Below are 225,867 nucleotides of genomic sequence, written 5' to 3'. Positions count from 1 at the left end.
GCTGCGGGGCATTATCTGGCATGAGTTCTCTTCCTAACGGGGTGCCCGGCAAGCAGTGATCGATAAGCACAACGGACACGCTCAGGGCAAGGGGCGCTTTCGAAAATGCGCGACAATGTTCGCATGACGATCGCGGCCCGCGGCCACCAGCACCCCGTGCGCCACTTCCCGGCGATTATAGAGGAGGGGATCTCCGGAGAGGTCGCTCATCCTACCATCCGCTTCCTGCACGATCAAATCGGCCGCCGCAAGGTCCCAGTCATGGCTGTTGCCCCCCGCAAAAGCCGCATCGAGCGCGCCGTGGGCGACCCGGCAGAGGCGGAGCGCCAGCGAACCGATTCGCGGATGCAGCGTGATCTCGCCCAGTGACGGCTTGAGGCGCTCGACCAGCGGCTTCGGCCCGGCAACGCGGGAGAAATCGAGCTTTGACCCTTCGGTCGCCCGCACGGGCACCTCGTTCAAGGTCGTGCCTTGTCCACGCACGGCAAAGAAGAACTCGCCGGTCGTCGGTGCGAAGACCGCGCCGAGAACGGGCGATGCATTCTCGACCAGCGCCACGCTGACGCACCAGTCGTCATGGCCATTGAGATAGTTGCGCGTGCCGTCGATGGGATCGACGACCCAGACCCGCCGCCGCTCAAGCCGCGCCTCGTCGTCGGCGCTCTCCTCCGAGAGCCAGCCATAGTCCGGTGTCGCACCGCGCAGGCGCGCTTCGAGGAGATCGTTGACGGCGATGTCGGCTTCCGAGACCGGTGAGGAGGCGCCCTTGATCCACTTCTTCAGCTCGGTGCGGAACATCGCATGAGCGAGGCTGCCGGCTTCCCGCACCGTATCCTTCAGCAGCGCCGCATCGCGTGTCAGGATGGTCTCGTCGATCGATATCGCGTCAGCGTCCGCCAAGCGTCAAACCCTCGATGCGCACCGTGGGCGCATTGATGCCGTAGCGGAACTTGAGATCGTTGGCCGGCTGCATCGACTTGAAGATCTCGAACAGATGGCCCGCGATCGTGACCTCGCTGACGGGATAGGTGGTCTTGCCGTTCTCGATCCAGAAGCCGGAGGCGCCGCGGCTGTAATCGCCGGTGACGCCGTTGACGCCTGAGCCGATCAGGTCGGTGACGTAGAAGCCCTGGGCTATATCGGAGATCAGCTCAGCCGGAGTCGGCGTTCCAGCTTCGAGATGCAGATTATACGGGCCCGGCGAAGGCGAGGAGGAGACGCCGCGATGGGCGTGGCCGGTGGTCTGGAGCCCGAGCTCGCGCGCGGTCGCGCAGTCGAGCAGCCACGTCGTCAGCACGCCCTCGTCGACCAGCGCGTGGCTCTTCACCGCGACGCCTTCGGCGTCGAAGGTCTGAGAGCGCAAGCCGCGCTTGCGCAGGGGATCGTCGATGATGCGGATGTTCCTGGCAAAGAGCTGCTGGCCGAGCTTGTCCTTCAAAAAACTGGTCTTGCGCGCGATCGAGGCGCCGTTGATGGCGCCGACGAGATGGCCGACCAGCGAGCCCGCGACGCGCGGATCGAACACGACGGGCACCTTGCAGGTCTCGACCTTGCGCGGATTGAAGCGCGCCACGGTGCGCTCGCCGGCGGAGCGGCCGACGGTTTCCGGCGACAACAGATCGGCGGCATGCGGTGCCGAGGTGAAATCGTAGTCGCGCTCCATGCTCGTGCCTTCGCCGGTAATCGCGGTCGCCGAGATGCCCTGGCTGGAGCGCAGGTAAGAGCCGTGGAAACCGGTGCTCGTCACCAGCACCATGCCGCCGATGCCGGCGGAGGCCGACGCGCCGCCGGATTTCGTCACGCCTTTCACGGCGAGCGCTGCGGCTTCGGCTTCCAGCGCGCGGCGCTCGAGCTCGGCGGTCGCAGGCACGTCGGGATCGAGCAGATCGAGATCGGGGAAGTCGCGCGCGAGCAGCGCGGGATCGGCGAGGCCGACATATTTGTCGAGCGGAGCGACCTTCGCCATCGCAACCGCGCGTTCCGCGAGCTTGGTCACGGCGTCGCCGCTGACGTCGTTGGTCGAGACCACCGCCTGGCGCTGGCCGACCAGCACGCGCAGGCCGACATCGTCGCCCTCGGAGCGCTCGGATTCCTCGACGCGGCCGTCACGGACCTCGACGCCTTGCGAGATGCCGCGAACGGCAACGGCATCGGCCGCGTCCGCGCCGGCACGCCTGGCTGCCTCAACCAGCCGCTGCGCGAGATCTGACAGCGCGGACTGATCGAACAGGTCGCGGTTGGCTTTGGACGAATCCTGGGGCGAAGGCGTCGAGCTTGGTGAAGCGTTCACGAACGAAATCCTGTCGGGATTGGCGGTTTCGAAGCCTGTAGCGGCCAAACCCACCAGATGTGCCCAATTGGAGCGGACTTCAAGCATTTTCGGGCCATGAAAGACTCAGATTCTCGCCTTTCGCGCAACGTCCCGTCAATCATGTGCGCCAAGGTCTTGTCAATCATGAGCGACGGTGACGCCTCCTTAACCAGCCTTTTTAAGCGGTTTCGGAAAGGGCCGCGCTAAGGTCCTCGCATCGACCGGGAACATAATCCCGGCGGGGAGAACTAAAAGCCGTGAGGCGTCAAACATCAACATGCGGGGTCGCACCCGCGGGGTCGAGCCACTCGCTGCGGCTCGACCCCCTTTCCCTTCCGGTCCGCTTCGACGCGCATGATCCGCGCGCCGACGGATGCACCAGGCAGATCGAGCTTCATCGCGAGCGTGTCGTGCTGCGCCGTGCCGTCCGCGGCATGCAGATGGCGATCAACGTCCGCGTCAGCGATTTCACCGGCATCGCGCTGCGCGGCAATGACGAGGCGCAGGCGCTCGTCCTCGTCCATCGCGACCCTTCGCTCTCCGTTCCGCTGCTGGTCGGCGCCGAAGCCAATGAGCTTGCCGAGGCCTGGGCGATCTGGAGCGAGATCTTCGCGCTTCCGCAGCTCGACGAAGGTGCGCGCAAGCCCGCAGCCCGCCGCCGCCGCGCCAACGCGATCCGCGCCCGCCGTCCGAAATTCTTGATGCGCCGGCGTACCGGCATAGTGCGCGAGCTGCCGGTGCATCGCGACGAACGCGAGATCATCGCGCGGAATTGACAGTGCCGTAGGGTGGGTTAGCCGAAGGCGTAACCCACCAAGATCTATCCGCATGGAAAGTAAAGTGGTGGGTTACGCTTCGCTAACCCACCCTTACGCATTTGCGTCAGGCCGCCCGCACCACCGCATCCGCGAGCAATCCCGCAAACAGCAGCAATCCCGCATCGCGGTTCGACTTGAACAGGCGCAGGCACAGCGCGGGGTCGCCGATGTTCAGCCGCCTGATCTGCCAGGCCAGATGCGCGGCAAAGGCGGCGAGGGCGAGCCAGGCCGGCCAGCGCACGTCGGCGGAGGCAAGGGCGACGCCGATCAGCATCACCGCGAGCCCGTAGAACATCATCAACGCCTGATGCGTGTGCGCTCCGAACAGGCGCGCGGTGGACTTGACGCCGATCAGCGCATCGTCCTCGGCATCCTGATGCGCATAGATCGTATCGTAGCCGATCACCCAGGCGATCGAACCGGCGTAGAGCACGAGCGCGGTCAGATCGAGGCGCGCGAAGGTGACGGCAAAGCCCATCAGCGCGCCCCAGGAGAAAGCGAGCCCGAGGAAGACCTGCGGCCACCAGGTGACGCGCTTCATGAAGGGATAGACGGCAACGATCACCAGCGAGGCGATGCCGGTCATGACCGCAAAGCGGTTGAACTGGAGCAGCACGGCGAGGCCAACCAGTGCCTGCGCGACCAGGAAGGCCAGTGCCTGCTTCACGGTCAATTGCCCAGCGGGCAGCGGCCGCGAGCGCGTGCGCTCGACCTTCGCGTCGAGGTCGCGGTCGGTGATGTCGTTCCAGGCGCAGCCCGCGCCGCGCATGACGAAGGCACCGATGAAGAACAGCAGGATCGTGAGCGGCAGATGACGGATGTCGCGCGCTATGCCGGCGGCGAGTGCCGCCGACCACCAGCACGGCATCAGCAGCAGCCAGGAGCCGATCGGACGATCGAAGCGGGACAGCCGCAAATAAGGCCGCGCCCATTGCGGCGCGAGCGTATCGACCCAGTTGCCGGTGGAATCGGCAACGCGGGCTGATGTGCTAGTGCCCCGTTTTCGAAGTTCGTATTCCATCGCGGTGCATTCCGGTACGAACTTCGAAAACAATAAGGGCACTAGCAAGAAATCATAGCTCACGTGCCGCTCATCGATTTGAAGTTCCTATGACGAACTCGCAGCAAGCGCTGTAGGAACTTCGAATCGGCGGCACGTGCCTCATCGGGTCAGGACGTTGCCGTTGAGCGTGTCGAAGGTGTTGCCGCCCTTCTTGGCGACATTGGCTTCGGGCGCCGACGCGGAGCCGAGCACCTCGCTCAGGGACGGGCCGGCCGGCCCGCGCTGCTTCATCTGCTGCGCCACCTGGCAGACCCTGCCCTGCATGGCCTCGGTGTTCTTGTGCCCGGCCTTCAACTGCTCGCCGATCTGCGGCGGAATTCCGCATTTGGCGGCATTGGCCTCGACATATTTCACCATCTTCACCTCGGCCTGGGCGAAATTGCCGATCAACTTGCAGGCCTCATCCGGCGGCGCCTTGCGGTCGCTTGCGGCCTTGATCATCTTGCCGCGCTTCTCGGCCTCGTCCCGCAGCGCCATGAAGTTTTTCATGCACTGCTCGGCACCGGCGCTGGGCGCGCTCGGCGGCGCGGCGCCAACGCCCGCGCCGACCGGCGGGGCACCATTGGTGGGGAACGAGGCCTGCGGCGGGGGCGCGCCGATTCTGGCGACCGGCGCGGAGCCATTGACCGGCGGAAAGGCAGGATCGTTCGCGGGGGCCGCAGCCTGGCCGGGCAGCGGCGCGGGAAACGCGCTCTGCGCCTGGACACTGGCTGCGCCCATCGTCACCATGGCGGCAGTGATCGGAACCATCAAACGACGGATCATCAAGGCAGTATCTCCGGCAGGATCCACAGGGGGTCGGCGCCTTCCCAATTGAAGCGCAACCGGCGTTTTCGCGCTTTTACGATTCCTGCCGGCTCTTAACAACCCGTCGAATAGGGCAAGAGCGCGGCGCGGAGACGCACGCTGGAGGCAATATTTACCCCCAAATCCCTGCTTTCGGTTAAGAACGGCGGCAAACCGGACCCTGAACGCATGCCTTCCCACGACTTCCGCGCCCCCCGCCTGTTCGTCGAGGCCGACCTCATCCAGGACGCCAGGGTCGCGCTCGACCGTGACCAGAGCAACTATCTCGGCAACGTGCTGCGGCTTGGCGCCGGCGATGCCATCCTGGCGTTCAACGGCCGCGACGGCGAATGGCAGGCCGCGATCGAGGGCCGCAAGCGCCCCGACGCCCTCGTGATCCTCAAGCAAACGCGCTCGCAGGACGGACTGCCGGACCTTGCCTACGTCTTCGCGCCGCTCAAGCATGCGCGGCTGGATTACGTCGTCCAGAAGGCGGTGGAGATGGGCGCTTCCACCCTCCAGCCGGTGCTGACCCGCTTCACCCAGGCCTCGCGCGTCAATGGCGAGCGGATGCGCGCCAACGTCATCGAGGCGGCCGAGCAATGCGGCATCCTCTGCATTGCGACCGTGGCCGATCCGGTTCCGCTGGAGCGTTTCCTCAGCCAGCGAGCCGCGCAGCGGCTCCTGGTGTTTTGCGACGAGGCGGCGGAGACGCAAAACCCGCTCAAAGCCCTGCAAGCCGCGCGCGATGCGGCGCAGGGCATCGACGTGCTGATCGGCCCCGAGGGCGGCTTTGCCGAGAAGGAGCGCGCCCTGCTTCTGCGCCAGCCCCATATCCTGCGCCTGGCCCTGGGGCCGCGGATCCTGCGGGCCGACACGGCGGCGGTAGCGGCCCTTGCGCTGGTGCAGTCCGTGCTCGGCGATTGGGGCGGCCAGCCGGGCTAGCCGACCGTTAAGACATTGAGCCATTGGAGGTCGAAACCGCGGACGGGCCATGCTAAGGGGCTGCGCCAACGCGCATCGCCACCTTTGCCCGCCCCGGTTTCGCCGGGACAAACGGACCCCATCATGACCGCGACTGCCACCTCAAATGCTGCCGGCTCCGCCGCCTGGGCGGATACGCTGCTGTTGTCGTTCGCGCAGGCCGGTTACGTCCATGCCGACCCCGCGATCCTCCAGCCGGCGGAGCCGTTCCTGGACCTTTCCGGCGAGGACATCCGCAAGAGCCTGTACCTGACCACCGATGCGACCGGCGAGGAACTCTGCCTGCGCCCGGACCTGACGATTCCGGTGGCCCGCGACTACCTGGCCTCGGGGCGCGCCGGCGAGCCCGCGGGCTTCAGCTATCTCGGCCCGGTGTTTCGTTACCGGAGCGGCCGTCCGAGCGAGTTCCTGCAAGCCGGCATCGAATCCTTCGGCCGCCAGGACCGCGCCGCGGCCGACGCCGAGATGCTGGCGCTGGCGCTGGAAGCGACCGCGGCCTTCGGTGTGCGTGACGTCGAGATCCGCACCGGCGACGTGGCGCTGTTCAATGCAGTGATCGACGCGCTCGACCTGTTCCCCGTCTGGCGGCGCCGACTGATCAAGGATTTCAACCGCAAGATCAGCCTCGAGCAGGATCTGGAACGACTGTCGATCGCAACCGCCGCCACCCGCAACGAGTATGAAGGCGTACTGGCGGCACTTGCAGGCTCCGACCGCAAGGCGGCGCTCGCGCTCGTCACCGACCTGATGTCGATCGCCGGCACCACCAATGTCGGGGGCCGCACCACGGCCGAAATCGCCGACCGCTTCCTCGAGCAATCCACCCTGAAGAGCGGCGCCCTGCCGCGCGAGGCGCTGACCGTGCTCAAGCGCTTCCTGTCGATCGCAGGCAATCCGGATCAGGCGGTCGCCGAGTTGCGCGCGCTCGCCGCGGATACCAGGCTGGATATTGCGGCGGCGATCGACCTGTTCGAGAACCGCGTCGGCTTCATGGCCGCGCGCGGCATCGACGTGAAGGAGACACGCTTCTCGACCTCGTTCGGGCGCGGTCTCGACTACTACACCGGCTTCGAGTTCGAAGTGCATCACAGGGGCAACGGCGTCGAGCCGCTGGTCGCGGGCGGCCGCTACGACGGCCTGATGACGCAGCTCGGATCGCAGACGCCAATCCCCGCGGTCGGCTTCTCGGTCTGGGTCGATGCGCTCGCCAAGATCGGCCGCAAGGGAGCTTAAGTCATGAGCGCGCCGTTCGTTCTGGCCGTTCCGTCCAAAGGCCGCCTCCAGGAAAACGCCGAAGCCTTTTTCGCGCGCGCGGGGCTGACGCTGTCGAAGGCCGGCGGCGCGCGCGATTATCGCGGCACCATCGCAGGGCTCGACAATGTCGAGATCGCCTATCTGTCGGCGAGCGAGATCGCCTCGCAGCTCGCCCGCGGCATGGCGCATCTCGGCGTCACCGGCGAGGATCTGGTGCGCGAGAACATTGCGGATGCCGACAAGCGCGTGGCGCTGATCGAGCGGCTCGGCTTCGGCTACGCCGACGTCGTGGTCGCCGTGCCGCAGGCCTGGATCGACGTCCGCACCATGGCCGATCTCGACGACGTCACCACCGGCTTCCGCGAGCAGCACCACCGGCGGATGCGGGTCGCGACCAAATTCATCAATCTCACGCGGGCCTTCTTTTCGAGCCACGGCATCGTCGACTACCGGATCGTCGAGAGCACTGGCGCGACCGAAGGCGCGCCTGCGGCCGGCACCGCCGAGCTGATCGTCGACATCACCACGACCGGCACGACGCTTGCCGCCAATGGCCTCAAGATTCTCGACGACGGTGTCATCCTGCGCAGCCAGGCCAATCTGGTCGCCTCCAGGGACGCCGACTGGTCGCCCGAGGCGCGGGAGACAGCCCGCATCATCCTCGATCATATCGCGGCCCGGGCGCGGGCGAACCAATACCGCGAGGTCCGCACCCGCTTCCGGCAGTGCGACGCGGCGTTGCTGGGCGAAGCCCACCAGAAATTCGGTGTGGAGGCACCGTTCGGCGGGCCAACCTCGTCAGGCATGTTGACGCTGCACTGCCCGCCCGCAAAGCTCTATGCGCTGGCGAGCTTCCTGCGCGATCATGGCGCCGAGACAGTCTCGGTGGTCTCGCTCGACTACGTCTTCGACCGCGAGAACCCGCTGTTCGCCAAGCTCGAGGTGTTCCTGCGCACGTGAGCTGCAAGGATTCCTCAGGCCTGTTCAGCGTAGCGACAGGTAACGGCCGCTACCATATGCTGTTCGATGGACCGCCTTTGATACCTGGAACCTGATCGATGACGCTCGGCTCTGATGTTTCCGGCCTGACGACCACCACGGCGAGCGCCGCGGCGAAGGGGCTGTCGATCGTCGTGCCGGTTTACAACGAGGCGGCGGGGCTTGCTTCGCTGCACCAGCGGCTCTGCGATCTCGCCAAAACCTTGCGGCAGCGCTATCGCCTCGGCTGCGAGGTGGTCTATGTCGACGACGGCAGCGCGGACTCGACGCTTGCGATCGCTCGTGCGCTGCCGGCCGATGCGATCGACGTGCAGGTGGTGTCGCTGTCGCGCAATTTCGGCAAGGAGGCGGCGCTGATGGCCGGCCTCGACCATGCAAGGCGCGGCGCCGTGATGTTCATGGACGGCGACGGCCAGCATCCGCCGGCGCTGGTGGAACAACTCGTCGGGCACTGGATCGATGACGGCTATGACGTCGTCTATACCGCCAAGGCGCATCGCGACAACGAACCGTTCCTGCGGCGGCTCGCCGTGCACGGCTTCTATGCACTGATCAATTGGGGCGCGCGGCAGAAGATCCCCGAAGACGCCGGCGACTTCCGCCTGCTCTCGCCGAGGGCAGTCGCAGCGCTGCGGCAACTGCCCGAGCGCAATCGCTTCTTCAAGGGGCTGGCGAGCTGGATCGGCTTCCGCCAGATCCGCGTCGACTACGAGCCCGCGGCGCGCGCCCATGGCGTGACCACCTTCAATGCAGCCCGGCTGCTCGGCCTCTCGATCGAGGGCCTGACCTCGTTCTCGGTGGCGCCCTTGCGCTTTGCCAGCCTGCTCGGCGTGGTGCTCGCGGGCGGCGCCTTCCTGTTCGGCCTCTCCATCCTCTGGGAAGTCTGGACCACCGGCAAGCAGGTGCCCGGCTATCCCTCTCTCGTGGTCGGCCTGATGACGATCGGCGGCGTGCAGCTCATCATGATCGGCATCGTCGGCGAATATATCGGCAAGATCCTCTCCGAGCTGAAGGCGCGGCCGATCTACTTCGTCGCCGAGCACAGCGAGAAGCGTTTCGAGACCGACAAGGCTGACGACGCCTCGAGCAGGGCAGCGGCGGAATGAACGAAGCGGCGAAGCCGCGGCGTATCTGGCTCTGCGCCGACGATTACGGGATCGGCGCGGGCGTCAACCTTGGGATCCGCGACCTCATCGAACGCGGCCGTCTCAATGCGACATCGGTGATGATGCTGGGACCTACGATCGGCCGCGGCGAGGTCGACGCGCTGGAGGCGTCCCGGACAAAGAGCCCGCGCTGCGCGATCGGCTTGCATGTCACGCTGTCGGCGCCGTTCCGCCCGCTGACCATGCATTTCCGCCCGCTCGAAGGCGACATGTTCTTAGCCTTTCCCAAACTGTTGCGCGCGGGACTGCTGCGGCGGCTCGACCGCGAGATCATCCATTCAGAGGTGAAGGCGCAGCTTGCGGCGTTCGCGCAGGCGTTCGGACGCGCGCCTGATTTCGTCGACGGCCATCAGCACGTGCAGCTCTATCCGCAGGTGCGCGACGCTTTCATCGCTGCCGTCGGCGAGGCCGCGCCAAAAGCCTGGGTGCGCCAGGGCGGCCGCGAGTTGCCGCTGATGCAGCGGCTCGCCTCGCCGAAAGCGCTGGTGCTGGATGTCCTGAGCGCGCAATTCCGCCGCCGCGCGCGGCAGGCCGGTCTCGCCTTCAATCCTGTCTTCGCCGGCGCCTATGACTTCACGCGGGACGAGGCCGATTTCGGCAAGCTGATGGGCGAGTTTGTCGCAGGCTTGCCTGACGGCGGCCTCGTGATGTGCCATCCCGGTTTCGTCGATGACGCCCTGCGCAGCCTGGATCCGATGACCGAGGTCCGCGAGCGCGAGCACAATTACCTCGCAAGCGAGGCGTTCCCTCAATTGCTGGCGGCGAACAACGTGACATTGGCATGAAACCGCCGGGCGCAAGGCACCGGGCAGCTTGTCGCATACGGAAATTTAATCCGCCGCCTACTGTTGGCGCCACAATGGAACCCTACATCTTCGGCGCGCTTGGTTCGCGCAAGGGAGATCGATCATGACGCCGCAAGAACGCCAGCTCGTCGACGAGCTTTTCGACCGGCTTTCCAAGCTTGAGAACGCACCGCGCGATCCGAACGCGATCGCCGCGATCAATGACGGCCTGAACAAGGCGCCGAATGCCATGTACGCGCTGGTGCAGACCGTGCTGTTGCAGGACGAGGCGCTCAAGCGCGCCAATGCCCGCATCCAGGAGCTGGAGGCGGCGAACGCGCCGCAGCAGCAAAGTCAATCAGGCGGTTTTCTGGACTCCATGCGCGAGTCCCTGTTCGGCGGTGGCCAATCGCGCGGCTCGGTCCCGAACGTGCCGCAGCGCGAGCAGCGGCCGGTCTGGAACTCCGGCCAGGCGATGCAGCAGGCGCAACCGCCCGGCTACAGCCAGCCTCCTTACGGGCAGCAGGGCTACGGCGCCCCGCCCTTCGGCGGTGGCGGCGGCTCGTTCCTCGGTACGGCGGCTGCGGCCGCGGCCGGCGTCGTCGGCGGCTCGCTATTGCTCTCCGGCATCCGCAACATGATGGGCGGGATGGGCGGATCGCATCAGGCGTTTGGCGACACCACGATCATCGAGGAGCGTGGTGGAGGCAGCGGCGGCAGTCCTTGGGGCGGCAGCGACCAGTCCGGTGGCTCGCTCGCGCGCGATGCCGGCCTCAACGATATCGGCTCCAGTCGCGACCGCGACGAGTCCCGCCAGGGCCTCCTCGACCAGGCGTCGAACGATCGGAACGACGATCAGCAGGACTATGACGACGCCAACGACATCGACATGCCCGACGACAGCGATTTCGGCGGCGATGACGACGGCGGCAGCGATTACGCTTAAGCAGCATCACCTTCAAATGCAAAACGGCCGCCCTTGCGGCGGCCGCGAGCTTGGCTCAGTCACACACTTCCGCTTGTAGACCGCCCCCACAGTAGTTGGCTCCGCACTTCATGGGAGCAACCCGACAGCCGGCCCTTACCGGCCGACAGCCCGCGTTGTTACAAATCATTTGACCAGATGCAGGACGGCTTCGCCGGTGCCGCTTCGATCTGCTTCCGCACCGCGTCTCGCTTCTGTGTATCATCGCGGGTCGCAACGGGCTTTTTGTCCTGAACCTTCTCGCACTCGTTGTCGTCGTTCACGCGGTAGCCGGCGCGGCAGGATATCTTTACGCATTGATCTCCATCAGCCTTGAAGCCGCGCTCGCAGACCAGCGGACAGACGCGTCCTTGCTTCGCTTTCAGCGCGTCTAACGCATCGACGCTCGCGAGCTCACATCGAACTTGGTCCCGGCATATTTGTTGAACATCGAGAGGGACCGCTGCGACGATGCGTTCCAGTCGCCATCGGCAGGGGTCGCCAGCACAGCGATTACGCGCAACGCCCGATCTTCTTGCTCTCCGTGTTCTTACGGCGAAGGTCGGGGATCTATCCGCAAAGCCGGTGAAAGTTGAAGGCGCCGAGACTCTCCTTTCATCAGGAATTCGAGCTGCGCGCGCATTCTTCGCCTCTCCCCGCAGGCGGGGAGAGGCGAAGAAAACCATCACATCACCACCACCCTGGTGCCGACATTGACGCGGCCGTAGAGGTCGATGACGTCCTCGTTGCGCATCCGGATGCAACCGGAGGAGACGTTAGTGCCGATGGTCCAGGGCTCGTTTGAGCCATGGATGCGATAGAGCGAAGAGCCCAGATACATGGCGCGCGCGCCAAGCGGATTTTCAGGGCCGCCTTCCATGTGCCGCGGCAGATCGGGACGGCGTGCGATCATTTCGGCCGGCGGCGTCCAATCCGGCCATTCGCGCTTGGCCGTGATCGCCTTCACACCCGACCAGGTGAAGCCGGGACGGCCGACGCCGATGCCGTAGCGCAGCGCCTTGCCGTTGCCCTCAACGAGATACAGGAACTTGTTGGGCGTATCGACGACGATGGTGCCGGCGCCTTCCTTGCCCTCGTAAGCGACGAGCTGTTTTTCATACTTCGGATCGAACGGACGCAAGCGCGGATCGGCTGCCTCCTGCTCCGGCACCGCGCCCGGCATCCGCGGCTCGCCCATCGGCGGCAAACGGCGCTGGTCGTAATAGGCCGGCTGCTGTTGATACGTCGGCTGTTGCTGCGGATAATAGCGCTGGCCGCGCTCCTCGCCGCCGAACAGAAATTCGATGAAGCCGCCGCCCATGTTGGCATTGGAGGCGACGCGCATCGGCTGCGGCTGAACCTGCGGCGCATAAAGCACGGCGGGCGGATCGGATGGCGCGGTATGGTCGAAGGCGGCGGCGCGGTCGATCCCGGCGACAAGGGTGCAAGCGCTGCCGAGCAGCGCGACAGACATATTCTTGAACATCGACGTACTCTGTACTGTTTCGTCTGGTGCGTTCATCGCGGCGGGCGCAGCACTGACGTGCCCTGGCGATGAAGCTCACTTAAGATCAAAAGCCGTTTGGTTTGGTAAACGGAAACGGCGTCTTGATTCACCACGTCGCGAACATCAGCGCCTTTTGTCCGCTAGCGTTTATTTTCGGTGAACAGCTGATACGCATGGTTAATCGGCGGTGGACATGCGCATCGCGAGCGATCGCAAAGCAGCTGCTGCCGTGAACGTCGTGTTAAATCCCTTCTGTCTACAAAGGCCGCATGAGTGAGGTGGGGGGAGTTCCAATATGGCTGTTCACCGCAAGCGTTTTCGCGTCGAGGAAGCTATCGTCGGCGAGATGCCAATTCCCGAGATGATCGACGAGGCTACTCCGATGCACAGCGAGATCATGGCCGAGCTGCGCGCGATCCGCGCGCAAATGGCGCGCAACAGCCACGCCGGGCAGGCATCGATGGCGCCGGGCGATGCCGTCGTGGCGCAGGAAGTCGCTGAGACCCGCGCGATGCTGGAAACCTATCGCGCTCAGATCGAGCAGTGCGAGAAGCTGAAGGTCGAGCTCGACCTCATTCACGACGCCATCAACCGCACCAAGCGCGAAATCGCGACGCTGCACGGCAAGAGCTTTGACGGTGGCGAAATGGCCAAGGTCAATGGCGAGCTCGGCGCCGTCGTCGGCGGCACCGAGCAGGCGACCCAGCAAATCCTCGAAGCAGCCGAGTCGATCGACCAGGCCGCCAGCGCGCTCTCCAAGGTGGATTCGGTGGACCAGCAGAAGCAGCTCGCCGACGACATCCAGGAGCGCGTCATCTCGATCTTCGAGGCCTGCAACTTCCAGGACCTGACCGGCCAGCGCATCAGCAAGGTGATGGGCACGATGAAGTTCATCGAGCAGCACATCAATGCGATGATGGAGATCTGGGGCGGCGTCGATGCCATCAAGGCCCACGCGGCGCCGATCGTCGACACTCGCGACGAGGACGCCAAGCTCCTCAACGGGCCCAAGCTCGCCGGCGACGTCGGCCACGCCTCGCAGGACGACATCGACGCCCTGTTCGACTGAGCAGACCGGAGTTACGGAAAAGCAAAACGCCGGGCCGAGCCGGCGTTTTGTTTGGAACCACCCCCGCCGTCATCGCCCGGCTCGACCGGGCGATCCAGTATTCCAGAGAGGGCGAGGCTGGAGTCGAGAAGCCGCGGCGTACTGGATGCCCCGCCTTCGCGGGGCATGACGAAGGGAGAGACTACGCCCGTGGCGCGCAGCGGACGTAGACCATGTTGCCGTAGCGGGTGGCGGCATCCTTGTCGATGAAGCGGGTGACCATGACGCGGCCGTCGAAGGAGACGATCTCACGGTCCTGCTCGCCGGGGGTCGCGCCGGGCGGTCCGATATAGTTCTTGCCGCTCGGTGAGCCCTTCAGCCGCAGTTCCTGCGGCGTCGCCTGGTCGGCCAGGTGCATGATCACGCCGCCGCTCGAGCCGGCGCCGATCACATAGGGATTCTTGCACTGCGCGCGGGCCGCGGCCTCGGTACGGGCGCGGTCGGCCGGGTTCTGGAACGAGGCAAGGCCCCAGCGGCCGACGATCTCGTCGGCGCGGATCGAGGCCGGCATTTCCGGCCCGGTGCCGGGCTCGGCCTCGGGCGGCGGCGATGACGACGAGAACGACGGCAGGCTCATGCCGCCGCCACATGCGCCCAGCAGCAGCGCCAAGGCCGCGGCGGCGCCCAGCTTGGCAACCGTCCCAGCGTGAGCTGAACTGATCATGGCATTCCCCCGAGCAAAGCGCCCCCCAAACACGAGCCTGGCCACACCGTCCTGCAGCCAAGCGCAAAACCACCGTCGGGGCAATGACGTCGTAGAATACGCCAGCGTCCCCAATTCGTTTCGATCGTCAACATCCTATATCCGTCTCACCAATGGCTTAACCACCTTTGCTTGACAGGATCGCGGCCAAGCCATATTTCCGGGCGCACTATTAGCACTCGGGAAGCCCGATTGCTAAAGCGCGCCGTTCGATCCTGGCATTCGATCCTGACAGAGGTCGGACGGGGGCGCAGGCCCCTCACCTACTTCCGCTGCTTCCGAAGCGAGCTTCCAAAGGGAAACGTCATGGCTAAGTCCAAATTTCGTCCGCTGCATGACCGTGTCGTGGTCAAACGTATCGATGCCGAGGAAAAGACCAAGGGCGGCATCATCATTCCCGACACCGCCAAGGAGAAGCCGTCCCAGGGCGAAATCGTCGCCGTCGGCCCGGGCGGCCGCGACGAGGCGGGCAAGCTGATTCCGATCGACCTCAAGGTCGGCGACCGCGTGCTGTTCGGCAAGTGGTCGGGCACCGAGGTCAAGATCGACAATGAGGATCTCCTGATCATGAAGGAGTCGGACATCATGGGTGTCCTGGCCTAAGGCCGACCGCCTGAACAGCCGCTGAATATCGTGCCCGGACCTTCGATCCGGGCATCGTTCATGATTTCGCCACGGATTGCCGCGCCTTGCCCGGCAACGAGCGGCGAGCACATCACCAAACATCAAGGATTGCAGAAAATGGCTGCCAAAGACGTCAAGTTTTCCGGAGACGCGCGCGAACGCATGCTGCGCGGCGTCGACATTCTCGCCAACGCCGTCAAGGTGACGCTCGGCCCGAAGGGCCGCAACGTCGTCATCGAGAAGAGCTTCGGCGCGCCCCGCATCACCAAGGACGGCGTCACCGTCGCCAAGGAGATCGAGCTCGAGGACAAGTTCGAGAACATGGGCGCCCAGATGGTCCGTGAGGTCGCCTCCAAGACCAACGACCTCGCCGGCGACGGCACCACCACCGCGACCGTGCTGGCCCAGGCCATCGTGCGCGAAGGCGCCAAGGCCGTTGCCGCCGGCATGAACCCGATGGACCTCAAGCGCGGCATCGACACCGCGGTTACGGCTGTCATCAAGGACATCGAGAAGCGCGCCAAGCCGGTCGCCGCCTCCTCCGAGGTCGCCCAGGTCGGCACCATCTCGGCGAACGGCGATGCCGCCATCGGCAAGATGATCGCGCAGGCGATGCAGAAAGTCGGCAACGAGGGCGTCATCACCGTCGAAGAGAACAAGTCGCTCGACACCGAGGTCGACATCGTCGAGGGCATGAAGTTCGACCGCGGCTATCTGTCGCCCTACTTCGTCACCAACGCCGAGAAGATGACCGCCGAGCTGGAGGACGCCTACATCCTCCTGCACGAGAAGAAGCTCTCCGGGCTGCAGGCCATGCTGCCGGTGCTGGAAGCCGTGGTGCAGTCCGGCAAGCCGCTCGTCATCGTCGCCGAGGACGTCGAGGGCGAGGCGCTCGCCACGCTCGTGGTGAACCGTCTGCGCGGCGGCCTGAAGGTCGCCGCCGTCAAGGCCCCGGGCTTCGGTGATCGCCGCAAGGCCATGCTCGAGGACCTCGCGATCCTCACCGGCGGTCAGCTGATCTCCGAAGAGCTCGGCATCAAGCTCGAGAACGTCACGGTGAAGATGCTCGGTCGCGCCAAGAAGGTGGTGATCGACAAGGAGAACACCACGATCGTCAACGGTGCCGGCAAGAAGCCGGACATCGAGGCCCGCGTCGGCCAGATCAAGGCCCAGATCGAGGAGACCACCTCGGACTACGACCGTGAGAAGCTCCAGGAGCGTCTGGCCAAGCTCGCCGGCGGCGTCGCGGTGATCCGCGTCGGCGGCGCCACCGAGATCGAGGTCAAGGAGAAGAAGGATCGCGTCGAGGACGCACTCAACGCCACCCGCGCAGCCGTGCAGGAAGGCATCGTGCCCGGCGGCGGCGTCGCGCTGCTGCGCGCCAAGAAGGCGGTGGGGCGTCTGTCCAACGACAATGCCGACGTGCAGGCCGGCATCAACATCGTGCTGAAGGCGCTGGAAGCCCCAGTCCGCCAGATCTCCGAGAACGCGGGCCTCGAAGGCTCGGTCGTCGTCGGCAAGATCCTGGAGAACAAGTCCGAGACATTCGGCTTCGACGCCCAGACCGAGCAGTATGTCGACCTGGTCGAGAAGGGCATCATCGACCCCGCCAAGGTGGTACGCACCGCGCTCCAGGACGCCTCCTCCGTGGCCGGCCTGCTGGTGACCACCGAAGCCATGGTCGCCGAGCTGCCGAAGAAGGAAGCAGCTCCGGCGATGCCGGCGGGCGGCGGTATGGGCGGCTTCTGAGCCCGTCGCGACCAGCCCAAGAATCACACGAAGGCCGCCTCCGGGCGGCCTTCTTTTTTGCGGACCATGGCGTTGCCGACCAAGCCTTGCGCATTCCGATTCAACCGCCGGTCAAAACCCACTACGGTGGCGCGCCGATTCTAGAGCGCGATGAGCTGGGGATGAATCGTCATCGCGCTTCAGGCTATTGTTCGAGCATGATCTTTCCGGAAATCCGCTTCACGCTGTTCCGGATCATGCTCCATCTCTGAGGATTTCGTCGATGCGCGCGCTTTCGTTCTGCTCGATAGGCTTTTTGGCGGTTTTGGTTGCGGTTGCGCCTGACGTCGCGTCCGCCCAGATGAAGCTGTCGCCGAAGGCCACGGCGCCCGGCGGAACCGAGACGCGCTATTTCACCTCGATCGACGGGCTGATGGACGGCAATGCGGACGTCATCCTGAAGGAGACCCGCCAGGGCAAGACGGTCACCTCGGCCGTGCTCGACGTCTGCTATCCCGCCGCGAAGAATTCTGACCGCAAGGACCGCTTCGTCGTCAATCTCACGGTCGCCGGCCAGCTGATGACGGGCACGACGCAGAGCCTCGGCGGCAAGGCGCCGGTCACCGTCAAGCTGACGCGCAAGCAGACCAGCGACACCTTCGAGTTCCGCGGCCAGATCTCGATCGGCGGCAACGTGACCGTGGTCGCCTCCCCCGACAATTCCGATCTCAGCGAGAAGGAGTTTCTGGACAACCAGACCTCGGACGACGGCATCACGCCGCAGCCGAAGGACTTCACGGAAGTCTCGCCGGAGGCGATCGCGGTCAAGGTGAAGTTAGAGGCGGCGACCGATTTCCTGAAGAGCCTGAAGGGTCAGGATGTCGAGGTGACGCTGGCCAGCCTGTCGGTCGGCTGCGACGCGCTGCGCGCCGGGGAGCAGACCATCAACATGTCGGTCGACCCGGAGCGGGCGAGCGCGCTGCTCGCCAAATTCAAGGCGATGCCGGGCGTCACCGCGGCGGGCTGGACCGCCGGTATGATGGAGATGGACCGCACAATCCGCCTCTCCGCCGCCGACTGGCGCGACGGCGACAAGATTGGCCGGGACCGGCTCGCCGGCACCGTCGCGAACGTACTGGCGCGGACGCTGGCGGCAAAACCCGTCTCGCAAAGCTTCAACCCCGTCACCGGCAAGCTCAAGGTCCTGTTGAAGCGGCCGAACCAGGATTTCCCGGCACTCGAGCTCACCGACACGATCGAAATCGCTGGCCTCGTCTCGGCCGACAGGCCCGGCAACAGCGACCGTCTCCTGCTTTGGGTCGGCAGCCCCGCGATCACCACGGCCGACGAGAGCACCGGCGCCAAGCTCAATCTGTCGGATGAAACGAGCACCGATGAAGAGGGCGATCAGACCGACGACAACGGCGCGATCGAGGCGCTGGCGAAGGAGTTGAAGGGCCAGCGCTGGGACGCCGACAAGTCGGTGTGGAAATAGTCAGGCGCCGCCGCAGCCGTTTTGCTTGATCGTTAAGATTCGATTCAGTTTAAGCGGCCATCATCGGGTAACCGAACGTGGGTCGCATCATGCAAGACCACGAGCCGAGTACCCTTGAAAACATCTGGTTGGGGAATGTGGCTGGCGGCCAGTTGCCGAGGCAGCCGGCCAGGCTGCGGGATCTCTTGAGCCACGATCGCGAAGAGGTGCTGGTGCTACGGGACCCGCATGGCGTTCGAGTGCGCAACTTTCTGCTGTCCACGATTGCGCTGACGGCAAGCTTTGGACTGGGATGGGCGGGAGGCGTGAATTGGCCTGAACTCGCAAGCATGATCAGCCTCCGTCCAGTGATCCAGAAACAAACGGCTTCATCGCAGCCTTCTGAAACGAGATCCGGTGGCAAGGTCGAGGGCGCTCGAAAGACCGCATCTCACTCGGATCTGCAAACAGCGGCCCCCGCCTTTGTAGGAAGCGTTCCCAAGCCGTCCGCTACATCGCCCGCCCGCCTGCCGACTGGCTTAGCCTCTCAGGCGAACACGAGCCTCCCCTCGCCGGCAGCCGTCATGCGGCAACCTCTGGCGCCAGCACCGGAGACGCGACCGACAACCATTCCCGGATGGACGGTTGTTGACGTTCGGGACGGAACTGCCGTTCTCGACGGCCCCGACGGAATTCGGATGGCCGCACGCGGCGACACTGTTCCCGGACTCGGGCGCATAGACTCCATCGTGCGGTGGGGCAGCCGCTGGATCGTGGCCACCGCCAACGGGTTGATCGCGACGCCGTAACCGCCCAAGGAGGGCGCCGCCGCACCGGCTGCCGCGAAGCTTAATTCCCGTTCGTCCGGAAGCGCAGCGGTTTGGGACCGATCAGCGTGAGGGAGTCGCCCTGGCGCTTCCAGGTCTCGACGCTGCTCAGCGCCGCGACGAGGTCGTCATCGGCCTGCGCCTTGGCGGGCGGGCAGGAACGGTCCTGGATCTGGCCGGGAACGAAGATGACGGTGTTGCCGGCAACCGAGAACTGGCCCTTGCCGCCCTTGCACCAGAGCTCCAGCACCACCTCGCCATTGTCGCCGATCTCGATGTTGGGAATGCGCTTCGAGCCGGGCTGCGGCAAGGCTTCGAGCGTCATCTCGGTCCCGAAGGGAAAGCCGTCCTCGGCATGGGCCGCGCCTGCCATCAGCACCACCGCGGCAGCCGCGCACACCATCCGCTTGACCGAAACCATGAGACCTCTCGACCGTCTAGAGCATGATCCGGAAAAGTGCGAAGCGGTTTTCCGAAAAGATCATAACAACAACCTAAAGCGCGACGACGATTCATCCCAATCTCATCGCGCTTTAGAACCGCCGCACCTTCTATAAGACGGAGACGGCGTTGAGAAGGTTCGCCGTTCAAGCAAATCCCCGCGGGACTCTTCCCGCGGGGATTTCGTGACGCTGCGATGCGCGAGGCTACTTCAGCACCAGCGCCGTGAACGGCCATACATAGGCCTGGAGCGTCACCAGCACGCCGACCAAGCAGGCCAGCACGATCGAATGCCAGAACACGAAGCGCAGGATCGTGCCCTCGTGCCCGTACCACCGCGTCGCCGTGGAGGCGACCACGATCGACTGCGCGTCGATCATCTTGCCCATCACGCCGCCGGAGGAGTTCGCCGCCGCCATCAGGATCGGTGACAGGCCGATCTGCTCGGAGGTGATCCTCTGAAGGTTGCCGAACAGGATGTTCGACGCGGTGTCCGATCCCGTCAGCGCCACGCCCAACCAGCCGAGCAGCGTGCCGAAGAAGGGATAGAGCACGCCGGTTGCCGCGAAGGCGAGACCGAGCGTTGCGTCGACGCCGGAGAGGCGGGTCAGCGTGCCGATCGCCAGCATCGCCGAGATCGTGATCAGCGAGATGGCGCACAGCCGGATGGTGCGGCCATATTCGGCGAGCAGCCGGCCGGGACCGACCCCCATCAGGAAGCCGGAGATGATCGCCGCGATCAACATGCCCGTGCCCGTGAAGGACAGATAGGTGAACGCAAACACCGCGCCTTCCGGCGTCGGCTTCGCCGCCACCGGCGGCATCTTGTTGATCATCTGGTGCAGCTCGGGAACGGCGTAGTTCCAGGTGAATATCCCATTCGCCCAGGTCTTGAACCACCCGCTGCCCCAGATCAGCATGACGATACAGACGATGATCCACGGCAGGAGCGCGCTCCACAGCTCGGACTGCGTCAGCGGCGTCTTGTCGAGCGGCGTCGCCTTTTCCATTTGCGAGGCGGATTCGTCGCGGCCCCGCAGCGCCGGCGACAACCAGAGCTGCTTCGGCTGCCACACCTTTAGGAACAGGATCAGCGCGCCCATCGAGATCAGCGACGCCCCGATGTCGACGATCCAGGGATTGATGAAGTTGGAGATCACGAATTGCGGGATCGCGAAGCTCAAGCCGGTGACCAGGATCGCCGGCCAGACGTCCTTCATGCCTCTCCAGCCAGCGAAGGCCCACACCACCCAGAACGGCACGATGAGCGAGAAGAACGGCAATTGCCGTCCGACCATCGCGCCGAGGATATAGGGATCGAGCCCGGTGACGGAGGCAAGCCCCTGGATCGGCGTGCCAAGCGCGCCATAGGCGACCGGCGCGGTGTTGGCGATCAGCGACAGGCCGGAGGCGGCGAGCGGCGAGAAGCCGAGCCCGATCAGCACGGCGCCGGTGATCGCGACGGGTGTGCCGAAGCCCGAGGCCCCTTCGAAGAAGGCGCCAAACGAGAACGCGACCAGCAGCAGTTGCAGGCGCCGGTCCTCGGTGACGCCGCCGACCGCGCGCTTCAAGAGTTCGAAGCGGCCGGTCGTGACCGTCACCTGGTAGAGGAAGATGACGTTGAGGACGATCCATCCGATCGGGAAGAAGCCGGTGACGATGCCGAGCACGGAGGCGCGGAGCGACATGTTCACCGGCATGGTGAAGACGACGATCGTGATCAGGTTGGTGATGATCACCGCGATCACGGCCGCGATATGCGCCTTCACGCGCCCGCTCGCGATCATGATCAACAGCGAGACCACCGGGACGGCGGCCGCGATGGTCGACAATGCCGCATTGTTCAGCGGATTATAGATTTGATTCCACATGCTCGTCCTCCCCCACGCGTTGGTGCGGCAGGGCGGCCAGCGTGGACAGCCGAACCTGCTTGACGTGGGGCGCGATAAGCTTTGGTCCTGAAACGGTCATGTCGCGAATTGCGGAGGTTCCCATCCGCTCACAAGCTCGCGAAGTCCCGGCGGCCCCCACCCCGCGGCCGTTGTGCCCATGCTAGGGTTGCCGGCCCGGACAACGCAAATCGCCGGATTTGCAACTTTAGTCTAAGCGCGCTTATTTGCGGCATTGCATCAGGCGTTTGCGCCTACCCGCAGGAGACCCCTATCTGTGAAGAACATCCGCGCGACGCTCGCGATCGTTTGGCGAATCGCCAGCCCCTATTTCCGATCGGAGGACAAATGGGCCGGCTGCGGCCTGCTTGCCGTCGTCATCGCGATGGAGCTGGCGCTGGTCGCGATCAATGTCCTCGTCAATCAGTGGCAGAACCGGTTCTACAGTGCCCTCCAGGCATATGATCTGGATCAGTTCGTTCGCGAGATCTGGATCTTCCTTGGCCTCGCTTTCACTTTCGTCGCACTGGCCGTCTACAAGCTCTATTTGAACCAGTGGCTGCAGATCCGCTGGCGACAATGGCTGACGCGGCACTATCTCGGCGAATGGCTCGACAGCGCCACGCATTACCGCATGCAGCTCACGGGCGATGCCGCCGACAATCCGGACCAGCGCATCACTGAGGACGTCAAGAACTTCGTCGAGCAAACGCTGACGATCGGACTGGGTCTGCTCTCATCGATCGTGACGCTGGCGTCGTTCATCGTCATCCTGTGGGGTCTGTCTGACAAGGCGCCCCTGCACATTTCCGGCACCGATATCGTCATCCCCGGCTTTCTGGTGTGGAGTGCGCTGGTTTACGCGATCCTGGGTACGGCATTGACGCACTGGATCGGCGTACCGCTCGTCAATCTCAATTTCGAGCAGCAGCGCTTTGAAGCCGATTTCCGCTTCAACCTGGTCCGGGTGCGGGAAAATTCCGAACAGATCGCACTCCTGAGGGGTGAAGGCGCCGAGCGAGGGCGGCTGTTGCACCGCTTCGGTTTCGTCATCGCCAACTGGTACGCGATCATGAGTCGGACCAAGCGTCTCACCGCATTCACGGCGAGCTATCAGCAGGCGGCGGTGGTCTTTCCCTATGTGATGGTGGCGCCCGCTTTCTTCGCCAAGAGGATTCAGCTTGGCGACATGATGCAGACCGGCTCGGCATTCGGCAGCGTGCAGGAGGCGCTATCCTTCTTCGTCACCGCCTACCGGACGCTCGCCGAATGGCGCGCAGTGGTCGCCCGTCTCGACGGTTTCGAGATGTCGGTCAGCTCGGCCGCCAATCTCCCCACGCACGAGCCGACCATCGGCTTCACGCCGTCCGCAGGCAGCGAGGCCATCGCTCTCGAGCAGCTGCTGGTGAAACTGCCCAACGGCAAGCCGCTGGTCGCAGCCAACGCCTTTGCGATCCAGCACCCCGAGCGCGTGTTGGTGACCGGCCCGTCGGGCTCGGGCAAGTCGACGCTGTTCCGCGCCATCGCCGGGATCTGGCCGTTCGGCACCGGCAAGATCGCCATCCCCGGGAAATCCAGCCTGATGATGCTGCCACAGCGGCCGTATTTCCCGATTGGCCCGCTCGGCGACGCCGTGATCTACCCGGCCGAGCATGGCACGATCGCGCCCGACAAGATCCGGGAGGCGCTGAGAACGGTCGGCATGCCGAGACTTGCCGAGCAGCTCGACGAGGAAGCGCACTGGAACAGGACGCTGTCGCTCGGCGAGCAGCAGCGCCTGGGCGTTGCGCGGGCGCTGCTGCATGCGCCCGATTACCTGTTTCTCGACGAGGCGACCGCCTCGCTCGACGAGCCGTCGGAGGCCCTGCTCTACCGCCTCATGGAAGAGAAGCTGCCGTCGACCACCATCGTGTCGATCGGCCACCGCTCGACGCTGGAGGCCTTTCACACCCGCAACGTCAGGCTGGTCCCGGACGGCGATATCCACGTGCTCGGCGGCATCAGTGCACCGGCCCGGGCGGAGCCGAGCGAAGTACGCTGAGTTCATTAAAGCGTGGTGAGATTAAGTACGATCAGCCGCATGGGGACACCTCTCCCCAGCGGGGAGAGGTGAATCCTCGGCATCGCACCGATTCAACCAAAACTGATCCCGCTTCAGCGATGGTGGTCCGCTCCCTCTCCCGCTTGCGGGAGAGGGCTGGGGTGAGGGTGCTGCCGCAATCGATACCCCTGACGTGGAGAGAGTCCCACCCGGATCGTATCTTCGATGCGATCCGACCCCGCAAGCGGGAGACGTGAAGCGAACCTGCGGCCCTGTCGTCCAGCCAAAGACCAATTAGACTAACGGCCGGGCCGCACCCCCAAAAGCAAAAGGGCGGCAGGTTGTCCTGCCGCCCTTCAGTCGTCCAGGGAAAGACGCTTACTTCAGGTTGGTCATCGCCGTCAGGTCGAACGACAGCTTGGCGATACCGGCCGCGCCGCACCAGTTGGAGCCGACACCCGACGGGTTGATCGGGGTTACGAAGGTACCGGTGGAGGCGGTGATGTTGCCGCGGGCCGACCAGTCGCTGGTGAACGCGTTGCAGTCACCCTTCGAGAGGTTGGTGTCGGAGTAGCGCAGGTCCAGCGTGAAGACCTTGTAGGTGAAGCCGATGCCGACGTTCCAGGTGTTGTAGTCGGCATATTTGATGCCGTTCGGGAACGCGGCCACACCGTAGAAGCTGTCGGAGGTACCGAGCCACTGACGGCCAAACTCACCCGACACGTACATGCCGACGCCGCTCGAGCCGAAGATGGTGCTGGGCGCGGTGTACTTGCCGGTGACCGAGGTGTAGTTGCCCCAGGCGCCCGAGTTCAGGTAGCTCGGGGTGTAGTATTCGGTGATGCCGAAGGCCCAGTTGTCGTTCACCGTGTAGGTCGCCTTGCCGTAGACTTCGAAGAAGCTCAGGTCCTTCTTGATCACGTTGGCATTGATCAGGGCCTGCGAGGCGCACTCGGCGCCCTGGAAGTTGCCCGCGAAGTCGATTCCGGGCGCGCCGAAGAAGCAGCTGCCACCCGGATACAGGTAGCCCCAGACACCGATGTCGAAGGCGAAGGCGCCGAAGGTCGGGCGGATACCGCCGTAGACGTCGATTTCGGCCGCGGCGCGGTTCGGGAACGAGATGCTCTCACCGGACACGCCCACATAGAGCTGGAGGTCCTTGGTGACGTTGTAGCGCGGCTCGAAATAGGCCGTAACCGACGGCTTGTGGTTCGACTGCGTGATGCCGCGGAAGATGTAGTCGCTCATGATGCCGCCGCCGAAGGCGATATCCCAGGGCTCAAAGGCGGGCGGCGGAGGCGCTTTCAGAGCCTTCACCGGCATGTCCGCCGCCAGAGCCGAACCCGTCACCATTGCCAGCGCGGTTGCCAACAAAGCCGCTTTTTTCATTTCAATCCCCATCACCGATCTTAAGGCCAGTCCGATCCCGGCGCCCCCCGGGGCATGCGATCCCTGACTGCAACACTCTTAGCCGCCGCAATCTGGAGCGAGGCGCTCATTCAGTGAAGCAAAAAACACATGCATCTGCCGACTTTTTAGGCGTTATGGCAATTCCACGAAAGGTTGTCAGGATGTGTTGCTTCTCGACAACATTATTTGCATTGCAAAGGGCTTGCGGCCCCCGCGTTGTTACGGGCCTGCAGCACAGGCTGTGCGCGCCGACCCGAATCAACGCACAGCCCAAGGGGCGCTAAATGAAGCCAATGACGGGGGCGCTTTGATGCAATCTGTCGATCGGCATAGGGGCGCGGAGGTTATCTCCGCGTCCCCGGCGACACCACCCGGCATGCGGGTCCGCACCGGGCGGTTCGATGGGTTGAGGTCAGCTGGCAAGTTTGGGGACTCCCAGCCGTTTGAAGAGATCGTTCGGCAGCGCCATGTTGAGCGCCATCGCCGAGTTGTGCCACCAGCGCCGACTGTTGGCGGCAACCCGTCTGGCGGCTTCGGGAGGCACCCCGCGAGCGAGCAACTCGCGATAGATGACCTCACCGCGCTTCCAGTGCTTGAGTTGCACCGCCCGGAGGCGGTGACGGACCCAGCCGTCGATGTCCGCAAACGCCCGTGGTGTGTCCGCAAGTTGGAAGTAGGCCTTCCAGCCCTTCAGATACACCCCGAGCGGTTTGCCGAGTTGCGCAAGGCTTCGTCCGGCGCTGCGCCGGGTCAGCTCTCGCACGCGCTCCTTCATACGCTTGATGGCCTGTGGTGCGACGCGCCGCCGGATCGTCCGCCCCGCGGCCACCCAGAACGAGAAGCCGAGGAACTTCGATGCCGTGGCACGTCTCACCTTGCTCTTGGCCTCGTTGACGCGGAGCTTCAGCTTTCCGAACTGCTTGCGCAGCGAGGCCATCACCCGCTCGCCCGCGCGCTGCGTCCGAACATAGACGTTCCCGGTTCCTGTTCGTCGGCCCGCAGCTTCGCTCCACGCTTCCTTCACGCCAGCCTCACGGTCCGACGCTCTGCGCTTCACTTCGCTCGCTGTGACCAGCTCACGGGAGGACTTCCACCTCCAACTCAATGCCCATGCCGGGCGCACACGCAAAAAGGCCGCAGCGTCGCCGCCGCGGCCTTCCGGATTGCTGGTCGTCGTTTGGAGGGCGAAGCGGGAGCTAGCCCTGCCCTTCGGCCGAAGCCGACGAGCCGTTGCCGGAGGACGACGGGGTCGCCCAGCTCGCCTCCGGTGCGGGCTCTGGAGCGGGAGCTTCCACGGCCGCCGGCGGCTTGGGGGCCGGCGCCGCCTTCTTCGCGCTCTTCTTGGGAGCCGCTTTCTTCGCGGATTTCTTTGCGGTCGCCTTTGCAGCCTTCTTGGCTGCCTTCTTTGGTGCGGCCTTCCTTGCCGATTTCTTCGCTGCCTTCTTGGCGGATTTCTTCGCCGATCTCTTCTTGCCGGCCTTCTTCGCGATCTTCTTCGCCGCTACGGCTTTCTTGGCCTTTTTGGCCTTCTTGCTTTTCTTCTTCTTCGCTTTCGCCATCGTGATCCTCCTGTTGCCGCCGAACAATGGTCGATCGGGCCTTCAGTCGTCCACCTCCGGGCACGGTGCAGTCGGCTAGTTAAATACGACTAGTTCAATGCCGGCCGCGAGCCGCCCGTCGCCCAATCGAGAAGCTCAATCGTGTGCACGACCGGCACTGATGTGCCGCTGGCAATCTGCACCATGCAGCCGATATTGCCTGCGGCAATCATGTCCGGCTTGACGCTCGCGATGTTGGCGACCTTGCGATCGCGCAACCTGCCCGCAAGGTCGGGCTGGAGAATGTTGTATGTCCCCGCCGAACCGCAACACAAATGGCTCTCGGGGATATCTTTCACCACGAATCCGTTCTTGGAAAGCAATTCTTTCGGAAGCGCAGTGATTTTCTGCCCGTGCTGCAGTGAACAAGCCGAGTGATAGGCGACGACGATGTCGTCGTGTCGCGTCGTCGGCTGAAGCGCAAGGCCTGCGACATACTCCGTGATGTCCTTGGCGAGCGCGGAGACGTTGGCCGCATCGCTGGCGAAGTCACGGTCCTCGCGCAGGAGATAGCCGTAGTCCTTGATGACCGTGCCGCAGCCGGACGTCGTCACCAGGATGGCATCGAGACCATCCTTTGCCGCCTCGCGACGCCAGGCCGCGACGTTTGCCCGCGCCCGCGCGAGCGCGTCGTCGTCACGGCCGAGGTGATGCGTCAGCGCGCCGCAGCATTGCTCGTCCCGGACCAGCACGACCTCGATGCCGTGGCGGGTCAAAAGGTTGATGGCGGCCTGGTTGATCCGCGGCGCCAGCACCTGCTGGGCGCAACCCTGCAGCAGCGCGACCCGCCCCCGCCTCCTGCCGAGCGGCGCAAAGACACTGCCCGCGGCGGGCCCCGGCGCCGGCAGCCGGCCTGGCGCGAGCGCCAGCATCGCCTTGATCCGCGGGGTGAGGCCAGGAATGGCCGACGGCCGCGGCGTCGGCAGCAAAGCCGCGAACGGCCGGGCAAACCGCGCCAGCGACATGCTGATGCGAAAGCGCTGCGGGTCGGGCAGGACGAACGCCAGCACGGTGCGCAACAGCCGTTCGGCAAGCGGCCGCTCGTAACGCTCTTCGATCCTGACCCGGGCCTGGTCGACGAGGTGCATGTAGTTCACCCCGGATGGACACGTGGTCATGCAGGCAAGGCACGACAGGCAGCGGTCGACATGCTTGACGACCTCGGCGGTCGGCGCCTGGTCCTTCTCCAGCATCTCCTTGATCAGGTAGATGCGGCCGCGCGGGCTATCGAGCTCGTCGCCGAGCAGCACATAGGTCGGACAGGTCGCGGTGCAGAAGCCACAATGCACGCAGGCGCGCAGGATCTTGTCGGCTTCCGCGATATCGGGATCGGCGAGCTGAGTGAGCGAAAATTCGGTCTTCATGCCTCGCCCCGCTTCAGCCGCCCGCGATTGAGGATGGTCTTCGGATCGAAGCTGACGCGAACCCGCTCGCTGAGGGCGGCGACACCAGGAGCTTGCGGATGGAACACGTCGACATTGCGCCGCACCTCTTCAGTCGCCCGGACCAGCATGGCGTGCCCGCCGGCGGCTTCCGCGCGCTGGCGCACGATGGCGGCTTGCGCATCGTCCTTCGGCGGTACGGCCGCCCAGATCAGCCCGCCACCCCAGTCGTAGACCACGTCGCCGCCGGTCTCGCGCGCGAGCTGCCGGCCGAGCGCACCGCCCGAGGCCGGCGGACAGACGATCCGCCATACCGGCCGGGCGCCAAGCGGGCCATCGGCCGCGAACGGCAGCACGTCCCGGATCGCGGCCCACAACGCCGCCGAGGCGGCATCCTCCACGATATCAGCGGTTCCGAATGGCGCGAGCGCCTCGCGCAGCGAGACGGCGCGGTGGGCGGCAGACGCGGTGATGCCCTCCAGCCGCAGCACGGTGAGTGTCTCGCCTTGGGTGGCGATGTCGCCGAGCCCTTCGGCTCTCTCCCGGAAAGCGCATTTCGGCAGATGCGCCGCGCCCGACACGTCGAAGGGCGAACCGAGCGCCGTGGTCATGGCCTTGTTGGCGGCCGCGTCCTCCAGCCCCCGCAGCAGCAGCGTCCGTTCGCTCTCCGGCTTCGGCATGACCTTCAGCGTCACCTCCGTCATGACCGACAGCGTGCCCCAGGAACCGGCGAGCAGCTTGCAAAGGTCGTAGCCGGTGACGTTTTTCACCACCTTGCCGCCGGTCTTGAAACTGTCGCCGAAGCCGGAGACGGCATGCGCGCCAAGCAGATGGTCGCGCACCGCCCCGGCCTTGATGCGGCGCGGCCCAGCGAGGCTAGCTGCGATCATGCCGCCGATGGTGCCGAGCCCGGGCGTCCCGAGCAGGGTCGCGGTGTTCATCGGCTCGAAGGCGAATTGCTGGTTCTTGGCATCGATCAGCGATAGCACGTCGGCCAGCGGCGCGCCGGCCTGCAGCGTGATGATCAGCTCGTTCGGCTCATAGGAAGTGATCGCATTGAGCGCTGAGACGTCGAGCACGGCGTTGGTCGCCATCACATGGCCGATGCCGCGCTTTGAGCCATGGCCGATGATCTCGAGCGGCTGCTCGCTCGCAATCGCCGCGCGCACCACCTCTTCGACGTCTTTGGCGTCTCTGACCTTGAGCGTATCCACGCTTCTAGCGGGTAACGAAATTCGGCTCCAAAATCAAATGCGGCGTGACGTCCCCGCGACCAGCGTCACCGCGCTCACACGCGGCTGTGAAAAGGGACGCTTGCGGACGAAGTGATCAGGCGTGGATAGCTCCGCGAGCCGTCACCTGCTTTCCTCGTGGGAGAGCCAACCCGGCCTTCGCAACGTGTCGCAGGCCTCACATCGGTTCGGTCAGATGTTTCAGCATGATGTTGCAGGCTCCCTCGGCCTCCGCGAACGTCCTGAACGGCGACCCGCCGATCTTGATCGCGCCGCGGCTCCGATAAAGCGGCCGCCATGACGCCACATAGCCAGGCTGCCCGCGAAAGCCGGGGCCGCTCGGACTCCCGTGGGTGATCACAAATGAAAAGCCGTCGCTGCTTGCGCTCCATATTTGCATGGTCTCGACGGTACGGTGAAACTGAAGAGACATCAGGATATGCCCGCGCACTCACTTTCAGCAGAGCCACGGAATCTCCGGTTCGGCCTGCAGAGGAACGGCCCCGACCGTGTGGGGTGTCGCAGGGACGGACGGGCCAGGACCGCCGTTCCGGATGTGCCGAAAATCAGCCGGCACATATCCGCTCGCAGCTGGGGCTGTTCGTTTCTCGCCCCCGACCTCGTTTGATGTGACAACGGGTAAACCGCGATCAAATCTAGAGCCGCGGACAAATCCCACCCTCCCCCTGATACCTTACTCCCACCAAGGCACGCAGCTGCGGACGACATTTCCGGCGAGGACTCCTTCGCGTGTGGCACCCGGGTGACACGATGTACGGGGAAAAATGTTAGGTTGCAAACTGATTGCGCTGCAATTGATTCGGGTCGATCAAAATGAAAAAAATCCTCATCGGCGGATTTCAGGGGATCAAGCCCCAACCTCGTCTTCGCGGGCGTCCGGGATAAAGCCAAGATTGGTCTTCCGGCCGGCATTTTTGCAGGGGCTGCCCGTATCGGTCAGGACGTCGACATCGGCCCCGTTCGTGCGGTGGCCTGCTTGAATGCAGGTTGAGCGAGATTGAATCGCGACGACGATCCTTCAACCGCCTCGTTCGCGAGGCTCCTCTCCCGCAAGCGGTCTGCGAGAGCGGATCGACCGCCGATGCGGTCGCTCAGAATCGTGGGATATCCGGAAACGCCAGCTTGCCCGCGTGCACATGCATGCGGCCGAGCTCGGCGCAGCGGTGCAACGTCGGGAACACCTTTCCGGGGTTGAGCAGGCCTTGCGCGTCGAAGGCGCATTTCAGGCGCTGCTGCTGGTCGAGGTCGATCTCGCTGAACATGTCGCCCATCAGATCGCGCTTCTCGATGCCGACGCCGTGCTCGCCGGTGAGCACGCCGCCGAACTCGACGCAGGCGCGCAGGATGTCGGCGCCGAACGCCTCGGCACGCTCGATCTCGCCCGGCTTGTTGGCATCGTACAGGATCAGCGGGTGCAGATTACCGTCGCCAGCGTGGAACACGTTGGCGCAGCCGAGCTGGTATTTCTCTGACAGCTCGCGGATGCGCGCCAGCGCTTTCGGCAGCGCGCCGCGCGGAATGGTGCCGTCCATGCAGAGATAGTCGGGCGAGATGCGCCCGACGGCAGGGAATGCCGCCTTGCGACCGGCCCAGAACAGGTTGCGCTCGGCTTCCGAAGTCGAGATCTGGCAGGTGGTCGAGCCGCAACCTTGCGCGATGGCCTCGACGCGCTTGATCAGCTCGTCGACCTCGACGCCGGGACCGTCGAGCTCGATGATCAGGAGCGCTTCCACATCGAGCGGATAGCCGGCATGGACGAAGGCTTCCGCGGCGTGGATCGCGGGCTTGTCCATCATCTCCATGCCGCCGGGGATGATGCCCGCGCCAATGATCCGCGCCACGCATTCGCCGGCCGCCTCGACCTCTGCAAAACCGACCATCAGCGCGCGCGCCGTCTCCGGCTTTTGCAGGATGCGCACCGTGATCTCGGTGATGACGCCGAGCAGGCCTTCCGAGCCCGTGATCACGCCCATCAGGTCATAGCCGGGGTTTTCCGCCGCCTTGCCGCCGATGCGCAGGATCTCGCCGCTCATCAGCACGATTTCGCAGCCGAGCACATTGTTGGTGGTCATGCCGTATTTCAGGCAGTGCACGCCGCCGGAATTTTCCGCGACATTGCCGCCGATCGAGCAGGCGATCTGCGAGGACGGATCGGGCGCGTAATAGAATCCGGCATGCGCGACCGCCTGGCTGATTGCGAGGTTGGTGACGCCGGGCTCGGTGACGACGACACGGTTGTCGAAATCGATCTCGCGGATGCGCTTGAACTTGCCGAGGCCCAGCAGCACGCCGTCTTCCAGCGGCAATGCGCCGCCCGACAGCGAGGTGCCGGAGCCGCGCGGCACCACCTTGATGCCCTGCCCCGCACAATATTTCAGGATCAGGGAGACCTGCTCGGTGGTGTCGGGCAACACCACGACCATCGGCGGCTGCCGGTAGGCGGTCAGGCCGTCGGATTCATAGGCCCGCATCTCGGCGGCGCTGTCGATCACGCCTTCGCCGGGAACGATCGCGCGCAGGGCGGCGACGATTTCGCTGCGGCGCGCCAGCACCGCCTGGTTGGCTGCGGGCATCACGATGGCCATGTTACAAAACCTTCGTCCAACGGAGGAAATTGTCCCGCCAAATCAATCATGTCTTGCTGTCCTTGGGTAGGTCCTCCGAAGGTCGCATTGCTTTGTTGCAGCGCAAGTTCTCTCTGGGGCAAGTCTGCTATCGCGAAACCTGTCAAGGTTTCGCAGCTTGTCCACCTGTACCGGACCTGCCAAAACCACGACATCAATCTGACCCGGGAAGAGACGAAGAGCATCCTATGACAAAACTGACTTTCGGCGCGCTGGTTGCCCTCGCCGTGACTGCCGCAGCATCCACCGCCATATCTTCCAAAGCGATGGCGCAGGACGTCGCAGCCGGCAAGACGTCGTTCAACAAGTGCCTCGCCTGCCACGCGATCGGTGAAGGCGCGAAGAACAAGGTCGGACCGGAGCTCAACGGCCTCGACGGCCGCAAGTCCGGCACCGCACCGGATTACAATTATTCGGACGCCAACAAGAATTCCGGCATCACCTGGGGCGAGGCACAGTTCAAGGAATACATCAAGGATCCGAAGGCCAAGATCCCGGGCACCAAGATGGCGTTCGCCGGCGTCAAGAACGAGAAGGAGATCAACGATCTCTGGGCCTACGTCTCCCAGTTCGACAAGGACGGCAAGATCAAGCAGTAACGGGACGAGACGTAACGCAGCGAGATTTGGCGGCCGCTAATCGGCGGGCGCCGTCTCGGCCGCGATCGCGGCGATCATCGCCTCGATCTCGGCCTTCACCAGGTCCGGCACGGTGTTCTGCACCATGTGGCCGAGATCGGGCAGCACGATCAGCTTCGCATTCGGCACGGTCGCGGCGAACGGGCGGGCGTGGATATTGGTGGACACCGTCTTGTCGGGCTCGCCGGCGATGACCACGGTCGGCGCGGAAATCTCGCCATAGCGCGGAGCCTGCGCGGCCACCGACTCCTTCAGCGTCACCAGATCATAGGCATTGGCGATGAACTCGCGCGGGCGCAGCAGCAGCGGCGTCGCGGAATCCTGCACGAAGCCGTCCGGCATCATCTGCGGCAGGAAAACGTTGCGCGCGCCGGGCGTTGCAAGCAGATAGCCGAGCGGCAGCGTGATGGTGTAGGCGAGTAGCGGGCCGATCACCGGCGTTGCAATGATCTCGTTGTAGCGCCCGACGCCGCCGCGCCAGGGATGGGTGACCGGCGCCAGCATGACGAGACCGGCGACACGATCGGCGTGATCGAGCGCAAGCCGCGCACCGAGCGCCCCGCTCCAGGAATGCACCACGAATACCGCGCGACCGATGCCAAGCTTGGCAAGCGCCTCGTCGACCATTCGCGCCTGCACCTCGGCCGTCGAATCCTCGAGCCGCGCGCGCGTGCTCCAGCCATGGCCGGGGCGATCGATCAGGATCACGCGATGCTTTTCGGCAAGCAGGTCGCCGAGCGGACGCCGCATCACCTCCAGATTCGAGCTCGCGCCATGCAGCATGACGATCGGCAAGGGAGCGTCGCGTGGACCGAGATCGACGACGTGCAGCCTTGCACCGGCGACCTCGATCATCTCACCCTGCGGCGGGAAGGCGCGCTCAACGACCCAAACGCCGGCCAGCGTGACGACGACAAGTGCAACGAGCGCCGTCACGACAAAAAATACGATCATGGAGATGGTCCGGGCGATCCAGGGCACATGGCGGTTACGGTCTCAACGTCCGGCAGTTTCTTTTCGATGCGCGCGGGCTTTGCGTCCCGCTGACAGTCCCTGCCTGTGGATATCAATAAAATTCAACTCGGGAAAATATCAACAAAATCAATGGACGGCTGGAAGCGTGCGGCCAACCGGGCCGGTTCATGCGGCCGTCATCACCGCCTCCATATAATCGCCACGGTCGGTTCCGTCTCTTAAGCGCGGTGGGCGCCGATCCTCCACGCAGTCCACAGGAACGCGGGAAAGAGCGGCAGATTGTTCTGTTTTGGATTGGAGGTTTTTCGATGAGTTTGCGATCAAAAGATGCTGCGATCGACGAGATCGTCGCGAGCTGCAGTGGTGACCTGCGCGGCGCGGTACGGGCGCTGCTGCTGATCAACGAGCATCTCGAAACCGAGCTTGCAAAACTCTATGCCGCTGCCGCGGACCGGAGCCTCGTCGAGCGCGGCGACCACATCCTGCACTAGGCAAACCTAGTCCGCGTTGTCGTCGTCGTCCTTGTCTTGGTCGGGATCGGGCCTCGGACAGGCACGGATCGTCGACCGCGCAAGCTTGGCGTCGGCCTTGGACCTGTAGGGACCGTCGCCGAACCAGATGTCGCCGATGATGACGGGATTGCTGGTCACGATCTCGCATCTGCCGGTGGCACGGTTGCCCACCACCCAGAACAGCCCATCGGCGAGACAGGCCGTTGCGGACGTCAGCAACAACGCCCCCGCTAGGATCTCGCGCTTCATCGCACAGCTCCAATTGCAGCTGTCATGCAGCTAAGCCGGCGCGAAGAGGAAAGACATCCCCTCGCTCGACGGCTCCGCACTGCGTGGTTAATGGCGCCGCTCCGCCTTCGCTCAAAAGAGCGTCGACTTGGGGCTAGATATCCCGCCCTTCGACCTTCTCGGTCAGAGACTTGACCTGGTCGGGGATCTTGTCGAGGTGCGGGTTGATGGCGAGCGCCTTGCGGTAGGCATCGAGCGCGCGCTTCTCGTCGCCGATCTCCTGCATGATCATGCCGAGCCCTGCGAGTGCGCCGAAATGGCGCGGCTCCCGGATCAGCACCTCGCGGATGTCGGCGAGCGACCGGCCATAATCGTTCTGCATATAGTAGAGCGTGGCGCGCCGGTTCCAGGCCTCGACATAGTCCGGGCGGAGCTTGATGACGGCATCGAGAAGCTTGATTGCAACGTCGATCTTCTGCGCATCCACGGCCGCCTTGGCCCGCGTCATCAGCAGCGCCGCCGTATCGCTGGGCGTCTGGAGCCAGATCGCCCAGATCCGCGCCTCGACGTGCTTGGCGCTGACATCATCTGGAGCCGCCTTCAGCGCGCCGAACAGGAAATCGAGATTCTTGGTGCGGTCGACCTTGGGCAGTTTCGCCGGCGCCTCGGGAAGCTTCTTCTGCTTCACAGGCGGACCTGAGGGATCATCCTGCGCGAAAGCGGGCGCGACGACCATCAGCGCAGCCAACAGGGCGGCCAGACGGAGGGGGTGCGCAAACAAGAATCTCACTGCCATGGTGAAAGTGTAAACGCGCAAAGCCGCCCTTGCATAGCAAGGACGGCGTCAAAGTCGTGTGAGACCGTGGTCTTGCGGGGCGCAGGCCCGGCAGGGAACTCAGCCCTTGCCGATCAGCCCTGGCGAGCCTTGAAGCGGCGCTGCACCTTGTTGATCACATAGACCCGGCCCTTGCGGCGGACCAGGCGGTTGGCGCGGTGGCGACCGCGCAGCGATTTCAGCGAGTTACGGACCTTCATGGCAGAATCCTGAACGTTCGAAAGGCCGTGTTCGGCACTACCGTTTCGGCACGCGCGAATGTGGCAAAATGAGATTTTTCCCGCCGGCGGACCAACCGCCCGGGATGCGGCGGGTTCTAAGCCATGGCGAATGCCGATGTCAATGCGATCGGCCCGGTCCGCGCCGACTAAATCTGGAAAACAACCCCATGCAAAGGACCCTCGAAACGGCCGGATCGGTCCCTTTGCCCGGCCGGGGCCTCGCCTTTCGACGACGCCTTGTTTCGACGATGCCTCGGTCCGACGATGCCTTGGTCCGACGAGCCTTGGTCCGACGAGACTTGCCAAATTCGTTATATCATATAATCAATTTGCAACGGTCGGGAGAAAACCAATGCCCAAGCTGAAGCTGCCCAATATCGACGACGTCATGGCGATCGACATCCACACCCACGCCGAGGAGCCCTGCGGTTGCCACCCCGACGACGGCTATGACGATTTCCAGGCGCAGATGGCGGAGTACTTCAAGTCGCCGAACAAGCATCCGCCGACCGTGCCCGAGACCGCGGCCTACTACCGCTCGAAGAAAATCGCTGCCGTGATTTTCCCGGTCGATGCCGAGCGCGAGACCGGCTTCCGCCGCTACAACAATTACGAGATGCTCGAGGTCGCCTCCGAACATCTCGACGTCCTCATTCCCTTCGTCTCGATCGACCCGCACAAGGGCAAGCTCGGCGCGCGCGAGGCGCGCAGGCTGATCGAGGAATACGGCGTGCGCGGCTTCAAATTCCACCCGACCATGCAGGGCTTCTATGCCAACGACCGCATGGCCTATCCCCTCTATGAAGAGATCAACAATGGCGGCGCGATCGCACTGTTCCATACCGGCCAGACCGGCGTCGGCTCGGGCATGCCCGGCGGCATGGGGATGCGGCTGAAATATTCCAACCCGATGTACATGGATGACGTGGCGGCGGATTTCCCCGACCTCAAGATCATCCTCGCCCACCCCTCCTTCCCCTGGCAGGAGGAAGCGCTGTCGGTCGCGACCCACAAGCCGAACGTCTATATCGACCTGTCCGGCTGGTCGCCGAAATATTTCCCGCCGATCCTGGTGCGCTACATCAACTCGATCCTGCAGGATAAGATGCTGTTCGGCTCGGACTGGCCGGTGATCACACCGGACCGGTGGCTGGCTGATTTCGCCAAGATCGACATCCGCGACGAGATCCGGCCGAAGGTGCTCAAGGCGAACGCAAGGAAGCTGCTGGGGATCTAGGCGCATCCTCGTCGCAACGCATTGAGGGCTTCGATCCCAATGACCGAAGCCCTCATGCTCAGGCGCTCAAGTCCTCAGACTTGTGCGAGGCCTCCATCGACGAAAACCTCGCCGCCGGTCATGAAGCTGCTGTCCGATGACGCCAGGAACGCGGCCACGGCACCCGTCTCAATCGGGTCTCCAACGCGCCCGAGCGGCGTCATGCTTCCGAGCGCATTGAACGCTTCCTCGCCCACGACCTCCAGTGCCAGCTCAGTCTTGGTCGGCCCCGGCGACAGCACATTGACGCGGATGCCGGTGCCGCGCAGGTCCTGCGCCCAGCTGCGCGCCAGATTGCGGATCGCGGCCTTGGTCGCGCTGTAGATGCTGAACTGCGGCGTCCCCATCACCCCCGTGCTCGAGCCGGTGAGAATGATCGACGCCCCCTTCGTCATCAGTGGCAGCGCCTTCTGCACCGTGAACACCAGCCCCTTCACATTGACGTCGAATATCTGATCGTAATGCTCGGGCGTGATCTCGCCGAGTGGCGCAAACGACCCTGTCCCGGCGTTGGCGAACAGAATGTCGAGCCCGCCTCGTTCGGCTTTGACCGCCGCGTACAGCCGGTCGAGATCGGACAGATCCGTCACCGAGCCCCTGACGGCGCGCGCCGAGGACCCGAGCTGCGCCACGGCGGCATCGAGCGGCTCCTGCCGCCGCCCGAAGAGATAGACGAACGCGCCTTCATCGACGAACCGTTTCGCCGCGCCAAGTCCGATGCCGGTTCCGCCGCCGGTCACCACTGCCGTCTTGCCCTGTAGTCTGCTCATGATGTGCTCCTTCATTGAGGTTGCACTGAGCTGGCGGCGTACCCACCTATCGACAAGTATGCACCTTTTGGTAAGTACCCAGAAAAATGTCCTCAGATCGTTCAGACCCGACCTCATCGCTGGCGCAGATGCCACCACCTGTCCAGAGCTGCACGCCGAATTTGCCGGGCTTCACGTGCGGGCTCGATGCGACGTTGCGGGTCATCGCCGGCAAGTGGAAGCCGCTGATCCTGTACTTCCTCGCTCAAGGCGGCCCGACCCGCTACGGCGAACTCCGGCGGGCAGTACGCCACGTTAGCGACAAGATGCTGATCCAGCAGCTCAAGGAGCTGGAGGCCGATGGTCTCGTGAAACGGACTGACTACAAGGAGGTGCCTCCGCGGGTAGACTACAGCCTCACCGCTTTGGGCCGCAGTCTGGCCGAAGCCCTCGTGCCACTCTGCTCCTGGGGCACGGAGCACATCGCGGAAGTCAGCCGAGTCTTCGCCCAGCGCGACGCCTCGAATACCAAAGCACGGTAAACTGACCGTCCCGTTCGAATGAGCGGGGTATGGTCCTTGCCCCGCAACGCCTGGGAGGAGCGGCCAATGAGCCTCAAAGCCGTCGTCTTCGACGCCTACGGAACGCTTTACGACATCCAGTCGGTCGCTGACATCACCGAGGATGCGTTTCCAGGCTACGGCGAGATCATCACGCAGGTCTGGCGTATCAAGCAGCTCGAATACACCTGGCTGCGCTCGCTGATGCGGCGCTACCAGGATTTCGCCGCGGTGACGCGCGAGTCGCTCGCCTACACGCTGCGCGTGCTCGGGCTCGCTTACGAGCGCGAGACATTCGAGCGCGTGATCGAGAAGTATTTGCATCTCGATCTCTATCCGGATGCAGCAAGCGCGCTCGCAGCGCTGAAGCCGCGCAAGCTCGCCATCCTCTCCAACGGCAGCCCGGACATGCTTGATGCGCTCGTGCGCAATTCCGGCCTCGATCATCTGCTCGATGCCACGATCAGCGTCGATGCGAAGACGGTCTTCAAGCCGAGCCCGGAGGCCTATGCGTTGATCGGCGAGGTGCTCGGCACGCAACCCGACGAGGTGCTGTTCATCTCCTCGAACCCGTGGGACGTCGCCGGCGCCAAGGCATTCGGGCTGAACGTCGCCTGGATCGAGCGGGTGACGCCGGAAGCCATGGCACTGGCTTGCGTCGAGAGCGATCTCGTGGCACCGCTGACGATGTTCAAGGCGATCCGGACCCAGATGGACGAGCTGGGCCTTGCGCCCGATCATCGTGTCCGCTCACTATCCGAACTGCCCGAGATTGCCGCCCGCCTATGAGCCTTCAATCCGTTCGCGACTTCTTCGCCGAGAAAGCCCCCGATATCACCGTGATCGAATCGCCGATCAGCTCGGCGACGGTGCCGCTTGCCGCCGAGGCCTATGGCGTCGAGCCCGGTCGCATCGCAAAGACGCTGTCCTTGCGGATCGGCGAGCGCGTCATCCTGATCGTCGCGGCCGGAACCTCGCGCATGGACAACAAGAAGGTGAAGACACAGTTCGGCGGCAAGCCGAAGATGCTTGGCCTCGAAGAGGTCGCCGACATCACCGGCCACGAGGTCGGCGGCGTCTGCCCGTTCGGGCTGAAGGCGCCGCTGCCGATCTATTGCGACATGTCGCTGAAGGCGTTCGACATCGTGGTGCCCGCCGCGGGCTCGACCCACAGCGCGGTGCGCATCGCACCTGACCGGTTGGCTGAGCTCGTCGGCGCCGAATGGGTCGACGTCTGCGAGCATCGGCCTTAAGAAGACACGTTGAGATAGCTTAAAGAGCGAGCCCCGCAGGGTTCCAACCTGCAAACAGACCGCTAGAAGTGATAGGATGGTGATAGGATAAAGGTCGGTCGCCTCGCAGGCGACCATTTGCCCGTATGGGGAGCCAACGATGCCTCCTCTTGATACTGCGGTGATCGTTCTCGCTGGCATCGCTTTTCTTGCAGCCTTCGTAAATGGCGCGCTCGGCTATGGGTTTTCCTCGCTCACCGTGCCGGTGGCTCTCGTTTTCTATGCAAATCGCATCCTGAATCCCGCCGTCGTCCTCGTCGAGGTAGTCACCAACTTCTACGTTCTATTCATCAATTTGAGCGGCGTTGCTGCTGTATGGAAAAGGGTGTTTCCAATCATCGCCGGGCTCCTGCCCGGCATTGGAATCGGAGCCTGGATTCTCACTTCGGTTCAGCCAGGCTGGATCAAACTCGGGACCTACGCACTCATTCTGCCCCTCATCCTGATTCAGGCAGCGGGTTGGCGGAGACCAATTCGGCAGACATGGTTGGTTGGTCTTCCCTTCGGAACTGCGCTGGGCATCCTGTATTCGGTCACCACCATCTCGGGACCGCCGCTGGCGATCCTGTTCAACAACCAAGGGCTGGTCAAAACCGAATTTCGGGCCGGTCTCGCATTGGTTCGCGTGGCCGAGTCGAGCGTGACGGCCATCGTCTATTACCAGCTTGGCCTGTTTACGGCTGAAAGCCAGAACATCTTATGGGTTCTTGTTCCCTGTGTTGCCGTTGGTGTACCGCTCGGCGCCTATGTCATCCGCCATCTGGATGCGGAGACGTTTCGTCGGATATGCATGAGCTTTGATGCGTGGGTCGTGGGATTCGGCTTCTCCCGGGTGTTGATCGAGCTGAATTTGATCCAAAGCCCTTGGGCCTATGTCGTCCTGGTTCTCACATTTTTGATCGATGGCTATCTGTTGTACATCTTTTTCAGACGGAGAGCGGCTTCAACCCGCTCGCAAGGAGCGCTGCCTACGCCCGGCGCTCCGACTGGGTCGGATAATCGCATCACTTCGGACGTGACCGAGCCTCCCCACGACCCGCTTGCTCGGCTTAACACCGACGTCGGTTACGTTGTGGCGATCCTTGCAATCGCAATGCTGGTCTTTGCAGTCTTTCCTCCAAGCCGCTTGCCATAGAGTGCGGCATACCATTCTCACCTGAGATCGGATCAGCGAGGCTCAGGCGGCACGACATCAACGCGACTCGGGTGGGAAGCGGTCTCTTGAGAGATGTCCGAGATGGGCCCATAACCGGAAGTCAGTCGGTTATTCGATCACCTCGTCAGCGCGGGCGATCACGCTCGAGAAAGTGCGAGACCGAGTGCTTTCGCCATCTTGATATTGACAGCGAGTTCGAAGTGCGTCGGCTGCTCAATCGGCAAGTCAGGCGGACATCACGACAAAACCGGCGCGTGGGAAATGCACACAGACCTCTCCGACCGCGGGATCGCTGCGTCGGATGACGATCTCATGGACGCCCGAGGCGACCAACTCGCCGACGACCGGGTCGCGTCCGGTGTCATCCGGCGTGACGGTCACTGTCTGACCAGGTTTCCGGCCGATCGGATCTCGTGGATCGGGGATTACGCTGGCGATCGACGTAGCGTCCCTCGCCGCATCGAGCGCTTTTTTCGAGGTCATTGGGCTTCGCCTGCCGTGGCCGATTGCGGCAATGCGCTCGGTCCAACTCAGCAGGCTCGGAAAGCCGTCGAGCGGCACCGCCGTTGGCCCGAAATTTTGTTTCAAGAACCAAATCGGATGGTAGGCGGCGAGATCGGCAAGGCTCGCGGCAGAGCCCTGCAAGAATGAGCGACCGTCGGTGAGCATCTGATTCAGCCAATCGAAATGCGCGCGCAACTGATCGAGCAAGTTCGGTACTGCCGCCATCATCGCGGCCGGATCGATATTTCGGCCGGAGAATTTGGCCCGGTCTTCGAGAAATCCCTCGGGCAACTCGTCGGGTCTCTTCGCAAACTTGATGCTAACAGCCGGGCTGAATGTTGTCTTCTCGGCCCACCAGGCAAGCGCATCGGCCGCGCCGTGGCCGGCGGGATAGAAGCTCGGGGTGGGATGCCGGCGCTCGAGTTCGCGCATGATCAACTGGCTATCGCAATAGATGTCTGCACCGATCTGCAACACGGGCGTCTTGCGGTAGCCTCCGGTCAGCGCCGTCAGGTCGGGTTTTGGCATGATGACGGGGATTTCCACCGATCTCCAGGCCAAGCCCTTCAGACCAAGACCGAGTCGCACTTTCTCCGAATAGGGAGAGATCTCGTAGTGGTGCAGGATGATATCGGTCATCGAGACGGCCTTCGGCCACGGTTCCGCCCCTACAAGAGAATGATCGTCCCCAACTTGGAACCAACCTGAGGGGCAGACCGCTTGTTCCTATTGTTCCAAAGTGAACATGGCAAATCCTGCTAAGTTCAAACCTCCGTTCAAATGTCGACAGCGCCCCGGCTCGCACTCGGCACCGAGCCCCTGCAGTCAACATATGCCAATAGAGTGTCCGTTCAGGGTCAAAAATGCGAAGAACTCAGTGTGAGCAAATCTCGTCCGCTTTGACCAAACACCAGTGAGAGTACGTCAATGAGCGGTGTCGCTACTTCGCTGATGGGCACACATCCGGACTCATGCAGCGCAGCAACGCGGACGACCTTGGTCTGTCACCGCGGTTGGTGCAGCTACCTCGCGGGTCTATCCTAGAGGAAAGACTTGCCCTACCTTCTCCGCTGCAGGCGGGGAGGCAACCGTGGAGGAAACCCGATGCAAGAGGCACTCGTCGTCCGCCGCGAGACGCACATCCCGGCGCCGCGCGCCGCGGTGTTCGCGTTCCTGACTGATCCGGAGAAGATCCTTCGGTGGATGGGAACGGAGGCGCAGGTCGAGCCTCAGTCCGGCGGGCTTTATCTCGTCAATGTCACCGGCGCTCGCTTTGCTCGCGGGTCCTTCCGCGAGGTGGTGCCCGTGCATCGCCTCGCCTATAGCTTCGGCTGGGACGGTAGCGAGGTGGTGCCGCCGTCATCAAGCCTGGTCGAGATCGACCTGATGGAGCAGCCGGACGGAACGCTGCTGCGCCTGACCCATACGGGCCTGCCCAGTGCCGAGCAATGCGCCGGCCACGCAGAAGGCTGGGCCCATTACCTCGACCGGCTGGCCGAGGTTGCAGCGGGACGCGACCCGGGCCCGGACCCCTGGCACGGCCGTACTGGCAACGAGTGAACGCCGTCGCACTTCAGCCGATGCACGCGATCGTCGCCGCCTGCGCCGGCATCGCCCCTCCCGATGATTGCCGGCTAGCGTTGAAGTTGCTGCGAACGAATTCGACGACGGCTGTTTAGCGGTGCACGGCGCGACGGCTTAGCCGAACTGCCCACATTCCGCGCCAATGTCTGCTCCGTGCAGCTCTACTGCAGTTGTGTTTGTGCACAGCGTGCCAGGTTGGCCCTGACCACGAGGTGATGAAAAGGCCTGATCGCGTTGAGATAGGTGAAGCCCAAGGCATTGTGGGTATGCACAACGGTTGTCGCGATGAGCAACGTGCCTATTGGAGAATGGCGTCGGAGCAGAGATAGCCGGAAGTCCAGGTGTCGATCATCCGTACCGAGCACAATTTCGTCCTTGCCCTCCCAGTGCACCGGGAAGAAGTCCACCCGTTCATGGCTGTCCCGGGACGTCCTGACCGTATCGGAGGTTTTGATGCCAAAGGGCGTGACCATGGCGTCGCGCAGCGCGATCAACGCCTTTTGCCACGCGGGTGGATTGACGAGTGTCCGCGTCGCCAGCTCGCGCATGCTCGACTGTTCCGATGCACTCAAGTCAATGCTGTAGCTATCGAGTAAACTGGCGTTCTGATACCAGCTCGCAACGACACTTTCCGACGGCGGCGTCGTCCGGCGTACCTGCGGTTTGCGGTCTAAACCCATGCTCATGATGATGTCACCTATTCAAGGGGCCATCAACTGCGCGCGTGAAGACAAGCAAATCGCCTCTGGTCGAGGCACGCGCCGAACAGTCCCGATGACCTCACATAGACGACGTCGTGACACCTGTTGCGCTGCTCGGCACTGGCCCGGAAGGGTGCCTCACGCCACGCTCGTATTGGCACTTGGCTGACCGCATTCGCTGGACGGTTATGACCGTCTCGGGCCAGAACCGGTCGTTCAACCACGATGGCGCCGGATGCGATGCTTGATGCACAAGCGTTAGGGAGGCTACCATATGGACCATGACCGATGACAAAGTGAAACGACGGCTGACCACGGTGCTGTGCGCCGATGCGTACGGCTATTCTCGCCTCATGGAAGCAGACGAGACGGGAACGTTGGGGACGCTGCGCCGCTACCGCACGGCCATCGCGGGACTGGTGGAGCGTCATGACGGGCGAATCGTGAATACCTGGGGCGATGCGGTGATCGCCGAGTTCGCCAGCGTCGTCGAGGCCGTGCAATGCGCCGTTGAGATTCAGCAGGAGATTTCCAACCAGGATTCGGACCCACCGAGCGCGCACCCGATGCGTTTTCGAATCGGCATCAATCTCGGAGACGTGATGGTGGACGGTTCCGACATCTATGGCGACGGAGTCAATATCGCGGCTCGGCTGCAAGAACTGGCCGAGCCCGGTGGCGTCGTGATCTCCGGCTCCGTCTACGATCAGGTGCACAACAAATTATCAGTTGGCTTCGACTGTCTCGGCCAGCGCCCAATGAAGAACGTTGCTCCCGTGACCAGCTATCGCGTGACCTTGAGCGGCCGAGCCGCCGCGCGTGGGGGCTTCCCAGCTGACGGGAGCCCCATCTCCCAGGGGGAAAAAGTTGCAGCCTCGGAAGCTGGTGCCTTACGGATTGGCGACAGACGCGAGACCTCCACAGGGATGCGTTTCGTCTCGGATTGGTTCGCGAACCTGCCTCGCCCGATTGCGGTGGCTCTCACGGTTTCGGGCTTTCTGATTCTGATCAATGTTTTCACCGGCATGCACAAGATCTGGTTCCATTGGCCGGTCGCAGCATTGCTGTTCGGCGTCGTCCTGCGGACGGTGCTCCGGCATGGACATGCGTCGGATGGAGGAAGAAAGCGCCGAACGAGTCGTGACTGAGACGGCGCAGCTGTTGCGACCGTACCTTCGCGCCCACGCTCTCCTCTAATCATCGTCATCGTAATAAGGCCGTGGCGGAGGCATCGCGGCAGCGGGCGGCGGCACGTTGTTGTACCGCGGCGCGACCCGGCCGCGCGGCGGAGGTTGTCGCGGCTGCGCCCGGTTGTTGGTTTCGAACACGGCGCGGCATCCGCTCGAAAGTTGCGGGGTGTTCTGCCGTAGGCAGGCGACGATGCGGTTCACATCGGGAATCTGATCGCTGCACAGGCGCCAGACATCCGGCGTGCAGGCCATCTGTTGTTCCATGGTGCCGCGATATTCCTGGGCAGAGACGGCGCTCGTGGCGACCGTGCCGCCGATCGCAAGCGCCAAACCGAGCGCAATCGGCCCTGTTCGCATGTCCGGATCCTTCCCATTTTTCTCTCAAACGCTCCTCAATCAATGGGGCGTGCGAAGGTTCTGGACCAACAACAAAACGTGAAAGCGGGAACGGAACCTATTCCACCCCGGCAGCAAACGGCGCGATGGTGATGTTGCGCGAGGGATAGCCTTGCGCGAAGGCAGCGCGCGGCAGCGCTACTTGTGCAAGCGGCGCAAGCGCAGCAGTGCACAAGAGATCGCGGCGGCCCCCTCGCCGGTCTTTGTTGTTGCATACAGAGTAGCGCGGCGAGGCGGACGAACGAAGGCGTCTCCGTATCCCCTTCTGTGCATTTGGTGCCAAACGACGGCAACATTTACGAACTGTTATCCCTGCGCCTCGCCGTGCAGGAACGTCTCGCGCCACGCGCTGTTGGCATTCCGGGAGAACGCGGGATGAACAACCTTGGCAAGATCGATGTTGCGCTGGACGAGATGCTGGTCAATCTCGCCGGCATCTTGCTGCGGCTGGCAAAGCCGGATCTGACGCGAACACCGCAGGCGCGACGGGCACTGGTGCAGTCCGTCAATCAATATTCAGTCTGTGCCTCACGCTCGAGCGATCCGCGGGTTCAGGAGTTGAAGACGAAGCTGGAAGAGACGCTGAAGCCGGACCTGCGCGTAGTTGCGAGAGATGGGGCGGAGGTGCCACGGGCAACGGTGCAGTAGGGTGGGCAAAGCGAAGCGTGCCCACCATCATTCCTTCGCGCGCTTCTTCGTCTGCCGCTTGCATGTGCCCGGCAATTTCGCGGCGAGAAACTCGGCAAGCACTTCGACACGCGCGGGGCGCGGGCCGCCGGGCGGCGTGACGAGGTGCACGGCGCCTTCGGCCTGCTTCCAGTCCTTCAGGATCACCTCCACGTCGCCGGAGGCGATGGCGTCGCCGACGATGAACTCGGGCAGATCGGCAATGCCGAGCCCTGCGAGCAGTGCCGGCATCACAGCCTCGCCGTTGTTGACGCGCAGCTGGCCCGCAGGGCGGATGCTCGCCTGCTCGCCGGCCGCGTTGGTGTAGTGCCAGACGTTCGGCGTCGAGAGATAAGCGTAGCTGAAGCATTTGTGCTCGGCGAGATGCATCGGATGCGTCGGCCGGCCGTGACGCTTGAGGTAGGACGGCGCGGCGACCGTGTAGCGCGGCATGGTGAACAGCCGCCGCGCGATCAGCGAGGAATCCGGCAGCCGCGCAATGCGTAGCGCGGCGTCAAAGCCCTCGCCGATCAGATCGACGGTGGCATCGCTCAAATGCAGATCGACCGAAACCTCCGGATAGGTCTGGAAGAACTCCGGCAAGAGCGGCGCAACCGCCTTCACGCCGAAGGTCATCGGCACGGCGAGCCGCACCAGCCCGCGCGGCGCGACGGACTGCGCCAAAGCCTCGTTCTCGGCCGCCTCGCCATCGGCCAGCAAGCGCGTCGCCCGCTCCGCGAGCTTGTGCCCGGCATCAGTCAGCGCGAGCCGCCGCGAAGTGCGGTTGAACAGCCGCGCGCCGAGACGCTCCTCCAGCCGCGTCACCGCCTTGGAGACGGTCGCCTTCGACATCGCAAGCTCGCCGGCGGCGGCGGCAAAGGACCGTAATTCCACGACTTTTGCGAAGATGGCGAGCGCCTCGAAATCCGGGAGTTTTGCCATGAGGTGTGGCCCATCAGTGACGCTTACGGAAACAATGCGTTTCAATAGTTTCTATTTCTATACCACATCCGGAGACATATCCAAGGACCATCAGACATTCAGGGAATGGAGAAATCCGATGACCAAGAAACTCTCAGGCAAGGTTGCCCTCGTCACCGGCGGCTCGCGCGGCATCGGCGCCGCCTCCGCCCGCGCTCTCGCCGAGGAAGGTGCCGACGTCGCCATCAGCTACGTTGCTTCGCCCGACAAGGCCGACGCCGTTGTCGCCGAACTGAAGGCCAGGGGCGTGAAGGCGCGCGCCTTTAAGGCCGACCAGGCATCGGCCGCCGACGTCGAAAAGCTCGTCAAGGACGTCGCCAAGGAATTCGGTCGTCTCGACATCCTCGTCAACAATGCCGGCGTCGCCGCCGGCGGCGCCATCGACGATCCCAAGGCCGACACCGCGGCGCTGGCGCGCCTCGATGCCGTCAACGTGCACGGCGTGATCGCGGCGATCCGCAGCGCTTCGCAGTTGATGGGTGAAGGCGGCCGCATCGTCACCGTCGGCTCGATGCTCGCCGACCGCGCCTCGTTCCCCGGTCTTGCCGACTACGTCGCCACCAAGGCCGCGGTGGTCGGCTACACCAAGGGCGCAGCCCGCGATCTCGGTCCGCGCGGCATCACCGTCAACGTGGTGCAGCCCGGTTCGATCGACACCGACATGAACCCGAAGGATGGCGGCGAGTTCGCCGAAACCCAGCGCAAGCAGCATGCGCTGCAACGCTTCGGTCGGCCCGAGGAAGTCGCAGCCGGCGTCGTCTTCCTGGCGAGCCCGGAAGCCTCCTTCGTCACCGGCACCGTGCTCAACGTCGACGGCGGCTTTGGCGCCTGATCGGGCCCGCAGCAGTTCAAGCAAGGAATCATCACATGATCGAACTCAGACCTTTCGCAAAGCTCGGCGGCGCCGACCACGGTTGGCTCAAGGCCAAGCATCATTTTTCCTTCGCCAGCCATTTCGATCCCGACAACATGGGACACGGTGCCTTGCGTGTCTGGAACGACGACGAGATCGCGCCGGACTCCGGCTTTCCCGCTCATCCCCACGCCAACATGGAAATCATCACCTATGTGCGCGAGGGCGCGATCACCCATCAGGACAGCCTCGGCAACAAAGGCCGCACTGAAGCGGGCGACGTGCAGGTGATGAGTGCGGGAAGCGGCATCCGCCATTCCGAATACAATCTCGAGCCGACGAAGACGAAGATCTTCCAGATCTGGATCGAGCCTGTCGGGCGCGGCGGCCAGCCGACCTGGGGCTCAAAACCGTTTCCGAAGGCAAACCGCAACGGCAAGCTCGTCACCATCGCAAGCGGCTTTGCGGCCGACAAGGAGGCGCTGCCGATCCGCGCCAACGCGCGCGTGCTCGCGACAACGCTGAAGGCCGGCGAGAGCGCGGAATACGAGCCGCAGGCATCGCGGCACCTCTATCTCGTGCCGGCCACCGGCGCGGTCGAGGTCAACGGCGTGCGCGTCAATGCGCGCGACGGCGCCGCGATCAGCGATGAGGCCAGCCTCAGGATCACGGCACTCGAAGACTCAGAGCTCGTGCTGGTCGACGCGGCGTAACGACGGCCGGACTCACAGCGCCTCATGTCCGGGTTCTACCCGGGTGTCCATCTACATCGGAACAGCTTTCCTAACTCGACCCATCACACACGGAGACCATCATGGCTAAAGTTCTCGTTCTCTATTACTCCGCCTACGGCCACATCGAAGCGATGGCCAATGCCGTCGCCGAAGGCGCGCGCGAGGCAGGCGCGACCGTCGACATCAAGCGCGTGCCGGAGCTCGTGCCGGCCGAGGTCGCCAAGGCTTCCCACTACAAGCTCGACCAGGCCGCCCCAGTCGCCAAGGTCGATGATCTCGTGAACTACGACGCGATCATCGTCGGCACCGGCACCCGCTTCGGCCGGATGTCGTCGCAGATGGCGAACTTCCTGGACCAGGCCGGCGGCCTCTGGGCCAAGGGCGCGCTGCACGGCAAGGTCGGCGGCGCCTTCTCCTCGAGCGCGACCCAGCATGGCGGCCAGGAGACGACGCTGTTCTCGATCATCACCAACCTCCTGCACTTCGGCATGGTCGTTGTCGGCCTGAACTACGGTTTTGCCGGCCAGATGAAGCTGGACGAGGTGACCGGCGGCGCGCCCTACGGCGCCACCACGATCACGGGCGGTGACGGCAGCCGTCAGCCCAGCGCCAACGAGCTCGCCGGTGCGCGCTATCAAGGACGGGTGATCGCGGAGACCGCTAACAAGCTGCATGGCTGATGCGTTCGGGGCGGCATTCTCATTCGCGGATGCCGCCCCATCTGTTGGAGGCAGGAACGACAGGTCATGGCTTTCGAAATTCTCTTGATGGCGCAGATGATCCGCAAGCCCGTCCAGGCGCTGGCGCGGCGCTGGTATTGCCGCAGCCTGTTCCGCGCCTCACGCGGCCGGCTGCACTGCGCTGGATGCATAGGACAGTGAAGCGCGCTGATTAGCGCGCAGCCTTGTTAGCGCGCAGCCTTGCCCATCGCGCGGTTTGCAAGGGCGGCGACCCGCGGATGGCGGCGCACGCCCTGCGCTGCATGATCGCGCAACACATAGGGCACGCCGCGCCAGGACAGCGCGACGCTGACGTCGGTCAGCGGCAGCGGCACGGCGCCGAACCGGCGCTTGTAGTCGTGATTGCCGATGCTGAGATCGAAACGGCGCACGCCGACTTGATGCAGCCTTTCCATGGTTCGCTCGGTCACGAGCAGGCTCGGCGAGCAGGCCGACCACGGCCTGCCGGCGTTGCTGGTGCGCAGCAGATAATAGGTCGCGCCATATCTCAGGCCCAGCGAGGTCGCAATGATTCCCTCCTCGCACACCAGCGCAGAGACGATCGCATAGCCTTCGGCAACGCCCTGCCGGACCACGTCACGATAGAATTTTGCGTGGCTCTGGTCGCTGAGGACGAACTTGACCCCGAGCTGCTTCATGCGTTGCTGCTGCTGGATGTCCATCGCATCGAGCAACATCAGCGCATGGTCGACCTCGGTCGCGATCTCGAAACGCGCGCCGGCGTGACGGCTGAAGACGCGCCAGCAGCGCGGCAGTTGCATGCGCTTGATCGAGGTGCGGTAGTCCGAATAATCGTCGCTCGTGAGCACCAGATTGCCGTTGAGCGAGCAGGATCCGACGCGGCCGAGCGACACCAGCGGGTTCGGCTTGCCGCCCACATAGGCCGGCATCTTCTGCAGGCGCAACAGATCGAAGCGATCCGGCAACGCGCGCAAGCCATTGACCAGCGCATCGCCGATGGCGCGCGCGCCGGCCGCATCGCATGCGGCGTCGCGCGCCAGGATCGGCGCGTTGTTGTCGGACACGCCGAGATCGGCGAACTCGACGATGCGCACCCCGCCTTTGCTGCGGCTGATCATCGGCACCAGCGCGATGTCGCTGCCGGTCGCGGCATCCGAGATCGCAGCAATCAGCGGTGTAGCGTCGCGGAATGCGTCGTACCAGGCCGCGAGCCAGTCATCATGCTGGAATGCCGTGCGATGCCCCGCGCGCAGGCGCAATGCGGCCTGCTTCCAGTCGCGCACGAAATCGATCGCGATTCCTGACGCGCTGGTCACCCGACCGTCTAGTTGCTCGACGCTGAGGAACGCCATCCGCCCCGGGGCATACAGTTGCTGAACGTTTCCAGATCAATAACGTTTTGTCGCCAGCCACAAGTTACGTCGCTGCTTATCGTTAAGCCGATACCATTGCGCCTTACGCGCAGAACGGGTCTGTCCCGATCTGAGACGTGCGGCTCCGCCTGCGACAAGCTGTCGCCGGCTCAGGACCTCGGTTTATCCACGCACTGGAACCTGGCGAGAAAATGCAGGCCGGCGACCGCGAGTACGAACAAGAACCAGGTCGGATTCTGCCGGTCGAGCAGGAATGTCTCGGTCGTTCCGTAATACAGACCGAACAGCCAGATCGTCAGAAAGAGCTTTGCAAGAGCCCCGCTGCGACTGCCGCGCTGCGCCGCCTGGAAATTGTTGAGCGGGCTGAAGACGAAGATCAGGATGACGAGCAAAAGGCCGGGCAGGCCGATGGTGACGGCGAGATCGAGGTAGCTGTTGTGGCTATGCGCCGCGGTCACCGCCCATTCGGCACCTTTTGCAGTCTGCCGCTCGGTGACGTCATCCCAGAACGCCGCGTAGCCATGGCCGAGGATCGGCTTCTCCGCGACGGCAGCGAGCGCAAACTCCCAGATGTCGCTGCGGCCGGTGAAGGTTGGATCGACCGGGAGCGCCCGGGTGATCGCCGCGAGAGTGGGACTTGCCACGCTGCCGACGGTGAGCAGGTTCATCACGATCAGCGGTGCAAGGCAGATCAGCCGCTTCAGCCAGAGACTGCGGGTAAGGTAAACGAGCGACGCCAGCGCGTAGACGACGAGACACAGCACCGACGAGGTCTTGCCGCCGGTGAAGATCAGGAAAATGCCGGCAAGCGCCGCGATCACAGGCCCCATTACTAACGAGCCCATGGCGGTGAGATAGATGCCGAGATAGACTAGGCAGCTCATCACCGACGAAGCGACGTTCTTGTGCCCAAAATTGCCACGCCAGTCGCCGGCAAGCTGCGGCTCGGCGATATCGGCTGCGGTGTGGATTGAAAATTGCGGCGCAAGCACGACGCCGAGATAGCACAAGGCGAGCAGCACGAGGGCGGCGAGGGCGAGGCATCGATTGAAGCTCTTCTGCGTCGGCGGCAGCAGCGGCAGCAGGATGGCGAGCGCGGACGCGCTCGCCGTCAGCACGAAACGCTGTGCGGACACGCCGCGGCTCTCCGAGAAAACGATATTGATCAGCATCCAGCCGATGAAACAGAGATGCAACGGCGTCACGAGGGTCTTGAGCGACGGGGCGTCCTGCGCGAACGTCAGCAGCAGTGCAGCAGCGGCAAGCCCCGCAAAGGCGATATAGGAGAGCGCCATCCGGCCCGAGGCGGCGGTGGCGATGTCGGGATTGCGCAGGTCAGGGAACGGTTCCAGCGTCACCAGCACCAGGAGCAGCGCTGCGATGGCAACGACGCAGCGCGCGGCTTCGAGGACATCGAGCCCAGTGACGAATGCGCGCAGCCCCTGACCGAGCGGCCGGGCTCCCACGCCAATCATGTCAGCAGCACTGCGATCCATCGGTCAACCCTTAGCCGACCCATGCTAACCTTTCGTCAACCAGCAGGCTTGCCGGACACGCCACCGGTGGGCTGTTTAACGCTAATATGCAAAAGGCGGCTTTGAGCGGCCTTTGCTGCAAAGCTTTGACCCTTATCTGGCTATCATCGGAGGCGACCCCAGCCGCCATCACGCGGCACCCGGCCCGACATGGGCCTGGTTAACGATCCGTTAAAGCGCAGCTCCAGACGACGAGGCGTCAATTGATCACCGCCGGCGCCATCCTTGATCCACCGCCCGGCACGCCGTCGTCCACCGACAAGCGCGCCGACAGGATTGCGCGTTCGGCGAGCTTCGTCTCCATCATCATTCCCGCCAAGAACGCCGTTGCCTATATCCGCGAGACGATCGACAGCGCGCTCGCTCAAAGCGCGGATGTCGGGGAAGTCATCGTCATCGACGACGGCTCGAGCGACGATACCGCGGCGATCGTCCGATCCATCGGTGACAGCCGGGTGCACCTGATCACGAACGAGCGGGCAGGCGTCTCGGCCGCGCGAAATCTCGGCGCGCAGACGGCGCGCGGCACGTGGCTGTTGTTCCTCGACGCCGACGATCGTCTGCGCTCCGGCGCGGTGGCTACGCTGGTCGCGGCCGCGAAGGCCGCGCCCGACGCCGCTCTCGTTTATGGCGACTACGATCTGATTGACGGTGACGGACGGCCCATCGGCCGGCGCGGCCTCCTGCAAGGGCGCAAGAAGCCGTCAGGAAATGTGCTCGCGCGGCTCGCTCGCGGTAACTTCATCGTCAACGGCGGCATCATGCTGGTGCGCACCGTTGCGTTCCGGGCGGCGGGCGGTTTCGACGAGCGGCTCAGCTTGTGCGAGGACTGGCATTGCTGGTGCCGCCTGGCCGCGACCGGCGAATTCCAGTTCGTGCCCGTGCTGCTCCTCGACTATCGCGTCCACACCGCGAATACCATGAATGCAGCCGCGCGCTCGCCGCGCGATTTCTTTCCGGCGGTGGAGCGCGTCTTTGCCGACGAGTTGATCCTCGGCAAGCTCGCGCCGGAGAGCCGGCCGGGCTTGCGGCGGGCGGCCGAAATCCATCTCATCACCTATGCGGCGACCCAGGCGGTCCGCTTCGGCCATTATGGCGATGCCCTCCGCTATATGCGCATGGTCGGGCAACGGTCGCTCGCCGCGCTGCCGCGATCCTTCGCAAAGCTCGTTCTCGCCCGGCTTGGCATCTAGAGCGTATTGGCGTTGAGTTGAATCGTCATCGCGCTTTGGCCCCGTGTTTGCGCACGATTTCCGCGCAAACGCGTTCCGCGTTTGCGCGGAAATCGTGCTTCAGGCGTCAGCAGACGATCTTCGAGGCCTCATACGGCCGCTGCTCGATGCCAAACGCTGCGAGCGCGCTGCCGAACGCGACCATCACGGGATGCATCGCCACGACGGCTTTGGTCGTGAACGACAAGCGCGCCGCGCGGACCAGCGACAGCGGCAGTCTTCCCAGCATCGCCGCAAACACACGCGTCCGTGCCGTCGCGGTCTTTGCGGCCTTGAACTGCACCCGATAATTGATCGCTCCGATGCGCAGGCCACGTTTTGCGATCCACCCCAGGCTCGTGCGGCTTTGCGGCACCGTCTCGGTGATCACGGCTTCCGCGGTCCAGTGGAACGCCATGCCGGCATTCCGGCATCGCACGAAGAAATCGCAGTCGCCACCACCGAGAAAATTGAAACGGAGATCGAAAGCCGGACTGCCGAGCCGGTCGAACACCGAACGCGTGATCAGGCAGTTGCCACAGCCATAGATCAGCGGCACCGCGCCGGTGTAGTCGTAGGCCGGGCAGAAGGCGGGATGGCGCGCGAGCCAGGGCTTGCTGTCGTCGTCGAAAATCGGCAGCACCGGACCGCCGACGACATCGGCGCCGGTCGCTTCCGCGCTACGAATCATCAGCTCGAGCCAGTCGGGCGAGGCGATCTCATCGTCGTCGATCATCAGGAAACGGTTGGCTAGCGGAAACAACGCATGCGCGGTTTCGAACGCGGCGTTGATCGCCTGACAATTGCCCTGCCGCTTTTCGACCAGGCAGATGCCCTGAAGTTTTCCGGTAGCCAGGAATTCGGCTGCGATCGGCGCGCTCTCGCGCCGCGCAGCGTCGTTCTCCACCATGACCACGGCGAAGGAGCGCGCGGTGCGCTGGCCCGCCAGCGACTCAAGCGTCAGCCGCAAATGCTGAGGCCGGCGAAAGCAGGGAATGCACACGACGATGCCGAGGGACAGGTCGAGCACGCGCGAGCTAGCGGCGATCTCCCGGTTGGGATCGCGCACGGCATCGGTGATGCAACTCGTGGAGAGGTCGGTCGGGATCAAGTTCATGATATCGTTGAATGGCCGAGATGTGTTGAGAAACCCCTGCGCCGGGACGGCACAGCAAGGCTGGAGCGAAACACAGATGTCCCAATATGGCGCCGTCCCGCGGCACCTTGCGGCGTACCGGCCAACGCCACCACGCCGCCCGCAATTGCGCAAACCGCTGAATCTAGCCTCGCCTGCAAGCCAATCATCATCCACATCACCGCTTTTCACGCGATTTACCTCGCGAATTTGCGTCGAGGTGCTTCTGCAATATCCGATCCAGCGCGCCGCCGCAGTACGATGCGGACGATGCCGTAGTTAACGGCCCCTCGCATTAACCCAACCGTAAGCACCGTAACCGTTGGCACGGCGGCGGCATCGAATTTGCTCTTCGGGCGTGCGAGAGATTCCCTGTAATTTGAAACGAACCCGCGCGATTGAGGAACATGAATAAACAAGCCACGATCGATTTCGCGACTGCGATCCGCACTGATGCGAGCATCATCACTGCGCCGGCACACACCCAGGCACTGCTCGACCTCGTCTCGGGCGAGGCGCGCGACAGCCTGCTCGCCGTTCACGACGTCCTGCGCCGCGAGCTGCCACCGGGCGAGCTCGCGATCTACGAGGCCGGCGGCGGCTCCAGCAGCTTCCTGCCGCTGGAAATCCTCAACCGCGGCCACGTCACCGTCGTCGACATCGACGAAGACCAGATCCGCAACAACGACTACGCCCAGGAAGCGATCCTCGGCGACGTTCAAACCTACCGCTTCGAGCCGGAGAGCGTCGATCTTGTCATCTGCTACAACGTGATCGAGCATCTGCCTGACGCCGAGGCCGCGCTGAAGAATTTTTGCGAGGCGTTGAGGCGCGGCGGAATGATCCTGATCGGCGCGCCCAATCCACGCTCGCTGTCCGGCGTCGTCACCAAATATTCGCCGCACTGGTTCCACGTCTGGTTCTACCGCCACGTTCGCGGCATCAAGAATGCGGGCGAGCCCGGCGAGCCGCCGTTCCCGACCTTCTTCCATCCCCTGGTGACGCTGCCCAATCTCGAGGCGTTTGCCGCCGCGCTCGGGCTCGAGACGATCTACCGCCGCGAGGTCGAAAGCCCGCGCTATGCCGAAATGCGCAAGCGCAAGCCGCTGTTCGCGGCTCTCGTCGATGCCAGCGCAGCGGTGCTGAATTTCCTGCTTCCGCGCGGCACCGACGTGCGACGCGGCGACTATCACGTCATCCTGCGAAAACGCTGACAACCGTGACGACGGCGCACCTGCAATTCGAAGATGCGGGCCCTGCCCGCGACGCTGCGCCGTCGCACGCGCGCACGCTTCGGAGAGTGCGCGGTAACGAACCGTTAATCTCTGGCGGACTGCGGCTGTGGAAGCGTCACAACGACGCGCCGCGCCCTCGCATGCGCTTAAACGCTTTGTTTGCCATTTCGGTGAATAGTCCCTCAATGGGTATGGTTAATTTTCCCTGTTGCGTTTGTTCAGCGCCCATATCGGCGGCGCAGCGCGTAACCCGAAGACTAACCCTCAGCCTACGGCAGTTGGATTGAAAGCTGGGGATCATGCTTGACTATGACCAGCCGATAGAGCGATCGACGCGCGAGGTCAGGCAGCCAGCGCCATCGGCCGGCTTCAACGTGCTCGAGCTCGCCCGGCTGCTCTGGCAACGCAAGGGCGCGATCGCGGCCGCCGGTCTGATCGGAGCGAGCCTCGCCGTCGCCGTCGGCAAGAGCCTGACGCCCCGCTACACCGCAACCGCTCAGCTCTATGTCGATCCGCGCGAGCTGCAGCTCGTCGATCGCGAGCTGACGCCGCGCGCGCAGGACGTTTCCGGCATGTCCATGGTGGTGGAGAGCCAGGCGCGCTTGATCACCTCCAACAGCGTCCTCCTCCAGGTCATCCAGCAGGCCAATCTCGAGCAGGACCCCGAATTCGGCGGCAGCGACGGCAGGAGCCTGATGTCGTCGTTGCTTGGCCTGATCGGTCTACAGGGCCGTGCTCCTTCCGCGGACGAAAGGAAGGAAGTTCAGCTTGGCGCGCTGGAAGCGCTGAACCGGCACATCACGATCCGCAAGACCGAGAAGAGCTTCATCGTCGACGTCGAGGTCTGGTCGACCGATCCGGCGAAGGCGGCGATGCTCGCCAATACGCTGACCAACGTCTATCTGGCGGAGTCGCGCAACTCGCAGGCCTTGGCGGCGCGGCGCGCCACCAACGACCTGTCCGGCCGGCTGAAGGAACTGCGCGAGCGGCTGCGCACGGCCGAAACCGCGCTTGCGACCTACAAGGCCCAGAACAATTTCGTCGGCACCCAGGACACGCTGATCAGCGACCAGCAGCTTTCCGCCAGCAATCAGCGGCTTGCCGCGGCTCGCGCCGCGACGCTGGACGCACAGGCGCGGTACGATCAGATCGAGGCGAGCCGGCGCACCGCGACCGATGCCGGCGCCATTCCGGAAGCGCTGCAATCGCCGACCATCGCGAACTTGCGCGCGCAATATGCCGATGCGCGCAAGAAATACGCGGAGCAGACCGCCGAGCTCGGGCCGCGCCATCCGGCGCTGCGCCAGACCGAGAAGCAGGTCGAGGATCTCAAGCGCACCATCAACGAGGAAATCGACCGCTACGCCCAGGCCGCCAAGAACGACCTGACACGCGCGCGGGACTACGAGGCGTCGCTGAACAGGGCGCTGGAAACGCAGAAGCGACAGAGCGTGCAGCTCAGCCAGGCCGCGGTGCGCCTGCGCGAACTCGAGCGCGAGGCCGAGGCCAGCCGCGACGTCTATCAATCCTTCCTGAAGCGCTCGCGCGAGACGGAGGAGCAGGAAAGCCTGAACACATCGGCTGCCCGCGTGATCGGCGAGGCCACGGTGCCGCAGCGGCGCTCGTTCCCGCCGGCCATGAGCCTGTTCGCCATGATCGGCTTCTTGTTTGGCGCGCTCGCCGCCGCCGGCTGGTTCGTCGCCGCCAGGCAATTGTCCGCCGGCGCAATGGAGCCCGAGCCGACCCGCCGCGAGCGCACGACAGTTCCGGAGGCTGCAACAGCTTCGCCCGACAATGCGGCCGTGCCACAGGCGCCGCCGCTGACGCTGGTCGAAAAGCCGCTGATCGCACGCCTCCAGGAAGCCGACGTCATGCGTACGCTCGGTGCCATCCTCGCTGTCGACAACACGGTCGATCTCACCCGGCTGGGCTGGCCGACGCTCCATCCCGGATTTCCGTTGACGACGCTGATCAACGCGATGCGCGATATGCGCGCTGCTGCGACGCGGCATGCGGCAGGCAAGACCATGCCGGTGATTGCGATCGTCGGCGCCGGCGCCACGGCCGACCGCAGCGTCGCCGCGTTGAACTTCGCGCTCGCCGCCGCTCGCGACGGCACGCGCGTGCTGATGATTGACACCGACCACCAGGAGCGCAGGCTCTCCGGCAAGATCGACCGCCCCCGCAAGAGCGAGCCGGGCCGGTTCGGCTGGCTCTCGATCGGCAACAAAGCCTCACGCGAGATCAAGACCGCGAACGGCATTTCGGTGCTGCCCGTCACTGGCGGCGATGCCGGCAAGGCCACTGATGCCATCCGCAAGGCGGTGGCACGGACACGTTCCGCAGGCGGCACCGATCTCGTGATTCTCGATGGGCCGGCGATGCCGCTGACCGCCGACCGCAAGCTGCTCGACGCAGCCGACGCCCTGGTGGCCGTGCTGCCCATCCACCTCGACATCAACGACGCCATGGAAGACATCCTCACCGCGCTCGGCGGAGCCGAACGCAAGCTCGTCGGCGTCATCCTCAACGAGCTCTATCCCGCGACCCCATCGCGCCAGCGAGGCAAACAATATGCTTGAGCGCCGCGTCAATCTGGTCGGACGCACCGCGACCGCCGACGTGCCCCGTATCACGGTGGGCGGACTTCGCATGGCCGCGCTCGACCTGGAAGCGACGGCCGATTTCATGATCGCGGCGACCGACCCGCGTCATCGCGTCGGCCGCCCGCTCTATCTGACCTCCGCCAACGGCGAAGTTCTGGCACGCTGCTCGACCGAGCCGCAGACCGAGCGCCTGTTCCGCTCCGCCGATCTGATCAATGCCGATGGCCAGCCGCTGGTTGCCGCCTCAAGGCTGCAATCATGGTTCCCGCTGCCCGAGCGCGTCGCGACCACCGACCTCTTCCATGTCGTCGCCCGCAAGGCCGAAGCCGCGGGCCGGACGTTCTACATGCTGGGTGCCAGCGAGGCCGAGAACACCGCCGCCGTCGCCAAGGTTCAGAGGATGTATCCGGATCTCAAAATTGTCGGACACAGCCATGGCTATCTGCGCGGCGATGCGCTGCGAGCCAAGGTCGACGAGATCAACGCGCTCGCGCCCGATTATCTCTGGGTCGCGCTCGGCGTTCCCTTCGAACAAACCTTCGTCGAGGAGTACACGCCACATCTCACCAATGTCGGCGTCATCAAGACCGCCGGCGGCCTGTTCAACTTCCTGTCCGGCAGCCGGAGCCGCGCGCCGAAATGGATGCAGACGATCGGACTGGAATGGGCCTGGCGCACACTGCTCGAGCCGCGTCGCCTGTTCTGGCGCTATCTGACCACCAATCCCCGCGCACTCTACCTCCTGTTCAGCCGCAAGCAGCCGTTCAATCGCTAGCGTGGCGGCACGGCGCGGCTTCTGCTAATCTCGGGTTAGGCATCCGTAGACCCGTGGCTTGCCGGCGCTAGCCTTGGCGGCTAGAACACGCCAACGCGGTCGGCGCCGGCAAAAGCCCAGTCGCCCGTTACCCGCGTGGCTGACGATGAGGTCGGCCTGAATGGCTCGCCAGGATTTGCGCGAGCGAATTTCTCACCGCGGGCCGTCATGGAGTCTGTGCGTCGTCGGCCTGTTTCCGGCGCTGGACGGGGAGCACCGAAGCAATGCATCAGGCTCAACGCCTGGAGTTCGAGCGCGTGATGGACGAGTTCGTCCGCTGGCGCGCCGTGCCGGAGGAGCAGCGCTCGCCGGCGCCGGCCTGGTGGTGGGGGCCCGCCATGGCGGTTTTCGACGACCATGAGCCGATGAGCGGCACGTGGTGTCGCGCGCTGGGCTTGACCGAAAGCGCCAGCTTCGCCGAAGGCGCGCACACGATCCTCGCACTGTTCGTCGAGCAGACGTCGCTGACGGGGGCCCAGGATTTTCCAAGCAGGTCCGAGGGTGACGATCACGCCATCCGCGAGTTGCACCCGTTGCCGTCAGACGACAGCGCGTTTCAGCCGTGAGGCGGCATCCGTTTCGTCGCCTGTGTCCTGCCCGGGCTGGAGCGGCGGCGCCTTGGGCCGCAGCAGCTCGGCCATCTGCCGCGCCGGCAGCGGCTTGGCGATCAGGTAGCCCTGCATTTCGTCGCAGCCATGGGTGCGCAGGAACGCCACCTGCTCGGCATTCTCGACGCCCTCGGCGACCACTGTCATGCCGAGGGTCTTGCCCATGCTGATGATCGCCTGCGCGATCGCCTGATCCTCGCTGTCATGCGGCAGGTCGCGCACGAACGAGCGGTCGATCTTGATGGTGTCGATCGGGAAATGCTTCATCAGCGACATCGACGAATAGCCGGTGCCGAAATCGTCGATGGCGAGGCGAATGCCACGGCTCTGAATGGCGTCGAGCACCTTCAACGCGCGACCGACGTTGCGCATCATCATGCTCTCGGTGACTTCGAGCTGGAGCAGCACGGGCGACATGCCGCTCGCCGCGAGCGCCTCGTCGACGTCCTGCAACAGGTGCTCGTCGGCGAACTGCCGCGGCGACAGGTTGACCGCCATCGACAGCGGCAAGAGGCCGCTGCGCTGCCAGGCCATGGCCTGCGCACAGGCCTCCTTCAGCACCCAGCGGCCGATCGGAACGATCAGGCCGGTCTCTTCGGCGAGCGGGATGAACTGCGCGGGCGATATGCTGCCGAGCTCGGGATGCGTCCAGCGCAGCAGCGCCTCGACGCCGGTGATCTGGCCGGTCCCCATGTCCACCTTGGGCTGGTAGTTCAGCGTGAACTGCTCGCGCTCCAGCGCCCTGCGGAGCGCGCTTTCCAGCGACAGCCGCTCGATCGACTGCGTCTTTACTTCGTTGGAGAAGAAGCGGTAGCCGTTCTTGCCGTCTTCCTTGGCGAGATACATCGCCATGTCGGCGTTCTTGGTCAGCGTCTGCGCGTCGGCGCCATTGGCCGGATACATCGCGATGCCGATCGAGGCCGTGGTGTGACACTCGTGACCGGCAAGCTCCATCGGCTGCGCGAGGGTCGTTAGAAGGCCAGTTGCGATGCGCTGGACGTCGTCGATCTTGCCGCACTGGTCGAGGATGACCACGAACTCGTCGCCGCCGAGCCGCGCTATCACGTCGCTCGTCCGCAGCGCGCTGCGCAGGCGACCGGCGACTTCGAACAGGAGCAGGTCGCCGGCCTCGTGGCCGAGCGAATCGTTGATGACCTTGAACCGGTCGAGGTCGATGAACAGCAGGGCGAACCGGTGCTCGTGGCGCTGCGCCGTATCGATTGCTGCGCGCAAGAGTCCGTTGAACGTCTCGCGGTTCGGCAGCTTGGTCAGGCTGTCATGGGACGCCAGATATTCGATGCGCTCGTCGGCCTTGTTCTTCTCGTCGGCGCGATCGAAATTCTCCATGGCAAAGGAGACGTTGTCGGCGAGGCGCTGGAGCAACTCGACGAACTCGCCGGTGAATGCCGCGTGCTCGGTCGACATGTAGATCATGACGCCGACGGCCTGATCGTGCGCGATCAGCGGGAATGCGGCACCCGACCGTGCCCGGTGGTTGCGGATGATGGCATGGAACGCGGCGACCCGGTCGTCGTTCAGATAGTCGTTGCTGATGCAGGGTTTCCGGGTACGGAACGCCGTACCGCTCATGCCACGGCCTTCGGGGCGCGCGGCGTCGATGGACAGCCTGACGTTCCGCGTCGCCTCGGAGGATGGACCCGCAGTAGCGACAATCTCGAGGTGGTCGCTGTCGCTCCTGGCGAGCGCGATGGTGGTCGAGGTGAACTTGCCGCCGAGCACCGCCGCTTGGCAGACCAGCTCGTACAACTCGGCACGGGACTTCGCCCGCATGATCGCCTCGTTGGTCGCGCTCAGCGCCGCGAACATGAGCGTCAGGCGCTCCTTCTGCTCCTCGGTACGAGCCTTCTCTTCGGCGCGGTCGAAATTGTCGAGCGCGAAGGCAACGTTTTCGGCGAGGCGCGCCAGCAGCTCGACGAGGTCGGGCGTGAACGTGTTTTCCTCGGGGGCCAGGAACAGCAGGATGCCGATCGGCTCGCGACCGGCTTGCAGAAGCGGGAAGCTGGCAGCCGCACGAGTGCCGTCGTCGATCGCCTTGCTGCGCCAATGTTCGGAACGCGGATCGTTCAGATAGTCGTTCATCACGCAGGGCTTGCGAGCCCGCACGGACGCCCCGATCAGGCCGCGGCCCTCGGGGTGATCGGCGGAGATGACGCAGATCCGGCCTATCGTCGCGTCGTGCTTGGGTCCCTTGGCCGCGACGACGCGGACGAATTCGCGCTTCGGATCCATGATCGCGATGGTGGCCGAGGCGAACATGCCGCCGAGGACGGCGGCCTGGCAGGCCACCTCGAACAGCTCCTCGCGCGTCTTGGCGCGCATGATGGCTTCGTTGGTCGCGCACAGCGCCTCGAACATGCCGCTCAGCCTGTCGCGCTGCCTGTCGGCCCGCGCCTTCTCCTCCGTGCGGTCGAGATTTTCCAGCGCAAAGGCCACGTTCGCCTGCAGCCGCTGGAGCAGCTCGACGAACTCGGGAGTGAATGTGTCGCGCTCCACGGCATTGAAGAGGAAGGCACCTTCAACCCTGTTGCCGTTGAACAGCGGCAAGGCGGCTGAAGAATGTATGCCGGCGCGACGCGCGCTCTCGTGCCATGGCTTGATGCGCTCGTCCGCCAGGACGTCGTTGCTGACACAGGTCTGGCAGGTCCGGAAGGCCGTTCCGGTCAGCCCTCGCCCCTCCGGCACCTTGTCGGACGTGGCGAAGGTATAGCGGCGCAAGTCATCCGCATGCGGCCCACAACTTGACGCGACACGGAGCAGTTCGGCCTCATGATCGGCCACGAAGATCGTGGTCGAGGCGAACTTGGCGCCATGCACGGTCGCCTCGCAGACCAGATCGAACAGCTCGGCACGCGATCGCGCGCGCAGGATCGCCTCGTTGGTGGCGCTGAGCGCGGCATACATCCGCGCCAGCCGTTCCTCCTCGGCGGCGATCCGTGCCCTCTCCTCGTCGCGCGCAAAATTCTCGAGCGCGAAGCCGACGTTCTCCGACATGCGCGTGAACAGCGAGACCATCTGCTCGTCGAGCGATCCGGGCTCGGTGCGCGAGGCGAACAGCACGCCTACGCTCTTCCCGTTGCAGATCAGCGGCAGCGCCGCGGCCGCACCGACGCCGGCCTTGATGGCGCCTTCGCGCCAGGCCAGCGAACGCGGATCGTTCAGGAAGTCGTTGCTGATGCAGAGCTGCTGCGTGCGGAACGCCTCAGCGCCGACGCCTGATCCTTCCGGCGTGCCTTCCTCGGTCGTGATGTCGATAGACCGCAGCCGGGCGACGTCCTCGCCGCGGCCGGCCGCAAAGCGCAGCCGCCGTCCATCCGGCTCGACCAGGAACACCGAGACCGCCAAAAAGTCCCCGCTCGAAAACCCGGCGTCGCAGACCTTCTGGTACAGCTCGTCCGGCGATCTCGCATACAGGATCGCTTCGTTGATGGCGCTCAACGCTGCAAATGTGCGCGCGAGGGTCGTCTGCAAGGTCTCATCTCCTGGGCATTCCTGCCGTTTTTCCGGGAACTTTATCGGAGACTATCGCCTAAGTGGTCGTTATTGCGGCCTGCAAACCCGCAATCAAAGTGAACGAGCAGCGAACGAACGATGCAAAACCCCTCGCAAAACTACGGTGGAAGCGGACTCTCACGCCGGTGGGCGGCTTGCTCGCACGGCTCCTTTACGAATTTGCAGCCCTGATTTGGTTTACGGGAGATTGATATCGCGCCTGCGTTTTGAGACGATGACGCTCAACAACCAACGCCCGCCAATGGCGGGCATCGAAGGAACGCTATGCCGATCGTCTCGGCCGGTCACCTCACGCGCGTCAGCGCCGCCCTGGCGCGTCGCCCGACATCAGGCATGGCGACGTCGTGGAGATCGCGATCACCGGCATCGGCACCCTGCGCAACCGGTTTGTGCGGGACGGGCAGTAAAGCTCGCCCGATACCGCAGTGCTGTGAGCGCCCTCTCAAAACGGCAGCGCCACGCCGGTCTTGATCTCCTTGAGGATCACGTTGCTCCGGACGTAGCGGATGCCGGGAATCCGGAACATGAACTCGTCGAGGAATTTGTTGTAGGCTGCCATGTCCTGCACCACGACGCGCAGGTGATAGTCGGCATCGCCTGTCGTCGCAAAGCACTCCAGCACCTCGCGGCGCTTCGTCACCCGCGAGACGAACTCGTCGACGAATTTTGCATCGTGCCGCTCCAGCGAGACATGCAGGACCGCTGACATTGCAAACCCCGCCCGCTCGCGCGCGACCAGCGCCGCATAGCCCTGGATGATTCCGGCCTCCTCCAGCGCGCGCACCCGGCGCCAGCATGCCGAGGTCGACATGCCAATCTCATCGGCAAGCTGCTGGTTGGTGGCGCGGCCATCCTTCTGAAGATGGGCGAGAATCCGCGAGTCCTGCTCTTCGATCATGGAGGCACTCCAATTCGGATGAATTTACCACAGAAGCTATATTTATGCAAAAATCTACCGAAATCGGCATCTAAACGGGATGAATAGGTAAGACCTACCAGCCATCAGGGACTAACCTTCCCTATCCGGCAGGGACGGCACGCGAGGTCCGCCATGGACGCCATTTCATCACTCGACGTTTACGAGCTCTCCGACCGCTACGACCGCGAGGACGGCCGCATCTTTCTCACGGGCACGCAGGCGATCGTCCGCATCGCACTCGAGCAGGCACGGCGCGATCGCGCCGCGGGGCTGAACACCGCGGGCTTCATCTCCGGCTATCGCGGCTCGCCACTCGGCGGCGTCGACCTCGAACTGTGGCGGATCAAGGAGCGCCTGAACAGAGATCGCATCGAGTTTCTGCCCGCGGTGAACGAAGATCTCGCCGCGACCGCCGTGCTCGGCTCGCAGCAGGTCGAGACTCAAGCCGAGCGCGAGGTGCAGGGCGTGTTCGGGCTCTGGTACGGCAAGGGCCCCGGCGTCGACCGCTCCGGGGACGCGCTGAAGCACGGTAACGCCTACGGCTCCTCGCCGCATGGCGGCGTGCTGGTGATCGCCGGCGACGACCATGGCTGCGTCTCCTCCTCGATGCCGCACCAGTCCGACGTCGCCTTCATGAGCTGGTTCATGCCGACACTGCATCCGGCCAGCGTCAGCGAATATCTGGAGTTCGGCGAATATGGCTACGCGCTGAGCCGCTTCTCCGGCATGTGGGTCGGCTTCAAGGCGATCTCGGAGATCGTGGAATCCGGCGCCTCCGTCACGCTGCGTCCGCCGCGCAACTTCCGCGCGCCCGACTTCACGCCGCCGCCGGGCGGCCTGCACTATCGCTGGCCGGATCTGCCGGGACCGCAGATCGAGGAGCGGCTGGAGGCGAAGAAGCACGCGGTCTACGCCTTCGCAAAGGCCAATCCGATCGACCGGCACATCTACGACATTCCGCACGCGACCTACGGCATCGTCACGACAGGCAAGGCGCATCTCGATTTGATGGAGGCGCTGCGGCTGATGGGGCTCGATGAAGCCGCCTGCCGCAACATCGGCATCGACATCTACAAGGTCGGCATGGTCTGGCCGCTGGCGCTGCACGATGCCATGGAGTTCGTGACGGGCAAGCGCGAGATCCTGGTCGTCGAGGAAAAGCGCGGCATCATCGAGAGCCAGTTCAAGGAATATTTCTACGACTATCCCGGCGCAAAGCCGGAGCGCATGGTCGGCAAGCACGACGAGCGAGGGGCGCGGCTGATCTCCTGGACCGGTGAACTGTCGCCACGCGCACTCGCCGGCGTTTTGGCGCGGCGGCTCGACCCGATGTTTCCTGGACTGAACCTCGCCGCGCGTGCGGCCGCGCTGTCGCCGGAGGCACAGCGCGTGATCACCGTGAGCGGCGCGACGCGTACGCCCTATTTCTGCTCGGGCTGCCCGCACAACACGTCCACGAAAGTCCCCGAAGGCTCCAAGGCGCTGGCCGGAATCGGCTGCCATTTCATGGCGAGCTGGATGGACCGCGAGACCTCGTCGCTGATCCAGATGGGCGGCGAAGGCGTGAACTGGGCGGCGTCGTCAAGGTTCACCGGCCACAGACACGTGTTCCAGAATCTCGGCGAAGGCACCTACTATCACTCCGGCTCGATGGCGATCCGGCAGGCGATCGCCGCGAAAGCCAACATCACCTACAAGATCCTGTTCAACGACGCGGTGGCGATGACCGGCGGCCAGCCGGTCGACGGCCCCGTCAGCGTGCTCGCGATCGCGCACAGCCTTCGCGCCGAAGGCGTCTTTCGCATCGCGCTGGTGTCGGACGATCCCGCGCAGTTTTCCCCGGCCGATTTGCCCAGCGGCGTGACCATCCATCCGCGCGAGGAGATGGACGCGGTGCAGCGCGAGCTGCGCGAGATCCCCGGAGTCTCGGTGCTGATCTATCAGCAGACCTGCGCCACCGAGAAGCGCCGCCGGCGCAAGCGCGGCCAGATGACCGATCCGAAGCGCTTTGCCTACATCAACGACCTCGTCTGCGAGGGCTGTGGCGATTGCTCGGTCGAGTCCAACTGCCTGAGCGTCGAGCCGAAGGACACGCCGTTCGGCCGAAAGCGCCAGATCAACCTGTCGGCCTGCAACAAGGATTTTTCCTGCCTCAACGGCTTTTGTCCGAGTTTTGTGACCGTCGAGGGTGCCACGCGCCGGGCGAAGACCGCAAGCAGCATTGACGCGACAGGCCGTGCGGCCACCCTTCCCCTGCCCGCACCTGCAACACTCGACCGCCCCTACGACCTGCTCGTCACCGGCGTCGGCGGCACCGGCGTGATTACGGTCGGCGCGCTGATCGGCATGGCCGCGCATCTCGAACGCCGCAGCGTCTCGGTTCTCGATTTCACCGGCTTTGCGCAGAAATTTGGCCCCGTGCTGAGCTACATCCGTCTCGCCGCGAGCCCGGAGGCCTTGCATCAGGTGCGCATCGATCAGGGCGCCGCCGATGCGCTGATCGGCTGCGACCTCGTCGTCAGCTCCTCGCCAAAGGCCTCCGGCACCTATCGCCGCGGCACGCGCGCCGCGATCAACACGGCGGAGATGCCGACCGGCGACGTCGTCCGCTTCCGCGACGCCGATCTCGCCTCGCCCGCCCGCCTGCGCGCGATCCGCCAGGTCATCGGCGAGACCAACCTCGACACCATCAACGCGAACGCTCTGGCCGAACGCCTGCTCGGCGATGCCGTCTATGCCAACATCATCATGCTCGGCTTTGGCTGGCAGCAGGGACTGGTGCCGGTCTCGCTGCAAGCGCTGCTCCGCGCGATCGAGCTCAACGGCGTCTCGGTCGAGCGCAACAAGCAGGCTTTTGCCTGGGGCCGGATCGCCGCGGCCGATCCGGATTCTCTTCCCAAGCCAGAAGGCTCTCCTGCCGCCGAGACGCTCGATCAGATGATTGACCGTCGTGCCGAATTCCTGACTGCGTATCAGGACGCGGCGTATGCGGCGCGCTATCGGGCGATGATCGCGAAGGTTCGCCGCGCCGAATCCAGGTTTGGCAACGCTGCGCTAACCGACGCGGTCGTGCGCTCCCTGTTCAAGCTGATGGCCTACAAGGACGAATACGAGGTGGCTCGCCTGCATATGCAGACCGGCTTCCTCGACACTCTGAAGCGCGAATTCGACGGCGATTTCAGGGTCAACTATCATCTGGCGCCGCCCTTCCTCCCCGCAAAGCGGGACGCACGCGGCCGTCCGCGCAAGCGCGCCTTCGGGCAATGGATCCAGATGCCGCTCTCCGTGCTCGCCCGGCTAAAGAGGCTGCGCGGCACGCCGTTCGATCCGTTCGGCTACACGGCCGAACGGCGCGCGGAACGCGAGCTGATCGCCTGGTACGAGGGACTGATCGACGTGATGCTCGGTCGGCTCGACACCGCGCATCTGCCTGATCTCGTGGCCATCGCCAAGGCGCCGATGGACATTCGTGGCTACGGGCCGGTGAAGGACGCCGCGATCGCGAAGGTCAAGGCCGAGGTCGCATCCTTGCTGGCGCAGCCAGCAACTGCCCGGGCTGCCTGAGGAGGCTCTGCGTCCACGAAAATGAGGACAGGCACCGCCGCCGAAGGCTTCTGATGCGTGGCGCAGGAAGCGCCCATGCAGGGGAACCGGCGTCACGTCTCCCACCGCTTTAGGAGTAGGGGTTGATCAGCTTTTGCTGCTCTGCACTGTGATGCACCAGCATGTCGAGGAAGGTTCTGACCTTCGCCGACAAATGGTGCCGATGCGGATAGACCGCATTCATCGAGAGTTCGACCGTTCGGTATTCAGGCAGCAGCCGTACCAGACGGCCGGCTTCGAGGTCGTCACTGATCAGAAATCCGGCCATCAGGCAGACCGCAGCGCCCGCCAGCGCCACTTCGCGCAACGCCTCCCCGCTGTTGGTGATGAGGCTGCCTGAGATGCGCACCGATGCCGGCGTTCCCTTCCGATCGAGGAAGCGCCATTCGTCGCCGAACGGATAGTTCAGATGACGACCGCAATTGTGCCCGGCGAGTTCATCGAGCTGCTGCACGCGTCCATGCTTGTCGAGATAGTCGTGCGAACAGCACAGCACGTGCCGCCAGGTCGCGAGGCTTCGCACGATCAGGCTTGAATCCGGTGGCGAGGTCATGCGCAAGGCGATGTCATAGCCCTCCTCGATCAGGTCGACATTGGCCTCGCCCATGCGCAGGTCGACCTTCACCTCCGAATAAGCCGACAGGAATTCGGCCACCACCGGCGCGACGAACGGCACCATGTGGGTGGCGGTGTGGACGCGGAGCGTGCCGCGCGGCGTCGATTGCAGCGCGCCGGCGATGTCGTCGGCCTGTTCGAGGTCGGCGAGGATCTGGGTCGAGCGGTCGTAATAGGCCTGGCCGATTTCGGTGAGGCTCACTTTCCGCGTCGTGCGGTTGAGGAGACGCACGCCGAGCCGGTCCTCCAGCGCCTGGACGTGGTTGCTCACCATGGTCGTCGACATGTTGAGGCGGCGGGCGGCGGCGGAGAATCCGCCGTTTTCGACCACCCGGACGAAGGCCGTGAGGCTGGTGAAGCGGTCCATGATCGAGGCCTCCGATTATCCGCTGTGGCTGGATAATGCTTCCAGTTCTTTGGGGATTATCACAATGGACGGGACAGCGCATCTTACCGTCACAAGACGCCTCCTTTCGCAAAGGGGCGCCCGGAAATGTCGTGAGGATGCCATGTCGAACGTCGCTTATGTCACTGAACCCACTGCCAAAATCGGCCTTCGCCCGTCGCGCCAGGCAATCAAGCGGGCAGCCATCGCGCTCGCCCTGATGCTCGGCGTCGCGGCAGCGGGCGATTTTGGCTACGACTACCTGACCACCGGGCGCTATCTCGAATCCACTGATGACGCCTATGTGAAGGCGGACTCCACGATCATCGCGCCAAAGGTCTCCGGCTACATCGCCCAGGTGCTGGTCGGCGACAATGAGAAGGTTCGGGCGGGCCAGGTGCTGGCGCGAATCGACGAGCGCGACTTCAAGGCTGCGCTCGACCAGGCCCGCGCCGACGTTGCCGCCGGCGAGGCCTCGGTGCGAAATCTCGATGCACAGATCGAGCTGCAACAGCCAATCATCGAACAGAGCATGGCGGATGTCGCTGCGGCAGAGGCCAATCTGAAATTCGCGCAGGAGGAGCGCGCGCGTTACGCCGAGCTGATGAAGTCGGGTTCCGGTACGATCCAGCGCGCACAGCAGACCGACGCCGCGCTCCGCGCCAGCGACGCGCAATTGCAGCACGCGAAATCAGGCCTCTCAGCCGCGCAGCGCAAGGTCGACGTGCTCACCACCGAGCGCGCCAAGGCCGTGGCACAGCTCGAACGCGCCCGTGCCGTCGCGGAGCAGGCCTCGCTCAATCTCTCCTACACCCAAATCACCGCACCGGTGGACGGCACGGTCGGCGCCCGTTCGCTACGGGTTGGCCAGCTCGTGCAAGCCGGCACGCAGTTGATGGCGGTCGTGCCGCTGGACGCGGTCTATGTCGTCGCTAACTTCAAGGAGACGCAGCTCACCCATGTGCGCGCCGGTCAGCCGGTGCAACTGCACGTCGATAGTTTTCGCAATCAGACGCTGCACGGCCGTGTCGACAGCCTGTCGCCGGCGAGCGGTCTGGAATTCGCGCTGCTGCCGCCTGACAACGCCACCGGCAATTTCACCAAGATCGTGCAGCGCGTGCCGGTGAAGATCGTGCTCGACGATCACAGTTTGAGCGGCCTGCTACGCCCCGGCATGTCGGCGGTGCCGACCGTCAACACCAAGCAGGCCGTGCTGGCTGGGCAAGAAACGGGCACGCGCGTCATCGGCCACGTGGCAGGCGGCGGCTAAGGCCGCCGCTGTCACCCGATTATCAAGCTTTGCCGGACGATCCTTCCAGAACTCGCGCAATTATCAAAACTATCCGCCTAATGCATCCTGTCTCCGCAAACGAGACGAGGCTTCCATGAGCACGCTCCAACCCGCCCTGAACACCGCTTCCGCCGCATCCATTCCGGCTCCGGCTGCGCCCGCCACGTCCGCGGCTTCCGCAAGAACCTGGATCGCTGTGATTGGCGCAACCCTCGGCGCCTTCATGGCAGTGCTGAACATCCAGATCGTCAACGCTTCGCTTGCCGACATCCAGGGCGCGATCGGCGCCGGCATCGACGACGGCGGCTGGATCTCGACCTCCTATCTGATCGCGGAGATCGTCGTGATCCCACTCTCCGGCTGGCTCGCGCAGGTGTTCTCAATCCGCGTCTATCTGCTGACCAACGCGATCCTGTTCCTGGTTCTCTCGGCGGCCTGCGCTCTAGCACAGGACCTGCCGCAGATGATCGTGCTGCGCGCAGTGCAAGGCTTTACCGGCGGCGTTCTGATCCCAATGGCCTTCACGCTCATCATCACGCTGCTGCCGCGCGCCAAGCAGGCGGTGGGCCTTGCGCTGTTCGCGCTGTCGGCGACGTTTGCCCCTGCGATCGGCCCGACCATCGGCGGCTATCTCACCGAGAACCTTGGCTGGCAGTACATCTTCTACGTCAACCTGGTGCCGGGCGCGGTCATGGTCGGCATGCTCTGGTACGCGCTGGAACCGAAGCCCATGAAGCTCGCGCTGCTGCGCGACGGCGACTGGGCCGGCATCATCACCATGGCGATCGGCCTGTCCGCGCTTCAGACCGTGCTGGAGGAAGGCAACAAGGACGACTGGTTCGGCTCGCCCTTCATCGTCAAGCTGTCCGTCATCGCCACCGTCGCGCTGACCGCGTTCCTCATCATCGAGTTGACCGTCGAGAAGCCGCTGCTCAATCTGCGCCTCCTGGTCCGCCGCAATTTCGGCTTCGGCATGCTCGCGAATTTCCTGCTCGGCGTCGCGCTCTACGGTTCCGTGTTCATCCTGCCGCAATATTTGGCACGCATTCAGGGCTATAATGCCGAGCAGATCGGCATGGTGCTGGCCTGGACCGGGCTGCCGCAGCTCGTGCTGATTCCGCTGGTGCCGCGCCTGATGCAGCGTTTCGATGCGCGGATCATCATCGGCATCGGCTTCGTGCTGTTTGCAGGCTCGAACTTCATGAACGTCTATATGACCAGCGACTATGCCGCCGATCAGCTGATGTGGCCCAACATCGTCCGCGCGATCGGCCAGGCGCTGGTGATGGCGCCGCTGTCGGCCGTCGCCACCGCCGGCATCGAGCCGGAGAATGCGGGCTCGGCCTCGGGCCTGTTCAACATGATGCGCAATCTCGGCGGCGCCGTCGGCATCGCGCTGTTGCAGACCGTGTTGACCAAGCGCGAGCAATATCACTCCAATGTGCTGACGCAGTCGGTGTCGGTGTTCGAGCAGGCGACCCGCACGCGGCTGGAGCAGCTAACCCAGTATTTCGTCAATCACGGCGTCGTCGACCGCGCCGACGCGGCGCATCGCGCCTACGTTGCGATCGGCCATGTCGTGCAGAAGCAGGCCTTCATCCTCGCCTTCAGCGACACCTTCTATTTGCTCGGCGCGGCCCTGATCGTCGCCTTGATCGCGTCCCTCTTCCTGAAGCAGCCCGGCCATGTTTCGGCGGGCGGAGCCCACTGACCAACCCAAGGAGAACCACCATGAAGCCGCGCATGAATTTCTACCAGGCCGCCCCCGAGACCATCAAGGCGTTGACCGCGCTGGAAACTCACATCCAGTCAACGGGCCTGGAAAAATCGCTGATCGAGCTCGTCAAGATCCGCGCATCGCAAATCAACGGCTGCGCCTTTTGCATCAACATGCACACCGAGGACGCGCGCAAGCGCGGCGAGACTGAGCAGCGCATCTACCTGCTCAACGCCTGGCGCGAATCCCCGCTCTATACCGACCGCGAACGCGCGGCATTGGCCTGGACCGAGTCGGTGACGCTGATCTCGCAAACGCATGCGCCCGACTTCGTCTACGAGCAGGTGCGCGGGCAATTCTCCGAGGAGGAGACGGTCAACCTGACGATGCTGATCGGGGCCATCAATGCGTGGAACAGGATCGCGATCGCGTTCCGGGCAGTTCATCCTGTGAAGGTGAAAACGTCGGTGGCGTGAGGGATGCCGTCGATGATGTGATGAGCGCGACGCTGCTTCCACACTCTCAACTGTCATGCCCCGCGCAGGCGGGGCATCCAGTATTCCAGAGACAGCGAGATTCACGATAGACGCCGCGGCGTACTGGATCGCCCGGTCAAGCCGGTGCGATGACGGCGGAGTGTGTGGCGACCGTGTCGCGCCCCTCGTTCGTTTGCGAGCGAAGTTCGCTACACCCCCGTCGCCTTCGCGAACTCCACGTAGATCTCGCGCAGGCGCGCCGCCATCGGGCCGGGCTTGCCGCCGCCGACCTGCTTGCCGTCGATCGCCACCACCGGCTGCACGAACAGCGAGGCGGAGGTGATGAAAGCTTCCTTGGCGGCGAGCGCCTCAGTGACCGTGAAGGCGCGCTCCTCGACCCGGAGCTGGCGTTCTTCGGCAAGCGCCACCACGGCCTTGCGGGTGCAACCCGGCAAAATGGAATTCGAATTCTGCCGGGTCACGATGACGTCGTCCTGCGTCAGGATGAATGCCGACGACGAGCCGCCTTCAGTGACAAAACCGTCCTCGAGCATCCACGCTTCGCCCGCGCCGGCTTCGGCCGCGGCCTGCTTGGCCAAGACCTGCGCAAGCAGCGCCACGCTCTTGATGTCGCGCCGTTCCCAGCGGATGTCGGGCACCGTGATGACGTTGATGCCGGTCTTGGCCGAGGCCGCGTTGATGATGTCCTTCTCGGACGTAAACATGACCAGCGTCGGCTTGACGTCGCCCTTGGGGAAAGCGAAGTCGCGCCCCGTGTCGGCGCCGCGCGTCACTTCGAGATAGACCAGACCATTGGCGAGCTTGTTGCGCGCGACGAGCTCCTTCTGGATCTCGGTGATGCGCTCGACCGTCTCCGGCAGCTTCAGCTTGATCTCGCCGACCGAGCGTTCGAGCCGGGCAAGATGCGAAGCATTGTCGACCAGCTTCCCGTCAAGCACCGCCGCGACTTCGTAGATGCCGTCCGCGAACAGGAAGCCGCGATCGAGGACCGAGATTTTGGCGTCCGAGAGCGGGACGAATGAGCCGTTGACATAGGCGATCGAGTCCACGAGAGGTCTCCTGGTGGGAATGGGGGATTACCCGTCCGTATACGGGATTTGCCGATGTCGCGAAACCCTCAACCCGTCATTCCGGGGCGGCGCGAAGCGAGCCCGGAAACCATTTCACCGCGAGTACTGCCGCCCGATGGATTCCGGGCCTGCGCCTTCGGCGCATCCCGGAATGACGACGGAGTTAGTGCGACAGAATCTTCGACAAGAACTTCTGCGCGCGGTCGCTTCTGGGCTTGCCGAAGAAGTCGTCCTTCGGGGCATCCTCGACGATCTCGCCGCGGTCCATGAAGATCACGCGGTTGGCGACCTTGCGGGCAAAGCCCATTTCGTGGGTCACGACCATCATGGTCATGCCTTCGCGGGCGAGGTCGACCATGACGTCCAGCACCTCGCTGATCATCTCGGGATCGAGCGCGGAGGTCGGCTCGTCGAACAGCATGGCGATCGGGTCCATCGCGAGCGCGCGCGCAATCGCGACGCGCTGCTGCTGACCGCCGGAGAGCTGCGCCGGAAACTTATGCGCCTGCTCTTTCAACCCGACACGTTCCAGGAGCTGCATGCCCTTCGTCACCGCCTTGTCGTGCGCACGCCCGATCACCTTCTCCTGCGCGAGGCAGAGATTGTCGATGATCTTGAGATGCGGGAACAGCTCGAAATGCTGGAACACCATGCCGACCCGCGCGCGCAGCTTCGGCAGATCGGTCTTGGGATCGTTGACCTTGGTGCCGTCGACGACGATGTCGCCCTTCTGGAACGGCTCCAGCGCGTTGACGCATTTGATCAGCGTGGATTTGCCCGAGCCCGAGGGGCCGCATACCACTACCACCTCGCCCTTGGCGACACTGGTGGTGCAATCCTTCAGCACCTGAAACGAGGCGCTGTACCATTTGTCGACGTGACTGATCTCGATCATGACGGGGCTCTAGCGGATGATGGCGATGCGCGACTGGAGGCGGCGAACGCCGAAGGACGCGATGCAGGAAATGGTGAAGTAGACGACGGCCGCGAACAGGTACATCTCGACGAGACGCCCGTCGCGCTGCGCGACCTTGCTGGCGGCGCCCAGGAAATCCGTGATCGACAGCACGTAGACCAGCGAGGTGTCCTGGAACAGCACGATGGTTTGCGTGATCAGCACCGGCAGCATGTTGCGGAAGGCCTGCGGCAGCACGACATAGCGCATGGTCTGCCCGTAGGTCAGGCCGAGCGCGCTCGCCGCGGCCGGCTGCCCGCGCGAGATCGACTGGATGCCGGCGCGCATGATCTCGGAGAAATAGGCCGCCTCGAACATGATGAAGGTGATGAGCGAGGAAGCGAACGCGCCGACCTTGATCGGCCGCGGCGCGCCGGTCAGCCACTGCCCGATATAGGGCACCAGGAAGTAGAACCAGAAGATGACGAGCACCAGCGGCAGCGAGCGCATGAAGTCGACATAGAGCCCGGCGATGCGGCCGAGCAGCCTGTAGCCTGACAGCCGCATCAATGCGATCGCCGTGCCGAAGATCAGGCCCCCGAGCGCGGCGAGCCCCGTGAGCATCAGCGTGAACGTCATGCCCTCATAGAACAGGTATGGCAGCGCGCGGCGGATGACGTCGAAATCGAAACTGCCGAGCATCGCTATTTCCCCGTGATGTAGCCGGGGATCGCGACCCAGCGCTCGAGGAAGCGCATCGCGGTCACGACCACGGCGTTGACGAGGAGATAGAGGATGGTCGCGGCCGTGAAGGCCTCGAACACCTGGAACGAGAACTCCTGCATCGAGCGCGCCTGTCCGGTCAGTTCCAGCAGGCCGATGGTGATGGCGACCGCGGTGTTCTTGATGGTGTTCAGGAACTCCGAGGTCAGCGGCGGCAGGATGATGCGGAAAGCCATCGGCAGCAGCACGTAGCGATAGCCCTGCACGGTCGTCAGACCGAGCGCGGTCGCCGCCATCTTCTGCCCGCGCGGCAGCGAGCCGATACCCGCCTGCAACTGCACAGCGACGCGGGCCGACATGAACAGGCCGACGCCGATCGACGCCGTCCAGAACGGCGCGTTCGGCAGTTGCTTCAGCCACAGGCCGGCGGCCTTCGGCAGCATTTCCGGCAGCACGAAGTACCACAGGAAGAGCTGCACCAAGAGCGGCATGTTGCGGAAGAACTCGACCCAGCAGAAGCCGAACCAGTTGGCGGCCTTCGACGGCAGCGTGCGCATGACGCCGACGATCGAGCCGGTGATCAATGCGATGATCCAGGCCAGCACCGCGGTCTCGAGCGTCAGCACCAAACCCGACAACAGCATGTCGAGATAGGTACCGGTACCCATCGGGTTCGGCTGGAAGAAAATTCCCCAGTTCCAATTATAGTTCACGAGTCCCCCGCGCGAACAACCCAGCTCTTGCTGGATGAGATCAGTCTCGTTGCAGCGATCAGCTACCTAGCCCCCTTCCCCGCTTGCGGGGGAGAGGGTTGGGGTGAGGGGACTCTCCACGAGGGAGTTGCTAGCTGGACTCGCGGAGACTCCCCTCACCCGGATCGCATCTTGCGATGCGATCCGGCCTCTCCCCGTACGCGGGGAGAGGCGAAGAGTATTGCGCCGCTCATGCAATGTACGAGCCACTGCTTGGGCGGAAAGATCGAGCCTTACTTATAGTCGTCCGGGTTCGGCGAGTCCGTCGGCTTGGCGAACTCGTTCTTCAATTCGGCCGAGATCGGCGTGTTGAGGTTCAGGCCCTTCGGCGGGATCTTGTCCATGAACCACTTGTTGTAGATCTTCTCTCCCTCGCCGGAGGTATAGAGCGCGGCGGTCGCTGCATCGACCACCTTCTTGAAGGCGGCGTCGTCCTTCCGCAGCATGATGCCGTAGGGCTCGGGCTTGGAGAACGCATCCTTGGAGATCACGTAGTCGGACGGGCTCTTGGAGCCGGCAACGAGGCTGGCGAGCAGGATGTCGTCCATCACGAAGGCCACGGCGCGATCGGTCTCCACCATCAGGAAGGCTTCGGCGTGGTCCTTGGCCGGGATGATGTTGGCACCCAGGCTACGCGCGACATTGGCTTCGGTGAGCTGCTTGATGTTGGTGGTGCCGGCGGTCGAGACCACCGTCTTGCCCTTGAGATCATCGATCGATTTGAGGCCGCTCGACTTCTTGAACACGTAGCGACTCGCGGTCAGGAAGTGGGTATTGGTGAAGGCGACTTGCTTCTGCCGCTCGGCATTGTTGGTGGTCGAGCCGCATTCGAGGTCGATGGTACCATTGGCCATCAGCGGAATGCGCGTCGCCGAGGTCACCGGGTTGAGCTTGACCTCGAGCTTGTCGAGCTTGAGCTCCTTCTTCACGGCGTCGACGATCTTGTAGCAGATGTCCATCGCGAACCCGATGGGCTTCTGGTTGTCGTCGAGATAGGAGAACGGGATCGAGGAGTCGCGGAAGCCGAGCGTGATGGCGCCCGTGTCCTTGATGTTCTTGAGCGTCCCGGTCAGCTCCTCGGCACTGGCCTGGCTCGCGACGGCCAGACTGGCGGCGAGCACGAGGCCGAAGTTACGGAAATGTTTCACTTTTTTCTCCCCTTATGGAATGGCCGGCGGATGCAAGCACAAATCGGGCCGGAATAGAATGTGACTTTTGGCTGGATTGTGGGCTCAGGTTAACGGCTGGGGCAGCTCGCCCAGATCCCAGAATAGGCCAGCCATCACAGTCAAGGCCTCTTCGGTCAATGGCAGCAGGATGTGCTCATTGGGCGCATGCTGGGAGCAGCCGGGATAGGAATGCGGCACCCAGATCGTCGGCAAACCAAGAATCTCGGAGAACACGTCGTTCGGCAACGAGCCGCCGAAGTTCGGCAGGATCGCGGGCGCCTTGCCGGTGGTCGCTTGCACGGAGTCCGCGGCCCATTTGATCCAGGGGCTGTCGAAATCGGTCCGTGAGGCGGCAAAGCTCTGCGCTGCCCGCACCTCGACCATCGGAAATCCCTTTGCGACGAGATGCGCGCGGATCGCCTCGACGAGGCCGTCGATCCCTGTGCCGACCACGAAGCGCAACTGCAGCACCGCGTTGGCATGGCCGGGGATCGCGTTCGCGGGCTTCTCGATATTGCCCGACGACATCGCCAGCACCTCGAGCGTGTTCCAGGCGTAGAGGCGTTCGGCTGCCGACAATCCGTCCTCGCCCCAATTCTCGGCGAGCGATGGCTCGTCCTCGGTCGGCTCGACTTTGACATCGGCAAGGAAGCTGCGGATCTGGTTGGTGAGGCGCGGCGGCTTCAGCGCGTCGAGCTGCAGGCGGCCCTGACCGTCGACCAGCGTGGAAATCGCGTTCACCAAAATGGTCGCGGGGTTGGCGAGCACACCACCCCAATTGCCGGAGTGATGTCCGCCATCACGCAAGTTAACGTCGAGATGGATACGGATACCGCCGCGGCAGCCGAGGAATAGCGTCGGGCGATCGGCGGACAGGCGCGGGCCATCGGAGGCCATGAACAGATCGGCCCTCAGCGCCTCGCGATTGAGATCGCAGACCTTCGCCAGATCCGGCGAGCCGATCTCCTCGCCCATCTCGACGATGAATTTGGCATTGAAGCCGAGCCTGCCGCCGCGCGCCGCGCGCACGGCGCGGAGCGCGGCCATGTTAATGCTGTGCTGGCCCTTGTTGTCGGCGGTGCCGCGGCCGTAGACGCGATGGCCTGACGTCGTCGCGCGCCAGGGATCGCGATTGTCGCGCCACTCGCCTTCCATGCCGTCGACGACATCGCCATGGCCATAGACCAGCACGGTCGGCGCGGACGCACTCTCGATATGCTCGGCAATCAGGAATGGCGCCTTGCCGCTCGGCGACTCCACCAGCCGGCTCTCGAAATCGAGCGCGGTAAAGGCGGGGCGCATCTCCTGTTCCAGATAGGCACGCAGCTCGGCGCCGCGCGAGGCATTCTGGCTTTCGGTGCGATAGGCGACGCGGCGGTCGAGCTCTGCGAGGAACGTCCCGGATGAAAAATCCTCAACTGCGCGGGCGATGGCGTCGGCTCTGGTCATTTCGTTCTTCTTCAAGCCCGGATTTGGAACAAGCGTAGCGGGATACGCCGTCTTTCGGAAGTGGCGGGAGCTGGCGATTGACTCTGGCCAACGGCCGGCCGAAAGCAAGAACCTGGCCAGCTGCCGGGGACCGATAGCATCGAGATGAGCCCGGGGATAGTGGCGCCGAGGGACAAGCATGGCGAAAGAAATTCGGCTCAACGCATTTGCGATGAATTGCGTCGCGCATCAATCACCGGGCCTATGGACCCATCCGCGCGACCGCACCGCCGAATACAATCGCCTGCCCTACTGGATCGATCTGGCGAAGACGCTGGAGCGTGGCCGCTTCGACGGATTGTTCCTGGCCGATGTGCTGGGCGTCTATGACGTCTATGGCAATAGTCCCGATGCCGCATTGCGCAACGCCGCGCAGACGCCGTCGAACGAGCCGCTGCTGCTGCTCTCGGCGATGGCGGCGGTGACGCAGAATCTCGGCTTCGGCGTCACCTCCAACCTCTCCTTCGAGCCGCCCTATCCCTTCGCGCGACGAATGTCGACGCTCGATCATCTGACCGAAGGGCGGATCGGCTGGAACGTCGTCACCGGCTATCTCGACAGCGCCGCGCGCGGCGCCGGCAAGGACAAGCAGACCGCGCATGACGACCGCTACGACATTGCCGATGAATATATGGAGGTCGTCTACAAGCTCTGGGAAGGAAGCTGGGAGGATGACGCGGCACTGCGTGACCGCGCGCGGGGCATCTTCACCGATCCCGCGAAGGTCCATCGCGTCAAGCATCAGGGCCAGAATTTTCGGCTCAACAACACGATTCATCTGAGCGAACCCTCGCCGCAGCGCACGCCCGTGCTGTACCAGGCCGGCACCTCGCCGCGCGGACGACAGTTCGCGGCCCAGCATGCCGAATGCGTGTTCATGTCCGGACCGTCGGCGAAGGTGATCGCACCGCGCGTTGCGGCGATCCGCCAGACGGCGGCCGAGCTCGGGCGCAACCCGACCGAGATCCTGATGTTCTCGATGATGACCCTGATCCTCGGGAGGACCGAGGCGGAAGCCAAGGAGAAATACGCCGACTATCGCCGCCACATCAGCCCAGAAGGCGCACTCGCCCTGATGTCGGGATGGACCGGTGTCGATTTCTCCGGCTACGAACTCGATCAGCAGGTCCGTCACGTGCAGAACGATGCCGGCCGCAGCGCGATGGACAACGTCACCCGCGCCGATCCCGACCGCGTCTGGACCGTGCGCGACGTCATCGAGCATGTCGGCATCGGCGGTGCCGGGCCGGTCGTGGTGGGAACGCCGGAGACGGTGGCAGACAAGATCGAGGAGTGGTTCGAGGCAACCGACGTCGACGGCCTGAACGTGGCGTTTGCCATCTCGCCCGGCGATTTCGAGGATATCGCCGACATGCTGGTGCCGGAGCTGACCCGGCGCGGCCGCTACAAGGCGGACTATGCCAAGGGCACTCTGCGGGAAAAGCTGTTCGGCGCCGGCCGCGCCCGGCTCACCGCACCGCACCCCGCGGCGGGCTATCGGGTGGGGTGGAAGGGGTAACAGCTCGCCACATACGCTGTCATGCTCCCGCGAAGGCGAAGGCGGGGCATCCAGCACGCCGCGACCTCTCCGTAGCCAACTGCCGTCTCTGGAATACTGGGTCACCCGCTTTCGCGGCCGATGACGACTGAGAATGCGGTGAGGCAGTCGCTGCCCTATACCTTCCCGTCCACAATCACCTCGATCAGCTTGGTGCCGGCGCGGTTGAAGGCGGAGGCGAAGGTTGGCTTCAGCTCCTTCGGGTCACTCACCTTGATCGCCTCGCATCCGAGTGACCGCGCAATCCCGACAAAATCCACCGGCGGGTCGACGAAATCCATGCCGACATAATTGTCATCGCGATGGAAGGCGAGCAGGCGCTGCTTGATGATGCGATAGCCGCCATTGTTGGCAATGACGATCGTGAGCGGCAGCCTGTGGTGGGCGGCGGTCCAGAGCGACTGGATCGAATACATCGCGCTGCCGTCGCCCGAGAAGCACACCACCGGCCGCGTAGGATTAGCCAGGCTGACGCCGACGGACGCCGGCAGGCCCCAGCCGATGCCGCCGGAGGCGAGGCCATGATAGCCGTAGCGGTCGCGATGCGGGCGCAGGCTCGCGAGCTGGCGAGCTGAGGTGAGGCCCTCGTCGACGAGGATCGCGTTGTCCGGCATCGCCTCGACCAGTTGCAGTGTCAGCCAATCGGGATCGATCGGCGTGCGGTCCCTCGCCTTCGTGATCTGCTCGACCAGCGCCGCGCGGCGCGCGGTCCAGTTCTTCGGCGCAAGTTCGGCGAGGCGTTCCTTCGCACGCCGCTCCAGCGCGGCGCCGCCCATCTGCTTCAACACCGCGATCAGCGCGCGCAGTGTCTCCTTCACGTCAGCCTTGAGCGCGATTTCCGTGCCAAAATTCTTGGCGATCTCCCAATCGACGAGGCCGACCTGAACGATGGGGAGTCCATCCGGCAGAGGATCGCCCTCGCTATAGACCGACATCCGTACGGGATCGCCGCCGAGCGCGATGAGCAGATCGTAAGGCGCGAGCGTATCGCGCGCCACCTTCTGGAGGCGCGCAAGCGTACCGACGAAGCTCGGGCTTTCCGAGAGGAAGTGCGCACCATAAGCCGTGGAGGATTGGTAGGCGGCCGCGCCCAGGAGCTCCGCGAGCTCGGCGGCCTCCTTCAGCGCATCGCTCTTGACCACTTCGTCCATGGTGACGATGACGGGACGCTCGGCCTTGAGGAGACGTGCGGCGAATGCCTTCATGGTCTCATCGGACGGCCTTGTGCGCGCATCGATGCGGGTGGAACGGCCAAGATCAATGCCCGCTTCGCTGTTGAGGATATCGCCGGGCAACGAAATGAACACCGGCCCCGTGGGCGGCGTGGTCGCGACTTTCGCAGCGCGGCGCACGATGCGCGGAAGATCCTCCAGCCGCGTCACCTCGACCGCCCATTTCACCAGCGGCTCGGCCATGCGCACCAGCGGACCATACAGCACCGGCTCCATCAGGCCGTGGCCCTGCTCCTGCTGGCCTGCGGTCAAAATCATCGGCGTGCCCGTGAACTGGGCGTTGTAGAGCGAGCCCATGGCATTGCCGAGCCCAGGCGCGACATGGACGTTGCAGGCGACGAGTTGTCCGGAGGCGCGGCTGAAGCCGTCGGCGATCGCGACCACCAGGCTTTCCTGCATCGCCATCACATAGGTGAGATCAGGATGGTCCTTCAGCGCATGCATGATCGGCAATTCGGTGGTGCCGGGATTGCCGAACAGATGCGTGATCCCTTCGTCCCGCAGCAGTGCGAGAAAGGCGGAGCGGCCGGTGATGCGGTTCTTCATGTTTCCTCCGGGCCTCGCGGACGTTGCCGGAGGGTCGGGGCATGATGGCCGAAGTCGAAGCATGCGCGCAAGGAAGCGCGGTCATGGCTGCGTTGCACCGGAGCGCGTAGACTGGGAACATCTGCTGCAGCGTGAACTCTTGAGGGGGACACAATGGCCTATGACGAGACCACCGCCGCACGCGTGCGCAAATTGCTGGCAGGCCAGCGCTACGTCGCGGAAAAGAAGATGATGGGCGGCCTCTGCTTCATGGTGAACAACACCATGTGCTGCACCGTCAGCGGGCGCGGCGGGATGCTGATCCGCGTCGGCCCCGAGGCGCATGCGCGCATGCTGCAGGAGCCGCATGCGAGCCCGATGGAGATGCGCGGGCGCATCATGACCGGCTTCGTCCGCGTCGCGCCGGAGGGTTACCAGATCGATGCCGAGCTCAAGAAATGGGTGAAGCGCGGGCTCGACTTTGTCGCTGCGATGCCGGCAAAGACCGCAGCGCGCAAAACTCCACCGCGAAAGGCCGCTTCAGCGAAAGCCAAGATCACGGCAAAGCCTAAAGCGCCTCCTCGCGGCCGAGCTCAAAAGGGTCCTCGCCGCTAGCGCGCTTCTTCGTTTTCGAGCGCTGCCAGACCACGCCGGGAAAGCCCTTCAGCGGCACCAGCGGCTCGCCGGTATAGGCCCATTCCTGGAGCTCCTCGATCGCGATGTGATAGAGCGGCTGGCGGCCGGTACGCTCGTTGAAGAGCGCGCGGGGAATGTTGACCATGTGCGGGCCGCGCGGGCGCTCATAGGCGATCGGCGTGCCGCAATGCGAGCAGAAGCTGCGCGCCGTCTTGGTCGCCTTGTCCTCGTAGCGGGTCAGCGCGGTCTTGCCCGACGTGATGCGGAAACGCTTCTTCCAGCTTCCGACGTAGGTCGCATAGGCCGCGCCGTGGGCACGGCGGCTCGATGCGGAGTGATCGTGCCAGGCCCAGCGCGCCGGCACGTCGATTTCGAAGGTGACCTTGCCGCAGAGGCATTGGCCGGTGGCGGTTCCTGCGGCGACTGCGGCTTTGGCCATGGTGTATCTCTCTCAACTGTCATTCAGGGAAGCGCCGAAAGCGCAGGCCCGGAATGACGAAGCAGGCTCATGCCGGCGTCAGCTCATCATAGACCGGATAATCCGTATACCCCCGCCGCCATAGAACGTCGCGCGATTGTAGGGCGTGACCGGATAGTCGTGTTGCAGGCGGCGCGGCAGATCGGGGTTGGAGATGAAGATGCGACCGAAGGCGATGAGGTCGGCACGGCCGTCGGCGATCGCGGCATTCGCAGTCTCGCCGGAGAAGCCGCCGGCGGTCATGAGGACGCCGCCATAGAGCGGACGGAACAGCACCATCGCCGATGGCACATTCTGCCAGTTGACCTCGGCGCGACCCGAGCCACTCGAGCGCGGCTCGATGAAGTGCAGATAGGCAAGGTCGTGCTTGTCGAGCGCAGACCGCCCCCTGCAGCGAATTTTCCGTCCCGCGAGATGCGGGAAGAGAATGAGGATTACGCTGTCTTGATCCAGACGGCCTTTACATTGAGATATTCCTCGACGTGCTGCTTGCCGGATTCGCGGCCATAGCCGCTCATCTTGTAACCGCCGAAGGGCACGGCCGGGTCCATCGCCTGGTAGCAATTGACCCAGACCGAGCCGGCACGCAGCGACTTGGCAACATGATGCGCCTTGCTGACGTCACGCGTCCACAGACCCGAACCGAGGCCGAACATCGTGGCGTTGGCGCGCTTGACGAGCTCGTCCATGTCCTTGAACGCGATCGCGGAGATCACGGGGCCAAAGATCTCCTCCTGCGCGATGCGCATGTTGTCCTGGACGCCCGCGAAGACGGTCGGCGAGACGAAGTAGCCTTTTGCAAGCGCACCCTCGGTCACGCGGCCACCGCCGGCGAGCGCCTTGGCGCCTTCCCTCTGGCCGACATCGAGATAGCCGGTGACGCGCTCGAGCTGCTGCTCGGAGACCAGCGGGCCGATCTGTGTGTTGGGATCGAGGCCGTTGCCGACTTGCAGTTTCTTGCCGAACTCGGCGACGCGACCGACGAACTCGTCGTAGATCGCCTGCTCGACGAACAGCCGCGTGCCGGCGCTACAGATCTGACCGGAATTGGCGAACACCGCCATCGCAGCGCCCGGCACGGCGGCATCGAGATCGGCGTCGGCAAACACGATGTCCGGCGACTTGCCACCGAGTTCGAGCGAGACGCGCTTGAGATTGCCGGCAGAAGCGCGGATGATCGACTGGCCCGTGATGTGCGAGCCGGTGAAGGCGACCTTGTCGACGTCGTGATGCGAGGCGAGCGCCGCGCCGGCGGTCTCGCCATAGCCGGGCACGACGTTGATGACCCCGGGCGGGACGCCCGCTTCCAACGCAAGCTCGGCGATGCGCAGCGAGGTCAGCGGCGCTTCCTCCGCGGGCTTCAGCACCACGGTGCAACCGGTCGCGATCGCAGGGCCGATCTTCCAGATCGTCGCGGTGAACGGGCCGTTCCACGGAATGATGGCGCCGACGACACCGACCGGCTCCTTCAGCGTGTAGGAGAAGATCTCGCCCGGCAGCGAGTTCTCGATGGTCTCGCCGTGGATGGCGGTCGTCTGCCCCGCGTAGTAGCGCAGCATGCCGAGCACGCGCAGCTTGTAGGAGCGCGTGCGGCTGACGGGCGCGCCCATGTCGAGCGTGTCGAGCTGCGCCAGTTCGTCAAAATTCTTCTCGATGAGATCGGCGAGCTTGAGCAGCAGATTCTGCCGCTCGAACGGCTTGACCTTGCTCCAGGACCCCTCGAAGGCGCTCCGCGCAGCCGCGACCGCGCGATCGATGTCTTCCTTGTCGCCCTCGGCGACGGTTGCGAGCAGTTCGCCGGTCGCGGGATTGCGGGTCTCGAAGCGCCTGCCAGAAGCCGCATCGACCCATTTGCCGTCGATCAGCATCTGCTTGTAGGACCCGTTGGCGAACGGATGGCGCGTGATCGGAATAGCCTGCGACACAGCCATGGCTGCACTCCCTCTGACGTCGTTGATTGGGCTCGATCTGGGCGGGATCGTTAGGTCGATAAAAATACAGCGATGCCAAATGGGCGTAAAGCCGGTCCGGAACGAAGACCTCCCATGCCGACTTGTGCATGGTCGCAAGATTGCCGTGCTATAGGTGGAGGCTGCTCTCGCCCCGCGCACTGTGATCAAGAGTGTCTCCATGCCGCACCCTGCCCTGTCAGCCAATAACGTTGCCGTGATAACGGGTGGCGGGTCCGGCATCGGATTCGCCGCCGCGGAACAGTTTGCGCGGCTCGGCATGAAAGTCTGCATCGCGGACGTCGATCCCGTGCGGCTGACGCAGGCCGAAACAAAACTGTCATCGATCGCATCCGGCGGCGCCGATCATGTGATGGCCGCCGTGGTGGATGTCAGCCGGCCGGAGAGCCTGACGGAACTGGAAGCCGCCGTGCAGAAACGCTTCGGCGGGACGGACGTGCTGATGAACAATGCCGGCATCCAGCCGGGCAGTACGATGTTCGGCAAGCCCGATACCTGGCAGCGCATCATCGGCGTCAACATGTGGGGCATCATCAACGGCGCGCGTATCTTTGCGCCCGGCATGATCGCGCGCGGCAAGGCCGGCCTCATCGTCAACACCGGCTCGAAGCAAGGCATCACCACGCCGCCGGGCGATCCCGCCTACAACGTCTCGAAGGCCGGCGTGAAGGCATTCACCGAGGCGCTCCAGCATGAGCTGCGCAACACCCGGGATTGCCGCATCACCGCGCACCTCTTGATCCCCGGCTTCGTCTTCACTGGACTCACCGCGCGCGGCCGCACCGAAAAGCCGACCGGCGCCTGGACGGCGGAACAAACCGTCGATTTCATGATGACGCGGCTCGAGGCCGGCGACTTCTACATCCTCTGCCCGGACAATGACGTGCCGCGCGAACTCGACGAGAAGCGCATGCTGTGGGCTGCGGGCGACATCGTCGAGAACCGGCCCGCGCTGTCGCGCTGGCACCCGGATTATGCGGAAGCGTTTGCCAAGTTTGTGAAGGGCGGTTAGTCCGACTGCGCGACCCTCATGGTGAGGAGCGCGGAACACGCGTCTCGAATCATGAGGTCCCACCACGGCCTGCATCCTTCGAGACGGCCGCTGCGCGGCCTCCTCAGAGGCTGTGAATCTTTTTGACTGCTCGCAAGCGGTATAGCCGAAAGCTGGTGCTGTGTGATTCTCTTGCGGTGATGGATTCGCAGGAGGGATGATGGCCGCTGATGAATTGTTTGGGGATCTGCCGGAGCAGGCAAAGCCGCAAGCCGGTGCGGCGCCGCTCGCAGCGCCGCGACTTCGTGAGCCCCAACGCGATCAAATCGAGTTGCGAGCAGTGGATATCGAGAGCCTGATCGGGGAAGACCATCCGGTGCGCCTGATCTGGTCCTATGTCGAGGAACTCGACCTGAGTGAGCTGGAGAACCGGATCAAAGCGCGGGGCGATCGGCCCGGTCACCCCGCGACATCGCCGCGGCTTTTGCTGGCGCTGTGGCTCTATGCCACCAGCGAGGGCGTCGGCAGCGCGCGCGCGTTGGAGCGGCTTTGCGAGAGCCATGACGCCTATCGTTGGCTGTGTGGCGGGGTGTCGGTGAACCATCACACGCTGGCGGACTTCCGGGTCGGTTGCGCCGACCTGCTCGACCGGCTGCTTTGCGAGCATTTGGCGGTGCTGGCGAAGGTCGGCCTCGTCAATCTGGAAACGCTGGCGCAGGACGGTGTTCGGGTCCGGGCCAGCGCCGGGGCCGCTTCGTTCCGGCGGGAGGCGACGCTCGATCGGCACCTGGCCTTGGCTGAGGCGGTGGTGGAAGACCTCAAACGCGAGGTTGACGCTCGTTCGGATGCTAGCAATCAGCGCATGAAGGCCGCCAAGGAGCGCGCCGCGCGTGAGCGCAGAGCGCGCGTCAAAGCGGCGCAGACGGCGCTCGCCGAAATCAAGCAGCAGCGCAAGGAGCGCGAAGAAAAGCGCGGCAACGGCAAGAAGCCGAAAGAGCCGCGGGCCTCCACGACGGACGCCGACGCACGGGTCATGAAGATGGCCGACGGCGGCTTCCGCCCCGCCTACAACGTGCAGGTGACGAGTGCCGCCGGCCAGCCGATCGTCGTTGACATCAAGGTCTGCAACACCGGGTCCGACCGCGGCCTGATGCGGCCCATGCTGGAGCGGCAGCGCGCGCGTCCTGGCGGGTTGCCCAAGGACCATCTCGTCGATGGCGGCTTTGGCAGTGCCGAGGACATCGAGTGGGCGCACGCCGAGGGCATCGATATCTTTTGCCCGCCCACTCAATCCAAGCACGGCACCGATCCCCATCTACCGCGACGCGGCGACGGCCCGGGGGTGTTGGCCTGGCGTGCGCGCATGGCGAGCGAAGAGGGCAAGGCCCGATACAAGCCCCGGTCGATTTGCGAGTGCATACATGCCCGCTGGCGCAACTGGGACCTGCGCCAATTGACCGTGCGCGGCTTCGAAAAGGTCCGCGCCGTCGTGCTCTGGTACGCCCTCGCCAACAACATCCTGCAAGGCAACCGCCTCGCTAGCGCATAGAGGAGCGTTCATCGACATCCCCCAACCTCGCCACAGCCGCCCAGCCCACGCGTTGCCACGACGAGGAACTGCCACATCCTTCGATGACCACGCAAAACGAGAAAGATTGGCAAGCTCTCAGGATGAGGGTCAAAGCATTGATGACGTTGAACCGCCTACAGCGTCTCTTGCCGATGCCCGCATTCCTTGCACGCGAACTTGACGCGGCTCTGGCCCTTGGGGGCCTGCACCCGGTTCGGCGCGCCGCACTTGCCGCAGACGGCCTCGATGCGGGTCGTGCCCTGCTTGACGACGATGTTCTTCTTTTCCATCGTCTCGCGGATCAGGCGCTCGGCCTCCTCGCGCAAGGATTGTTTCGACAAAGCTCATCTCCGCCATGAATGCGGGCGAGCCTTATCGCACCTGCGTTGAAATCACAATCCGCAAAGCACCCTCACACCTCTACGATCACATAACTGTCTTCAATATGTACCGGGAAGGTCTCGGCAACATATGGGCCCTTCTGCAACTCCCCGCCGCGCTCCACCGCGACCGGATAGGAGCGCACCTTCACCCGCGTCGGATCGAACCAGGACTGGCCGTTGCGCATGTCGAATTCCCAGCCGTGCCAGGGGCAGCGCAGCGGTTCGCGTCTTCGCACCCGCAACACGTGTTCCCCGGCAAGTTCACGCGCGCTCAAGAACGCTCCAGCGATTGACTAAAATTTCACCTGTCGCACGACGCCACCTGCGCTTAGCTTTCGCACGGCATCCAGCCCTACCCTCCCCGGAGTCTCCCATGCCCCTCCTCATTCGCGGCGGCACCGTCATCAACCATGATCATTCGCGCCGTGCGGACGTGTTGGTCGACGGAGAATCCATCGTCGCAGTTGGCGCGTCGATCGATACGCCGGCGGGCACCGAAATGATCGACGCCGGCGGCTGCTTCGTGATGCCGGGTGGCATCGATCCGCATACCCATCTCGAAATGCCGTTCATGGGCACGGTCACGGCCGATGATTTCGAATCCGGCACGAAAGCGGCGCTCGTCGGCGGCACCACCATGGTGGTGGATTTCTGCCTGCCCGATCCCGGCCAATCGATGCTCGCGGCCTACCAGGAGTGGCGTCGCAAATCCGAGAAGGCAGCGAGCGACTACGGCTTCCACATGGCAGTGACGTCATGGTCGAAGCAAATCTTCGACGAGATGGAGACCGTGGTCAAAACCTACGGCATCAACACCTTCAAGCACTTCATGGCCTACAAGGGCGCTCTGATGGTGAACGATGACGAACTCTACAACTCGTTCGCGCGCTGCGCCCATCTCGGCGCCATGCCAGTGGTTCATGCCGAGAACGGCGACGTCGTCGCGCTGATGCAGGAGGCATTGATCGCGCGCGGCATCACCGGCCCCGAAGGCCACGCCTATTCGCGGCCGCCGGAGGTCGAGGGCGAAGCCACCAACCGCGCCATCATGATCGCGGACATGACCGGCACGCCGGTTTATATCGTGCACACCAGCTGCCGCGAAGCGCACGAGGCGATCGCACGGGCGCGCGCGGCGGGAAAGCGGGTCTATGGCGAGCCGCTGATCCAGCACCTGCTGCTCGATGCCGGCGAATATGCCAGCAAGGACTGGGACCATTCTGCGCAGCGCGTGATGTCGCCGCCGTTCCGCGACAAGTCGCACCAGGACAGCCTATGGGCCGGCCTGCAATGCGGCTCGCTCCAGGTGGTCGCGACCGACCACTGCGCCTTCACGACCGAACAGAAGCGGTTCGGCCGCGAGGACTTCCGGAGAATCCCGAACGGCACCGGCGGCCTCGAAGACCGCCTGCCGCTGCTGTGGACCGCGGGCGTTACGACCGGGCGGCTGACGAAGGAGGAGTTCGTCGCGGTGACCTCAGCCAACATCGCCCGCATCCTCAACATCTATCCGCGCAAGGGCGCGGTCGCGGTCGGTTCGGATGCCGACCTCGTCGTATGGGACCCCAAAGCGCGCAAGACGATCTCTGCAAAACGCCAGATGAGCCGTATCGACTACAACGTGTTCGAGGGATTCGAATGCACGGGCGGACCGGCCGTAACGGTCTCGCGCGGCCGGATCGTCTGGAAGGACGGAAACCTGCGCGCCGAAGCCGGCGACGGCCGCTATGTCGAACGACCGGCGTTTTCGCCGGTGCATGTGGCCAATTCGACCTGGAAGGAGTTGACTGCTCCGCGCGGCGTCGAACGCGGTGCGGTGACGCCGTAAGGATGCGACGCCATGAAGCGTGGCTGATGGCAATGCGCCTTGCTACTTGATGCGAAATCTCCTTCGCTGAGGTAATGATGAGTGTTTCGTCTTTTGATCTGACCCGCCGCAACGTCGTGCTTGGTGGCCTGGGCATTGCCGGACTGACGGCGATCACGCCGCGCGTTGCCTGGTCGCAGGCGCGTTCGGAGACACTGCTGGTCGTGCAGGAGCTGGGACCAAACTCGCTCGACATGCATGGCGTCGGCTCCAACCAGACCGTCAACGGCCTGTCCTGGAACTGCTACGATCGCCTCTTGACCTATGCGTCCAGGACGCTGCCGGACGGCATGCCATCCTATGATCGCGAAAAGCTCGCGCCTGAACTCGCCGAGAGCTGGGAGGTCGCAGCCGACGGAATGTCGTGCACCTTCAAGCTAAGGCAGGACGCAAGATTTCACGACGGGACACCGGTCACGGCGAAAGACGTCAAATGGTCGTTTGACCGTGCGGTGAAGGTCGGCGGCTTTCCGACCTTTCAGATGTCGGCGGGATCGCTGGAAAAGCCCGAGCAGTTCGTGGTCGTCGACGACCATACTTTTCGGATCGACTATATCCGCAAGGACAAGATGCTGCTGTTCAACGTGGCGGTCGTCGTTCCCTTCATCATCAACTCCGAACTCGCCAAAAAGAACGCAACGCCCGAGGACCCCTGGGCGCTGGCCTGGCTCAAGAACAACGAGGCTGGCGGCGGAGCCTACAAGGTCGAGAGCTGGAAGCCCGGCAGCGAGACCGTGTTGAGGCGGTTCGACGACTGGAAGAGCGGACCGTTGCCACAGATCAAGCGCGTGATTGCCCGCGACGTTCCTTCCCCCGGCACGCGCCGCGCGATGCTCGAGAGGGGTGATGCCGATCTCTCGAGCGGATTTGCGCCTCGCGATTTCGAGCAGATCATCAGGGAAGGCAAGGTCAAGGTGTCGGGCGTTCCGATCCCCAACGCGCTCTGGTACGTCGCGCTGAACACCGCAAGACCACCGTTCGATAACGTCAAGCTGCGGCAGGCACTCGCATGGGCAATGCCCTACGAGCAGATCCAGACCAGCGCGTTCTTTGGGCGCGCCGTCCCGATGTACGGCGGACCAGCGGATGTCTCAAAGGCGGTCTGGCCGCAACCGTTTCCTTACGTCACCGATCTCGACAAGGCCAAGGCCCTGATGAAAGAGGCTGGATTTGAGGCAGGCCTGGAAACGACACTGTCGCTCGATGCGGGCACCGCCACGGTCGGTGAGCCGACGGCCATTCTGATCCAGGAGAGTCTCGGCAAGATCGGAATCAAGGTATCGATCGACAAGATTCCCGGTGCAAGCTGGCGCACGACGTTGAACAAGAAAGAGCTGCCGCTCGCGCTCAACCGCTTCAGCGGCTGGCTGGATTACCCCGAATACTATTTCTACTGGAACTTTCACGGCAACAACTCGATCTTCAACATCTCCTCGTACCAGAACAAGGCCATGGACGCGCTGATCGACAGAGCGCGGTTCATCGCGGATGCGGCGGAGTATGAAAAGACCGTGAAGGATTTCATCGCGCTCTGCATGCGTGACGTTCCGGTCGTTCCGCTCAACCAACCGATTCACGACGTTGCCATGCAAAGGGGCGTCACCGGCTACGAGTTCTGGTTTCACCGTGAGCCGGACTATCGTCAGTTTGCGAAAGCCTAGTTGACTTCGGCCCAGCCCCTGAGGACATCCGTTCCAGCCGCGCGTGCAGGACGTCATGCTTGCGCAGCTCGGCCCCAGATGCGCAGCTGACATCAACAGCGACGGCAAGCACCAGAAGATGACGAGCAGCTTGCCCGTGGCCCAACCCCAATGCCCGCGGCGAACGAGGGCGATGGCGATCGCGATGCTCGCGGCGACGAGCGCGATGTTTCCCGCGCCACGCACTGCGAGCAGATATGGATCGTTCTTGTTCGCCGCAGCGAAAGCCAGCGCGAGCGGGGCCAGCCAGAGCAGGATGAGACCGATACGACGTGACGTGTGAATTGCATGAAAGGTGACACGTGCGAAGCAAAGGATGCATCGCACCTATCAAAGCGTCCTGCGCAGCGCGAGCGGCGAAACCGCGTCTGCACGAAAACTGCACGAAACTCCTGAAGACGTGCAGAGCGCATTCCCGACATCTGCACATCGCCCGTCCAAGCTCATGCCGTCACCATCCGCGAGAAGGTCTTCGACATGTCAAGCCCGGCATCAGCCGCCATCGCCGGCGTCCGACAGGATCTTTGATGCCTTCTTCACCACCCGACGGGAATCGGGCGGTACCGGAATGGGGCTTGCGATTGCGCGCGCCGTGATGGCGAGCCATGGCGGATCGATCGAGCTGAAGCCGACCGACGAGGGCGCGGCGTTCGAGCTGCAGTTTCCAGCGGCTTAAGCCGCGATGAGATGGGGCTGAATCGTCATCGCACGTTAGGCTGTTGTTCGAGCATGATTTCCGCGCAAACGCGTCGCGCGTTTGTCGCGGGGAACCGCTGCACACTTTCCGCTAGCACGGCCCTTCGGGTCCTGATGATGCCGTGCCGCCTCAGATCGCGAACACCCAGGCGGCGACGATGGTGCCGATCGTGACCAGGCCCGCGATGGTCCAGCCCGCGGCATATTCCAGCTCGGGATGTCCGGTCGCCCGCATGATCTCGCTTGGATCGGCCGTGTGCCTCCACTGCTCTGCCATGACAGCCTCGCACGTTTTTGTGCTTGTCCCATTAAGTCGCGCGAGGGGGGATTTGGTTCCATCACGGAAATGCGAGGAGCCGCGCAGTGACGTGTAGCAGGACTGCTTTCCTACCGCCGGTAGCGTGCCAGACTGCGTGGGCGCATTCCCCGGCAGGAGGGACGCATGGCCGACAGCAAGTCCAAACGGGGCAGGGCGGACTGCGCCCTGGTTGCGTTCGGCGAGCGCTACGAGGTCGCCTACTGGTCGAAGAAGTTCGCCGGCGTGCCGGCGGATGGCGCCGCGGGATCGAACTTCGAGAGCCTGTCGAAGCTGAACTGCACGATCGATCTGAACGCCATCCGCCGGAAGGACGGCAGCGGCGCGAGCTGCTCGTTCCAGCCGGGGAATTAGGGCGCGCCGTCAAATCGCCCCAACGGCAATCAATAAGGCTCATTGACGGGCCAAGCCGGAACGCGAGCCGGCGCTTGAGCGCAGCACGGCACATAACAATGAAGCACTATCTCGCATTTTTCCTTTTGCTGACCAGCACGACGGCCTTCGCGCACGGACTGTTTCCCGCCCCGTCGCAACCGCCATCCGATCTGATGCGCACGGGCCTCACTGATACGGACTCCTCCGCCGGCGGCACGGGGCGGCTGTGCGATCAGGTTTCGTTCTCGCGGGGCCTGCGTTATGGCGACAGCGAGCAGAATGTCCTTGACGTCGCGACCAGCGAGACCAAGACGGCAACGTTGCAGCCGATCCTGCTGTTCGTGGCCGGCGACAGCTTCACCGGCGACGGCGCCGCACCCGACACGGCGCGCGAGTTCCAGGACGAGGCGATGTGCTTTGCCGCGCGCAACGGCATGGTCGGCGTGCGCGTGAACTACCGCCTTGCACCGGCCGCCCCTTGGCCTTCCGGCGCACGCGACGTCGCGGCCGCCCTGTCGTGGATCCACCAGAATGTCGATCTCTTCAACGGCGATGCCCGTGAGATCGTCGCGGTCGGCTATGCCGCCGGAGCCTTTCACGTCGCGAGCCTGCTCGCGCATCCGGAATTGCAGGGCACCGACACAGACGTTGCCGGAGTCGTGCTGATCTCCGGCATTTATCGCGCGGGTAAGGACGCGAGTGACAGCGAGAGGGCCTATTTCGGCTCCGACCCCGCCCAATATGACAAGCGCTCCGCCTTTCCGGGCATCCTCAATGTCGAGGAACCGATCGTGCTGGCCTGGGCCGCGGTCGACCCGGCGGGCCTGGTGACGCAGGGCGAAGCGCTGAAGCAGGCGCTTTGCGGCGCCGGCCACTGCCCGCGCACGACCATCCTGCGCAGCCGCGATGGCATCGCCTCCGTCTTCGGACTCGACGGCTCCGCCGACAGCCTCGCCGAGCCGACGCTGCTGCTGGTCCGCCAGCTCGAGGCGCGCGGATTGCCGTAGCCGGCCGCCCTCGACGTGTCAGCACGGCTGCCGCTTGCGTAGGCGGCGCTCGGGACACAGGAATGACAAACCCTTGACCTAGATCAAGCGACTTTGATGCCGATTGAGCCGACCTCCATGAGGGTCCAACATCCAGGTGTCGAACATGCGTGTGACCGGCAGGATGCTGTTCGCGTTGGTGGTCGCCGTCGTCTCGCTGGGCGCCATGTCACAGCAGCGTGCCGAGGATCCGGCGACCGACTCCGAGATTCGCATCGGCAACATCATGCCCTATTCGGGCCCGCTTGCGGAATTTGGCGCGATCGGCAAGGCGGAGGCGGCCTATTTCGACATGATCAACGAGCGCGGCGGGATCAACGGCCGCAAGGTCCGCTTCATCACGCGTGACGACAATTCAGATCCTGCGACCGCGCTGGAGCTGACGCGCGGACTGATCGAGAAGGACGACGTGCTGTTGATGTTCGGCTCGTTCGGCACGCCCGGCAATCTCGCCACGCGCTGGTATCTCAACCAGCGGAAGATCCCGCAGCTCTTCGTCGCGTCCGGCGACGAGGAGCTGAGCCGACCCAGGGCGTTTCCCTGGACGATGGGCTGGCAGCCCTCCTACAAGGCGGAGGGGCGCATCTATGCCAATTACATCCAAGCCTATTATCCCGCGCGCAAGATCGTCGTGCTCTGGCAGAACGACCAGTTCGGGCGCGATCTGTTCAAAGGCATCGAGGAAGGCTTGGGCGACCTCAACCGCTTCGTCATCGTCGATATCGCCTTCGACATTACCGACGAGCATCTCGAAGGGCACGTGTCGATCCTGAAGCGCGCGGGCGCGGACATCTTCGTCTTTCTCGGCGTATCCTCGACGGCATCCCAGGTGATCAAGCTCGCGGCCAGTCTCAACTGGCACCCCGTCTTCATCGTGAACGACGCCTCCGCCTCGATCGCCAACGCGCTGGCCCCGGCTGGCATTGAAAATTCCGCTGGTGTGATCTCGGCGGCCTTCCTGAAGGACCCGAGCGACCCGGCCTGGCGTGACGATCCCAGCATGAAGGACTGGTTCACCTTCATGGACAAGTACCATCGTATAGAAAGCACGAACAACAATGCCGCGCTCTATGGCTATGCTGCGGCCGAATCACTCACGCAGGTGTTGAAGCAATGTGGCGACGATCTGTCCCGCGAGAACATCATGCGGCAGGCCTCGTCTCTCAGGGACAATCAGCCCTCGGTCGCATTGCCCGGCATCAAGATGAACACGTCCCCGGACAACTACCTGCCGATCAAGCAGATGCGGCTCGAGCAGTTCGACGGCCGCTCCTGGCAGTCGTTCGGCGATGTGATCGAGACCGCGTTCACGGAAGGCCGCAAGCACTGACCGGCCTTACGCAGGCTTGAGCGCGGCCAGCGCGCTTTCGAGCAGCCACGCAACATGCGGCGGCACAGCAAACGCGGGCCAGCGCACCCCCATTTTTGGGAGTCGCAGCAAGGCGCCTTTTCGTTTCATGACAGATGTTTAAGATCGGCACGGACCTGCATCCGCTCCGCCGGGAGACACTCTATGACCGAGACCATCCGCATCACGCGCTTTGTCGCGCGCCCCGTCATCGTGCCGATGAACCTGCCGCTCCAAACCTCGACCGGCGCCGTCGCCAGGGCACCATTGGTGCTGATCGACTGCGAGACCGACCTAGGCGTGCGCGGCCATGCCTATCTGTTCTCGATCACGCCCTCCGCCTTGAAGCCGCTGACCGCGATGGTCGGTGAGATGGCCGATATGATCGCCGGCGACGAGCTCCTGCCGTTCGAGATCGAGCGCAAGCTGACCCAGCGCTTCACGCTGCTGGGGCTGGCCGGCCTGCAACGCCTGGCGCAATCCGGCATCGACATGGCGGCCTGGGACGCGCTGGCCCGCACCAAGGGCCTGCCGCTCGCGCGCCTGCTTGGCGGCGCACCGAAGCCGGTGCGCGCCTATAATTCGAAGGGGCTCGGCATCATGCCGGCCGGTGCCGCCGTGGACGACGCGCAAAAACTGCTGGCCGAAGGCTTTCACGCCGCAAAGATCCGCGTCGGTCGCCCCGAAGCGCGGGAGGACCTCAGTGTGGTGCGCGCGGTGCGCAGGGCGGTCGGCGATCAGGTGACGCTGATGTGCGACTACAACCAGGCGCTCACGGTTGCCGAGGCCATCCGCCGCGGCGAGATGCTCGACGACGAGGGTCTGCTCTGGATCGAGGAGCCGATCCGGCATGACGACCATGCCGGCTGCGCCCGCGTCGCGGACGCGCTCCGCACTCCCGTTCAGATCGGCGAGAATTTCGACAGCGCCTTTTCGATGCTGTCAGCGCTTTCCGCCGAGGCCTGCGACTTCGTGATGCCCGACGTGCAGCGCATCGGCGGCGTCACCGGCTGGCTGCGCGCCGCCTCTCTAGCGCATGCCGCCGGCATCGAGATGTCGACGCACCTGTTCTCGGAGGTGAGCGCGCATCTGCTTTGCGTCACGCCGACGGCGCATTGGCTGGAATATGTCGACTGGGCCGACGCCGTGCTGGCAACGCGACTGACGATCAAGGACGGTTTTGCATTGCCGAGCGAGGAGCCCGGCAACGGCATTGCGTGGGACGAGGCGGCGGTGAGGAAATACTTGGCCGCTTGAGGTTCAGTTTGACTCTCGGCCAATAGGTCAAGGGTACTGACCGATGGCTCGAGTTCCGAAAATTGACCAAACAGGCCCGCACTGACCATCGTGCGGCCATGCTTTGGTCAAAACTGGATTGAGTGCTTGGCGGGGTCTTCGACGCGGTGAACCGCAACCGCCCTCTTTCGGATGACACCGGACCGCGGTTAGGTCCCGCCACCGCATATTGAGGTGGTCACCGCAAAAGGTTTGTGATGGAAAGGGCAAGGTTTGGCAAGGCCGAGATCATCGCTTTTGGTGGCATTCGGGATGCGGCATCTTACTTGGTCGAGCTCTTAGTAGTCGCCGCGATTTACATTGGCCTTGCCGAGTCCGCGCTGCTACTACCCGCGATGAACCCCGCCGCGACCCCGTTGTGGCCACCGACCGGGTTTGCGCTCGCACTGGTCCTGCTGCGCGGCTACCGCATTTGGCCCGCGATCTTGTTGGGGGCCGTTTCTCCTTACCTCATGGCCGACCGGTCGCTCCTGGAGTCCGGCTCCGTCGGGATTGGCGCTCTCCTCGCTGCGTTTGCCGGGACATGGCTGATTAGTCGCTGGTCGAATGGTCGCCAGACGTTTGCCACTCCCTCTGGCATCGCAAAATTTGCAGTCATTACGTTTGTGCCGACCACGGTGATTAGTTCAACCATCGTCGTGGCGGGATTCGTTCTCGCCACGACACTCAATCTTTCCGATTCTGTCGTCACATGGTTAGCCTGGTGGCTTGCAGACGCGGCTGGGACATTGGTGATTGCGCCGGTCGTCGTGCTCTGGGCGATGCTGCGTCCACGCAGCTCTTCGAAGTGGGATCCATGGGAATCGATCGCGCTCTCTGCTCTCGTGAGCATCATCGGGATCGTTGCTTACAGCCCGCTCATCGGCAGCGACCTCATCAGCAATGACCTCAATGTGCCGCTGCCGCATCGGAGCCTTCTAGGGTTTCTGGTTTTGCTGCCCCTGATGTGGGCTGCTTTGCGTGGTAGTCGGTGTGGCGTGGCTACGGCCGCGCTTATTTTCCTCGGAACCGCCGTGTGGGGTTTCTCGGCGGGTAACGATCCATTTCCGAAAACGGATCCAGATGGATCGCTATTGACGCTGTTCGTGCTTTCGATTGCCGTGTCCGTGCCGCCTCTTGCTTTGGCCGCTGCAATCGCGACACGCCAAGACGTTGAAGTCCACTTGCTTTCGCTTCAGGACCAACTGAGCCGTCAGATTGAGCGGAAAAACCTGGCACTCGACAGCGTTAGACGCCACTTCCAGATTCTTATCGAGGGCGTCGTCGATTACGCAATTTTTGCCCTTGATAAAGAGGGGCACGTTACAAGCTGGAACAGCACCGCACAAAAAATCATCGGCTACACCCCGGAAGAAATTATCGGCAAGCATTTTGGGATTTTTTACCGACCGGATGAACGCCGCGCAGGTTCCCCAGCCCGTGCATTGGAGTCGGCGATCCAAGAAGGCAAGCACGAAGTCGAGGGTTGGCGGATCAGGAAAAATGGCACGCCATTTTTCATCACCGGCTCGGTGTCTGTGAGCGTTGACGAGGCAGGGAATCTGATCGGTTTCATCAATATACTCCGCGATGCAACCGAGCGACGTGACGCGGAGGAAAAACTGTTCCAGGCTCGCGAACAGCTCGCGATGTCGCAGAAGATGGAGGCAATCGGCAAACTGACCGGCGGGATTGCACACGATTTCAACAATCTATTGATGATCATTGGAGGCAGTGCTCAGATCTTTGCCCGCCTGCTTGATCCAAAATTACCAAAAGCGATCGAGGCCATTCAGACCGCAGCCAAGCGCGGAGAGAGTCTTACTCGCCAATTGCTGACATTCTCGCGCCATCAGCATCTTAGCCCGACGGTCGTTGATCTGAATGCTTCCATAAAGAACATGCGCACGATGATCGAGAGCTCACTGCGCGGCAATATTGTGTACAACGAAAATATTGGCGAGAATGTTTCGCCGGTTAAGGTGGACCTTGCCGAACTGGAGCTTGCGATTGTCAACATCGCCGTTAACGCTCGCGACGCAATGCCAAACGGCGGCACGTTCACCTTGTCTGTGAATGCCGTGACCGCAGATCGAACAATTGGCGATCGTCGACCGGGAGAGGCCTTCTTTGCGATAGCGTTTAGCGATACAGGCACCGGAATTCCGCCAACTCTTCTGTCCAAGATGTTCGATCCATTTTTCACAACCAAAGAAGTTGGCAAAGGAACCGGACTCGGCTTGTCCCAAGTTTATGGATTTGCCCACCAGGCTGGCGGAACGGTGACTGCGGACAGCAAGGTTGGACAGGGAACAACGATCACGGTGTACCTGCCGTCATGTGCAGACGAGCAGATCACCAGCAAAGAGCATTCCGCTGCCAGAGCGAAATCACGGCATCCACAGCGCCAGACTGTTCTCGTTGTCGACGACAGCGCTGATGTGGCGGAAGTGACATCGTCGCTGTTCGAACATCTGGGCTATGAGACCATCTATCGAGATTCAGCCGAAGCGGCGCTAAAACTGCTCGAAGCCGGCACGAAGATCGATCTCGTCTTCAGCGATATCGTCATGCCAGGCACCATCGATGGCGTCGGTCTCGCGAGAGAAATACGGTCGCGTTATCCGAACTTGCCCATAGCCCTTACGACCGGGTACAGCGACGCGGCAAAAGCAGCTCCTTCAAGTCTAAGAATACTTCGCAAGCCGTTCGATACCGAGGCACTAAGAGAATTTATCCAGGAGATTGCGCCGCCGAGATCAATGAAATCACCCGGCTTGTCTTTGGCGTCAAGCACAGCCGACGCCTCGCGCAGAAATTGATCAGCCGCGCGCATTGGGGCCTGGAATTGATCAGGGCGATTTCCTGGATGTCGCAGACGTCACGGCAGCTCGGCTGCCCTCTTCAAGCCGCAATTTGCCAATGCCGTGCCGTAACTTTGTGAGCGCACGAGATCGTGCAAGGCCGACCGGCCCCGCCAATCGAGGTTGACATGAGCGATCCGATCTTCCGCAGAAGCGACGGCGTGTGGCTGAATGAACCGGAACGATGGACCGCGCAGGGCGAGGGCCTCCAGATCGTCACTGACAACGCCACCGATTTCTGGCGGGAAACACATTACGGCTTCAACCGCGACAGCGGGCATTTCCTGGGCTTCCCGACCGGCGAGGCGTTCACTGCCGAGTTGCATGTACGGGGCGACTTCCAGGCGCTTTACGACCAGGCGGGCATCATGGTGCGCATCGACGCGGAGCATTGGGTGAAGGCCGGTATCGAGTTTTCAGACGGACGCGCCATGCTTGCGAGCGTGCTGACCGACGGACGATCCGATTGGGCGACGGCGCCCTATGAGCGGGATCCCCGTGACTTCCGAGTGCGCGCAACCGTCGCAAACGGTGTCCTTCGCCTCCAGGTTTCGGCCGACGGCGAGCTTTGGCCACTGATGCGCCTGGCGCCATTTCCCAGGGCGAACTCCTATCTGGCGGGTCCGATGGCCTGCACGCCCGAGCGGGCCGGGTTGAAGGTCGCTTTCCCGACATTCCGCCTGACACCGCCGCTCGGCAAGGACCTGCACGATCTCGGGTGAGCGCCGGCCCATCGTGCCGCGAGCAGGTTTCACAGCATGCCTCGGCCCGCTGCGTACTTCTGGATCTCGACGGAACGCTCGTTGATTCGTAGACGCAAGCGCGCCGGAAACAGGCTAAGTGCTACCGCGCTTCCGCGCCGGGAATTCGCTTGCGCGCCGCCCTTCGCTCGATCCACATGCAGCGGCGGGCGGCTCGGCCCGAGCGCGCAACGCCGGACGTCCCCTGGCCGGCCAGCAGCAGCGGCGCGACGTTTTCGCGCAGCGCGCGGCAGCGCTCGAGCTCGGCCCGCCAATCGATGATCCGGGCCTCGGCGCCCGACGCAATCAGCACCGCTACCGCAACATATGCTGCTTTCATTGATCGCTCGCCGACGCGCATCGTGGAAGAAATGACAAGTGCAGTTTGTGCCAGACCGTCACGCCCTGACGGAACACCCCGTGTCATCTGACGAACACCTTGCGATGACCACAATAGGTGCATTCGATATCACCTTCTACCATAATGTGTGCGGGCGATTCGAGGGGGGAGATGAGCGGGATTGGGGACGATGCCGAGCTGGAAAAAATCGTGGAACGAGGAAGACATCAGGAAACTCAAGTCGCTCGCAGGCACCATGCCGGTGACGATGATTGCGAAGGAGCTCGGCCGCACGACCGGCACGGTACTCGCAAAGGCCTTGGAGCAGAACATCTCTGTCAGGCACCGGGCGGACGAGGTGGCTTAACGCCCGTCAGCGCGCGGAATCTGGCCTACTAGATAAGCGAGGTGTCTGCCGGATAGGTCAGATGGCCTGCGGGCTGGATGCATGCGGCCGGATTGATCTCTGCCGGTTCGACCTGGCCGGGACCAAGGATGTGATACACGCTCTCGCCCGCTGCAAGCAGATAGTCGGTGATGATCCGCCGGTGACACCGCCACCACAGCGTCTCCGCGCACATGATGGCACAACGGCGCTTGCGCCCGAGTGCGCGTAGATGCGCAAGGCCCTCTCGAAAGGTCTCGCTTGTGGCGTAATCGGCGTAGTTGTGAAAGCTCTGGTTCTGCCAGAAGGCATTGGTCTCTTGCGGCAACTCGGGCTGACGGCCGCGCAGTCCGCCGAGCGAAGCGATGTGCTCGTAGCCGATGGAATAGGCCTCGATCGATTGCGGCAGGATGTCCCGATTGTATTGCGGATTGGTGCGCGAGCGTGGAACGGTGCGAACGTCGGCAACGAGCGCAACGTCGGCATCTTGCAACAGCTGGACGAACACATCGATGGGCCGGGTCGCGTGGCCGATGGTGAAGAATGGATGAGCCATGCGCGGCCCCGGTTCCTCAGCTCGCCCCGCTCACGTGCGCAACAGCCGCAGCGCCCGGCCCTTGTGGAGCGCGACGTGATCGGTCTTGTCGCTTCTGATCTCGTATTGCGGATCGTCAGGGCTCGCGTGATGGACATAGCCCTTGTAGGTCACGTCCTTCCGGTGCACGCGCAGGATGTGGCCACGCACGCGACCGGCCTCGGAATTCCAGCTCACGTGATCGCCCGTCTTGAAGGTTTTCGGCATGGCAAATCAATGCCGGGTGCCGTCAGCCAGTTCCAAGCGGCCGCACGCCCCGTCAGTCTTCGCTTTCGCTTCGCTCAAGCTACACCGGACACGCTTCGTATTGATGAATTTGGCTGTCGCAAGGAAAGTCGGGGCTCGCCGAGCCGTAGCTCGCGGACAAAAAGCCCGCCTGCGCCCGTTTGGGCTTCGGCGCGGCATCCTTCTCTCGCTTCGCGAGCGAAGGATGGTGGGCACGACAGGGATCGAACCTGTGACCCCTACCATGTCAAGGTAGTGCTCTCCCGCTGAGCTACGTGCCCTAGAGGTCCAAAGAAAATCGGGTGCGGTCCCTATAACGGCTCAGGGGACCATGCGCAAGGACGGAAGGCGACCGACTTAGGCCGCCAGCATCTTATTCACTTCGCTCACCAATTCCCGCAGATGGACCGGTTTGGACAGGACCTTGGCGTTCTTGGGGGCCTCCGAGTCCGAGTTCAGGGCCACCGCGGCGAATCCGGTGATGAACATGATCTTCATGTCGGGATCGAGTTCCGAGGCCCGCCGGGCGAGCTCAATGCCGTCCATCTCCGGCATTACGATGTCGGTCAGCAGCATCTCGAACGGCTCTTCCCGCAGCCGCTGATAGGCCGACATGCCGTTGTCGTGGGAGGAGACCTGAAAGCCGGCGTTTTCCAGCGCCTTGACCAGGAAGCGGCGCATATCGTTGTCGTCTTCGGCGAGCAGGATTTTTGGCATGGCAGGAAACGTCGAATCCCCGGAAGCTACTGTCGTGTTCACTAAGCCAGACAGAGGGTAAATTTCGGGTGAAAGATGCCCCTTGGCCCCCGCACGGCGCGCCCTTTGTGAACCGGAATGGGGCACGAATCAATCGAGTCCCGCACCCGTATGCTTGCACGGTTACGTCACGTTCCAGCGCCGCATCCGTACTTTTCACTTGGCAGAATGGTTGCGATTCCTGACAATGACCGCACATAAGAGCCTCGCTTTGCCGGCCTGTTCGAGTCCAATCCGGATTGTCGCGGATACAGAGGGACGAAACTGACCAAGATGACCCGGTTTGACGGCGACTTGTCGCCACCGTTCGAGATCATCGAGCCTACCGTGTGGCGGGCGCCGATCATCTTCAACTCGCCCCATTCCGGGTCGGTCTATCCGGACGATTTTCTGGCGGCCTCGCGCATCGACCTGCCGACGCTCCGCCGCTCGGAAGATTCCTTCATGGACGAGCTGATCGGGCATTTGAGCGCGCGGGGCTTTCCGGTCGTGCGCGTCAATTTTCCGCGCTCCTATGTCGACGTGAACCGAGAGCCCTACGAGCTCGATCCGCGGATGTTCGCCGGTCGGCTGCCGAGCTTTGCCAATACCCGTTCCATGCGCGTTGCGGGCGGGCTCGGCACCATTCCGCGCGTCGTCGGCGACGGCCAGGAGATCTATCGCGACCGGATCGCGGTCGACGACGCACTGGCGCGAATCGAGACGCTCTACAAGCCGTATCACCGCGCGCTGAGGCGGCTGATCAACAAGGTGCACCAGATGTTCGGCACCGTGGTGGTGGTCGACTGCCACTCCATGCCGTCGGTCGGCGTCTCCCGCGACGAGCCGCGCCGGCCCGATGTCGTGATCGGCGACCGTTACGGCACGAGCTGCACGCCGCTGCTTCCCGATCGTGTGGAGGAGACCTTGAGCGGGCTCGGCTATTCGGTCGGACGCAACAAGCCCTATGCCGGCGGCTTCATCACCGAACACTACGGCAATCCAGCGAGCGGCCTGCACGCGGTGCAGCTCGAGCTCAACCGCGCGATCTATATGGAGGAACGGCGGCGCGAGCGCGGCCCGCGCTTCGATCAGGTCGCGGCAGATTTCGCGATTCTGTCGGATGTGCTCGCCACGACCATTCCGTTCGGTGATCTCGGCCCATTCCAGGCTGCGGCCGAATAAGCGGCTATATTTTTCCAGCCCATCGCAGGTCGCGACGGCGGCCACATCAACACGCGATCCGATTTTCGCTTCGCGCCGATGCGCGCATCGAAACGAAAACGATCGACGCGAAAAATGGGCAAGAAAAAAGGGCCGCTTGTTATGAGCAAGCGGCCCAAGTCTAGGGAGGAAACGCCCAAGGAGGGCAGCGGTAACGCGAGGCGCTACCGCACCGCAACAATATGAGGCTGCGCTGCACAAAGTGCAAGGGCTTTTGAGCCGTTTCCCATGCAAAAAACACAGAGCTCCAATACCCCCGCAGAAACCCGGATTCAGTTTCTTTGATAAGGAATTTCAATTGGTTGACTGTCGTTTGCATACCAACAAGGCATGCCGGGAACTAAGTTCTCAAACCCATGATCGATATTTGGTCAGCGGATGGCTCGACAGGCTGGCCAGAGGCTGCATCCAAAATACCGGGGTGCAATTCAAGAGAGCGCTGCCAGAGCCCCTCGATTTGAGCTAGGCAATAGCCCAGTATTCGTTTTGCTTTCGGGTCCAAGGGACGGGTTCGTGACGGTGATCGATTTCTCAGCCTTCATCGGACGGCTTGCCACCGCCTCCGGCGAAACCATCCTGCCGTTCTTCCGCACCTCGCTGTCCATCGACGACAAGAGCAAGACCAAGGATTTCGACCCCGTCACCGAGGCCGACCGCGCCGCGGAGGCGGTGATGCGGCGGTTGATCAAGGCCAACTTCCCCCAGCACGGCATCGTCGGCGAGGAGTTCGGCAATGAGCGGGAGGACGCCGACTACGTCTGGGTGCTCGACCCCATCGACGGCACGAAGTCCTTCATCGGGGGCTTTCCGATCTGGGGCACGCTGATCGCGCTATTGCACAGGGGCATGCCGGTGTTCGGCATGATGCACCAGCCCTTCATCGGCGAGCGGTTTTACGGCGACAACGGCTCGGCCAATTATAAAGGCCCCTCCGGCGAGCGCCGCCTGCAGGTCCGCCGCTGCGCCTCGCTTGCCGAAGCGACGACCTACACCACGAGCCCGCTTCTGATGAACGAGCGCGACCGCGCCGTCTTCGGCCGCATCGAGCAGGGCGCGCGCCTGTCGCGCTATGGCGGCGACTGCTACTCCTATTGCATGCTGGCCGCCGGCCACGTCGACCTCGTGGTCGAGACCGAGCTGAAACCTTACGACATCGCGGCGCTGATCCCGATCGTCACCGGCGCCGGCGGCATCGTCACCACCTGGGAGGGCAAGCCGGCGCAAGGCGGCGGCCGCATCATCGCCGCCGGTGATCCTCGCGTGCACGAAGAAGCGCTAGGACTCCTCAACCAATAGCAAAGCCTGACGCGGTGGTGAAGCGGAAGCTCCGGCACAAGGCGCGACACTCATCGGCGATAGCCCGGAGCATTTTGGGCAGTTCTTAGCGGACGAAACCGCGAAATGGGCGAAGGTGATCAAGGACGCTAGGCGTGGAAACGGCCAAGTAGCCACGAGCACACATGCGTTCCCTCCCCCCTTGCGGGGGAGGGTTAGGGAGGGGGATGCCACACGGCGCACTCTCTCCGTCTGCGTGAACCCACGCGCGTAGTTCTTGACGACTGATAGACCTTTTCCTGGGCGCCTCCCTCCCCTACCCTCCCCGCAAGGGGGGAGGGAGTCGAGAAGAGTGCGGCGGACCACCGTTCTCACATCGCCGCTGCACGGAGATGCTCAACCAGCATCTTCGCCGGCCTTGCCAGCGTCTTGAAACTCCGCGCGCAGATCACGAGCTTGCGGTTGGCCCAGGCATCGCGCAGGCGGACCATGGCGATCGGCATCGTTTTCGCGCAGCGCCGGACGGCCGCTTCCGGTACCAGCGCGACGCCGACATCGGCGGCGACCATCTGGCAGATCGCATCGAAATCACGCAAGCGCGCGCGGAAATGCGGGCGCATGCCGAGCCGCGCGGCGTGTTTGGAGATGTGCACCTGGAGCGCGGTGGCGCTGGTCAGTCCGACGAAATCACAGCTGCCCGCCTCCTCGAAATCGATCTGGCGGCGGCCGGCGAACGGGCCGCGCCGCGACGTCACCAGCGTCAGGCGGTCCTCGCTGAAGGGGAAGCGCTCGATGTGATCCGGCAACGCGTGCTCGGCGGCGAAGCCGAGATCGGCGGCGCCCGCGGTGATAGCGGCCGCGATATCGGTACTCTCGCGCTCCTCGATGTCGATGGCGACGTCGCGATGCTCGCGCAAGAAGCCCGCGAGCGCCTTCGGCAGATGCTCCGACAGCCCCGAGGTGTTGGCGAGGAAATGCACGCTCGCCCTGACCCCGCTGGCAAAGCCAGCAAGATCGCCGCGCATTGCCTCGACCTGGTGGATGACGAGCCTTGCGTGATCGAGCAGGCTTTCGCCGGCAGGCGTCAATTCCACCCCGCGCCGCCCGCGCTTCAGAAGCGCAACGCCGAGAGCGTCCTCCAGGCCCTTGATCCTCGCGCTTGCGGAGGCCAGCGCCAGATGTGAGCGCTCAGCGCCGCGGGTGATGCTGCGCTGATCCGCCACCGCGATGAAGAGCTGGAGGTCGACGAGGTCGAATCGCACGGAACACATCTCCTTTAGCCTTCGCTTTGAACGAAGGCTGTCTCCGTAACCTCCAGATTGTGCCTTGCCCGCCCATCGGTCAATGTGGCCGGCATGATCGACCCGCTCATCATTCTAATTGCCGCCGTCTTCCTGCTCGCCGGATTCGTCAAGGGCGTGATCGGGCTCGGCCTGCCGACCGTCTCGATGGGGCTGCTTGCGGTGACCATGGCGCCGGGCCGGGCGATCGCCATCGTCATCGTGCCGGCGATCATCACCAACATCTGGCAGACCTTCGTCGGCCCCTACCTCCTCGACATCCTCAGGCGGTTGTGGCCGTTGATGCTCGGCACCGTGATCGGGAGTTGGCTCAATGCCGGCGCGCTGACCGGCCCCTATGCGCGCTACGGCACGGTGGTGCTCGGCCTGTTGCTGGTGATCTACGCGATCATCGGGTTGAATAAGTTCCAGTTCCGAGTCGCGCCGAGGAACGAGAAATGGGTCGGCGGCGCCGTCGGCGTCGTCACCGGCGTGATCTCAGCCTCGACCGGCGTGCAGGTGATCCCATCGATGCCGTTCATGCAGGCGATCGGCATGGAGAAGGACGAACTGGTGCAGGCGCTCGGCGTATTCTTCACGGTCGCAACGCTCGCGCTCGCATTCAACCTCACCGCGGGCGGGCTGCTCACGCCGGCCAACGCCGTGCCGGGCGTCGTCGCCATGGCGTGCGCTTTTGCCGGCATGTTCATCGGCCAGTCGCTGCGCTCGAAGATGCCGGCCGAGACATTTCGCCGCTGGTTTTTGATCGCGATGATCCTGCTCGGCCTCTACCTCGTCGGTAGCGCGCTCGCGAAGGTGTTTGTCTAGCTAACGCACGATCCGGAAGAGTGTGCAGCGGGTTTCCGAAAAGATCGCGCGCGAACATTCAACTCAACGCCGTCGCGCTTTAGCGCGCTTGAAGCATCGCGACGCGGAAGCCGAGATAGACGAAGAGCCCGCCGAGCGCGCGGTTGATCCAGCCGATGATTCCGTCAGACCGCCGGAGCCGCAGCGCGGCCTTCGCGGCAAACGCCGCCAGGAACAGCGACCACAAGGTGCCCGTGCAGATGAAGATCAGGCCGAGCGCCAGGAAGGCGAGCGGCTTGTGCGGGGCATCGGCTGCGACGAATTGAGGCAGAAAGGCCAGGAAGAACAGTGCGACCTTGGGATTGAGCGCGTTGGTGAAGACGCCCTGGAGGAAGACCCGCCGAAGCGGCGTGCGTCCGTCCTCGCGCGTCAGGGAACCGGTGAGCACCGGCCGCGACCACAGCATCTGCAATCCTGTCAGCACCAGATAGGCCGCCCCGACCAGTTTTATGACCGAAAACGCGGTGGACGAGGCCATCAAGAGCGCCGAGAGACCGATTGCCGCGCCCGTGACGTGGAATAAGCAACCGCAACTGATGCCGAACGCCGCCGCGGCCCCGCCGCGCCAGCCCAATTGCATGCTGCGGCCGATGACATAAACCGTATCCGGCCCCGGCGTGATGTTGAGAGCCACGCCCGACAGGACGAAGAGCCAGAGTTCGTGAATGCCGAGCATGTCCCTCGCGTCCCTGAACGCCACCCAAGCGGCTTAGTTGGTTCGGTCGCTCGCGTCCACCACCGGATTTGCGTAGCATTTGCAACGAAATTGCAGTGCGGATCATACTTCCGCTTGCCCGCGCGTGCTCTATAAGGATTAGGTTCTGGAAATGCACGGATTCGCGGAAGACCGTCACGCCGGTGGCCGGTGCCCGATCCCTTGGAGCCCGCGAGGATATGGAGAGACGCCTGGCCGCCATCGTCTGCGCCGACGTCGCCGGCTATTCGCGCATGATGGGCGCTGACGAGGCCGGCACCCACGCCGCCTTCAAGGCCCATCGCAGCGCGATCCATCCCATCATCCTCAATCATGGGGGCCGCGTCGTGAAGAACACCGGCGACGGCTTCCTGCTGGAATTCCCCAGCATCGTCGGCGCCACCGAAGCCGCCATCGCGATGCAGATGCTGATGGCGGAGCGCAACGACCACCTGCCCGCCGACCGCGCCATGCAGTTCCGGCTTGGGATCCACATGGGCGACATCATCGTCGACGAGGACGAGGTGTTCGGCGACGACGTCAACATCGCCGTCCGTCTCGAATCGGTGGCGAGCCCCGGCGGGTTCGCGATCTCGGCCAAGGCCTATAGCGAAGCCGGCAAGCATCTCAACGTACCTCTGGCCGATGCCGGCGCACACCGCTTCAAGAATATCATGGAGCCGGTCGGCGTCTTCACCTGGACGCCGGATGGGACGTCCACGCAGGCAAAGCAGACCAGAGAGGTCGCGGCGCTGCCGCAGCAATATCGCACCGCGATCGTCGGCGTGCTGCCCTTTGCCAATTTGAGCGACGCCGGCGACGAATATTTCTCCGACGGCCTCACCGAGGACCTGATCCACGCGCTGGCCCTGCAATCCTTCTATCGCGTCCTCAGCCGCAACTCGACCTTCGCCTTCAAGGGCAGGAACCTTTCGACCCGCCTGATCGCGCGAGAGATCGACGCGACCTACCTGATCCAGGGTTCGGTGCGGCGCGCCGGCAGCAAGATCCGCGTCACGGCCGAGCTGATCGCGCCGGAGACCGGCGAACAGCTCTGGACCGGCCGCTACGACCGCGACATCGGCGACCTCTTCGCCATGCAGGACGAGATCACGACCAACCTGTCGGCTGCGATCGCGACCGAGATTTTTCGCGCGGAAGCCTCGGCTCCGGCGCGCCAGACCAACGACGTGACGGCCTGGGACCGCTTCCTGAAGGGGCTGTCACATTACTACCGGCAGACCAACGAGGACTTCGACACCGCCATCGCGCTGTTCAAGGAGGCGATCTCGCTCGACCCCAAGCTATCAATCGCGCATGCCTATCTCGCGACGATCCAGCTCCAAAGCATCCAGTTCGGCTGGGTCAAGGGCTCGCGCGAGATGTGGGTCGCGGCGATGCATCTGGCCGAGACCAGCGTCCGGCTCGACCCGCGCTCCTCCTTCGCATTCTCGATCCTGTCCTGGGTCCATGCGCAGGACGGGCATTACGAGGCTGCGATGGACGCCGCCAAGCGCGCCGTCGCGCTCAACCCCTACGACATGGGCGCGCGCGGCGTGCTCGGCATCTGTCACTTCGTCATCGGCGAGCATCGCCAGGCGATCGAGCTGTTCTCGATGGCGGCGCAGCGTGGCAACAGCGATCCACGCTACCAATGGGCGGCGCTGAACGCGTTCAGCCATTATATGTTGGGCCAGTATGACGCGACGTTGTCGTGGGCCCGGGAGCAGCTCTACATCAATCCGAACCACATGCAGGCGCTGGCGATCCGAGCCGCGGCGCTGGCGCAGCTCGGACGGGCCGAGGAAGCCACTGAGGCCGCCGATATCCTCATGAGCAACTACCCGACCCTGACGGTCGAGCGGCACTTGAGGAATTTTCACTGGAAACAGGCTTCGGACCTCGCCCATTACCGCGAAGGCCTCCTGAAAGCGGGCGTCCCGCTCGTCAAGCTTAGCCTCGTCCAGAGCGACGTCAAACGCGCCGCCGATTCCTGAAGGGCAAACCGAGACGCGGTGCCGCCGCCACGCGCGCTTCTGTTGACAGGACAATTAATTCGGCCACACTTCGCTACACGTTGTAGTAGTATGGGCTGCCGGTCCAGCGCTTTCGCTTTTTATTAGGACTTTCTGCGCTCAAACGGCGCGTTGCCTCTCCATGATTCGTTGCTTTCAGGATTTTGCGCCATGGTTGAACCCGCAAAGCCGTTCACCCCGCCGATCGAGGTGTCGCCGGACAACCCCTGCCCGTTCCTGCGCGGCCTCGTCGGCGAAGGCTTCGTCAAGGGCGGCACCGTGCCGCTCGGCACGCTGTCGAAGACCATCGGGGCGGCGAGCGGCGAGACGGGTTGGCGGAAGGTCAAGGCGCAGTTCGAGATCTACCAGGTCGCGCTGATCGCGAATGGACTCAGTCCCTGGCGCCTGCTCAAGAGCTGGTGGTCGGGCGCGCAGCTCGATCACCTGCGCAACGGCCCGCTGGACAAGCACGGCGCCGGCTCGCGCATCCTCGATGAGCATGCGCGCGTGCACGAGGGCGAGATCGATCGCCTGGCAAGCTTCGGCCGCGACTATCCCGATCCCTGCGGCGGCGTCGAGCGCGGTCTTAACGAGGCCGAGATCACCACCTATATGCGCGCAAACTTCGAGCGCGCGGACAATAAGCGCTGGTACTATCCGATCCTGATGAAGGGCGAGTGGCCGGTGCTGCTGCGCATCATGGGCAAGGGCAGCGGCAAGAACCGCTACCTCAGCGTCGCCGAAGTCAGAACGCTGTTCGAGAGGCGCAAATTCCCCAGCCGGATCGTGCAGCGGCTGGCCGACCAGCCGGCGCCGTCGCGCGGGCAGCGCGTTCTTCGCGGCTTCGTCAAGGCTGTCGCAGTTCTCGCACTCCTTGTGGTCGCCGCCGTCGTGGCGGTCGCCGAATTCCCCAACCAGGTCCGCGCGATCCTGCCCACCAAATTGCAGGCCGTATTGCCGCCACCGCTGCCCGCGCTGCCTCAAACCAATACGGCCTACTGGCTCGACCAGAACTGGTCACTGGAGGACCGGCACTGGTTCCACCACGTCAGTCAGGGCACCGCGACCTTCCCGGTGCCTTACGCCTGGTTCGTCGCGCTGGAGCAGCCGACCCTCAACCTGTTCTTCCGAAACGGCATGCTGAAGGACAGCGCCTATCTCGAGCGTTTCGGCTTCATCCCGAGCCCGCAGACCATCCACACCGACGAGACCACGCTGCGCCGTTACGGCTATGCCAACACTTACGACGCGGCGCAGCCAGTCGCCTCATCCGGCCTGTGGAAGACGCCGGTCGAGAACGTCGACGGCCTGCCGGTCGGCTTCGCGCGACTGACCGGCGTCGTCGATCCTGCCTCCGGCCGCCGCGAGGACGACAAGATCGGACTCACCTGTGCGGCGTGTCATACCGGGCATATCCGTTACAAGGGCATCGACGTGCGCTTCGACGGTGGGCCAGCGATGACCGACCTGAAGAAGCTGGAGCTCGTGACCGGCCTTTCGATCGTCTACACCTGGAAGCTGCCGACCCGCTTCAAGCGCTTCGCCGATCGCGTGCTCGGCGCCGGCGCCAGCGACGTCGAGCGCAAGGAGCTCAAGCAGAGGCTCGGCGAGGTCGGCCAGTTCCTGCTCGATTGGCAAGGCAAATATGACAAGACGATCGAGGGCAAGAAGCAGAAGGACACCGAAGAAGGTTTCGGCCGGCTCGACGCGCTCAACCGTATCGGCAACCAGGTGTTCTCGCAGGACTTTGCGCTCAGCGGCATCGACGGTTTTGAGAAGAACCTGCATGCCCAGGATGCGCCAGTGAGCTTCCCGCCGATCTGGACCGTGCCGTGGTTCAAATTCGCGCAGTATGACGCCTCGATCGAGCAGCCGCTGATCCGCAATGCCGGTGAAGCCCTCGGCGTCACCGCGCTGCTCAACCTGTCCAACGACTACGCCGCCGACAAGCTGTTCCGCTCCTCCGTCTCGCTCCAGGACCTGGAGTGGATCGAGCATCTGCTGGCCGGCAAGGATACGCTGGCTGAGAAGAAGTTCAGCGGGCTCCAGGCGCCGAAATGGCCATCGCAGCTGTTCGGCGACAGCGCCTGGAAGATCGAGGGCAAGCGCGTCGAGAAGGGCCGCAAGATCTATGCGGAGATGTGCGCCGGATGCCATCTCGGACCGATCAACGACGCGGAGTACCATGACGACAATCCGCAAAAGATGTTCTGGTCCTCGTCGCACTGGGAGGACAGCGGCAGCAGCAAGGTGCTCAATCCCGTTCAGATTCCGGTCAGCGAGATCAAGACCGATCCGGCGCAAGCCGACGTGCTGACGAATCGCACCGTCGAGGTGCCGGGCTTTCTGAACGTGAAGCCGGCGCAGCAGCTCGCCCAGTGGTGGGGATGCAAGGGCCTGACTGACAAGGCCGAGATGCCCTACTCGCTCGCGCTGATGACGGTGGTCGACCTCGTCGCGCGGAAATGGATGAACGAAGCGAAGATGACCGACGAGCAGCAGAAAGCGTGGTGGGGCGCGCGCCAGAATTGCCCCAACCCCGCGTCTCCCCCGCCGCGCTATCGCACGCGCCCGCTGAACGGCATCTGGGCGACGGCGCCTTACCTGCACAACGGCTCCGTGCCCTCGCTCTACTGGCTGCTCAAGCCTGCTGCCGAACGGCCGAAATCATTCTGCTTGGGCGCGCGCGATTTCGACCCCAAGCAGGTGGGCTTTGCCGTCGTCGACGGCGAGAAATGCGCTACGGGCGAAACGCGGTTCATTACGACCTGGCCCGACGGATCGGCGGTCAACGGCAACAGCGTCGGCGGCCACTCCTTCGAGGGAGAACCGGGTGCGCAACGACCGCCGGGCGTGATCGGCCGCGGCTTCCGGGACGACGAAGAGCGCTACGACCTGATCGAGTATCTGAAGACACTGTAGGCGGTTCGTTTGGCCTGGAGGTGCGCTGCCCTCTTAGAGCGGTAGCCCATCTTACTGAATCGTTGGGGATTCCCAAATCAGCGGTTTCCTGATTCAAGCTGTTGGCCGGGACCGGAGGCCGGCGAGCATGGCGAAACCGTTGTCGATGGATCTTCGCGAACGTGTTCTTAGCTGTATTGAGAGCGGCGTTTCAGGCCGGCAGGCTGCTGAGCGATTTGGAGTGAGCCCGGCCAGCGTAAGCCGTTGGCGAACGCGCGAGCGGGAGCAAGGCGATGCTCTGCCAAAGGCTCAAGGCGGTGATCGCAAATCGCACCGGATCGATGCTCACCAGGCGGCGATCATAGCTTTGCTCGAGGCGTCGCCCGATATCACCATTGAGGAATTGCGGCACAGCTTGAGCAAACAAGGCCTATCCTTTGGCTATGGCACGATCCGCCGCTTCTTCGAACGTCACAAGATCACGCGCAAAAAAAGACTGCCCATGCCGCAGAGCAGAACCGTCCGGACGTTTTGAAGGACCGCGAGGCTTGGCGCGAGAGCCAGGACAAGCTCGACCGGGATCGCCTCGTCTTCATTGATGAGACTTGGGCATCGACCAACATGGCGCGAACACACGGCCGCTGCCGGCGCGGTGAACGCCTGCGGGCCAGCATTCCTCACGGTCACTGGAAAACGACAACCTGCGTAGCCGCCCTCACCACGAACGGCATCATCGCTCCATGGGTGCTCGATGGCCCCATCAACCGCGACGCCTTTGAGACCTATGTCGAAAAAGTGCTCGTCCCCGAGCTGCCGGAACACGCCATCGTCATCATGGACAACCTGTCCAGCCACAAAGGACCACGCATACGCAAGATGATCGAGGCGGCCGGCGCCACGCTCCTCTATCTCCCGCCCTACAGCCCCGACCTCAATCCGATTGAGAACGCCTTCGCCAAGCTCAAAGCACACTTGCGAAAGGCCGCCGAACGGACCATCGGCGGCCTTTGGGATGCGATCGGGCGCATCGTCGACACCTACACGCCCGCAGAGTCTAGGAACTACTTCGCCGCCGCCGGCTATTTGCAATCTGATCGGCTAACGCTCTAGCCGAACAGCGGCGTGCCCGGCACGAAGGCATCGAAAGCTGCCCAGAACTGCGCGCGGTAGCGATCCTGCTCCTGGAGGATCTCGTGCTTGGCACCGGCGATCACGAGGTGGGAGCCGGCGCGCAAGTGATAGGCGAACTCCTCGATCGCGGCGGTGGAAACGATGGTGTCATTGGAGGCCGCCAGCATCAGGATCGGCTGGCGGATCTCGGACGGATAGGACATGCCCTTGAAGGTGTGCATCGCGCGGCACGCGGTGTCGGCCCAGGCGATCGTCGGTGAGGCAAGGCCCAGCGTCGGATCCTCCTCGAGGATCGCGGCATTGCGCGCATAGCGCACCGGATCGCTGGTCAGGGGATTGTTGATGAAGGGATCCATGCCGGTGATGCGATCGTTGCCGCCCGGAATGTAGTTGCCGCCCTGCCCGAGCAATCGCAGGGTCTTGAGCAGGGCCCGTGACGGAAACGAGGTGGCGCGGCCCGGCAGGTCGATCATCGGCGCCGACAGTACCATGCGGTCGAACCAGCGCTTGCCCGAATGCGCAATCCTGAGCATCACGGCACCGCCCATGGAATGGGCGAGCGCGAAGAAGGGCGGCGGACAGTCCGGCAGCACCACCTGCTGCACGAAAGTCTCGACGTCGATTTCGAAATCGGAGAAAGAGCGCACATAGCCCTTGCGCGGATCGCGCAGGCGGCGCGAGGAATGACCCTGCCCGCGCCAGTCGATCATTGCGACGGCAAAGCCGCGGTCGCGCAGATCACGCACGGTCTCGAAATATTTTTCGATCTGCTCGCTGCGTCCGGTGAAGACGCAGACCGTGCCCTTACGCCCCGCGGGCGGCGCCCAGCGCGCAAAGCGCAACTCGGCACCGTCGGGCGTCTTGATGGTGCCGCTCACGACGTTTTCGGGAACGGGATTGGCGGGAATCGAGACCAGCGTCATGGGCAGGAAATGCCAGGAATCAAGGGGCGGGAGCGCCGAAAAGGCGCTGCTATCGCCCTCTTGAACGCTGTTTCGACCCACCCATATCATTTTCGTGCAGGCCGCTACCAGTGCTTCGGGAACCCGAGCACGAGGCTGCACACAGACTAAAGCCCGGCCCGATTGGCGGGCGGGTTACCAGATCAGTCGCTCAATGGAGGACTAACCATGCGTTCCTACGACCTTACTCCTTTCTATCGTTCCACAGTCGGCTTCGACCGTCTCTTCAGTCTGCTCGACCAGACGACGTCGGACGGCAGCCCCGGCTATCCCCCCTACAACATCGAGCGCACCGGCGAGAACGCCTACCGCATCACCGTTGCGGTGTCCGGCTTCTCCAAGGACGAGCTTTCCATCGTCGCGAAGGAAAACACGCTGACGATCAAGGGCGAGAAAGTCGCCAACGAGAACAGCAAGTCCGAAGTGCTCTATCGCGGCATCGCCGCACGCGCCTTCGAGCGCGCCTTCCAGCTTGCCGATTTCGTGCAGGTGAAGGATGCCTCGCTCGAGAACGGCCTGCTCCATGTCGACCTCGTGCGCGAGATTCCCGAGGCCAAGAAGCCGCGCCAGATCGCGATCAACACCAGCACGCAGGCCGCGCAGGTGATCGAGGGCGAGAAGGCCGCCGCTTAAAGCGCGCACACCACTTCCAAGTTACGAGAACGCCCCGGTGCCCCGGGGCGTTCTTTTGTTTGCGCTTGCCGTCCTCCCCAGCGTCGTCCCGCATCCAACCCAGGACGCTATGGGTGGAGTGCGCGCCGTCGCGTCCAACGAGCGGCGCGCGCCGATGCGCTCACTCCAGCCCCTGCGCCGCGGGCATCTCGCGCGTCGGCAAAATCGTTGGAGCGGGCTTGGCCTCTCCGACGGTGGGGGCAGCGGACGGCGGCGTCTCGGCGGGCATGGCCTGCACAGCGGCAGCTTGCTGCGTGGTCTGCGCCTGCTGCGCTTGGGCCTGCTGTGGCGCGGGCTCGGGTGCTGCTGGGCTGGCGGCGACCACAGGCGTCTCGCGGCGCGGCGGAGCCGCCTTCGGAATCGCAACGGTGCGGCGTGCGACGTGCGGGATCGGAGCCGGCGGCCGCGGTGCAGTGCTGCGGATCACGGTCGGCGGCGGCAGCGCGCCTCGCGGCCCATAAGAGGCCACCGCACCTTCGTCATAGGCCGGCCCCATGCCGAAACCGGGGCTGAAGGCCGGCACAAAGCGCAGGATCCGCCCGTCACGGGCGTCGATCACGAGCCGGCCGTCGTCGCCACGGCGGTCGATCACCGCGATGGTGTAGACGAGCCCACGCAGGCGCGGGATGCCGAGCGGCGAAAAGCCGTTTTCGCGTAGCACGGCGTAGACCTCGGTTGCCGGCAGCAGCTCCGGCGCAGGGGCGTGCTCATACCCGTAGCCGTAGCCATATCCATAGGCCTGGGGGCGCGGCGGCGGCGCCTCCGGCGGACCATAGGGCCCGTCGAAATCCGAGACGGTGGTGGCGGGCCCGTGCAGCCCACCGTTCGCCAGCACCTGCGCGTCGGCAGCAGATACCGCCAGCACACATGCAGCGGCAGCCACCCATCCTGTGAACAACTTCATGGTCGAAACGCTCCTGTCAGGCCCCCGGACGGCATGCGCTCTTTCGCTTGTTCAGCCATGGCGCGCCTTTCGAAAGGCTGATCCGAAGCTTCCCTCGGGATTCCGACGGCCTCAGGGCCGGATCGCGGCGCGTTTGCCTCAAATCGGGCTGGCCTGAATGCGGGAAAGCGCCTGATTGACACCTTGGGAATCGGGACTTTTGCGTGCTTGTGTGCTAGACAAAAGTTTGGCAAGGTGACAGGTAGGACAGGAAAGCTGTCTCAATTTTGCTTGTGATCCCGGCACAGGGATTGCAACGAAAAGCGGCGCTCTCGAGCGCCAAGAAGATGCAGGCCAAAGCCGTTCTCGGGGACGTGGAACGCCTAGGCCTGAATTTAAGAAAATGCGGCTCGCAACGGACGAGCGGTGGCCCGACAGAAGGGTGCCCGCGGAACGCCCAAGGTGCGCCGAAGATAGCGGTGAGGCAGCTTGCCGCATGGAGAGGACAGGAACAATGAACGGGTCGCAATTCGAGCGCGCAAACATCGTGGCAGAAGAGCTGTCGGCGACGGTCGCCTCGAAAACGACCGATCGCGAGCATACATTCCGTCCGCCCGCCGAAGGTCTGTACGACCTGAGCATGGAGAAGGATTCCTGCGGCGTCGGCTTCATTGCCAACATCAAAGGCAAGAAGTCGCACGAGATCGTCTCGGACGCGCTCAACATCCTCTGCAACCTCGAGCACCGTGGCGCGGTCGGCGCAGACCCGCGAGCCGGCGACGGCGCGGGCATTCTGGTACAGATCCCGCACGCCTTCTTCACCCGCAAGACCAAGGCGCTCGGCTTCACGCTGCCGGCGCCGGGCGAATATGCGATCGGCGCGCTGTTCATGCCGCGCGACACCGCCTGGCGCAACGTCATCAAGAGCATCATCGCCGACCAGATCAAGGCCGAGGGCCTGAAGCTGCTCGGTTGGCGCGACGTGCCGACCGACAATTCTTCGCTGGGTGAGACCGTCAAGCCGACCGAACCCGCCTGCATGCAGGTGTTCATCGGCCGCAACGGCGCCGCCAAGACCGAGGACGAATTCGAGCGCCGGCTCTACATCCTGCGCAAGTCGATCTCGCAGGCAATCTATCAACGTCGGGATCGCGGGCTCGCCGGCTATTACCCCTGCTCGCTGTCCTGCCGCACTGTGATCTACAAGGGCATGTTCCTCGCCGACCAGGTCGGCAAGTACTATCCCGATTTGCAGGAGAAGGACTTCGAGAGCGCGCTCGCACTCGTGCATCAGCGTTTCTCGACCAACACCTTCCCGACCTGGTCGCTGGCGCATCCCTACCGGATGATCGCGCATAACGGCGAGATCAACACGCTGCGCGGCAACGTCAACTGGATGGCGGCGCGTCAGGCTTCCGTGAGCTCCGAGCTCTATGGCAAGGACATCAGCCGGCTCTGGCCGATTTCCTATGAAGGCCAGAGCGACACCGCCTGCTTCGACAACGCGCTCGAATTCCTGGTGCAGGGCGGTTACTCGCTGCCGCACGCGGTCATGATGATGATCCCGGAGGCGTGGGCCGGCAATCCGCTGATGGATGAGAAGCGCCGCGCCTTCTACGAATATCACGCCGCCCTGATGGAGCCGTGGGACGGCCCGGCCGCGATCGCATTCACCGATGGCCGCCAGATCGGCGCCACGCTCGACCGCAACGGATTGCGACCGGCGCGCTACCTCGTGACCAAGGACGACCGCATCGTGATGGCGTCCGAAATGGGCGTGCTCAAGATCCCCGAGGACCAGATCGTCACCAAGTGGCGGCTCCAGCCCGGCAAGATGCTGCTGGTCGACCTCGAACAGGGCCGCCTCATTCCCGACGACGAGATCAAGGCAGAGCTCGCCAAGAGCCATCCCTACAAGGAGTGGCTCGACCGCACCCAGATCGTGCTGGAGGAGCTGCCGAAGGCGCCGACCACCGGCGTGCGCTCGAACCTGTCGCTGCTCGACCGGCAACAGGCGTTCGGCTACAGCCAGGAAGACATCAACATCCTGATGACGCCGATGGCTTCCACCGGCGAGGAAGCCACGGGCTCGATGGGCAACGACACGCCGGTCTCGGCGCTGTCGGCCAAGCCCAAGCCGCTGTTCACCTACTTCAAGCAGAACTTCGCGCAGGTCACCAACCCTCCGATCGACCCGATCCGCGAGGAGTTGGTGATGAGCCTGGTCTCGATCATTGGACCGCGGCCGAACCTGTTCGACCTGCAAGGCCTCGCCACCACCAAGCGCCTCGAAGTGCGCCAGCCGATCCTGACCGACGCGGATCTAGAAAAGATCCGCTCGATCGCCGATCTCGGCGATTCCCACTTCAAGTCGCGCACGCTCGACACCACCTTCCACGCCGGGCTCGGGGCGGCCGGCATGGACCAGGTGCTCGATGAGCTCTGCGCGCGTGCGGAAGCCGCGGTGCGCGAAGGCGTCAACATCATCATCCTGTCCGACCGCATGGTCGGCACCGACCGCGTGCCGATCCCCTCGCTGCTCGCCTGCGCCGCCGTGCATCATCACCTGATCCGCGTCGGCTTGCGTACCTCGGTCGGCCTCGTCGTCGAATCCGGCGAGCCGCGCGAAGTGCATCACTTCGCCTGCCTTGCCGGCTACGGCGCGGAAGCGATCAATCCCTATCTCGCGTTCGAGACCATCATCGCGATGAAGGACCGCCTGCCGGCGGCACTCGACGACTACGAGATCGTCAAGCGCTACATCAAGTCGATCGGCAAGGGCCTTCTCAAGGTGATGTCCAAGATGGGCATCTCGACCTACCAGTCCTATTGCGGCGCGCAGATCTTCGACGCGGTCGGCCTGAAGGCGGACTTCGTCGCAAAGTTCTTCGCCGGCACCCACACCCGCATCGAGGGCGTGGGTCTTGTCGAGATCGCGGAAGAGGCGGTACGCCGCCATGCCGATGCGTTCGGCGACGCGCAGGTCTATAAGTCCGCGCTCGATGTCGGCGGCGAATATGCCTACCGCACCCGCGGCGAGGACCACGCCTGGACGGCCGAGTCGGTGTCGCTGCTCCAGCATGCCGCCCGCGGCAATTCGCAGGATCGCTATCGCGCCTTCGCGAAGATCCTCAACGAGCAGTCCGAGCGTCTTTTGACGCTGCGCGGCCTGTTCCGGATCAAGAGCGCGGAGGAAGAGAAGCGCAAGCCGGTGCCGCTCGACCAGGTCGAGCCGGCCAAGGACATCGTCAGGCGTTTTGCCACGGGTGCGATGAGCTTCGGCTCGATCTCGCGCGAGGCGCACACCACGCTCGCGATCGCCATGAACCGGATCGGCGGCAAGTCGAACACCGGCGAAGGCGGCGAGGAAGCCGATCGCTTCAAGCCGCTGCCGAACGGCGATTCCATGCGCTCGGCGATCAAGCAGGTCGCCTCGGGCCGCTTCGGCGTGACGACGGAATACCTCGTCAACTCCGACATGATGCAGATCAAGATGGCGCAGGGTGCCAAGCCCGGCGAAGGCGGCCAGTTGCCCGGCCACAAGGTCGACGCGACGATCGCCAAGGTCCGGCATTCAACGCCGGGCGTCGGCCTGATCTCGCCGCCGCCGCACCACGACATCTACTCGATCGAGGATCTGGCGCAGCTCATCTATGACCTCAAGAACGTCAATCCGACAGGCGACGTCTCGGTCAAGCTCGTCTCCGAGATCGGCGTCGGCACGGTCGCGGCCGGTGTCGCCAAGGCGCGCGCCGACCATGTCACCATCGCTGGTTTCGAGGGCGGCACCGGCGCTTCGCCGCTGACCTCGATCAAGCATGCAGGCTCGCCCTGGGAGATCGGCCTCGCCGAAACCCACCAGACGCTGGTCCGCGAGCGGCTGCGCAGCCGCATCGCCGTCCAGGTCGACGGCGGCTTCCGTACCGGCCGTGACGTCGTGATCGGCGCGCTGCTCGGCGCGGACGAGTTCGGCTTTGCGACCGCGCCGCTGATCGCGGCCGGCTGCATCATGATGCGCAAGTGCCATCTCAACACCTGCCCGGTCGGCGTCGCCACGCAAGACCCCGTCCTGCGCAAGCGCTTCACCGGCCAGCCCGAGCACGTGATCAACTACTTCTTCTTCGTCGCCGAAGAGGTCCGCGAGATCATGGCAAGCCTCGGCTTCCGCAGCTTCAACGAGATGGTCGGCCAGACCCAGATGCTCGACCAGACCCGTCTGGTCGCGCACTGGAAGGCCAAGGGCCTCGATTTCTCGAAGCTGTTCGTCAAGCAGAAGGAAGAGAAGGGCCAGAAGATTTACCACTCGGAGCGCCAGAACCATCATCTGGAGGCCGTGCTCGACCGTAAGCTGCTCGAGAAGGCGACGCCCGCGCTCGACCGCGGCGCACCCGTGAAGATCGAGGCCGAGATCAACAACACCGACCGTTCCGCCGGCGCGATGCTGTCGGGCGCGGTGGCGAAGATCTACGGCCATGCGGGGCTGCCGCACGACACGATCCATGTCAGCCTCAAGGGCACCGCCGGCCAGGCCTTTGGTGCGTGGCTCGCCCACGGCGTCACTTTCGAGCTCGAGGGTGAAGGCAACGACTATGTCGGCAAGGGCCTGTCGGGCGGCAAGATCATCGTCAAGCCGCCGCACAACGGCGGCATCGTGCCGGAGGAGAGCATCATCGTCGGCAACACCGTGATGTACGGCGCGATCGAGGGCGAATGCTACTTCCGCGGCATCGCCGGCGAACGCTTCGCCGTGCGCAACTCGGGCGCGGTCGCGGTGGTCGAGGGTGCGGGCGATCATTGCTGCGAATACATGACCGGCGGCATCGTGGTCGTGCTCGGCAAGACCGGGCGCAACTTCGCGGCCGGCATGTCCGGCGGCATCGCCTATGTGCTCGACGAGACCGGCGACTTCGACAAGTTGTGCAATCTCAGCATGGTCGAGCTCGAGCCGGTGCTGTCGGAAGAGCTGATCAACGCCGGCACCTACAACCACTCCGGTGACCTCGAGGCGCATGGCCGGGTCGACGTGTTCAAGAACCTGCTCGAATCCGATGTCGAGCGCTTGCACGTTCTGATCTCACGCCATGAAAAGGCGACCGGCTCCAGGCGCGCGATCGAGATCCTCGCGCACTGGAAGGAATGGCTGCCCAAATTCCGCAAGGTGATGCCAGTCGAGTACCGGCGTGCACTGCGCGAAATGCAGGCCAACGCGGACGCCGAGCCGAAAATCGCGATCGGGGCGTAGGTCATCAGAACCCGTCATTGCGAGCGCAGCGAAGCAATCCAGCATCTCTCCTCAGGCGACAGTCTGGATTGCTTCGTCGCCTCGCTCCTCGCAATGACGGTGAGGAAACAACAAACGAATTAAGCGGCAGGGACTACGGGTTTAATGGGCAAGGTCACGGGTTTTCTCGAAATCGAACGGCACGATCGCAAGTACACCCCGGTCGCCGAGCGCTTGAAGCACTTCAAGGAGTTCGTCATTCCGCTCTCCGAGAAGGAGACGCGCGATCAGGCCGCGCGCTGCATGAATTGCGGCATTCCCTATTGCCACGGCACCGGCTCGGTCGCGCCGGGCACGCCAGGCTGCCCGGTCAACAACCAGATCCCCGACTTCAACGACCTCGTCTATCAGGGCAACTGGGAAGAGGCTTCGCGCAACCTGCACTCGACCAACAATTTCCCGGAGTTCACCGGCCGCATCTGCCCTGCGCCGTGCGAAGCTTCCTGCACGCTCAACATCGACGACAACCCCGTTACCATCAAGACCATCGAATGCGCGATCGTCGATCGCGCCTGGGAGAACGGCTGGCTGAAGCCGGAGGTCAATACCGAGAAGACCGGCAAGAAGGTCGCGGTGATCGGCTCGGGTCCGGCGGGGATGGCCTGCGCGCAGCAGCTCGCACGCGCCGGCCACGACGTGCATGTCTACGAGAAGTACGCCAAGGCCGGCGGCCTGCTCCGCTACGGCATTCCCGACTTCAAGATGGAAAAGGGCATCATCGACCGCCGCGTCGCGCAGATGGAGGCGGAGGGCGTCACCTTCCACTACAACAGCCATGTCGGCGCTGATGGCAGCGTCGATCCGCGCCAGATGCTCAACGAGTACGACGCCATCGCGCTGACGGGCGGCGCGGAAGCGCCGCGCGACCTGCCGATCCCCGGCCGCGACCTCGACGGCATCCATTACGCGATGGACTTCCTGCCGCAGCAGAACCGTCGCAACTCCGAGGAGCCCTTGGGCGGCGTCACCGACATTCTCGCCGGCGGCAAGCATGTCGTCGTCATCGGCGGTGGCGACACCGGCAGCGACTGCATCGGCACCTCGTTGCGCCAGGGCGCCAAGACCGTGACCCAGCTCGAGATCATGCCGGCGCCACCCGAGCGCGAGAACAAGGGCCTGACCTGGCCGAACTGGCCGCTCAAGATGCGCACGTCCTCGAGCCAGGCCGAAGGCGCGATCCGCGAATACGCCGTGCTGACGCAGAAGTTTTCCGGCGAGAACGGCAAGGTCAAGAAGCTGCACTGCGTGCGCGTCGACGACAAGTTCAAGCCGATGGCCGGCACCGAGTTCGAGCTCGACGCCGAGCTCGTGCTGCTCGCGATGGGCTTTGTCCACCCCGTGCACGAGGGCCTCTTGAAGCTGCTCTCGGTCGACCTCGACCCGCGCGGCAACGTCAAGGCCAACACGCTCGACTACCAGACCTCGCGCCCGAACGTCTTCTCTGCCGGCGACATGCGCCGCGGCCAGTCGCTGGTGGTGTGGGCGATCCGCGAGGGGCGCCTGTGCGCGCGGTCGATCGACACGTTCCTGATGGGGAAGACGGACCTGCCGCGGTGAGTGAAACTCACTCCGCCGCCAGTTCAACAAGCGGTGTCATCGCCCGGCTTGACCGGGCGATCCAGTATTCCAGAGAGAGTTGTAATTGATACGATAGGCCGCGGCGTACTGGATGCCCCGGTCAAGCCGGGGCATGACAGCGTGTGTGGCGAGAGCGCACTCACACCGGCGCCGGTGCAGTCAAGCACGCCTCGCCGCCCAGCTAATTCTGCAGCCTCACCCCCAGCATCACCACGGTCGCCTGGGAGCTCGACAGCGGGACGTTCGAATCCAGGATGTCGTGGCGCAGGCTGCCCTTGATCCAGAGGTTGCGGTTGAGCCTGTAGATGATGTCGCCTTCGATCGAGTAGGTCTTGTCGTTGCGGTTCTGGCCCTGGTAGTCGAGCGTGCCGTAGGTGAACTTGCCGATGGCCGTGAGCCAGCGGCGGAAGTCGTGGTCGACCTCGGCGGTGTAGGTGCGCACCAGGACGCCGGAGGCACCGGGCATCGTGGTCTCGGCGAGTTGCGTGTCGGTGAAGAATTTGACCGTAGTGAGTCCGCTCGCGTTCCAGACCAGCGAGCCCGTGGTCAGGAAGCCGCTGAGCTGGCTGAGCCGCGGGTCGACATAGTTGCGCGCGGCATAACCGACCGAGATTTCGCCGGTGAGGATGCGCGAGAACTCGAAGGACGTGCCGACCTTGGCGTAGCCGCCGTTTGAATCGCGGAAGTAGCCGTTGCGGTCGGCGGCCTGGTCGTGCACGCGGGTGTCGCCCTCGATCTCCAGGAACGGCTTCAGGCCGGGCTTGAGGTCGTAGGAGAAGCGGCCGATGCCGCCATACTGGTTGAAATTGCGATCGTCATTGCTGGAAACTGTACCGTCGGTAAGCTTGGAGTTGGTGTAGGCCGTGCGATCGACGGTGGCGCCGGCGGCGACTTCGAGACGGTTGAAGGTCTGGTCGACGCCGAGCGTCGTGCCGTAGGCGGCATAGATCGGATACTTCTGGAGTCCCGCCTGGATGTTCGGACTGCCCGGATTGTCGGTGGCAAGCCGCAGCCGGAGCTCCGAGGTCAGCTTGAGGTCGCGGTCGACGTCGATGCGGCCGTCGACATGGCCGGTGAAATCCGGGCGATTGATCTCGACGGGCGCGGGCGAGGCAACGCCGTCGATCGTCGCAGGCAGCTGGTTGCCATAGCCGGTGAAGGAGCCGCGCAGGTCGGCGACCAGCGCGTGGCGCTCCCAGTCGGACATCACGACGAGCTCGGGCGCGACGACATAGACCGGCGAGCCGATCGGCTTGTTGAGCCGCGCCGGATTGGTGTCGTAGCCGCCGGAGAGCTCGAGCGCGCCCTTGATCAGGAAGCTGCCGGCATAATCGCCGACGGGGCCAAAGGGATCGTCGTCGAGCTTGAGGCGGCGGCGCAGCGGCTGGCCGGGCACGGTGCCGGCCATCGCCGCCGGCACCGGCGTCTTGTTGGCGGTCTCCGACGGCGGCGGTGCGATGCGCGGCTTGCCGATGCCCGGTGCGGGAGCGCTTGGCGGCGGCGTGCCGGGACCGGGCGCGCGCTTCTGCTTCGGCTGACCCGGATAAAGCTTTGGCTGCTGCCGCTTGCGATTGAGCGAGTCATAGCCCGAGGCGCCAGAGCCATTGGCGGCGGGCAAGCCATAGGTCGGCACCTGGCCGACGCGCGAGGGCGCCGGTGTATCCCTGCTCTTGCGCGGATCGGCGCCGGGATCGGGCAGCGCCGGCAGAGCGTCCGACGGCGGCTGCGCAAATGAGGTGGTGGCCGTGCGGCGCGTGGGCAGCGTATCCGGCGAAACGAAGCCGCCGCGATTCGGATTGAAGAGGTCCGGCGTCAGGCTCTGGGCGGCAGCGGGCGCGCTCTCCAGCACGGTCAGCGCAAGGCATGGCAAGACGGCGCGCACGACGTGCGCGCGTTTGCTCCGGCCCCTGCCTGGAGACGACCCCACGATGGGAAAAACTCCAACTAATTCAGCAACTTCTGCGACGGATTTCCGCGGCGGACGCTGGTACCATCGTTAATGGAGTTAAAACAATTATGGTTAATGAGCAGTTGAGGAAGGAGGTCCTCGCGTCGCCTCCCCGCCGCGGCCGTGCTAAGCAGGCGGCCACGGGCAAACCGGGTTTGCCGCTCTCTTCCCTGGATCAAAACATGCCGAGTTCGAAACCGCTGATGACCCCATCATCCGGCCCCGTCTCACCCGACATCGAATCCGCGCTGCGCACGCTGGAGACGGAGAGCGGCGGCATCGGCGCGCTCGCGACTGCACTCAAGGGGTCGCTCGGCGCGAGCTTTACGGCGGCGATTGACAAGATCCGCAACGCCAAGGGCCGCGTCGTCGTCACCGGGCTCGGCAAGTCCGGCCACATGGCGCGCAAGATCGCAGCGACCCTGGCCTCGACCGGCACGCCCGCCTTCTTCGTCCACGCCGCCGAAGCCGGTCATGGCGACCTCGGCATGATCACCACCGATGACGTCATCATGGCGCTGTCCTGGTCCGGCGAGCAGCCGGAGATGAAGAACCTCGTGAACTATTCGGCGCGCTTTGCGATCCCGATGATCGCGGTGACGTCGAACGCGGGGTCTGCACTCGGACAGGCCGCCGATATCGTGATCGAACTGCCCAAGGCGCGCGAGGCCTGCCCGCACAATCTGGCGCCGACCACCTCGACGTTGATGCAGGCCGCAATCGGCGACGCCATCGCGATCGCGCTGCTCGAAGGCCGCGGTTTCACGGCGCTGGAATTCGCGCATTTCCACCCCGGCGGAAAGCTCGGCGCGATGCTGAAATTCGTCCGCGACTACATGCGCACCGACGCGGAGATCCCGGTCAAGCCGGTCGGCACGATGATGTCGGAGGCGGTGGTCGAGATGTCGGCCAAGGGCCTCGGCTGCGTCTGCATCGTGAGCAGTACGGGCGAAATCGCCGGCATCATCACCGACGGCGACCTGCGCCGCCACATGCGGCCCGATCTTCTGACCGCGACAGTCGACGACATCATGACGAAGCAGCCGAAGACCGTGCCGCCCTCCATGCTCGCGACCGAGATGCTGGAGGTGCTCAACACGCGGAAGATCACGACGCTGATCGTGGCCGAAGCGAACAAGCCGGTCGGAATCGTGCATCTGCACGATCTGTTGCGGGCCGGCGTGGCGTAAGCTTTTCTCCGTCATCCCGGGGCACCGCGAAGCGATGAGCCCGGGATCCATTCATCCGCATCACCGTGGCGAGATGGATTCCGGGCTCGCGCCAAGGGCGCGCCCCGGAATGACGGTCAGTGTGTCGGAAATCGCGCCGCCTTCTCCTCCAGCGGCAATCTCAGCCCGTTCGCCAGATACGACACCGTGCGATAGACCCCGCACAGCATCATGACCTCCCGCGCCTGCGACGAGGCGCCCCCACGGTGCTGCAAGCGCGGCTGACCGAATTGCGCGAGGCGGCCTTCGTGGAGCTTAGGGATGCCGGCGGCTACCGCCTGACGCCGCTGGGGCGGGAATTGTGCGAGACGTTCTTACCGCTGCATCGTTTCGCGGAACGGTGGCGGAGCAAGTGCGGTGCCTGAGCCTGGCGACATCGCCCAACAAACCCGTCGTTGCGAGCGCAGCGAAGCAATCCAGGCTGACTCCGCGGAAAGACTCCGGATTGCTTCGCTTCGCTCGCAATGACAGCGGAGCTACGCCGCCGCTACCGTCAGGTTGGCACCATCCACCTGCACCACTTTCACCCGCGTCCCAGCTGGCGTATCCGGTCCCGCCACGCGCCAGACGGTGTCACCGATACGGACGGTGCCGCTTCCGTCGATGATCGGCTTCTCCAGCGTGAACTCCCGGCCGAGAAGCGCCTCGGTGCGCTTGTTCAGATGCGGGCTCGCGCTCGTGTCGATCCTGCCGCGCGCAAGGCGCCGCCATAGCGGCACTGCGGCGGCAGCGAACAGCGCAAACATCACGAGCTGCGCCTGCCAGGCGGGATGGGCAACGAAGGAGACCAGCCCGACCAGCAGCGCGGCGAGGCCGAGCCAGAACAGGAACACGCCCGGCGCGAACACCTCCAGCGCCATCAGGATGAAGCCGAAGATCAGCCAGTTCCAGGTGCCGAGGGTGACGAACATGTCGGTCATGAGACGACCTCTGGGTTACCTTATTGCTGCGGCGGCACGGCCGGCGGCGAGCTTCCTGCCGACGGCACCGAGCCGCGGCGCGCGGCGGCGGTTGCGGAGGCCGCGCTCTCGCCGAACGTCGCCTTGGCGATCTCACCGATGCCGGCCAGCGAACCGAGCAGACTCACGGCTTCAATCGGCAGCATGATGACCTTCTGGTTCGGTGCATCCGCGAACTCTCCGAATGCCTTGATATATTTGTCGGCGATAAAATAGTTCAATGCGGTGACGTCGCCCTCGGCGATCGCGTCCGACACCATCTGCGTTGCCTTGGCCTCAGCCTCCGCAAGACGCTCGCGCGCTTCGGCGTCGCGGAACGCGGCTTCCCGGCGGCCTTCTGCCTGAAGGATCTGGCCCTGCTTGGCGCCCTCGGCGCGCAAAATCTCGGACTGGCGCTGGCCTTCAGCGGCCAGAATGTCGGCGCGCTTGACGCGCTCGGCTTTCATCTGCCGGCCCATGGCCTCGACGAGATCGGCCGGCGGCACGATGTCCTTGATCTCGATGCGGTTGACCTTGACGCCCCAAGGCGAGACCGCGGCGTCGACGACGCGCAGCAGGCGCTCGTTGATCTCGTCGCGATGCGACAGCACCTGGTCGAGATCCATCGAGCCCATCACCGAGCGGATGTTGGTCATGGTGAGCACGGTGATCGCATTGTTCAGATTGGCGACCTCGTAGCTCGCCTTCGCAGCGTCGAAGACCTGGAAGAAGGCGACACCGTCCACGGTCACCGTCGCGTTGTCCTTGGTGATCACCTCCTGTTCGGGAATGTCGATCACCTGCTCCATCATGTTCATCTTGCGCCCGACGCGATCGAAATAGGGCACGATCAGGTTGAGGCCCGGCGACAGCGTCTGGGTGTATTTGCCGAACCGTTCAATGGTCCAGTCGTAGCCCTGCGGCACCGTCTTCACGCCGGCAAGCAGCGTGACGATGACGAGCAACACCAGTGCAACTGCAAAAATATCGAAACCGCTCATAGCTCCTCCAAGGCGGGAAAAGGCTTTTCCCGCGCCGTTCATTGGTCGGATTCCCGTCCCGACCGGTTCAGCGGCACGCTCTAGGTCAGCCTCTCGCGATCATTTCACAAGACGCACGAAGCCGGAACGACGGCCATTAAGTATTGGCGGGGAGGCTCTTGAAAGGCCGCGGCGCTCACCTAGCGAGGGTGCGCTTCATTCGATGACCTGATCGGCGATCGCAAGCAGCGCCGGCGGGATGGTGACGCCGAGCGTTCGTGCGGTCCGCAAGTTGATCGCAAGCTCGAATTTGGTGGGATTTTGCACCGGAAGATCGGCGGGCCTTGCCCCCTTCAAGATGCGGTCGATATAGGCGGCGGCGCGCCGCACCTGCTCGGCGCTGTCGGTGCTGTAGGACATCAGGCCCCCCTCATCGACGAAGGTCCGGCTCCAGTAGACTGCCGGCAGATGCGCCTCGGCGACCGCCGCCCGAAGGCGCGCGCGGTTCGCCAGCGTGAAGAAATCAGGCAGGACCAGCAGGCCTTCGCCCTTGCGGGCCGCGAGCGCCGCGATCGAGGCCTCGTCATGGACCGGCGCCGGCTCAATCGACACGCCGAGCGCGCGCGCAGCCTGTTCGATCGCGTGCAGCATGAGGCCGGCGAACGGCGCCGTCACCGGATTGTAGACCACGGCGATGCGGGAGACCTTTGGCGTGATCTGCGTCAGCATCTCCAGCCATTTGCCGGCCATCGGCCCGTCATAATCGGTGAAGCCGGTGATGTTGCCGCCCGGATGTGAAAGCGCTTTGACAAAACCCTGGCCGACGGGATCGGTGACGACGGCGAACACGATCGGTGTTGCCGCGGTGCGCTTGCGCAATTCCTCGACCGACGGCGTGCCGATGGCAAGCAGGATGTCGGGATCGAGCGCAACCAGCTCGCCGGCCTGCCGTGCAATCAGCGCGCGGTCGCCGCCGCCGCTGCGCCAGTCGATCCGCAGATTATCCTGTTCCCTCCAGCCGAGCGTTGCGAGCGCATCGGTCAGGATCGTCGTGCGCATCTGCGCGATCGTGTCATCGGCCGCCGTCACCGTGAGGACGCCGAGCCGGCGCATCGCGGCCGACGCCGGCTGCGCGACTGCGGGCGTCGGCAACAGCGCGGCGCCGCCGAGAAGTGCCAGAACCTCGCGCCGCTTCATCGAGCGTCCCTCAGATCCAGCCCTGCAGCTCACGCAGCACCAGGGTGCGGATCACGTCCATGCCGGGCTCGCTGTCGTTGAGGCAGGGGATTGCGGCAAACGCCTCGCCGCCATTGTGCCGGAAGATCTCGTCATTCTCCCGCGCAATCTCTTCCAACGTCTCCAGGCAGTCGGCGGCAAAGCCCGGCGTCACCACCGCGATGCGGCGCACCCCCTCCTGCGCCAGGCGCTTCATGGTCGCATCCGTATAGGGCTGGAGCCATTCATCATTGCCGAAGCGCGACTGGAAGGTGAGCAGCAGCTTTGAGCCGTCCATACCGAGTCGCCGGCGCAGCGCCTCGGTCGTCGCCATGCAGTGGCTCTGATAGGGATCGCCCTGCTCGACATAGGATTTCGGCATGCCGTGGAAAGAGGCGACGATCAGCTCCGGCTTGAACGGCAGGCTCGCCAGGCTCGCCTCGATCGAGGTCGCGAGCGCCTCGATGTAGGCCTCGTCCTCGTAATAGGGCGGGCTCACCCGCAGCGTCGGCTGGGCGCGCAGGCGGGCCAGCACGCGAAACACCTCGTCGCAGACGGTCGCTGAGGTCGATGCCGAATATTGCGGATAGAGCGGCACCGCTAGGATCCGGTCACAGCCTTGCGCGATCAGCGCCTCGATGCCGGACCTGATCGACGGATTGCCGTAACGCATCGCCCAGTCCACCACGACATGCGCGCGGTCGGCGAGCGCGGCGGCGAGCTTCTCGGCCTGCGAGCGGGTAATGGTCTTGAGCGGCGACTCGTTCTTCTCGGTGTTCCAGATCTTTTGGTAGTCGAGCGCCTTGGTGCGCGGGCGCTTTCGCAGGATGATGCCGTTCAGCACGAACTGCCAGACCAGGCCCTGGTCCTCGATGACGCGGGCATCGCTCAGGAATTCCTTGAGATAGACGCGCACGCCCGGGGCATCGGCGGTGTCGGGCGTCCCGAGATTGACGAGCAGCACGCCGACACGCGAGGCGCGAGGCGCTGCGGTGGCCTTCGATATGTCGATCGGGAGAACGCGCGTCATGGCCCAACGGGTTCGCGCGTTGGGCCGAACTTGTCAAGATTGGGCCGACTTCGCTAGGGTTTCGGGGTGCAAGGGGAAGGAACCATGACGCTCGCGGAATGGTGCGTATTTGGAGCGCTGCTGCTCTATCTGGCGACGATCGCCTCGATCAAGTGGATCAGGTTCGGCCGTTTCGACAATTCGAAGCCGCGCGACCCGGCCTTCTATGAGGATGCCATCTCCCAACGCGTACTGGGCGCGCACCAGAACGGCATCGAGACCTTCCCGTTCTTCGCGATTGCCGTGCTGCTCGCCGAATTCCGCGACTCCCCGCAGCGCCTGGTCGACGAACTCGCCGCGCTCTTCCTGATCGTGCGGATCGCCTACGTCTTCACCTATCTCGGCAACCGCCCGACGCTGCGCTCCATCCTCTGGAGCATCGGTTTTGCGATCAACGTCGCGATCTTCTTCATGCCCGCCTTGAAGCGGTTTCTGCCGGTGTGAGGTTTCTCTCTGCCGTGTCCCGGACGCGGTGCAGCGCTCTTGCGCTGCTCCGCAGAGCCGGGACCAAGAAAGCCAACGCGGAGACATGGGCCCCGGCTCTGCAGCGCATCGTCGAAGAGACGCTGCGCTGCGTCCGGGGCACGAAAGCTTCACTCAAAAACACGTCGTGCGTTCGGCGGCGAGGTAGCCGAACAGCAGGCCTGCGCCGAACAGCAGCACCAGGCCGGCAGCGGCGAATTCGATGCCGCGCATGACGAGCGCGCCACCGCCGTCGCGGCCTGCGCTCAGGCGCCGGGCGACGTCCTTGGCGGAGACGGCGATGACCGCGATGGTCGCAACCGTGATCGCGGTGCCGAGACCCATCAGGAAGGTCGCGGCAATGCCGGCCCAGAACAGGCCCTGCGCGAGCGCGAACACCAGGACCAGGATCGCGCCCGAGCAGGGGCGGATGCCGACGGTGAGGATCGCGGCCAGCCCGCGCCGCCAGCCGCCGGGGCCGGCAAGCTCGCTCGGCGCGGGACCGTGGGAATGGCCGCAATGCTCGTCATGAACGTGGTCGTGCGCGTGGGCATGAGCGTGGCCGTGATGGTCATGGCCATGGTGGTGGTCATGGTGATCGTGACCATGATCATGCTCGTCGTGATGATGGTGATGGTGGCCGTGATCGTGGCGATGCGGCACGCCGGCGATCGCAGGCACGGGCTGGGAGGCCTGGAGCGCTCGGATGAAGGCGCCGCCCTTGACCCAGACGAGGCGCAACCCGAACGCCGCGATCAGGGCGTAGCTGGCGATCTCGATCACCTTCTCGGCGCTGCACATGGTCCTGGCCGTCGCATTCAGCGCCCAGGCCGCGATGCCGACGATGAGGACTGCGACCAGCGACTGCATCAGCGCCGAGGCAAAGGACAACACGATGCCGCGCCGTGCCGTTTCCTGATTGGCGACGAGGTAGGACGAGATCACCGCCTTGCCATGACCGGGGCCGGCGGCATGGAAGATGCCGTAGAGGAAGGAGATCGCGAGCAGGGTCCACACCGCCGAACCGTCGGACTTCGCGGCGCGGATGGTCGCCGACATCTCGCGGTAAAACTCCGACTGCTTGGCCAGCAGCCAGCCGACGATGCCGCCAGCCTCCGGCTCGGCCGCAGGGCGCGGCGCGCCGAACGGGTTTTGCGCCAGGAGATCGTGAAGCGCGGCATCGACGGCCCAAGCGGCGACAAGAACGGCCGCGCCGGTTGCAAGCCCCCGCGCAAGCGGAGAACGAAGCAGAGAGGTCACGGGCAATCCACGGTGATCTTGTTGGCGAACATCATGCCGAAGTTCGAGTTCTCGCCATTCATGAAGGTCTGTTCGTTGAGCTTCTGGGCGCTCGCGGTGCCGTCATTTGGCCGCTCCAGCTTCATCTGGCAGCCGGCCGGCGCCCCGACCAGCTTGACCGGGTTGTCCTTGGCCATCTGGAAGTCGATGAAGAAGGAGCGGTCGAACACTTCCAGCACCAGCTGCCTCGGCTTCAGCGGCGCCTTCAGCGGCAGCGTAAAGTGCAGGGTCAGCACCTGGTCCTTGTAGTCGAGGAAATAGTCGATCGGCTCATTGAAGCGCTCCTTCTTGCCGTCGGCCTTGGCGAAGGTGAAGTAGGCATATTCCTTCAGCGATTCGACGTTGGTCTGGGCGAGCGGAGCCAGCTCCTCACGCGTGTAGCTGCCCTTGGTCTTGCCCTCGAGCCCCTGGGTCGCATAGGCCGAGAACATGTCGTCGAAGGTCCAGGCGTGGCGGACGCCGGTGATCGAGCCGTCCTCCGCGTAGATCAACTCGCTGGTCGCGGTGATCCAGACATGCGGGTGCGCCTGCACTTCGCCCGCCGCAAGCGAGAGGCCGGCGGCGAGCAGCCATCCGAACAGGGCGCGCATGCCCATCAGGCCGCCTTCGCGGCGTCGAGCAGACCGCGGCGGCGCAGAAGTGCATCCGGCTCCGGCGGCCGGCCGCGGAAGGCCTCGTAGGCGGCCTGCGGATCGACCGATCCGCCGGTGGAGTAGATGTCATCGTGCAGGCGCCTGGCGACATCAGGATCGAAGATGTTGCCGGCCTCCTCGAAGGCGCCGAAGGCGTCGGCGTCCATCACTTCCGACCACATGTAGCTGTAATAGCCCGCCGCATAGTGGTCGCCGGAGAAGATATGGCCGAATTGCGTGGGCCGATGGCGCATCGCGATCTCCTCGGGCATGCCGATCTTCTCGAGCTCCGCTTTCTCGAAGGCGCGAACATCCTGCGCGGCTGCGGCCGGCTGGGTGTGGAATTCGAGATCGACGAGCGCCGAGGATACGAATTCGACGGTGGCAAAGCCCTGGTTGAACTTGCGCGCCGCGAGGAAGCGCTGGAGCAGGTCGTCAGGCAGCGGCTCGCCGGTCTGATAGTGGCGGGCGAACTGCTGGAGCACCTCGGGCCGCTCCTGCCAGTGCTCATAGAGCTGCGAGGGCAGCTCGACGAAGTCGGTGAACACGGAGGTGCCCGACAGCGACGGATAGGTCACGTTGGAGAGCATGCCATGAAGGCCGTGGCCGAACTCGTGGAACAGGGTGCGAGCATCGTCCGGCGACAGCAGCGAGGGCTCACCGCCCGCACCTTTGGCAAAGTTGCAGACGTTGATGATCAGGGGCGCGATTTCGCCATCGAGCTTCTGCTGGTCGCGCAGTGAGGTCATCCAGGCGCCGGAGCGCTTTGACGGCCGGGCATAGTAGTCGCCGTAGAACAGCGCCTTGTGCTTGCCGTCCGGGCCCTTCACCTCCCAGACCCGGACATCCGGATGCCAGGCCGGGACGTCCTTGCGCTCCTCGAAGGTGATGCCGAACAGCCGCGTGGCGCAGTCGAAGGCCGCCGCGATCATGTGGTCCAGCGTCAAATATGGCTTGATCGCGGCGTCGTCGAAATTGGCGCGCTGAAGGCGCAGCTTTTCGGCGTAGTAGCGCCAGTCCCAGGGCGCGAGCTGGAAATTGCCGCCTTCCTCCGTGATCAGCGCCTGCATCTCGTCGCGATCGGCGAGCGCGCGGGCGCGGGCCGGCTTCCAGACCCGCTCCAGGAGGCCTCGCACCGCATCCGGCGTCTTGGCCATGGAGTCCTCGAGCCGATAGGCGGCGAAGGTCGGATAGCCCAGCAGCTTGGCGCTCTCCTCGCGCAGCTTCAGGATCTCGACGATGGCCTCGTTGTTGTCGTTGGCGTTGCCGTTGTCACCGCGTGCCGTGAAGGCCTTGTAGACCTTCTCGCGCAGGTCGCGCCTCGCCGAGCCCTTCAGGAACGGCTCGACCGAGGAGCGCGACAGGGTGACGATGGCCTTGCCAGCCATGCCGCGATCTTCTGCCGCAGCCTTGGCGGCCGCAACGAAGCTCTCGGGCAGGCCCTGGCGGTCGTCCTCGCCGAGCTCCATGAACCATTCCTGCTCGTCGCCGAGCAGATGGTGGCTGAAAGTGGTGCCGAGCTGGGCGAGCTTCTCGTTGATCTCGGCCATCCGCGCCTTGGCGTCCTCGGAGAGCCCGGCGCCGGCGCGGTGGAAGCGGGTGTAGGTGCGCTCAAGCAGCCGGAGCTGCTCGGGCGTCAGCTTGAGCGCGGCGCGGTTCTCGTGGAGCTGGGCGATGCGGCCGAACAGCACCGCATTCATCATGATCGGATTCCAGTGCCGCGCCATCCGCAAGGAGACCTCCTTGTCGATCTCGAGGATCGCCGGATTGGAGTGCGCCGAGACCAGGTCGTAGAACACCGCTGCGACCTTCGTCAGCAGCTTGCCGGAGCGCTCCAGCGCCGTGATGGTGTTGGCGAAGTCGGGCGTCGCCGGATCGTGGACGATCGCGGCGATCTCGGCCGAGTGGTCGGCGAAGGCCTGCTCGAAGGCCGGCAGGAAGTGCTCCGGGCTGATCGCATCGAATGGCGGGGTCGCAAATGGCGTCACCCAGGCCTGCAACAGCGGGTTCGTCTCGGCCGGCGGAGCATCCGTAGTCTGGCGGGTTTCTGACATCGTTTGTCCCGATTTTTGAGCTCGTTCGTTGAGGCCAGCTATAGCACGCGATGGGCCTTTTTTGGGCCATTTGCGCTTGCTACCGGCCGCCTTTTCGGGGAGATTGCGCCCCTCAAAGACCAGGGATCGAGCCCCATGAACGCGCCTGCCTCCTCCTCCCGCCAGATCGTCTGGCGGAGTGTCATTACCGTCATCAGCGCCGCGATCCTGATCGGCGCCGAGGTGTTCGGCGCGGCGTTTGCCGGCGGCTGGGCGCTCGCCATTCTGTTCGGACTCGACGACACCGGCGCGCACATCGTGCAGGCCGTGCTGTTCACGCTCGGCGTGCTCGTCATGACCGCGTTCATCCGCGCGGCTCAACGCGTCGAGCCGTTCACCAAACGCGCGTGAGGCGACGCGCGCGAGCAACACACGCTCGCAAGGTCGCGCAAACTTAACAGCCGTTCATCTTCGAGCGTCGCTCGCGCACACAGCGCAAGCAGGCGTTAGGCAATTTTGTCGCCAGCCTAAAAAAATTCTTGCGAAGCAGAGTCAAAACGCTTATGTGCGGAATTGCCCAATTTCGCACGTGCCTGTGGTCGTGTGTCAGTCGGTAGGTATCCGGACAAGAGGCCGGACAGCCGCCAAGGGGTGAAGAAGCCGAGGGGCTCTTCGGAAGCGCGGAAGTCGAGAGACTGATGCAAACCCGAACCGCCCAGCATCTCTCTCAAAGAGATGCCTTGTCGAAGGTGACTTTGCTCTTTGCAACCGTGACTGGCAGCCGGAGGCGAACCGGCGCACCCCGCTCTCAACGGGGGACGCGACTTAAAGCAACGACGGATCGGGCTTTTTTGGTCTCTACCGGCATTCCAACGCCGGCGCGGGCTACTGAAAAGGCTTGTCCTTCATTGCCAGGTGAGCGGGCGGGAAAATTCCCAACCAATCCACGGCAGCACAACTGGTCTGAGTTCTCTGGCTTTGTCGCGTCTCCATCGTGCGGCATCGCCTAAGCGCTTACGGCCAAGAACATTTTGAACGGGTCCTTGTCGCAAAGGGCCGTTTGGAGGGTGCTATGACCGATCGCATCAGGGAATTTCTGCGCAACCGCCGTACCGAAGGTCTCGATAACGAGCCCTGCCTCGTCGTCGACCTCGAGGTCGTGCGCGACAACTACCAGAGCTTCGCCAAGGCGCTGCCCGACAGCCGCGTGTTCTATGCCGTCAAGGCGAACCCGGCTCCGGAAGTGCTGGCGCTGCTCGCCTCCATGGGCTCCTGCTTCGACACTGCCACCGTCGCCGAGATCGAGATGGCGCTGGCCGCGGGCGCGACGCCCGACCGCATCTCCTTCGGCAACACGATCAAGAAGGAGCGCGACATCGCGCGCGCCTTCGCACTCGGCATTCGGCTGTTCGCGGTCGATTGCGCCGCCGAGGTGGAGAAGGTCGCCCGTGCCGCGCCGGCTGCGAAGGTGTTCTGCCGCATCCTCTATGACTGCGCCGGCGCCGAGTGGCCGCTGTCGCGCAAGTTCGGCTGCGACCCGGAGATGGCGGTCGAAGTGCTCGACCTCGCCAAGCGTCTGGGCCTGGAGCCGTGCGGCATCTCCTTCCATGTGGGCTCGCAGCAGCGCAAGGTGAAGGCTTGGGACCGTGCGCTGGCGATGGCCTCGCAGGTGTTTCGCGACTGCGCCGAGCGCGGCGTCAACCTCTCGATGGTCAACATGGGCGGGGGTTTCCCGACCAAGTACCTGAAGGACGTGCCGCCGGTGGTGACCTACGGCCGGTCGATCTTCCGAGCGCTGCGCAAGCACTTCGGCAACCAGATCCCCGAGACCATCATCGAGCCGGGCCGCGGCATGGTGGGCAACGCCGGGGTGATCGAGTCCGAGGTCGTGCTCATCTCGAAGAAGAGCGACGAGGACGAGGTGCGCTGGGTTTATCTCGACATCGGCAAATTCGGCGGTCTCGCCGAGACCATGGACGAGTCGATCCGCTACGCCATCCGCACCCCGCACGACGGGGCGGACATGACGCCGTGCGTGCTCGCAGGTCCGACCTGCGATTCCGCCGACGTGTTGTACGAGAAGAACCCGTATCCGCTCCCGGTGACGCTCGAGATCGGCGACAAGGTGCTGATCGAAGGGACCGGGGCCTATACGTCGACCTATTCGTCGGTAGCGTTCAACGGCATCCCGCCGCTGAAGACCTATCACATCTGATCCGCCTCGCCGTCGAGGCCTGATGAACCGGGAGCCGGCTCGCCGACTCCCTCCCTGACATTTCGATTTCTGACGACGCTTGGCTGCGGATGCATGTCCTCAGGCTCCAAGCGAGGACTGACGTGTCATGACTGCTCTTCGGAAGCCACAAGTCGCCCCCACCCCGAAAGCTGCTCCGTTCGCGATCCGTGCGGAGCGTGCTGCCGACGTCGCGACGCGTGAAGCGCTGCTCGATGCCTGCTTTGGCGAGAACCGCCATGGCCGCACCTGCCAGCGCCTGCGCAACGGACGCGCTCCCGCCGCCGGCCTTGCGCTGGCTGCCGAGCGCGAGGGGAAGCTCGTGGGAACCGTGCGGCTGTGGCACGTCAGCGCCGGAGGCAGGGCCGCTCTCGTCCTCGGACCGCTTGCGGTCGATCCTGCCTGCCGCGAGCTCGGGATCGGCGCCGCGCTGATGCATCAAGCGCTGGCCGCCGCCCGGGCGCGCGGGCATGCCGCCGTGGTCCTGCTCGGCGACGCGCCCTACTACGCCCGCTTCGGCTTCTCGCCCGAAAAGACCGGCGCGCTTTCGCTACCCGGCCCGTTCGAGCGCGAGCGGCTGCTCGGTCTCGAATTCGAGGACGGTGCGCTGGACGGCGCCAACGGCATGATCGTCGCGACCGGCGCGATGCTGCCCAAACGGCGGGTAGCACGTCCGCACGCCCACGCGGCCTGAGGGGAACGTCATGGCGAAGACCCCGGCCGCATCCAGCGGCGATGCCCGCCCGCGCCTGCGCAGCCTGATCACATCGGTGCTGTTCGTCCTGATCGCGATCATGATCGTCAGGGACATCCTGGTGCGGCGGTGGAGCGGCTCGCCGCCGCCGTCGCAGGATACGATGCAGCAGCCCCTCTGAACTCCTTTCACCGGGTTCTCGGGGGTTGCGCAGGGCCGCGAAAGGCCCTTTAACCCCCGCGAAACTCCCTGCAGTCGAGGTCGAACAGATGTCCCGTCGCCTGATTTCCACCGGCTCGCCCTTCGAGAAGACCGCTGGCTACAGCCGCGCCGTGATCGATGGCGACTTCGCCTTCGTCGCCGGCACCACCGGCTACGACTACACGACCATGACGATGCCGGCAGATGTCACGAGCCAGTCACGGAACTGCTTCAAGACCATCGAGGCCGCCCTGAAGGAGGGGGGATTCGAGATGGCCGACATCGTCCGCGCGACCTACTACCTCACCGACGCCAGCGAGGCCGATGCTCATTTCGCCGTTTGCGGCGAGGTCCTCGGCGAGATTCGCCCGGCGGCGACGCTTCTGATCGTGAGCGGGCTCTACAAGCCCGAGATGAAGGTCGAGATCGAAGTGACCGCGAAGCGCCGCACCTGATCCACCCCTCACCGTTTGTCCGCCAGCACTCTCTGGAGAAACCATCCCATGAGCCCCGCCTCGCAGATCTACGCGAAGATTACCGGTCCCACCGTCATGGTCGGCTTCGGCTCCATCGGCAAAGGCACGTTGCCGCTGATCGAGCGGCATCTCGATTACGACAAGTCGCGCGTCACCGTGATCGATCCCAAGGACGAGGGCCGCAAGGCACTTTGCGAGAAGCACAATGTCAGATTCATCCAGAAGGGCCTGACCAAGGACAATTATCGCGATGTGCTGACCCCGCTGCTCACGGAAGGCGGCGGGCAGGGTTTTTGCGTCAATCTCTCGGTCGATACCGGCTCCACCGACATCATGGAGCTCTGCAACGAACTTGGCGCTCTTTATATCGACACCGTCAACGAGCCCTGGCTCGGCTTCTATTTCGATGCTTCGAAGGGCCCGGAAGCGCGCTCCAACTACGCCCTTCGCGAAGTGACGCTGGCGGCCAAGAAGGCGCGCCCCGCGGGCTCGATGACGGCCGTCTCCTGCTGTGGCGCCAATCCCGGCATGGTCTCCTTTTTCGTCAAGCAGGCGCTACTCAATGTCGCCGCTGATCTGAAGCTCAACGCCCCCAAGCCGAAGACCAGAGCCGAATGGGCGGACTTGATGCGGCAGGCTGGTGTCAAGGGCATCCACATCGCCGAACGCGATACCCAGCGCTCCAAGTCGCCGAAAGAGCCTGATGTCTTCGTCAACACCTGGTCGGTGGAAGGTTTCCTGTCCGAAGGCGTGCAGCCTTCCGAACTCGGTTGGGGCACCCATGAAAAATGGATGCCCGAGAATGCGCGTACCCACGAAGCCGGCTGCGGCGCTGCCATCTATCTGATGCAGCCCGGCGCCAACACGCGCGTGCGCACCTGGTGCCCGACCCGCGGCGCGCAATATGGCTTCCTCGTCACCCACAACGAGTCGATCTCGATCTCCGATTACTTCACGGTGCGTGACGCATCGGGCACGGCGATCTACAGGCCGACCTGCCATTATGCCTATCATCCGGCTGACGATGCCGTGCTGTCGCTGCATGAAATGTTCGGCCGCGCAGCGAAGATGCAGGAAAAGCACCACATCCTCGACGAGAACGAAATCGTCGATGGCATCGACGAACTCGGCGTGCTGCTGTTCGGCCATGACAACAATGCCTACTGGTACGGCTCACAGCTCTCCATCGAAGAGACCCGCAAACTCGCGCCCTATCAGAACGCCACCGGCCTGCAAGTGACCTCCGCCGTGCTCGGCGGCATGGTGTGGGCGCTGGAAAACCCGAACGAAGGCATCGTCGAAGCCGACGAGATGGATTTCGATCGTCTGCTGGAAATCCAGATGCCGTATCTCGGCCCGGTGAAGGGTTTCTACACCGACTGGACGCCGCTGACGGATCGTCCGGGACTGTTCCCGGAAGATATCGACACGTCCGATCCGTGGCAATTCCGGAACATCCTGGTGCGTTGAGGCGCGCCACCGTGATGCCCCGCCAAGGCGGGACGTCAAAAATATCGAAAACAACCCCATGCAAAATAGCCGGTGACGGCTGGCGCGCGCTCCCCACTCGTCATTCCGGGGCGCGCGAAGCGCGAGCCCGGAATCCATTCATCCTCGGGCTCTGCGGCCAGATGGATTCCGGGCTCGACGCTGTCGCGTCGCCCCGGAATGACGGCGGTGGTTACTTTTCCTTGATCGGCGGGGCGATCTTCTCGGCTGGTGCCGGTGGCAGCGCCGGCTTCGCCGTACCGGCTGCGCCCTGCGTTTGCGGATCCGGCCGCGCGGGCTCAGGCGCCGGCGTGGTGGGGCGGTCGCCGCCGGGCTTTGACTCCGCGGGCGTCTTGCTCCGATCATCCGGCGCGGGTGTGCCCTGCAGCGGCTGTGTTGCCTGTGCGGTCTGCATCCGGCTCTCGGCCCGGATCTGCGCCAGCGACAGGCCGGAGATCAGGACGCCCGCCCCGAACAGGAAGCAGGCGATCAGCAGATCCCGTTGAAATCTGAGCTTGTCTTGCTTGCCGGCCATGACGCTACCTGCGAATTCGTCTGTAGTATCAACGAAAGCGTCGGACCGCAGTTCCGCGTGATGTCGCCGCAGGGAACCCGCGGGAACAGCGCGCTCAGTCCGTGGTGCTGACTTCCCAGGTGGCGTGGCGCACGCCGGGCTGGCGCTGCATATCGACCGCCACCCCGTTCAGCTCATTCGGATCCACGGCGGTCGCGACCAGCTTTGCAACGATTTCCAGGATGTCGTCGCCGATCTCGACGACCTCGACATCCGCGACGGGATACTTCGCACGCTCGAGGCTGTCGATGAGGCGGTCGCGCATGTCGGGCAAGGCTTCCGTCGTGACCGCGACTTTGAAGTAGTAGGTCGCCTCCAGTGCCTTCTCGTTCAGCGGGATACGGTTGATCGCGTTCACCAGCGGGCGCAGCAGCGTGTTGCCGGCGATCACGAACACGGTGAGGGCTACGGCCTGCGCGACCATGTCGGCACCGGCGCAGGAGCCGACCGCGGCCGAGGCCCACAGGGTCGCCGCGGTGTTCAGCCCGCGCACGTCCATGCCCTGCTTCATGATGACGCCGGCGCCGAGGAAGCCGATGCCGGAGACGACATAGGAGATGACGCGGACCGCGCCGTCGGCGCCGGTCAGATGCATGGCGAGATCGACGAACGCAGCGGCGCCGACCGCGACCAGCACGTTGGTGCGCAGGCCCGCGGTGCGCTGGCGATATTGCCGCTCGGCACCGATCAGCGTGCCAAGCACGAAGGCCGTGAACAGGCTGATCAGCGTGTCGAGGAAGTCAGCAAGCTGGAAGGTCGCCAGAAACCGCATGGCCCCTCATACGGTCGGAATTTGACCGTTGATCAAAGCTCGAGGAGCCCTCCATCGCCGGTCTCGTCGGCGAATGCAAGCAGCGTCCCCTTGGCGTTCCAGGCCAGCGCCGCGACCGGCGCGGTGCCGTTGCGGCGAACCAGGATTTCCGCACCGTCCTCCAGCCGCACCATCAGCACGGTGCCATCGCTGTAGCCGGCCGCGAAGATGTCGTTCTTCGGATGGCAGGCGACCACCGACACACGTGCCTGCAAGGGCGCGAGCATCGCCGGCTCCTTGCCCATCGGGCCGTCCTTGCTCGCGAACGGCCACAGAATCACGGTGTCGGCACCAGACGTCGCCAGCGCCTTGCCGCCCGCGCTCCACGACATCGAGCGAACGCGGCCGGGATAGCCGGTCATGCGCATGTGCCTGTTATCGGCGAGCCGCCAGCCATGCAGCGCTGGCTCATGCATCGCAGTGACCAGAAACTTGTTGTCCGGGCTGAATGTGACGCCGAGATGCGAGCCGGCCCAGGGCAGGAATTCGGCTGACCCCGCCATGTTCGGAAACCACAGCGTTGCGCCGTTGTAATGCGCGATCGCGAGCCGCAGACCCTTCGGCGCAAAGGCGAGCCCGCCGACCGTCGAGGGCACCTCGATCGACTTCTCTTCGGTCTTGCCGCTCTTGACGAAGGCAAACTTGCCGGCCGACCAGGCGAAAGCACCGTCCGGATGCAGCGCCACCGCGTCGATCCAGCGCCGCTTGGGATCGGTCGCGAGCAGCGTCACCTCGCCCTTGGCGTCGAGCGAGACGACCTTGCCGTCATCACCACCCATCACCAGGCGCTTGCCGTCGCTGGCCGTGGAAAGAATGCCGCCGCTGTGAACAGCGACGGTGCTGATCTCACCCTTGGCATCGACCAGCGCAACGTTCTCCTCGCCGCCGACGAAGGCCGCGCGCGGGCCAAGAAAATGCACCGATGTCACCGCCATCCCCAGCGCGACCGGTTTGACGCGGTCGGTAATGGAGACGATCGATGGTGAATCGGGAGCCGGGGAAAACTCTTTCATCACGAGACGATGCAGCTCTCAAAACCTTCGCGGATGGCCTGTTCCGGCAATTCGCGACCGATGAAGACGAGACGGCTCTCGCGCGGCTCGCCCTCCTTCCATTTCCGCTGATGATTGCCCTCCAGCATCATGTGGACGCCCTGGAAGACGTAGCGGTCGTCATCATTGTGGAAGGCGAGGATGCCTTTGGAGCGCAGTATCTTCTGGCCCTCCACCTGCACGAGGTTCTGGAGCCAGGGCATGAACATGTTGGGATCGAGCGGCTTGTCGGACTTGAGCGAGAGCGACTGCATCTCCTCGTCGTGATAGTGCTTCAGGCCGTGATCGTGGTGATGATGGTCATGGCCGTGATGATGGTGATGATCGTGGTCGTGGTCATGATCATCGGCCTCCAGAAAGTCCGGCTCGATATCGAGGATGCGGTCGAGATCGAACGCGCCACGGTCGAGCACGTCGGCCAATGCCACCGAGCAGCGTTCGGTGCGGTGCAGCTTCGCATAGGGATTGATGCCGCGGATGCGGGCCTCGACCTCGACGAGCTCTCCCTTGGAGACGAGGTCGGTCTTGTTGAGCACGATGACGTCGGCAAAGGCGATCTGGTTCTTGGCCTCGGGCGCGTCCTTCAGCCGGTCGGAGAGCCACTTGGCATCTGCAACGGTCACGACCGCATCGAGCCGCGCGTTCTTCTGCACGTCCTCGTCGACGAAGAAGGTCTGGGCGACGGGCGCAGGGTCCGCAAGACCCGTGGTCTCGACGATGATGGCGTCGAACTTGCCCTTGCGCTTCATCAGGCCGTCCATGATGCGCACGAGATCGCCGCGCACGGTGCAACAGATGCAGCCATTGTTCATCTCGAACACTTCCTCGTCGGCGCCGATGATGAGGTCGTTGTCGATGCCGATCTCGCCGAATTCGTTGACGATGACGGCGTATTTCTTGCCGTGGTTCTCCGACAAAATGCGGTTCAACAGCGTGGTCTTGCCGGCCCCGAGATAGCCGGTCAGCACGGTCACGGGAATCTTTGGGGAGGTCACTTCAGACATAACTACTCCGACATCGGGCTTTTTCGCGCGACGCGAGGCGGGGTGGCCCCTGCCCTAATGGTCAAGCGCGCTGGATAGGGCCTTTATATTGTGCCTGACCATCTCAATGTAAGTGGGGGCAGGCCCCTTTTCGCCGGTCAAACCGTCCGAAATCAGGGTCCCGCCGACCTTTGAGCCGGTCTCGGCGGCGATTCGCCGGATCAATCGGTCGTCGCTGATATTTTCGAGGAAGACCGCCGGGATCTTTTGGGCCCGGATCTGGCTGATGATGCCGGCGATGTCGCGGGCGCTGGGCTCGGTTTCGGTGGAGACGCCGAGCGGGGCGATGAACTGGATACCGTATTCGGCGGCGAAATAGCCGAAGGCATCGTGGGTCGAGATCACCTTGCGCCGCGCGGGCGGGATTTTTGCGATGGCCTCGCGCACCTCGCGGTCGAGCGTTTCGAGCTTTTCCAGATAGGCCGTGGCCTGGCCCCGGAAGAACTCGGCATCCTCGGGCGCGGCCGCGGCCAGCGCGCCCGCTATGTTGGTCACATAGACTTTCGCGTTGGGGATCGATTGCCAGGCATGCGGATCGGATTCCGAGCCGAGCTTGAGCGGCGCGAGGCCGGCGCTCGCGGTCACGACGGTCGCCTTGCTGCCTGAGGATTGCACGAGCCGCGGCAGCCAGCCCTCGAGGCCCAGGCCATTGACGATGACGAGCCTTGCGTCCGCGATCCGCTTCGCGTCCCCCGGCGCCGGTGCGTAGACATGGACGTCGCTGTCGGCGCCGACCAGCGTGGTGAGGTTGATGCGATCGCCGCCGACGTTGCGGACGAAGTCGGCGAGGATCGAGAAGCTCGCGACAACGTTGAGCCGCTCCGCCGCTTGAAGCGGCGAGGCGATCAAGAGGGACGCAACGACGAGGAGCAGGAGGCGACGCATCACGCCTCCAGATGCCGGCCGGGAAACATCTGCCGGACCAGCCCGCCGACGCTGCCGAACAGCACGGAGACGACGTAGAACGCGGTCGCCACCAGGATGATCGCTGGCCCCGAAGGGATCCGCGTCTGGAACGACAGTACGAGCCCGGCATAGCCCGACAACGCAGCGGCAACGACGGCGATGCAGATCATCGCGGTGAGGTCGCGCGACCAGAACCGGGCGATGCCGGCGGGCATGATCATCAGGCCGACCGCGAGCAGGGTGCCGAGCGCCTGAAAACCATTGACGAGAGTGATGACGACGAGGGCGAGGAAGGCGAGATGCGCAGGTCCTCCCGCGCGGCTCACCGTGCGCAGGAACAAGGGGTCGACGCTCTCGATCACCAGCGGACGGTAGATCACCGCGAGCACCAGCAGCGTGATCGTGGCGTTGAAGGCGACCACCAGCAGCGTCTTGTCGTCCATGGCAAGGATGTTGCCAAACAGCACGTGCAACAGGTCGATATTGGTGCCCTTGATCGAGACGATGGTGACGCCGAGCGCGAGCGAAGCCAGATAGAAGGTCGCGAGCGAGGCGTCCTCCTTCAGGCCCGTTGAGCGCGCGACGACACCGGCGAGGATCGCCACCGCAAAGCCCGCGATCAGGCCGCCGGCGGTCATCGCGAACAGATTGAGGCCGGAGAGCAGGAAGCCGATCGCGGCACCGGGGAGGATCGCATGCGCCATGGCATCGCCGACCAGGCTCATCCGCCGCAGCATCAGGAATACGCCGATCGGCGCACCGGCGAGCGACAGCGCGATCACCGCGGCGAGCGCGCGTCGCATGAACTCGAATTCGGTGAAGGGGCCGATGAGCGCGTCATACATCGTGCGTCATGCCGCCTGTGAGCGCTCATCATCGTCGGCGCAGGCCGCTGCAGTGTCGTCGAAGGCTTCGCACATCCGCATCGCGACCATGAGGTTCTCCGCCGTCAGCACCTCGGTGGTCGCGCCCCAAGCCACTGGCCCGCGTGCGAGCAACAGCGCTTGCGGAAAGTGCGCCCGCACCATCTCCATATCGTGAAGCGCGGCGAGCACGGTGCGGCCCTCGCCATGCCAGCGCGTCACCAGCGCAAGCAGATCGACCGTGGTCTTGCTGTCGATGGCGTTGAAGGGCTCGTCGAGCACGATGAGCGCAGCATCCTGGAGCAGCACGCGCGCGAACAGCACACGCTGCATCTGCCCGCCCGAAAGCGTACCGATCGGACGGTTCTCGAAACCGTTCAGCCCGACGGCCGCGACCGCGCCGAGGATCTTCTCGCGCGCGGCTTTGCCGATGCCGCCGAACAGACCGATCCCACGCCACAGGCCGGTGCCGACGAAATCGAACACCGAGATCGGGAAGCTACGGTCGATATCGGTGGTCTGCGGCAGATAGGCGATATCGCGCGGATCGAGCCCGCCGAGATGGATGGCGCCTGCGAGCGGCTTCAGGATGCCGACGATGCCGCGCAGCAGCGTCGACTTGCCGGCGCCGTTCGGTCCGATCACCGCGACCAGCGCCCCAGGCGCGATCTCGCCCTTGAGGTGGTGCACCGCGGGATGCCGGTCATAGCCAAAGGTGACGTTGTGGAAACCGAGCCCCGCCATGGTCACCTCATCGCCAGAAAGACAACGCCCCAGAGCAGCGTGCAGACGCCCAGCGCGGCTGCCAGACGGCCCGCCATGGTCATGCGCAGGATCGACCAGGGCGCAGCCTGGGCCGGGTGCGGCGCGGCGGGATCGTGGACATGGGCATGCGTATGGTCGTGCCCGTGGGAATGGGCGTGGTCGTGGGTGTGGTCGTGATGATGGGCGTGGGACACGGCGGGAACCATTTGGGAACGTTATATTATAACATTACCCCTGTCCACGCCGGATCAGGGCTTGCCGATCACCATGGCGATGGCTGCCGCGACGAACGGGAACGGCACCGAGACAGCTCAGCGGAACGAGTAGCAGCGCGCTTGCCACAGGATAGGCAGTGAAAGGCCCGCCCGGCAGGATCGCACCAAAGGCAGTGCCGATCGGAAGGCCCATCAGGCCGGAGCTCGGCCCGAGCGAGCGCGACACTTTCTGTGCGGCAGAATCTCCGAGATGAAGGCCCCGAGCAGGCATCCGGCGAGCACCCGCGGCACATGCCGCCGAACAGCGAGAGATCGTGGGTGAGAATGTCGAGGACGCCGTCCGTTCCGTCACCTCTGGGCGTGAGGAGAGAGAATTCCGCGCAGCAAAAAAGGCGGCCGCGATGCGACCGCCTTCGCGTTTGTCAGGTAACGTGGCGGCTTACGCCTTGTCGAACAGCGACTCCACGTATTCCCAGTTTACGAGGTTTTCGACGAACGCCTTCAGATAGTCCGGGCGGCGGTTGCGATAATCGATGTAGTAGGAGTGCTCCCAGACGTCGCAGCCGAGGATCGGGGTGGCGCCGTGCACCAGCGGATTCTCGCCGTTCGGCGTTTTGGAGATCTCGAGCTTGCCGTTCTTGACCTGGAGCCAACACCAGCCGGAGCCGAACTGGCCAACGCCGGCCGCCTGGAAGTCCGCCTTGAACTTGTCGAAGCCGCCGAGGTCCTCGTTGATCTTCTTCTCGAGCTTGGCCGGCAGCTTGGTGCCGCCGCCATTGGGCTTCATCCAGCTCCAGAAGTGGATGTGGTTGTAGTGCTGGCCGGCATTGTTGAAAACCGCCGGGTTCTTCCCGAAGGAGCCCTTCACAATCTCCTCAAGGGATTTGCCTTCCCATTCGGTCCCCTTGAGCGCGTTGTTGCCGTTGGTGACATAGGCCTGATGATGCTTGTCGTGGTGATATTCAAGCGTTTCCTTCGACATATACTGGCCGAGGGCGTCATAGGCGTAAGGGAGTGGGGGGAGCGTAAAGGTCATGGGTTCTTGTCCGCAACTGGGTGGGGAACGTGTTCTAACGGTCACCCCTTATAGAAGGTTCCATGACTATTAAATACCGCAATTTGCGCAGAACGGTGGACCGAAATGAGCATCGAAGTCGACATCCTGAACGGCGACGCCTCCTGGCCGACCGCGGAGCCTCTGTTCAAGGCAGTCTATCCGCGCGATGTGGTTGAGAAGCTGTCCTGGCGCCATATCAAATGGGCGAATCCCGATTTGCGCGTGCTGATCGCGGAACCATCGGGCGGCCTTGCCTGCCATGTGGGCATTTACTTCCGGACCCTCACCTGGAATGGCCACAAGATGCATGTCGGCGGCATCGGCGGCGTCTGTACACGCGAGGACTGCCGAGGACGCGGTTATGCGACGCTGGCGCTTGAGGCCGCCACTCAAACCATACGCGCCAACGAGGCGGCGCGTTTCGCGCTATTGTTTTGCGAGCCGCACAATTTCGCATTTTATCAGACGCGCAACTGGCACCCCTTCACCGGCGAGGTCTATGCTGAACAGCCAGAGGGCCGGATCCTGTTCGATCACATGGCGCCTTTCGTGTTCGACCTCGGCCGGGCACCGCGACTGGGCACCCTCGACCTATGCGGCCTGCCGTGGTGAGCCCAGCAGCCTCCATGCTTCTTACCCGCTGGGGCAAATGAACGCAGGAATGTGATTGCAGCCGCGCGTTGCATGACGGCGATTTGCTGCTATTGAGACGCCTCCATTTTTCCAGGGGCTCTCTCCATGATCCGCAGTTTAGCCGTTCTCATCACCTGTCTCGCTGCGCTGTTCGGCGTGCCAACAGCACGCGCGCAGACTCCGGATGCGAGCGGGACCTGGCTGACCCAGGCGGGCGATGCGCGCGTCAAGGTCAGCAAATGCGGCGGCGGCATCTGCGGCGTCATCGTCTGGCTGAAGGAGCCCTACGACACCGCGACCGGCCAGCCCGCCAGCGACAGCAAGAATCCAAATCCCGCGCTCGCCAGGCGTCCTTTGATCGGCTTGCCGCTCTTCAACGGCATGCAGGTCACCGGTCCAAATAAATGGTCGGGGCAGATCTACAACGCCGATGACGGCAGCATGTATGCGAGCAACATCTCGGTCACCGGCACTGATACGCTCCGCGTCGAAGGCTGCGTCGGCGCGCTCTGCGGCGCCGAGACATGGACGCGAGTCAGCCGCTGAATTCCCCTCATGCCCCGGACGCCGCGACACCGAAAGCGCGTTCGCGCGTCTCGACGGTGTCGCTGCGCAGAGCCGGGATCTACGCGGCGTCTGCGCTCGCGGGCCCCGCCTGCAGCGCATCACCCTGGACGATGCTTCGCATCGCCAGGAGTGCTGCGCCGCGTCCGGGGCACGAACATGGCATCAGGCCGCGGTCGCCTTCAGCGCCGTTGCAGCCGACGCATAGCCTCCGCGGGCACCGTCGATGAAGTGGACGTGGTCGCTGCGCAGCGCCGAGGGCGTGAAGCAGGTCATCATCGCCGCATCCTGTCGGTGTAGGCCGTAGCGCACGATGCCGCTCTTCGCCGCCGCTGCCAAACGATCGCTCAGATCGCGCTCGAGCTCAGGCGTGCAGTCGAGGATCATGCGCAGGCCGTCGTCATATTTGCGGAAGTCCGAGTTCTCGACGACCTGCTGCGTGTAGGTCTTCGGCACGAAACCGCCGACCTTGATGTCGAAGCGCACGATCATGTAGGCGAACAGCGTATAGGCCAAGACGCCGACGCGGCGCTTGAGCAGCGAGCCGCCGCGTCTGGCGCGCGCCTCGTAGCCGAGCCCCTGAGGCGGCCATTTCAGCGGCGGCCCCTGCGGCGGCACGGGACGGCCCGCATCCGGACTGCGCTCGACGAGGTGGATCACGTCCTCGATCACCTTGCGAAACGCTTGCGGATCGGCGCCGCGCGCCGGCACCACCAGGACGGACAGGATGAGTCCGCGCGAGGCCGGAATCTCCTCGAACCGGCAGGACAGGCCGGACAGATCCGGCTGCGCGCCGTCGGGCGCATCGGCGACGGCGAACTCACCGCGCTTCATCGCAGCTTCGGCCCAGCCGAGCCCGCCGCCGGAGAACATCGCATAAGACAGGTTGGCCGACGGCCCGAAACGCGCGACGCGCACGTCCAGCCCTTGCGCGCGGATCGCGCTGACCGGCACCAGCGCGACGCGCATCGTCAGATCGAGATCCTGCCTGACCCAGGTCGCCGTCGCGGCTAGCGCCTCGCGGGCGCGATCGAGATCGCTGGGCGCGACCGCAAAGCTAGCGCCATCGCCGCCGAACACGAAGGGGAATTCCCGTCCCTCCAGCGCGTTGGTGACGGCTGCGATCACCGCGGCGCCAGCCATGTTGACCGCCTTGTAGCGCTGCGCCGCAATCGCCTTGGTGGAATCGACGATATCGGCCACACCGATGCTCCAGTCGTCCGGCAGCGGCGAATAGAGGGATGGGTCCATCAGGCTGGTGAAGCCGCGGAAGACGGGGATGCTGCCGTAGAAGGAGACGCCTGGTGTCATCGCCTGAGGCCGGATGTGTTTCGCGCAATCAAAGGTACGGGAACGGAATGAAAAAGGTTCGCTGGCCGGCTCACCTCGGAAGGTCCCGCAATAATTGGCTGAAACAGGCCGAGACAACAAGAGTCCGCGCATCGCCAAGACGCCTTCCGCGCGTGGCCGGCACGGCGGAACGGATTGGATGTCCAGCGATCTGATCGATCGATACGAGCGTGTGCGCAAGCGCGCTTAGTGCAGCTTCTCCTTCTCCGCCGCCGAAGGCGCCTGCACATCATGGCAGCCGACGAGCCGGACGAGTTGCTGCGGATACATTTCGTAGCCGTGATCGCCGGAATTCTGATGCGACATCGGCTTGCAGCTGTTGATGCTCTCTCTCGCTTGAGATGGCTGCGCTGACACCCGGGGAAGGTTCGAAGCGGTCATGCACTGCTCCCTGTCGATTAGGGCAGATCGATTGACGTAACCCAACCGATCGCGGGGCATCTTAGAGCCAAACGCGCTGAAATGAAATTGAGCCCGATCAACTCAATTGTGGCGCTGCTGCGGTTCCCTGAAGCGCCATGAGCGCCTTAGGTTTTTGTTTGAGCATGATCTCCGCGCAAACGCGTTCCGCGTTTGTCGCGAGGGAAAACCGCTTCACACTTTTCCGGATCATGCTCTAAGCAGTATTCCCCGCATCGATCGTGAATACCGTTCCCGTGACGTTGCGTCCGCCTTCGCCGAGCAGATACTCCACCATCCGGGCGACGTCGTCGGTCTCAGGCAAACGGCGCAGCGCGCTGCGTCCGGCGATGCGCTTGCGGCCTTCGCCGGAAAGCTTGTGCGTCAACTCGGTGTCGATGAAGCCGGGCGCAATCGCATTCACGGTGATGCCGAGCTTGCCAACCTCGCGCGCCAGCGAGCGCGTGAAACCGGTCGCGGCCGCTTTGGTCGCGCCATAGACCGACAGTCCGTTATAGCCGGTGGAGGCGATGATCGAGGAGATGTTGATGATGCGGCCCGCGCCGTCGGCCATCATGTGCCGCGCGACATACTTGGTGAGGATGATCGGCGACAACACGTTGAGCCGCACCAGCGCCTCGATCTCGGAATTGTGCATCGTCGCAAGCAGGCCCTCGGTGCCGAGGCCGGCATTGTTGACGAGGCCATAGATCGCGCCGAACTCGTCGCGCACCAGCTTTGCGAAGGCCGGGATCACGTCGATCACCGCAAGGTCGCAGGCGCGGAAATGCAGACGCTTCTCCGACGCACGTACCGCATCAGCGAGCTCCTCGGTCTCGCGCCGCGCCACCGCGATCACGTTGTAACCGGCGACCGCGAGCCGCGTCGCGATCGCAAGGCCAATACCGCGGCTGCCGCCGGTGACGAGGACGTTATGCATCGGTGCGGGCCAGCTTTCCGGCAGGAGTGACGTCGAGCGTCTCGACGAAGCGGATCACCGCCGGCACCTTGTGCGAGGCAAGCTGCGCCCGGCACTGGTCCAAAATCTGCTCGCGGATTTCCTTCGCCCGCGCCGGATCGGTGCCGTCGGCAAGAACCACGTCGGCCACGACGATCCCGCCGGTGATCGGGCTCTTCCGCGATTTCGCACAGGACATCCGCACGTCCGGATGATGGTTGATGACTGCCTCGATCTCCTCGGGATGAACCTTCAAGCCCCCGATATTGATGATGCCGCCACGGCGGCCGACGAAATGATAGCGGTCACCGCGCAGCTCTATCATGTCGCCGGTGTCGACGAAGCCGTCGTCCTCGGCGAGCCTCGAAGCGTTGCGGCCGATATAGGCGTGCGCGGTGCGCTTGGAACGTATCCGCAACGAGCCGTCGACGATCTTCATCTCGACGCCGCCCGTGTTCACGCCGATATAGCCGGCGGGGAAACCTTCGAGCCCGTCATTGACGGCAAAGCCGACGCCGGCTTCCGTCGAGGCATAGGCATGGCCGATGGAAGAATTGGGGAATGCCGCCTTCAGGCCGTCGAGCACGGCCTGATCGGCGATCTCGCCGGAGAGGCGGACATAGCGCGGCGCAAATTGTGCGGCCGAGCCGCTCATCAAGAGCTTGCGCCAATGCGAGGGCGTGCCGGAAATGTGCGAGACGCCGCGCGCGTTCAGCCGCGCGACATGGTCTGCGAGGACTTCATGCGCGTCCGACAGCACCATCGAGCCGCCGGAAAGGATCGCGCGCAGGAAGATCTGGAGGCCGCCATAGCGGCGGATGTCGTAAAAGGTCGCCCAGACCGGTGCGGGACCGTGCGCAGGCGCCTCGGCACGGATCGCGCCGGTCAGCGCTTCCAGCGTGTGGGCGGCGATCTTCGGCACGCCGGAGGTGCCCGAAGTCAGCATCAGCCACTCCGTGTCCCGCTCGGTCTTCGCAGGCGCGGCCTGCGTGAGCGGCAATTGCGCGATCACGACGAGCGGGATCCCGCTGTCTTTCCAGAACTCCGGCTCGTCGGTAACGACTGCATCGATCTCCGCATCCGCAATCAGCTCGTTGAGATGCGCGGGATTGAGATCCGGCGGGCACAGCAGCATGCGACGGGCGATGCCGTCGAGCTCGATCATGGCAAGGCCCGATTTGAGCTGGTCCGACAGCTTCAGCAGCGCCGACCGGCCGGACAACTCGCCGAGGCGGCCGCCTAGGACCGTCTGCGACAGGATATCGGTCAGCGACACCAGATTGTGCGCATCCGAAAGCGTGCGGTCTTTCAGCTCGGCGCCTAGATAGTTGCGGAGTGCAAAGATCTCACGCGGGGACATTTTCGTAGGCCCGCACGAAATCCCCGACGGTCGCGGGGAAGGCAGCGTCCTCGGAAATCGTGAAGGGATCGACGCCGATCTCGTCCTCGAGGCGCGCGACCAGGATCGCGAAGGCAAGCGAGTCGAAACCCGTCTCATGCAGCGACAGATCGTCCGTCAGTTCCGGCAGCGTGACGTGCTGCTCTCTGGCAATCTGCTTGATCGCTTCCGTAACCCTTAACCTTACCGACATGGCTGCGCTCGCTTCATGGTTGTTATCGTTTGATCGTCTTCGGCGGAGTGCCCGCCTCCCATAGCTCCGTGGTTTACCGGACAGAAGTAAATGCCTTCTTGGACAATTCAGATAAAATTGGACCTATCTGTGTTTTTTGCTAGAGCCTCATCGAACCGTCGAGAATCCGCGCATACACCTCCTGATCGAGCGCGCCATAGGCTCCCGACCTCGGATCAGCCATGTATAGCGGATCCGAGATCATTCCCGGATCAAACCCCTCGCGCGCGAGCAGGTTCTTTTTCTGCTTGAAGGTCTCGGTCGCATCGAGCTCGGCCGAAATGCGGATGAAGACCGGACGGGCATAAATCGGCAGGCGCGCGGCGAGATGGTCGGCCAGCGCGGTGAGATCAAAACCCTCGTTGACCACGATCGCGCTCATGCCGGCGCGGCCGTCGGTGCCGGGAATGCTGACGCCGTAAGTCGTTGCGTCGACCACGCCGGCGCAATCACGCACGGCGTCGTTGACCTCGGAGGTCGCGACGTTTTCGCCCTTCCAGCGAAAGGTGTCGCCGATGCGGTCGACGAAATGGAAGAAGCCCTTGTCGTCGAGCTGCATCAGGTCGCCGGTGCGGAACCAGGCATCGCCGCGAGCGAAGACGTCGCGCAGGATCTTCTTCTCGGTCTCGCCGGCGTCGGTATAACCCTCGAAACGGCCCCCGCCCTCATTGGCGGTGCCGATGCGGCCAATAGCTTCGCCCGCCTCGCCGCGCGCGCAGGCAACGCAGAGGCCGTCGGCATTGCGCAAGGGCACGCCGGCATCGGTATCGAGCTTGACGATTGCCGCCGGGAAACGATGCGCCAGCAGCGGCGGGATGCGGCCGATCGCGCCTGGTTTGCCCTCGACATTGAACAGCGAGAAATTACCTTCGGTCGCTGCGTAGAATTCGAGGATACGGGGGAGCGCAAAGCGCGCCTGGAAGTCTTCCCAGATGTCGCCGCGCAGGCCATTGCCGCAGACGAGCCGCAGGCGGTGACGGTTCTCATATTCCGACGGCGGCGCCTTCAGGAGGTAGCGGCAGAGCTCGCCGATATACTGGAACAGGGTGCAATCATGGTGGACGATATCAGGCCAGAAATTCGTTGCCGAGAATTTCTCTGCGATCACCACCGAGCCGCCGGCGGCGAGCATGCTACAGGGCGCGACGATGCCGCCGACCGAATGAAACAGCGGCAGGCAGTCATAGAGCCGGTCCTGCGGCGTCGCACCGGTCAACCCTGCGAACCAGAAACCCCAGTTGAGGATGCGGCGATGACTGATGCTGGCGGCCTTCGGCAGGCCCGTGGTGCCGGAGGTGTAGATCAGCAACGCGCGATCATTGATGGTGACGTCGCCATGTTCGTCCTGCGAGAGCGGGACGTCGTCGAGCGCGGCCAGCGCCACGTCGATCGAGCGATCGCTGCGCGCATCGCCATGGGTCCAGATCTTTGCAGCCGAATTCAGGTGCGGCGTGGCGTCCGCAAGCACCTCGGCCAGATCATGCGCGACGATGATGTGGGCTGGCCTTGCGACATCGATGCAATGCGCGAGCGATTGCCCGACCAGCCTGGTGTTGATCAGGGCGACGACGCCACCGACACGGCTGATGCCGAGCCAGGCGGCGACATAGTCGACACCATTCGGCATGATCATACCGACGGTGTCGCCTTTCGCCACGCCAACCGAGCGCGCCCAGCGCGCGTAGCGGTTGATCCGCCTTGCGAGCTGATCGTAACTGATCGTTTCGTCGTCGGTGACGAGCGCCGCGCGGTCGGGCTGGCGTCTCGCCCAATCCTCGACGACATCGGCGAACAGCCGGCCCGGCAGCGTCTCGATGCGCGCGGTGAGCTCGATCGCCTTCAGCCAGATTTTTGAGGCCGAGGGCGCGTGCGAAGATTTCGCCTGCTCGATGACGCCGGTGCTCATGTTGTTGGTGCTTTCGGCTGGTCACTCGTCTGTCACGGCAGCTATAGAACGCGAGCCCCTGACCAGGTGTTAAGAGACAAGGTAAAACACGGTTAGTCCGCGATTAACTCTGGTCATCCTTTACCAAGCCGACGGGAAAGGTGTACGGCAGTGGACTATTCTTGCGATATCGAGTTCGTCGTGCGGGCACGCTGCGCGTGTCGCCTCGCCGGCTTTCGAGGGGAGACAGCGGCACAGCAGTTTCCGTGCGCGATCCACGCTCGGAATGGTGGCCGGACGAGCGGCGACGCCGCAATAACGCAGCCTGCTAGTCGATCCGCTTGGGGCGGCGCCGCGGCTGCGGCTGGTCGTAGGCGTAGTAGGGATTGACATCGCATGATGCGGCACGGCCGGAGGCCGAGGCGCGGCACTGCTCCAGCGAGGTGAACGAGCAGTCGAACCAATCGCTGCCGCCGCCACGGATGCCTCCCGTGTAGACGTGCATGCACACCGGATAGCGCGGGTCGTAGCGCTGGGCGCTGGCGGGCGTCGCAGCCTGCAGCGTGGCGATCGCGATGACGGTCAGGAGCGGTAAGCGCATCGGAAATTCCTTCGAATCGGCGGCGACGGCGGGCGTCGCACCGGTCCGATATGGCATAACACGGCGGCGGAGGCGACCGTTTCGCAACATACCCCTCCCGCTTGTGACGTACGTTCGAAAGAGCAGACGAGCTACCTCTTTTGACTTGCAGAAAGCGCATATCTGCGGGTCGCCCCTGTTCGACAAAGGTCGCAATCATCCGGCGCAGGATTCCGTTCGCAAGCCGACGCGAAGGGACTAGTCTTACTGCCACAACGCCGGCCCCGAACCGCCGATGGCTCGGGGCAATCAACGAATATACGGGCTGAAGGAAACGCACATTCGCGCTCGGGCCCTCGGGCGCGACTCCGCTTTTCGCGAGGAGAAGATGCGCTGGCCAGTCGATGGTTTCAGGGCATGCAAGAGAGTTTCTCGTCTCTATTCATCCGTTACCCGATCGGCACCTCGCTGCTGATGGCGGGTATCCTGTTCGTCGGCCTCGTGGCCTATCCGCTGCTGCCGGTTGCACCGCTGCCGCAGGTCGACTTTCCGACCATCCAGCTTTCCGCGTCACTCCCCGGCGGTAGTCCGGAAACGATGGCCTCCTCGGTGGCACAGCCGCTCGAGCGCCAGCTCGCGCAGATCCCCGGCATCGCGCAGATGACATCGACGAGCTCGCTCGGCTCGGCCTCGATCACCATCCAGTTCGATCTCAACCGCCAGATCGACGCCGCCGCCAACGACGTCCAGGCCGCGATCAACGCGGCGAGCGGCCAATTGCCGAAGAACCTGCCCTCGCCCCCGACCTATCGCAAGGTCAACCCGGCGGACTCGCCGATCATGATCCTGTCGGCGACATCGGACACGCTGCCGCTGATCACCGTCAGCGACCGCACCGATGCCCAGCTCGCACAACAGATCAGCCAGATCTCCGGGGTCGCGCAGGTCTTCGTCGGTGGACAGCAGAAGCCGTCGGTGCGCGTCCAGGTCGATCCGGCAAAACTCGTTGCCAAGGGCCTGTCGCTGGAGGACGTGCGCAACCAGATCGCGATCACCACCACCGACAGCCCGAAGGGGAACATCGACGGCACGCGGCGCGCCTACACCATCTACGCCAACGACCAGCTGGTCGAAGCCGCGGCCTGGCAGGACGTCATCATTGCCTATCGCAACGGCGCTCCGTTGCGGATCCGCGACATCGGCGAGGCAGTAGCCGGCCCTGAGGACATGAAGACCGCGGCGTGGGCCGATGGCAAGCGCGGCGTGTTCCTCGTCATCTTCAAGCAGCCCGGCGCCAACGTCATCGACACCGTCGACCGCATCAAGGCGCAACTGCCGCGGCTGGTCGCGGCGATCCCGCCGGCGATCGCCATCAAGATCATCAGCGACCGCACCATCACGATCCGCGCCGCGGTCGAGGACGTGCAGATCACGCTCCTGATCACCATTGCGCTGGTGGTGATGGTGATCTTCATCTTCCTGCGCAGCTTCTGGGCCACGATCATCCCGACCGTGACCGTGCCGCTTGCGCTGCTGGGCGCCTGCTCGCTGATGTGGGTGTTCGGCTATTCGCTGGACAATCTCTCCCTGATGGCGCTGACCATCGCGGTCGGTTTCGTGGTCGATGATGCGATCGTGATGCTCGAGAACATCACCCGTTACGTGGAGCACGGCGAGCGACCGCTTGCCGCGGCCTACAAGGGCGCGGCCGAGATCGGCTTCACCATCGTCTCGATCAGCATCTCCTTGATCGCCGTGCTGATCCCCCTGCTGCTCATGGGCGGCATCATCGGCCGGCTGTTTCGCGAGTTCGCGGTGACGCTGGCGATGGCGATCTTCGTCTCGCTCGTGGTGTCGCTGACCCTGACGCCGATGATGGCCTCGCGCTTCCTGCGCGCCGATAACGAGGCACGGCACGGCCGCGCCTACCAGTGGAGCGAGCGGATGTTCGGGCGCCTGCTCAGCGCTTACGAGCGCGGCCTCGACGTCGCGCTGCGGCACAGCTTCATCACACTATGCATCTTCTTCGCGACGGTCGCGCTTTCGGTCTACCTTTTCATCCTGATCCCAAAGGGATTCTTCCCGCAGCAGGACAACGGCTTCCTGACCGCCGTCTCCGAGATGCCGCAGGACATCTCGTTTACGGAGATGAAACGGCGCCAGGAGGAGCTCAACGCGATCGTGCAGGCCGATCCCGCCGTCGATTCGATCGCGATGTTCATCGGCGGCGGCGGCACGGCGCTGAATTCCGGGCGGATGTACATCACCTTGAAGCCGCGGGAAGAGCGCGATGTCAACGCGCAGCAGATCATCGCGCGACTGCGGCCGAAGCTCGCGGCGGTCGAGGGCGCCCGCCTCTACATGCAGGCCTCGCAGGACGTGCGTCTCGGCGGCCGCGCCACGCGCACCCAGTTCGAGTTCACGCTCCAGGACGCCAATCTCACCGAGCTGAACGCATGGGCGCCAAAGATCCTGGAGGCGATGAAGACGCTGCCGCAGCTTCGCGACGTCGCAACCGACCAGCAGACCGAAGGCACGACGCTCCAGCTCACCATCAACCGCGACACCGCCGCGCGCTACGGCATCCAGCCGCAGCTGATCGACGATACGCTCTATGACGCATTCGGCCAGCGCCAGGTCGCGCAGTATTTCACCCAGACCAACAGCTATCACGTGATCCTCGAGATCACGCCCGAGCTGCAGGGCAAGCTGGATACGCTGGACAAGCTCTATATCAGGTCGCCACTGACGGGCGAAGAGGTGCCGCTTTCGGTCTTCTGCAGCTGGACCAACGTGCCGGTGCGGCCGCTCGCGATCGCGCATCAAGGCCAGTTTCCGGCCGTGACGATCAGCTTCAACCTCGCCGAGGACGTGGCGCTCGGGCAGGCAACTGACGCCGTCTCGCAAACCGTCACCGAGATGCGCGCGCCGCCGACGCTGACAACGAGCTTCCAGGGTACCGCGCAGGCTTTCCAGCAATCGCTCGGCACCGTGCCGCTGCTGATCCTGGCCGCGCTCGTCGTGGTCTACCTGATCCTGGGCGTGCTCTACGAGAGCTACATCCATCCCCTGACCATTCTCTCCACCCTGCCCTCGGCCGGCGTCGGCGCGATCGCCATCCTGATGATCTTCGGCTTCGACTTCAGCCTGATCGCCTTGATCGGCATCATCCTCCTGATCGGCATCGTCAAGAAGAATGGAATCATGATGGTGGATTTCGCGATCGCCGCCGAACGCGAGCAGCATTTGACGCCGGAGCAGTCGATCCGCCAGGCCGCGCTGCTGCGCTTCCGCCCCATCATGATGACGACGATGGCGGCGCTGCTCGGCGGCGTGCCCTTGATGCTCGGAACCGGCACCGGTGCGGAGATCCGCCAGCCGCTCGGCTATGCCATGGTCGGCGGCCTCCTGGTCAGCCAGGCACTCACGCTGTTCACGACGCCGGTCGTCTATCTCTATCTCGACCGCTTCTCCAACTTGCTCTCACGCTGGATGGCGAAGAAGCCGAAGCCGCAGGCAGAGGCCGCGAGCGACGAACAGAAGGACGCGGCGGAGTAAGCGGTGACGATGCATCGGACTCCGTCATTGCGAGCGCAGCGAAGCAATCCAGGTTATCGACGCGGAGTTAGTCCGGATTGCTGGCTTCGTCGCTTCGCTCCTGGCAAGGACGAGCCGTGTGGGAAAGCGCACCTCGCCTAGCCGCCCAGCCCCTGCAGCACCAGGCGGTTCAGCCTTGCAGCGAAGGCAGAGGGATCTTCCGGCAATTCGCCGTCGAGGATCTGGGCCTGTTCCAGCAGCAGCAGGCAGAGATCATCGATCACTGACGAGCCGGCCGGCGCCTTGGTGATCGCGGTGACCAGCGGATGGCGCAGATTGACCTCGAGGATCGGCCTGGAGCGCTCGCCTCGGTTCTGCTGCGCCAGGATGCGCTCCAGTTCGCGGCTTGGGCCATGGCTGTCGGCGACGAGGCACGAGGCGGAGCTGGTGAGGCGCGTCGACGCCTTCACGTCGCTGACGCGTTCGTTGAGGGAAGCCTTGATCAGCGCGATGGTCGCGGCTTCATCAGCCGCCGGCTCGTCCTTCTGCTCGTCGTCGACGCGCGGGATCAGGTCGAGATTGAGATCGCCCTGGCCCAGCGACTTCAGCGGCTTGCCGTCGAACGACATCGGCATCGAGGTCCAGAAGGCATCGACGGGATCGGTGAGCAGCAGCACCTCGATGCCGCGCGCAGCCGCCGCCTCCAGGCGCGGACTGGACTTCAGCCGCTCGATGCTGTCGCCGACGAGATAATAGATCTCGGTCTGATTCGGCTTGAAGTCGGCGACGACGTCCTTCAGCGAGCGCTTCTCGCCTGTGGTGGTCGTGAAACGCGACAGCGCCAAGAGCTTCTCGCGACGCTCGAAGTCCTCGTAGATGCCCTCTTTCAGGACGGCGCCGAAGGCCTCCCAGATCTTCGCAAAATTCTCCACGTCCTTCTCGGCGAGGCTTTCGAGCTCGGAGACGACGCGGGTGGCGACCGCTTTGCGGATCTGCGCGAGCTGCGGGTTGTTTTGCAGCATCTCGCGGGAAATGTTGAGCGGAAGGTCCTCGCTGTCGACGACGCCGCGGATGAAGCGCAGATAGCCCGGCAACAGATCCGCATCGTCGGTGATGAAGACGCGCCGGACATAAAGCTTGACTCGGCCCTTGCGCGACGGCTCGAACAGGTCGAACGGTTTGCTCGACGGCGCGAACAGGAGCACGGCGTAGGAATAGCGGCCCTCGGCCCGATAATGCAGCGTCATCGCGGGATCGTCGAAGGCGGTGGCGATCTGCTGATAAGCCTTCTTGTAGTCGTCAGCCGTCAATTCCGATTTCGAGCGCTGCCACAGCGCGCTCGCCGAATTGATCTGACGCGGCTCGCCTTCTGCCGGCACGAGCTCGATGGGGAAGAGGATATTGTCGGAATAGGCGGAGACGATGCGCTGGATCTCGTGGTCTTCCAGATATTTCTTCGCGTCCTCCTTCAGGTGCAGCACGATCTCGGTGCCACGTGTCACGCGCGCCGCATCTTCGTCGCCCGCGTGCGCGATCTCGAAACCGGAGCCGCCCGACGAAGTCCAGGTCCAGACGTCGCTTTCGCCGGCCCTGCGGCTGATGACGAGGATCCTGTCGGCAACCATGAAGGCGGAATAGAAGCCGACACCGAACTGGCCGATCAGGCCGAGGCCGTCCTTGGCCTCCTTCAGCTTCGCCACGAAAGCCTTGGTGCCCGAGCGGGCGATGGTGCCGAGATGGTCGATCAGCTCCTGCCGCTCCATGCCGATGCCGTTGTCGGCGATGGTCAGCGTGCCGGCCTGCTTGTCGGGGATGATGCGGATCCTGGGGGCGTCGCCCTCGCCGAGCAGCGCCGGGGTCGCGATCGCCTCGTAGCGGAGCTTGTCGCAGGCATCCGACGCATTGGAAACAAGCTCGCGCAGAAAGATGTCGGTCTCTGAGTAGACGGAATGCACCATCAGGTGCAGGAGCTCGGACACCTCGGCCTGGAAGGGCTGCGAATGCACAGCTGTATCTGACGTCGTCATGCGTTTACCCGGATCAAACTGGATGAGGAAAAACGGGATATAGCGCACGGGCGCAACAGATCAAGAGGTTGTGATGGCGCATTCTTCAACCCTCGTCGGGCGCGCGGGTCGAGGTCGACGGACCTGCCCGGCCTCTTCCCGCGGTCCCGTATCGCCTGATCGATCCAGCGCGGCGCGAACATCGTGGCTTGGCGGTTGCCCGTTCACGGAAACGCTACTCGGATCGTGCGATCCTAGCCGTTAAAAGCGTCGCCCCTGATTCCAACTGCTAATTTTTGATGAAACCGTCCGTCAAGGCGGCCCTCGCCGCACATAGCCACGATGCCAGGCTCTATCTCACGCTCGGGATTGCCAACTGGTCGATCTTCCTCGACCACGTTCCGAACAATGTTGTCAATCTGCTGACCTTGCGCAATTTCGGCTTCAGTGGCGCCGCCGACCTGTTCGTGTTCGTGGTGGGCTATGGCGTCACGATCATCCATGGCAAGATGGCGCTGGAGCGCGGCTTCGTCGTCGCTGCAACCCGCATCTTCCGCAGAGTCTGGCGGCTCTATGCGGCCTACGTCGTGCTGTTCGTGATCTATATCGACGCCATCGCCTATGTCGCCTCACAATCGACCGCGCCGGAGATCATCCACGAGTACAATATTTCGGGGATTCTCGAGCATCCCCTGCGTATCCTGGTGCGTGGGCTGGTGCTCCAGGAAGAGCCGCTCAACCTCGACCTGCTGCAATTGATGATCCCGCTGATGGTGTTCTTCCCGCTGGCACTGTGGGGCCTGCTCCGCCGTCCGCACCTGACACTGCTCGCCTCGATCGCGATGTACTTCGCGGCGAGGTATTTCGGCTGGACGTTCCGGATCTCTCCGGACAGCGAATGGACCTTCAATCCGTTCTGCTGGCAGATGCTGATGGTGCTCGGCGGCTGGTTCGCGGTGACCGGCGCGCCTGCCCGCGCGCTACACGGCATGTCCTGGCTGCGCGCCCTCGCAGGCGCCTATCTCGTGTTCGCGATGGCGGTCACGCTGGCGCGGCATTCGCCGGCGCTGTCCGCCTATCTGCCGGATGTCGTGCTCGACATATTCACGCCGAACGACAAGGAAAACCTCGCGCCGCATCGCGTGCTGCATTTCCTCGCACTCGCGTTCCTCGCCACGTATCTGGTGCCGGCCGATCATCCGGCGTTGCAATGGAAATCGCTGCAACCGGTGATCCGGAGCGGCGAGGAATGGCTCGCAGTGTTTTGCATCAGCGTATTCCTGTCCTTCGCCGCGCATCTCATCCTGATCACGGGGCCCAATCTCGTCGCAATGCAGATCCTGGTGAGCCTCACGGGCCTGGCGGTGATCGCGGCGGTTGCCTATTACATCTCCTGGTCCAGGTGGCAGGATCTGCCCGCAGCCTTGCGTCAGCGGGCGTAGGCGTCGGTCAGGCGATCGCAGCGAGGTAGCGCGCGACTGATGCGTCGAACGCCGACTTGGCGCTAACAGCGATATTGCGGCCCCACCAGGCGCCGTAGATGCGGTCAAAGGCGAGCGGCGCGACAACGTCGGCGATCCGCCGCACCGCGGCTGCGTTCAGTGGGGTGTAGTTCGGATAGGAATACATGAAGCTGACGAAGCGGCGATCCATCGTCACCTGCGCGATGTCGCCGGTGAGCAGCGCACCCTTGCCGTCGGCGCCGCGCGTCCAGTGCAGCATGGTGGCGCCGGCAAAATGGCCGCCGCTGCGCAACAGGGTGATGCCGTCCGAGAGGCGATGACTGTCGCCGGTCCAGTGCTCGATTGCGCGATGCGGCCGCGTCACCCATTGGCGGTCATCGGCGTGGAGATAAACGGGCACGCCGCCAAAAGCCTCGCTCCAATCGGCGAGAGCGCCGTAATAATGCGGATGCGAGATCGCGATCGCCTTCAGCCCGCCGAGCGATCTGACATGCGCAATCGCTTGGGTCGTCGCCAGCGGAACGCAGTCCCACATCACGCAACCGCTGCCGTCGGGAACGAGCAGCGCCCGCTGGCCGATGGCAAAGCTCGGCTCGAGCGCAAGACCAGTCAGGTCGAGATCGTCGCGCCACACCACGCGGCAGCGTTGCGCCAGAGCCTCGCGGGACAGAAAGGCCTGCCCGTTCCAGTTCACGAATTGCCGTTCGTCCTCGCAGATCGGACAGGATGACGGCGGCCGTTCGCTCGAGGGAAATTGCGCGCCGCAGGTTTCGCAGGTCCAGAGTGGCATGGCGTACTCCAGGAAAGACATCCGTCAACAACGATCGAAGATGTGACGTGCAGATCGCTTCTCCGCAAGAGCGGCTGGAACCAACGGGATCACCATCCGTTACGCTTTGGTCCACACAAGATCAAGGCAACCCTGTCAGCACCGGATTTCGGTTGAGACCACGACCTATCGATGACATCGCGGTCCCCATCCTCGCCTCGTCTCTGGCCCCTCTTCGCGCTCAATTTCTTCATGGCCGACATGCAGTCGGGCATCGGGCCGTTCGTCGGCGTGTTCCTCCAGGAGCGCGGATGGGCGAGCGGGCTGATCGGCACCGCCATGACCGTCGGCAACGTCGCGGGCATGCTGATTACGACGCCGATCGGCGGCTTCATCGATGCCAGCCGCAACAAGCGCCTTTGGGTGGTGATCCCCGGCGTCTGCGTCGTCCTCGCCTCCGCAATCATCCTGATCTCGCAGAACTTCTGGGCGGTGACGTTCTCGCAAGTGGCGCAGTCGCTGGCGAGCGCCGCGATCGTGCCGGCGGTGACCGGCATCACGCTCGGCATCGCCAAGCAGAACGGTTTCAATGCGCTGAACGGCCGCAACCAGGCGTTCAACCACGCCGGCAACATGGCCGGCGCGGCGCTGTCGGGCTGGCTCGGCTATATGTATGGCTATGTCGCCGTGTTCCTGCTGGCGGCGGCGTTCGGCGCCATCGCGATCGCCTGCGTGCTGATGATCCCGGCGAAGTCGATCGATAACCGCGCCGCACGTGGCTGCAAGGAGGACGACTCCAAGGCTCCGCCGGATGCGATGAGGATGCTGCTCAGGCATAAGCCGCTGCTCGTCCTGGCGCTGGCGCTCGCCATCTTCCATCTCGGCAATGCCGCGATCGTTCCGCTGTATGGTCTCGCGGCGGTCGCCGAAGGCCAGGCCAATGGGCCGAGCTTCGTCGCCACGACCGTCGTGATCGCGCAGGGCGTGATGATCGTGACGTCGCTGATCGCCATGAAGGTCGCGAGCAAGCGCAACTACTGGCCGGTGATCCTGGTTTCCTTCATGTTCCTGCCCATCCGGGGCGTGCTCGCCTTTTTCCTCACGGGATGGTGGGGCGTAGTGCCGGTGCAGGTGCTCGACGGCATCGGCACGGGATTGCAGACGGTCGCCGTGCCCGGCGTGGTCGCGCGCTCGCTGAATGGCACCGGCCGCATCAATCTCGGCCAGGGCGCCGTCATCACCGTGCAGGGCGTCGGCGCAAGCCTCAGTCCCGCGCTCGGCGGCTGGATCGCTGAATGGATCGGTTACGGGCCGACCTTCCTGCTGCTGGGCAGCTTTGGACTGGCGTCGATGGCGCTATGGCTGGCGTTCGGCGCGGCGATGAAGAAGTATTGAGTAAAAGCGATTTTGACCGACCGCGCACTTCTGTTCGGCCCTTTCGTGCAGTACTCAGCGCGCTCGTCCATCACGCGGGCTCTCTTCACTGATCGCCGGTCCGGCATCGGACACGCGCAGGCTCGTCTTCATGAACGCGTGCGCCGGCAACACGATGATACAGCCGACTCCAACCGCCAGATGCACCCACTTCGCGACCGCCTGCGTCTCTTCGCCGCCATGGTAGTAGCCGCCGTTGGACGTGCGCCAGGTGTTCGGCTTTCCCGTGCTCGTGAACGAGGCACCCTGGAAGCGCCGTTCTGTTGGCTTCCCCCGTCATTCTGTTGTTCGTTTGACCTTGGGGGGAAGCTATAATTTCAACGGCAAGTGCGGTCGATTTTGCCGCAGGCTCAGAGCTTGTGCCCCTTCTGGCGCAGCGCCTCGGTCAGGCGCTGCTTCAATTCATCGGCGGCCTTGCGGCTGACATCCTGGGTGATCTGAGCGCTCGCCTGCGCAAGCGCGTCCGATTTCTCCAAGAGCTTGCGCCCCGCAGGCTGGGCGTAGAAGGCCTCGATCTGACGCAGCTCGTCCACGTTGAAGGTGCCGGCATAGACAGTGGCGATCTGCTCGATCATCTGGTCGACGAACGGCGCGTAAATGTCCGAGCTTGCCGCCGTCATGGCGTCGAAGTCGCGCTCGATCTCGGGCCTGTCCTGGGCCAGGACGGGGCGCAGCTTGAGCAGGAGCTGCGGCAGGAGCGCGCGATATTGCTCCGTCGTCTTCATGGTGGCCACGAGCTTGCGCGCCGCGCTCATCGCCTCGGGCGACGGCGCTTGTGCAGCGGCACTGCACGTGAGGAACAGCAGCGCCCCTGCAATCGTCAACCAGCCTCTCGACATGAGCCTCTCCATGAGATTTCGCCAATCCATGCGAATTCGCCAAGGCGCGCCGTCACCTCAACCGCTGGCGCGGACCGCCGCAGCAGCGGCAGTCTTGTCGCCATCGAGTGCCGGTTCGGGCACCTCGACCTCGAGCACGTCCACGAAGAGATCCGGAACCCTTTTCGCCCGGTCGAGCAGCCATGCGGCGGCGATCATGACGGCGATGCCGGCAAAGCTGACGGCGAGCTGCTCCCAGGCGCCCTTGGTGTATTGCGTGAGGATCCAGTGCGCCGAGAACGACAGGAATACGCCGAGACAGAAGATCGGCAGCGAGTGCTGGCCGCACAGGATGACGGGGCGCAACCATTTCGTGTGAAGTGCCTTCCAGTGGCGCGGCACGAGCTGCGTGACCCAAACCGCCAGCGCGAGAAAATGCGTGAAGCGCAGCATGTCGAGATCGGTCTTGTCGATCGGGTAGATCGCCTTGATCATCCACTTCGGGATCATCGCCTCAAGCGCGTGAACGTGCCAGGTCATAACGATCAGCAACGCGAACGCGATCCAGGCGGCCGCGATACCCATCACGGGCTTCGACCAGACCCAGTTCGCGATCTTGTCCACCTGGCCGGAACCGCACCAGGCCGCGAACACGAACATCAGCTGCCAGCAGAACGGATTGAAGTACCAGGTCGCACCGGGCGGATACGAGGCGACATTCCAGTCGAACCAGCGCGACAGCACGTAGAGCACCGCGGATACCAGCAGCATGAGGTTCGGACGCCGCACGAGGCACCACACGATGAAGGGCGAAACGAACACCAGCGTGATGTAGAGCGGCAGCACGTCGAGATTGACCGGCTTGTATTTCAGCAGGATCGCCTGTCCGATCAGCTCGTCCGGATGCGCGAGGAAATTGAAGACGTTGAACTCGTGCTCATACATCGGATTATCGAACCGCCGCGCGGTGCGCGCGATCTGGGCCGTGAACAGCAGGAACAGCATGATGTGGGCGACATACAGCTCGGCCGTGCGTTTCCAAAGCCGCTTGAGCGCCGCGAGGAAGAAGCCGCCCCGCACGATCGGCGCGTAGATCCAGCCGACGAGATAGCCCGAGATGAAGACGAAGAACTCGGCGGCGTCGCTGAAGCCGTAATTGCGCAAGGTCAGCCACGACACCACGTCGTGAGGGATGTGATCGAGGAAGATCATCCACAAGCCGATGCCGCGGAAGAGATCGAGCCGCAGGTCGCGCTCGACCGGAGACAAGAGAGCTGCCGAATGCCGGTTGATCATGGCTCCGCCCCGTTTTCCAAGGACAGTCTTGCGGCTGAAGCGCCGCCCAATCAATCAATGCTGAAATTGACGCGGCTACGCCACCTAACCCGGTGGCTAGCAGCGAAGGTAGCTGACATCGGCTCCGCGGAAAAGAAGGTTTGTCGGGGTGAAGGCCGATGGGATCGCCTCATCGGGCTTTCCCACGGCGCTCTGATCTGATCTCCTATCGTCTCGTCCTGGGGGAGAAGCCACGCGATGAACGTCGCCATCATCTGTACCGCCCTGCTCGGCCTGCTGCTGTTCGGCCTGGGGTTTTATGTCTCGATCCTTCGCGGCAGGTTCAGGCGGGGCATCGGCCATGACCTCGGCCCCACCGATCCCATTCACCGCGCGGTGCGGGCGCATGCCAACACGGCCGAATACGCGCCGTTCTTCGCGGCGATGTTTCTCTGGTTCGCGACGCGGCCGGCCCCTGGCTGGATCATCGCGACGATTGTGGTGGCGACGATCGCGCGCTTTTCCCTCGCCGCCGGGCTGTTGTGGGGCAAGTCGCTCAACCGGCCCAACCCGGCGCGCTTTGCCGGCGCATTGTTCACCTATCTGAGCGGACTGGTGCTGGCGGTCGGACTGGTGGTCGCCTGACGCAACCCTCGTTGGCCGACGCATCGGCGGGTTTAGGTGCTAACCTACCCCCTCCTCGTGATTCCCGCTGAAGGACGGATCGTGCGTGAGCTCGGTGGCGACATGGTCAAACGCCTCATGGACAAGGGCTGCCCGGGCGCGGCACGGGCGCTGCTCTGGATTTTGCGGCGCACATGGATCTCTGGGACAATCGCGCTCGTCGTGCTGACGCAGGCGCTGGAGGCTCGCGCCGACCCTGCTTTCAATGCCTGGCGCGCGCAGCTCTGGCTGGAGGCTCAGGCGCGCGGCGTGAGGCAGGCAGTGTTCGACCGAGCGACCAATGTCCAGCTCGACCTTGGCCTGCCGGATCTCGTCATCCCGGGCCGCCCCGTGAAGGAGCAGGCCGAGTTCGTGAAGCTGCCGGCCGACTACCTGCCCCGGCAACAGCTCACAGGGCTTGCAAGGACGGGCGCACGGCATTTCCAGACCTACCGCGGCCTGCTCGCGCGCATCGAGACCGACTACGGCGTCCCCGGCAACGTCGTCATCGCGATCTGGGGCCGCGAGACCGATTACGGCGCCGAGGTGCAGCGCCATCCCGTGTTCCAGGCGCTGGTGACGCAGGCCTATCTCGGCCGCCGCAAGGACCTGTTCCGGAGCGAACTTCTGATCGCCCTCGATCTGGTCCAAGAGGGCACCATCAGCATGGATGCGAAGGGCTCCTATACGGGGGCAATGGGCCACACCCAGTTCGAGCCCTCGGATTTCCTCAAATTCGCGGCCGATGGCGACGGCGACGGCAAGATCGATCTCGAGCGCTCCATCCCCGATGCGCTCGCCTCTGGCGCCAAGCAGCTTCGCGACTATGGCTGGCAGCGCGGCAAACGATGGGGATTCGAGGTTCGTCTGCCGCCGACCGTGAGCTGCGTGGAGAGCTCGCCCGACATCAAGCGGCCGCTCACCGCCTGGCTGAAGCTCGGCGTCACGCCGGCTGGCGATGCCCCTGTTCCCAGCGGCATGCTGCAGGACCAGGCCCAGCTGGTCATGCCTGCCGGCACTTATGGCCCGGCCTTCCTCGTCTTCGCCAACTTCCAGGCGATCCGCAGTTACAACCAGTCCGACGTCTATGCGCTGTTCGTCGGCCATCTCGCCGACCTCATCGCGGGCGGCGCCCCGTTCGAAAAGCCCTGGGCCAGGCTCAAGCCGCTGCGCAACAGCGAGGTCGCCGCGATCCAGACGCAGCTTAGCAGGAGCGGCTATTATTCCGATGCGATCGACGGCCGGCTCGGCACGGTCACGCGGCGGGCGATCGGACAATACCAGCAGCGCGTGGGCGGGAGCGTCGATTGCTGGCCGTCGCAAGACCTGCTTGCGGGCGCGAGACCGGCTTCCGACTAAAATCTCGAAAACAACCCCATGCAAAGGAGAATGGCGGCCGGCGCGACGGCTTACGGATTTTACGAAATCGTTTGACGCGTCGGGTAAATCAGGGGTAGAAGGCTATCCTCGCGCAGTTTGCAGATGCGGACGCATCGTCAATCTCATTGCAGGGGTTGTCGTGCGCGATGACTTCGCTGATCGTTCTCGTCATCGATGCCTTCCAGCCATTGGATGCGGGGTTGGATAGTGAAATCCCAGCATGGCTACGACGTTGGAGCCATCCGCAACCAAATCTCATGACCAAACAGCTTCAACATCGCCAATCCGTCGTCTCCGGTATCTGTACGATCAAGCGATCGAAATCATCGTACCGAAGATGTCCGTCATCCGAAGTCCAGGGATGGCGCCAGCGCAGGCCGGTTTTGGTCTGCGGAGCTAGAGCCAAAAATAAGAAAGCCGCCCGGAGCGCGGCGTTCTAAAACCCCATAAAATCAGAGGTTTATTTGGTTGCGGGGAAGCGCAACCACCGAGACCGACAATTGCTGATGACGGCCATTTGACGCGATTGGCGCCCAACGCGGGCCTCAAGAAGCTAGCTTTCCAAAATCGCGACCGCTCGCGTCCAGCCTGCCGAGGCTCGCTCGATCTTCACGGGGAAGCATGACACCTTGAAGCCGGCTGCCGGCAGCAGTTCGAGATTGTGCAGCTTCTCGAGATGGCAATAGCCGATATGGCGTCCGGCCTTGTGGCCTTCCCAGATCAGGCTGGCGTCTTTCGTCTCGGCATATTTCTTCGCGGTATGAACGAACGGCGCATCCCAGCTCCAGCCATCGGTGCCGGTCAGGCGCACGCCGCGCTCGAGCAGGTACATGGTTGCGTCATAGCCCATGCCGCAGCCGGAGGTGACGTAGTCCTGCCGGCCATATTTGGCGCCGGCGCTGGTGTTGACCACGACGATCTCGAGCGGCTTCAGCTCGTGGCCGATGCGCTTGAGCTCGGCCTCGACGTCTTTGGCCGTTGCGACGTAGCCGTCCGGCAGGTGCCGGAAGTCGAGCTTCACGCCGGGCTGGAAGCACCATTCCAGCGGCACCTCGTCGATGGTCCAGGACCGCTCGCCGCGATTCATGGTCGGGTGAAAATGCCAGGGCGCGTCGAGATGCGTGCCGTTGTGGGTGGAGAGACTGACCTGCTCCACCGCCCAGCCCTGACCGTCCGGCAGATCCTCGGCCTTCAGTCCATCGAAGAACTGCAGCATGCGCGGCAGGCCCTGCTGGTGATTGATGTACTGAATCGTCGGATGATTGCCAGGCGGGTCGGCCGGCACGTCATTTTGCAGCGGGACAGAGATATCGATCAGCTTGGTTGTCATGGCGCTTCCTCGTTGATTGTTCTCGTTGGCGGCGTCAGGCGTCGCTCCAGACGCGCCTTCAGACGACCCCTTCAGGTTTCTTGCCGCTCGACGCGGTTCTTCAAAATACCGATCTTCTCGACCTCGAGCTCGATCGTATCGCCATGCTCGAGAAACCAGCCGAGCTCGAGACCGCAGCCATTGCCGACCGTGCCGGAGCCGATGAACTCGCCGGGCATCAGCGTCTCGTCCTGGGTGACGTGGGCGATGATTTCCTCAAAAGAAAACAGCATGCCCTCGCTCACGCCTTTCGAGCGGGTCTCGCCGTTGACGCGCGCTTCCATCTTCAGCTTGTAAGGATCGCCGATCTCATCCGGCGTCACGATCCAGGGCCCCAACACGTTGCCGCCGTCAAAACTCTTGCCCTTGGCAGGGCCGAGCCGTCCCTCCATCTCGATGCGCTGGGCGTCGCGCGCGGAGAAATCGTTGAAGATGGTATAGCCGAAGATGTGATCCCTGGCCTTCGCGGCGGAAATGTTCGCGCCCTTGTTCTTGGTGATGATCCCGAATTCGAGCTCATAGTCCATCACCTTGCTGTAGCGCGGCCATTTCACCGTGGTGTTGGTGCCGCGGACGCTGAAGCGATTGGTGATGTAGAAGATCGGCTGCTTGCGATAAACCTCGGGCAGCTCGCCGAGCGGCTCGGCGTCGATGCGCGCCAGTTCCGCCATGTCCCCCTTGGCGCGGGCGGCGAGCTTCCGCTGCCCGCGCGGCGCCTGCAGGATGTGCAGGGGAAACGACATGCCGTCGCGCATTTGCCTGGGCTCCGGCACCGGTGCGAGGATGTCGACGGTGCTGACCGCCGCCGACAGCGTCGCGTCCTGGCCGTGCTTGTCCAGCAGAGCCCGTGCCCGATCGAGCGCACGGGGCCCGGCGTCGATCAGCGCCAGCATCGAGCCGAAGGCCGGGTCAGCTTGACCATCCCGCGCCGCGGCGGCGGCGAGGTCAAACAATTGGCTGTCATTGCTGTGGACGGCGCCGATCTTCTCCTGACCGGCCGTTCTGAATGTTGCGAGCTTCACCTTGGGCACCCCTTGCTATCGTTTATAATATATGATCAGATAAAATATCGATAAACAAGCCTGAAAAATACAAACTAGGGAGAGGGCGGTGAGGCGAACGCAGATGAGGAGCATGCTGGCAGGTCTCACGCTCGGCATCGGGGTGTCGGTTGCCCTGACGGCAACAGCGCTGGCGCAAGCCAAAATCCAGATCGGCTGCACCGCGACCTCGGACTGCGCCTCGGCCATGGTCGCGGTCGACGAAGGCATTTTCAAAAAGCACGGGCTGGACGTCGAGATGACGCCGATCGCGATCAACTCCAACATCCCGGCGGCGATCCTTTCGAACTCGATTCAAGTCGGCGGCCCCACCTCCACCGTCTTCCTCCAGGCCGTCGACGGCGGCCTCGACCTCGTCGCGATCGCCGGCGCCTCGGTCATGAATCCGACCTCCAACACCGCGATCGCCGCCTTCGTCCGTAACGGCATCACCATCAAGGAGCCGAAGGATTTCATCGGCAAGAAGGTCGGCGCGCCAGGCCTGAACGCCTTTCTGCACGTGCTGTTCGTGAAATGGCTGGTGGAGAAAGGCGTCGATCCCAAAAGCGTCAATTTCGTCGAGGTCACCTTCCCGACCATGGCCGACATCATCAAGTCAGGCGGCGTCGATGCCGTGCTCACCGCCGAGCCGTTCGTCACGCGCATGACCAATGCGGGGCTCGGCTCGGTGGGCGCGCGGTACGGCGCCGAGCTCGGCCGTACCGATCCGATCATCTTCTATGCCGCCTCGCGCGATTGGGCGGAGAAAAATGGGGCGACGGTGAAGAAGTTCCGCGAAGCCATCGCGGAGGCTGCCGCGATCGTCAACAGCGACCGCGAGAAGGCCTCCGCCTCGATCGCCAAATTCACCAAGCAGCCGCTCGAGCTCGTCAAGGCGACGCCGCCGAACCAGTCCGAGCCGAACCTCAAGCCGGAAAATCTCACCTGGTGGATCGACGTGATGTCGTCGCAGAAGATGCTGCAATCGAAGCTCGACACCGCGAAACTCGTGCTGAACTAAAGGGATATCGACGATGCCTGCTCCCGAGCGCACTCTTGAACGCCCGCCGACGGAAGCCGGCACCTTGAGCGAGCGTGCCGCAAACCTCATCGAGCAGGACATCCTGGCCGGAGATCTCGCGCCGGGATCGCGGCTCGGCATCGTCGACCTCGTGCAGCGCTACGACATCGGCGCTACCCCCTTGCGCGAAGGCCTGTCGCGGCTGATGTCGCGCGGCCTGATCGTCGGCATCGGCCAGCGCGGATTTCGCGTCGCCGAGGTCAGCCGCGAGGATCTCGCCGACATCACCTGCATGCGCACGGCGGTCGAGATCGAGGCGGTCAGGCTCGCCATCCTCCATGGCGATGTCGCCTGGGAGGCCGGCATTGTCAGCGCGCTGCATCAGATGCGCCGGCATATCGAGCGCACCGGCAACGAATTCCGCGAAGGCGCGGCCGATTTCGATCGGCTGCACAAGGGTTTTCACACCGCGCTGCTCGCCGCCTGCGGCTCACGGCGGATGCTGGCCGCCCATTCCGATCTCTACGACCAGGCCTACCGCTACCGCCGTGTGATGATGAGCGCCATCGACAGCGGCGAGGGCTTCATCCGCAGTCACCAGATGCTCGCCGACCATGTGCTCGCCCGCGATGTGGCCGCCGCGCAGAAGATGCTGGCGGCGCATCTGCACTCGACCATCGATTTCGTCTATCCGCAGGTGGGCGGGGAGCAATCATGAGCGTTGTTGCAAGGCTCATTGAGGCGCGCGCCGCGCGGCGGCAGAAAACGCTGATCGCGTTCAATGCCGCGACGCTGCGGCTCGGCGGCAAGACCATTATCGAGAATCTCGATCTTCAGGTGCGGCCGGGCGAATTCCTCTGCATCGTCGGCGCCTCCGGCTGCGGCAAGACCACTGCGCTGCGGCTCGCCGCAGGCCTCTATCGCCCCACGAGCGGCGCGGTGACGTTCGACGGCGAGCCGATCACCGAGCCGCGGCGCGAGGTCGCGATCGTGTTCCAGGATTACGGCAAGGCGCTGTTGCCGTGGCGGACCGCGGCCGGAAACATCTCGCTGGCGCTGGAAGCCTCGCGTGTGCCGGCGCGCGAACGCGGCGCGCGCATCGAGGCGCTGCTGCGCAAGGTCGGATTGCCCGGCCATGCCGACAAATATCCGACGGAAATGTCGGGGGGCATGCAGCAGCGCCTGCAGATCGCGCGCTGCCTCGCGCAGGAGCCGACGACGCTGCTGATGGACGAGCCGTTCGGCGCGCTGGATGCGATGACGCGTCAGGGCTTGCAGGACGAGGTGCTGTCGCTGACGCAGGCGAGCCAGACCACCGTGATCTTCGTGACCCACGATCTCGACGAGGCGATCTACCTCGGCGACCGCGTCATCGGCCTCTTGCCGCATCCCGGCCGGATCGGGATCGAGCTCGAGGTCGACCTGCCGCGCCCGCGCGACCAGCTCGCCACCCGCGAGCATCCGGAATTCCTGCGGCTGCGCCGGCAATTGTTCGACTTCATCAAGGCGACCGAGCATTGAGCCTCGACCGCACAAAACCCTTGCTGCTGCCGCTGGCGCTGATGCTGGCGTTCGAGCTCTGGGCGCGCCTCACCCATCTGCAAAGCGACAGCCTGGCACCGCCGAGCGCGATCCTCGCGGCGTTGGCCACAGCGCTCGCCGATCTGTCGATTCCGATCGCGACCCGCGACACGCTGTTCGCCGCCTTTGCAGGCCTTGCCATCGGCGGCGCCATCGGGCTTGCGCTCGGCATCGCCTTCGGCATTTCGCGTCCCCTCGACCGGCTGATGGAGGTGACGGTCGAGGCGATCCGCCCGATTCCCTCGATCGCGCTGCTGCCGATTGCGTTGATCGCGCTCGGCTTCGGCTACCGCATGGAGATCGCGATCGTGGCGTTCGCCTGCGTCTGGCCTATGCTGATCATGACGCGCAGCGCGGTGCGCAGCATCGAGCCGCGATTGATGGAAGTGTCGCGGGCCTTGCGGCTGAGCGCGCCGCAACGGATCGCGAAGATCGTGATCCCGGCTGCGCTGCCGCGGATCTTTGTCGCCTTCCGCCTGTCGGCCGGGATCGCCCTGATCGTCGCCGTCACCGTCGAGATCGCCATCAATCCGATCGGCCTGGGTGCCGGCATCATGCTGGCGCAGCAGGCCCTGCGCGCCGACCTGATGCTCGCCTATCTCTTTTGGATCGGCGCGATCGGCTACGCGCTGAACATTCTGTTGATCGTGGCGCAGCGCCGCCTGTTCGGCCGCGCCGCGCTCGCCGGAGACAATCCATGAAACGCGCGGCGATCCTCTGGCGTGTCGCAAGCGTCCTCGTCGCGGCCGGCTTCATCGCGGCGTGGCAGCTCGTCGCCAATCTGAAGCTGGTGTCGGCGGTGTTCCTGCCCGGTCCGGACCGCGCCTGGGCCGCTTTGGTGCGCGGCTTTTCGAGCGGCGATCTCGCGGGCAAGCTGATCGGCACGCTCGAGCACATGGCCTATGGCTGGTTCGCCGCCTCGATCGCCGGCATTGCGCTTGGCGCGCTGATCGGTTCGTCCAAGATGATGCGCGCCTATGTCGCGCCGTCGCTGGAATTTCTGCGGCCCCTGCCGGTCTCGGCGATCATCCCGGTCGCGATCGCGATGCTCGGGCTGACGCAGGGCATGGCGCTGTTCGTGATCGCCTTCGGCGCGGTCTGGCCGATCATGCTCGCAACCATTCACGGCTTTGCCGCAGTCGAACCGCGGCTCTATGAGGTCGCCCGCTCGCTGCAGATGTCGCGCACCGCCGTCATAGGCAAGATCGCCCTGCCTTCGGCATTGCCGGACATCCTCGCGGGCATGCGGCTCAGCCTGACCGTCGCGCTGATCCTCTCGGTGGTCTGCGAGATCCTGGCCGGCCTCGACGGCCTTGGTCACTGGGTCCTGCTCTCGGCACGCGCGTTCCGATCCGCCGACCTCTTCGCCGGCGTCATCCTGCTCGGTGCGACCGGATATTTGACGTCGATTGCGATGTCACTGGTCGAGCACCGGCTACTCGCCTGGCAGACCGCGGCGAGGTAGCGCGGCGATCACACCGCCCAACAAAAATGGCCCGCTTGGCGCGGGCCGTTTTCGTCTCGGGTCCGGTCAATCCGAATTTGGTTGCGGGGAGGCGCAACCACCGATACCGACATTCAGTTCAGGTCGCGATCTAACCGAGGGCTTTTCGTCCCCTTCGCGTCCGAGGTCGAGTGGCTTGAGCTTCGCGCGCGACCTCTTTGGTGCGAAATCCGCACGAACCCACGTTCTAGACTAAATAACACGCGTTGCCTGGCGACCAGGTGAAACATCACGGAACTGGCCGCAACAGCCGCTGTCGGGCGATTCATTGGTTCATTGCCATAGCGAACAGCCAGATACAGTGGAGAGGCAGTGCGGCGGAGAGAGCGTCGGTCAATCCTCGTTGAAAGATAAAGCATTTTCGCCATTTCCAGGCCCAAACCCACTGTTTGAGCCACGGCCCCAAAAGGGATTTCACCGCCGACAACCTCTACCGTGTCCGCCGTTGCCCGCAACGGTACGCGCAAGACCCAGCGTCTCGTCGTCCTGCGCGGATTGCCCTCGCGTTCGAATACTTCCAATTCACCAGTTCATCGCGCCCGAGAAATGAATCCCGGCACGCCGGTCTGCACCACTGCATTGAACCTGATCTTTGTGGTGATGCGGTCCCGAATCTCCTCCATGGCGTCGTCAGGGAGAGCGGAAATGTCGAAGCTGTCCCGGATTCGCTGAGGTTTGGTAGAGGTGGTCAGGAAAGCGGTCCCGCGCTGCACGGCCCAGGCCAGGGCCACTTGAGCAGGTGTCCTGCCCAGGCGTTGTGCGATGGCTGTTATGACGGGGTCGGCCAGGACATTAGGCTCCATCGCATGGCCCAAAGCTGCAAACGCTTGCAACACGATTCCATGTTCTCGACAGAAGTCGAGCAGATCCCATTCGGGCAGATAAGGATGCGATTCGACCTGCACCATCGCGGGCCTGATCCGCGCGACCGCGACGATCTCGCGCAGCTTCTCCAAAGTGACGTCCGATAGACCGATCGACTTGCAACGACCATCCTCGACCAGGCGCTCCAGCGCCTGCCAGGTTTCAGCTAATGTAACGCCGGGATCATAGATCACCTGACCGCGGTCGTCCCTCGGATCCTGCTCGTCACCGGGTTGGAATGCAAAAGGCGTATGGATGATGTAGCAATCGATGGTGTCGAGTTGGAGCCGCCGGCGACTCGCGTCGAAGGCAGGTTTGACCCGCTCTGGACGATGATTGGTGTTCCAGAGCTTCGTGGTTACGAACAGATCCTCGCGCCGAAGCGTTCCTGCCTTGAAGGCGTCCTGGATAGCTTCGCCTACCGCTGCCTCATTGCGGTAGCGTTCCGCGCAATCCAGATGTCGAAATCCCGCTTCCAGTGCAGCCCTGGTGGCCTGTTTCGTTGCGTTCTGATCCGGAATGAGTGTGCCAAATCCCACAGCGGGAATTGTCCCGGATTCGTGGGTGGAAATCCTCGTGTAGCGGAGCGCATTCGATGGTGTCATATTCCTGCTTCCTTGTTGAGGCTCGGCCGCCGCAGATGCGGCGTCCGTCGAGTGCGACAGACTGAGACTGTTCGATGCGGTGTCATCTCACCATTCCACGGTCCTCAACCTGCCGGCCGCGGTTTACGAAGAAAAAGCACGAGCGGGCTCACGACGAGCATGGCGAACATCAGAATCTTGAACTGACCGATGACCGCGACGACGGCCGCCTGGTGGGTGACCATGCCGTTGAGCGCCGCAAGGCCGGGCTTGGCCATTGATCCGGCGACATGCGCGGCGGTCCGGTAGGGCATGAGGTCCTTAGCGAGCGCGACATGCATGGCCTGGGTGTTGCCGTAGAAGAAGATCTGCACCACGGCGATGCCGATCGTGCTGCCATAGAGCCGCGACAGGTTGATGAGCGCACTACCTTCCGGGCGGAGCTTCGGATCGAGCGTACTGAACGCGGCCTTGGCGAGCGCCGGAATCACCATGCCGAGCCCCGCACCTTGGAGGAAGCCGGCCTCGGCCACCGCGCGCCAATCCATCGCCGGTGAATATCCGAGCATCAGCCAATTTGCGTAGACCACCAGTGCCATTCCGCCAACCAGGAACGGGCGGTAGTCGACTTGCGCCGGGACCAGGCTCGTCAACAGCACCCCTCCCACGAGCGCAACGCCCCGCGGGATCGTCATGTAGCCCGTGGTGTCGACAGGGTAGTTGAGCAGCTCCTCCAGCATCGGTGAGGTCAACGCCAGGGTCGGCAGCAGGACGAGGCCGACGGCAAAGGAGATCATCGTCGAGAGGACGAGATTGCGATCCCTAAACAGTGCCGTGCGGAGAAAATGCTCCTTCGTCGTCATGACGTGCACGACGAACAGATAGAACCCCAGAATGGAGACGACCGCCTCGATCCAGATTTCCATCGAGTCGAACCATTCCAGGCGCTCGCCACGGTCAAGCAGCACTTGCAGGCCGATCATGCCGAGCGAAAAGGTCGCCAAACCGAAAAAGTCGAAGGGTTGCCTCCGCTCCGCCCTCTTCTCGCGAAGCCAGATCGCCATCGCGAGAAAGATGAATGCCGTCATCGGCAGGCTGACATAGAAGATCGAACGCCAGCCGAGATATTCACTGAACCAGCCGCCGATACTCGCTCCGCTGCTGATGCCGAGAAGAGAGCACACCGTCCACGCCAGGCTCAGGCGGGCATGCCGGGCGGGTGGCTGCACATCGAGCAGGATCGCCAGCGAAAGCGGCGCAAGCGGGCCGCTTGCAACTCCCTGGACGATCCGGGCGAGCACGAACTGGACGGACGTCGTCGCCAGCGTATCCAGCACAAGACCTAGCGCGAAGATGATGAGGGAGAATTGGTAAACCGACTTCCGTCCATAGCGTCCCGCAAGCCAGCTCGTGACCGACATGGCTACGGCGCTTGCCGCGATATAGGAGGAAAACACCCACCCGACCTCGTCATTGGCCATCGAGAGGGTTCCCTGGATATGCGGTAACGCCGCATTGGGCAGTGAGATATTGACGGCCTGCATGTAGGTTGCCATGAGAGCCGCGAGCGAGATGGCGCCATGGCCATCCGCTGCAACGGTCGATGGGACGACGGCACTCATCTGAACCCCGCCGCGTAGGTTGGCTGCAGCAGGTGGCGCAAGCTGCCGCGATAGCCGGTATCGACCCGCGCGGTGACACTGATGCCGGAAAACAATGGCCTGCTCGCATCAACGTCATCGAGCTCGAGACGCACCGGCAGGCGCTGGACCACCTTGACCCAATTTCCGGTCGCATTCTCGGGCGGCAGGACCGAGAAATCCGATCCGGTGCCGGGACTCATGCTGACGATGTGCGCCCTGAATTTGCGATCGGGATACGCGTCGACGTCGATCGTTGCCTCCTGACCCGGACGCATATGGGTCAGCCCTGTCTCGCGAAAATTCGCTTCGATCCAGACGTGACGGCTCGACAGCAGCGAAAACACCGGCGCTCCGGCATTGACGAAGCCGCCGATCTGTAGATCGTCGACCCTGGTGACGACACCGTCGTCGGGCGCCGTCACCGTCGCATAGGAAAGGTCGAGCCGGGCACGGTCGAGCTGGGCCTTGGCCGCACGAACCGTCGGATGGCGATTGACGTCAATGTCCGGATCGCCGTCCAGAGCCACGATTGTGCTGGCGATCTGCTGCTCAATCGACGAAATGCGCTGGCGCGAGACCTTGAGATTTGTCTCGGCTCGCTCGAAGACCGCACGCGGGGTAAAATCGGAGGCGACCAGCATCTTCTTGCGGTCGTACTCGCGCGCGTCGAAGTCGGCTGAATCCCTCGCTGACTGCAGCTCGGCCTGTTGTTGGCGGTAGGTCGCCTTGAGCCCCTCGATCTGGAGGCGCGCGCTACCGAGCCGCGCCTCCGCCTGATCGACTGCGATCTGGTAGGGCTCCGGGTCGATCCGGAACAGGACCTGGCCCTGCCGGACACTCTCGTTATCGTGCACGGCGATCTCAACCGCTTGGCCGGAAACTCGGGCGTTGACGGTCACTTTCGCGGCCCGAACGAACGCATTGTCGGTCGAGACGTAAGGTTCTTGCACGAGATACACGGCGGCTCCGAGTGCCGCCACCATGAGAGGCAGAGCGAGCATGAGCGGTCGGCGCAGCCGCTCCATCACGCTCCTTCGGGGTAGCGCGACCGCGCGATCGGGCGGCGAGTCGTCGACAGTTCGATCAAATCGCGCTTCCGCAGAGCTCTCGCGAAACTCTTCGCGTTCTCCCTTCGAGCCGGCGACTGGCAAAAGATCTAACCGCATGGAAACCCCTCACGTCAATTCTATTTCATAACGTTCGTTACAATTAGTTTACCCCTGCACGACAATCAAGGGGCTCCCAGTTGTTTTTTTATAACGATTGCTATAAATATGCCTCAACATCCAACGACCGAGATTTCGACATGCCCCGAAGAAAGAACGAAACGGCAGCGGCACCTCGTGGGCGGCCGCGCGCCTACGACGCGGAGGCAGCCCTGAAGCAGGCGACCGAGACCTTCTGGAGGACCGGGTATTCGGGCACCCCGCTGGACAAGATCGCGGCTGCAACTGGAATGAACCCGCCGAGCCTCTATGCGGCATTCGGCAACAAGCACGCACTCTATCTCGAGGCTCTCGCACGCTATTGGGAGATGACCCTGGCTGCGACGCGCGAGGCCCTCGCGGGGGACCGTCCCTTGGCCGAAGCGCTGATGCTTGCCTATGAGGCGGCGTTGTCCTTCTATTTTTCGCGCAAAGGCTCCGCGCGCGGCTGCTTTGTGATCGGGACAGCGGTAGCCGAGGCGGTCGAAGATGCAGAGATCCGGAAGAGTGTTGCCGCCGGGCTCCGCATGCTCGACGCCGATTTTGAAGCTCGCCTTCGGACAGCACGCGAGAGGGGCGAGCTGAAGCATGATGCCGATCCAGCGGCACTTGCGGTTCTCGCGTCAGCCACGATGCACACCATCGCCATCCGCGCCCGTGCCGGCGCTCGCCTGTCCGAGCTGAGGGAGATCGCGCGGAAAGCGACGAGTGTGATCTGCGGATGTCCGGTCGAAGCGGATTGAGCCGCAACGCATCCTCAGGCATCGAACGAATGCGAAGGAGAAAAATGTCGAAGCCATCGCCCTCGATGGATTTCGCCGTACGCTCCTTCGGTTGAGCTGACGTCATCGCGGTATCCTCTCGTCGGAGGGAGCGTCGTCCTTCGGCACGAGCCGTGCGGGCTCATCGTACCCGGCGCGGCTGCTGTAAAAGACCAGCGCCATCAGGCCGAAGCCGACAGCAAGAGAACAAATCACGCCGATTACGAGTGCAATATATCCCGAGGCAGGAACGTCAGTTCCGGCTGCGCTCGTCCAACCCAGATAGGAAACGAAGACAGTACCGACTAATAATGTGATCAGAACGACGACGATTAACCAGGCGCCTATTCCCATCGACCGCATCGAGATGGCGATCGAATCAATCGTCGCGGGCGGCTTCGTAGGTACGCGCAGCGCTTTGATAGTCTCGGCTGAAGATCCGTGGAGGCTCATGTCGGGCTTCATGGTCATTCTCCCTTGCGAAGTTCTTTGCAAACCGGCTAATGCGCCCCGCCTGCTTCGAGGTGATCGGGCCTCTTGAGCATCAGGCCAGCCACCAGCGCGACGATCAGTGCCACGCCCAGCGCGTAAAAGGTGTCGCTAAAGGCAAGGATGAAGGCCTGCTTCTGGATGATCTTTCCGATCGCGACGTAGGCGCGGTGCGCGGCGTCAACGCGGTCGATCACGCCATGGCTGATGAAATATTCCGTGAGCTGATCCAGCCGGGTCCGGGTCGCCTGCTCCAGTAACGAGACCGACGGCGAGAGCACATTGGAATGATACTGCTCGCGCTTGGTCAGCAACGTCTGCAGTGCAGCAATCCCGATCGCGCCGCCGAGTTGGCGCATCATATTGAACAACGCAGATGCGGACCCGGCATTCTCCGGCTCGATTCCGGCAGTTGCGACCGCCGAAAGCGGCGCAAACATGAGGGCCTGACCCACAGCACGGACGACATTGGGCCAAAACAACTGATCAGCCGCATAGTCGCCGGTCATGTAGATGTTCATGAAGTTTGAGGCGGCGAAGAGCGCAAAGCCAAAGCTGATCATGATGCGCGGATCGGTCCGCTTCATCAGCCGCGGCACCAGAGGGATCAGCACAAGCTGCGGTAACCCGGTCCACGCCAGCACCGCGCCGATCTGCTCGGAATTGTAGCCCTGAATGCGAGATAAATAGACGGGCAGAATGTAGACCGAACCGTATAAGGCGACGCCAAGCAGAAAATTCGCGAGGACGCCGAAGCCGAAACTGCGACGGGACAGCAGGCGCAGATTCAACAGCGGCTTCTCGCTAGTCAGTTCGATCGCGACAAACAGCGGCAGCGCGATCGCGGCAATGACCGCGAAACGGACGATGAATGGCGAGCCGAACCAATCATCCTTGTTGCCCTCCTCCAGCACGGTCTGCAGCGCCGAGAGCCCGATCGCCATAGTGACGATTCCAGGCCAGTCGCCGTCGCGCAGCAACGACAGCTTCATCGGCGTTGCTTCCAAGGAGAAGTAGAGCATCCCGATCATGATCGTGCCTGGCACGACGTTGACGTAGAAGATGTATTGCCAGCCCCAGTTCTCGGTGAGATAGCCGCCGATGGTCGGCCCGATCGCCGGCGCAAACGTCGCGGAGATCGCGAACAGCGCCTGACCGATGGGCTGCTTGGCTTTCGGCAACAAGGTGATGATCAGCGTGAATGCCAGGGGAATCAACACACCGCCGCTAAAGCCCTGCACGGCGCGCAACGCGATCATCTGCGGCAAATCTTGCGCGAACGCGCAGGCCGCCGAGAACACGAGGAAAAGGAAGGCGTTGGTCAGGAGGTAGATGCGGATCGAGAACACCTGGGCAAGCCAGCCGCTCAGGGGGATCACCACGATCTCTGCGATCAGATACGACGTCGAAATCCAGCCGCCGTCATCGATCCCGGCGCCGATCCCGCCCTGGATGTCGGCAAGCGAGGCGTTCACGATCTGGATGTTGAGCACTGCCATGAATGCGCCCAGCGTGGCGCCAATCACCGCGATCCACGTCTTCAGAGGAACGGCGGGAGTGCACGGCGCCGCCACGGCCGGCCGGCTTTCGCCCGCCGGAATGGCATCGATGGTGGCCTGCCGTGCGGTCATCGTCCTCTCCTTGGGCGCGAGGGAGCATGCCCTTCACGACGCGCATTCGCTCAACTGCGGGGCTTGGGTCCGCCCGATGCGAGCCGCCGTGTTTCGTCCCGCTCGGCGATAACGGTCGATTTGGTATCGATGGTCGGCACCGCCGACATTCCGGGGCGCAACAAACCTTTGAGGTTCCCGCCGTCGAACACGATCTTCACGGGAACGCGCTGCACGATCTTGGTGAAGTTGCCGGTGGCGTTGTCGGGCGGCAGCAGGGCGAACTCCAGACCGCTCGCCGGCGACAGGCTGTCGACATGGCCTTTCAGCCTGGTCGAATGGAAGCTGTCGATCCTGAGCTCGACCGGCTGGCCGTTGCGCACGTGGGTGAGCTGGGTCTCCTTGAAATTCGCGACCACATACACCGCATCCAGCGGAACCACGGCCATCAATTGCGTGCCCGCCTGGACATACTGGCCGACCCGCAGCGAACGGGCACCGACGGAGCCTTCAACGGGCGCAGTGATCTCCGTGTAGGACAGGTTCAGCGCCGCCTGCTGCTCCACGGCACGGGCATGGTCGAGCTGGGCGAGCGCCTGGGCGCGTTGGGTCGAGAGCACCTCGACCTTCTTGTTGGCGGCAATCAGCCCGGCCTTACCTTGCTGGAGTTGCGCGCTTTGTGCACGCAAGGCCGCGTCGGTCTGCTGGGCGCGTTGTACCGTGCCGGAGCCCGACTTCATCAGATCGTCATAGCGGGCTCGCTCTTCCCGCGCGAACTTCAGATTGGCTTCGGTGGCGTCCACCTCGGCGGCCTGCTGCTCGATCAAGGGCGACTGCAATTCGATCTGTGCGTTCAGATTATTTACCGCAGCTTCCGAGGCCGCGACGTCAGCGCGGGCCTGATGCAGCGCGGTCCTGAAATCGCGGTCGTCGATCCGCGCCAGGAGCTGGCCCGCTTTGACCGGCTCGTTGTCGGATACCAGCACCTCGCCGATGTAGCCGGAAACCTTCGGCGCGACGATCGTGGAATCGGCCTTGACATAGGCGTCATCGGTCGTTTCCAGATAGCGCCCGGTGGTGAGATAGTAATCGCCGGAAGCGGCGGTCGCGGCGACCGCAAGTGCTCCGGCGAATGCCATCGCCGTACGCCGGAGTGCCTGGCGGGACGGATGAAGGCCAGTCTTCGCGCGAGGTCCAGAGACATAAGAAGCAGAAACGTCGGACATGGTTAGCTTCCTCGTGATTTCCGAGCGCTACTGCGTCGAGAGCGCCCTCTCATAGTGGCAACCGAAATCTGCCGATGACGTCGGGATCCGACGCGGATCGTCGTGCGCGTCGTGATATTCGAGACCGAGCGGGCCGATCGCCGAGACCTGCGTGACGTATTCGCCGGACTTGGCCCAGTGGTAGTGCCAGGTCTCGCCAGGCAGAACGACGACGCTACCCGGCGGATAGGCTTGCACCTTGTCACCGTCGAAGACCTCGCCGAGCCCGATGTAGAAGACGCCGGACATCACGGTGTAGATGCGATCCTCGGGATGCTTGTGCGGCATCAATTTCGTGTCGCCCGGCACTTTCACCCTGACCACATAGGGGCCGGGCTCGGCGGGACAGCCGACCATCACCGCGAGGCGAGCGCCGGGCGGAAACGCGGGGAACGGCTTCCAGTCGATCTGCTCGGGCAGGATCGCCCTGAAATCGGCCTGGTCGGGCTGATGTTTGATGGTCATGACGTCATTCTCCTGAGGTCAATCAGACGAGTTTCGAATCCAGCGTGATTGTCGCGTTGAGAACCCTCGACACCGGACAATTCTTCTCGGCATCGCCGGCAATGCGAGCAAACCCCGCCTCGTTAAGGTTTGGCACCTTGCCGTGTAAGGTAAGCGCCGACTTGCTGATCTTGAATCCCTTGCCTTCGGGCTCGAGCGTGACGGCAGCTTCCGTGGAGAGCTCGGTCGGCTTGAAGCCCGCAAGTTGCAGGCCGAAGGCAAGCACCATGGTGAAGCAGCCGGCGTGGGCGGCAGCGATCAGCTCTTCCGGATTGGTGCCCTTCTCGTTCTCGAAGCGGGTCTTGAACGAATAGGGCGTCTCCGCGAGCACGCCGGACTCGCTGGAGAGCTGGCCGCTCCCATCGCGACCAGTGCCGCGCCAAACTGCTTGTGCCTTCCGGATCATGTCACTTCTCCTCGTTGGTTCGAGCGCGCTCGCTTTCGCTCACGCCTTGAGTGCGGCGGGATCGATCGGCATCCGGCGGAGCCGCCTTCCCGTCGCGGCAAAGACGGCGTTGGCGATCGCTGGGACAATGCCCGACGTGCCGGCCTCTCCCATTCCACCGGGTGGTTCGGCGCTGCTGACCACGTGCACCTCGACCGCCGGCGCCTCGTTGATGCGCAGCATCTGATAGGTGTCGAAATTGGCCTGCTCGACGCGGCCATTCTTGAGCGTGATTTTGCCATACAGTGCGGCGGTCACACCAAACATCACGCCGCTCTGGATCTGCGCCTGCACGGTGTCGGGATTGATCACGGTGCCGCAATCCATCGCGCAGACCACACGGTGGACACGAACGGATCCGTCCTTGGCGACCTCAACCTCGGCGATCTGGGCCAGATAGCTCCCGAATGCGTGTTGCAGGGCTATGCCGCGGCCGCGCCCTTTTTGCAGCGGAGCGCCCCACTCGGCTTTTTCCGCCGCCAGATCGAGGACCGCCTTCGCCCGCGGATTGTGATCGAGCAGCCCACGGCGATAGGCTACAGCATCCTGCTTCGCCGCCGCCGCCAGTTCATCGATGAAGCTCTCCGTGACGAAGACGTTGTGCGAGGGACCAACGCTGCGCCAGAACGCCGTCGGGATGCCGGGCGGCTCGACGCGAACATATTCGACGTGGAAGTTCGGCAGCGCATAGACCAGGTCGATCGCGCCTTCGGTCGTGTCGGGATCGAGGCCGTCCCTGAAGGCGGACGGAAGCCAGCGGGCGATCACCGAAGAACCGGCGAAGCGATTGACCCAGGCCACCGGCTTGCCGTCCTTGTCGAGGCCGGCTGCGATGCGATCGACCCAGGACGGACGATACATGTCGTGCTGGATATCCTCCTCACGCGTCCACACCACCTTCACAGGACCATCGACTTGCTTGGCGATCTCGACTGCCCGCACCGCGCCATCGGCCTCGAGACGTCGGCCAAAGCCGCCGCCGATGAGGTGATTGTGAATGATCACTTTTTCGACTGGCAGCCCGGCGGCTTTCGCCGCCATGGCCTGTACACGCGCGATCGCCTGGGTGCCGACCCAGATCTCGCATTCGCCGCCTCTGAAATGCACCGTGCAATTCATCGGCTCCATGGTGGCATGCGCCAGGAACGGCAAATGATAGCTCGCCTCGATCCTCGTCGCGGCGTTCGTCATCGCCTCCTCGGCGTCACCAATGTTCTGGGCGACTGCTCCCGCCCTCAGCGTTGCTTGTTCCAGCTGGCGTGCGACGTCCTGTGTGCTCAGGCCAGCGTGGAGACCTTCGTCCCACTCGATCTTGAGTGCCTCGAGGCCCTTTTTCGCGGCGCCCATGTGATCGGCGACGACGGCAACGACGTCGTCGAGCCTGACGATCTGACGCACGCCTCTAGTTGCCCTGGCTGCACTGTCGTCCAGGCTCTTCAGCCGGCCACCGAACACGGGCGACTGGGCCAGCGTTGCAATCTTCACACCAGGCGGCCGAGCATCGATGCCATAGACCACGGTGCCGTTCACCTTGCCGGCAGCATCGAGCCGTTTCGCCGGGGTCCCGATCAGCTTGAATTCTTGCGGCCGCTTCAGCGCGACGTCCTTCGGAACCGGCATCTGCGCGGCCTCGGCGGCAAGCTCGCCATAACGGAGGTGCCGACCGCTGGGCGTGTGAATTACCTCGCCGTCCTCCGCTCGGCAGGACGCAACATCGACGCTCCAGCGCTTGGCAGCAGCCGTGATCAGCATGATCCGCGCAGTCGCGCCGGCTTCGCGAAGCGGCTTCCAGGCACCACGGATGGCATTCGAATTGCCCGTCGCCTGTACCCCCAGCAGCGGATTGGCATAGAGCTTTTCGTTCGGCGGCGCGTGCTCGAGACGAACCTGCTTCAGCGCGACCTCCAACTCCTCCGCGATCAGCATCGGGATCGAGGTGTAGGTGCCCTGCCCCATCTCGACATAGGGCATCGTCAGCACAACCTGTCCGTCGGTGCCGATACGAATGAAAGCGTTCGGCGTGAAGCTCTCGGCACCAAGAGCTTTGCCTTGGCCGAACGGTAGGCTAAGGCTCAGGATCAGCCCGCCGCCGGCCACGGCACTGTTGACGAGGAAATTGCGGCGCGACAGGTCGGCATATGATGCGGTCGGCGCGACACGATGGTGAATCATGGTCAGCCCTCCCTCGCCGACGATTGCGCGGCAAGCTTGATTGCCTCGCGAATGCGGACGTAAGTTCCGCAGCGGCAGATGTTGCCGCTCATGGCATCGTCGATGTCTGCATCTGTGGGATGAGCGTTACCGGCGAGTAGGGCGGAGGCCGACATGATTTGCCCGGACTGGCAGTAGCCGCACTGCGCGACCTCATGTTGCAGCCATGCCTTTTGTATCTTGGCGCCCGCGGCCGTCGAGCCGACCGCCTCGATCGTAGTGATCTTCGAATCACCAACGCTATCGATCGTAGTAATGCAGGAGCGGACGGCAGAGCCGTCGAGATGCACGGTGCAGGCACCGCACAGCGCCATGCCGCAGCCGAACTTGGTGCCGGTCATGCCGAGCACGTCGCGCAACACCCAAAGCAGCGGCGTATCGCCATCGACATCGACGCTGCGCAGAGTTCCGTTGATCGTGATATTGTAGGCCATGCTACCTCTCCTCGGTTTTCCGCAACCGGCGCGGCTCACGGTCGCGCCGTCGCTGTTGTTGCCGGATCCTCCTCAGTCGCCGAGTTGGCCGACGTGGAAGCCGAGCCGGTTTTCGACGTCGCCGGCCCGATGGAAACCCCGCGCCATCAGCGCCTTGATCCTGTTCTGACTGGCGGGACGGCCGAGGGAAGCCAGAAAGGCGTCCCATTCGGGCCGAATCTCCAGGTCGGCAGGCAGACTTGCGACGTCGACGAGACGCTTGGTCTCCGCAATAGCTTCTTTGTCGAACGATGCGATGCGCATCGCGAGCGCCTCGACGAAACCATCGAGCTCGGCGTCTGGCAGCGACCGATTGACGTAGCCGTAGCGCTCGGCGAGATCGCCGCGGACATCGTCGGCGCCGAGCAGCACTTCGAGCGCGCGTCCCCGGCCCATCAGACGCGGCAATCGCGCCATCGGGCCGCCACCGGGTACCAGGCCGGCGCCCACCTCCCATTGCGACAGGATGGCCTTTTCGCGGCTCGCGAAGCGCATGTCGCTCGCGAGCGCTAGTTCACTGCCGACCCCGGTCGCGCGGCCGCGAATCGAAGCAATGGAGACCGCTGACGCGCGGCTGAGACGCACGAGCATGTCGGGAAGTGCCTGAAGTCCAGTCGGTCCCGGCGGGATGCTCAGGGAATCTTCGAGCGGCGCGAGGAAGTCGTAGTGCGTGATGAAAAACCCCTCGACGGCACTATCGAACACCACGACCTTGAGCTCCGGATCGTTCTCGATCGCGGTGATCACGTCATTGAGTAACGGAAGCTGCTTCGGACCGAAGATGTTCACCGGCGGCATGTCGAAAGTGACGCGCCAATATGTCGGCAGGCGACGCTCGAGCCGGATCTGATCACTCGCAAAGCTGCGTTCGGGACGATTCATGATATGCACTCCTGGTTGGTGGGGTTGGAGAGGAAGGCCGCGCGATCCCTCAGGTCGATCGTCGCAAAGTACGGAACGCGGTGCGCATTTCCGCACAGAACAGCTCGGGCTGTTCCCAGGCCGCAAAATGGCCGCCCTTCTCGAGCCGGTTGTAGTGGATCAGCTTGGGATAGGCCCGCTCGGTCCAGCTGCGCGGGGCGGCATAGATCTCGTCGGGGAAGACGCTGACGGCCACCGGGATGGAAACGTGCTTCGGTTCAAAGAAAGCGAGCTTGTTTTCCCAGTACAGCCGTGCCGACGAAATCGCCGTATTGGTCAGCCAGTAAAGCGTGATGTTGTCGAGGATGTCGTCGCGGGTCAGGCCTTCGCTCTTGCCGTCGAATACCCGCGCGATCAGTCCGCTGCTGCGCGCGTCGTGATCGAGGATCCAGGACGCAAGGCCAGCCGGCGAATCCACAATGCCATAGAGCGTCTGCGGCCGGTTCGCCATCTCGAGGGCATAGCCGAGACCATGCTTGTAGAAATCATCGAGCTGGTTGTAGGCGTTCTGCTCCTCGACGGAGAGACCGGCGGGCACCGCGCCGTCCGGCTGCAATGCCTTAGCAATGTCGGCGGGCACGGCGGCAGGCATGTTGGTGTGGATGCCGATCAGCTCCGGTGGCGCTTGCAGCGCCATCTGCTCTGTGACCGCATTGCCCCAGTCACCGCCCTGCGCCACGAAGCGGCTGTAACCGAGGCGCTTCATCAGCACGATCCAGGCGCGCGCGATCCGCACCGGGTCCCAGCCAATCGTCGTCGGCTTGCCCGAGAAGCCATAGCCGGGGATCGATGGGATGACGAGATCGAACGCGTCAGACGCGCTCGCGCCGTAAGCCGTTGGGTTCGTCAGGCGATCGACGATCTTGAGCTGTTCGATGATCGAGCCGGGCCAGCCGTGCGTTACGATCATGGGCAGTGCATTATCGTGTTTGGATGGAGCGTGGATGAAATGGATGTCGACACCGTCGATCTCTGTGACGAACTGCTGTAGTGCGTTCAACCGCGTCTCCACCCCTCGCCAGTCGTAGTCAGTCTGCCAGTAGCGTACGAGCTGCTGCATCGTCGCGAGCTTCACGCCCTGGGACTGGTCGGGGACGATCTCGCTGTCTGGCCAACGGGTCGCCGCAAGCCGCTGGCGCAAGTCGATAAGGTCTTCGTCGGGAATGTTGACATGGAATGGCCGAATTGCGTGGCTCGGGCTTCCAGCCGCTCGATGAATGGGCAAAAGACTGGCCATACCTGCGGCAACAACGCCCATCGCGGCTGCGTTCAGGACTTGACGTCGGTCCGGGTTGATGAGGTCGACGCTCGATCGTGCGTTCATTGCCGTTCTCCCTTGCTTCGTTCGATCGGAGGGCCGCGTTCGGACTCAACAGGCCCGTGTTTGTACGCACACTGTGACGGAGGCGCCGCGCGTTTGCTCGTTATGGATTGTTAGGCGTCGTTAGCCGTTGCGAGTCGCGTGTGGGACATTGCGGCGTTAGGCGGGCGAGCATTCATCGCGACGGCATCTCGGCAACGATCGCGAAAGGTGCAGGCTCGATGCCATCGCAAGTGCAATGCGTATCATGCGCGACGACGCATCCCGCCTGAGCGGTCTCACGATCTGCGAGATGAGCTTTCGTGTCGACGTCACTTCGCAAGCGGCGCCGCATCAGCGTGCATGTCAGGAAGCGATGCGGGCTCGCAGATCAAGATGGCAATGGTTCGCCGGCTTGCTCGCGAACCATGAAATCGGCGTACCAGTCCGGCCAATTGTCGTCAGCCGCTTGCGCGGTCAGTGTCTGACACGGGAATGACAACGACCTCAAGCTTGAGGTCAATAGTATGAGGTTTCGACAACTCGCCGTGCGCTTGGTTACGCATCTCTGCGACCGTCATGGCAAGCTCCTTGGTTTGAGGGATAATCCCAGGATCCCGAGCAAAATCGCGTGATTAGCTTCGCTCAAACGAAGGATTAGTGCTTGTTATGGCTTGTTAGAGCCCGTTAGCAATGCGAGCAGGGCAACCGTCTCACTCAGCCGGACAAAGCCTACGAACTACTGACCTGCATCGTTACGATCTACTCTGATGCCAGCGCCGGCACCGGCGCAAATATTGAAGCTAATTCAAAGCGCTAAAGAAGAAGCACGCCATGGCAGCGCCGCCTGCGCAAAGCAATGAAACGGTCTCGTTTGGCCCCTTCCTCCTGGTTCCCGGCGAGAGAATGCTGACCAAGGAAGGCGCCCGCGTCGAGCTCAGCGCCCGAGCCTACGACATTCTTGTGACGCTGCTGTCCCGTCCGAACGAAGTGGTCAGCAAGAACGACCTGATCGCCGAGGTGTGGCCCGGGCTCAATGTCGAGGAAGGCGCCTTGCGCTTCCACGTCGCCGGTCTGCGCAAGGCGCTCGGGGACGGAAAGGATGGCGCCAGGTATATCTCCACATTATCAGGACGGGGCTATAGTTTTGTTGCCGCGACTTCACGCTCGGGCATTACAGCCCAGTCTCTCGTTGCCCCCTCCCCAGGTTTTCATCACTACAATCTGCCGAGCCGGCTCGGCGCTATGATCGACCGCGAGGAAGATCTTGAGAAGCTGTCGCTGCGGCTCAATGCCTACCGGTTTGTCACGATCGTCGGATCAGGCGGCGTCGGTAAGACCACCGTTGCCGTGGCGATCGCGCACCAACTGCACACGACCTTCGACGGCGCAGTTCTCTTCGTCGACCTGAGCATGGTGAGCGATCCTCGCCTCGTGACAACTGGCGTCGCGTCGATGCTGGGCCTCTCCGTCCAGAGCGCGGACGCAATCTCCGGCCTGATCGCCTTTCTCAGAAACAAGCGCCTTCTGCTTGTGCTCGATACATGCGAACATCTGGTCGACGCCGTTGCAACCCTGGCCGTGGCGATCTTCAGGACCGCTCCTCAAGTTCACATTCTAGCGACGAGCCGAGAAACGCTGCAGGCGGACGGAGAACATGTCTATCGGCTGGAGCCGCTCGCCTATGCCCCCGAGGGCAGCAAACTTTCCGCCGAGGTCGCACGAACATTCCCCGCTACGCAATTGTTCGTCGAACGCGCCGTGGCAAGCGGCGCCAACTTGAAACTGAACGACGCTGAAGCCGCAATTGTAGCCGACATCTGCCGGAAGCTCGATGGGGTCGCGCTCGCCATCGAATTGGCGGCGCGCCGCGTCGAGGTCTATGGTTTGAGCGAGATAGCCGCCCTGCTCGACCAGCGACTCGCCCAATTATGGGCAGGTCCACGCACCGCTCCGCCCCGGCAAAAAACGCTCCAGGCGACGCTCGACTGGAGCTATAGCCTGCTGCGCGAAACAGAGCGCATCGTGCTGCGCAGATTGGCCATTTTTGTCGGAAATTTCACCCTCGACGCTGCGCTTGCGGTCGCCACCGGCAACGGTCTCGACCAGGCGGAAGTTTTTGAGGCCATCGACAGCCTGGTTGCCAAGTCCATGGTCGCCACGCGTTCCCTCGATGCCGTCATGCGTTATCGTCTGCTTGATACGACGCGGGCCTACGCGCTTGAACTCGAGGCCGACGACATCGAAACAGCCTCCCTGGCCATCCGTCATGCGCGTTACCACCGGCAATGGCTCGCGCAAGCTGCCTCCGAATGGTCCACCCTGATGTCCGGCACGGAGCGCGCGCCCTATTTCGCCGGCGTCAGCAACGTCCGCACTGCCCTGGAATGGTGCTTTGGAGCGAACGGTGATCTGCCGACCGGTATCGGCCTTGCCGCGGCCGCGGCACCCGTCCTCCTGGCGATGTCGCTGCTTCCTGAATGTCATCATTGGTCGCAACGCGCTCTGGCTGTTCTCGACGATCAAGTCTGCAGCAAATCCGAGCAGATGCACCTGCAGGCAGGCCTTGGGATCTCGTCGATGCTGCTTTATGGAGAAAACGCGCAGGCGCGAGGGGCATTGGACCGCAGTCTGGCATTGGCCGAAGCGGAGCGTGATGTGGCCAACGAAGCCGGCCTGCTCGGCATGCTCCACATGTTCCACTTCCGCAGTGGCGACTTCAATGTCGCGTTGTCGTATGCAAAACGCTGCCGAGCGCTCGCCGCCAATGTCGACGACCCCGCAGCCCTTGCGTTGGCCCATTCCATCCTCGGACGCTCCCTTCTCATGATGGGAGACCTCCGCGGCGCGCGCGGCGAGCTCGAGGCGCTGTTCGCAGATTGGTCGCCGTCACAGCAGAGCGACACGATCTATCTGGTCCATGATCGCCATTTCCGGGCCGGCATTGCGCTCGCGAGGACGCTTTGGATGCAGGGACATCCGACCCAGGCTGTTGAGCGCGCCCGGGAATTCATCGATGGCGCGAAGCGAATGGATCATCCGGCGTCGGTCACCGTTCTGCTTGCCTGGGCCGCGTCGATCTTCCTGTGGACCGGGGATTTTCGGAGTGCCCAAGAGTATATCGACGCCTCGATCGCGATCTCCGAATCCTATTCCCTTGGCTCGCTGACTGCGGTCGGGCGCGCAAGAAAGGCGCAGCTGGCCATTCGCCAGGGCCAGAACGCCATCGCGGACCTTCGCGCGTCCCTGGCAGAGATTCATGCCGTCCGCTACGAGCTGATCACGACCGAGTTCAACATCTGCCTCACGCAAGGCCTGATCGCCAACGGACAGCGCGATGACGCGATGGCACTCCTGACCGACACGATCCTGCAAGTCAGCACAAAGGGCGATACCTGTTACATGCCGGAGTTGCTACGTATGAAGGGGGGACTGCTCCGCGCGATGGTCCCTTCTCACCTTGAGGAAGCCGAAGCGTGTCTCATGCAATCGCTGGAGCTCAGTCGCAGTCAAGGCGCGCTCGGCTGGGAATTGCGCACGGCGATCGACCTTGCAGCGCTCCTGGCTGCAAAGGGCCTTCGCCAACCTGCGAAGGACGTTGTCGGGCGGACGTATGGTCAGTTTACAGAGGGGTTTGACACTGCCGACCTCAAAGCAGCTGAACGACTGCTGGAGCAACTGTCATGACGGCCTCCTGCGCGCCAAGGGTCGACCATATCAAAGGATACTGCGGATTGTGCATCGCGCGTTGCGGTACGATAGCGACCGTGGCCGACGGGCGGTTCATTCGCCTGGATCCCGATCCCTCGCATCCGACGGGGGCGGCCATTTGCGCCAAGGGTCGGGCGGCCCCCGAACTGGTCTATCACAGGGATCGGCTGACACGGCCGCTTCGCCGTACCCGGCCGAAAGGCGATCCTGATCCCGGGTGGGAAGAGACGTCCTGGGACATCGCGCTCGATCAGATCGCGTCCGCAATGCGGCGCACTGCTGCACAATATGGCCCTGAAGCAGTCGCTTTCAGCCTATCGTCGCCGTCGACAACGGCCATCGCGGATTCTGCGCCTTTCGTTCGCAGGCTGATGAACGCCTTTGGCACCCCGAATCTGGTCTGGGCACTCGACTTGTGCGGCTGGCGCCGCGGCTTCGCCACGCGATATGTCTTCGGGGTCGGCAGCGTTGCGACAGGAAGCGCGGGCGGCGCGATGCCGGAGATCGCCAAAACCGGATGTCTGATCCTGTGGGGCTACAATCCTTCGTTCTCACGTATCACGCACGCGACGGCTGCGGTGGATGGTCTCAAGCAGGGCATGAAGCTTGTCGTGATCGATCCCCGCAATGTCGGCCTCGCCAACAAGGCAGATGTCTGGCTGCGGGTGCGACCAGGAGCTGACGGCGCGCTTGCATTGGGTCTCGCCAACATCATGATCGAGCGCGGATGGTATGATCAGGAGTTCGTGCGCACATGGACCAACGGGCCGCTGCTGGTGCGCTCCGACACCAACAGGCTGCTGAAAGCCGAAGACGTATTTCCCGACGCCGGTCGTGGGTCGCTTGTTGCCTTGGATATGTTGTCGAAATCCATTGTCCGCTACGATCCGACCACGGGGCAGTACGATGCCTCGCCTGGTCATCTGTCCTTAAGAGGCGAATACACCGTTGAAACGGTCGACGGGACCGTCAGTTGCCGGCCGGTCTTCGACCACTACGCCAATCTGTGCAGACACTACTCACCTGAGACGATCGCAAGGACGTGCTGGATTCCTGCGGCGCAATTGACAGAGGCGGCACGCACGATCTGGGAATCGCGGCCGGTCTCATATTATGCCTGGAGCGGACACGAGCATCACGCGAACACGACGGAAACCGCGCGGGCGATTGCCATGCTCTATGCCCTGACCGGCAGTTTCGATGCGCCCGGCGGCAACGGTCTTCTTCCGTCGATCCCGACAGCGCCGATCGCCGGAGAGGATCTCGCTCAGCAGCTTGCGCCGGCCATCGGCGTCGCCGAACGTCCGCTCGGACCAGCACGCTGGGACAACGTGTCGACCCACCCATGACTTCTATCGGGCGGTTCTCGAAGGTGATCCCTATCCGGTGCGCACGCTGATTGGATTCGGCGCGAATCTACTGCTTGCCCAGGCTGATCCTGTTCGCGGCCGCGCGGCACTTTCGTCGCTGGATTTTTATGCACATGCGGACCTGTTCATGAATCCGACAGCCGCGCTTGCCGATATCGTGATTCCCGTCGCGTCTTGCTTTGAACGCGAAGCTCTCAAGATCGGATTTGAAATCAGTGAAGACGCACAGTCTTACGTCCAACTCCGATCAAAAATCGTGCCGCCGCCCGGAGAGGCCTTGCCCGATACCGACATTGTCTTCAGCTTGGCCAAACGGCTGGGGCTCGAGATGAAGTTCTGGGATGGTGACGTCGATGCGGCCTATCGAGAACAGCTTGCCTTAAGTGGCATCTCTCTTGAGCAACTCAGAGCCGAACCGGCCGGACAGCGAAAATCGCTGTCAACGACTCACTATAAATACAAGATACCGGACGAGCGCGGCATCGCGCGCGGTTTTCCGACCCCGACGCGAAAAGTCGAGTTCTGGTCGGAAACGTTCGCTGACAAGGGCTATCCGGCGCTGCCTGATATCGAAACTCCCGTCTTTGGAACGCCACATCCTGCAGATGTGTTCCCGCTGGTTCTGACATGCGCAAAGCCGAGCTTGTTCTGCCAAAGCCAGCATCGCGCGTTACCACTGCTGCGCAAGCGCTTACCCTACCCCGAAATCGAACTGCACCCGACCACGGCAGCTGCCAGGAAGATTCGGCACGGAGATTGGGTCGAGGTCAGAACCTCGAGCGGCGCAATGCGCGCCAAGGCGCGCTTTAACGATACGTTGGACGACCGTGTCGTCGTTGGCCAACATGGCTGGTGGCAAGCTTGCGCTGAACTTGGGATCGCGGGTTCAGATCCAACGGATCCAAATGGAAGCAACTTCAACCTGACGGTCGACGCTGCAATGCGTGATCCCATCAGCGGAACCCCCTCTCACCGCTTTAACATGTGCGAAATTCGACCACTCCGTAGTGACGAGATCACCGAGGCATGGCCTCAGGAGAGATCTCAAGAAGTCGGCGCGCGGCGCGGAGATCTGCCGTGTCGGAGCCCTCCGTAAAGCGAGCCAACGTATGGCTCAACTCAAAGAGAGCCTGGGCCGAGGTAGGACCAGAGCCGGCGAGGCGAACATAGCTGATGGCCGCGCGCAATCTCCAGGAAAGCGCCGACTGCCGCTCGGCCAGCTCCATTGCTGCGCCAATATCCTGCTCTGCGCCTAAGCTGGCACCGCAGCCGGCGCGGAGCTCACTGCGCACGCGCAAGAGCTCCGGCATCTCCCAGCTGTCGCCCTGGGCGGCCACAGCGTCGATGCGCGCCTCGATCGTGGAGAGCGCCTCCGCAGGCAAACCCTGCGCAGCCATCCCCTCGACCAGCGCGATGGTCGCTGCCCCACTGTAGAGCTCCAAGCGGTCGGCGAGCATGCGGGGTAATGCAGGCCGCAGCAATTCGACTCCCTGATCCACGGAGGTCGGCTTTGCCGACAACTTCGCCAGCCCGATGGATCAACAGACAGAGAAGATCGAACGCGCGGCTGCCAACGGGAACGGACTGACCATCGCGCTCTAGCAGGCGTTCATTCGGAACAACGCGGAATGGCCCGAAAACTAATGCATCCGGGGGAGGTAACCGATCGTGAAAACGGGTTGGTCTTATCGAAGCTCGCCACAGATCACCCAAGACCCTTTGAGGGCGGGTCACCCCTCGATCAAAAGCCCCGAGAATCCCACCAAAGCAGGTGCAGACCCAATGCTCGATGCCCGACAGCCAGACTTCGTTATCCGGCCTACCCGGCAGCGGCCGCCGGCGTCACAATTGTCATAGTTGTCCGCGAAGCGATTGACGGTCTTGCGCCTGACGGATCGCATCGCGTCCGAACCGTCCCAAATTTCGTCCAAGATCTTATCTTTTAAGCCAAATCTGACGACTCAGGCCAGCTTTTCGGCTCGTTTCGAGACGTAGCACAGATATTCGCCAGCCGGGCCAGTTTACTCAAACCCTCGTTCTGATAAACCAAGTCGTCTCTGGACTTCCCTCAGCGGGGCAATGGCGCGTGCCAGACAAGACCAATCAAGGTTCGGCCATTTCCTTTGGACCGTTCCGGCTGCTTCCCAGCTCGCGGTTGTTGGAGAAGGACGGCACACCGCTTCACATCGGGGGCCGCGCGCTCGATATCCTCATCGCCCTCGCCGAGCACCCCGGCGAAGTCGTCGACAAGAGAGAATTGGTTAGGCGCGTCTGGGCCGACGTGAATGTGGACGAGGGCAGCCTTCGCTTCCACATCACCGCTTTGAGAAAGGCGCTCGGCGATGGTGCTGCGGGTGCCCGCTACATCGTCAATGTTCCCGGGCGCGGCTATTGCTTCGCCGCATCTCTCGCGCATGACTCGTCGGCGACGCAGCCTCCCGGCAAGGTCTCATCCGCTCGAGCTCTTCCCGCCCCGCTCGCGAGAATGATCGGTCGCGGAGAAGCCGTCGACAAGATTTGCGCCGAGCTCTCTCTGCACCGCTTCGTGACCGTTGTCGGCCCTGGGGGCATTGGCAAGACCTCGGTCGCTATTGCGGTCGCGCACCACCAACTGACCGACTTTGAGGAGCAGGTTTCTTTCGTCGATTTCGGTGCTCTCAGGGACGAGAAGCTTGTCCCAGCCGCCATTGCTTCCGCGCTTGAACTACCCGTCAGCTCCGATGACCCCGTACCGGGCCTATTAAAATACCTGCAGGGCTGCAAAAGGCTTCTGATCTTTGACAGCTGCGAGCATGTGCTCGATACGCTGGCGCCGCTGGCGGAACGCCTTGCTCGGGACGCGCCGGACCTTCATATCCTTGCAACCAGCCGCGAGTCCTTTCGCACCGAAGGCGAGCGGGTCTTCCGTCTGTTCCCGCTAGATTGCCCACCACAACGCGATGGACTGAGCGCCTCCGAAATCCTTGCCTATCCAGCGGCCCAGCTTTTTGTCGAACGGATCGCGGAAAGCCTGAGCGAATTCCAGCTTGGCGAGGAAGAGGCGCCTCTGGTCGCCGAAATCTGCCGGCGCCTGGATGGTATCGCACTTGCGATCGAGCTTGCCGCGGGCCGGGTCAATGCGTACGGCATTGCCGGGACCGCTTCGCTCCTTGACAGCCGCTTCTCCCTGTTGTGGCGAGGACGGCGTACCGCGATCCCGCGGCATCAAACGCTCAGCGCCGCGCTCGGCTGGAGCTACGACCTGCTGCCTTCAGCTGAAAGCACGACGCTTCGCAGATTGTCGGTGTTCGTCGGGCCATTCACCCTGGAAGCTGCTCTTGCCGTCGCATCATTTCAGGGCGTTAGCGAAGCCGAAGCCGTCGAGGCGATCTCCAACCTGCTATCAAAGTCGCTGATCGCGACCGCGCCGGGAGAGCGCCGGCTGCGATATCGTCTGCTCGACACGACCCGGGCCTTCGTTGCGGAGAAGCTGGCCGAAAGCGGAGAAGCAGATCAGGTCGCTCGCGCCCACGCCGATTATTTTCGCGACTTCCTGCAGGACATTTCTCTCAAATCCGCGGGCCCTCAAAGTGCCGGCGGTTTCCTACTCTATGCAGACCATCTACCCAACGTGCGCGCCGCTCTGGAGTGGAGTTTCTCCGATCGTGGTGACCGCAGGATCGGCATCGATCTGGCTGCCTCGGCTGGGCAGCTTTTTCTCGAGCTTTCGCTGCTGATGGAATGCTATCGTTGGACAAGTCAGGCTCTCGCGTCTCTTGAGAATACGCCGATAGATCGCCGTCAGGAAATGCAGTTGCAGACGGCGCTTGGCATTTCCGTGATGTTTACGCAGGGTAACACCGAAGCCGTGCGCGCGGCCTTTACGCGAAGTCTTCACCTTGCGGAGGAGCTCGAAGATCTCCACTGGCAATTGTGGCTGCTGCGCGGGCTGCACATCTACCTGACCCGCATCGGAGACTTCCACGGCGCGCTTGGAACCGGCGAAAAAGGTGAACCGATTGCACGCAAGCTGAACGACCCGACCAGCACGCTCAACGTCGAGTGGATGCTGGGGGTGGCGCATCACCTGATTGGCCATCAGGACAAGGCTGTCCCGCTCTGCGAAAGCGCGATGGTGCACAATCCAAGCTCGCAGCGTCTGAATATTGGTCACCTCGGCTATGACGACCGCATCGTCGCATTGGTCGCCTTTGCCCGCGGGCTATGGCTCACGGGCAAGCCGGAGCGGGCGATCGAGGCCGCGAGATTTACGGTACGTGAGGCCGAGCAGCTCGAGCAGCCGCTGACGCTCGGCATTGCCTTGATCTGGACGATCTATGTCTTTCTCTGGGTTGGCGATTGGACCAGCGCGGAAAGCATGATCGAGAGACTTATCGATCATGCGGGGAAGCACTTTCTCGGCCCCTATTACGCGGTCGGCATCGGGCAAAAAGGAGAGCTGCTGTTGCGCCGCGGCGACGTCGCTGGCGGCATGGAATTTCTCCGCCGCAGTCAGGCCACGCTACACGCGACCAGGCATCGGATCATGACGAGCGTGTTTGCAACTGCCCAGGCAGAGGGCATGGCGCTGCAAAATCAATTCGAGGAGGCGTTGCGCCTGATTGACGATGCCATCGCCGATGTCGGCGATCATGGCGAGTCCTTCGACATGCCGGAAATGCTCAGGATCAAGGGCGACATTCTGGCACGTTCCGGGTCCCCTGCCGAGGCAGAACGCTTCCTTCAGAAATCGCTTGACCTGTCACGGCAGCAGTGCGCCCTCGGCTGGGAGCTGCGCGGTGCGATCAGCCTTGGCCGGCTCTGGCGCGTCAGCGGCCGCGCCGGCCAGACTCGAGCCCTGATCGAACCAATCGTTGCGCGCTATCACGAAGGTCTGGCGACACGCGATCTCGTCTCTGCCACGGACTTTCTGGCTGCTCTGAATTGAAAGCAATTTCAGCGGGATACCGCGGGTCTCATCCTCTCGCAAATCCTAACAACTTCTAACACGCCAAGCCGCCAATACCTCGCCATGGTGCAGAGACCTTATGGCGGATCCGGCGAAACATGGCACTTCTAGATGACGCGCTTGATGCCAGTGGGGGCTTGGCCCGCTGGATGAGGTTGAGCCGGTTTACGCTTCATCTTTCCTTTGGCGGAATGTTGTTCACCGAGGCCGGACATGCCGGTCATTTCACGGACGTCATTGCGGAAGGATCGACACGAATCCAATCCGTTCGATTTACCGGCATGACCGGCGGCCAGGGGTGCGCTTCATTTCAACCGGATTCCGTCACGATCGAAAGCATCGACGGCGAAATCCTCCGGACTTGGCGTCACCCACAATTACGATTCCCCAATCACGCGATACACCCGCTCGCGGATGAATTGCATTTGGTCTTCTTCTGCGGCTTCGCGATTTGGAGCTACCTGACCACGCCATTTCTCCTTGCCCGTCCTGACGTCCAGGTCGAAGAACTTCCGCCGTGGCATGAGAACGGAGCACTCTGGCATCGCCTCCGCGCGCGATTTCCGTCGGACATCGTGACCCACAACTCCGAGCAGATATTCTACTTCGACGAAAACGCCTTGCAACGGCGTGTGGACCACGACCTGCTTGGAACGAGAGTTGCGGATTATTCGTGGGCGCACCAAACGTTTTCCGACATCATGGTTCCGACACTCCGGCGCTCACAGATGCTGCGGCCCGACGGAACCGTTATCGCCAAACCGGCGCTCATTGACGTCGAGATCTTCGACGCTGCCTTCGACTAAGCGATCGCGCGGCCACGTCCCCGCTCGCAACGTCTAACAACGCATAACGTGCTAACAGCCGGCCTTCCGCGCAGAGTGTCGTGACGAGCAACGAAGAGGGTCACGGGCTCAGCGAGGTCGTGCGATCTGCATCGCCGTGCTCGGAGGGACTTCACAGAAGCGCGACAAAGGGAGACGGTCATGAAGGTCTTGATGGTCATCACATCCCACGACCAGTTGGGCAACACCGGGCGCAAAACGGGTTTCTGGCTCGAAGAGCTCGCGGCCCCCTACTATGTCTTCAAGGATTCCGGCGCCGAGGTCACGCTCGCATCCCCGAAGGGCGGCCGTCCGCCGCTTGACCCCAAGAGCAACGAGCCTGAATTCCGGACCGAGCTGACGCTCCGGTTCGAGAACGACGAGGATGCAGAAGCGCAGCTCGACAACACCGTTCGCCTGGACAGCGTCAAGCAGGAAGATTTCGACACCGTTTTCTATCCCGGCGGGCACGGCCCGATGTGGGATCTCGCCGAAGACCAGGATTCCATCAAGCTGATCGAGTCGTTTCTTGCGGCTGGCAAGCCGATCGGCATTGTGTGCCATTCGACGGGCGCGCTGCGTCACGTCAAGATCCCCGATGGCAGCCTTCTGGTTCACGGCAAGGAAGTGACGGGCTTCACCAACGGCGAGGAAGAGGAGGTCGGGCTGACCAAGATCGTGCCCTTTCTCGTCGAGGACGAGATGCTGAAGCTGGGCGCCATCTTCTCCAAGAAGGCGAACTGGACACCTCACGTCGTCAGCGACGGCCAATTGATTACAGGACAAAATCCACATTCGTCGGGCCCAGCCGCGAACACTCTGCTGGCGAAGCTGGGTGAGATGGGCAACGCCCATGTGAGCACCGCCTCGCGGAAGACCGCTTAGACCAGCGTTCATTCCGTAGAAACTGGCCTGCGCGCTCGCTGAAAGCGGCGCGTCGGCTGTGGCCATGTCGTTGCGATTTTGACTTGCCTGGGAGAGATCACATGACAGACCAGATTGACCCGCTCGCCAAAGCGAGACGCACGGATATGCTTGACTCCTATCCCGACGACTGTCCCACGGCCTTCAATCTCGCTCGCCGCGACGTGTTGGTGGGCGGGTTGCTATTCGGTACGTTGGCCGCTCTGCCAACGCTGCCGGCCGTTGCAGCGCCGGCCTCGTGGTCGGACGAAGCTGCGGCCCGGTTCATGGAGATTTCGTCGCTGCTGGTTCCCCATCGCCTGAATGCGGAGGTAGGTAGGCGCATGGGCGCTGCGATGGTCGCTTTGAATCCGGCGCTGTTGCAGCAAATTGGTGGCCTCCTTTCTATCGCCCGAGGGAAAAACGCACGGATCGTCGAGGACTTCTTCGCCGACATACCGGATGGCCCGCTCAAGGAGACCGCGCTTTCGATCATTTCTGCCTGGTATCTCGGCGTCGTCACAAGTGCTTCCAACGCCGAGGTGTTCGCCTACGAATACGCGCTCATGTACGGGCCGACGAGTGACGTCATGACCATTCCCTCCTACGCCATTTCCGGGCCGAACCGATGGACGGCCACGGCGCCGCCACTGAGCAACATGCCTGAATTTTGAACGCGGGTACTCTCGAAAGAGGAATTGTCCAGATGGCAAGCGAGCATAGTGCAGACGTCGTCGTTGTAGGAACGGGCGTAGTCGGTTGCCTGATCGCGCAACAGGCTCTTGACGCGGGGCTATCCGGTCTGATGCTCGAAGCCGGGCCTCGCGTTGACCGCTGGCGGATCGTCGAGAACTTCCGGAATCTTCCGCCGAGCCTGCGGCTGTTTCACTGGAATGCACCCTATCCACCGAAGCCATGGGCGCCGCATCTCGAAACCCGCACGCCCAGGGAGCAGGAGCAATACCTCCAATTGGAAGGGCCAAATGCCCGCGCCTATCTCCAGGGCTACGTCCGTTACGCAGGCGGCGCGACCTGGCACTGGGCCGGAATTTGTTGGCGCTTGACGCCCGAAGACATGGAGCTGAAGAGCCTTTATGGAGTCGGCCGGGACTGGCCCTTCGGTCACGAAATCATCGAGCCGTACTATACACGCGCGGAATACGCGATCGGCGTCAGCGGTCCGTCCGACCCGGCGCTGCAATGGCCGACGAACGCGAAGCGCTCAAAACCCTATCCCATGGGACCGATTCCCTTCGGCCCTGGTGAGCATCGGTTCACGGAAGCTGCCGCGAGAATCGGGATGATCAACCTGCCGGCGCCTCAGGCCCGCAACAGCGGTGTCTCCTATGACGGCCGGCCGGCCTGTTGCGGCAACAACAACTGTTTTCCGGTATGTCCGATCGCCGCCAAATATGACGCGGCAACGGCCTTGCCGAAGATCGAGGCAAAGGGCGGTAAGATCTTAGCCAATGCCGTCGTCTATCGAATCGAGACGGGCGACAAGAACGCGATCGAGGCGGTTCACTTCTTCGATCCGGACAAGCAATCGCACAGGGTGACCGGCCGCCTCTTCGTGATTGCCTGCAATGGCATCGAAACGCCAAAGCTGCTGTTACTGTCAAAGAACGAACGCAACCCGAACGGCGTGGCGAACAGTTCCGATCAGGTTGGTCGCAACATGATGGATCAGCCGAAGCTCACGGCGGAGCTGGAGCTGGAGGAACCCCTCTGGACAGGCGTCGGGCCGGTCCAGAGCAGCAGCATCCTCAACACCACACAAGGTGACTTCCGCGGCCGCCACGCCGGCGCGATGTTCCGTATGGAGAATTTCGCTCGTAGTCCGCTCGGCGCAGCCGCGGCGCTGAAGAAAGGCTTGGTGGGCAAGGCCCTGGACGCGGAGATCCGGCGGCTTTCCGCCTGTACCGCAAGATTGACCGTGGAGCATGAGATCCTGCCCTCGGCAAATAATCGTTTGACGCTGTCCACTCAGAAGGATTGGCTCGGCATCAACAAACCGAACATCTATTACGACGTCGGCGACTATGTGCGCCAAAGCGCCAAGGAATACACGGTGCCGCGACTGCGGCGGTTGGCAGCCGAACTCGGCGCCACCAAGTTCCAGCTGTCCCCCGAGTTTCTCAACAGCGACCACATCATGGGCGGCTGCATCATGGGAACCGAACCGGCGACGGCCGTGGTTGATCCTGACTGCCGCGCACACGATCATGCCAACCTATTCCTGCCTGGTGGCGGCGCGATGCCCAGCGCGACGGCTTCGAACAGCACGCTCACCATGACAGCGCTGGCGCTGAAAGCGGCGGACGCAATCGTCGTCCAACTGAGGCACGGCTGATCATGGGCAACTCCCGTCACCACCTTGGTGCGCTTCTGATCTGTCTCGCCGCAACTGCGGCGGCCGGGATTTGTCGGGCCGCTGATCAGCCGGATCAAACGGCTGCAGCGATCCAGCGTGGTGAATATCTCGCGACGGCCGGCGACTGCAGCGCTTGCCACACGGCGCCTCGTGGCAAAGCCTTTGCGGGAGGGCTGCCCATCGGCACGCCGCTCGGGACCATCTATTCGACCAACATCACTCCCTCGGCAGATTTCGGAGTTGGACGCTACACAGAGGAGGAGTTTTCGCAGGCGCTCCGGCGCGGCGTTCGGCGCGACGGCGCTAACCTATATCCTGCGATGCCGTACACATCTTATGCGAAGTTCACCGAAGAGGACATCCACGCGCTCTATTTGTACTTTAGCCAGGCAGTAGAGCCGGTCGAACGACGCCCGCCATCGACGAGGCTTCCGTTCCCGATGAATATCCGCGCCTCAATGATCGTCTGGAATCTGTTTTTTCTGGACTCGGCAGCTTTTGTGCCCGACCGAAATCAATCGCCAGAGTGGAACCGAGGCGCGTACCTCGTGCAGGGCGCGGCGCATTGCGGCACATGTCACACGCCGCGCGGCCTTCTCATGCAAGAGGAGGCGAGCCGTGCCTTGTCAGGCGCACAGGTCGGGCCTTGGTACGCGCCCAACATCACGTCGGATCCGATCAGCGGCATTGGACGCTGGACCAGGACAGAACTGGTCGCATATTTGCGCACGGGACACTTGTCCGGAAAGGCGCAGGCGGCCGGCAGCATGGGCGAAGCGGTCGAGTATAGCTTTCAGCACCTTGCTGCCGCGGACCTCGATGCTATAGCGACGTATATCCAGGCTGTCCCGGCCGTTCGCGATCCGGCCGACCAGGTTTCGCGTTTCTCGGCCGGGAAGATGTTCTCCGCGCTCGCCGGGCTGCGTGGACGCGACGGCGTGAAGTCCGACAGCAAATCCGATCCCAGCGGGGCGGAGCTGTTTCAAGGCAATTGCGCCTCTTGCCATTCGGCTGAAGCCCAAGGCAGCAAGGACGGCTACTATCCAAGTCTGTTCTCGAACTCGGCCACTGGCGCCCGGAATGCGACCAACCTCGTTGCGACCATCTTGTACGGCGTGAATCGCACGACATCGGAAGGACAGGCCTTTATGCCGGGCTTCGGCGGCCATCCGAGCGACGCCAATCCACTCAGCGATCGCAACATCGCGGCGTTGAGCAACTTCGTGCTCGCGCACTATGGATCGGCCGACACCGCCATCACCGAACAACAGGTCGCCGAAGAGCGCCAAGGCGGGGCCTCCTCGCCGCTACTCGCGCTTGCTCGCGGGAGCACGGCCATCGCAGCGGCCGTTGCATTCTTGGGTATCGCCCTTCTCCTCGTCCGGAGACGAAAACTGCGCCGAGTTGATGGCGAGTCGCCTGTTCAGGAACCCGGCTACCATCTTTGGAGAAAAACGTGATGGGACGCTTGCTTTCAGTCAACGTAGGTCTGCCGCGCGATACGACTTGGCAGGGGAGAACAGTGCATACCGGCATTTGGAAGACGCCGGTCAGAGGTCCACGGATGGTGCGCCGCCTCAACATCGAGGGCGACGGACAAGGAGATTTGGCGGGCCACGGCGGCGAACACCGCGCTGTATTGGTCTATCAGCACGATTCCTATCGATACTGGCAGAATCAACTGAGCCGATCCGACTTCGCTTACGGCCAGTTCGGCGAGAACTTCACCGTTGATGGCCTGTCGGACGCGGAGGTGTGTATCGGAGACCGTTACCGGATCGGCAAAGCCTTGTTCGAGGTGACGCAGCCGCGGGTCACCTGCTACCGGCTGGGCATCCGGATGAACGAGCCTGACATGGCTGCGCTGCTGGTCAAGCACGGAAGACCCGGTTTCTATTTGCGTGTGCTGGAGGAAGGCGCAGTTGAGGCCGGCGACGCGATCATGCTCGTCGACGCCGGACCCGAGCGCATGAGCGTGTCCGAAATCGATGCCCTGCTATACATGCCCGGTCACCGCCGCGATCAACTTGAGCGCGCGCTGCGCATCCCGGCGCTGAGCGCCGGATGGCGCAAATCCTTCGAGGCGCTGTTGAAACAGGAGCGCAAGGATGGTGCAGCGACAGGGAATGCCGGGCTCACCACCGCGCCCGGCTCGGCACCGGCATGGCAAGGATTCCGACCGTTTCGTGTCTCAGGCAAGGTGCGCGAGAGCAGCAACGTAACGTCGCTTATGCTCGAACCGACAGACGGGAAGCTGATCGCCGCGGCACTTCCCGGACAGTTTGTCGTGTTGCGGCTCGGGGCGACAGCTGCACCTGCCCTGATGCGAAGCTATTCGCTGTCGGGCGAGCCCGGTGCCTCGTTCTTTCGCGTGAGCGTCAAAAGGGAAGCCCATGGCGCGGCCAGCGCCTATATTGACGACGAGTTGAAAGTTGGCGACATCGTGCAGGCGAGCGCGGCGCGCGGCAGCTTCACGCTGCGGCCGGGCAACAGGCCTGTTGTGTTGGTGAGTGCCGGCATCGGAGTAACGCCGGTGCTCGCGATGCTTCATGCGTTGGTGGCCGAAGCATCGACGCGGGATGTCTGGTGGCTGTACGGGGCCCGCAATGGCAGCGAACATCCGTTTGCCAGCGAGACGCGCGAGTTGCTGGGCGCCCTTCCCCGCCATCACAGCCAGATTTGCTACAGCGCGCCCGCCTCTGAGGACCGACTCCATATTGATTTCGACGTTCGTGGTCATCTGGATGTGCGAGTGATCGAACAGCTCAACTTGCCGCGAGATGGTGATTTCTACATCTGCGGACCGACCGGGTTCATGAGCGACCTGTCCGCCGGCCTTGCGTCCTTCGGCGTCGCCAAGGATCGCATCCGCACCGAGATATTCGGCACGGGTCCGTCCATGACGCCAGGTATCGCCGCTTCGCCCCGCCAAACGCCCGATGTGCCGGCGGGACTTCCGGGCTCGGGACCTATGGTTTCCTTCGCGCGTTCCGGTCTCAATGTCCGCTGGGGATCATCGTTCAAGAGCCTGCTCGAGTTGGCCGAAGCTTGCGACGTTCCGGTGCGCTGGTCGTGTCGAACGGGGGTGTGCCACAACTGCGAGACCGGACTGGTGGCAGGAACCGTCAGCTACCACCCGGAACCAATCGATGCACCGGCTGACGGTAACTTGCTGATTTGCTGCTCACGGCCCGAGGGCAACGTCGTGATCGACTTGTGACGGCAGCGGCTTAAGTGCATCCCATGATGGAGAATTCAAATGCGATCCGACGTCACGCAGGGAGCTGCTTTCCCGGACTACGAGTTGAGCGACCACACCGGGAAACATCGAAAATTATCCGAACTGCAGGGTCAGGACCCGATGGTGGTCGTGCTTGGTCGCGGCGGCTACTGTCCAAAGGATCGCCGCCAGGCTGAAGGCTTGCTGGAATTGCATCGGGAGATGGAGGTTGGCTATTGCCGGCTGGTCACGATCACGACCGATAACATCAGCCAGACAAACGAATATCGTAGCGGTGTAGGGGCGCACTGGCCCTTTCTCTCCGATCCGCGGCGCATCGTTCAGAAGGATCTCGATATCGCGGAATATACCGACCCAGCCCATGATCCAATGATTCCGCACGTGATCGTGCTGGAGCCGAGTCTCATCATTCACAAGATCTACAACGGCTACTGGTTTTTTGGGCGTCCCACTATGGAGGAACTTCGCCAGGATCTGCGCGCTGTGTGCAGGAAATGCCGGCCGGACTGGGACATTACAGCACCCGAGTTTAGAGCTGCGTGGCAGCAGGGGCGCAGAGAGCTCTTCTATCCGTACGGCAAAGGCTATCTTCAAACTCTCGGATATCAGGATTAGCAGCAGACGCGCAAGCAGCCGCTGTGGGTGAGAGCAACCTCGAACTTGGAGACCAAAGCGGTCCGAGGGGCATCGGTGGGAAGGGCCCTCGCAAAGTGGGACACGAGTCGCGCCTGCCCCTTGGCATTCTGAAAGCGCTCGCGATAGATCCAGTATTTGCCGGCCATGCCAGTTTGCCGCATCGCTTCGCTATTCGTCGACATATCCTCCGGCCAGCCGCGGTCTTGCTTCAAGCCGGTGATTCCGCCGCTAGGCAAAGAACGCCGTTGGTCTCTCGAAGGGTCGACGTTTCGCCCGGTCAGGAACAGTAAACACGTCCCGTGAACGCGTCATCGAGCAAAGCCAGAACACCCTCGTAAGTCACTGGCCTCGGATTGTGGTACGGCAGCTTCATGACGAGCGAGGCCGCAGCCCCAAGATCAGCGCGTTGCATGCCAAGCTCCTTTAAGGAGGTTGGCGCACCTAGAAGCATGTTGTTTTTTGCCGGAATCGGGATTCCACGCCGCCGCCTGGTGCATGCCGTTTCCTGCTTTAGCTCGCTCAACCACCACTCCTCCCGCGAATCTCGAATAGAGCGCCGGCAACACCACAAGCGTCAGCACCGTCGCGGTCAGCAGCCCTCCGATCAGGACGGTAGCAACCGCGAAAACGGCAAGCGGCGGGTCGTCGCCACCGGCTGATCTGGTTGGCCCCCTCGGTCTGCTCGAATGTTGCGACTGCGGTCAGCGGTACGGTTGCGGCCCGCACGTTCCGGCTCGAATGCGGCAGCGGCACCGGCGGGTTTTCGAGCGCGGCGGTCAAGCCGAAAAGCGATTGGCCGGATCGTTCGCAGCCGATCGAGATGAGATTTAACGAGCTCATCGCGGGTGTCCGCGAGGATCTCGGCGATGAAGTAGGTAGCGGACGCGCTCGGCGGCATCGGATCGACTGCCAGGTCCGGCGTACCGGTGCGCGAACACTAACGCGACCTGCGGAAACTTGCTGATCACCTTCTCGATTTCGAACTGAATGGCCTGAGCCTGACGGTGTTCTTCTCATCGAGCGTCGGCGTGAACTCCTGCCTCAGGCGCGAGAACATGACGAGCGAGGCTGCGAAGAGGGGGCGGCAGACAGCCCGAAATCGCTGGAACGCGAACCCTGCTGATGGGGTTGGAACAGCGGCAGCCCAAAACAATTTGGAAGCCCTGCTCTGTCCTAGCGGTCGGAACGAGCAACCGAGTGCGAAGATTCGTCCTTGGCGGAAGAGGCCTCGATGCCAATGACGAAGGAGAGGCGAGGGTCAAACCGCACGCGACGCGGAAACGTGGCTTCGGCACCGAACGAAATCCAGCCCATGAGCGAACGCAAGGGGCACGGGGAGGGACGAGCTGCTCCGCTTACTTTCGATGGCACCGATCCCCCTATTCCAATCCGCGGAGATCAGGTCCTCAGAAAGCTTGCTCGCCTCATCGGGCGCCAGATGGCACGCGAGCAGTTGAATCAAGCCAAAGCGCACGGGCTCGGCTATCTCGCAGAGAAAAATCAATCGCCCCTCGCGGGCAGCACTAAGCCGGGTGCGCGACACCTCTTCGCTCTTGTGGGCAACGTGTGTGGTTGCAGGGCGATTTGAACCCATGAGCTAAGCCATTGATCGTTGGAGGCAAAATCGGCCAAAATAGCAACCCCAGCAAACCATTCAGATTGCTGGGGTTTTTTGCTAACTTGGTTGCGGGGATAGGATTTGAACCTATGACCTTCAGGTTATGAGCCTGACGAGCTACCGGGCTGCTCCACCCCGCGTTAAACCTTTGCAAGGCCTTCGATTGACGCCCGGGGACGGTGAATTCGGACCAGCGCGGGTGGCGTGGCTTGCTTTCGCGTCCCAAAGGCTTCCTTGGAAGGCAACCCGGGGCACGAAGCCCGTCGGGTGCGTGGGCTATGTATCAACCGGAGCCCGCTTTGGAAAGGCCTTGAGCTACGTTTTTTCGAGTTTGTGACAGGCAAAATGCACCCGATTGGGGGCGAAAAAGCCTGCACTTGCCATAAGTTCCGCAAACGGCCAGCTTGCGGCAACAAGATGACGGAGAAACGCCACGTCATTTCCGGGGGGCCTCGAAGGGCGGACCCCGGAATCCATTTCACCACCAATCACGCGGATGAATGGATTCCGGACTCGCCAACCAAGTCGACTGTTGCCGATTTGGCGTCTTAAATTCCGAACTCGAGTCAAACTAATTAGCCGAAGGCGTAACCCACCTCTTCGCTCGCCCGCGGCTGCTGACCGTTCCTGCATTGCACCCCTCACCCTGAGAGCTTGCCAATCTTTCTCGTTTTGCGTGGTCATGTGGCAGTTCCTCGTCGTGGCAACGCGTGGGCTGGGCGGCTGTGGCGAGGTTGGGGGATGTCGATGAACGCTCCTCTATGCGCTAGCGAGGCGGTTGCCTTGCAGGATGTTGTTGGCGAGGGCGTACCAGAGCACGACGGCGCGGACCTTTTCGAAGCCGCGCACGGTCAATTGGCGCAGGTCCCAGTTGCGCCAGCGGGCATGTATGCACTCGCAAATCGACCGGGGCTTGTATCGGGCCTTGCCCTCTTCGCTCGCCATGCGCGCACGCCAGGCCAACACCCCCGGGCCGTCGCCGCGTCGCGGTAGATGGGGATCGGTGCCGTGCTTGGATTGAGTGGGCGGGCAAAAGATATCGATGCCCTCGGCGTGCGCCCACTCGATGTCCTCGGCACTGCCAAAGCCGCCATCGACGAGATGGTCCTTGGGCAACCCGCCAGGACGCGCGCGCTGCCGCTCCAGCATGGGCCGCATCAGGCCGCGGTCGGACCCGGTGTTGCAGACCTTGATGTCAACGACGATCGGCTGGCCGGCGGCACTCGTCACCTGCACGTTGTAGGCGGGGCGGAAGCCGCCGTCGGCCATCTTCATGACCCGTGCGTCGGCGTCCGTCGTGGAGGCCCGCGGCTCTTTCGGCTTCTTGCCGTTGCCGCGCTTTTCTTCGCGCTCCTTGCGCTGCTGCTTGATTTCGGCGAGCGCCGTCTGCGCCGCTTTGACGCGCACTCTGCGCTCACGCGCGGCGCGCTCCTTGGCGGCCTTCATGCGCTGATTGCTAGCATCCGAACGAGCGTCAACCTCGCGTTTGAGGTCTTCCACCACCGCCTCAGCCAAGGCCAGGTGCCGATCGAGCGTCGCCTCCCGCCGGAACGAAGCGGCCCCGGCGCTGGCCCGGACCCGAACACCGTCCTGCGCCAGCGTTTCCAGATTGACGAGGCCGACCTTCGCCAGCACCGCCAAATGCTCGCAAAGCAGCCGGTCGAGCAGGTCGGCGCAACCGACCCGGAAGTCCGCCAGCGTGTGATGGTTCACCGACACCCCGCCACACAGCCAACGATAGGCGTCATGGCTCTCGCAAAGCCGCTCCAACGCGCGCGCGCTGCCGACGCCCTCGCTGGTGGCATAGAGCCACAGCGCCAGCAAAAGCCGCGGCGATGTCGCGGGGTGACCGGGCCGATCGCCCCGCGCTTTGATCCGGTTCTTCAGCTCACTCAGGTCGAGTTCCTCGACATAGGACCAGATCAGGCGCACCGGATGGTCTTCCCCGATCAGGCTCTCGATATCCACTGCTCGCAACTCGATTTGATCGCGTTGGGGCTCACGAAGTCGCGGCGCTGCGAGCGGCGCCGCACCGGCTTGCGGCTTTGCCTGCTCCGGCAGATCCCCAAACAATTCATCAGCGGCCATCATCCCTCCTGCGAATCCATCACCGCAAGAGAATCACACAGCACCAGCTTTCGGCTATACCGCTTGCGAGCAGTCAAAAAGATTCACAGCCTCTGAGGAGACCGCCGAAGGCGGTCGTCTCGAAGGATGGCCACTGGCGAGATGCGGGCCTTCATGGTTCGAGACGCGCGAAGACGCGCTCCTCACCATGAGGATCGAGCAGCTTCATTGCCGTAGCGACACGAACTTGAACGCGTTTCCTTCGCGCCTGATATGCCCGCCGGAAAAATGCCCGCCGATCACCAGTGTCGGGGTATCGGCGAAGCGCGAGAACAACTCGCGCCGCGTCCTGGTTGATTGTTGCGGGTCGGAATCCACCGTCGAGCACCAGTCGAGATGCGCCATCTGGCAGGGGTGATGGGCCGCATCGCCCGCGAGCAGCGCCTGCTCGCCGCCGGAGCGGATCAGGACGCTCATATGGCCGGGGCTATGGCCGGGCGTCGGGATCATGCTGATCTCCTCGCACAGCCGGTAATCGCTCGGGATCAGATCGGTGAGGCCGGCGTCCACGACGGGTTTCACGGAATCGTTGAACACGGCCGCCTTGTCCGGTTCGGTCGAGTGGTCGCGCCAAAACTCGTACTCTGTCTTGCCGAATACGTAGCGGGCGTTCGGGAAGGTCGGCACCCATTGGCCGTCAACGAGCTTCGTATTCCAGCCGACATGGTCGACATGGAGATGCGTGCACAGCACCGTGTCGATGCTATCAGGCGCAAAGCCCGCCGCCGTCATCATCTCAGGGAATGGCGTATTGCGGTTGTTCCAGGTTGGGACGTTGCGGCCCTGCTTGTCGTTGCCCAGGCCGGTGTCGACGACGATGCGGCGCGACGGCGTTTCCACCACCAGCGAATGGATCGACATTTTCAGCCGGCCCTCCTCATTGGCGAAATGCGGGATCAGCCAGGGCAGTTTCCGGATTTCCTCATGGCTCGCCAGCGGCAGGATGAAGCGTGTCGAGCCGACCGTCTCCATTTCCACGAATTTGGTGATCCTCACCTCTCCCACCGTCCACTGCATCCGGCGCGTCCTCTTGATCTGGTTGAGGCCGACATTGCGGGTTTCCGCGAGGTGCCGCAATGGATCATCCGGTGCGATGCGGCGTTATCGATGGAACCCGGGAGGGAGCCATGCCGGAGCTAGCGATTTCCGCCGACAAAGTCGCCTTCTTGATCGAGAAGGCGCGCGAGTACGACGTCAAGGAGACGGAGTCCGATCCGGACTCCGGATCAAATCCGACCGATGACGATGCGATCGACGTGCTGCAGGACAACGGCTCCGATCCGGTCGGCCGGGAGCTCACGAGCTTCATCATCACCCTGAACGAGGACGAGCAGATCGATCTCGTCGCGTTGATGTGGCTCGGACGAGGCGACGGCGGGCCGGACGATTGGGACGATCTGCGCGCCCGCGCCGTCGAGGCGCGCACCGAGTATCAAAATCCCCGACGGGAAATCGCGCACTATCTGCTGGGCGAGCCGATGCTTGGCGATCTGCTCGCCGATGGCCTCGACGCCTTCGGCATCGACTGGACCGACGAGCGCCCGAGCGCGGATTCATCGGGCCTCAGCGAGCGCGACGAGGACGAGCCGACGAAGCGGCGGTGAGCTGTCACTTAACCCTCCCCGCCAAGGGCGGGGAGAGGGAGAACATCACAGCGTCCCCGGGAATGCGCCGCCGTCGAGCAAAATGTTCTGCCCGGTGATGAAGCCGGCCTTGGCGCCGCAGAGGAAGGCGCAGGCGTAGCCGAACTCGTCGGGATCGCCGAAGCGGCCGGCGGGATTGAGCTTTGCGCGCTCGGCCAGAAGCTGCTCCGGCGTGATGCCGCGCTTGTCGGCTTCGGCCTTCGCCGTACCGCGCAGACGATCCGTTTCGAACGGACCTGGCAGCAGGGCATTGATGGTGACGTTGTTGATCACCGTCTTGCGCGAGAGGCCGGCGACGAAGCCCGTGAGGCCGGCGCGCGCGCCGTTGGACAGGCCCAAAATCTCGATCGGCGCCTTCACGGCGGCCGAGGTGATGTTGACGATGCGGCCGAACTTGCGCGCCATCATGCCGTCCACAGTTGCCTTGATCAGTTCGATCGGCGTCAGCATGTTGGCATCAATCGCCTTGATCCAGTCGTCGCGGGTCCAGTTGCGGAAATCGCCGGGCGGCGGGCCGCCGGCATTATTGACCAGGATGTCCGGATCGGGGCAGGCCTTCAGCACGGCCTCGCGGCCCGCAGGCGTCGTGATGTCGCCGACGATCTCGGTGACCGTCACGCCCGGGTGGGCCTTCCGGATCTCCTCGGCCGTTGTCTTCAGCGCGTCCGCGCCGCGCGCGGTCAGCGTGACATGCACGCCCTCATTGGCGAGCGCCATGGCGCAGGCGCGCCCCAGGCCCTTGCTGGATGCGCAGACGATGGCGCGGCGACCTTTGATCCCAAGATCCACTGTTTCACTCCCGTGATGTCTGGGGTTTCGATGCGATACTCTAGCCAACGGCGTCCGCTGTGGTAAGTCCCGCGCTTTGCGTCAGCGGAAATCGTAGGTATCAATGCACGCATATCAGCTCGCCGGGGAAAAGTGACATGTCCGATCCGTTCGACGTCGCCCACGAGACGATCCTGATCACCGGCGCCAGCCAGGGATTGGGGCGCCAGTTCGCGCGCGTGCTGGCCGCGCACGGCGCTGCCGTCGTGCTCGCCGCGCGCCAGACCAACAAGCTGAGGGCTCTCGAGGAGGAGATTCGAGGCAAGGGAGGCCGCGCCGCGGCGATCGCGCTCGATGTCGCCGACACGGCGTCGATCGCGAAGTCGGTCGATGCCGCGGAGGCAGCGCTTGGTCCCATCACCGTGCTGATCAACAATGCGGGGATGGCGATCGAGAAGCTCGCGACCGAGCAGACCGAGGCAGACTGGGACGCCGTGGTCGGCGCCAATCTCAAGGGCGCCTATTTCCTCGCAACCGAGCTGGCGCGGCGAATGATCGCACGCAAGCAGTCGGGCAACATCATCAACATCGCCTCGGTGCTCGGCACCGGCGTGCTGAAGGCGGTCTCGCCCTACGCGATCTCCAAGGCCGGCATGATTCAGGCGACGAAGGCGATGGCGCTGGAGCTGGCCGGCAACAACATCCGCGTCAACGCGCTGGCGCCCGGTTATATCGACACCGAGATGAATCACGATTTCTGGTCGACGCCATCAGGCGAACGCCTGACCAAGCGCATCCCGCAACGCCGCGTCGGCGCCGAGTCCGATCTCGATGGCGCGATCCTGCTGCTGGCCTCGAAGGCGTCGCGGTATATGACGGGCAGCGTGGTGACGGTGGATGGCGGGTTCTTGCTGAGTTGATCTTTGCTTCGCCTCTTCCCGCTTGCTGGGAGAGGCCAGATGCGCCTAGCGCGGCCGGTGAGGGGGGAGTCTCCGCGAGTCCAAACTGTGCCGTGATTGCGGATGCAAGAGGGAGAACAATCAACGCATCTCCGCCCGGATCATATCTGCGGCCTTCTCCCCGATCATGATGCTCGGGGCATTGGTGTTGCCGCCGATCAGGGTCGGCATGATCGAGGCATCGACGACGCGCAAGGAGCCCAGGCCATGTACCCTGAGCTGCGGATCGACGACGGCCAGCGCATCGGTGCCCATCTTGCAGGTGCCGACGCGGAAATTCGCGCGCCTGTTCATGTGAGGATGGACGTAGGCGCGCGCCGCGCTCCAGCGCTCGCCGTTCTTCTGCGTCACCTGGTAGATGCCGAGGCCTTCATGATCCTCGGCATTGAAATCCTCGCGGATGCGGAATTGTGCTTCCTGCGCCGCTTGCAGAAACGTCTGCTGGACCGGGGTGCCGGAGCGCAAGCGATTGACCGCGAGCAGGCCGCCCTTGCCGTGATACTTGCCGCCGAAATCGGCGTTGTCCTCCGAGCGCTTGAAATAGGGCAGCACATCGGCATAGGCCCGGCCGGCGTTGCCGAGCGAGGCCCAGTGGTCGTAATCCCAGCGATGGCCGCGGATATAGACCATCGCGTTGATCGCGGAGGAGCCTCCGAGCCCCTTGCCGCGCGGCTGATAGCCGATGCGGCCGTTCAGCCCCTTTGGCACGGTGTTGAAGGCCCAGTTGTTGACGTTGCCCGCCACCATCAGCACCAGCGCGCCGGGCGTGGTGACGACCCAGTTGTCGCAGGGCCCGCCGGCATCGAGCAGCGCGACCGAGGTCTGCATATCCTCCGACAGCCGTCCCGCCACCGCACAGCCGCCCGAGCCCGCGCCCACGACGACTTAATCGAATGTGTCAGTCACCGTTGTTTCCCCCTGCCGTTTTTCTCTCGTCATTCCGGGGCGCCCCGGAACTTAACCCTCATGGTGAGGAGCGCGAAGCGCGTCTCGAACCATGAGGCCCGGCCTGTAGCCCACATCCTTCGAGACGCTTGCTTCGCAAGCTCCTCAGGATGAGGAGTTAGGGCGCTTATGACGCAGTAAGGCTAACCCACTCTACGAACGAAGGGCTGCAATGCATCGGCCCATAGGCGGTTGAAATTCCCGCCGCCCTGTTCCATGAAGCTAGTTAACCGACCAGTCCATCCCAGGGAGAGACGAGAATGAAGCTTGTTCGTTATGGTGAAAAAGGCGCAGAAAAGCCAGGGCTGATCGACAAATCAGGCCAGCTGCGCGACCTCTCGGCCCATGTGAAGGACCTGGCCGGCGAGGCCTATTCGCCGGAGTCCCTGAAGAAGCTCGCAGCCCTCGATCCGGCCTCGCTGCCGGCGGTCTCTGGCAAGCCGCGGTTCGGCGCCCCCGTCACCGACATCTCGAAATTCGTGGCGATCGGCCTCAACTACACCGATCACGCCAAGGAGACCGGCGCCGCGATCCCGACCGAGCCGATCATCTTCATGAAGGCCAACACGGCCCTCTCCGGTCCGAACGATCCGGTCGAGAAGCCGCGCGGCTCCACCAAGCTCGACTGGGAGGTCGAGATTGCCGCGATCATCGGCACCCGCGCCAAATACGTCTCTGAAGCCGATGCGCTGAATTACGTCGCCGGTTACTGCGTCTGCAACGACGTCTCCGAGCGCAACTTCCAGACCGAGCGCCTTGGTCAGTGGACCAAGGGCAAGTCGCATGACACGTTCGGTCCGCTCGGACCGTGGCTCGCCACCAAGGACGAGGTCAAGGACGTGCAAAACCTGGCGATGTGGCTCGACGTCAACGGCCAGCGCCGCCAGACCGGTTCGACCGCGACCATGATCTTCACCATGGCCAAGTGTGTCTCCTACGTCTCGCAGTTCATGACGCTGCTGCCCGGCGACATCATCACGACGGGTACGCCGCCCGGCGTCGGCATGGGCATGAAGCCGCCGACCTTCCTCAATGTCGGCGACGTCGTCACACTTGGCATCGAAGGCCTCGGCGAGCAGCGTCAGGAGATCGTCGCGGCGTAATGCTCAATCGCGACTGCCGCCACGCCGTCATTGCGAGGAGCGGAGCGACGAAGCAATGCAGATTCTTTCTGCGGAGACAGTCTGGATTGCTTCGCTTCGCTCGCAATGACGGAAATCAACTGCCCGATTTTCCGTAAGGCATCTCAATGAAACTCACCTTCTCCCCCGCCTCGCCTTTCGCGCGCAAGGTGCGCATTGCCGCGATCGAGCTTGGGCTTGTCGACAAAATCGAATTCGTGCCCGCGACCGTCACGCCCGGGCAGGCGAACGAGGACTATTCGCGCATCACGCCGCTGAAGAAGCTGCCCGTACTGATCACCGACAACAATGACGTGATCCTCGATTCCTACGTCATCGTCGAATATCTCAACGAGCTCGCCGGCGGCAATCTGATCCCGGACTATGGTCCGCGCCGCTGGTCGGCCAAGACCGATCATTCGCTGATCAACGGCATGCTCGATTCCATGCTGCTGTGCCGCTACGAGAGGATGGTGCGGCCACAGGGCCTGCAATGGCAGGCCTGGTCGGACGACCACTGGAACCGGGCCTGGAGCGGCATGGCGCGGTTCGAGAACCGGCCCGAAGTCCTCAACGGTCCGTTCGACATCTCGCAGATCGGCCTCGTTTGCGTGCTCGGCTACGCCGACTTCCGCTTCACCGATTGCGGCTGGCGCAAGGCCTATCCGAAGCTCGACGCCTTCCATCAGAAGATGCTGGAACGGCCTTCCGTGAAGATCTCGGTGCCGCCAGCGGCTTAGGACCGGGACGGCGGGGAGAAGAACGATGAGCGATAGATTCCCCCGCCTCAGCATTCTCGGCGCGAGCCTCGTGCTCGCGTTGACCGTCTCAGCCACTTCCGTGCAAGCCGACGGCATGGCGCCCGGACAACAAAACAGCGCCTGCGGATCGCCATCGTCAATCGACGACGGTTGGATGACTGCGTCGCCCGACAGCGTCGGCATGGACGGCGCGCAGCTCTGTGGCATCGCAGCGCGGCTCGAGCAGCGCGCGACCGCAGTCCATTCGGTCGTCGTCGCGCGCCATGGCAAGCTCGTCTTCGAGCAATATTTTCCCGGCTACGACCAGCCTTGGGGACAGCCGGAAGGCCAGCACGAATTCACCGCAACGACCAAGCACGACATGCGCTCGGCAACCAAGAGCATGACCTCGATGCTGGTTGGAATCGCGATCGATCGCAAGCTCATCGCAGGCGTCGACGAGCCCGTGCTGAAATTCTTCCCCGACTACACAGCGGTGAAGCACTGATTCTAGGGAAAACGAGCATGAGCCTCACATTCTCGGTCGGCGATCTCACCATCCATCGCGTCATCGAGCAGGAAGCCCCCTTCTTCCCGGCGCTGGAATTCATGCCCGGGCTGACACCGGAGGTGCTGGCCGAGAACCGGGCTTGGATGCGCGAGGCCAAGGCGCTGGATGACCAGGACGTCCTGATGCTGTGCTTCCAATCCTATGTGGTGAAGACGCCGCATCACACCATCCTGATCGATAGCTGCATCGGCAACGACAAGCAGCGTCCGCTACGGCCGAAATGGCACATGAAGACTGACGACACATACTTGCGCGCGCTCAACGGTGCCGGAGTCTCGGTCGACGACATCGACTTCGTGATGTGCACGCATCTGCACGTCGATCACGTCGGCTGGAATACGCGATTGGAGAACGGCCGCTGGGTGCCGACCTTCCCCAAGGCGCGCTATCTGTTCGCCAAGCAGGAGTTCGACTATTGGTCCGAACAGAACGCGAAGGCAGAGGTGCCGCCCTTCGCCGACAGTGTCTTGCCGGTGGTCGAAGCGAAGCGCCACGAGCTCGTCGGCAATGATCACCAGATCGGCGATCACGTCCGCATCCTGCCGACGCCGGGCCACACGCCCGGCCACGTCGCGTTCACGATGGGCCGTGGCAGGGACGACGTCGTGTTCTCCGGCGATCTCATGCACTCGCCGCTGCAGACGCTTTATCCGGAGCTGTCGATCAGGTTCGACGTCGACCAGGCGCAGGCGGCGAAAACCCGCCGCAGCTTCCTGGAGCGCTATTGCGACACCAACACGCTGTGCTGCACCGCGCATTTCCCCTCACCGTCCGGCGGCATGATCCGGCGCAAGGGCAACGCCTTCGTCTGCGCGGCGGTGTGAGGCGAGATGCTGTAGGGTGGGTTGGCCTTACTGCGTCATAAACGCTCTCACTCCTCATCCTGAGGAGCTTGCGAAGCAAGCGTCTCGAAGGATGTGGGCCACAGGCGGGGCCTCATGGTTCGAGACGCACTTCGCGCTCCTCACCATGAGGGTTAGTGACACAGTAAGGTTAGGGAACGTAACCCACCTCTTCTCTCGCGGCAACGAAAGTGGTGGGTTACGCCTTCGGCTAACCCACCCTGCGATTTCCGTGCCTCAATCAAACAGGCTCGGCGTGTGGTTGACCAGCGCGCCTTCGATCTCGAGCATTTTCAGCTTCGTCACCACACCGCCATTGGCGGAGAAGCCGCCGGGCTTGTTGCCGGCAGCCAGCACGCGGTGGCAGGGCACGACGATCGGGCATGGGTTGCGGCCGAGCGCCTGGCCGACATCGCGCGACAGCTCCACGCCGCCGAGGCGTTTTGCGATATCCCCGTAAGTCATGGTCTTGCCGGGCGGAATGGTGCGGGCGATCTCGTAGACGCCGCGGTTGAAGTCGGGAACGCCGTCGAGATCGAGCTCGATGTCGGTGAGATCATCCGGTTCGCCCGCCAGCAATTTCACGATGCGGTCGATCGCCTGCTTCACTTCGGTCGTCGGCTCGACCTCGCTGGCATCGGCATGACGCTGGTGGATGCGGGTGCGAAGCTTGTCCTCGCCGCCCATCGGCAGTTGCACGCCGTTGATGCCGCGCGGGCCCCAGGCGATAGCACACAGGCCGATTTTGGTTTCGAACAGGGCGAAATGCTGGTCCGTCATGGCTTGCTTCCTCGTCGCAGGCCCCCGCTTGTGATCTTCCTGCGAAATCTAGGCTTGGAAATAGTTGCGATCCACCCGGTTTCCGGGAATCTTGCACAGGAGTTCCGGCCCTTTCGAGCGCCTCCATGCAGAGCCTTCGCGTCAGCGGATATGACATGCCCTATCTCGACGTCGGAGAAGGCCCGCCGCTGGTCTGCGTGCACGGCACGCTCGGCGATTTCCGCACCTGGTATTCGGTGCTCGGCCCGCTGTCGAAAAAGCATCGCGTGATCGCGGTGAGCTTGCGGCATTTCTTTCCGGAAGCCTGGAACGGCGCCGGCGAGGACTACAAGATGGCGCAGCATGTCGCGGACGTGATCGGCTTCATCGAGCAGATCGGGTGCGCGCCGGTCGACCTGATGGGACATTCGCGCGGCGGACACATCGCGTTTCGCGTGGCGCAGGCGCGGCCTGACCTGTTGCGCAAGCTGGTGTTGGCCGAACCCGGCGGCGATCTCGACGCCAGCCTGCCGGTCCCGGCAGGCGCGCCCGCCCATCCGCCGCTCGCCGCGCGCACGGCGCGCTCTGTCGAGCTGATCCATGCCGGCGACATCGAGGGCGCGCTCCGGCATTTCTATGAGGGCATCGAGGGCGACGGCGCCTGGCGGCGCGTGCCGGCGGCGGCAAAACAGCAACTGCGCGACAACGTCGTCACCTTCCTCGGCCAGCTCAACGAGCAGCGCAAGCCCTACACGCTGGCCGATGCACAGGCGATCAAGACGCCGACGCTTCTGATCGGCGGCGACGCGACGGCGGGCAGCCTGTCGGTGATCTGGCGCGTGCTGGCTCAGCACATCGCCGGCGCGAAGACCGCGGTGATTGCGAATGCCGGCCATTGGATGTTCGAACAGGCGCCGCAGGAGTATGGCAAGGTGGTGAGCGAGTTTTTGGCGGGATAAGGCGGGCACTGACAGCGACCTCCCTCGCCCCGCTTGCGGGGGAGGCGAAGAGAAGATCTTCGGCGGACAGTTGCGGATCGCCTCCGCCTCACCTTCGACGGCGACAGGATCGCAGGCCACGAGGCGATCGCCAACCCGGACGCGATCGACGCATTGGACGTGGAGGTGCTCGAACAGTCGTGTGGGGCGCGTCTTGGTGCCGACAATGCGGCAGTGCTATGCTCGTGCGCAAGCGCGCGATAACGGCTTTCCAAGACGCGAAAGGACAATCGATGAAATGCCGCCTCATTCCCCTCCTTGCTTGGCTGCTGCTCGCACTTTTCAGCGGCACCGCCGCGGCGCATGCGGCCGCCGACGAGAAGCTGAAGGCCGCAGCCGAGCAGGAGAAGGCAGCCCTTATCGAAACTCTGCACGACATGGTGATGATCGAGAGCGGCAGCAGCGATGTCGCGGGCCTGAAGAAGATGGCCGACTTCACCGAGGCACGCCTGAAGGCGCTTGGCGCCACCACGGAGCGGCGCAGGACCACCGCAGGCGCGGGCGCCGACATGGTGATCGCCACCTTCCAGGGTACGGGCACGCGCAAGCTGATGCTGATCGCGCACATGGATACGGTCTATCAGCGCGGCATCCTGACGACCGAGCCGTACCATGTCGAAGGTAACCGCATCTATGGCCCCGGCATCGCCGACGACAAGGGCGGCGTCGCCGTGGTCCTGCACGCGCTCAAGATCCTGAAAGATGCAGGCTGGCAGGACTATGCAAAGCTCACCGTCTCCTTCAATCCGGATGAGGAGGTCGGCTCGATCGGGTCCGGCGAGATCATCGCGGCGCTCGCCGACGAGCACGACGTCGTTCTCTCCTGCGAGCCGACAGTGGCCTCGCCGCATGCCAAGAATGACGGGCTGCTGCTCGGCGCGAGCGGCACCGCGACCGGGAAGCTGGAAGTGAAGGGGCGGGCCTCGCATGCAGGCGCTGTCCCCGAGCTCGGCCGCAATGCGCTGATCGAGCTCGCACATCAATTGCTACAGACGAAAGACGTCGCCAAATCGATTCCGGGCACGCAGCTCAACTGGACCACCGCGCAGGCCGGCACCGTGCGCAATCAGATTCCGGAAAAGACCGAGGCGGGCGCCGACATCCGCCTCACCGTCCCCGACGCCATCGTCAAATTGCAGGCGGCGCTCGACGAGAAGGTGAAGAACAAGCTCATTCCCGACACTGAAACCACGGTGACGATCACGCCGGGACGTCCGCCTTTCGTCGCTACCGACCGCGGCCGCGCACTCGCGCAGGAGGGGCAGGCGATCTATGCAGAGATCGATCGCAAGCTCGAAATTGCCGAGATGACGGGCGGCGCCACCGACGCCGGCTACGCCAACCGCAGCGGCAAGGCCGTCGTGGTCGAAAGCTTCGGTCTCGCCGGCTTCGGCTATCACGCACGCGACGAATTCATCGACACCAACTCGATCGTACCTCGGCTCTATCTGATGACACGCCTGCTGATCGAGCAGGGCAGGAAGAAGTAGGCGGCGGTTCTTCACCTCGCCCCGCCTGCGGGGAGAGGTCGAATTCGATCGCGGAACGAATTCGGGTCGGGGACTCTCCGAGCCCAACTGTCGCCGTCCCCGTGAAGACTCCCTCACCCCACCGTCTCAGCGCAAGCGAAACTCGTCTCGAGGAAGCGGCAGCGATCGGAAGCGGGTCGATAGCCCGGCTGGAAGGAAATATGCGCAATTTCAATAACTTAAATTGATCGCCAGGAATCCCGGTCCCGATCGCCGTTCGCTTGACGCCCCCGCCCTCCCGCAGTAGCTTTCGCATACGGAATTCTGTATTCCGAAAGGAGCCGGCGTGATCCCGCTCGACCCGCTGCCCAATCTGATCGACCAGGTCTATGCGCGCCTCCTTGAGGCGATCACGGATCGCACCCTGCAGCCGGGCCAGCGCATCCGGCAGAACGAGCTCGCCGACAGGCTCGGCGTGTCACGCCAGCCGGTGTCGCATGCGCTGCATCTGTTGCATCGGCAGGGACTGGTTGCCGAGAGCGGCCGGCGCGGATTCGAAGTGACCCAGCTCGACCCCGCACGCATCCGCCAGCTCTACGAGGTGCGCAGCGCAATCGATGCGCTCGCGGCGCGGCTTGCCGCCGAACGGATCGCGAGCGATGCCGCGGGACGCGAGCGGCTTGCGGCCGCGCTGCGGGCCGGCCGCGCCATCAATCGCAAGACGCCGTTGAACGAGCTGATCGCCCTCGACGTCGAGTTTCACCGCGCGGTCTATCACCTCGCCGGCAATCCCGTGATCGAGGAGACGATCGCGCCGCAATGGCCGCATATGCGCCGCTCGATGGCGACCGTGCTGTCCGAGCTCGACTATCGCGACCGCGCCTGGGCCGAACATGCGACGATTGCCGGACACATTCTTGCGGGTGAAGCCAAAGCGGCCGAACGCGCCGCGCTGGCGCATGCGCAGACGGCAGGGCGACTGACCGAGGAGAGACTGAGGGCGATGGAAGAGGCAGCGTAACAACATACGCCGTCATTCCGCGGCGATGCGAAGCATCGATCCCGGAATCCATCGAGCCACAGCGACTGCGGATAAATGGGTTCTCAGATGCGCAATTGCGCATCATAGCTCGCGACTTCGTCGCGCCCCGGAATGACAAAAACAAACAACAGGAGGACGACCCATGAAACTGTCCGAAGCACAATTGGAGTTCTTCCATCGCGAGGGCTGGCTGTTCCTCCCCGAGCTTTTCAGCCAGGAGGAGGTCGATTTCCTTGCGCGCGAGGCGATCGGCATCTACGACGCCAACCGACCCGAGGTCTGGCGCGAGAAGAGCGGCGCGCCGCGCACCGCCTTTGCCGCGCATCTCTACAACGAAGGCTTCGGTGTGCTGGGCAGGCATCCGCGCATGATCGAGCCGGTCGAGCAGGTGTTCGGCGAGCCGGTGTACATGCACCAGTTCAAGATCAACGCGAAATCGGCCTTCACCGGCGATGTCTGGCAATGGCACCAGGACTACGGCACCTGGAAGCGCGACGACGGCATGCCCGAGCCGCGCGCGATGAACATCGCGATCTTCCTCGACGAGGTGATGCCGATCAACGGTCCCCTGATGCTGGTGCCGCGCAGCCAGAATGCCGGCGACTTGGAGGCCTCGCACGATCTTGCGACCACCTCCTATCCGCTGTGGACGCTGGACGAGGAGACGGTGACGCGATTGGTCAAGCAGGGCGGCATCGTCGCGCCGATCGGCAAGGCGGGCGGCATGCTGATGTTCCACGGCAATCTCGTGCACGGCTCCAGCGGCAACATCACGCCCTACCCGCGCAAGATCGTGTACCTGACGCTGAACGCGGTCTCGAACTACATCCGAACCCCGACGCGTCCGGAGTACATCGCGCACCGCGACTTTACGCCCATCAAGACGGTCGACGACGACGCGCTGCTGCGGCTGGCACGCGCGCCGCGGCAGGCGGCGGAGTAAACAGCTCTCGTGCCCCGGGACGCGACGCAGCGCGAAACGGTGCGTCGCAGAGCCGGGGCCCATGCCGCACGGAATCCTTCCTCCTGGGTCCCGGCTCTGCGGTGCAGCGTTACACGCCGCACCGCGTCCGGGACACGATACCCATCGGATGTAACATGAACCTTTTCTCCCTCCTGCAGGCCCGCGCCGCCGCCGGCAAGCCGGTGCGCGTGGCGCTGATCGGCGCCGGCAAGTTCGGCTCGATGTTCCTGTCGCAAGTGCCGCATGTGCCGGGGCTGGAGGTGCCCGTCATCGTCGATCTCGATCGCGACCGCGCGCGCGCGGCCTGCCGCGCCATCGGCTGGGATGCGGAGCGCATCGCAGCGACCAGCTTCACCGAAGACGGCGTGCGCGCCATCAATGGCCCGATCGACGTCGTGGTCGAGGCGACCGGCAATCCCGCCGTCGGTATTCGCCACGCGCGCGCGGCGATTGCGGCCGGCAAGCACATCGTGATGGTCAATGTCGAGGCCGACGTGCTGGCGGGTCCCCTGCTCGCGCAGGAGGCACGCAAGGCCGGAATCGTCTATTCGCTTGCCTATGGCGACCAGCCGGCGCTGACGGCCGAGATGGTCGACTGGGCGCGCGCCACCGGTTTTCGCGTGGTCGCGGCCGGCAAGGGCACGAAATATCTGCCGGCCTATCACGACGTGACGCCCGATGGCGTCTGGCAGCATTACGGCCTCACCGCGGGCGAAGCGCAGTCCGCCGGCATGAATCCGCAGATGTTCAATTCCTTCCTCGACGGCACCAAGTCGGCGATCGAGATGGCGGCGATCGCCAATGCCTGCACCCTCGACGTGCCGACGGACGGGCTGTTGTTTCCGCCCTGCGGCGTCGACGATCTGCCGCACATCATGCGTCCCAGCGACAAGGGCGGCGTGCTGGAGCGCTCGGGCGTGGTGGAAGTCGTCTCCTCGCTCGAGCGCGACGGCCGGCCAGTGTTTCGTGACTTGCGCTGGGGCGTCTATGTCGTGCTGGAAGCGCCGAACGATTACGCCGCCGACTGCTTCAGGCAATACGGCCTGAAGACTGACGCGAGCGGACGGTATGCTGCGATGTACAAGCCCTATCATCTGATCGGGCTGGAGCTGAACATCTCGATCCTGTCGGCGGCGTTGCGGGGCGAACCGACCGGACAGGCGAAAGGTTTCCGCGGCGATGTCGCTTCCGTCGCGAAACGCAATTTGCGCGCCGGCGAGATGCTGGACGGCGAAGGTGGCTACACGGTGTGGGGCAAGCTTATGCCGGCGGCTGCGAGCCTGAGGGCAGGCGCGCTGCCAATCGGGCTGGCGCATGGGGTGAAGCTGAAGCACGACGTCGCGCATGGCGAGATCGTGCGCTGGAGCGACGTCGAATTCGACGCCAATGACGAGACGGTCAGGACCCGCAAGGCCATGGAAGCTGCGTTCGTAGCGCAGCACTGATACAGGTCACGGAGCTGGGCTTCGACAGCCTTATGATGCGGATGCGGACGAGAACGTGAAACGCACCGCTTTGGCGAAGCCGGAAACGACGAAGGCCCCGGAGATGTCTCCGGGGCTTTTTGCTTTGTCGTTGCGAGCGTGCAGAACGCGCCGTGTCTTGCTCCGCCACACGCGCGACTCTCGTCATCGCCCGCGAAGGCTGGTGATCCGGCATTCCAGAGGCATTCGCTGCAGAGCTCGCTCTTGCAACGACGGCCGCGGGTTACTGGATTTCCCGCTTTCGCGGGGAATGACAGCAGAGCACGTGGCGCGCGACGACCGATTCTCGACAGCGAGGCCTCGACAGCGCGCTCAGTTCTGGTCGTCGCCGAGCGCTGCGATCAGCTTGTCGTAGTACTTGCCGACGAGGTCGATGTTGCCCTTGTTCTCGACCGCGGGCGCGGGCGACTTCAAGGCCTCGTTGAGCTCGTCGAGCGCTTCCTTCTTGTCCTTGGCCGGCATCTTCTTGTCGGCCTCGACCTGCGCGATCTGCGACTTCAGCACGGCTTCATTGCCGACATACTTCTTGGTCGCGGGATCGAAGCCGCCGAGCACCAGGCTGATATTGTCGACGACGTTGTTGTAGTCGTCATAGCTCGCAAAGCCGTGCTTCTTGGCGACGCCGTCGAGCTGGGCGATGACCTTCTGGTCCGGCGCGGTGTTCTCCGGCAGCTTCTCGGTGATCGCGTCCATGTCCTTCTGCGCGGCGAGCACGCCATCGATCTGCTTGTCGGTGAGCGCGATCTGCTTCAGCGCGGGTGGCTGTGCCGGCGCGGCCTGGCTGGGGGCGGCCTGCTGCTTGGCCTGGGCGAGCGCCGTGCCGGAGGAGGCAACCGATGCTGCCGATAGAAGGCACGCGACGCCGAGCGCAGTGAGAGCGGGACGAAGCAACGCACGCATGGAAGTCTCCTCGTTGGGACAGTTTGAGTTGGTGGTTCGACGCTAGGGAACCGCAAATGAACTAAGGATGAACCCCAGTGAGCTCTGTTAGCCAATGATCATGGCTGAATGATCACAAAGTGGTTGGCACCGCTCGAGCGGGGATGTCCCGGGTTCTGTTGAATTTCTGAAGAGGTCGGCGTTGCCCACCTTGAGCCGGTAGGCTCGGGGTGCTGATTCCACAAAGGAGAGCAACGCCATGACGAGAGATATCACACCGGCTGGTTGGCCGGCGACCGGGGCTGTGGACGAAGCGTTTGCAGAAGTGCGGGCGAGC

General features: G+C 63.7%; 204 protein-coding genes, 2 tRNA genes and 9 pseudogenes (2 of these 215 only partly in view). 108 read left to right on the top strand and 107 right to left on the bottom strand.

From position 1 onward, the window contains the following. The 3 genes in view from QA640_RS08525 to QA640_RS08515 are tightly spaced (at most 59 nt apart) and all read right to left on the bottom strand, a layout consistent with a single transcriptional unit that may run on beyond the window. Positions 1–22, bottom strand: the 5' portion of a protein-coding gene (locus QA640_RS08525; protein WP_283040260.1) for a DUF4170 domain-containing protein. It extends 227 nt beyond the left edge of the window; only the first 22 of its 249 coding nucleotides appear in the window; the start codon lies at positions 20–22; its stop codon lies off the left edge, out of view. Positions 23–81: 59 nt separating this feature from the next. Continuing rightward, the gene (locus QA640_RS08520; protein ID WP_283040259.1) at positions 82–900 is read right to left on the bottom strand and encodes a 3'(2'),5'-bisphosphate nucleotidase CysQ; all 819 of its coding nucleotides are present in this window, start codon (positions 898–900) and stop codon (positions 82–84) included. Continuing rightward, positions 887–2,290 carry a TldD/PmbA family protein gene (locus QA640_RS08515; RefSeq protein ID WP_283040258.1) on the bottom strand — a complete coding sequence of 468 codons (1,404 nt, stop codon included), beginning with the start codon at positions 2,288–2,290 and terminating at the stop codon, positions 887–889. Before QA640_RS08515 ends, QA640_RS08520 begins: the two co-directional genes overlap by 14 nt. Before the next feature lie 278 nt (positions 2,291–2,568). Here QA640_RS08515 and QA640_RS08510 point away from each other — a divergent pair, with 278 nt between their 5' ends. Further along, a complete protein-coding gene (locus tag QA640_RS08510; RefSeq protein ID WP_283040257.1) occupies positions 2,569–3,087 on the top strand; it encodes a DUF6101 family protein in 519 nt (172 codons plus the stop codon). Positions 3,088–3,193: 106 nt separating this feature from the next. On the opposite strand, the gene ubiA is transcribed toward QA640_RS08510, so the two are convergent. Together ubiA and QA640_RS08500 are read right to left on the bottom strand one after the other, a co-directional pair. Beyond that, positions 3,194–4,150 (bottom strand): 4-hydroxybenzoate octaprenyltransferase, encoded by a 957-nt coding sequence (gene ubiA, locus QA640_RS08505; protein ID WP_283042749.1) that lies wholly within the window; start codon positions 4,148–4,150, stop codon positions 3,194–3,196. 141 nt (positions 4,151–4,291) lie between these two features. Next, entirely contained in the window at positions 4,292–4,957 is a 666-nt protein-coding gene (locus tag QA640_RS08500) for a hypothetical protein (RefSeq protein WP_283042748.1), read from the bottom strand. Between the two features lie 210 nt (positions 4,958–5,167). Here QA640_RS08500 and QA640_RS08495 point away from each other — a divergent pair, with 210 nt between their 5' ends. The 6 genes from QA640_RS08495 (at position 5,168) to QA640_RS08470 (ending at position 11,112) form a co-directional block, all read left to right on the top strand. Further along, positions 5,168–5,923 carry a 16S rRNA (uracil(1498)-N(3))-methyltransferase gene (locus tag QA640_RS08495; protein ID WP_283040256.1) on the top strand — a complete coding sequence of 252 codons (756 nt, stop codon included), beginning with the start codon at positions 5,168–5,170 and terminating at the stop codon, positions 5,921–5,923. Positions 5,924–6,046: 123 nt separating this feature from the next. Then, positions 6,047–7,195 (top strand): ATP phosphoribosyltransferase regulatory subunit, encoded by a 1,149-nt coding sequence (locus tag QA640_RS08490; protein ID WP_283040255.1) that lies wholly within the window; start codon positions 6,047–6,049, stop codon positions 7,193–7,195. A 3-nt stretch (positions 7,196–7,198) separates the two neighbouring features. Continuing rightward, on the top strand, positions 7,199–8,176 hold the full coding sequence (gene hisG / locus QA640_RS08485; RefSeq protein WP_283040254.1) for an ATP phosphoribosyltransferase: 978 nt from the start codon (positions 7,199–7,201) through the stop codon (positions 8,174–8,176). Between the two features lie 98 nt (positions 8,177–8,274). After that, a complete protein-coding gene (locus QA640_RS08480) occupies positions 8,275–9,321 on the top strand; it encodes a glycosyltransferase family 2 protein (RefSeq protein ID WP_283040253.1) in 1,047 nt (348 codons plus the stop codon). Continuing rightward, positions 9,318–10,166 (top strand): ChbG/HpnK family deacetylase, encoded by an 849-nt coding sequence (locus QA640_RS08475; RefSeq protein WP_283040252.1) that lies wholly within the window; start codon positions 9,318–9,320, stop codon positions 10,164–10,166. The genes QA640_RS08480 and QA640_RS08475 overlap by 4 nt, the downstream gene beginning before the upstream one ends. Before the next feature lie 124 nt (positions 10,167–10,290). Next, positions 10,291–11,112, top strand: a complete 822-nt coding sequence (locus QA640_RS08470; protein WP_283040251.1) for a DUF2076 domain-containing protein — start codon at positions 10,291–10,293, stop codon at positions 11,110–11,112. A 55-nt stretch (positions 11,113–11,167) separates the two neighbouring features. Here the strand turns inward: QA640_RS08470 and QA640_RS08465 are convergent. Together QA640_RS08465 and QA640_RS08460 are read right to left on the bottom strand one after the other, a co-directional pair. Then, positions 11,168–11,623: pseudogene (locus QA640_RS08465) on the bottom strand (caspase family protein); the annotation flags it as partial. Between the two features lie 192 nt (positions 11,624–11,815). After that, positions 11,816–12,616, bottom strand: coding sequence for a L,D-transpeptidase (locus QA640_RS08460; RefSeq protein WP_283040250.1), 801 nt, complete (start codon positions 12,614–12,616; stop codon positions 11,816–11,818). A 316-nt stretch (positions 12,617–12,932) separates the two neighbouring features. On the opposite strand from QA640_RS08460, the gene QA640_RS08455 reads away from it, so the two are divergent. Next, complete coding sequence (locus tag QA640_RS08455) at positions 12,933–13,706, top strand: protein phosphatase CheZ (RefSeq protein WP_283040249.1); 774 nt, start codon at positions 12,933–12,935, stop codon at positions 13,704–13,706. A 181-nt stretch (positions 13,707–13,887) separates the two neighbouring features. Here the strand turns inward: QA640_RS08455 and QA640_RS08450 are convergent, their stop codons facing one another. Then, entirely contained in the window at positions 13,888–14,409 is a 522-nt protein-coding gene (locus tag QA640_RS08450) for a hypothetical protein (protein WP_283040248.1), read from the bottom strand. A 345-nt stretch (positions 14,410–14,754) separates the two neighbouring features. Here QA640_RS08450 and QA640_RS08445 point away from each other — a divergent pair, with 345 nt between their 5' ends. From QA640_RS08445 to QA640_RS08430, 4 genes are all read left to right on the top strand, one after another. Continuing rightward, positions 14,755–15,051 (top strand): co-chaperone GroES, encoded by a 297-nt coding sequence (locus QA640_RS08445; protein WP_027525027.1) that lies wholly within the window; start codon positions 14,755–14,757, stop codon positions 15,049–15,051. A gap of 138 nt (positions 15,052–15,189) precedes the next feature. After that, a complete protein-coding gene (gene groL / locus QA640_RS08440) occupies positions 15,190–16,821 on the top strand; it encodes a chaperonin GroEL (RefSeq protein ID WP_283040247.1) in 1,632 nt (543 codons plus the stop codon). 86 nt (positions 16,822–16,907) lie between these two features. Then, on the top strand, positions 16,908–17,072 hold the full coding sequence (locus QA640_RS08435) for a hypothetical protein (RefSeq protein WP_283040246.1): 165 nt from the start codon (positions 16,908–16,910) through the stop codon (positions 17,070–17,072). An 11-nt stretch (positions 17,073–17,083) separates the two neighbouring features. Then, complete coding sequence (locus QA640_RS08430) at positions 17,084–18,295, top strand: hypothetical protein (RefSeq protein ID WP_283040245.1); 1,212 nt, start codon at positions 17,084–17,086, stop codon at positions 18,293–18,295. Positions 18,296–19,123: 828 nt separating this feature from the next. Here QA640_RS08430 and QA640_RS08425 read toward each other — a convergent pair. Together QA640_RS08425 and QA640_RS08420 are read right to left on the bottom strand one after the other, a co-directional pair. Then, positions 19,124–19,522 (bottom strand): META domain-containing protein, encoded by a 399-nt coding sequence (locus tag QA640_RS08425; RefSeq protein WP_283040244.1) that lies wholly within the window; start codon positions 19,520–19,522, stop codon positions 19,124–19,126. A gap of 226 nt (positions 19,523–19,748) precedes the next feature. Further along, the gene (locus QA640_RS08420; RefSeq protein ID WP_283040243.1) at positions 19,749–21,413 is read right to left on the bottom strand and encodes an L-lactate permease; all 1,665 of its coding nucleotides are present in this window, start codon (positions 21,411–21,413) and stop codon (positions 19,749–19,751) included. Positions 21,414–21,708: 295 nt separating this feature from the next. Here QA640_RS08420 and QA640_RS08415 point away from each other — a divergent pair, with 295 nt between their 5' ends. Beyond that, complete coding sequence (locus QA640_RS08415) at positions 21,709–23,472, top strand: ABC transporter ATP-binding protein/permease (protein WP_283040242.1); 1,764 nt, start codon at positions 21,709–21,711, stop codon at positions 23,470–23,472. 378 nt (positions 23,473–23,850) lie between these two features. Here the strand turns inward: QA640_RS08415 and QA640_RS08410 are convergent, their stop codons facing one another. The 7 genes from QA640_RS08410 to QA640_RS08380 all read right to left on the bottom strand — a co-directional run bounded on the left by QA640_RS08410 (position 23,851) and on the right by QA640_RS08380 (position 31,700). Continuing rightward, positions 23,851–24,861, bottom strand: coding sequence for a TorF family putative porin (locus QA640_RS08410; protein WP_283040241.1), 1,011 nt, complete (start codon positions 24,859–24,861; stop codon positions 23,851–23,853). A 433-nt stretch (positions 24,862–25,294) separates the two neighbouring features. Next, a complete protein-coding gene (locus tag QA640_RS08405; RefSeq protein WP_283040240.1) occupies positions 25,295–25,819 on the bottom strand; it encodes a group II intron maturase-specific domain-containing protein in 525 nt (174 codons plus the stop codon). A 259-nt stretch (positions 25,820–26,078) separates the two neighbouring features. Next, positions 26,079–26,441: a hypothetical protein gene (locus tag QA640_RS08400; RefSeq protein WP_283040239.1), complete on the bottom strand. Its 363-nt coding sequence runs from the start codon at positions 26,439–26,441 to the stop codon at positions 26,079–26,081. 89 nt (positions 26,442–26,530) lie between these two features. Then, complete coding sequence (gene glcF / locus QA640_RS08395; RefSeq protein WP_283040238.1) at positions 26,531–27,844, bottom strand: glycolate oxidase subunit GlcF; 1,314 nt, start codon at positions 27,842–27,844, stop codon at positions 26,531–26,533. Beyond that, on the bottom strand, positions 27,841–29,076 hold the full coding sequence (locus QA640_RS08390) for an FAD-binding protein (RefSeq protein ID WP_283040237.1): 1,236 nt from the start codon (positions 29,074–29,076) through the stop codon (positions 27,841–27,843). The genes glcF and QA640_RS08390 overlap by 4 nt, the downstream gene beginning before the upstream one ends. 196 nt (positions 29,077–29,272) lie before the next feature. Continuing rightward, complete coding sequence (locus tag QA640_RS08385; RefSeq protein ID WP_283040236.1) at positions 29,273–29,527, bottom strand: hypothetical protein; 255 nt, start codon at positions 29,525–29,527, stop codon at positions 29,273–29,275. A gap of 679 nt (positions 29,528–30,206) precedes the next feature. Continuing rightward, complete coding sequence (locus QA640_RS08380) at positions 30,207–31,700, bottom strand: FAD-linked oxidase C-terminal domain-containing protein (RefSeq protein ID WP_283040235.1); 1,494 nt, start codon at positions 31,698–31,700, stop codon at positions 30,207–30,209. A 227-nt stretch (positions 31,701–31,927) separates the two neighbouring features. Between QA640_RS08380 and cycA the strand changes: the two genes are divergently transcribed. Then, positions 31,928–32,338 (top strand): cytochrome c-550 CycA, encoded by a 411-nt coding sequence (gene cycA / locus QA640_RS08375; protein WP_283040234.1) that lies wholly within the window; start codon positions 31,928–31,930, stop codon positions 32,336–32,338. Between the two features lie 36 nt (positions 32,339–32,374). On the opposite strand, the gene QA640_RS08370 is transcribed toward cycA, so the two are convergent. Beyond that, a complete protein-coding gene (locus QA640_RS08370) occupies positions 32,375–33,331 on the bottom strand; it encodes an alpha/beta hydrolase (protein WP_283040233.1) in 957 nt (318 codons plus the stop codon). A 329-nt stretch (positions 33,332–33,660) separates the two neighbouring features. On the opposite strand from QA640_RS08370, the gene QA640_RS08365 reads away from it, so the two are divergent. Continuing rightward, positions 33,661–33,843, top strand: coding sequence for a hypothetical protein (locus tag QA640_RS08365; RefSeq protein WP_283040232.1), 183 nt, complete (start codon positions 33,661–33,663; stop codon positions 33,841–33,843). 6 nt (positions 33,844–33,849) lie between these two features. Here the strand turns inward: QA640_RS08365 and QA640_RS08360 are convergent, their stop codons facing one another. The 3 genes from QA640_RS08360 to ykgO form a co-directional block, all read right to left on the bottom strand. Then, on the bottom strand, positions 33,850–34,113 hold the full coding sequence (locus QA640_RS08360) for a hypothetical protein (RefSeq protein WP_283040231.1): 264 nt from the start codon (positions 34,111–34,113) through the stop codon (positions 33,850–33,852). A gap of 133 nt (positions 34,114–34,246) precedes the next feature. Further along, positions 34,247–34,888 (bottom strand): tetratricopeptide repeat protein, encoded by a 642-nt coding sequence (locus QA640_RS08355; RefSeq protein ID WP_283040230.1) that lies wholly within the window; start codon positions 34,886–34,888, stop codon positions 34,247–34,249. Between the two features lie 113 nt (positions 34,889–35,001). Beyond that, positions 35,002–35,127, bottom strand: coding sequence for a type B 50S ribosomal protein L36 (ykgO, locus tag QA640_RS08350; RefSeq protein ID WP_006611362.1), 126 nt, complete (start codon positions 35,125–35,127; stop codon positions 35,002–35,004). Positions 35,128–35,500: 373 nt separating this feature from the next. Between ykgO and QA640_RS08345 the strand changes: the two genes are divergently transcribed. Beyond that, positions 35,501–36,385 carry an amidohydrolase family protein gene (locus tag QA640_RS08345; protein WP_283040229.1) on the top strand — a complete coding sequence of 295 codons (885 nt, stop codon included), beginning with the start codon at positions 35,501–35,503 and terminating at the stop codon, positions 36,383–36,385. Positions 36,386–36,459: 74 nt separating this feature from the next. Here QA640_RS08345 and QA640_RS08340 read toward each other — a convergent pair whose 3' ends face one another. After that, positions 36,460–37,194, bottom strand: a complete 735-nt coding sequence (locus tag QA640_RS08340) for an SDR family oxidoreductase (RefSeq protein WP_283040228.1) — start codon at positions 37,192–37,194, stop codon at positions 36,460–36,462. A gap of 128 nt (positions 37,195–37,322) precedes the next feature. Here QA640_RS08340 and QA640_RS08335 point away from each other — a divergent pair, with 128 nt between their 5' ends. The 4 genes from QA640_RS08335 to QA640_RS08320 all read left to right on the top strand — a co-directional run bounded on the left by QA640_RS08335 (position 37,323) and on the right by QA640_RS08320 (position 40,160). After that, a complete protein-coding gene (locus QA640_RS08335) occupies positions 37,323–37,715 on the top strand; it encodes a helix-turn-helix domain-containing protein (protein ID WP_283040227.1) in 393 nt (130 codons plus the stop codon). A 66-nt stretch (positions 37,716–37,781) separates the two neighbouring features. Further along, complete coding sequence (locus QA640_RS08330) at positions 37,782–38,522, top strand: haloacid dehalogenase type II (RefSeq protein WP_283040226.1); 741 nt, start codon at positions 37,782–37,784, stop codon at positions 38,520–38,522. After that, positions 38,519–38,986, top strand: coding sequence for a YbaK/EbsC family protein (locus QA640_RS08325; protein WP_283040225.1), 468 nt, complete (start codon positions 38,519–38,521; stop codon positions 38,984–38,986). The genes QA640_RS08330 and QA640_RS08325 overlap by 4 nt, the downstream gene beginning before the upstream one ends. A 139-nt stretch (positions 38,987–39,125) precedes the next feature. Further along, entirely contained in the window at positions 39,126–40,160 is a 1,035-nt protein-coding gene (locus QA640_RS08320) for a sulfite exporter TauE/SafE family protein (protein ID WP_283040224.1), read from the top strand. A 246-nt stretch (positions 40,161–40,406) separates the two neighbouring features. On the opposite strand, the gene QA640_RS08315 is transcribed toward QA640_RS08320, so the two are convergent. Further along, positions 40,407–41,324 (bottom strand): glutathione S-transferase, encoded by a 918-nt coding sequence (locus QA640_RS08315; protein ID WP_283040223.1) that lies wholly within the window; start codon positions 41,322–41,324, stop codon positions 40,407–40,409. Between the two features lie 465 nt (positions 41,325–41,789). On the opposite strand from QA640_RS08315, the gene QA640_RS08310 reads away from it, so the two are divergent. Then, complete coding sequence (locus tag QA640_RS08310; RefSeq protein ID WP_283040222.1) at positions 41,790–42,245, top strand: SRPBCC domain-containing protein; 456 nt, start codon at positions 41,790–41,792, stop codon at positions 42,243–42,245. Between the two features lie 185 nt (positions 42,246–42,430). Here the strand turns inward: QA640_RS08310 and QA640_RS08305 are convergent, their stop codons facing one another. After that, positions 42,431–42,955 carry a DUF2867 domain-containing protein gene (locus QA640_RS08305; protein ID WP_283040221.1) on the bottom strand — a complete coding sequence of 175 codons (525 nt, stop codon included), beginning with the start codon at positions 42,953–42,955 and terminating at the stop codon, positions 42,431–42,433. Between the two features lie 296 nt (positions 42,956–43,251). On the opposite strand from QA640_RS08305, the gene QA640_RS08300 reads away from it, so the two are divergent. Next, positions 43,252–44,118, top strand: a complete 867-nt coding sequence (locus QA640_RS08300) for an adenylate/guanylate cyclase domain-containing protein (protein WP_283040220.1) — start codon at positions 43,252–43,254, stop codon at positions 44,116–44,118. 45 nt (positions 44,119–44,163) lie between these two features. Here the strand turns inward: QA640_RS08300 and QA640_RS08295 are convergent, their stop codons facing one another. Beyond that, the gene (locus QA640_RS08295; RefSeq protein WP_283040219.1) at positions 44,164–44,517 is read right to left on the bottom strand and encodes a hypothetical protein; all 354 of its coding nucleotides are present in this window, start codon (positions 44,515–44,517) and stop codon (positions 44,164–44,166) included. A gap of 414 nt (positions 44,518–44,931) precedes the next feature. On the opposite strand from QA640_RS08295, the gene QA640_RS08290 reads away from it, so the two are divergent. After that, positions 44,932–45,204, top strand: a complete 273-nt coding sequence (locus QA640_RS08290; RefSeq protein WP_283040218.1) for a hypothetical protein — start codon at positions 44,932–44,934, stop codon at positions 45,202–45,204. 27 nt (positions 45,205–45,231) lie between these two features. Here the strand turns inward: QA640_RS08290 and QA640_RS08285 are convergent, their stop codons facing one another. Then, positions 45,232–46,164 (bottom strand): LysR family transcriptional regulator, encoded by a 933-nt coding sequence (locus QA640_RS08285; protein WP_283040217.1) that lies wholly within the window; start codon positions 46,162–46,164, stop codon positions 45,232–45,234. A 118-nt stretch (positions 46,165–46,282) separates the two neighbouring features. On the opposite strand from QA640_RS08285, the gene QA640_RS08280 reads away from it, so the two are divergent. The 4 genes from QA640_RS08280 (at position 46,283) to QA640_RS08265 (ending at position 48,671) form a co-directional block, all read left to right on the top strand. After that, positions 46,283–47,035, top strand: a complete 753-nt coding sequence (locus tag QA640_RS08280; protein ID WP_283040216.1) for a 3-oxoacyl-ACP reductase family protein — start codon at positions 46,283–46,285, stop codon at positions 47,033–47,035. Positions 47,036–47,070: 35 nt separating this feature from the next. Next, entirely contained in the window at positions 47,071–47,769 is a 699-nt protein-coding gene (locus tag QA640_RS08275) for a pirin family protein (RefSeq protein ID WP_283040215.1), read from the top strand. 101 nt (positions 47,770–47,870) lie between these two features. Continuing rightward, complete coding sequence (gene wrbA / locus QA640_RS08270; RefSeq protein WP_283040214.1) at positions 47,871–48,470, top strand: NAD(P)H:quinone oxidoreductase; 600 nt, start codon at positions 47,871–47,873, stop codon at positions 48,468–48,470. A gap of 66 nt (positions 48,471–48,536) precedes the next feature. Next, positions 48,537–48,671 (top strand): hypothetical protein, encoded by a 135-nt coding sequence (locus QA640_RS08265; protein ID WP_283040213.1) that lies wholly within the window; start codon positions 48,537–48,539, stop codon positions 48,669–48,671. Positions 48,672–48,697: 26 nt separating this feature from the next. Here the strand turns inward: QA640_RS08265 and QA640_RS08260 are convergent, their stop codons facing one another. Together QA640_RS08260 and QA640_RS08255 are read right to left on the bottom strand one after the other, a co-directional pair. Next, a complete protein-coding gene (locus tag QA640_RS08260) occupies positions 48,698–49,843 on the bottom strand; it encodes a GNAT family N-acetyltransferase (RefSeq protein WP_283040212.1) in 1,146 nt (381 codons plus the stop codon). Positions 49,844–50,013: 170 nt separating this feature from the next. Next, positions 50,014–51,360 (bottom strand): O-antigen ligase, encoded by a 1,347-nt coding sequence (locus QA640_RS08255; RefSeq protein ID WP_283040211.1) that lies wholly within the window; start codon positions 51,358–51,360, stop codon positions 50,014–50,016. A gap of 314 nt (positions 51,361–51,674) precedes the next feature. Here QA640_RS08255 and QA640_RS08250 point away from each other — a divergent pair, with 314 nt between their 5' ends. After that, positions 51,675–52,592 (top strand): glycosyltransferase, encoded by a 918-nt coding sequence (locus QA640_RS08250; RefSeq protein WP_283042747.1) that lies wholly within the window; start codon positions 51,675–51,677, stop codon positions 52,590–52,592. A gap of 106 nt (positions 52,593–52,698) precedes the next feature. Here the strand turns inward: QA640_RS08250 and QA640_RS08245 are convergent, their stop codons facing one another. After that, the gene (locus QA640_RS08245) at positions 52,699–53,727 is read right to left on the bottom strand and encodes a glycosyltransferase family 2 protein (protein ID WP_283040210.1); all 1,029 of its coding nucleotides are present in this window, start codon (positions 53,725–53,727) and stop codon (positions 52,699–52,701) included. Positions 53,728–54,152: 425 nt separating this feature from the next. Here QA640_RS08245 and QA640_RS08240 point away from each other — a divergent pair, with 425 nt between their 5' ends. From QA640_RS08240 to QA640_RS08225, 4 genes are all read left to right on the top strand, one after another. Continuing rightward, on the top strand, positions 54,153–54,959 hold the full coding sequence (locus QA640_RS08240) for a class I SAM-dependent methyltransferase (protein WP_283040209.1): 807 nt from the start codon (positions 54,153–54,155) through the stop codon (positions 54,957–54,959). Between the two features lie 320 nt (positions 54,960–55,279). Further along, positions 55,280–57,562 carry a GumC family protein gene (locus QA640_RS08235; protein ID WP_283040208.1) on the top strand — a complete coding sequence of 761 codons (2,283 nt, stop codon included), beginning with the start codon at positions 55,280–55,282 and terminating at the stop codon, positions 57,560–57,562. Beyond that, positions 57,555–58,361: a WecB/TagA/CpsF family glycosyltransferase gene (locus tag QA640_RS08230; RefSeq protein WP_283040207.1), complete on the top strand. Its 807-nt coding sequence runs from the start codon at positions 57,555–57,557 to the stop codon at positions 58,359–58,361. The genes QA640_RS08235 and QA640_RS08230 overlap by 8 nt, the downstream gene beginning before the upstream one ends. A gap of 263 nt (positions 58,362–58,624) precedes the next feature. Then, the gene (locus QA640_RS08225) at positions 58,625–58,966 is read left to right on the top strand and encodes a hypothetical protein (RefSeq protein WP_283040206.1); all 342 of its coding nucleotides are present in this window, start codon (positions 58,625–58,627) and stop codon (positions 58,964–58,966) included. Here the strand turns inward: QA640_RS08225 and QA640_RS08220 are convergent. Continuing rightward, positions 58,940–62,497, bottom strand: a complete 3,558-nt coding sequence (locus tag QA640_RS08220) for an EAL domain-containing protein (RefSeq protein WP_283040205.1) — start codon at positions 62,495–62,497, stop codon at positions 58,940–58,942. The two genes, QA640_RS08225 and QA640_RS08220, sit on opposite strands and share 27 nt — an antisense overlap. Positions 62,498–62,850: 353 nt before the next feature. Between QA640_RS08220 and QA640_RS48265 the strand changes: the two are divergent. Next, positions 62,851–62,946, top strand: a pseudogene (locus QA640_RS48265) (2-keto-4-pentenoate hydratase); the annotation flags it as partial. Between the two features lie 35 nt (positions 62,947–62,981). Here QA640_RS48265 and QA640_RS08215 read toward each other — a convergent pair. Then, positions 62,982–63,437: an Lrp/AsnC family transcriptional regulator gene (locus QA640_RS08215; RefSeq protein WP_283040204.1), complete on the bottom strand. Its 456-nt coding sequence runs from the start codon at positions 63,435–63,437 to the stop codon at positions 62,982–62,984. A gap of 153 nt (positions 63,438–63,590) precedes the next feature. On the opposite strand from QA640_RS08215, the gene QA640_RS08210 reads away from it, so the two are divergent. Further along, on the top strand, positions 63,591–67,022 hold the full coding sequence (locus tag QA640_RS08210) for an indolepyruvate ferredoxin oxidoreductase family protein (protein WP_283040203.1): 3,432 nt from the start codon (positions 63,591–63,593) through the stop codon (positions 67,020–67,022). A 109-nt stretch (positions 67,023–67,131) separates the two neighbouring features. Here the strand turns inward: QA640_RS08210 and QA640_RS08205 are convergent, their stop codons facing one another. Next, entirely contained in the window at positions 67,132–68,043 is a 912-nt protein-coding gene (locus QA640_RS08205) for a LysR family transcriptional regulator (RefSeq protein ID WP_283040202.1), read from the bottom strand. A gap of 142 nt (positions 68,044–68,185) precedes the next feature. Between QA640_RS08205 and QA640_RS08200 the strand changes: the two genes are divergently transcribed. The 3 genes from QA640_RS08200 (at position 68,186) to QA640_RS08190 (ending at position 71,545) form a co-directional block, all read left to right on the top strand. After that, entirely contained in the window at positions 68,186–69,331 is a 1,146-nt protein-coding gene (locus QA640_RS08200; protein ID WP_283040201.1) for an HlyD family secretion protein, read from the top strand. 115 nt (positions 69,332–69,446) lie between these two features. Further along, positions 69,447–71,063: an MDR family MFS transporter gene (locus QA640_RS08195; RefSeq protein ID WP_283040200.1), complete on the top strand. Its 1,617-nt coding sequence runs from the start codon at positions 69,447–69,449 to the stop codon at positions 71,061–71,063. Positions 71,064–71,083: 20 nt separating this feature from the next. After that, on the top strand, positions 71,084–71,545 hold the full coding sequence (locus tag QA640_RS08190) for a carboxymuconolactone decarboxylase family protein (RefSeq protein WP_283040199.1): 462 nt from the start codon (positions 71,084–71,086) through the stop codon (positions 71,543–71,545). A gap of 209 nt (positions 71,546–71,754) precedes the next feature. Here QA640_RS08190 and QA640_RS08185 read toward each other — a convergent pair whose 3' ends face one another. The 6 genes from QA640_RS08185 to QA640_RS08160 all read right to left on the bottom strand — a co-directional run bounded on the left by QA640_RS08185 (position 71,755) and on the right by QA640_RS08160 (position 77,624). After that, on the bottom strand, positions 71,755–72,615 hold the full coding sequence (locus QA640_RS08185; protein WP_283040198.1) for a D-amino-acid transaminase: 861 nt from the start codon (positions 72,613–72,615) through the stop codon (positions 71,755–71,757). Positions 72,616–72,799: 184 nt separating this feature from the next. Then, entirely contained in the window at positions 72,800–73,531 is a 732-nt protein-coding gene (locus tag QA640_RS08180; RefSeq protein ID WP_283040197.1) for an amino acid ABC transporter ATP-binding protein, read from the bottom strand. Between the two features lie 9 nt (positions 73,532–73,540). Continuing rightward, the gene (locus QA640_RS08175) at positions 73,541–74,233 is read right to left on the bottom strand and encodes an ABC transporter permease subunit (protein ID WP_283040196.1); all 693 of its coding nucleotides are present in this window, start codon (positions 74,231–74,233) and stop codon (positions 73,541–73,543) included. A gap of 2 nt (positions 74,234–74,235) precedes the next feature. Next, positions 74,236–74,967, bottom strand: coding sequence for an amino acid ABC transporter permease (locus QA640_RS08170; protein ID WP_283040195.1), 732 nt, complete (start codon positions 74,965–74,967; stop codon positions 74,236–74,238). A 272-nt stretch (positions 74,968–75,239) separates the two neighbouring features. Continuing rightward, positions 75,240–76,154 carry an amino acid ABC transporter substrate-binding protein gene (locus tag QA640_RS08165; protein WP_283040194.1) on the bottom strand — a complete coding sequence of 305 codons (915 nt, stop codon included), beginning with the start codon at positions 76,152–76,154 and terminating at the stop codon, positions 75,240–75,242. A gap of 84 nt (positions 76,155–76,238) precedes the next feature. Continuing rightward, the gene (locus tag QA640_RS08160) at positions 76,239–77,624 is read right to left on the bottom strand and encodes a M20 family metallopeptidase (protein WP_283040193.1); all 1,386 of its coding nucleotides are present in this window, start codon (positions 77,622–77,624) and stop codon (positions 76,239–76,241) included. A 178-nt stretch (positions 77,625–77,802) separates the two neighbouring features. Between QA640_RS08160 and QA640_RS08155 the strand changes: the two genes are divergently transcribed. Further along, entirely contained in the window at positions 77,803–79,182 is a 1,380-nt protein-coding gene (locus QA640_RS08155; protein ID WP_283040191.1) for an LLM class flavin-dependent oxidoreductase, read from the top strand. A 155-nt stretch (positions 79,183–79,337) separates the two neighbouring features. Here the strand turns inward: QA640_RS08155 and QA640_RS08150 are convergent, their stop codons facing one another. Then, positions 79,338–80,999, bottom strand: a complete 1,662-nt coding sequence (locus tag QA640_RS08150) for a thiamine pyrophosphate-dependent enzyme (protein WP_283040190.1) — start codon at positions 80,997–80,999, stop codon at positions 79,338–79,340. Positions 81,000–81,152: 153 nt separating this feature from the next. Between QA640_RS08150 and QA640_RS08145 the strand changes: the two genes are divergently transcribed. Further along, positions 81,153–81,593: a TfoX/Sxy family protein gene (locus QA640_RS08145; protein WP_283040189.1), complete on the top strand. Its 441-nt coding sequence runs from the start codon at positions 81,153–81,155 to the stop codon at positions 81,591–81,593. Here QA640_RS08145 and QA640_RS08140 read toward each other — a convergent pair. From QA640_RS08140 to QA640_RS08130, 3 genes and pseudogenes are all read right to left on the bottom strand, one after another. Beyond that, the gene (locus QA640_RS08140) at positions 81,547–82,053 is read right to left on the bottom strand and encodes a GFA family protein (protein WP_283040188.1); all 507 of its coding nucleotides are present in this window, start codon (positions 82,051–82,053) and stop codon (positions 81,547–81,549) included. The two genes, QA640_RS08145 and QA640_RS08140, sit on opposite strands and share 47 nt — an antisense overlap. A gap of 67 nt (positions 82,054–82,120) precedes the next feature. Continuing rightward, positions 82,121–82,470, bottom strand: a pseudogene (locus QA640_RS08135) (alkene reductase); the annotation flags it as partial. A 56-nt stretch (positions 82,471–82,526) separates the two neighbouring features. Continuing rightward, the gene (locus QA640_RS08130; protein ID WP_283040187.1) at positions 82,527–84,023 is read right to left on the bottom strand and encodes an aldehyde dehydrogenase family protein; all 1,497 of its coding nucleotides are present in this window, start codon (positions 84,021–84,023) and stop codon (positions 82,527–82,529) included. 199 nt (positions 84,024–84,222) lie between these two features. On the opposite strand from QA640_RS08130, the gene QA640_RS08125 reads away from it, so the two are divergent. Together QA640_RS08125 and QA640_RS08120 are read left to right on the top strand one after the other, a co-directional pair. Further along, positions 84,223–85,074 carry an SDR family NAD(P)-dependent oxidoreductase gene (locus tag QA640_RS08125; protein WP_283040186.1) on the top strand — a complete coding sequence of 284 codons (852 nt, stop codon included), beginning with the start codon at positions 84,223–84,225 and terminating at the stop codon, positions 85,072–85,074. A gap of 196 nt (positions 85,075–85,270) precedes the next feature. After that, the gene (locus QA640_RS08120; RefSeq protein WP_283037042.1) at positions 85,271–86,602 is read left to right on the top strand and encodes an IS1182 family transposase; all 1,332 of its coding nucleotides are present in this window, start codon (positions 85,271–85,273) and stop codon (positions 86,600–86,602) included. 155 nt (positions 86,603–86,757) lie between these two features. Here QA640_RS08120 and QA640_RS08115 read toward each other — a convergent pair whose 3' ends face one another. After that, complete coding sequence (locus tag QA640_RS08115) at positions 86,758–86,964, bottom strand: hypothetical protein (RefSeq protein ID WP_283040185.1); 207 nt, start codon at positions 86,962–86,964, stop codon at positions 86,758–86,760. A 71-nt stretch (positions 86,965–87,035) separates the two neighbouring features. Then, a pseudogene (locus tag QA640_RS08110) lies at positions 87,036–87,224 on the bottom strand (Rieske 2Fe-2S domain-containing protein); the annotation flags it as partial. A 155-nt stretch (positions 87,225–87,379) separates the two neighbouring features. Between QA640_RS08110 and hydA the strand changes: the two are divergent. The 4 genes and pseudogenes from hydA to QA640_RS08090 all read left to right on the top strand — a co-directional run. Further along, complete coding sequence (gene hydA, locus QA640_RS08105; RefSeq protein ID WP_283040183.1) at positions 87,380–88,834, top strand: dihydropyrimidinase; 1,455 nt, start codon at positions 87,380–87,382, stop codon at positions 88,832–88,834. A gap of 77 nt (positions 88,835–88,911) precedes the next feature. Then, positions 88,912–90,534, top strand: coding sequence for an ABC transporter substrate-binding protein (locus QA640_RS08100; RefSeq protein ID WP_283040182.1), 1,623 nt, complete (start codon positions 88,912–88,914; stop codon positions 90,532–90,534). Between the two features lie 150 nt (positions 90,535–90,684). Then, the gene (locus tag QA640_RS48260) at positions 90,685–90,849 is read left to right on the top strand and encodes a hypothetical protein (protein WP_349253698.1); all 165 of its coding nucleotides are present in this window, start codon (positions 90,685–90,687) and stop codon (positions 90,847–90,849) included. A 238-nt stretch (positions 90,850–91,087) separates the two neighbouring features. Beyond that, positions 91,088–91,249, top strand: a pseudogene (locus QA640_RS08090) (ATP-binding protein); the annotation flags it as partial. A gap of 150 nt (positions 91,250–91,399) precedes the next feature. Here the strand turns inward: QA640_RS08090 and QA640_RS08085 are convergent. Beyond that, positions 91,400–91,546: a hypothetical protein gene (locus QA640_RS08085; protein WP_283040181.1), complete on the bottom strand. Its 147-nt coding sequence runs from the start codon at positions 91,544–91,546 to the stop codon at positions 91,400–91,402. A gap of 165 nt (positions 91,547–91,711) precedes the next feature. Between QA640_RS08085 and QA640_RS08080 the strand changes: the two genes are divergently transcribed. From QA640_RS08080 to QA640_RS08055, 6 genes are all read left to right on the top strand, one after another. Beyond that, positions 91,712–91,939, top strand: coding sequence for a DUF3606 domain-containing protein (locus QA640_RS08080; RefSeq protein WP_283040180.1), 228 nt, complete (start codon positions 91,712–91,714; stop codon positions 91,937–91,939). Positions 91,940–92,037: 98 nt separating this feature from the next. Continuing rightward, complete coding sequence (locus QA640_RS08075; protein WP_283040179.1) at positions 92,038–92,967, top strand: alpha/beta hydrolase; 930 nt, start codon at positions 92,038–92,040, stop codon at positions 92,965–92,967. Between the two features lie 145 nt (positions 92,968–93,112). Further along, positions 93,113–94,336, top strand: a complete 1,224-nt coding sequence (locus QA640_RS08070) for an ABC transporter substrate-binding protein (RefSeq protein WP_283040178.1) — start codon at positions 93,113–93,115, stop codon at positions 94,334–94,336. 183 nt (positions 94,337–94,519) lie between these two features. After that, on the top strand, positions 94,520–95,611 hold the full coding sequence (locus tag QA640_RS08065; RefSeq protein ID WP_283040177.1) for an enolase C-terminal domain-like protein: 1,092 nt from the start codon (positions 94,520–94,522) through the stop codon (positions 95,609–95,611). Between the two features lie 236 nt (positions 95,612–95,847). After that, on the top strand, positions 95,848–98,451 hold the full coding sequence (locus QA640_RS08060) for an MASE1 domain-containing protein (RefSeq protein ID WP_283040176.1): 2,604 nt from the start codon (positions 95,848–95,850) through the stop codon (positions 98,449–98,451). 170 nt (positions 98,452–98,621) lie between these two features. Continuing rightward, on the top strand, positions 98,622–99,215 hold the full coding sequence (locus tag QA640_RS08055; protein WP_283040175.1) for a DUF1349 domain-containing protein: 594 nt from the start codon (positions 98,622–98,624) through the stop codon (positions 99,213–99,215). Between the two features lie 121 nt (positions 99,216–99,336). Here QA640_RS08055 and QA640_RS08050 read toward each other — a convergent pair whose 3' ends face one another. Further along, the gene (locus QA640_RS08050) at positions 99,337–99,573 is read right to left on the bottom strand and encodes a hypothetical protein (RefSeq protein WP_283040174.1); all 237 of its coding nucleotides are present in this window, start codon (positions 99,571–99,573) and stop codon (positions 99,337–99,339) included. A 190-nt stretch (positions 99,574–99,763) separates the two neighbouring features. Between QA640_RS08050 and QA640_RS08045 the strand changes: the two genes are divergently transcribed. Continuing rightward, the gene (locus tag QA640_RS08045) at positions 99,764–99,940 is read left to right on the top strand and encodes a hypothetical protein (RefSeq protein ID WP_283040173.1); all 177 of its coding nucleotides are present in this window, start codon (positions 99,764–99,766) and stop codon (positions 99,938–99,940) included. A gap of 28 nt (positions 99,941–99,968) precedes the next feature. Here QA640_RS08045 and QA640_RS08040 read toward each other — a convergent pair whose 3' ends face one another. The 4 genes from QA640_RS08040 to QA640_RS08025 all read right to left on the bottom strand — a co-directional run bounded on the left by QA640_RS08040 (position 99,969) and on the right by QA640_RS08025 (position 101,495). Continuing rightward, entirely contained in the window at positions 99,969–100,514 is a 546-nt protein-coding gene (locus QA640_RS08040) for a DUF488 domain-containing protein (RefSeq protein ID WP_283040172.1), read from the bottom strand. A 30-nt stretch (positions 100,515–100,544) separates the two neighbouring features. Next, positions 100,545–100,760, bottom strand: coding sequence for a DUF2945 domain-containing protein (locus QA640_RS08035; RefSeq protein WP_283040171.1), 216 nt, complete (start codon positions 100,758–100,760; stop codon positions 100,545–100,547). 224 nt (positions 100,761–100,984) lie between these two features. Then, a tRNA-Val gene (locus tag QA640_RS08030) sits at positions 100,985–101,059 on the bottom strand. A gap of 76 nt (positions 101,060–101,135) precedes the next feature. Next, positions 101,136–101,495 carry a cell cycle two-component system response regulator CpdR gene (locus QA640_RS08025; protein ID WP_283042746.1) on the bottom strand — a complete coding sequence of 120 codons (360 nt, stop codon included), beginning with the start codon at positions 101,493–101,495 and terminating at the stop codon, positions 101,136–101,138. Between the two features lie 312 nt (positions 101,496–101,807). On the opposite strand from QA640_RS08025, the gene QA640_RS08020 reads away from it, so the two are divergent. The 3 genes and pseudogenes from QA640_RS08020 to QA640_RS08010 form a co-directional block, all read left to right on the top strand. Further along, positions 101,808–102,698 (top strand): N-formylglutamate amidohydrolase, encoded by an 891-nt coding sequence (locus tag QA640_RS08020; protein WP_283040170.1) that lies wholly within the window; start codon positions 101,808–101,810, stop codon positions 102,696–102,698. 552 nt (positions 102,699–103,250) lie between these two features. Further along, complete coding sequence (hisN, locus tag QA640_RS08015) at positions 103,251–104,033, top strand: histidinol-phosphatase (protein WP_283040169.1); 783 nt, start codon at positions 103,251–103,253, stop codon at positions 104,031–104,033. Between the two features lie 34 nt (positions 104,034–104,067). After that, positions 104,068–104,185 (top strand): annotated as a pseudogene (locus tag QA640_RS08010) (tripartite tricarboxylate transporter substrate binding protein); the annotation flags it as partial. A 198-nt stretch (positions 104,186–104,383) separates the two neighbouring features. Here the strand turns inward: QA640_RS08010 and QA640_RS08005 are convergent. Beyond that, positions 104,384–105,274 carry a LysR substrate-binding domain-containing protein gene (locus tag QA640_RS08005; RefSeq protein ID WP_283040168.1) on the bottom strand — a complete coding sequence of 297 codons (891 nt, stop codon included), beginning with the start codon at positions 105,272–105,274 and terminating at the stop codon, positions 104,384–104,386. A gap of 93 nt (positions 105,275–105,367) precedes the next feature. Between QA640_RS08005 and QA640_RS08000 the strand changes: the two genes are divergently transcribed. Continuing rightward, entirely contained in the window at positions 105,368–106,120 is a 753-nt protein-coding gene (locus QA640_RS08000) for a sulfite exporter TauE/SafE family protein (RefSeq protein WP_283040167.1), read from the top strand. Positions 106,121–106,199: 79 nt separating this feature from the next. On the opposite strand, the gene QA640_RS07995 is transcribed toward QA640_RS08000, so the two are convergent. Further along, positions 106,200–106,835, bottom strand: coding sequence for a LysE family translocator (locus QA640_RS07995; protein WP_283040166.1), 636 nt, complete (start codon positions 106,833–106,835; stop codon positions 106,200–106,202). A gap of 218 nt (positions 106,836–107,053) precedes the next feature. On the opposite strand from QA640_RS07995, the gene QA640_RS07990 reads away from it, so the two are divergent. The 3 genes from QA640_RS07990 (at position 107,054) to QA640_RS07980 (ending at position 112,879) form a co-directional block, all read left to right on the top strand. After that, positions 107,054–108,850, top strand: a complete 1,797-nt coding sequence (locus QA640_RS07990) for a tetratricopeptide repeat protein (RefSeq protein WP_283040165.1) — start codon at positions 107,054–107,056, stop codon at positions 108,848–108,850. Positions 108,851–109,039: 189 nt separating this feature from the next. Then, positions 109,040–111,790 carry a di-heme-cytochrome C peroxidase gene (locus QA640_RS07985; RefSeq protein WP_283040164.1) on the top strand — a complete coding sequence of 917 codons (2,751 nt, stop codon included), beginning with the start codon at positions 109,040–109,042 and terminating at the stop codon, positions 111,788–111,790. A gap of 127 nt (positions 111,791–111,917) precedes the next feature. Continuing rightward, a protein-coding gene (locus QA640_RS07980; RefSeq protein WP_283037252.1) for an IS630 family transposase occupies positions 111,918–112,879 on the top strand; the annotation gives its coding sequence in 2 pieces (ribosomal slippage) (positions 111,918–112,254 and positions 112,254–112,879; 963 coding nt in all). Here the strand turns inward: QA640_RS07980 and QA640_RS07975 are convergent. Next, a complete protein-coding gene (locus QA640_RS07975) occupies positions 112,876–113,823 on the bottom strand; it encodes an alpha/beta hydrolase (RefSeq protein ID WP_283040163.1) in 948 nt (315 codons plus the stop codon). The genes QA640_RS07980 and QA640_RS07975 overlap by 4 nt on opposite strands. A 207-nt stretch (positions 113,824–114,030) precedes the next feature. Here QA640_RS07975 and QA640_RS07970 point away from each other — a divergent pair, with 207 nt between their 5' ends. Then, positions 114,031–114,495 carry an Hsp20 family protein gene (locus tag QA640_RS07970; protein ID WP_283040162.1) on the top strand — a complete coding sequence of 155 codons (465 nt, stop codon included), beginning with the start codon at positions 114,031–114,033 and terminating at the stop codon, positions 114,493–114,495. 160 nt (positions 114,496–114,655) lie between these two features. On the opposite strand, the gene QA640_RS07965 is transcribed toward QA640_RS07970, so the two are convergent. Further along, entirely contained in the window at positions 114,656–115,438 is a 783-nt protein-coding gene (locus tag QA640_RS07965; RefSeq protein WP_283040161.1) for a hypothetical protein, read from the bottom strand. A gap of 493 nt (positions 115,439–115,931) precedes the next feature. Here QA640_RS07965 and gltB point away from each other — a divergent pair, with 493 nt between their 5' ends. Both gltB and QA640_RS07955 read left to right on the top strand, forming a co-directional pair. After that, positions 115,932–120,659, top strand: coding sequence for a glutamate synthase large subunit (gene gltB / locus QA640_RS07960; protein ID WP_283040160.1), 4,728 nt, complete (start codon positions 115,932–115,934; stop codon positions 120,657–120,659). 144 nt (positions 120,660–120,803) lie between these two features. Beyond that, the gene (locus tag QA640_RS07955; RefSeq protein WP_283040159.1) at positions 120,804–122,255 is read left to right on the top strand and encodes a glutamate synthase subunit beta; all 1,452 of its coding nucleotides are present in this window, start codon (positions 120,804–120,806) and stop codon (positions 122,253–122,255) included. A gap of 202 nt (positions 122,256–122,457) precedes the next feature. Here QA640_RS07955 and QA640_RS07950 read toward each other — a convergent pair whose 3' ends face one another. Beyond that, positions 122,458–124,203 carry an outer membrane beta-barrel protein gene (locus tag QA640_RS07950; protein ID WP_283040158.1) on the bottom strand — a complete coding sequence of 582 codons (1,746 nt, stop codon included), beginning with the start codon at positions 124,201–124,203 and terminating at the stop codon, positions 122,458–122,460. 203 nt (positions 124,204–124,406) lie between these two features. On the opposite strand from QA640_RS07950, the gene QA640_RS07945 reads away from it, so the two are divergent. Continuing rightward, positions 124,407–125,414, top strand: coding sequence for a KpsF/GutQ family sugar-phosphate isomerase (locus tag QA640_RS07945; RefSeq protein ID WP_283040157.1), 1,008 nt, complete (start codon positions 124,407–124,409; stop codon positions 125,412–125,414). A gap of 116 nt (positions 125,415–125,530) precedes the next feature. On the opposite strand, the pseudogene QA640_RS07940 reads toward QA640_RS07945, so the two are convergent. Beyond that, positions 125,531–125,632 (bottom strand): annotated as a pseudogene (locus QA640_RS07940) (carboxymuconolactone decarboxylase family protein); the annotation flags it as partial. 18 nt (positions 125,633–125,650) lie between these two features. On the opposite strand from QA640_RS07940, the pseudogene QA640_RS07935 reads away from it, so the two are divergent. Continuing rightward, positions 125,651–125,818: pseudogene (locus QA640_RS07935) on the top strand (transcriptional regulator); the annotation flags it as partial. Between the two features lie 111 nt (positions 125,819–125,929). Here QA640_RS07935 and QA640_RS07930 read toward each other — a convergent pair. The 4 genes from QA640_RS07930 to hemH form a co-directional block, all read right to left on the bottom strand. Further along, on the bottom strand, positions 125,930–126,373 hold the full coding sequence (locus QA640_RS07930) for an NfeD family protein (RefSeq protein WP_027522251.1): 444 nt from the start codon (positions 126,371–126,373) through the stop codon (positions 125,930–125,932). A gap of 20 nt (positions 126,374–126,393) precedes the next feature. After that, positions 126,394–127,392, bottom strand: a complete 999-nt coding sequence (locus QA640_RS07925) for an SPFH domain-containing protein (protein WP_283040156.1) — start codon at positions 127,390–127,392, stop codon at positions 126,394–126,396. A 195-nt stretch (positions 127,393–127,587) separates the two neighbouring features. Then, entirely contained in the window at positions 127,588–128,568 is a 981-nt protein-coding gene (locus QA640_RS07920) for an ABC transporter substrate-binding protein (RefSeq protein WP_283040155.1), read from the bottom strand. Positions 128,569–128,578: 10 nt separating this feature from the next. Next, positions 128,579–129,616: a ferrochelatase gene (gene hemH, locus QA640_RS07915; RefSeq protein WP_283040154.1), complete on the bottom strand. Its 1,038-nt coding sequence runs from the start codon at positions 129,614–129,616 to the stop codon at positions 128,579–128,581. Between the two features lie 84 nt (positions 129,617–129,700). On the opposite strand from hemH, the gene QA640_RS07910 reads away from it, so the two are divergent. After that, a complete protein-coding gene (locus QA640_RS07910; RefSeq protein WP_283040153.1) occupies positions 129,701–130,099 on the top strand; it encodes an MAPEG family protein in 399 nt (132 codons plus the stop codon). A gap of 153 nt (positions 130,100–130,252) precedes the next feature. Here QA640_RS07910 and QA640_RS07905 read toward each other — a convergent pair whose 3' ends face one another. Genes QA640_RS07905 through QA640_RS07895 form a run of 3 tightly spaced genes read right to left on the bottom strand, consistent with a single transcriptional unit; the run spans position 130,253 to position 134,102 of the window. Beyond that, positions 130,253–131,383 (bottom strand): nickel/cobalt transporter, encoded by a 1,131-nt coding sequence (locus tag QA640_RS07905; RefSeq protein ID WP_283040152.1) that lies wholly within the window; start codon positions 131,381–131,383, stop codon positions 130,253–130,255. After that, positions 131,374–132,012: a DUF1007 family protein gene (locus QA640_RS07900; protein ID WP_283040151.1), complete on the bottom strand. Its 639-nt coding sequence runs from the start codon at positions 132,010–132,012 to the stop codon at positions 131,374–131,376. Before QA640_RS07900 ends, QA640_RS07905 begins: the two co-directional genes overlap by 10 nt. Continuing rightward, positions 132,012–134,102 (bottom strand): M3 family metallopeptidase, encoded by a 2,091-nt coding sequence (locus QA640_RS07895; protein ID WP_283040150.1) that lies wholly within the window; start codon positions 134,100–134,102, stop codon positions 132,012–132,014. The genes QA640_RS07900 and QA640_RS07895 overlap by 1 nt, the downstream gene beginning before the upstream one ends. Before the next feature lie 135 nt (positions 134,103–134,237). Here QA640_RS07895 and QA640_RS07890 point away from each other — a divergent pair, with 135 nt between their 5' ends. The 6 genes from QA640_RS07890 (at position 134,238) to QA640_RS07865 (ending at position 139,155) form a co-directional block, all read left to right on the top strand. Next, complete coding sequence (locus tag QA640_RS07890; RefSeq protein ID WP_283040149.1) at positions 134,238–134,492, top strand: hypothetical protein; 255 nt, start codon at positions 134,238–134,240, stop codon at positions 134,490–134,492. 661 nt (positions 134,493–135,153) lie between these two features. Continuing rightward, positions 135,154–136,296, top strand: a complete 1,143-nt coding sequence (locus tag QA640_RS07885; protein WP_283040148.1) for a type III PLP-dependent enzyme — start codon at positions 135,154–135,156, stop codon at positions 136,294–136,296. A 127-nt stretch (positions 136,297–136,423) separates the two neighbouring features. Further along, a complete protein-coding gene (locus tag QA640_RS07880) occupies positions 136,424–137,008 on the top strand; it encodes an N-acetyltransferase (RefSeq protein ID WP_283040147.1) in 585 nt (194 codons plus the stop codon). A 10-nt stretch (positions 137,009–137,018) separates the two neighbouring features. Then, positions 137,019–137,189, top strand: a complete 171-nt coding sequence (locus QA640_RS07875; RefSeq protein ID WP_283040146.1) for a hypothetical protein — start codon at positions 137,019–137,021, stop codon at positions 137,187–137,189. Positions 137,190–137,277: 88 nt separating this feature from the next. After that, positions 137,278–137,664: a RidA family protein gene (locus QA640_RS07870; protein ID WP_283040145.1), complete on the top strand. Its 387-nt coding sequence runs from the start codon at positions 137,278–137,280 to the stop codon at positions 137,662–137,664. 48 nt (positions 137,665–137,712) lie between these two features. Beyond that, a complete protein-coding gene (locus QA640_RS07865; RefSeq protein ID WP_283040144.1) occupies positions 137,713–139,155 on the top strand; it encodes a homospermidine synthase in 1,443 nt (480 codons plus the stop codon). A 211-nt stretch (positions 139,156–139,366) separates the two neighbouring features. On the opposite strand, the gene QA640_RS07860 is transcribed toward QA640_RS07865, so the two are convergent. The 10 genes and pseudogenes from QA640_RS07860 to QA640_RS07815 form a co-directional block, all read right to left on the bottom strand. Next, the gene (locus tag QA640_RS07860; RefSeq protein ID WP_283040143.1) at positions 139,367–139,708 is read right to left on the bottom strand and encodes a hypothetical protein; all 342 of its coding nucleotides are present in this window, start codon (positions 139,706–139,708) and stop codon (positions 139,367–139,369) included. 94 nt (positions 139,709–139,802) lie between these two features. Continuing rightward, positions 139,803–140,519: an MgtC/SapB family protein gene (locus QA640_RS07855; protein WP_283040142.1), complete on the bottom strand. Its 717-nt coding sequence runs from the start codon at positions 140,517–140,519 to the stop codon at positions 139,803–139,805. A gap of 32 nt (positions 140,520–140,551) precedes the next feature. After that, entirely contained in the window at positions 140,552–141,571 is a 1,020-nt protein-coding gene (locus tag QA640_RS07850; protein ID WP_283040141.1) for a WD40 repeat domain-containing protein, read from the bottom strand. Further along, positions 141,571–142,614, bottom strand: coding sequence for a GTP-binding protein (locus QA640_RS07845; protein WP_283040140.1), 1,044 nt, complete (start codon positions 142,612–142,614; stop codon positions 141,571–141,573). Before QA640_RS07845 ends, QA640_RS07850 begins: the two co-directional genes overlap by 1 nt. A 54-nt stretch (positions 142,615–142,668) precedes the next feature. After that, positions 142,669–143,538, bottom strand: a complete 870-nt coding sequence (locus tag QA640_RS07840; protein WP_283040139.1) for a zinc ABC transporter substrate-binding protein — start codon at positions 143,536–143,538, stop codon at positions 142,669–142,671. Then, entirely contained in the window at positions 143,538–144,404 is an 867-nt protein-coding gene (locus tag QA640_RS07835) for a metal ABC transporter permease (protein WP_283040138.1), read from the bottom strand. The genes QA640_RS07840 and QA640_RS07835 overlap by 1 nt, the downstream gene beginning before the upstream one ends. 6 nt (positions 144,405–144,410) lie before the next feature. Next, entirely contained in the window at positions 144,411–145,166 is a 756-nt protein-coding gene (locus tag QA640_RS07830) for an ABC transporter ATP-binding protein (RefSeq protein ID WP_283040137.1), read from the bottom strand. 2 nt (positions 145,167–145,168) lie between these two features. Then, a complete protein-coding gene (locus QA640_RS07825) occupies positions 145,169–145,393 on the bottom strand; it encodes a hypothetical protein (RefSeq protein ID WP_283040136.1) in 225 nt (74 codons plus the stop codon). 118 nt (positions 145,394–145,511) lie between these two features. Further along, positions 145,512–145,752: pseudogene (locus tag QA640_RS07820) on the bottom strand (permease); the annotation flags it as partial. Positions 145,753–145,841: 89 nt separating this feature from the next. Then, on the bottom strand, positions 145,842–146,438 hold the full coding sequence (locus QA640_RS07815; protein WP_283040135.1) for a superoxide dismutase: 597 nt from the start codon (positions 146,436–146,438) through the stop codon (positions 145,842–145,844). Positions 146,439–146,543: 105 nt separating this feature from the next. Between QA640_RS07815 and QA640_RS07810 the strand changes: the two genes are divergently transcribed. Continuing rightward, positions 146,544–147,071: a GNAT family N-acetyltransferase gene (locus QA640_RS07810; protein ID WP_283040134.1), complete on the top strand. Its 528-nt coding sequence runs from the start codon at positions 146,544–146,546 to the stop codon at positions 147,069–147,071. Positions 147,072–147,197: 126 nt separating this feature from the next. After that, entirely contained in the window at positions 147,198–147,638 is a 441-nt protein-coding gene (locus QA640_RS07805; RefSeq protein ID WP_283040133.1) for a DUF2147 domain-containing protein, read from the top strand. Positions 147,639–147,821: 183 nt separating this feature from the next. Here QA640_RS07805 and QA640_RS07800 read toward each other — a convergent pair whose 3' ends face one another. The 7 genes from QA640_RS07800 to QA640_RS07770 form a co-directional block, all read right to left on the bottom strand. Continuing rightward, on the bottom strand, positions 147,822–148,967 hold the full coding sequence (locus QA640_RS07800) for a DUF3095 domain-containing protein (RefSeq protein ID WP_283040132.1): 1,146 nt from the start codon (positions 148,965–148,967) through the stop codon (positions 147,822–147,824). 225 nt (positions 148,968–149,192) lie between these two features. Next, entirely contained in the window at positions 149,193–149,387 is a 195-nt protein-coding gene (locus QA640_RS07795; protein ID WP_283040131.1) for a hypothetical protein, read from the bottom strand. A gap of 235 nt (positions 149,388–149,622) precedes the next feature. Beyond that, positions 149,623–150,345 (bottom strand): SDR family NAD(P)-dependent oxidoreductase, encoded by a 723-nt coding sequence (locus tag QA640_RS07790; protein ID WP_283040130.1) that lies wholly within the window; start codon positions 150,343–150,345, stop codon positions 149,623–149,625. Then, positions 150,338–151,723, bottom strand: a complete 1,386-nt coding sequence (locus QA640_RS07785; protein WP_283040129.1) for a fatty acid--CoA ligase family protein — start codon at positions 151,721–151,723, stop codon at positions 150,338–150,340. The genes QA640_RS07790 and QA640_RS07785 overlap by 8 nt, the downstream gene beginning before the upstream one ends. Beyond that, complete coding sequence (locus tag QA640_RS07780) at positions 151,710–151,955, bottom strand: acyl carrier protein (protein WP_283040128.1); 246 nt, start codon at positions 151,953–151,955, stop codon at positions 151,710–151,712. Before QA640_RS07780 ends, QA640_RS07785 begins: the two co-directional genes overlap by 14 nt. Positions 151,956–152,094: 139 nt before the next feature. After that, the gene (locus tag QA640_RS07775; protein WP_283040127.1) at positions 152,095–153,900 is read right to left on the bottom strand and encodes a long-chain-acyl-CoA synthetase; all 1,806 of its coding nucleotides are present in this window, start codon (positions 153,898–153,900) and stop codon (positions 152,095–152,097) included. A 307-nt stretch (positions 153,901–154,207) separates the two neighbouring features. Then, positions 154,208–154,480: a DUF3551 domain-containing protein gene (locus tag QA640_RS07770; RefSeq protein ID WP_283040126.1), complete on the bottom strand. Its 273-nt coding sequence runs from the start codon at positions 154,478–154,480 to the stop codon at positions 154,208–154,210. A gap of 396 nt (positions 154,481–154,876) precedes the next feature. Between QA640_RS07770 and QA640_RS07765 the strand changes: the two genes are divergently transcribed. Continuing rightward, the gene (locus QA640_RS07765) at positions 154,877–158,017 is read left to right on the top strand and encodes a multidrug efflux RND transporter permease subunit (RefSeq protein ID WP_283040125.1); all 3,141 of its coding nucleotides are present in this window, start codon (positions 154,877–154,879) and stop codon (positions 158,015–158,017) included. A 137-nt stretch (positions 158,018–158,154) separates the two neighbouring features. Here QA640_RS07765 and htpG read toward each other — a convergent pair whose 3' ends face one another. Then, positions 158,155–160,023 carry a molecular chaperone HtpG gene (gene htpG, locus QA640_RS07760; RefSeq protein WP_283040124.1) on the bottom strand — a complete coding sequence of 623 codons (1,869 nt, stop codon included), beginning with the start codon at positions 160,021–160,023 and terminating at the stop codon, positions 158,155–158,157. Between the two features lie 278 nt (positions 160,024–160,301). Between htpG and QA640_RS07755 the strand changes: the two genes are divergently transcribed. After that, complete coding sequence (locus tag QA640_RS07755) at positions 160,302–161,444, top strand: OpgC domain-containing protein (protein ID WP_283040123.1); 1,143 nt, start codon at positions 160,302–160,304, stop codon at positions 161,442–161,444. Between the two features lie 7 nt (positions 161,445–161,451). On the opposite strand, the gene QA640_RS07750 is transcribed toward QA640_RS07755, so the two are convergent. Next, a complete protein-coding gene (locus tag QA640_RS07750) occupies positions 161,452–162,255 on the bottom strand; it encodes an MBL fold metallo-hydrolase (RefSeq protein WP_283040122.1) in 804 nt (267 codons plus the stop codon). A 171-nt stretch (positions 162,256–162,426) separates the two neighbouring features. On the opposite strand from QA640_RS07750, the gene QA640_RS07745 reads away from it, so the two are divergent. Beyond that, positions 162,427–163,629, top strand: a complete 1,203-nt coding sequence (locus QA640_RS07745) for an MFS transporter (RefSeq protein ID WP_283040121.1) — start codon at positions 162,427–162,429, stop codon at positions 163,627–163,629. Between the two features lie 389 nt (positions 163,630–164,018). Here QA640_RS07745 and QA640_RS07740 read toward each other — a convergent pair whose 3' ends face one another. Continuing rightward, positions 164,019–164,507: a DUF2059 domain-containing protein gene (locus QA640_RS07740; RefSeq protein ID WP_283040120.1), complete on the bottom strand. Its 489-nt coding sequence runs from the start codon at positions 164,505–164,507 to the stop codon at positions 164,019–164,021. A 57-nt stretch (positions 164,508–164,564) separates the two neighbouring features. Next, positions 164,565–165,782, bottom strand: coding sequence for an OpgC domain-containing protein (locus QA640_RS07735; RefSeq protein ID WP_283040119.1), 1,218 nt, complete (start codon positions 165,780–165,782; stop codon positions 164,565–164,567). A 237-nt stretch (positions 165,783–166,019) separates the two neighbouring features. Here QA640_RS07735 and QA640_RS07730 point away from each other — a divergent pair, with 237 nt between their 5' ends. Both QA640_RS07730 and QA640_RS07725 read left to right on the top strand, forming a co-directional pair. Beyond that, positions 166,020–166,406: an MAPEG family protein gene (locus tag QA640_RS07730; RefSeq protein WP_283040118.1), complete on the top strand. Its 387-nt coding sequence runs from the start codon at positions 166,020–166,022 to the stop codon at positions 166,404–166,406. An 81-nt stretch (positions 166,407–166,487) separates the two neighbouring features. Then, positions 166,488–167,783, top strand: coding sequence for a lytic murein transglycosylase (locus QA640_RS07725; protein ID WP_283040117.1), 1,296 nt, complete (start codon positions 166,488–166,490; stop codon positions 167,781–167,783). 574 nt (positions 167,784–168,357) lie between these two features. On the opposite strand, the gene QA640_RS07720 is transcribed toward QA640_RS07725, so the two are convergent. Then, positions 168,358–169,134 (bottom strand): cyclase family protein, encoded by a 777-nt coding sequence (locus QA640_RS07720; RefSeq protein WP_283040116.1) that lies wholly within the window; start codon positions 169,132–169,134, stop codon positions 168,358–168,360. 71 nt (positions 169,135–169,205) lie between these two features. After that, positions 169,206–170,195: a fumarylacetoacetate hydrolase family protein gene (locus tag QA640_RS07715; protein ID WP_283042745.1), complete on the bottom strand. Its 990-nt coding sequence runs from the start codon at positions 170,193–170,195 to the stop codon at positions 169,206–169,208. A gap of 103 nt (positions 170,196–170,298) precedes the next feature. Here QA640_RS07715 and QA640_RS07710 point away from each other — a divergent pair, with 103 nt between their 5' ends. The 5 genes from QA640_RS07710 to QA640_RS07690 are packed head-to-tail and all read left to right on the top strand — an operon-like array spanning position 170,299 to position 174,280. Then, positions 170,299–171,234 carry an ABC transporter substrate-binding protein gene (locus tag QA640_RS07710; protein ID WP_283040115.1) on the top strand — a complete coding sequence of 312 codons (936 nt, stop codon included), beginning with the start codon at positions 170,299–170,301 and terminating at the stop codon, positions 171,232–171,234. A 13-nt stretch (positions 171,235–171,247) separates the two neighbouring features. Continuing rightward, positions 171,248–171,952, top strand: coding sequence for an FCD domain-containing protein (locus QA640_RS07705; protein ID WP_283040114.1), 705 nt, complete (start codon positions 171,248–171,250; stop codon positions 171,950–171,952). After that, a complete protein-coding gene (locus tag QA640_RS07700; RefSeq protein ID WP_283040113.1) occupies positions 171,949–172,755 on the top strand; it encodes an ABC transporter ATP-binding protein in 807 nt (268 codons plus the stop codon). Before QA640_RS07705 ends, QA640_RS07700 begins: the two co-directional genes overlap by 4 nt. Next, positions 172,752–173,516 (top strand): ABC transporter permease subunit, encoded by a 765-nt coding sequence (locus QA640_RS07695; protein ID WP_283040112.1) that lies wholly within the window; start codon positions 172,752–172,754, stop codon positions 173,514–173,516. The genes QA640_RS07700 and QA640_RS07695 overlap by 4 nt, the downstream gene beginning before the upstream one ends. Continuing rightward, positions 173,513–174,280: an ABC transporter permease gene (locus tag QA640_RS07690; RefSeq protein WP_283040111.1), complete on the top strand. Its 768-nt coding sequence runs from the start codon at positions 173,513–173,515 to the stop codon at positions 174,278–174,280. The genes QA640_RS07695 and QA640_RS07690 overlap by 4 nt, the downstream gene beginning before the upstream one ends. A gap of 569 nt (positions 174,281–174,849) precedes the next feature. Here QA640_RS07690 and QA640_RS07685 read toward each other — a convergent pair. From QA640_RS07685 to QA640_RS07675, 3 genes are all read right to left on the bottom strand, one after another. Continuing rightward, positions 174,850–175,788 carry an aldo/keto reductase gene (locus tag QA640_RS07685; protein ID WP_283040110.1) on the bottom strand — a complete coding sequence of 313 codons (939 nt, stop codon included), beginning with the start codon at positions 175,786–175,788 and terminating at the stop codon, positions 174,850–174,852. A 104-nt stretch (positions 175,789–175,892) separates the two neighbouring features. Then, positions 175,893–177,389, bottom strand: a complete 1,497-nt coding sequence (locus QA640_RS07680; RefSeq protein ID WP_283040109.1) for an MDR family MFS transporter — start codon at positions 177,387–177,389, stop codon at positions 175,893–175,895. Beyond that, positions 177,386–178,576: an HlyD family secretion protein gene (locus tag QA640_RS07675; protein ID WP_283040108.1), complete on the bottom strand. Its 1,191-nt coding sequence runs from the start codon at positions 178,574–178,576 to the stop codon at positions 177,386–177,388. Before QA640_RS07675 ends, QA640_RS07680 begins: the two co-directional genes overlap by 4 nt. Before the next feature lie 140 nt (positions 178,577–178,716). Here QA640_RS07675 and QA640_RS07670 point away from each other — a divergent pair, with 140 nt between their 5' ends. Further along, the gene (locus QA640_RS07670) at positions 178,717–179,358 is read left to right on the top strand and encodes a TetR/AcrR family transcriptional regulator (protein WP_283040107.1); all 642 of its coding nucleotides are present in this window, start codon (positions 178,717–178,719) and stop codon (positions 179,356–179,358) included. A gap of 102 nt (positions 179,359–179,460) precedes the next feature. Here the strand turns inward: QA640_RS07670 and QA640_RS07665 are convergent, their stop codons facing one another. The 9 genes from QA640_RS07665 to QA640_RS07625 form a co-directional block, all read right to left on the bottom strand. After that, positions 179,461–179,841: a hypothetical protein gene (locus tag QA640_RS07665; RefSeq protein WP_283040106.1), complete on the bottom strand. Its 381-nt coding sequence runs from the start codon at positions 179,839–179,841 to the stop codon at positions 179,461–179,463. 35 nt (positions 179,842–179,876) lie between these two features. Then, the gene (locus tag QA640_RS07660; protein WP_283040105.1) at positions 179,877–181,496 is read right to left on the bottom strand and encodes an MDR family MFS transporter; all 1,620 of its coding nucleotides are present in this window, start codon (positions 181,494–181,496) and stop codon (positions 179,877–179,879) included. Between the two features lie 50 nt (positions 181,497–181,546). Then, positions 181,547–182,701 carry an HlyD family secretion protein gene (locus tag QA640_RS07655; RefSeq protein WP_283040104.1) on the bottom strand — a complete coding sequence of 385 codons (1,155 nt, stop codon included), beginning with the start codon at positions 182,699–182,701 and terminating at the stop codon, positions 181,547–181,549. Between the two features lie 27 nt (positions 182,702–182,728). After that, positions 182,729–183,205 (bottom strand): cupin domain-containing protein, encoded by a 477-nt coding sequence (locus QA640_RS07650; protein ID WP_283040103.1) that lies wholly within the window; start codon positions 183,203–183,205, stop codon positions 182,729–182,731. A 22-nt stretch (positions 183,206–183,227) separates the two neighbouring features. After that, positions 183,228–183,650, bottom strand: a complete 423-nt coding sequence (locus QA640_RS07645; protein ID WP_283040102.1) for an OsmC family protein — start codon at positions 183,648–183,650, stop codon at positions 183,228–183,230. A gap of 39 nt (positions 183,651–183,689) precedes the next feature. After that, entirely contained in the window at positions 183,690–185,861 is a 2,172-nt protein-coding gene (locus QA640_RS07640) for a xanthine dehydrogenase family protein molybdopterin-binding subunit (protein WP_283040101.1), read from the bottom strand. Between the two features lie 2 nt (positions 185,862–185,863). Further along, positions 185,864–186,334, bottom strand: a complete 471-nt coding sequence (locus QA640_RS07635; RefSeq protein WP_283040100.1) for a (2Fe-2S)-binding protein — start codon at positions 186,332–186,334, stop codon at positions 185,864–185,866. A 72-nt stretch (positions 186,335–186,406) separates the two neighbouring features. Beyond that, positions 186,407–187,255, bottom strand: a complete 849-nt coding sequence (locus QA640_RS07630) for an enoyl-CoA hydratase/isomerase family protein (protein WP_283040099.1) — start codon at positions 187,253–187,255, stop codon at positions 186,407–186,409. Positions 187,256–187,304: 49 nt separating this feature from the next. After that, positions 187,305–188,618, bottom strand: a complete 1,314-nt coding sequence (locus tag QA640_RS07625) for an epoxide hydrolase family protein (RefSeq protein ID WP_283040098.1) — start codon at positions 188,616–188,618, stop codon at positions 187,305–187,307. 810 nt (positions 188,619–189,428) lie between these two features. Between QA640_RS07625 and QA640_RS07620 the strand changes: the two genes are divergently transcribed. From QA640_RS07620 to QA640_RS07610, 3 genes are read left to right on the top strand one after another with little or no spacing between them, the layout of a single operon-like run. Continuing rightward, entirely contained in the window at positions 189,429–192,281 is a 2,853-nt protein-coding gene (locus tag QA640_RS07620) for a winged helix-turn-helix domain-containing protein (protein ID WP_283040097.1), read from the top strand. Beyond that, positions 192,278–193,654: a molybdopterin-dependent oxidoreductase gene (locus tag QA640_RS07615; protein ID WP_283040096.1), complete on the top strand. Its 1,377-nt coding sequence runs from the start codon at positions 192,278–192,280 to the stop codon at positions 193,652–193,654. Before QA640_RS07620 ends, QA640_RS07615 begins: the two co-directional genes overlap by 4 nt. A gap of 37 nt (positions 193,655–193,691) precedes the next feature. Next, entirely contained in the window at positions 193,692–194,771 is a 1,080-nt protein-coding gene (locus QA640_RS07610) for a molybdopterin dinucleotide binding domain-containing protein (protein ID WP_283040095.1), read from the top strand. Here the strand turns inward: QA640_RS07610 and QA640_RS07605 are convergent. Further along, complete coding sequence (locus QA640_RS07605; RefSeq protein ID WP_283040094.1) at positions 194,692–195,132, bottom strand: hypothetical protein; 441 nt, start codon at positions 195,130–195,132, stop codon at positions 194,692–194,694. The two genes, QA640_RS07610 and QA640_RS07605, sit on opposite strands and share 80 nt — an antisense overlap. Before the next feature lie 629 nt (positions 195,133–195,761). Between QA640_RS07605 and QA640_RS07600 the strand changes: the two genes are divergently transcribed. The 8 genes from QA640_RS07600 to QA640_RS07565 all read left to right on the top strand — a co-directional run bounded on the left by QA640_RS07600 (position 195,762) and on the right by QA640_RS07565 (position 206,580). After that, the gene (locus QA640_RS07600) at positions 195,762–198,602 is read left to right on the top strand and encodes a winged helix-turn-helix domain-containing protein (RefSeq protein WP_283040093.1); all 2,841 of its coding nucleotides are present in this window, start codon (positions 195,762–195,764) and stop codon (positions 198,600–198,602) included. A gap of 119 nt (positions 198,603–198,721) precedes the next feature. Then, on the top strand, positions 198,722–199,429 hold the full coding sequence (locus tag QA640_RS07595) for a hypothetical protein (RefSeq protein ID WP_283040092.1): 708 nt from the start codon (positions 198,722–198,724) through the stop codon (positions 199,427–199,429). Between the two features lie 180 nt (positions 199,430–199,609). Further along, complete coding sequence (locus QA640_RS07590; protein ID WP_283040091.1) at positions 199,610–200,332, top strand: type 1 glutamine amidotransferase domain-containing protein; 723 nt, start codon at positions 199,610–199,612, stop codon at positions 200,330–200,332. Positions 200,333–200,433: 101 nt separating this feature from the next. Next, the gene (locus QA640_RS07585; protein WP_283040090.1) at positions 200,434–201,024 is read left to right on the top strand and encodes a sorbitol dehydrogenase family protein; all 591 of its coding nucleotides are present in this window, start codon (positions 200,434–200,436) and stop codon (positions 201,022–201,024) included. 626 nt (positions 201,025–201,650) lie between these two features. Then, positions 201,651–202,703, top strand: coding sequence for a GMC family oxidoreductase (locus QA640_RS07580; protein ID WP_283040089.1), 1,053 nt, complete (start codon positions 201,651–201,653; stop codon positions 202,701–202,703). Between the two features lie 788 nt (positions 202,704–203,491). Next, positions 203,492–204,184 (top strand): cytochrome c, encoded by a 693-nt coding sequence (locus QA640_RS07575; RefSeq protein WP_283040088.1) that lies wholly within the window; start codon positions 203,492–203,494, stop codon positions 204,182–204,184. After that, positions 204,184–205,944 carry an MOSC and FAD-binding oxidoreductase domain-containing protein gene (locus QA640_RS07570; protein ID WP_283040087.1) on the top strand — a complete coding sequence of 587 codons (1,761 nt, stop codon included), beginning with the start codon at positions 204,184–204,186 and terminating at the stop codon, positions 205,942–205,944. Before QA640_RS07575 ends, QA640_RS07570 begins: the two co-directional genes overlap by 1 nt. A 39-nt stretch (positions 205,945–205,983) precedes the next feature. Continuing rightward, positions 205,984–206,580, top strand: coding sequence for a redoxin domain-containing protein (locus QA640_RS07565; RefSeq protein ID WP_283040086.1), 597 nt, complete (start codon positions 205,984–205,986; stop codon positions 206,578–206,580). Positions 206,581–206,878: 298 nt separating this feature from the next. Here QA640_RS07565 and QA640_RS07560 read toward each other — a convergent pair whose 3' ends face one another. Then, positions 206,879–207,013 carry a hypothetical protein gene (locus QA640_RS07560; protein WP_283040085.1) on the bottom strand — a complete coding sequence of 45 codons (135 nt, stop codon included), beginning with the start codon at positions 207,011–207,013 and terminating at the stop codon, positions 206,879–206,881. 37 nt (positions 207,014–207,050) lie between these two features. Here QA640_RS07560 and QA640_RS07555 point away from each other — a divergent pair, with 37 nt between their 5' ends. Further along, the gene (locus tag QA640_RS07555) at positions 207,051–207,260 is read left to right on the top strand and encodes a hypothetical protein (protein WP_283040084.1); all 210 of its coding nucleotides are present in this window, start codon (positions 207,051–207,053) and stop codon (positions 207,258–207,260) included. A gap of 1,022 nt (positions 207,261–208,282) precedes the next feature. On the opposite strand, the gene QA640_RS07550 is transcribed toward QA640_RS07555, so the two are convergent. The 3 genes from QA640_RS07550 to QA640_RS07540 form a co-directional block, all read right to left on the bottom strand. Further along, positions 208,283–208,359 (bottom strand) — tRNA-Met (locus QA640_RS07550). Between the two features lie 619 nt (positions 208,360–208,978). Beyond that, positions 208,979–210,310 (bottom strand): IS1182 family transposase, encoded by a 1,332-nt coding sequence (locus QA640_RS07545; RefSeq protein ID WP_283040083.1) that lies wholly within the window; start codon positions 210,308–210,310, stop codon positions 208,979–208,981. Positions 210,311–210,511: 201 nt separating this feature from the next. Beyond that, complete coding sequence (locus QA640_RS07540) at positions 210,512–211,363, bottom strand: MBL fold metallo-hydrolase (RefSeq protein ID WP_283042744.1); 852 nt, start codon at positions 211,361–211,363, stop codon at positions 210,512–210,514. Positions 211,364–211,473: 110 nt separating this feature from the next. Here QA640_RS07540 and QA640_RS07535 point away from each other — a divergent pair, with 110 nt between their 5' ends. Continuing rightward, positions 211,474–211,950, top strand: a complete 477-nt coding sequence (locus QA640_RS07535) for a DUF3775 domain-containing protein (protein ID WP_283040082.1) — start codon at positions 211,474–211,476, stop codon at positions 211,948–211,950. A 45-nt stretch (positions 211,951–211,995) separates the two neighbouring features. Here the strand turns inward: QA640_RS07535 and QA640_RS07530 are convergent, their stop codons facing one another. Then, positions 211,996–212,778: an SDR family oxidoreductase gene (locus QA640_RS07530; RefSeq protein WP_283040081.1), complete on the bottom strand. Its 783-nt coding sequence runs from the start codon at positions 212,776–212,778 to the stop codon at positions 211,996–211,998. A gap of 137 nt (positions 212,779–212,915) precedes the next feature. Between QA640_RS07530 and QA640_RS07525 the strand changes: the two genes are divergently transcribed. After that, positions 212,916–213,677, top strand: coding sequence for an SDR family NAD(P)-dependent oxidoreductase (locus QA640_RS07525; RefSeq protein WP_283040080.1), 762 nt, complete (start codon positions 212,916–212,918; stop codon positions 213,675–213,677). Between the two features lie 120 nt (positions 213,678–213,797). Here the strand turns inward: QA640_RS07525 and QA640_RS07520 are convergent, their stop codons facing one another. Then, positions 213,798–214,595, bottom strand: coding sequence for a GMC family oxidoreductase N-terminal domain-containing protein (locus tag QA640_RS07520; protein WP_283040079.1), 798 nt, complete (start codon positions 214,593–214,595; stop codon positions 213,798–213,800). A gap of 326 nt (positions 214,596–214,921) precedes the next feature. Here QA640_RS07520 and QA640_RS07515 point away from each other — a divergent pair, with 326 nt between their 5' ends. The 4 genes from QA640_RS07515 to QA640_RS07500 all read left to right on the top strand — a co-directional run bounded on the left by QA640_RS07515 (position 214,922) and on the right by QA640_RS07500 (position 217,917). Beyond that, positions 214,922–215,764: a fumarylacetoacetate hydrolase family protein gene (locus tag QA640_RS07515; protein ID WP_283040078.1), complete on the top strand. Its 843-nt coding sequence runs from the start codon at positions 214,922–214,924 to the stop codon at positions 215,762–215,764. 146 nt (positions 215,765–215,910) lie between these two features. After that, the gene (locus QA640_RS07510; protein WP_283040077.1) at positions 215,911–216,522 is read left to right on the top strand and encodes a glutathione S-transferase family protein; all 612 of its coding nucleotides are present in this window, start codon (positions 215,911–215,913) and stop codon (positions 216,520–216,522) included. Between the two features lie 25 nt (positions 216,523–216,547). Next, on the top strand, positions 216,548–217,030 hold the full coding sequence (locus tag QA640_RS07505) for a serine hydrolase domain-containing protein (protein WP_283040076.1): 483 nt from the start codon (positions 216,548–216,550) through the stop codon (positions 217,028–217,030). A gap of 17 nt (positions 217,031–217,047) precedes the next feature. After that, a complete protein-coding gene (locus QA640_RS07500; protein ID WP_283040075.1) occupies positions 217,048–217,917 on the top strand; it encodes an MBL fold metallo-hydrolase in 870 nt (289 codons plus the stop codon). Between the two features lie 255 nt (positions 217,918–218,172). Here QA640_RS07500 and QA640_RS07495 read toward each other — a convergent pair whose 3' ends face one another. Continuing rightward, positions 218,173–218,715, bottom strand: a complete 543-nt coding sequence (locus QA640_RS07495) for a methylated-DNA--[protein]-cysteine S-methyltransferase (protein WP_283040074.1) — start codon at positions 218,713–218,715, stop codon at positions 218,173–218,175. 125 nt (positions 218,716–218,840) lie between these two features. Between QA640_RS07495 and QA640_RS07490 the strand changes: the two genes are divergently transcribed. The 5 genes from QA640_RS07490 to QA640_RS07470 all read left to right on the top strand — a co-directional run bounded on the left by QA640_RS07490 (position 218,841) and on the right by QA640_RS07470 (position 224,612). Next, complete coding sequence (locus QA640_RS07490) at positions 218,841–219,653, top strand: alpha/beta hydrolase (protein ID WP_283040073.1); 813 nt, start codon at positions 218,841–218,843, stop codon at positions 219,651–219,653. Positions 219,654–219,925: 272 nt separating this feature from the next. Continuing rightward, positions 219,926–221,182, top strand: coding sequence for a M20/M25/M40 family metallo-hydrolase (locus QA640_RS07485; protein ID WP_283040072.1), 1,257 nt, complete (start codon positions 219,926–219,928; stop codon positions 221,180–221,182). A 325-nt stretch (positions 221,183–221,507) separates the two neighbouring features. Further along, positions 221,508–222,182 carry a GntR family transcriptional regulator gene (locus QA640_RS07480; protein ID WP_283040071.1) on the top strand — a complete coding sequence of 225 codons (675 nt, stop codon included), beginning with the start codon at positions 221,508–221,510 and terminating at the stop codon, positions 222,180–222,182. A gap of 163 nt (positions 222,183–222,345) precedes the next feature. Beyond that, complete coding sequence (locus QA640_RS07475) at positions 222,346–223,146, top strand: phytanoyl-CoA dioxygenase family protein (RefSeq protein ID WP_283040070.1); 801 nt, start codon at positions 222,346–222,348, stop codon at positions 223,144–223,146. 155 nt (positions 223,147–223,301) lie between these two features. Continuing rightward, entirely contained in the window at positions 223,302–224,612 is a 1,311-nt protein-coding gene (locus tag QA640_RS07470) for a Gfo/Idh/MocA family oxidoreductase (RefSeq protein ID WP_283040069.1), read from the top strand. Between the two features lie 351 nt (positions 224,613–224,963). On the opposite strand, the gene QA640_RS07465 is transcribed toward QA640_RS07470, so the two are convergent. Next, entirely contained in the window at positions 224,964–225,551 is a 588-nt protein-coding gene (locus tag QA640_RS07465; protein ID WP_283040068.1) for a hypothetical protein, read from the bottom strand. Positions 225,552–225,789: 238 nt separating this feature from the next. On the opposite strand from QA640_RS07465, the gene QA640_RS07460 reads away from it, so the two are divergent. Next, positions 225,790–225,867: the 5' end (the start) of an IS256 family transposase gene (locus QA640_RS07460; RefSeq protein ID WP_283037679.1), read on the top strand. Its footprint extends 1,197 nt past the window's final position; 78 of the gene's 1,275 nt are visible here — the first part of the coding sequence; it begins with the start codon at positions 225,790–225,792; the stop codon falls past the right edge of the window.

The sequence above is a fragment of the Bradyrhizobium sp. CB82 genome (assembly GCF_029714405.1).
In the GTDB taxonomy this organism is placed as follows: Bacteria; Pseudomonadota; Alphaproteobacteria; order Rhizobiales; family Xanthobacteraceae; genus Bradyrhizobium.
Note: the sequence above shows the minus strand (reverse complement) of the source record. Positions and strands in the feature narration are given on the sequence as shown.

Excerpts from the sequence above, each read along its gene's own strand:
- wrbA (WP_283040214.1), top strand. The coding sequence starts at position 47,871 with ATGGCTAAAGTTCTCGTTCTCTATTACTCCGCCTACGGCCACATCGAA.
- QA640_RS07775 (WP_283040127.1), bottom strand. The coding sequence starts at position 153,900 with ATGAGCACCGGCGTCATCGAGCAGGCGAAATCTTCGCACGCGCCCTCG.
- QA640_RS08180 (WP_283040197.1), bottom strand. The coding sequence starts at position 73,531 with ATGATCGAGATCAGTCACGTCGACAAATGGTACAGCGCCTCGTTTCAG.
- QA640_RS07825 (WP_283040136.1), bottom strand. The coding sequence starts at position 145,393 with ATGGTTCCCGCCGTGTCCCACGCCCATCATCACGACCACACCCACGAC.
- QA640_RS07670 (WP_283040107.1), top strand. The coding sequence starts at position 178,717 with ATGCCCCGAAGAAAGAACGAAACGGCAGCGGCACCTCGTGGGCGGCCG.
- QA640_RS07665 (WP_283040106.1), bottom strand. The coding sequence starts at position 179,841 with ATGAAGCCCGACATGAGCCTCCACGGATCTTCAGCCGAGACTATCAAA.
- QA640_RS07800 (WP_283040132.1), bottom strand. The coding sequence starts at position 148,967 with ATGACACCAGGCGTCTCCTTCTACGGCAGCATCCCCGTCTTCCGCGGC.
- QA640_RS08190 (WP_283040199.1), top strand. The coding sequence starts at position 71,084 with ATGAAGCCGCGCATGAATTTCTACCAGGCCGCCCCCGAGACCATCAAG.
- QA640_RS08155 (WP_283040191.1), top strand. The coding sequence starts at position 77,803 with ATGGCGAAAGAAATTCGGCTCAACGCATTTGCGATGAATTGCGTCGCG.
- QA640_RS07690 (WP_283040111.1), top strand. The coding sequence starts at position 173,513 with ATGAAACGCGCGGCGATCCTCTGGCGTGTCGCAAGCGTCCTCGTCGCG.
- QA640_RS08445 (WP_027525027.1), top strand. The coding sequence starts at position 14,755 with ATGGCTAAGTCCAAATTTCGTCCGCTGCATGACCGTGTCGTGGTCAAA.
- QA640_RS07685 (WP_283040110.1), bottom strand. The coding sequence starts at position 175,788 with ATGACACCATCGAATGCGCTCCGCTACACGAGGATTTCCACCCACGAA.
- QA640_RS07850 (WP_283040141.1), bottom strand. The coding sequence starts at position 141,571 with ATGAAAGAGTTTTCCCCGGCTCCCGATTCACCATCGATCGTCTCCATT.
- QA640_RS08085 (WP_283040181.1), bottom strand. The coding sequence starts at position 91,546 with ATGGCAGAGCAGTGGAGGCACACGGCCGATCCAAGCGAGATCATGCGG.
- QA640_RS07970 (WP_283040162.1), top strand. The coding sequence starts at position 114,031 with ATGCGTTCCTACGACCTTACTCCTTTCTATCGTTCCACAGTCGGCTTC.
- QA640_RS07750 (WP_283040122.1), bottom strand. The coding sequence starts at position 162,255 with ATGCCACTCTGGACCTGCGAAACCTGCGGCGCGCAATTTCCCTCGAGC.
- QA640_RS07770 (WP_283040126.1), bottom strand. The coding sequence starts at position 154,480 with ATGCGCTTACCGCTCCTGACCGTCATCGCGATCGCCACGCTGCAGGCT.
- QA640_RS08210 (WP_283040203.1), top strand. The coding sequence starts at position 63,591 with ATGGACGCCATTTCATCACTCGACGTTTACGAGCTCTCCGACCGCTAC.
- hemH (WP_283040154.1), bottom strand. The coding sequence starts at position 129,616 with ATGACGCGCGTTCTCCCGATCGACATATCGAAGGCCACCGCAGCGCCT.
- QA640_RS07645 (WP_283040102.1), bottom strand. The coding sequence starts at position 183,650 with ATGATCCGGAAGGCACAAGCAGTTTGGCGCGGCACTGGTCGCGATGGG.
- QA640_RS07700 (WP_283040113.1), top strand. The coding sequence starts at position 171,949 with ATGAGCGTTGTTGCAAGGCTCATTGAGGCGCGCGCCGCGCGGCGGCAG.
- QA640_RS08380 (WP_283040235.1), bottom strand. The coding sequence starts at position 31,700 with ATGGCCATCGTGATGCCCGCAGCCAACCAGGCGGTGCTGGCGCGCCGC.
- QA640_RS08325 (WP_283040225.1), top strand. The coding sequence starts at position 38,519 with ATGAGCCTTCAATCCGTTCGCGACTTCTTCGCCGAGAAAGCCCCCGAT.
- glcF (WP_283040238.1), bottom strand. The coding sequence starts at position 27,844 with ATGAAGACCGAATTTTCGCTCACTCAGCTCGCCGATCCCGATATCGCG.
- QA640_RS08070 (WP_283040178.1), top strand. The coding sequence starts at position 93,113 with ATGCGTGTGACCGGCAGGATGCTGTTCGCGTTGGTGGTCGCCGTCGTC.
- QA640_RS07855 (WP_283040142.1), bottom strand. The coding sequence starts at position 140,519 with ATGCGGTTTCTGGCGACCTTCCAGCTTGCTGACTTCCTCGACACGCTG.
- QA640_RS08335 (WP_283040227.1), top strand. The coding sequence starts at position 37,323 with ATGCCACCACCTGTCCAGAGCTGCACGCCGAATTTGCCGGGCTTCACG.
- QA640_RS08060 (WP_283040176.1), top strand. The coding sequence starts at position 95,848 with ATGGAAAGGGCAAGGTTTGGCAAGGCCGAGATCATCGCTTTTGGTGGC.
- QA640_RS07575 (WP_283040088.1), top strand. The coding sequence starts at position 203,492 with ATGGGCGAAGCGGTCGAGTATAGCTTTCAGCACCTTGCTGCCGCGGAC.
- QA640_RS07920 (WP_283040155.1), bottom strand. The coding sequence starts at position 128,568 with ATGAAGCGGCGCGAGGTTCTGGCACTTCTCGGCGGCGCCGCGCTGTTG.
- QA640_RS07595 (WP_283040092.1), top strand. The coding sequence starts at position 198,722 with ATGGCACTTCTAGATGACGCGCTTGATGCCAGTGGGGGCTTGGCCCGC.
- QA640_RS08385 (WP_283040236.1), bottom strand. The coding sequence starts at position 29,527 with ATGTCTCTTCAGTTTCACCGTACCGTCGAGACCATGCAAATATGGAGC.
- QA640_RS07545 (WP_283040083.1), bottom strand. The coding sequence starts at position 210,310 with ATGATGGCCGCTGATGAATTGTTTGGGGATCTGCCGGAGCAGGCAAAG.
- QA640_RS08315 (WP_283040223.1), bottom strand. The coding sequence starts at position 41,324 with ATGACCGATATCATCCTGCACCACTACGAGATCTCTCCCTATTCGGAG.
- QA640_RS08040 (WP_283040172.1), bottom strand. The coding sequence starts at position 100,514 with ATGGCTCATCCATTCTTCACCATCGGCCACGCGACCCGGCCCATCGAT.
- QA640_RS08000 (WP_283040167.1), top strand. The coding sequence starts at position 105,368 with ATGATCGACCCGCTCATCATTCTAATTGCCGCCGTCTTCCTGCTCGCC.
- QA640_RS07860 (WP_283040143.1), bottom strand. The coding sequence starts at position 139,708 with ATGGCCGGCAAGCAAGACAAGCTCAGATTTCAACGGGATCTGCTGATC.
- QA640_RS08160 (WP_283040193.1), bottom strand. The coding sequence starts at position 77,624 with ATGACCAGAGCCGACGCCATCGCCCGCGCAGTTGAGGATTTTTCATCC.
- QA640_RS07880 (WP_283040147.1), top strand. The coding sequence starts at position 136,424 with ATGACTGCTCTTCGGAAGCCACAAGTCGCCCCCACCCCGAAAGCTGCT.
- QA640_RS08490 (WP_283040255.1), top strand. The coding sequence starts at position 6,047 with ATGACCGCGACTGCCACCTCAAATGCTGCCGGCTCCGCCGCCTGGGCG.
- QA640_RS07465 (WP_283040068.1), bottom strand. The coding sequence starts at position 225,551 with ATGCGTGCGTTGCTTCGTCCCGCTCTCACTGCGCTCGGCGTCGCGTGC.
- QA640_RS08420 (WP_283040243.1), bottom strand. The coding sequence starts at position 21,413 with ATGTGGAATCAAATCTATAATCCGCTGAACAATGCGGCATTGTCGACC.
- QA640_RS08345 (WP_283040229.1), top strand. The coding sequence starts at position 35,501 with ATGCCCAAGCTGAAGCTGCCCAATATCGACGACGTCATGGCGATCGAC.
- QA640_RS08455 (WP_283040249.1), top strand. The coding sequence starts at position 12,933 with ATGGCTGTTCACCGCAAGCGTTTTCGCGTCGAGGAAGCTATCGTCGGC.
- QA640_RS07900 (WP_283040151.1), bottom strand. The coding sequence starts at position 132,012 with ATGGGCATGCGCGCCCTGTTCGGATGGCTGCTCGCCGCCGGCCTCTCG.
- QA640_RS07505 (WP_283040076.1), top strand. The coding sequence starts at position 216,548 with ATGAGCGATAGATTCCCCCGCCTCAGCATTCTCGGCGCGAGCCTCGTG.
- QA640_RS08020 (WP_283040170.1), top strand. The coding sequence starts at position 101,808 with ATGACCCGGTTTGACGGCGACTTGTCGCCACCGTTCGAGATCATCGAG.
- QA640_RS07630 (WP_283040099.1), bottom strand. The coding sequence starts at position 187,255 with ATGAATCGTCCCGAACGCAGCTTTGCGAGTGATCAGATCCGGCTCGAG.
- QA640_RS07890 (WP_283040149.1), top strand. The coding sequence starts at position 134,238 with ATGAACGCGCCTGCCTCCTCCTCCCGCCAGATCGTCTGGCGGAGTGTC.
- QA640_RS07790 (WP_283040130.1), bottom strand. The coding sequence starts at position 150,345 with ATGCATAACGTCCTCGTCACCGGCGGCAGCCGCGGTATTGGCCTTGCG.
- QA640_RS07865 (WP_283040144.1), top strand. The coding sequence starts at position 137,713 with ATGAGCCCCGCCTCGCAGATCTACGCGAAGATTACCGGTCCCACCGTC.
- QA640_RS07875 (WP_283040146.1), top strand. The coding sequence starts at position 137,019 with ATGGCGAAGACCCCGGCCGCATCCAGCGGCGATGCCCGCCCGCGCCTG.
- QA640_RS08500 (WP_283042748.1), bottom strand. The coding sequence starts at position 4,957 with ATGATCCGTCGTTTGATGGTTCCGATCACTGCCGCCATGGTGACGATG.
- QA640_RS07755 (WP_283040123.1), top strand. The coding sequence starts at position 160,302 with ATGAAACCGTCCGTCAAGGCGGCCCTCGCCGCACATAGCCACGATGCC.
- QA640_RS07945 (WP_283040157.1), top strand. The coding sequence starts at position 124,407 with ATGCCGAGTTCGAAACCGCTGATGACCCCATCATCCGGCCCCGTCTCA.
- QA640_RS07485 (WP_283040072.1), top strand. The coding sequence starts at position 219,926 with ATGAAATGCCGCCTCATTCCCCTCCTTGCTTGGCTGCTGCTCGCACTT.
- QA640_RS07975 (WP_283040163.1), bottom strand. The coding sequence starts at position 113,823 with ATGACGCTGGTCTCGATTCCCGCCAATCCCGTTCCCGAAAACGTCGTG.
- QA640_RS07635 (WP_283040100.1), bottom strand. The coding sequence starts at position 186,334 with ATGGCCTACAATATCACGATCAACGGAACTCTGCGCAGCGTCGATGTC.
- QA640_RS07995 (WP_283040166.1), bottom strand. The coding sequence starts at position 106,835 with ATGCTCGGCATTCACGAACTCTGGCTCTTCGTCCTGTCGGGCGTGGCT.
- QA640_RS07585 (WP_283040090.1), top strand. The coding sequence starts at position 200,434 with ATGACAGACCAGATTGACCCGCTCGCCAAAGCGAGACGCACGGATATG.
- QA640_RS08225 (WP_283040206.1), top strand. The coding sequence starts at position 58,625 with ATGCATCAGGCTCAACGCCTGGAGTTCGAGCGCGTGATGGACGAGTTC.
- QA640_RS08025 (WP_283042746.1), bottom strand. The coding sequence starts at position 101,495 with ATGCCAAAAATCCTGCTCGCCGAAGACGACAACGATATGCGCCGCTTC.
- QA640_RS08480 (WP_283040253.1), top strand. The coding sequence starts at position 8,275 with ATGACGCTCGGCTCTGATGTTTCCGGCCTGACGACCACCACGGCGAGC.
- QA640_RS08120 (WP_283037042.1), top strand. The coding sequence starts at position 85,271 with ATGATGGCCGCTGATGAATTGTTTGGGGATCTGCCGGAGCAGGCAAAG.
- QA640_RS07740 (WP_283040120.1), bottom strand. The coding sequence starts at position 164,507 with ATGTCGAGAGGCTGGTTGACGATTGCAGGGGCGCTGCTGTTCCTCACG.
- QA640_RS08080 (WP_283040180.1), top strand. The coding sequence starts at position 91,712 with ATGGCCGACAGCAAGTCCAAACGGGGCAGGGCGGACTGCGCCCTGGTT.
- hisG (WP_283040254.1), top strand. The coding sequence starts at position 7,199 with ATGAGCGCGCCGTTCGTTCTGGCCGTTCCGTCCAAAGGCCGCCTCCAG.
- ubiA (WP_283042749.1), bottom strand. The coding sequence starts at position 4,150 with ATGGAATACGAACTTCGAAAACGGGGCACTAGCACATCAGCCCGCGTT.
- QA640_RS07510 (WP_283040077.1), top strand. The coding sequence starts at position 215,911 with ATGAAACTCACCTTCTCCCCCGCCTCGCCTTTCGCGCGCAAGGTGCGC.
- QA640_RS08240 (WP_283040209.1), top strand. The coding sequence starts at position 54,153 with ATGAATAAACAAGCCACGATCGATTTCGCGACTGCGATCCGCACTGAT.
- QA640_RS08245 (WP_283040210.1), bottom strand. The coding sequence starts at position 53,727 with ATGAACTTGATCCCGACCGACCTCTCCACGAGTTGCATCACCGATGCC.
- QA640_RS08320 (WP_283040224.1), top strand. The coding sequence starts at position 39,126 with ATGCCTCCTCTTGATACTGCGGTGATCGTTCTCGCTGGCATCGCTTTT.
- QA640_RS08050 (WP_283040174.1), bottom strand. The coding sequence starts at position 99,573 with ATGAAAGCAGCATATGTTGCGGTAGCGGTGCTGATTGCGTCGGGCGCC.
- QA640_RS08475 (WP_283040252.1), top strand. The coding sequence starts at position 9,318 with ATGAACGAAGCGGCGAAGCCGCGGCGTATCTGGCTCTGCGCCGACGAT.
- QA640_RS07765 (WP_283040125.1), top strand. The coding sequence starts at position 154,877 with ATGCAAGAGAGTTTCTCGTCTCTATTCATCCGTTACCCGATCGGCACC.
- QA640_RS07795 (WP_283040131.1), bottom strand. The coding sequence starts at position 149,387 with ATGACCGCTTCGAACCTTCCCCGGGTGTCAGCGCAGCCATCTCAAGCG.
- QA640_RS07895 (WP_283040150.1), bottom strand. The coding sequence starts at position 134,102 with ATGTCAGAAACCCGCCAGACTACGGATGCTCCGCCGGCCGAGACGAAC.
- QA640_RS08195 (WP_283040200.1), top strand. The coding sequence starts at position 69,447 with ATGAGCACGCTCCAACCCGCCCTGAACACCGCTTCCGCCGCATCCATT.
- QA640_RS07910 (WP_283040153.1), top strand. The coding sequence starts at position 129,701 with ATGACGCTCGCGGAATGGTGCGTATTTGGAGCGCTGCTGCTCTATCTG.
- QA640_RS08075 (WP_283040179.1), top strand. The coding sequence starts at position 92,038 with ATGAAGCACTATCTCGCATTTTTCCTTTTGCTGACCAGCACGACGGCC.
- QA640_RS07490 (WP_283040073.1), top strand. The coding sequence starts at position 218,841 with ATGCAGAGCCTTCGCGTCAGCGGATATGACATGCCCTATCTCGACGTC.
- QA640_RS07780 (WP_283040128.1), bottom strand. The coding sequence starts at position 151,955 with ATGTCGGTAAGGTTAAGGGTTACGGAAGCGATCAAGCAGATTGCCAGA.
- QA640_RS07885 (WP_283040148.1), top strand. The coding sequence starts at position 135,154 with ATGACCGATCGCATCAGGGAATTTCTGCGCAACCGCCGTACCGAAGGT.
- QA640_RS08145 (WP_283040189.1), top strand. The coding sequence starts at position 81,153 with ATGGCCTATGACGAGACCACCGCCGCACGCGTGCGCAAATTGCTGGCA.
- QA640_RS07840 (WP_283040139.1), bottom strand. The coding sequence starts at position 143,538 with ATGCGTCGCCTCCTGCTCCTCGTCGTTGCGTCCCTCTTGATCGCCTCG.
- QA640_RS07675 (WP_283040108.1), bottom strand. The coding sequence starts at position 178,576 with ATGCGGTTAGATCTTTTGCCAGTCGCCGGCTCGAAGGGAGAACGCGAA.
- QA640_RS08280 (WP_283040216.1), top strand. The coding sequence starts at position 46,283 with ATGACCAAGAAACTCTCAGGCAAGGTTGCCCTCGTCACCGGCGGCTCG.
- QA640_RS07965 (WP_283040161.1), bottom strand. The coding sequence starts at position 115,438 with ATGAAGTTGTTCACAGGATGGGTGGCTGCCGCTGCATGTGTGCTGGCG.
- QA640_RS07745 (WP_283040121.1), top strand. The coding sequence starts at position 162,427 with ATGACATCGCGGTCCCCATCCTCGCCTCGTCTCTGGCCCCTCTTCGCG.
- QA640_RS07540 (WP_283042744.1), bottom strand. The coding sequence starts at position 211,363 with ATGCAGTGGACGGTGGGAGAGGTGAGGATCACCAAATTCGTGGAAATG.
- QA640_RS08365 (WP_283040232.1), top strand. The coding sequence starts at position 33,661 with ATGAGTTTGCGATCAAAAGATGCTGCGATCGACGAGATCGTCGCGAGC.
- QA640_RS07655 (WP_283040104.1), bottom strand. The coding sequence starts at position 182,701 with ATGTCCGACGTTTCTGCTTCTTATGTCTCTGGACCTCGCGCGAAGACT.
- hydA (WP_283040183.1), top strand. The coding sequence starts at position 87,380 with ATGCCCCTCCTCATTCGCGGCGGCACCGTCATCAACCATGATCATTCG.
- QA640_RS08305 (WP_283040221.1), bottom strand. The coding sequence starts at position 42,955 with ATGAGCATGGGTTTAGACCGCAAACCGCAGGTACGCCGGACGACGCCG.
- QA640_RS08370 (WP_283040233.1), bottom strand. The coding sequence starts at position 33,331 with ATGATCGTATTTTTTGTCGTGACGGCGCTCGTTGCACTTGTCGTCGTC.
- QA640_RS07560 (WP_283040085.1), bottom strand. The coding sequence starts at position 207,013 with ATGCAACGCGCTGATCTTGGGGCTGCGGCCTCGCTCGTCATGAAGCTG.
- QA640_RS08235 (WP_283040208.1), top strand. The coding sequence starts at position 55,280 with ATGCTTGACTATGACCAGCCGATAGAGCGATCGACGCGCGAGGTCAGG.
- ykgO (WP_006611362.1), bottom strand. The coding sequence starts at position 35,127 with ATGAAGGTCCGTAACTCGCTGAAATCGCTGCGCGGTCGCCACCGCGCC.
- QA640_RS08215 (WP_283040204.1), bottom strand. The coding sequence starts at position 63,437 with ATGATCGAAGAGCAGGACTCGCGGATTCTCGCCCATCTTCAGAAGGAT.
- QA640_RS08035 (WP_283040171.1), bottom strand. The coding sequence starts at position 100,760 with ATGCCGAAAACCTTCAAGACGGGCGATCACGTGAGCTGGAATTCCGAG.
- QA640_RS08470 (WP_283040251.1), top strand. The coding sequence starts at position 10,291 with ATGACGCCGCAAGAACGCCAGCTCGTCGACGAGCTTTTCGACCGGCTT.
- QA640_RS07535 (WP_283040082.1), top strand. The coding sequence starts at position 211,474 with ATGCCGGAGCTAGCGATTTCCGCCGACAAAGTCGCCTTCTTGATCGAG.
- cycA (WP_283040234.1), top strand. The coding sequence starts at position 31,928 with ATGACAAAACTGACTTTCGGCGCGCTGGTTGCCCTCGCCGTGACTGCC.
- QA640_RS07625 (WP_283040098.1), bottom strand. The coding sequence starts at position 188,618 with ATGAACGCACGATCGAGCGTCGACCTCATCAACCCGGACCGACGTCAA.
- QA640_RS08255 (WP_283040211.1), bottom strand. The coding sequence starts at position 51,360 with ATGGATCGCAGTGCTGCTGACATGATTGGCGTGGGAGCCCGGCCGCTC.
- QA640_RS07805 (WP_283040133.1), top strand. The coding sequence starts at position 147,198 with ATGATCCGCAGTTTAGCCGTTCTCATCACCTGTCTCGCTGCGCTGTTC.
- QA640_RS07835 (WP_283040138.1), bottom strand. The coding sequence starts at position 144,404 with ATGTATGACGCGCTCATCGGCCCCTTCACCGAATTCGAGTTCATGCGA.
- QA640_RS08290 (WP_283040218.1), top strand. The coding sequence starts at position 44,932 with ATGAACAACCTTGGCAAGATCGATGTTGCGCTGGACGAGATGCTGGTC.
- QA640_RS07470 (WP_283040069.1), top strand. The coding sequence starts at position 223,302 with ATGAACCTTTTCTCCCTCCTGCAGGCCCGCGCCGCCGCCGGCAAGCCG.
- QA640_RS08300 (WP_283040220.1), top strand. The coding sequence starts at position 43,252 with ATGACCGATGACAAAGTGAAACGACGGCTGACCACGGTGCTGTGCGCC.
- QA640_RS07810 (WP_283040134.1), top strand. The coding sequence starts at position 146,544 with ATGAGCATCGAAGTCGACATCCTGAACGGCGACGCCTCCTGGCCGACC.
- QA640_RS08310 (WP_283040222.1), top strand. The coding sequence starts at position 41,790 with ATGCAAGAGGCACTCGTCGTCCGCCGCGAGACGCACATCCCGGCGCCG.
- QA640_RS08175 (WP_283040196.1), bottom strand. The coding sequence starts at position 74,233 with ATGCTCGGCAGTTTCGATTTCGACGTCATCCGCCGCGCGCTGCCATAC.
- QA640_RS07815 (WP_283040135.1), bottom strand. The coding sequence starts at position 146,438 with ATGACCTTTACGCTCCCCCCACTCCCTTACGCCTATGACGCCCTCGGC.
- QA640_RS07925 (WP_283040156.1), bottom strand. The coding sequence starts at position 127,392 with ATGAGCGGTTTCGATATTTTTGCAGTTGCACTGGTGTTGCTCGTCATC.
- QA640_RS08260 (WP_283040212.1), bottom strand. The coding sequence starts at position 49,843 with ATGGCGTTCCTCAGCGTCGAGCAACTAGACGGTCGGGTGACCAGCGCG.
- QA640_RS08125 (WP_283040186.1), top strand. The coding sequence starts at position 84,223 with ATGCCGCACCCTGCCCTGTCAGCCAATAACGTTGCCGTGATAACGGGT.
- QA640_RS07590 (WP_283040091.1), top strand. The coding sequence starts at position 199,610 with ATGAAGGTCTTGATGGTCATCACATCCCACGACCAGTTGGGCAACACC.
- QA640_RS07845 (WP_283040140.1), bottom strand. The coding sequence starts at position 142,614 with ATGTCTGAAGTGACCTCCCCAAAGATTCCCGTGACCGTGCTGACCGGC.
- QA640_RS07705 (WP_283040114.1), top strand. The coding sequence starts at position 171,248 with ATGCCTGCTCCCGAGCGCACTCTTGAACGCCCGCCGACGGAAGCCGGC.
- QA640_RS08200 (WP_283040201.1), top strand. The coding sequence starts at position 68,186 with ATGTCGAACGTCGCTTATGTCACTGAACCCACTGCCAAAATCGGCCTT.
- QA640_RS08330 (WP_283040226.1), top strand. The coding sequence starts at position 37,782 with ATGAGCCTCAAAGCCGTCGTCTTCGACGCCTACGGAACGCTTTACGAC.
- QA640_RS08130 (WP_283040187.1), bottom strand. The coding sequence starts at position 84,023 with ATGGCTGTGTCGCAGGCTATTCCGATCACGCGCCATCCGTTCGCCAAC.
- QA640_RS08065 (WP_283040177.1), top strand. The coding sequence starts at position 94,520 with ATGACCGAGACCATCCGCATCACGCGCTTTGTCGCGCGCCCCGTCATC.
- QA640_RS07710 (WP_283040115.1), top strand. The coding sequence starts at position 170,299 with ATGAGGAGCATGCTGGCAGGTCTCACGCTCGGCATCGGGGTGTCGGTT.
- QA640_RS08430 (WP_283040245.1), top strand. The coding sequence starts at position 17,084 with ATGCGCGCGCTTTCGTTCTGCTCGATAGGCTTTTTGGCGGTTTTGGTT.
- QA640_RS07650 (WP_283040103.1), bottom strand. The coding sequence starts at position 183,205 with ATGACCATCAAACATCAGCCCGACCAGGCCGATTTCAGGGCGATCCTG.
- QA640_RS08400 (WP_283040239.1), bottom strand. The coding sequence starts at position 26,441 with ATGGCGAAAGCGAAGAAGAAGAAAAGCAAGAAGGCCAAAAAGGCCAAG.
- QA640_RS07730 (WP_283040118.1), top strand. The coding sequence starts at position 166,020 with ATGAACGTCGCCATCATCTGTACCGCCCTGCTCGGCCTGCTGCTGTTC.
- QA640_RS07620 (WP_283040097.1), top strand. The coding sequence starts at position 189,429 with ATGGCAGCGCCGCCTGCGCAAAGCAATGAAACGGTCTCGTTTGGCCCC.
- QA640_RS08100 (WP_283040182.1), top strand. The coding sequence starts at position 88,912 with ATGAGTGTTTCGTCTTTTGATCTGACCCGCCGCAACGTCGTGCTTGGT.
- QA640_RS07955 (WP_283040159.1), top strand. The coding sequence starts at position 120,804 with ATGGGCAAGGTCACGGGTTTTCTCGAAATCGAACGGCACGATCGCAAG.
- QA640_RS07605 (WP_283040094.1), bottom strand. The coding sequence starts at position 195,132 with ATGCTCGCCGACCGCTTGGAGCTCTACAGTGGGGCAGCGACCATCGCG.
- QA640_RS07785 (WP_283040129.1), bottom strand. The coding sequence starts at position 151,723 with ATGTCCCCGCGTGAGATCTTTGCACTCCGCAACTATCTAGGCGCCGAG.
- QA640_RS07830 (WP_283040137.1), bottom strand. The coding sequence starts at position 145,166 with ATGGCGGGGCTCGGTTTCCACAACGTCACCTTTGGCTATGACCGGCAT.
- QA640_RS07990 (WP_283040165.1), top strand. The coding sequence starts at position 107,054 with ATGGAGAGACGCCTGGCCGCCATCGTCTGCGCCGACGTCGCCGGCTAT.
- QA640_RS07680 (WP_283040109.1), bottom strand. The coding sequence starts at position 177,389 with ATGAGTGCCGTCGTCCCATCGACCGTTGCAGCGGATGGCCATGGCGCC.
- groL (WP_283040247.1), top strand. The coding sequence starts at position 15,190 with ATGGCTGCCAAAGACGTCAAGTTTTCCGGAGACGCGCGCGAACGCATG.
- QA640_RS08460 (WP_283040250.1), bottom strand. The coding sequence starts at position 12,616 with ATGTTCAAGAATATGTCTGTCGCGCTGCTCGGCAGCGCTTGCACCCTT.
- QA640_RS07525 (WP_283040080.1), top strand. The coding sequence starts at position 212,916 with ATGTCCGATCCGTTCGACGTCGCCCACGAGACGATCCTGATCACCGGC.
- QA640_RS07495 (WP_283040074.1), bottom strand. The coding sequence starts at position 218,715 with ATGACGGACCAGCATTTCGCCCTGTTCGAAACCAAAATCGGCCTGTGT.
- QA640_RS48260 (WP_349253698.1), top strand. The coding sequence starts at position 90,685 with ATGCCCGCGGCGAACGAGGGCGATGGCGATCGCGATGCTCGCGGCGAC.
- gltB (WP_283040160.1), top strand. The coding sequence starts at position 115,932 with ATGAACGGGTCGCAATTCGAGCGCGCAAACATCGTGGCAGAAGAGCTG.
- QA640_RS07570 (WP_283040087.1), top strand. The coding sequence starts at position 204,184 with ATGGGACGCTTGCTTTCAGTCAACGTAGGTCTGCCGCGCGATACGACT.
- QA640_RS07500 (WP_283040075.1), top strand. The coding sequence starts at position 217,048 with ATGAGCCTCACATTCTCGGTCGGCGATCTCACCATCCATCGCGTCATC.
- QA640_RS08450 (WP_283040248.1), bottom strand. The coding sequence starts at position 14,409 with ATGATCAGTTCAGCTCACGCTGGGACGGTTGCCAAGCTGGGCGCCGCC.
- QA640_RS08205 (WP_283040202.1), bottom strand. The coding sequence starts at position 68,043 with ATGGACCGCTTCACCAGCCTCACGGCCTTCGTCCGGGTGGTCGAAAAC.
- QA640_RS07615 (WP_283040096.1), top strand. The coding sequence starts at position 192,278 with ATGACGGCCTCCTGCGCGCCAAGGGTCGACCATATCAAAGGATACTGC.
- QA640_RS08230 (WP_283040207.1), top strand. The coding sequence starts at position 57,555 with ATGCTTGAGCGCCGCGTCAATCTGGTCGGACGCACCGCGACCGCCGAC.
- QA640_RS08285 (WP_283040217.1), bottom strand. The coding sequence starts at position 46,164 with ATGGCAAAACTCCCGGATTTCGAGGCGCTCGCCATCTTCGCAAAAGTC.
- QA640_RS08405 (WP_283040240.1), bottom strand. The coding sequence starts at position 25,819 with ATGGCCTCGCTGCGCAAGCAGTTCGGAAAGCTGAAGCTCCGCGTCAAC.
- QA640_RS08355 (WP_283040230.1), bottom strand. The coding sequence starts at position 34,888 with ATGGCAGTGAGATTCTTGTTTGCGCACCCCCTCCGTCTGGCCGCCCTG.
- QA640_RS08045 (WP_283040173.1), top strand. The coding sequence starts at position 99,764 with ATGCCGAGCTGGAAAAAATCGTGGAACGAGGAAGACATCAGGAAACTC.
- QA640_RS07515 (WP_283040078.1), top strand. The coding sequence starts at position 214,922 with ATGAAGCTTGTTCGTTATGGTGAAAAAGGCGCAGAAAAGCCAGGGCTG.
- htpG (WP_283040124.1), bottom strand. The coding sequence starts at position 160,023 with ATGACGACGTCAGATACAGCTGTGCATTCGCAGCCCTTCCAGGCCGAG.
- QA640_RS08340 (WP_283040228.1), bottom strand. The coding sequence starts at position 37,194 with ATGAGCAGACTACAGGGCAAGACGGCAGTGGTGACCGGCGGCGGAACC.
- QA640_RS08295 (WP_283040219.1), bottom strand. The coding sequence starts at position 44,517 with ATGCGAACAGGGCCGATTGCGCTCGGTTTGGCGCTTGCGATCGGCGGC.
- QA640_RS08410 (WP_283040241.1), bottom strand. The coding sequence starts at position 24,861 with ATGAAAAAAGCGGCTTTGTTGGCAACCGCGCTGGCAATGGTGACGGGT.
- QA640_RS07640 (WP_283040101.1), bottom strand. The coding sequence starts at position 185,861 with ATGATTCACCATCGTGTCGCGCCGACCGCATCATATGCCGACCTGTCG.
- QA640_RS08425 (WP_283040244.1), bottom strand. The coding sequence starts at position 19,522 with ATGGTTTCGGTCAAGCGGATGGTGTGCGCGGCTGCCGCGGTGGTGCTG.
- QA640_RS07930 (WP_027522251.1), bottom strand. The coding sequence starts at position 126,373 with ATGACCGACATGTTCGTCACCCTCGGCACCTGGAACTGGCTGATCTTC.
- QA640_RS07580 (WP_283040089.1), top strand. The coding sequence starts at position 201,651 with ATGATCAACCTGCCGGCGCCTCAGGCCCGCAACAGCGGTGTCTCCTAT.
- QA640_RS08055 (WP_283040175.1), top strand. The coding sequence starts at position 98,622 with ATGAGCGATCCGATCTTCCGCAGAAGCGACGGCGTGTGGCTGAATGAA.
- QA640_RS07870 (WP_283040145.1), top strand. The coding sequence starts at position 137,278 with ATGTCCCGTCGCCTGATTTCCACCGGCTCGCCCTTCGAGAAGACCGCT.
- QA640_RS08265 (WP_283040213.1), top strand. The coding sequence starts at position 48,537 with ATGGCTTTCGAAATTCTCTTGATGGCGCAGATGATCCGCAAGCCCGTC.
- QA640_RS07660 (WP_283040105.1), bottom strand. The coding sequence starts at position 181,496 with ATGACCGCACGGCAGGCCACCATCGATGCCATTCCGGCGGGCGAAAGC.
- QA640_RS07720 (WP_283040116.1), bottom strand. The coding sequence starts at position 169,134 with ATGACAACCAAGCTGATCGATATCTCTGTCCCGCTGCAAAATGACGTG.
- QA640_RS07735 (WP_283040119.1), bottom strand. The coding sequence starts at position 165,782 with ATGATCAACCGGCATTCGGCAGCTCTCTTGTCTCCGGTCGAGCGCGAC.
- QA640_RS08275 (WP_283040215.1), top strand. The coding sequence starts at position 47,071 with ATGATCGAACTCAGACCTTTCGCAAAGCTCGGCGGCGCCGACCACGGT.
- QA640_RS07475 (WP_283040070.1), top strand. The coding sequence starts at position 222,346 with ATGAAACTGTCCGAAGCACAATTGGAGTTCTTCCATCGCGAGGGCTGG.
- QA640_RS07985 (WP_283040164.1), top strand. The coding sequence starts at position 109,040 with ATGGTTGAACCCGCAAAGCCGTTCACCCCGCCGATCGAGGTGTCGCCG.
- QA640_RS08360 (WP_283040231.1), bottom strand. The coding sequence starts at position 34,113 with ATGAAGCGCGAGATCCTAGCGGGGGCGTTGTTGCTGACGTCCGCAACG.
- QA640_RS08150 (WP_283040190.1), bottom strand. The coding sequence starts at position 80,999 with ATGAAGAACCGCATCACCGGCCGCTCCGCCTTTCTCGCACTGCTGCGG.
- QA640_RS08140 (WP_283040188.1), bottom strand. The coding sequence starts at position 82,053 with ATGGCCAAAGCCGCAGTCGCCGCAGGAACCGCCACCGGCCAATGCCTC.
- QA640_RS08495 (WP_283040256.1), top strand. The coding sequence starts at position 5,168 with ATGCCTTCCCACGACTTCCGCGCCCCCCGCCTGTTCGTCGAGGCCGAC.
- QA640_RS07565 (WP_283040086.1), top strand. The coding sequence starts at position 205,984 with ATGCGATCCGACGTCACGCAGGGAGCTGCTTTCCCGGACTACGAGTTG.
- QA640_RS07555 (WP_283040084.1), top strand. The coding sequence starts at position 207,051 with ATGTTGTTTTTTGCCGGAATCGGGATTCCACGCCGCCGCCTGGTGCAT.